190 protein-coding genes, 3 rRNA genes and 1 pseudogene (2 of these 194 cut by a window edge) are annotated in these 230686 nt (G+C 70.7%); 111 read left to right on the top strand and 83 right to left on the bottom strand.

What is annotated here, in order from left to right; genetic code table 11:
- Nucleotides 1-96, top strand: partial view of a class I fructose-bisphosphate aldolase gene (locus tag ACVGV2_RS12065; RefSeq protein WP_459162472.1) — the final stretch only. Its footprint begins 921 nt before the window's first position; the window shows 96 of its 1017 coding nt (coding positions 922-1017); its start codon lies off the left edge, out of view; it ends in the stop codon at nt 94-96.
- Nucleotides 97-466: 370 nt separating this feature from the next.
- Here ACVGV2_RS12065 and ACVGV2_RS12060 read toward each other — a convergent pair whose 3' ends face one another.
- The 3 genes from ACVGV2_RS12060 to ACVGV2_RS12050 all read right to left on the bottom strand — a co-directional run bounded on the left by ACVGV2_RS12060 (nt 467) and on the right by ACVGV2_RS12050 (nt 2856).
- Complete coding sequence (locus ACVGV2_RS12060; RefSeq protein ID WP_459162471.1) at nt 467-907, bottom strand: TIGR03618 family F420-dependent PPOX class oxidoreductase; 441 nt, start codon at nt 905-907, stop codon at nt 467-469.
- Between the two features lie 165 nt (nt 908-1072).
- Nucleotides 1073-1834, bottom strand: coding sequence for an SDR family NAD(P)-dependent oxidoreductase (locus tag ACVGV2_RS12055; RefSeq protein ID WP_459162470.1), 762 nt, complete (start codon nt 1832-1834; stop codon nt 1073-1075).
- A 20-nt stretch (nt 1835-1854) separates the two neighbouring features.
- Entirely contained in the window at nt 1855-2856 is a 1002-nt protein-coding gene (locus ACVGV2_RS12050) for an acetamidase/formamidase family protein (RefSeq protein WP_459162469.1), read from the bottom strand.
- Nucleotides 2857-3291: 435 nt separating this feature from the next.
- On the opposite strand from ACVGV2_RS12050, the gene ACVGV2_RS12045 reads away from it, so the two are divergent.
- Nucleotides 3292-4320, top strand: a complete 1029-nt coding sequence (locus ACVGV2_RS12045; RefSeq protein ID WP_459162468.1) for an alpha/beta fold hydrolase — start codon at nt 3292-3294, stop codon at nt 4318-4320.
- A gap of 10 nt (nt 4321-4330) precedes the next feature.
- On the opposite strand, the gene ACVGV2_RS12040 is transcribed toward ACVGV2_RS12045, so the two are convergent.
- From ACVGV2_RS12040 to ACVGV2_RS12020, 5 genes are all read right to left on the bottom strand, one after another.
- The gene (locus ACVGV2_RS12040) at nt 4331-5308 is read right to left on the bottom strand and encodes a carbon-nitrogen hydrolase family protein (RefSeq protein ID WP_459162467.1); all 978 of its coding nucleotides are present in this window, start codon (nt 5306-5308) and stop codon (nt 4331-4333) included.
- A gap of 97 nt (nt 5309-5405) precedes the next feature.
- Nucleotides 5406-6767 carry a phosphotransferase family protein gene (locus tag ACVGV2_RS12035; RefSeq protein ID WP_459165969.1) on the bottom strand — a complete coding sequence of 454 codons (1362 nt, stop codon included), beginning with the start codon at nt 6765-6767 and terminating at the stop codon, nt 5406-5408.
- 63 nt (nt 6768-6830) lie between these two features.
- On the bottom strand, nt 6831-8111 hold the full coding sequence (locus tag ACVGV2_RS12030; RefSeq protein ID WP_459162466.1) for an acyl-CoA dehydrogenase family protein: 1281 nt from the start codon (nt 8109-8111) through the stop codon (nt 6831-6833).
- Between the two features lie 30 nt (nt 8112-8141).
- On the bottom strand, nt 8142-9734 hold the full coding sequence (locus ACVGV2_RS12025) for a long-chain-fatty-acid--CoA ligase (RefSeq protein ID WP_459162465.1): 1593 nt from the start codon (nt 9732-9734) through the stop codon (nt 8142-8144).
- 195 nt (nt 9735-9929) lie between these two features.
- Entirely contained in the window at nt 9930-11057 is a 1128-nt protein-coding gene (locus ACVGV2_RS12020; RefSeq protein ID WP_459162464.1) for an ROK family transcriptional regulator, read from the bottom strand.
- A 90-nt stretch (nt 11058-11147) separates the two neighbouring features.
- Between ACVGV2_RS12020 and ACVGV2_RS12015 the strand changes: the two genes are divergently transcribed.
- Nucleotides 11148-12434: a DUF1479 domain-containing protein gene (locus tag ACVGV2_RS12015; protein ID WP_459162463.1), complete on the top strand. Its 1287-nt coding sequence runs from the start codon at nt 11148-11150 to the stop codon at nt 12432-12434.
- 91 nt (nt 12435-12525) lie between these two features.
- Here the strand turns inward: ACVGV2_RS12015 and ACVGV2_RS12010 are convergent, their stop codons facing one another.
- The 3 genes from ACVGV2_RS12010 to ACVGV2_RS12000 all read right to left on the bottom strand — a co-directional run bounded on the left by ACVGV2_RS12010 (nt 12526) and on the right by ACVGV2_RS12000 (nt 16444).
- Entirely contained in the window at nt 12526-13725 is a 1200-nt protein-coding gene (locus ACVGV2_RS12010; RefSeq protein WP_459162462.1) for an MFS transporter, read from the bottom strand.
- Between the two features lie 227 nt (nt 13726-13952).
- The gene (locus ACVGV2_RS12005) at nt 13953-15068 is read right to left on the bottom strand and encodes a Gfo/Idh/MocA family protein (protein ID WP_459162461.1); all 1116 of its coding nucleotides are present in this window, start codon (nt 15066-15068) and stop codon (nt 13953-13955) included.
- Between the two features lie 143 nt (nt 15069-15211).
- Complete coding sequence (locus tag ACVGV2_RS12000) at nt 15212-16444, bottom strand: ROK family protein (protein ID WP_459162460.1); 1233 nt, start codon at nt 16442-16444, stop codon at nt 15212-15214.
- 219 nt (nt 16445-16663) lie between these two features.
- On the opposite strand from ACVGV2_RS12000, the gene ACVGV2_RS11995 reads away from it, so the two are divergent.
- Genes ACVGV2_RS11995 through ACVGV2_RS11985 form a run of 3 tightly spaced genes read left to right on the top strand, consistent with a single transcriptional unit; the run spans nt 16664 to nt 19516 of the window.
- Nucleotides 16664-17776 carry a Gfo/Idh/MocA family protein gene (locus tag ACVGV2_RS11995; RefSeq protein ID WP_459165968.1) on the top strand — a complete coding sequence of 371 codons (1113 nt, stop codon included), beginning with the start codon at nt 16664-16666 and terminating at the stop codon, nt 17774-17776.
- Nucleotides 17777-17778: 2 nt separating this feature from the next.
- On the top strand, nt 17779-18699 hold the full coding sequence (locus ACVGV2_RS11990; RefSeq protein WP_459162459.1) for a sugar phosphate isomerase/epimerase family protein: 921 nt from the start codon (nt 17779-17781) through the stop codon (nt 18697-18699).
- A 16-nt stretch (nt 18700-18715) separates the two neighbouring features.
- On the top strand, nt 18716-19516 hold the full coding sequence (locus ACVGV2_RS11985) for a sugar phosphate isomerase/epimerase family protein (protein WP_459162458.1): 801 nt from the start codon (nt 18716-18718) through the stop codon (nt 19514-19516).
- A gap of 120 nt (nt 19517-19636) precedes the next feature.
- Here ACVGV2_RS11985 and ACVGV2_RS11980 read toward each other — a convergent pair whose 3' ends face one another.
- Nucleotides 19637-20257: a protein-L-isoaspartate(D-aspartate) O-methyltransferase gene (locus tag ACVGV2_RS11980; RefSeq protein WP_459162457.1), complete on the bottom strand. Its 621-nt coding sequence runs from the start codon at nt 20255-20257 to the stop codon at nt 19637-19639.
- A gap of 180 nt (nt 20258-20437) precedes the next feature.
- The gene (locus ACVGV2_RS11975) at nt 20438-21844 is read right to left on the bottom strand and encodes a sugar porter family MFS transporter (protein WP_459162456.1); all 1407 of its coding nucleotides are present in this window, start codon (nt 21842-21844) and stop codon (nt 20438-20440) included.
- A gap of 460 nt (nt 21845-22304) precedes the next feature.
- On the opposite strand from ACVGV2_RS11975, the gene fdh reads away from it, so the two are divergent.
- From fdh to xdhC, 6 genes are all read left to right on the top strand, one after another.
- Entirely contained in the window at nt 22305-25607 is a 3303-nt protein-coding gene (gene fdh, locus ACVGV2_RS11970) for a formate dehydrogenase (RefSeq protein ID WP_459162455.1), read from the top strand.
- 86 nt (nt 25608-25693) lie between these two features.
- Nucleotides 25694-26629, top strand: coding sequence for a 4Fe-4S dicluster domain-containing protein (locus ACVGV2_RS11965; RefSeq protein ID WP_459165967.1), 936 nt, complete (start codon nt 25694-25696; stop codon nt 26627-26629).
- The gene (gene nrfD, locus ACVGV2_RS11960; RefSeq protein WP_459162454.1) at nt 26626-27600 is read left to right on the top strand and encodes an NrfD/PsrC family molybdoenzyme membrane anchor subunit; all 975 of its coding nucleotides are present in this window, start codon (nt 26626-26628) and stop codon (nt 27598-27600) included. The genes ACVGV2_RS11965 and nrfD overlap by 4 nt, the downstream gene beginning before the upstream one ends.
- 806 nt (nt 27601-28406) lie before the next feature.
- Entirely contained in the window at nt 28407-29855 is a 1449-nt protein-coding gene (locus ACVGV2_RS11955) for a xanthine dehydrogenase small subunit (RefSeq protein ID WP_459162453.1), read from the top strand.
- A complete protein-coding gene (gene xdhB, locus ACVGV2_RS11950) occupies nt 29852-32299 on the top strand; it encodes a xanthine dehydrogenase molybdopterin binding subunit (protein WP_459162452.1) in 2448 nt (815 codons plus the stop codon). The genes ACVGV2_RS11955 and xdhB overlap by 4 nt, the downstream gene beginning before the upstream one ends.
- On the top strand, nt 32292-33131 hold the full coding sequence (gene xdhC, locus ACVGV2_RS11945; protein ID WP_459162451.1) for a xanthine dehydrogenase accessory protein XdhC: 840 nt from the start codon (nt 32292-32294) through the stop codon (nt 33129-33131). Before xdhB ends, xdhC begins: the two co-directional genes overlap by 8 nt.
- Nucleotides 33132-33418: 287 nt before the next feature.
- Here the strand turns inward: xdhC and ACVGV2_RS11940 are convergent, their stop codons facing one another.
- The 5 genes from ACVGV2_RS11940 to ACVGV2_RS11920 form a co-directional block, all read right to left on the bottom strand.
- Nucleotides 33419-34399 carry an electron transfer flavoprotein subunit alpha/FixB family protein gene (locus tag ACVGV2_RS11940; RefSeq protein WP_459162450.1) on the bottom strand — a complete coding sequence of 327 codons (981 nt, stop codon included), beginning with the start codon at nt 34397-34399 and terminating at the stop codon, nt 33419-33421.
- 3 nt (nt 34400-34402) lie between these two features.
- Nucleotides 34403-35167, bottom strand: coding sequence for an electron transfer flavoprotein subunit beta/FixA family protein (locus tag ACVGV2_RS11935; RefSeq protein WP_459162449.1), 765 nt, complete (start codon nt 35165-35167; stop codon nt 34403-34405).
- A gap of 11 nt (nt 35168-35178) precedes the next feature.
- Nucleotides 35179-37695, bottom strand: coding sequence for a GcvT family protein (locus ACVGV2_RS11930; RefSeq protein ID WP_459162448.1), 2517 nt, complete (start codon nt 37693-37695; stop codon nt 35179-35181).
- 37 nt (nt 37696-37732) lie between these two features.
- Complete coding sequence (locus ACVGV2_RS11925) at nt 37733-38446, bottom strand: GntR family transcriptional regulator (protein WP_459162447.1); 714 nt, start codon at nt 38444-38446, stop codon at nt 37733-37735.
- A 143-nt stretch (nt 38447-38589) separates the two neighbouring features.
- Entirely contained in the window at nt 38590-39114 is a 525-nt protein-coding gene (locus tag ACVGV2_RS11920) for a hypothetical protein (RefSeq protein WP_459162446.1), read from the bottom strand.
- A gap of 231 nt (nt 39115-39345) precedes the next feature.
- On the opposite strand from ACVGV2_RS11920, the gene ACVGV2_RS11915 reads away from it, so the two are divergent.
- Nucleotides 39346-40215 carry a Rossmann-fold NAD(P)-binding domain-containing protein gene (locus ACVGV2_RS11915; RefSeq protein WP_459162445.1) on the top strand — a complete coding sequence of 290 codons (870 nt, stop codon included), beginning with the start codon at nt 39346-39348 and terminating at the stop codon, nt 40213-40215.
- A 136-nt stretch (nt 40216-40351) separates the two neighbouring features.
- Here the strand turns inward: ACVGV2_RS11915 and ACVGV2_RS11910 are convergent, their stop codons facing one another.
- From ACVGV2_RS11910 to ACVGV2_RS11885, 6 genes are all read right to left on the bottom strand, one after another.
- The gene (locus ACVGV2_RS11910; protein ID WP_459162444.1) at nt 40352-41356 is read right to left on the bottom strand and encodes a DUF5914 domain-containing protein; all 1005 of its coding nucleotides are present in this window, start codon (nt 41354-41356) and stop codon (nt 40352-40354) included.
- Nucleotides 41349-42914, bottom strand: coding sequence for an FAD-dependent oxidoreductase (locus tag ACVGV2_RS11905; protein ID WP_459162443.1), 1566 nt, complete (start codon nt 42912-42914; stop codon nt 41349-41351). The genes ACVGV2_RS11910 and ACVGV2_RS11905 overlap by 8 nt, the downstream gene beginning before the upstream one ends.
- Nucleotides 42911-43654: a class I SAM-dependent methyltransferase gene (locus ACVGV2_RS11900; RefSeq protein WP_459162442.1), complete on the bottom strand. Its 744-nt coding sequence runs from the start codon at nt 43652-43654 to the stop codon at nt 42911-42913. The genes ACVGV2_RS11905 and ACVGV2_RS11900 overlap by 4 nt, the downstream gene beginning before the upstream one ends.
- 2 nt (nt 43655-43656) lie before the next feature.
- A complete protein-coding gene (locus ACVGV2_RS11895; RefSeq protein WP_459162441.1) occupies nt 43657-44628 on the bottom strand; it encodes a phytoene/squalene synthase family protein in 972 nt (323 codons plus the stop codon).
- Nucleotides 44625-46151 (bottom strand): phytoene desaturase family protein, encoded by a 1527-nt coding sequence (gene crtI / locus ACVGV2_RS11890; RefSeq protein ID WP_459162440.1) that lies wholly within the window; start codon nt 46149-46151, stop codon nt 44625-44627. Before crtI ends, ACVGV2_RS11895 begins: the two co-directional genes overlap by 4 nt.
- Nucleotides 46152-46523: 372 nt before the next feature.
- On the bottom strand, nt 46524-47441 hold the full coding sequence (locus ACVGV2_RS11885) for a MerR family transcriptional regulator (protein WP_459162439.1): 918 nt from the start codon (nt 47439-47441) through the stop codon (nt 46524-46526).
- Between the two features lie 217 nt (nt 47442-47658).
- On the opposite strand from ACVGV2_RS11885, the gene ACVGV2_RS11880 reads away from it, so the two are divergent.
- Together ACVGV2_RS11880 and ACVGV2_RS11875 are read left to right on the top strand one after the other, a co-directional pair.
- A complete protein-coding gene (locus ACVGV2_RS11880) occupies nt 47659-47871 on the top strand; it encodes a hypothetical protein (RefSeq protein WP_459162438.1) in 213 nt (70 codons plus the stop codon).
- Nucleotides 47868-48626: a DUF1990 family protein gene (locus ACVGV2_RS11875; protein WP_459162437.1), complete on the top strand. Its 759-nt coding sequence runs from the start codon at nt 47868-47870 to the stop codon at nt 48624-48626. Before ACVGV2_RS11880 ends, ACVGV2_RS11875 begins: the two co-directional genes overlap by 4 nt.
- A gap of 101 nt (nt 48627-48727) precedes the next feature.
- On the opposite strand, the gene ACVGV2_RS11870 is transcribed toward ACVGV2_RS11875, so the two are convergent.
- On the bottom strand, nt 48728-49450 hold the full coding sequence (locus tag ACVGV2_RS11870; RefSeq protein WP_459162436.1) for a DUF1990 family protein: 723 nt from the start codon (nt 49448-49450) through the stop codon (nt 48728-48730).
- 357 nt (nt 49451-49807) lie between these two features.
- On the opposite strand from ACVGV2_RS11870, the gene ACVGV2_RS11865 reads away from it, so the two are divergent.
- Entirely contained in the window at nt 49808-50476 is a 669-nt protein-coding gene (locus tag ACVGV2_RS11865; protein ID WP_459162435.1) for a DUF1990 family protein, read from the top strand.
- A gap of 18 nt (nt 50477-50494) precedes the next feature.
- Here the strand turns inward: ACVGV2_RS11865 and ACVGV2_RS11860 are convergent, their stop codons facing one another.
- Both ACVGV2_RS11860 and ACVGV2_RS11855 read right to left on the bottom strand, forming a co-directional pair.
- Nucleotides 50495-50887, bottom strand: coding sequence for a hypothetical protein (locus ACVGV2_RS11860; RefSeq protein WP_459162434.1), 393 nt, complete (start codon nt 50885-50887; stop codon nt 50495-50497).
- 26 nt (nt 50888-50913) lie between these two features.
- Nucleotides 50914-51141, bottom strand: coding sequence for an encapsulin (locus tag ACVGV2_RS11855; protein WP_459162433.1), 228 nt, complete (start codon nt 51139-51141; stop codon nt 50914-50916).
- Between ACVGV2_RS11855 and ACVGV2_RS11850 the strand changes: the two genes are divergently transcribed.
- A complete protein-coding gene (locus ACVGV2_RS11850; RefSeq protein WP_459162432.1) occupies nt 51140-51514 on the top strand; it encodes a hypothetical protein in 375 nt (124 codons plus the stop codon). The two genes, ACVGV2_RS11855 and ACVGV2_RS11850, sit on opposite strands and share 2 nt — an antisense overlap.
- A 231-nt stretch (nt 51515-51745) precedes the next feature.
- Nucleotides 51746-52240, top strand: coding sequence for a TspO/MBR family protein (locus tag ACVGV2_RS11845; RefSeq protein WP_459162431.1), 495 nt, complete (start codon nt 51746-51748; stop codon nt 52238-52240).
- 82 nt (nt 52241-52322) lie between these two features.
- On the opposite strand, the gene ACVGV2_RS11840 is transcribed toward ACVGV2_RS11845, so the two are convergent.
- Complete coding sequence (locus ACVGV2_RS11840; RefSeq protein WP_459162430.1) at nt 52323-53672, bottom strand: dihydrolipoyl dehydrogenase family protein; 1350 nt, start codon at nt 53670-53672, stop codon at nt 52323-52325.
- A 308-nt stretch (nt 53673-53980) separates the two neighbouring features.
- Here ACVGV2_RS11840 and ACVGV2_RS11835 point away from each other — a divergent pair, with 308 nt between their 5' ends.
- A complete protein-coding gene (locus tag ACVGV2_RS11835) occupies nt 53981-55966 on the top strand; it encodes an FAD-dependent monooxygenase (RefSeq protein ID WP_459162429.1) in 1986 nt (661 codons plus the stop codon).
- Between the two features lie 92 nt (nt 55967-56058).
- Here the strand turns inward: ACVGV2_RS11835 and ACVGV2_RS11830 are convergent, their stop codons facing one another.
- From ACVGV2_RS11830 to ACVGV2_RS11815, 4 genes and pseudogenes are all read right to left on the bottom strand, one after another.
- Nucleotides 56059-57015 carry an ornithine cyclodeaminase family protein gene (locus ACVGV2_RS11830; protein WP_459162428.1) on the bottom strand — a complete coding sequence of 319 codons (957 nt, stop codon included), beginning with the start codon at nt 57013-57015 and terminating at the stop codon, nt 56059-56061.
- A 103-nt stretch (nt 57016-57118) separates the two neighbouring features.
- A pseudogene (locus ACVGV2_RS11825) lies at nt 57119-57292 on the bottom strand (dihydrodipicolinate synthase family protein); the annotation flags it as partial.
- A gap of 15 nt (nt 57293-57307) precedes the next feature.
- Complete coding sequence (locus tag ACVGV2_RS11820) at nt 57308-58864, bottom strand: sodium-dependent transporter (RefSeq protein ID WP_459162427.1); 1557 nt, start codon at nt 58862-58864, stop codon at nt 57308-57310.
- Nucleotides 58865-59127: 263 nt separating this feature from the next.
- Nucleotides 59128-59682, bottom strand: coding sequence for a TetR family transcriptional regulator (locus ACVGV2_RS11815; protein WP_459162426.1), 555 nt, complete (start codon nt 59680-59682; stop codon nt 59128-59130).
- A gap of 103 nt (nt 59683-59785) precedes the next feature.
- On the opposite strand from ACVGV2_RS11815, the gene bioB reads away from it, so the two are divergent.
- From bioB to bioD, 4 genes are read left to right on the top strand one after another with little or no spacing between them, the layout of a single operon-like run.
- Nucleotides 59786-60859, top strand: coding sequence for a biotin synthase BioB (gene bioB / locus ACVGV2_RS11810; RefSeq protein WP_459162425.1), 1074 nt, complete (start codon nt 59786-59788; stop codon nt 60857-60859).
- Nucleotides 60859-62121 (top strand): adenosylmethionine--8-amino-7-oxononanoate transaminase, encoded by a 1263-nt coding sequence (locus ACVGV2_RS11805; RefSeq protein WP_459162424.1) that lies wholly within the window; start codon nt 60859-60861, stop codon nt 62119-62121. Before bioB ends, ACVGV2_RS11805 begins: the two co-directional genes overlap by 1 nt.
- Nucleotides 62118-63257, top strand: coding sequence for an 8-amino-7-oxononanoate synthase (locus ACVGV2_RS11800; protein ID WP_459162423.1), 1140 nt, complete (start codon nt 62118-62120; stop codon nt 63255-63257). The genes ACVGV2_RS11805 and ACVGV2_RS11800 overlap by 4 nt, the downstream gene beginning before the upstream one ends.
- A complete protein-coding gene (gene bioD / locus ACVGV2_RS11795; protein WP_459162422.1) occupies nt 63254-63955 on the top strand; it encodes a dethiobiotin synthase in 702 nt (233 codons plus the stop codon). The genes ACVGV2_RS11800 and bioD overlap by 4 nt, the downstream gene beginning before the upstream one ends.
- A gap of 42 nt (nt 63956-63997) precedes the next feature.
- Here the strand turns inward: bioD and ACVGV2_RS11790 are convergent, their stop codons facing one another.
- Both ACVGV2_RS11790 and ACVGV2_RS11785 read right to left on the bottom strand, forming a co-directional pair.
- Entirely contained in the window at nt 63998-64708 is a 711-nt protein-coding gene (locus tag ACVGV2_RS11790) for a TetR/AcrR family transcriptional regulator (RefSeq protein WP_459162421.1), read from the bottom strand.
- Nucleotides 64705-65601 (bottom strand): alpha/beta fold hydrolase, encoded by an 897-nt coding sequence (locus ACVGV2_RS11785; protein WP_459162420.1) that lies wholly within the window; start codon nt 65599-65601, stop codon nt 64705-64707. The genes ACVGV2_RS11790 and ACVGV2_RS11785 overlap by 4 nt, the downstream gene beginning before the upstream one ends.
- 144 nt (nt 65602-65745) lie before the next feature.
- On the opposite strand from ACVGV2_RS11785, the gene ACVGV2_RS11780 reads away from it, so the two are divergent.
- Nucleotides 65746-66438, top strand: coding sequence for a DUF1028 domain-containing protein (locus tag ACVGV2_RS11780; protein WP_459162419.1), 693 nt, complete (start codon nt 65746-65748; stop codon nt 66436-66438).
- Between the two features lie 444 nt (nt 66439-66882).
- On the opposite strand, the gene ACVGV2_RS11775 is transcribed toward ACVGV2_RS11780, so the two are convergent.
- Nucleotides 66883-67389, bottom strand: coding sequence for a nucleoside deaminase (locus tag ACVGV2_RS11775; protein ID WP_459162418.1), 507 nt, complete (start codon nt 67387-67389; stop codon nt 66883-66885).
- A gap of 101 nt (nt 67390-67490) precedes the next feature.
- Between ACVGV2_RS11775 and ACVGV2_RS11770 the strand changes: the two genes are divergently transcribed.
- The 3 genes from ACVGV2_RS11770 to ACVGV2_RS11760 all read left to right on the top strand — a co-directional run bounded on the left by ACVGV2_RS11770 (nt 67491) and on the right by ACVGV2_RS11760 (nt 70082).
- A complete protein-coding gene (locus ACVGV2_RS11770; RefSeq protein WP_459162417.1) occupies nt 67491-67616 on the top strand; it encodes a hypothetical protein in 126 nt (41 codons plus the stop codon).
- Nucleotides 67613-69145, top strand: a complete 1533-nt coding sequence (locus ACVGV2_RS11765) for an MFS transporter (protein ID WP_459162416.1) — start codon at nt 67613-67615, stop codon at nt 69143-69145. Before ACVGV2_RS11770 ends, ACVGV2_RS11765 begins: the two co-directional genes overlap by 4 nt.
- 73 nt (nt 69146-69218) lie before the next feature.
- The gene (locus tag ACVGV2_RS11760) at nt 69219-70082 is read left to right on the top strand and encodes an alpha/beta hydrolase (protein ID WP_459162415.1); all 864 of its coding nucleotides are present in this window, start codon (nt 69219-69221) and stop codon (nt 70080-70082) included.
- 90 nt (nt 70083-70172) lie between these two features.
- Here ACVGV2_RS11760 and ACVGV2_RS11755 read toward each other — a convergent pair whose 3' ends face one another.
- The 5 genes from ACVGV2_RS11755 to ACVGV2_RS11735 all read right to left on the bottom strand — a co-directional run bounded on the left by ACVGV2_RS11755 (nt 70173) and on the right by ACVGV2_RS11735 (nt 75309).
- Nucleotides 70173-70805 carry a class I SAM-dependent methyltransferase gene (locus tag ACVGV2_RS11755; RefSeq protein WP_459162414.1) on the bottom strand — a complete coding sequence of 211 codons (633 nt, stop codon included), beginning with the start codon at nt 70803-70805 and terminating at the stop codon, nt 70173-70175.
- 133 nt (nt 70806-70938) lie between these two features.
- Nucleotides 70939-72054 carry a 5-methyltetrahydropteroyltriglutamate--homocysteine S-methyltransferase gene (locus ACVGV2_RS11750; RefSeq protein WP_459162413.1) on the bottom strand — a complete coding sequence of 372 codons (1116 nt, stop codon included), beginning with the start codon at nt 72052-72054 and terminating at the stop codon, nt 70939-70941.
- Nucleotides 72055-72141: 87 nt separating this feature from the next.
- Nucleotides 72142-73653, bottom strand: a complete 1512-nt coding sequence (locus ACVGV2_RS11745; protein ID WP_459162412.1) for an acyl-CoA synthetase — start codon at nt 73651-73653, stop codon at nt 72142-72144.
- A gap of 83 nt (nt 73654-73736) precedes the next feature.
- Nucleotides 73737-74588 carry a p-hydroxycinnamoyl CoA hydratase/lyase gene (locus tag ACVGV2_RS11740; protein ID WP_459162411.1) on the bottom strand — a complete coding sequence of 284 codons (852 nt, stop codon included), beginning with the start codon at nt 74586-74588 and terminating at the stop codon, nt 73737-73739.
- Nucleotides 74589-74802: 214 nt separating this feature from the next.
- Nucleotides 74803-75309 (bottom strand): MarR family winged helix-turn-helix transcriptional regulator, encoded by a 507-nt coding sequence (locus tag ACVGV2_RS11735; RefSeq protein ID WP_459162410.1) that lies wholly within the window; start codon nt 75307-75309, stop codon nt 74803-74805.
- Between the two features lie 264 nt (nt 75310-75573).
- Between ACVGV2_RS11735 and ACVGV2_RS11730 the strand changes: the two genes are divergently transcribed.
- The 10 genes from ACVGV2_RS11730 to ACVGV2_RS11685 all read left to right on the top strand — a co-directional run bounded on the left by ACVGV2_RS11730 (nt 75574) and on the right by ACVGV2_RS11685 (nt 90528).
- Nucleotides 75574-77124, top strand: a complete 1551-nt coding sequence (locus tag ACVGV2_RS11730; protein ID WP_459162409.1) for a TIGR02677 family protein — start codon at nt 75574-75576, stop codon at nt 77122-77124.
- Nucleotides 77121-78386 (top strand): TIGR02678 family protein, encoded by a 1266-nt coding sequence (locus ACVGV2_RS11725; protein WP_459162408.1) that lies wholly within the window; start codon nt 77121-77123, stop codon nt 78384-78386. Before ACVGV2_RS11730 ends, ACVGV2_RS11725 begins: the two co-directional genes overlap by 4 nt.
- Complete coding sequence (locus ACVGV2_RS11720) at nt 78383-82417, top strand: TIGR02680 family protein (protein ID WP_459162407.1); 4035 nt, start codon at nt 78383-78385, stop codon at nt 82415-82417. Before ACVGV2_RS11725 ends, ACVGV2_RS11720 begins: the two co-directional genes overlap by 4 nt.
- Nucleotides 82414-83652, top strand: a complete 1239-nt coding sequence (locus ACVGV2_RS11715) for a TIGR02679 family protein (RefSeq protein ID WP_459162406.1) — start codon at nt 82414-82416, stop codon at nt 83650-83652. Before ACVGV2_RS11720 ends, ACVGV2_RS11715 begins: the two co-directional genes overlap by 4 nt.
- Nucleotides 83653-83719: 67 nt before the next feature.
- Nucleotides 83720-84613: an AraC family transcriptional regulator gene (locus ACVGV2_RS11710; RefSeq protein ID WP_459162405.1), complete on the top strand. Its 894-nt coding sequence runs from the start codon at nt 83720-83722 to the stop codon at nt 84611-84613.
- Nucleotides 84600-85007: a VOC family protein gene (locus ACVGV2_RS11705; RefSeq protein ID WP_459162404.1), complete on the top strand. Its 408-nt coding sequence runs from the start codon at nt 84600-84602 to the stop codon at nt 85005-85007. The genes ACVGV2_RS11710 and ACVGV2_RS11705 overlap by 14 nt, the downstream gene beginning before the upstream one ends.
- Nucleotides 85008-85447: 440 nt before the next feature.
- Nucleotides 85448-86287 (top strand): undecaprenyl-diphosphate phosphatase, encoded by an 840-nt coding sequence (locus ACVGV2_RS11700; protein ID WP_459165966.1) that lies wholly within the window; start codon nt 85448-85450, stop codon nt 86285-86287.
- Between the two features lie 173 nt (nt 86288-86460).
- Nucleotides 86461-87435 (top strand): diacylglycerol/lipid kinase family protein, encoded by a 975-nt coding sequence (locus tag ACVGV2_RS11695; protein WP_459162403.1) that lies wholly within the window; start codon nt 86461-86463, stop codon nt 87433-87435.
- 276 nt (nt 87436-87711) lie between these two features.
- Nucleotides 87712-88344: a TetR/AcrR family transcriptional regulator gene (locus ACVGV2_RS11690; protein ID WP_459165965.1), complete on the top strand. Its 633-nt coding sequence runs from the start codon at nt 87712-87714 to the stop codon at nt 88342-88344.
- A 195-nt stretch (nt 88345-88539) separates the two neighbouring features.
- Nucleotides 88540-90528: a primary-amine oxidase gene (locus ACVGV2_RS11685; protein ID WP_459162402.1), complete on the top strand. Its 1989-nt coding sequence runs from the start codon at nt 88540-88542 to the stop codon at nt 90526-90528.
- A gap of 74 nt (nt 90529-90602) precedes the next feature.
- On the opposite strand, the gene ACVGV2_RS11680 is transcribed toward ACVGV2_RS11685, so the two are convergent.
- Nucleotides 90603-91100 (bottom strand): hypothetical protein, encoded by a 498-nt coding sequence (locus ACVGV2_RS11680; RefSeq protein ID WP_459162401.1) that lies wholly within the window; start codon nt 91098-91100, stop codon nt 90603-90605.
- Between the two features lie 252 nt (nt 91101-91352).
- On the opposite strand from ACVGV2_RS11680, the gene ACVGV2_RS11675 reads away from it, so the two are divergent.
- A complete protein-coding gene (locus ACVGV2_RS11675; RefSeq protein ID WP_459162400.1) occupies nt 91353-92384 on the top strand; it encodes an SDR family oxidoreductase in 1032 nt (343 codons plus the stop codon).
- Between the two features lie 145 nt (nt 92385-92529).
- Here the strand turns inward: ACVGV2_RS11675 and ACVGV2_RS11670 are convergent, their stop codons facing one another.
- A complete protein-coding gene (locus ACVGV2_RS11670; protein ID WP_459162399.1) occupies nt 92530-93366 on the bottom strand; it encodes a hypothetical protein in 837 nt (278 codons plus the stop codon).
- Nucleotides 93367-93507: 141 nt separating this feature from the next.
- Here ACVGV2_RS11670 and ACVGV2_RS11665 point away from each other — a divergent pair, with 141 nt between their 5' ends.
- From ACVGV2_RS11665 to ACVGV2_RS11650, 4 genes are all read left to right on the top strand, one after another.
- Complete coding sequence (locus tag ACVGV2_RS11665; protein WP_459162398.1) at nt 93508-95226, top strand: carbon starvation CstA family protein; 1719 nt, start codon at nt 93508-93510, stop codon at nt 95224-95226.
- 154 nt (nt 95227-95380) lie between these two features.
- Entirely contained in the window at nt 95381-96058 is a 678-nt protein-coding gene (locus ACVGV2_RS11660) for a GntR family transcriptional regulator (protein ID WP_459162397.1), read from the top strand.
- Between the two features lie 148 nt (nt 96059-96206).
- Nucleotides 96207-97346 carry a CaiB/BaiF CoA transferase family protein gene (locus ACVGV2_RS11655; RefSeq protein WP_459162396.1) on the top strand — a complete coding sequence of 380 codons (1140 nt, stop codon included), beginning with the start codon at nt 96207-96209 and terminating at the stop codon, nt 97344-97346.
- On the top strand, nt 97343-98995 hold the full coding sequence (locus tag ACVGV2_RS11650; protein ID WP_459162395.1) for a fumarate hydratase: 1653 nt from the start codon (nt 97343-97345) through the stop codon (nt 98993-98995). Before ACVGV2_RS11655 ends, ACVGV2_RS11650 begins: the two co-directional genes overlap by 4 nt.
- A 202-nt stretch (nt 98996-99197) precedes the next feature.
- Here the strand turns inward: ACVGV2_RS11650 and ACVGV2_RS11645 are convergent, their stop codons facing one another.
- The 3 genes from ACVGV2_RS11645 to ACVGV2_RS11635 are packed head-to-tail and all read right to left on the bottom strand — an operon-like array spanning nt 99198 to nt 102316.
- The gene (locus ACVGV2_RS11645) at nt 99198-100712 is read right to left on the bottom strand and encodes a tripartite tricarboxylate transporter permease (protein WP_459162394.1); all 1515 of its coding nucleotides are present in this window, start codon (nt 100710-100712) and stop codon (nt 99198-99200) included.
- Nucleotides 100713-101282 (bottom strand): tripartite tricarboxylate transporter TctB family protein, encoded by a 570-nt coding sequence (locus tag ACVGV2_RS11640; protein WP_459162393.1) that lies wholly within the window; start codon nt 101280-101282, stop codon nt 100713-100715.
- A complete protein-coding gene (locus ACVGV2_RS11635; protein WP_459162392.1) occupies nt 101279-102316 on the bottom strand; it encodes a Bug family tripartite tricarboxylate transporter substrate binding protein in 1038 nt (345 codons plus the stop codon). Before ACVGV2_RS11635 ends, ACVGV2_RS11640 begins: the two co-directional genes overlap by 4 nt.
- A gap of 143 nt (nt 102317-102459) precedes the next feature.
- Between ACVGV2_RS11635 and ACVGV2_RS11630 the strand changes: the two genes are divergently transcribed.
- The 3 genes from ACVGV2_RS11630 to ACVGV2_RS11620 are packed head-to-tail and all read left to right on the top strand — an operon-like array spanning nt 102460 to nt 105241.
- Entirely contained in the window at nt 102460-103236 is a 777-nt protein-coding gene (locus ACVGV2_RS11630) for an IclR family transcriptional regulator (RefSeq protein WP_459162391.1), read from the top strand.
- Nucleotides 103233-104438, top strand: a complete 1206-nt coding sequence (locus ACVGV2_RS11625; RefSeq protein ID WP_459162390.1) for a CaiB/BaiF CoA transferase family protein — start codon at nt 103233-103235, stop codon at nt 104436-104438. The genes ACVGV2_RS11630 and ACVGV2_RS11625 overlap by 4 nt, the downstream gene beginning before the upstream one ends.
- Complete coding sequence (locus tag ACVGV2_RS11620; protein ID WP_459162389.1) at nt 104435-105241, top strand: citryl-CoA lyase; 807 nt, start codon at nt 104435-104437, stop codon at nt 105239-105241. Before ACVGV2_RS11625 ends, ACVGV2_RS11620 begins: the two co-directional genes overlap by 4 nt.
- Before the next feature lie 9 nt (nt 105242-105250).
- On the opposite strand, the gene ACVGV2_RS11615 is transcribed toward ACVGV2_RS11620, so the two are convergent.
- Complete coding sequence (locus ACVGV2_RS11615; protein WP_459162388.1) at nt 105251-105829, bottom strand: acyl-CoA-like ligand-binding transcription factor; 579 nt, start codon at nt 105827-105829, stop codon at nt 105251-105253.
- A gap of 120 nt (nt 105830-105949) precedes the next feature.
- Here ACVGV2_RS11615 and ACVGV2_RS11610 point away from each other — a divergent pair, with 120 nt between their 5' ends.
- Entirely contained in the window at nt 105950-106681 is a 732-nt protein-coding gene (locus tag ACVGV2_RS11610) for a class I SAM-dependent methyltransferase (protein ID WP_459162387.1), read from the top strand.
- 132 nt (nt 106682-106813) lie between these two features.
- On the opposite strand, the gene ACVGV2_RS11605 is transcribed toward ACVGV2_RS11610, so the two are convergent.
- Nucleotides 106814-107716 carry an amidohydrolase family protein gene (locus ACVGV2_RS11605; RefSeq protein WP_459162386.1) on the bottom strand — a complete coding sequence of 301 codons (903 nt, stop codon included), beginning with the start codon at nt 107714-107716 and terminating at the stop codon, nt 106814-106816.
- Between the two features lie 181 nt (nt 107717-107897).
- Nucleotides 107898-108755: a helix-turn-helix transcriptional regulator gene (locus tag ACVGV2_RS11600; RefSeq protein ID WP_459162385.1), complete on the bottom strand. Its 858-nt coding sequence runs from the start codon at nt 108753-108755 to the stop codon at nt 107898-107900.
- Nucleotides 108756-109035: 280 nt separating this feature from the next.
- Between ACVGV2_RS11600 and ACVGV2_RS11595 the strand changes: the two genes are divergently transcribed.
- Both ACVGV2_RS11595 and ACVGV2_RS11590 read left to right on the top strand, forming a co-directional pair.
- Entirely contained in the window at nt 109036-111375 is a 2340-nt protein-coding gene (locus ACVGV2_RS11595; RefSeq protein WP_459162384.1) for a xanthine dehydrogenase family protein molybdopterin-binding subunit, read from the top strand.
- A 10-nt stretch (nt 111376-111385) separates the two neighbouring features.
- Nucleotides 111386-111862 carry a (2Fe-2S)-binding protein gene (locus ACVGV2_RS11590; protein ID WP_459162383.1) on the top strand — a complete coding sequence of 159 codons (477 nt, stop codon included), beginning with the start codon at nt 111386-111388 and terminating at the stop codon, nt 111860-111862.
- 120 nt (nt 111863-111982) lie between these two features.
- On the opposite strand, the gene ACVGV2_RS11585 is transcribed toward ACVGV2_RS11590, so the two are convergent.
- Nucleotides 111983-112651 carry a GntR family transcriptional regulator gene (locus ACVGV2_RS11585; RefSeq protein ID WP_459162382.1) on the bottom strand — a complete coding sequence of 223 codons (669 nt, stop codon included), beginning with the start codon at nt 112649-112651 and terminating at the stop codon, nt 111983-111985.
- Between the two features lie 144 nt (nt 112652-112795).
- Here ACVGV2_RS11585 and ACVGV2_RS11580 point away from each other — a divergent pair, with 144 nt between their 5' ends.
- Nucleotides 112796-114451 carry an L-lactate permease gene (locus ACVGV2_RS11580; RefSeq protein WP_459162381.1) on the top strand — a complete coding sequence of 552 codons (1656 nt, stop codon included), beginning with the start codon at nt 112796-112798 and terminating at the stop codon, nt 114449-114451.
- A gap of 65 nt (nt 114452-114516) precedes the next feature.
- Entirely contained in the window at nt 114517-115377 is an 861-nt protein-coding gene (locus tag ACVGV2_RS11575; protein ID WP_459162380.1) for a nicotianamine synthase family protein, read from the top strand.
- A gap of 48 nt (nt 115378-115425) precedes the next feature.
- Here the strand turns inward: ACVGV2_RS11575 and ACVGV2_RS11570 are convergent, their stop codons facing one another.
- The 5 genes from ACVGV2_RS11570 to ACVGV2_RS11550 all read right to left on the bottom strand — a co-directional run bounded on the left by ACVGV2_RS11570 (nt 115426) and on the right by ACVGV2_RS11550 (nt 121824).
- Nucleotides 115426-117162 carry an ABC transporter permease subunit gene (locus ACVGV2_RS11570; RefSeq protein ID WP_459162379.1) on the bottom strand — a complete coding sequence of 579 codons (1737 nt, stop codon included), beginning with the start codon at nt 117160-117162 and terminating at the stop codon, nt 115426-115428.
- Entirely contained in the window at nt 117159-118652 is a 1494-nt protein-coding gene (locus tag ACVGV2_RS11565; RefSeq protein ID WP_459162378.1) for an ABC transporter substrate-binding protein, read from the bottom strand. The genes ACVGV2_RS11570 and ACVGV2_RS11565 overlap by 4 nt, the downstream gene beginning before the upstream one ends.
- A 33-nt stretch (nt 118653-118685) precedes the next feature.
- Nucleotides 118686-119471, bottom strand: a complete 786-nt coding sequence (locus ACVGV2_RS11560) for an ABC transporter ATP-binding protein (protein ID WP_459162377.1) — start codon at nt 119469-119471, stop codon at nt 118686-118688.
- Entirely contained in the window at nt 119468-120337 is an 870-nt protein-coding gene (locus ACVGV2_RS11555; RefSeq protein ID WP_459162376.1) for an ABC transporter ATP-binding protein, read from the bottom strand. The genes ACVGV2_RS11560 and ACVGV2_RS11555 overlap by 4 nt, the downstream gene beginning before the upstream one ends.
- A 179-nt stretch (nt 120338-120516) precedes the next feature.
- Nucleotides 120517-121824 (bottom strand): MFS transporter, encoded by a 1308-nt coding sequence (locus ACVGV2_RS11550; protein ID WP_459162375.1) that lies wholly within the window; start codon nt 121822-121824, stop codon nt 120517-120519.
- A gap of 336 nt (nt 121825-122160) precedes the next feature.
- Between ACVGV2_RS11550 and ACVGV2_RS11545 the strand changes: the two genes are divergently transcribed.
- Together ACVGV2_RS11545 and ACVGV2_RS11540 are read left to right on the top strand one after the other, a co-directional pair.
- Nucleotides 122161-123261 (top strand): pyridoxal-phosphate-dependent aminotransferase family protein, encoded by a 1101-nt coding sequence (locus ACVGV2_RS11545; protein ID WP_459162374.1) that lies wholly within the window; start codon nt 122161-122163, stop codon nt 123259-123261.
- Between the two features lie 97 nt (nt 123262-123358).
- Entirely contained in the window at nt 123359-124783 is a 1425-nt protein-coding gene (locus ACVGV2_RS11540) for a phytoene desaturase family protein (RefSeq protein WP_459162373.1), read from the top strand.
- A 67-nt stretch (nt 124784-124850) separates the two neighbouring features.
- On the opposite strand, the gene ACVGV2_RS11535 is transcribed toward ACVGV2_RS11540, so the two are convergent.
- The 3 genes from ACVGV2_RS11535 to ACVGV2_RS11525 all read right to left on the bottom strand — a co-directional run bounded on the left by ACVGV2_RS11535 (nt 124851) and on the right by ACVGV2_RS11525 (nt 128994).
- Entirely contained in the window at nt 124851-125591 is a 741-nt protein-coding gene (locus ACVGV2_RS11535) for a DedA family protein (RefSeq protein WP_459162372.1), read from the bottom strand.
- Nucleotides 125592-125790: 199 nt separating this feature from the next.
- Entirely contained in the window at nt 125791-127326 is a 1536-nt protein-coding gene (locus ACVGV2_RS11530; protein ID WP_459162371.1) for an acyl-CoA synthetase, read from the bottom strand.
- 42 nt (nt 127327-127368) lie between these two features.
- The gene (locus tag ACVGV2_RS11525; RefSeq protein ID WP_459162370.1) at nt 127369-128994 is read right to left on the bottom strand and encodes a class I adenylate-forming enzyme family protein; all 1626 of its coding nucleotides are present in this window, start codon (nt 128992-128994) and stop codon (nt 127369-127371) included.
- A gap of 115 nt (nt 128995-129109) precedes the next feature.
- Here ACVGV2_RS11525 and ACVGV2_RS11520 point away from each other — a divergent pair, with 115 nt between their 5' ends.
- From ACVGV2_RS11520 to ACVGV2_RS11490, 7 genes are all read left to right on the top strand, one after another.
- Nucleotides 129110-129901, top strand: a complete 792-nt coding sequence (locus ACVGV2_RS11520) for a TIGR03084 family metal-binding protein (RefSeq protein ID WP_459162369.1) — start codon at nt 129110-129112, stop codon at nt 129899-129901.
- Entirely contained in the window at nt 129898-131619 is a 1722-nt protein-coding gene (locus ACVGV2_RS11515) for an acyclic terpene utilization AtuA family protein (protein ID WP_459162368.1), read from the top strand. The genes ACVGV2_RS11520 and ACVGV2_RS11515 overlap by 4 nt, the downstream gene beginning before the upstream one ends.
- Nucleotides 131616-132764, top strand: coding sequence for an acyl-CoA dehydrogenase family protein (locus tag ACVGV2_RS11510; protein ID WP_459162367.1), 1149 nt, complete (start codon nt 131616-131618; stop codon nt 132762-132764). Before ACVGV2_RS11515 ends, ACVGV2_RS11510 begins: the two co-directional genes overlap by 4 nt.
- On the top strand, nt 132761-134359 hold the full coding sequence (locus tag ACVGV2_RS11505; protein WP_459162366.1) for an acyl-CoA carboxylase subunit beta: 1599 nt from the start codon (nt 132761-132763) through the stop codon (nt 134357-134359). The genes ACVGV2_RS11510 and ACVGV2_RS11505 overlap by 4 nt, the downstream gene beginning before the upstream one ends.
- Nucleotides 134360-134371: 12 nt before the next feature.
- Nucleotides 134372-136438, top strand: coding sequence for an acetyl/propionyl/methylcrotonyl-CoA carboxylase subunit alpha (locus tag ACVGV2_RS11500; RefSeq protein WP_459162365.1), 2067 nt, complete (start codon nt 134372-134374; stop codon nt 136436-136438).
- The gene (locus ACVGV2_RS11495; protein ID WP_459162364.1) at nt 136435-137595 is read left to right on the top strand and encodes an acyl-CoA dehydrogenase family protein; all 1161 of its coding nucleotides are present in this window, start codon (nt 136435-136437) and stop codon (nt 137593-137595) included. The genes ACVGV2_RS11500 and ACVGV2_RS11495 overlap by 4 nt, the downstream gene beginning before the upstream one ends.
- Nucleotides 137596-137699: 104 nt before the next feature.
- Complete coding sequence (locus ACVGV2_RS11490; RefSeq protein WP_459162363.1) at nt 137700-138383, top strand: TetR/AcrR family transcriptional regulator; 684 nt, start codon at nt 137700-137702, stop codon at nt 138381-138383.
- A gap of 13 nt (nt 138384-138396) precedes the next feature.
- On the opposite strand, the gene ACVGV2_RS11485 is transcribed toward ACVGV2_RS11490, so the two are convergent.
- Nucleotides 138397-139419 carry an SDR family NAD(P)-dependent oxidoreductase gene (locus ACVGV2_RS11485; protein WP_459162362.1) on the bottom strand — a complete coding sequence of 341 codons (1023 nt, stop codon included), beginning with the start codon at nt 139417-139419 and terminating at the stop codon, nt 138397-138399.
- A gap of 561 nt (nt 139420-139980) precedes the next feature.
- Between ACVGV2_RS11485 and ACVGV2_RS11480 the strand changes: the two genes are divergently transcribed.
- On the top strand, nt 139981-141231 hold the full coding sequence (locus ACVGV2_RS11480) for a cytochrome P450 (RefSeq protein WP_459162361.1): 1251 nt from the start codon (nt 139981-139983) through the stop codon (nt 141229-141231).
- A gap of 64 nt (nt 141232-141295) precedes the next feature.
- Here ACVGV2_RS11480 and ACVGV2_RS11475 read toward each other — a convergent pair whose 3' ends face one another.
- From ACVGV2_RS11475 to kdgD, 6 genes are all read right to left on the bottom strand, one after another.
- Entirely contained in the window at nt 141296-142057 is a 762-nt protein-coding gene (locus ACVGV2_RS11475) for a dienelactone hydrolase family protein (protein ID WP_459162360.1), read from the bottom strand.
- Nucleotides 142058-142341: 284 nt separating this feature from the next.
- Nucleotides 142342-143529 carry an L-talarate/galactarate dehydratase gene (locus tag ACVGV2_RS11470; protein ID WP_459162359.1) on the bottom strand — a complete coding sequence of 396 codons (1188 nt, stop codon included), beginning with the start codon at nt 143527-143529 and terminating at the stop codon, nt 142342-142344.
- Between the two features lie 118 nt (nt 143530-143647).
- Nucleotides 143648-145093: a GntP family permease gene (locus ACVGV2_RS11465; RefSeq protein WP_459162358.1), complete on the bottom strand. Its 1446-nt coding sequence runs from the start codon at nt 145091-145093 to the stop codon at nt 143648-143650.
- Between the two features lie 142 nt (nt 145094-145235).
- Complete coding sequence (locus ACVGV2_RS11460; RefSeq protein WP_459162357.1) at nt 145236-146531, bottom strand: enolase C-terminal domain-like protein; 1296 nt, start codon at nt 146529-146531, stop codon at nt 145236-145238.
- 101 nt (nt 146532-146632) lie between these two features.
- The gene (locus tag ACVGV2_RS11455) at nt 146633-147982 is read right to left on the bottom strand and encodes an enolase C-terminal domain-like protein (protein ID WP_459162356.1); all 1350 of its coding nucleotides are present in this window, start codon (nt 147980-147982) and stop codon (nt 146633-146635) included.
- 114 nt (nt 147983-148096) lie between these two features.
- The gene (gene kdgD / locus ACVGV2_RS11450; RefSeq protein WP_459162355.1) at nt 148097-149017 is read right to left on the bottom strand and encodes a 5-dehydro-4-deoxyglucarate dehydratase; all 921 of its coding nucleotides are present in this window, start codon (nt 149015-149017) and stop codon (nt 148097-148099) included.
- A gap of 109 nt (nt 149018-149126) precedes the next feature.
- Between kdgD and ACVGV2_RS11445 the strand changes: the two genes are divergently transcribed.
- A complete protein-coding gene (locus ACVGV2_RS11445; protein ID WP_459162354.1) occupies nt 149127-149999 on the top strand; it encodes a LysR substrate-binding domain-containing protein in 873 nt (290 codons plus the stop codon).
- A gap of 36 nt (nt 150000-150035) precedes the next feature.
- On the opposite strand, the gene mftF is transcribed toward ACVGV2_RS11445, so the two are convergent.
- From mftF to mftA, 7 genes are all read right to left on the bottom strand, one after another.
- Nucleotides 150036-151397, bottom strand: a complete 1362-nt coding sequence (gene mftF, locus ACVGV2_RS11440) for a mycofactocin biosynthesis glycosyltransferase MftF (RefSeq protein ID WP_459162353.1) — start codon at nt 151395-151397, stop codon at nt 150036-150038.
- On the bottom strand, nt 151394-152182 hold the full coding sequence (locus ACVGV2_RS11435) for a mycofactocin-coupled SDR family oxidoreductase (protein WP_459162352.1): 789 nt from the start codon (nt 152180-152182) through the stop codon (nt 151394-151396). Before ACVGV2_RS11435 ends, mftF begins: the two co-directional genes overlap by 4 nt.
- Nucleotides 152175-152924 carry a mycofactocin biosynthesis peptidyl-dipeptidase MftE gene (gene mftE / locus ACVGV2_RS11430; RefSeq protein WP_459162351.1) on the bottom strand — a complete coding sequence of 250 codons (750 nt, stop codon included), beginning with the start codon at nt 152922-152924 and terminating at the stop codon, nt 152175-152177. The genes ACVGV2_RS11435 and mftE overlap by 8 nt, the downstream gene beginning before the upstream one ends.
- Nucleotides 152925-152932: 8 nt before the next feature.
- Nucleotides 152933-154129, bottom strand: coding sequence for a pre-mycofactocin synthase MftD (gene mftD / locus ACVGV2_RS11425; protein WP_459162350.1), 1197 nt, complete (start codon nt 154127-154129; stop codon nt 152933-152935).
- Nucleotides 154130-154197: 68 nt separating this feature from the next.
- Entirely contained in the window at nt 154198-155418 is a 1221-nt protein-coding gene (mftC, locus tag ACVGV2_RS11420) for a mycofactocin radical SAM maturase (RefSeq protein WP_459162349.1), read from the bottom strand.
- A gap of 80 nt (nt 155419-155498) precedes the next feature.
- Complete coding sequence (gene mftB, locus ACVGV2_RS11415) at nt 155499-155813, bottom strand: mycofactocin biosynthesis chaperone MftB (protein WP_459162348.1); 315 nt, start codon at nt 155811-155813, stop codon at nt 155499-155501.
- Nucleotides 155803-155907 (bottom strand): mycofactocin precursor MftA, encoded by a 105-nt coding sequence (mftA, locus tag ACVGV2_RS11410; RefSeq protein ID WP_459162347.1) that lies wholly within the window; start codon nt 155905-155907, stop codon nt 155803-155805. The genes mftB and mftA overlap by 11 nt, the downstream gene beginning before the upstream one ends.
- A gap of 74 nt (nt 155908-155981) precedes the next feature.
- On the opposite strand from mftA, the gene mftR reads away from it, so the two are divergent.
- On the top strand, nt 155982-156596 hold the full coding sequence (mftR, locus tag ACVGV2_RS11405) for a mycofactocin system transcriptional regulator (RefSeq protein WP_459162346.1): 615 nt from the start codon (nt 155982-155984) through the stop codon (nt 156594-156596).
- Between the two features lie 9 nt (nt 156597-156605).
- Here mftR and ACVGV2_RS11400 read toward each other — a convergent pair whose 3' ends face one another.
- Nucleotides 156606-157889 (bottom strand): erythromycin esterase family protein, encoded by a 1284-nt coding sequence (locus ACVGV2_RS11400; RefSeq protein ID WP_459162345.1) that lies wholly within the window; start codon nt 157887-157889, stop codon nt 156606-156608.
- Between the two features lie 346 nt (nt 157890-158235).
- Here ACVGV2_RS11400 and ACVGV2_RS11395 point away from each other — a divergent pair, with 346 nt between their 5' ends.
- The 3 genes from ACVGV2_RS11395 to ACVGV2_RS11385 all read left to right on the top strand — a co-directional run bounded on the left by ACVGV2_RS11395 (nt 158236) and on the right by ACVGV2_RS11385 (nt 161663).
- The gene (locus tag ACVGV2_RS11395) at nt 158236-159852 is read left to right on the top strand and encodes an ABC-F family ATP-binding cassette domain-containing protein (RefSeq protein WP_459162344.1); all 1617 of its coding nucleotides are present in this window, start codon (nt 158236-158238) and stop codon (nt 159850-159852) included.
- A gap of 180 nt (nt 159853-160032) precedes the next feature.
- The gene (locus ACVGV2_RS11390) at nt 160033-161124 is read left to right on the top strand and encodes an alcohol dehydrogenase catalytic domain-containing protein (RefSeq protein WP_459162343.1); all 1092 of its coding nucleotides are present in this window, start codon (nt 160033-160035) and stop codon (nt 161122-161124) included.
- 116 nt (nt 161125-161240) lie between these two features.
- Nucleotides 161241-161663 carry a DoxX family protein gene (locus tag ACVGV2_RS11385; RefSeq protein ID WP_459162342.1) on the top strand — a complete coding sequence of 141 codons (423 nt, stop codon included), beginning with the start codon at nt 161241-161243 and terminating at the stop codon, nt 161661-161663.
- Nucleotides 161664-161731: 68 nt separating this feature from the next.
- Here ACVGV2_RS11385 and ACVGV2_RS11380 read toward each other — a convergent pair whose 3' ends face one another.
- Nucleotides 161732-163225: a CoA-acylating methylmalonate-semialdehyde dehydrogenase gene (locus ACVGV2_RS11380; RefSeq protein WP_459162341.1), complete on the bottom strand. Its 1494-nt coding sequence runs from the start codon at nt 163223-163225 to the stop codon at nt 161732-161734.
- A gap of 193 nt (nt 163226-163418) precedes the next feature.
- On the opposite strand from ACVGV2_RS11380, the gene ACVGV2_RS11375 reads away from it, so the two are divergent.
- Complete coding sequence (locus ACVGV2_RS11375) at nt 163419-163904, top strand: Lrp/AsnC family transcriptional regulator (protein WP_459162340.1); 486 nt, start codon at nt 163419-163421, stop codon at nt 163902-163904.
- Here ACVGV2_RS11375 and ACVGV2_RS11370 read toward each other — a convergent pair.
- Nucleotides 163883-165283 (bottom strand): APC family permease, encoded by a 1401-nt coding sequence (locus ACVGV2_RS11370; RefSeq protein WP_459162339.1) that lies wholly within the window; start codon nt 165281-165283, stop codon nt 163883-163885. The two genes, ACVGV2_RS11375 and ACVGV2_RS11370, sit on opposite strands and share 22 nt — an antisense overlap.
- Nucleotides 165284-165516: 233 nt before the next feature.
- On the opposite strand from ACVGV2_RS11370, the gene ACVGV2_RS11365 reads away from it, so the two are divergent.
- From ACVGV2_RS11365 to ACVGV2_RS11350, 4 genes are all read left to right on the top strand, one after another.
- The gene (locus ACVGV2_RS11365; protein WP_459162338.1) at nt 165517-166908 is read left to right on the top strand and encodes an aspartate aminotransferase family protein; all 1392 of its coding nucleotides are present in this window, start codon (nt 165517-165519) and stop codon (nt 166906-166908) included.
- Between the two features lie 77 nt (nt 166909-166985).
- Nucleotides 166986-168419 carry an aminobutyraldehyde dehydrogenase gene (locus ACVGV2_RS11360; RefSeq protein ID WP_459162337.1) on the top strand — a complete coding sequence of 478 codons (1434 nt, stop codon included), beginning with the start codon at nt 166986-166988 and terminating at the stop codon, nt 168417-168419.
- Nucleotides 168420-168844: 425 nt separating this feature from the next.
- Complete coding sequence (locus tag ACVGV2_RS11355) at nt 168845-170164, top strand: RbtT/DalT/CsbX family MFS transporter (RefSeq protein WP_459162336.1); 1320 nt, start codon at nt 168845-168847, stop codon at nt 170162-170164.
- A 34-nt stretch (nt 170165-170198) separates the two neighbouring features.
- Nucleotides 170199-170918, top strand: a complete 720-nt coding sequence (locus ACVGV2_RS11350; RefSeq protein WP_459162335.1) for a GolD/DthD family dehydrogenase — start codon at nt 170199-170201, stop codon at nt 170916-170918.
- A gap of 201 nt (nt 170919-171119) precedes the next feature.
- On the opposite strand, the gene ACVGV2_RS11345 is transcribed toward ACVGV2_RS11350, so the two are convergent.
- Nucleotides 171120-171860: a GntR family transcriptional regulator gene (locus ACVGV2_RS11345; protein WP_459162334.1), complete on the bottom strand. Its 741-nt coding sequence runs from the start codon at nt 171858-171860 to the stop codon at nt 171120-171122.
- Nucleotides 171861-172230: 370 nt separating this feature from the next.
- On the opposite strand from ACVGV2_RS11345, the gene ACVGV2_RS11340 reads away from it, so the two are divergent.
- Complete coding sequence (locus ACVGV2_RS11340; protein WP_459162333.1) at nt 172231-173373, top strand: adenosine deaminase; 1143 nt, start codon at nt 172231-172233, stop codon at nt 173371-173373.
- Nucleotides 173374-173598: 225 nt separating this feature from the next.
- Here ACVGV2_RS11340 and ACVGV2_RS11335 read toward each other — a convergent pair whose 3' ends face one another.
- Nucleotides 173599-175044 (bottom strand): sodium/glutamate symporter, encoded by a 1446-nt coding sequence (locus ACVGV2_RS11335; RefSeq protein WP_459162332.1) that lies wholly within the window; start codon nt 175042-175044, stop codon nt 173599-173601.
- Between the two features lie 224 nt (nt 175045-175268).
- Complete coding sequence (locus tag ACVGV2_RS11330; protein ID WP_459162331.1) at nt 175269-176687, bottom strand: amino acid permease; 1419 nt, start codon at nt 176685-176687, stop codon at nt 175269-175271.
- A 327-nt stretch (nt 176688-177014) separates the two neighbouring features.
- Between ACVGV2_RS11330 and ACVGV2_RS11325 the strand changes: the two genes are divergently transcribed.
- The 3 genes from ACVGV2_RS11325 (at nt 177015) to ACVGV2_RS11315 (ending at nt 179998) form a co-directional block, all read left to right on the top strand.
- On the top strand, nt 177015-177617 hold the full coding sequence (locus tag ACVGV2_RS11325; RefSeq protein ID WP_459162330.1) for a TrmH family RNA methyltransferase: 603 nt from the start codon (nt 177015-177017) through the stop codon (nt 177615-177617).
- Between the two features lie 73 nt (nt 177618-177690).
- The gene (locus ACVGV2_RS11320; RefSeq protein ID WP_459162329.1) at nt 177691-178599 is read left to right on the top strand and encodes an MBL fold metallo-hydrolase; all 909 of its coding nucleotides are present in this window, start codon (nt 177691-177693) and stop codon (nt 178597-178599) included.
- A 151-nt stretch (nt 178600-178750) separates the two neighbouring features.
- A complete protein-coding gene (locus tag ACVGV2_RS11315; RefSeq protein ID WP_459162328.1) occupies nt 178751-179998 on the top strand; it encodes an MFS transporter in 1248 nt (415 codons plus the stop codon).
- 39 nt (nt 179999-180037) lie between these two features.
- On the opposite strand, the gene gabT is transcribed toward ACVGV2_RS11315, so the two are convergent.
- Nucleotides 180038-181366, bottom strand: a complete 1329-nt coding sequence (gene gabT / locus ACVGV2_RS11310) for a 4-aminobutyrate--2-oxoglutarate transaminase (protein WP_459162327.1) — start codon at nt 181364-181366, stop codon at nt 180038-180040.
- A gap of 146 nt (nt 181367-181512) precedes the next feature.
- Here gabT and ACVGV2_RS11305 point away from each other — a divergent pair, with 146 nt between their 5' ends.
- The 3 genes from ACVGV2_RS11305 (at nt 181513) to ACVGV2_RS11295 (ending at nt 185731) form a co-directional block, all read left to right on the top strand.
- Nucleotides 181513-182964 (top strand): PucR family transcriptional regulator, encoded by a 1452-nt coding sequence (locus ACVGV2_RS11305; RefSeq protein WP_459162326.1) that lies wholly within the window; start codon nt 181513-181515, stop codon nt 182962-182964.
- Nucleotides 182965-183217: 253 nt separating this feature from the next.
- Nucleotides 183218-184159, top strand: a complete 942-nt coding sequence (gene speB / locus ACVGV2_RS11300; RefSeq protein WP_459162325.1) for an agmatinase — start codon at nt 183218-183220, stop codon at nt 184157-184159.
- A 138-nt stretch (nt 184160-184297) separates the two neighbouring features.
- Nucleotides 184298-185731 (top strand): aldehyde dehydrogenase family protein, encoded by a 1434-nt coding sequence (locus ACVGV2_RS11295; RefSeq protein WP_459162324.1) that lies wholly within the window; start codon nt 184298-184300, stop codon nt 185729-185731.
- 81 nt (nt 185732-185812) lie between these two features.
- Here ACVGV2_RS11295 and ACVGV2_RS11290 read toward each other — a convergent pair whose 3' ends face one another.
- Entirely contained in the window at nt 185813-186271 is a 459-nt protein-coding gene (locus ACVGV2_RS11290; protein ID WP_459162323.1) for a L,D-transpeptidase, read from the bottom strand.
- Nucleotides 186272-186457: 186 nt separating this feature from the next.
- Complete coding sequence (locus tag ACVGV2_RS11285) at nt 186458-187135, bottom strand: MBL fold metallo-hydrolase (protein ID WP_459162322.1); 678 nt, start codon at nt 187133-187135, stop codon at nt 186458-186460.
- Nucleotides 187136-187536: 401 nt separating this feature from the next.
- Here ACVGV2_RS11285 and uvrA point away from each other — a divergent pair, with 401 nt between their 5' ends.
- Together uvrA and ACVGV2_RS11275 are read left to right on the top strand one after the other, a co-directional pair.
- Entirely contained in the window at nt 187537-190392 is a 2856-nt protein-coding gene (gene uvrA / locus ACVGV2_RS11280) for an excinuclease ABC subunit UvrA (protein ID WP_459162321.1), read from the top strand.
- 457 nt (nt 190393-190849) lie between these two features.
- Complete coding sequence (locus ACVGV2_RS11275) at nt 190850-192313, top strand: alanine/glycine:cation symporter family protein (RefSeq protein WP_459162320.1); 1464 nt, start codon at nt 190850-190852, stop codon at nt 192311-192313.
- A gap of 59 nt (nt 192314-192372) precedes the next feature.
- On the opposite strand, the gene ACVGV2_RS11270 is transcribed toward ACVGV2_RS11275, so the two are convergent.
- Nucleotides 192373-192993: a hypothetical protein gene (locus ACVGV2_RS11270; RefSeq protein ID WP_459162319.1), complete on the bottom strand. Its 621-nt coding sequence runs from the start codon at nt 192991-192993 to the stop codon at nt 192373-192375.
- 680 nt (nt 192994-193673) lie between these two features.
- On the opposite strand from ACVGV2_RS11270, the gene ACVGV2_RS11265 reads away from it, so the two are divergent.
- From ACVGV2_RS11265 to ACVGV2_RS11250, 4 genes are read left to right on the top strand one after another with little or no spacing between them, the layout of a single operon-like run.
- Nucleotides 193674-195191, top strand: coding sequence for an ABC transporter substrate-binding protein (locus ACVGV2_RS11265; protein ID WP_459162318.1), 1518 nt, complete (start codon nt 193674-193676; stop codon nt 195189-195191).
- Nucleotides 195188-195868: a class I SAM-dependent methyltransferase gene (locus ACVGV2_RS11260; RefSeq protein ID WP_459162317.1), complete on the top strand. Its 681-nt coding sequence runs from the start codon at nt 195188-195190 to the stop codon at nt 195866-195868. The genes ACVGV2_RS11265 and ACVGV2_RS11260 overlap by 4 nt, the downstream gene beginning before the upstream one ends.
- Nucleotides 195869-195879: 11 nt before the next feature.
- On the top strand, nt 195880-196821 hold the full coding sequence (locus ACVGV2_RS11255; RefSeq protein ID WP_459162316.1) for an ABC transporter permease: 942 nt from the start codon (nt 195880-195882) through the stop codon (nt 196819-196821).
- Complete coding sequence (locus ACVGV2_RS11250) at nt 196818-197666, top strand: ABC transporter permease (protein ID WP_459162315.1); 849 nt, start codon at nt 196818-196820, stop codon at nt 197664-197666. The genes ACVGV2_RS11255 and ACVGV2_RS11250 overlap by 4 nt, the downstream gene beginning before the upstream one ends.
- 47 nt (nt 197667-197713) lie before the next feature.
- Here ACVGV2_RS11250 and ACVGV2_RS11245 read toward each other — a convergent pair whose 3' ends face one another.
- Nucleotides 197714-198079, bottom strand: a complete 366-nt coding sequence (locus tag ACVGV2_RS11245) for a DUF1844 domain-containing protein (RefSeq protein ID WP_459165964.1) — start codon at nt 198077-198079, stop codon at nt 197714-197716.
- Nucleotides 198080-198377: 298 nt separating this feature from the next.
- Here ACVGV2_RS11245 and infC point away from each other — a divergent pair, with 298 nt between their 5' ends.
- The 6 genes from infC to pheT all read left to right on the top strand — a co-directional run bounded on the left by infC (nt 198378) and on the right by pheT (nt 204339).
- Nucleotides 198378-198917, top strand: a complete 540-nt coding sequence (gene infC / locus ACVGV2_RS11240; protein WP_459165963.1) for a translation initiation factor IF-3 — start codon at nt 198378-198380, stop codon at nt 198915-198917.
- A gap of 116 nt (nt 198918-199033) precedes the next feature.
- Complete coding sequence (gene rpmI, locus ACVGV2_RS11235) at nt 199034-199228, top strand: 50S ribosomal protein L35 (RefSeq protein ID WP_459162314.1); 195 nt, start codon at nt 199034-199036, stop codon at nt 199226-199228.
- A 150-nt stretch (nt 199229-199378) separates the two neighbouring features.
- A complete protein-coding gene (gene rplT / locus ACVGV2_RS11230; protein ID WP_459162313.1) occupies nt 199379-199747 on the top strand; it encodes a 50S ribosomal protein L20 in 369 nt (122 codons plus the stop codon).
- On the top strand, nt 199744-200592 hold the full coding sequence (locus tag ACVGV2_RS11225; RefSeq protein WP_459165962.1) for a TrmH family RNA methyltransferase: 849 nt from the start codon (nt 199744-199746) through the stop codon (nt 200590-200592). The genes rplT and ACVGV2_RS11225 overlap by 4 nt, the downstream gene beginning before the upstream one ends.
- Before the next feature lie 144 nt (nt 200593-200736).
- On the top strand, nt 200737-201804 hold the full coding sequence (gene pheS / locus ACVGV2_RS11220; protein WP_459162312.1) for a phenylalanine--tRNA ligase subunit alpha: 1068 nt from the start codon (nt 200737-200739) through the stop codon (nt 201802-201804).
- Between the two features lie 45 nt (nt 201805-201849).
- Nucleotides 201850-204339: a phenylalanine--tRNA ligase subunit beta gene (pheT, locus tag ACVGV2_RS11215; protein ID WP_459162311.1), complete on the top strand. Its 2490-nt coding sequence runs from the start codon at nt 201850-201852 to the stop codon at nt 204337-204339.
- A 51-nt stretch (nt 204340-204390) separates the two neighbouring features.
- On the opposite strand, the gene ACVGV2_RS11210 is transcribed toward pheT, so the two are convergent.
- The gene (locus ACVGV2_RS11210) at nt 204391-204933 is read right to left on the bottom strand and encodes a GNAT family N-acetyltransferase (RefSeq protein WP_459162310.1); all 543 of its coding nucleotides are present in this window, start codon (nt 204931-204933) and stop codon (nt 204391-204393) included.
- Here ACVGV2_RS11210 and ACVGV2_RS11205 point away from each other — a divergent pair.
- From ACVGV2_RS11205 to ACVGV2_RS11100, 22 genes are all read left to right on the top strand, one after another.
- The gene (locus tag ACVGV2_RS11205) at nt 204923-205150 is read left to right on the top strand and encodes a hypothetical protein (RefSeq protein ID WP_459162309.1); all 228 of its coding nucleotides are present in this window, start codon (nt 204923-204925) and stop codon (nt 205148-205150) included. The two genes, ACVGV2_RS11210 and ACVGV2_RS11205, sit on opposite strands and share 11 nt — an antisense overlap.
- Before the next feature lie 62 nt (nt 205151-205212).
- The gene (gene argC, locus ACVGV2_RS11200; RefSeq protein ID WP_459162308.1) at nt 205213-206241 is read left to right on the top strand and encodes an N-acetyl-gamma-glutamyl-phosphate reductase; all 1029 of its coding nucleotides are present in this window, start codon (nt 205213-205215) and stop codon (nt 206239-206241) included.
- A 26-nt stretch (nt 206242-206267) separates the two neighbouring features.
- Entirely contained in the window at nt 206268-207428 is a 1161-nt protein-coding gene (gene argJ / locus ACVGV2_RS11195; protein ID WP_459165961.1) for a bifunctional glutamate N-acetyltransferase/amino-acid acetyltransferase ArgJ, read from the top strand.
- Entirely contained in the window at nt 207425-208339 is a 915-nt protein-coding gene (argB, locus tag ACVGV2_RS11190; RefSeq protein ID WP_459162307.1) for an acetylglutamate kinase, read from the top strand. Before argJ ends, argB begins: the two co-directional genes overlap by 4 nt.
- On the top strand, nt 208336-209526 hold the full coding sequence (locus ACVGV2_RS11185) for an acetylornithine transaminase (protein WP_459162306.1): 1191 nt from the start codon (nt 208336-208338) through the stop codon (nt 209524-209526). The genes argB and ACVGV2_RS11185 overlap by 4 nt, the downstream gene beginning before the upstream one ends.
- Nucleotides 209526-210446, top strand: a complete 921-nt coding sequence (gene argF, locus ACVGV2_RS11180; RefSeq protein WP_459162305.1) for an ornithine carbamoyltransferase — start codon at nt 209526-209528, stop codon at nt 210444-210446. The genes ACVGV2_RS11185 and argF overlap by 1 nt, the downstream gene beginning before the upstream one ends.
- Nucleotides 210446-210985 carry an arginine repressor gene (locus tag ACVGV2_RS11175; RefSeq protein ID WP_459162304.1) on the top strand — a complete coding sequence of 180 codons (540 nt, stop codon included), beginning with the start codon at nt 210446-210448 and terminating at the stop codon, nt 210983-210985. Before argF ends, ACVGV2_RS11175 begins: the two co-directional genes overlap by 1 nt.
- The gene (locus ACVGV2_RS11170) at nt 210978-212171 is read left to right on the top strand and encodes an argininosuccinate synthase (RefSeq protein ID WP_459162303.1); all 1194 of its coding nucleotides are present in this window, start codon (nt 210978-210980) and stop codon (nt 212169-212171) included. The genes ACVGV2_RS11175 and ACVGV2_RS11170 overlap by 8 nt, the downstream gene beginning before the upstream one ends.
- 113 nt (nt 212172-212284) lie before the next feature.
- Nucleotides 212285-213703: an argininosuccinate lyase gene (argH, locus tag ACVGV2_RS11165; RefSeq protein ID WP_459162302.1), complete on the top strand. Its 1419-nt coding sequence runs from the start codon at nt 212285-212287 to the stop codon at nt 213701-213703.
- Between the two features lie 60 nt (nt 213704-213763).
- Complete coding sequence (locus ACVGV2_RS11160; protein ID WP_459165960.1) at nt 213764-214381, top strand: DNA-3-methyladenine glycosylase; 618 nt, start codon at nt 213764-213766, stop codon at nt 214379-214381.
- A 32-nt stretch (nt 214382-214413) separates the two neighbouring features.
- The gene (tyrS, locus tag ACVGV2_RS11155) at nt 214414-215688 is read left to right on the top strand and encodes a tyrosine--tRNA ligase (RefSeq protein WP_459162301.1); all 1275 of its coding nucleotides are present in this window, start codon (nt 214414-214416) and stop codon (nt 215686-215688) included.
- A 437-nt stretch (nt 215689-216125) separates the two neighbouring features.
- Nucleotides 216126-217661: ribosomal RNA gene (locus ACVGV2_RS11150) — 16S ribosomal RNA — on the top strand.
- Between the two features lie 226 nt (nt 217662-217887).
- Nucleotides 217888-220982, top strand: a 23S ribosomal RNA gene (locus tag ACVGV2_RS11145).
- 136 nt (nt 220983-221118) lie between these two features.
- Nucleotides 221119-221236, top strand: a 5S ribosomal RNA gene (gene rrf / locus ACVGV2_RS11140).
- The 16S, 23S and 5S rRNA genes sit together here, the layout of an rRNA operon.
- A gap of 409 nt (nt 221237-221645) precedes the next feature.
- Nucleotides 221646-222941 (top strand): tetratricopeptide repeat protein, encoded by a 1296-nt coding sequence (locus ACVGV2_RS11135; protein WP_459162300.1) that lies wholly within the window; start codon nt 221646-221648, stop codon nt 222939-222941.
- A complete protein-coding gene (locus tag ACVGV2_RS11130; RefSeq protein WP_459162299.1) occupies nt 222938-223948 on the top strand; it encodes an HAD hydrolase-like protein in 1011 nt (336 codons plus the stop codon). Before ACVGV2_RS11135 ends, ACVGV2_RS11130 begins: the two co-directional genes overlap by 4 nt.
- Nucleotides 223949-224058: 110 nt before the next feature.
- On the top strand, nt 224059-224349 hold the full coding sequence (locus ACVGV2_RS11125) for a hypothetical protein (protein ID WP_459162298.1): 291 nt from the start codon (nt 224059-224061) through the stop codon (nt 224347-224349).
- Between the two features lie 5 nt (nt 224350-224354).
- Nucleotides 224355-225185: a TlyA family RNA methyltransferase gene (locus ACVGV2_RS11120; protein WP_459162297.1), complete on the top strand. Its 831-nt coding sequence runs from the start codon at nt 224355-224357 to the stop codon at nt 225183-225185.
- Between the two features lie 10 nt (nt 225186-225195).
- Nucleotides 225196-226101 carry an NAD kinase gene (locus ACVGV2_RS11115; RefSeq protein WP_459162296.1) on the top strand — a complete coding sequence of 302 codons (906 nt, stop codon included), beginning with the start codon at nt 225196-225198 and terminating at the stop codon, nt 226099-226101.
- Nucleotides 226102-226213: 112 nt separating this feature from the next.
- Complete coding sequence (gene recN / locus ACVGV2_RS11110; RefSeq protein ID WP_459162295.1) at nt 226214-227998, top strand: DNA repair protein RecN; 1785 nt, start codon at nt 226214-226216, stop codon at nt 227996-227998.
- Between the two features lie 255 nt (nt 227999-228253).
- Entirely contained in the window at nt 228254-229957 is a 1704-nt protein-coding gene (locus ACVGV2_RS11105; RefSeq protein WP_459162294.1) for a CTP synthase, read from the top strand.
- 211 nt (nt 229958-230168) lie between these two features.
- On the top strand, nt 230169-230686 hold the 5' portion of the coding sequence (locus ACVGV2_RS11100; protein ID WP_459165959.1) for an NUDIX domain-containing protein. The gene runs 139 nt beyond the window's last position; only the first 518 of its 657 coding nucleotides appear in the window; it begins with the start codon at nt 230169-230171; the stop codon falls past the right edge of the window.

The raw sequence follows: 230686 nt of genomic DNA, 5'->3' as shown, positions 1-230686 counted from the left end.
AACGTGCAGCGGGCGCAGGAGACGCTGGCCCACCGCGCGCAGCTCAACGCGGCAGCGCGGGACGGGCGCTACGAGCCCGGCCAGGAGCGGGGCTGAACCGCGGCCCGAACCGATCCCGGACCGCTGCGGTGATCAGCACCGATCGTTCACCGCATCCGGCCCGCGGATGAGTGCCGGGCCTCGCACGGTTCGGCCTTGCGGCCGGTGCACCTCCGCGCTCCGAGCGGCGGAGCAGGTGCACCGGCCGCATGCGCAGGCCCGGGGCTCGCTCGGCGAGCCCCGGGCCCGACTTCGCCGTGGTGGCGGTGGCTCGTTGCCCGGCGGACGCGATGGTCGTGCCGGGGGTGGTGCTGCGGTGGAGCGCTGGGGAGAGCAGGCGCGGGACAGCGCTGCCGCGGAGCTGCGCGTCGACGCCGGGACGCCTCATCGGAACGGCCCCGTCGACGGGTGGCGCGTGTCCGCGGGATCACACGCCGTAGACCCGCTCCGGAGTGACCAGCACGGCGGCCCGCTGTTCACGGGCCATCACCCGGTCGTACTCCTGCCAGTCGTCGTGCTCACCGCCCGCGGCGGTGAAGATCTCGCGCAGCAGCAGCCGCAGGCGCTCGGCGTCCACGCCCTCCAGCGGATCTGCGGGCCCGGCGATGTCCGCGCTCCCCTCGACGGTGATCCACGACCAGCTCGCGCGGAAGGTCAGCGCCGTGCGCGGCCGGGCGCGCAGGTGAGCGAGCTTGGCACGCCCGTAGGTGGTGAAAGCAGCGACGGGGCGGTCACTCACCGGATGCCGGAGGATTCCCGCGTTGACCACCGACGACTGGATGCTTCCGTCCGCGCGGGTGGTTGCCACGACGGCCAGGTGGTTGTCCCGGGCGGCGAGCTTTTCGGCTGCTGCGAGATCGGTTGCCATGGCGACAGTATTGCCGCCTGCCGCGGTGTCCGCACGGTTCTTTCCGCCTCGGCCAGGAGGTGCGGGAACAGCACCGCGACGCCCGCCCGTCCCGGCTCGTGCTGCCGTTCACCCAGTGCGAGGCGGGGGAGCAGCAGTAGCCGAAGTGGACGCTCCGCAGCGGAGTCAGAACTGCACTCCCCTGGTCAGCGCGCCGTCCACGAGGAGGTTGGACCCGGTGGTGAAACTGGCCGCGGGGCTGGCGATGAACGCTACGCTGCGCGCCACCTCCTCGGGGGTAGCCATCCGGCCGGTGGGGTTGAGCGACAGCGCGTGCTGGAAGAACTCCGGGTCGTCGGCCTCCATGTTCCCCCAGATGCCGCCCTTGAAGTAGGTGTTGCCGGGTGACACGCTGTTCGCGCGGATTCCCCTGCCCGCCAACTGGTGCGCCAGGCCCTGCGTGTAGTGGACCAGGGCGGCCTTGAACGTGCCGTACGGTCCCGCTGCGAAGTCGACCTCCCGGCCGGAGACGCTGGAGATCGTCACGATCGATCCCGCTGAACTGCGTTCCAGGTGCGGCATCGCGGCGTTGACCAGCCGGACGGTGTGCATCATGTCCACGTCGAAACTCCGCTGCCAGTTCCGCTCCTCGTCGCTGATCGCCAGCGCGCTGACGTTGGCCACGACGATGTCCAGTCCGCCGAGGTCGGCGGCGCTGTCGTCGACCCACCGCCGCAGGCCGGCTTCGTCGGCCACGTCAACCGCGCGCCCGCTGACCGCGTGCCCCGCGCCGGCGAGCAGTTCGGTGCACGCGGTGACGTCCGCTTCGGTGCGCGCGCAAAACGCCACCGAGGCGCCCTCCTCGGCCAGCGTGCGCACGATCGCGCGGCCGTTTCCCCTGGTGCCACCGGTGACCAGGGCGCGCAGCCCGTCCAGTTGCAGATCCATGGCCACTTCTCCCCGTCGGGTCAGGTGATGGTTGCAGCCAATTCGCGCAGGTGCCGGTGCATCCCGCCGTACGCCTCGGCTTCCGGCAGCAGCGCCTTGGCGACCTTGGTCGCGGCGCTGTAGTTCGCGTCGACCACGTTCGCCAGCGGTGCCTGGCTGATCTGGGTCAGCAGCTGGTAACCGTCCAGCCTGTCCAGACCGCACAGCTCGCCGAACCACGTGATCATCTCGACTTGGCTGGCACGCCAGGCGTCCTCCAGCGGCCGACTGGAACCGATCACGATCAAGTGCTCGTCGGATTCCAGCCGGGGCCACGCGGGGGCTCCGCCCTTGATGAGCTCGACGAGCACCGTCGCGTGCATCGCCCCCTCCACCGCGGTGCCGCACGCCTCGCCCTCGCCTTGGCGGTAGTGGCCGTCCCCGACGGAGAACAGGGCACCCTCCACGTTGACCCCGAGGTAGCAGGTGACCCCGGCCCGCATTTCGGGCGTGTCCATGTTGCCGCCGAAGGAGTCCGGCACCAGCGCAGAACGGGCTTCACCGCCGGCCGGTGCGACGCCGACCGTGCCGAGCATCGGGGCCATCGGTAGCTCCAGCCGGTGCCCGCTGGCCTGCGCGGCGAACTCGACGGTCCGCCGCTGGCTGTTCACGTGGTAGATCCAGGTGCGTTCCGGCAGCGGATCCTGCAGCGTCGCGGTGCGCGGGGTGTTGGTCAGCCCGCCGAAGAAGGGAATCGTGGTGGAAGCGCCCCAATCCCGCGCCGGGGACAGGTCGACGAAGTGCAGCGCCAGCGTGTCTCCCGGTTCCGCCCCCTCCACGTGGAACGGACCGGTCTGCGGATTGACGTACGGCAGGTTCAGCGCAGCGCTCGGCGCGTCCGAAACGTGGCGCAGTCGGCCGCAGAACGCGTCCTCCGTCCACAACCGCAGTAGCGACCCGGGCTTGACCCGATGTGTCGGTGCCGCACCGCCGAAGGTCCAGGCGTACTGCTCGGGCCGAGGGCTGTACTCGATGACCTCCATCAGCGTTTCCTCCCACCGCAGCAGTGATCCGCGGCCACGACCTGCTCGTCGCTGGTGCGAGCCTGCGCCGTGCGCTCCGGCAGCCGCAGGCGTCGAGGTCCTCCTCGGCCAGGACCGCGTTGGGGCGCTGCCCGTCATGCTGCCGCGCGCCAGCAGCGCGGACAAGCTCGGACGAACTCGTACGAGGTGGCGCGTCCGGCGGGAACACCAGCTCGCAGCCCGCGAGCGCCCTGCCCGGCGACCGATGCGCTGCGAGGACGACGCTGCGGGGGAGTGCAGGTGGGACCGGCCGCGTACCACACCGGGCTTCGTCGGTTGGTGATGTTGCTCGGTGCCGGCGAGACTGGTCGGTGCGGAATGCCGCCCGAGGTCTGCACCGGTCCCGAGGCCCGGAGCGAGACGCCGAACCGTCGTTACTCCGAAGGAGGTACCGACATGCCGCCTCCCACCGACTTCGAAACTTTCGACCTCGGGGACCTGCGCTTGGCCGGTGGAACGACGCTGCCCGGGGCGAAGCTGGCGTACAAGACCTTCGGCGCGCTCAACGCCGACAAGTCCAACGCCGTGCTGTTCCCGACCTGGTTCTCGGCTTACCACACGGAGAACGAGTGGTTGATCGGTGCGGGCAGGACCCTCGATCCGGAGCACTACTTCATCATCATGCCCAACCAGCTGGGCAACGGGCTCTCCTCCGCGCCGAGCAACACGCCCGACCCGTTTCGGGGGCCCGACTTCCCCGTGCTGAGCTTCCGCGACCAGATAGCCGCCCAGCACGCGTTCATCACCGCGCACTTCGGCATCACCGAACTCGCGCTCGTCCTCGGCTCTTCGATGGGCGCCGCGCAGACTTACCAGTGGGCCGTCAGCCACCCCGAGATGGTCGCCCGCGCCGCCCCCATCTGCGGCTCACCGAAGACCAGCGAGCACAACCAGGTGTTCCTGGCCGGTCTGCGTGCTGCCCTGACCGCGGACCAGGACTTCGCCGGCGGCCGCTACCATCCCGACGAGCCCCCGACCGCCGGCCTGCGCGCCTTCGCCCGCATCTACGCCGGCTGGGGGCTCTCCCAAGCCTTCTACTGGCAGCAGTCCTATCGGGACCTGGGCTTTTCGGACCTCGAGGAGTTCCTCACCGGCTTTTGGGAGGCGTTCTTCTTCGACGGGCGCGACCCCAACAACCTGCTCGCGATGCTGCAGGTGTGGAACGCCGGCGACGTCGGGCGAACGCCCGGCTTCGACGGCGACACCGAGGCCGCGCTGCGCTCCGTGCGTTGCCCGCTGATCGACATGCCGTGCCGCACCGACCTGTACTTCCCTCCGGAGGACGAACAGCACTGGGTGCAGTTCGTCCCGCACGGCGAGGTCCGCGTGATCCCCAGCATTTACGGCCACTTCGCCGGTCTCGGATACGACCCCGATGCCGCCGCGTTCATCGACCGCGGGCTCGCGGAACTCATGGCGCGGTGAGCGTGCCGGATCAGACCTCACCGCTGCCGGTCCTGCCGGTGTTCGGGGTGTGCGAGGTGGTCACCGGTCGTTGCGGGCGTTGGTCGACGTGCAGTTGGAAGACGTCCGGGCGCGAGTAGTGGCCGGTGGCGTCGAAGTCGTAGGTCCCCTCGGCGATGCGCCCCCGGTCGAGCTCTGCCCGCAGCACGGTCGGCCCCTGCGTCGCCGGCCCGGCGAGGATCTCACCGAGCGGGTCCACGACGACCGAGGCTCCCCGGCTGAGCACCGCATCACTGGCCAGTTCCGGATCGAGGGGGTAGTGCGCGGGATAATCCGACCGTCGGGCGAACTGGTTCGCAGCGAGCACGAAGCACCGTCCTTCGCAGGCGATGTGCTGCATGCTCGCCACCCAGCTGTCCCGCGGGTCCGCGGTCGGCGCGCAGTAGAGCTGCACGCCCTGGGAATACATGTGCATCCGCATCGCGGGCATGTAGTTCTCCCAGCAGATCACGGTGCCGATGCGACCGATCGTGGTCTCGTGCACCGGCATGGTCGATCCGTCGCCGAATCCCCACACCAGCCGCTCGGCCCCGGTGGGCATCAGCTTGCGGTGCTTGCCCAGCAGCTCTCCCGCGGCGCTGAAGGTCAGCGCGGTGCAGTAGAGCGTCCCTCCGTCCCGTTCGACCACGCCGATGACCAGGTGCGTGCCGTGCCGCGCAGCGACCGCGCCCAGGCGTTCGGTGGCCGGGCCGGGGACCTCGATCGCGTTCTCCCAGTACTCGCGGTAGAGGCGCCGCCCCGCCGAGCTCCGGTTCCCGACGGTCGCTCCGAAGGTCACGCCTCGCGGGTAGGCGCCGACGAAGGCCTCGGGAAACACCATCAGGTCGCAGCCGTCGCCGACCGCGTCCGCGGCGAGCCGGTCGACTTTGTCCAACGTCGCCGCCAAGTCGAACGCGACCGGCGCGTCCTGGACCACGGCGGCTCGCACGAGTGGTTCGGACGTGGGCATCGGGCTTTTCCCTCCTGCTCCTCGGGTGCGCGGTGGGTCTGCGTTGGTGGAAGTGGTTGTTGACCGGACTTCCCGGCACGGTCCGGACGTGGCAGGGTCAGCTCGGGTGGTCGAAGTAGCGCGGGTTGGCCACCAGCAGCCGGTCGGTGACCGCCGCGCGCGCCGCAGCGAGCGCGTCCGGGTCGTCGGGCGCGAGCTCGCCGGTGCGCAACGCGCTCGCGAGCTCGGCCTGCGTGTTGAAACCGAGCGCGGCGAGCCGCTCGCCGTGCCCCCGTTCCAACGCGGGACCAAGCTCCAGCTCCCGTTCCACGGTGTCCAGCACGTTCGCCGCGACACGGGTGTGAAAGCTCAGCCAGCCTTCGGTCGAGGGCTGCACCTGTTCGCGGAGGAATTCGCGTACCGCGGCCACCAGCTCGGTCGTGCTCGGCTGGCCGTGCAGGTCCGAAACCGGCGCCGGGTCCGGGCGCTGCGGCGTGCCCGTTTCCGGGACGCCGAGCGCGAGCAGCAGGTCGTGTTCCTGCTCGCACACCCGGCGGCCCACTGCGGCGAGTTCCACGGACCGGGTGCTGCCGTCGAGGTGGCGCTCGGCCTGCCTGCGACAGCCCACTGCCCACGACGCGGTGCCGTACACCTGCCACCAGTGCACCGCACCGGGGTCCGGACGGTGGCCGGACTCCTCGATGTAGCCGTCGAACAGCTGCTCGAGGGTGCCGAAACCGCCCACGGGCGGTGCCGCGCCGAACCGCCAGGTTTTCACGCACAACCAGCCGAGGTCTTCCATCGGATCGCCCCGGTGCACCCGTTCCCAGTCCAGCACGGCCCGCAGCCCGTCCGGGTGCACGATCAGGTTCCCGTTGCGGAAGTCGCCGTGCACCACGGTGTCCGCCGCTGGTTCCGGCCGGTTGGCCCGCAGCCAGTGCAGCGCGATCTCCACCGACGGCAGCGGTTCGCCCAACGAGTCGTAGGTCTCCACCAGGGCCTGGAGCGGATCGGGCCGGTCGAGGCCGGGAACCGAGCCGACCGGGACCTGGTGCACCCGGGCAATCACCCGTCCGAGTTCGGTGGCCAGCGTGTCCCGCACCTCGGCGAACTCCGGGTCTCGCAGCAGGCGGCGCGGGATCGTCTGCCCGTCCACGTGCTCGGTCAGCACGTAGGGCGCGCCCAGCACGGCCTCGTCGGTGCCGTGGTCCAGCAGCTGCGGCACCGGTACACCGGCCTCGGCGGCGGCGTGCAGCGCCGAAGCCTCCAGCGCCATCGACTCCGGCCGGCCCTCGCCAGGTGGGTCGCGGCGCAACACCAGACGCACCGGTTCACCGCCGCCCGGCTGCGCTTCGAACTCCCAGGTCTGCCGACTGGCCCCGCCGCTGAGCCGGTGCAGACCGTTGATGCCGATCCGGGTGCGCCACAGTTCACCGAGCCTGTTGGCGAGCTGGGCCGACAGCTCCTCCGCGTCACTCATCGCGGTCACCAGTACTCCCGGAGCACCGGCGCGTGCTCAGCTCGCCCGGCGCGCGCAAGCCCGTCATGCCGTGTCCTGCCGTTGGTTCGCTGCTCGCTTGTGCGGACCCGCGTACCCGAACAGGTAGCCCGCCACCTTGCGCATCTGGATCTCCTCGGATCCCTCGGTGATCCGGTAGCGGCGGTGGTGCCGGTAGATGTGCTCGAACGGGGCGTGCCTGGTGTAGCCGATCCCGCCGTGCACCTGGATGGCCTGGTCCGCCGCCTCGCACACCAGCCGGTTCGCGCGGTAGTTGCACATGGAGACCCGGTCGCTGATCTCCAGGTGGTCCACGCGGTCCAGTTCCCACGCCGTCTTGCGCACCAGGTTGCGCACCAGCTCGGCGTCCGTCTGCAGCTCGACGAGTGGCCACTGCACGGCCTGCTTGCTCGCCAGGGGTTGGCCGAACGTGGTGCGCTCGCACGCGTATTCGACGCTGCGATCGATGCAGAACTGCGCGGCACCGACCCCGGAAGCGGCCTGGCGGATCCGGTTCTCGTGCACGAACTGCTGGGCCACCGCGAGACCGCCGCCCACCTCGCCGAACACGGCGGAACCCGGCACGCGGACGTCCTGCAGGGTCACCTCGGCGTGATCGGTGGGCATGTTGAACGTCCACCAGTGGAAGTCCACCGAGAAGCCCGGCGCATCGGTCGGCACGATGAACGCGGTCACGCCGTGCGCCTCACCGTCCGATCCGGACGTGCGCGCGAACACCACGTCGTGCGTGGCCGAGTGCATGCCCGAATTGAACCGCTTGGCGCCGTTGATGATCCAGTCATCACCGTCGCGGACGGCGCGGGTTGCCAGCCAGGTCGCGTCGCTGCCGTGTTCCGGTTCGGTCAGGCCGAAGGCGACGCGCTTGCGGTGCGTGATGACGTCCTCGATGAACTCCTCGCGTTGGTCCTGCGTGCCGGACGCGAGGAACATGTGCACGAACGGGAAGTTGCCGACCACGGAGGACTCGTTCTGCAAATCGTTGTGCAACCCGAGACCCTTGCGCGCCAGGTGTTCGCGGATCACCGCCATGTCCAGGTTCGAGCCCCCGCTGCCACCGACTTCCTTCGGCAGCCCGTAGCGCAACCAGCCCGCGGCATCGGCGCGCCGGAACATCTCCCCGAGGAGCGCCTCCCATTCCGGCCGAGGGGTGCCGCCGGCCTCGAAATCGGTCCGGGCGTACTCCCGCCGGTGGTCGAAGAAGCGCTCGTTGTCGTCCTGCTCCTGCAGAGGTCGAATCTCCTCGTCGATGAACGCATCCAGGTCGTCGAGGCGCTCGCTGAGTTCATCGGGCAGTTCGAAATCCATCTTCTCTCCTGAACGCTCGCCACCCAGTTATCACGACACCCGCCTGTCCGCTGCCCGCTCGCGCAACCGGAACTTCTGCACTTTTCCGGAAGCGTTGCGCGGCAACGCATCCGCGACCACCACCGACGTGGGTTTCTTGTACGACGCGAGCCGCTGCCGGCAGTGGTCGAGCACTTCGTCCTCACCGGGCGGGTCGTGCGGATCCACCGGCACCACCACGGCGCGGGGCGTCTCCGTCCAGCGGGGGTGCGGCACGCCGATCACCGCCGCTTCGGAAACCTTCGGGTGGCTGTCGATCGCGGCCTCCACCTCGGCGCAGTAGATGTTCTCGCCACCCGAGACGATCATGTCCTTGCTCCGGTCGACGACCCGGATGAAGCCTTCCTCCTCGCGAACGCACAGATCGCCGGAGTGGAACCACCCGTCGGCGAAGGAGTCCGCGGTGGCTTCGGGGTTGCGCCAGTAGCCCTGCATCACGGTGGGGCCGCGGTACACGATCTCGCCCACCTCCCCGTCTGCGACGTCGTTCCCCTCGGCATCCACGATTCGGGCTTCCACGTTCACCACGGGTTTGCCGACCGAGCCCATCTTGCGGACCGCGTCCTCACCTCGCAGCACGCAGGTCACCGAACTCATCTCGGTCTGGCCGAACATGTTGAAGTTCGGGATTCCGGGAAAGGTCTCGGCCATCGCCTCCAGCACGGACGGCGGCGCGACCGCGGCACCCCAGGAGATCCGGCGCAGCGCCAGATCCCGCTCGCGGATGTCGGGGACCGCGCAGATCTCCTTCCACTGGGTGGGCACGAAGTAGCACGACGTGACCTGCTCGCGCTCCATCAGGTCCACGACCTCGGCCGCGTCGAATCCGCCGGACCGGAGGATGATCGAGGTTCCCCCGGACATCAGGTAGAACAGGATTCCGTTCAACCCGCCGATGTGGAACAGCGGCAACCCGGACAGCCAAACTTCGTCGTCGCCGGAGATGCCTTGCGTGATCATGATGTTCGCGCTGTTCATCGCGAGGTTGAGGTGGGACAGTACCGCCCCCTTGGGGCGCCCGGTGGTGCCCGAGGTGTACATGATGAACGCGGGCTCGTGCTCCGCCACGTCGATGTCCAGCGGTTCCGCGCTCGCGTTCGCCACGGCGTGCTCGTAGGGCTCGGCTCCCGGACCCGCTTCGGCCTCCGCACCGCCGGTCACCAGCACGGTGCGCAGTCCGGACAGGCCGGCGCGAGCGGCCGCGGCCGTGCTGGCCATCTCGTGGTCCACCACCAGTGCGGCGGGTTCCGAGTCGGCCAGTACGTAGTTGACCTCGTCCGCGACGAGCCGGAAGTTGATCGGTACCGCGATCGCACCCAGGCGGCAGGCGGCGAGGTAGCTCTCCACCACCTCGATCCGGTTGGTCATGTGCACCGCGACTCGATCGCCCCGCGACACGCCCCGGTCCGCCAGTGCGCGGGCGAGGCGGGTGACGCGCTCGTCCGTCTCGGCGTAAGTCCGTCGCACGTCGCCGTGCTGGAAGGCGATTCGCTGCGGGAAGCGTCGGGAGGCACGGGCGAGCTGCTCCCCGTGCGACATCCGGCGGGTGGACGCCACGCTGGCGCCGGCGTCGTTGCTCGGCATGCGCGATTCCTCCCCACGCTGGTCGAAACAGCAGCTGACGCGGCCGAGCCGCAGCTGGACTTCCGCCGCCCGGCTACCGCCGGTTTGCTGCTGCGGCTGATCCTCGGCTAGTTCTCCGTGAGAGTGAACGACTTTTCACAGAACTTACGACGTTCCACGGCCGCCCTACAAGGCGCAACCGGGCGACGGCCGGCCTCACGCCGATCGCGGTGCGGCGACGATGCGGTCCCGCAACTCCGCGACGGCCTGGGCGCGTGCCCCCGCGACTTCGGGCGCGTCGAGCTGTGCCGGGCGTATCGGGACGGTGCGTGGCGCCGCGTCGAAGCACTCCTCGATCGCCTGCAGCATGGCGGGTTCGGTGCCCCACGTCCCACCGATCACCGCCAGACGTGGATCGACGAGTGCGACCACGGCCGACAGCGCCCCGGACACGGCGCGTGCGAGCACCTCGCGTATCCGGGTACCAGCCGCATCTCCCGCGGTGATCGCAGTGCGCACCGCGTTGTCGTCGATCGCGGTGGAGCCGGCGCGGCGGAGGTCGAGGCTGGCGAACACTTCGGTCAGCGGCATGGCGCGGGCGTTCGGCCCCGCCGTGCTGAGATGGGCGATCTCCCCGGCGAGCCCGTGCTGTCCCCGGCGCACTTCGCCGTCGGTGACCACGGCGCAGCCGAGGCCCTCCCCGAGGTGGACGTAAGCGAAGTCGTCGATCCCGGCCGCGCAGCCCGCCTCGCGCTCGGCGCGTGCCGCCCAGTTCACGTCGTTGTCGACCTGTACCGGTCCGTCCACCACGCCTTGCAGGACGGCCGGTGGGTCCAGTTCGCCGACGAGGAACGGCGCGTCCGGTAACCGCACGACCCTGCCGGTGTCGCGGTCGACCGGGTCCGCCACGCTCACCGCGGCGCAGCGGAGCCGGCTGGCTCGCGCGCACGTCGCAACCGCAGCCGCGAGTGCTTCGGCCGCGGCCGTCGGGCTGAGTGCGCTGGGCAGTTCTTCCGCGGCCTCGGCGACGACCCGCCCGAAGGCGTCCACGACCTCGGTCAGAACACCGCAGGGCCGGATCGTCGCAACCAGCGCCGCCCCGCAGTCGGCGGCGAGCGTGTAGTAGGAACCCGCGCGGCCGCGCCCCGTCGTGCGCTGCCCGGTGTCGACCACCAGGCCCGCCTCGCTCAGCCGGCGCACGCTCTCCGAGATCGTCGGTTTGGAAATCCCCGTGCGTGCTGCGATGTCGGTCCTGGTCAGCGCTCCCTCCGCCATGAGCGTGCGGAGCACGTGCTCGTCGGTCAGCGAGCGCAGCAGTTGCAGCGAGGGCTTGGCGGCCGCCATGGCCCGAAGTTTAGTCAGGAGTCTTGCCCGAGGTGTGGCCAGGCGCTACCGTGCAGAATAAGTTAGGACTCCTACTCAAAGGAGATCGACATGACCCTCGCCCACACGCCCGTGCCGGAGCTGCCGCACTGGGAGACGACCCCTGCGGACCTGACCGCGGCGATCCGGCGGGTCAAGCCGGCGCTGCGAGCGCGCATCGAGGCCTCCGGCCGCAGCATCGAGGAGGTCTTCGCCGCCGTCGAGGACCGCGTCGCCGCACGGGTGGCCGAGATCCAGGCCGACGGGGAACGCGGCGAAAGCGTCTGGCCGGTCGTCGACTACGCCGACATCGCGGGCGGCAGCGTGAGCACCGCCCAGCGCGACAAGATCGCCCGGCGCGGCTGCCTGCTCGTGCGCAACCACTTCGACCGGGAGCAGGCGCAGGACTGGGATGCGGACATCGTCGACTACGTCGAGCGGAACCGGTTCTTCGAGAACTACGCCGGGCCTGGCGACGACTTCTTCGCCAGCGTGGACTCCACACCCGAGATCTACCCGATCTACTGGTCCCGCGCCCAGATGCAGGCCCGGCAGAGCGACCGGATGGCCCGCGTGCAGTCGTTCCTCAACTCCTTCTGGAAGCACGAGTCGCACGGTGCGCGGTGGTTCGACCCGGACCGCAACGCGATCTACCCTGACCGGGTGCGGCGCCGCCCGCCGGGCACCGACTCCGGCGGGCTCGGCACGCACTCCGACCCGGGCACGCTCGACCTGTGGATGACCCGCCACTACCAGCAGGCCTTCGGCCACCTCTTCGACGGCACCGCCGAGGAGCACGACCCCTGGGACCCGGCCTTCCGCACGGAAGGACCGCAGTACGCCGGGTCCACGATGTGTTCGGCCTTCCGGACGTTCCAGGGTTGGACGGCGCTTTCGGACATGGACCACGACCAGGGCGTGCTGCACACGGTGCCGATCCCGGAAGCCATGGCGTACCTGATGCTGCGCCCGCTGTTGCCGGGGGTGCCCGATGACGACATGTGCGGTGTCACCGTGGGCCGGACCTTCCCGGTGAACGAGAAGTGGCACGCACCGTTGCTGGAAGCGCTGACCGGCATGCCGGACGTGCGTGCGGGCGACTCGGTGTGGTGGCACTGCGACGTGGTCCACAGCGTCGCGCTCGTGACCGACCAGCAGGGCTGGGGCAACGTCATGTACATCCCCGCCGCGCCGTGGTGCCCGCGCAACGAGGAGTACGCGAAGAGCGTGCGGGAGGCCTTCCGCACCGGCTCCAGCCCGGCCGACTTCCCGCCGGAGCACTACGAACGCGACTGGGTGGGCCGCTTCACCGAGGAGGAGCTCAACGAGAACGGGCGACGTGGCCTCGGCATGGCGTGAATCGCCGCGGACCGCCGCTCGCCGGTTCCCCGCAGCTCTCGGGCGCCGCCCGCAGCAGGGTGCTCGGATCGTCCGCTGCGGGCGGTGCGCGTCATCGCGCTGTCCTGATGAACCGGACCACGACGGCACCCACCGCGGCGAACAGGCCGGCGCCGAGGTAGAGCGCCGTGTAGTTGCCGCCTCCGCCGATGGCCAGGAAGATCGGGGCGAGCACGGGACCCACCGTTTGCGGGAGGGCGCTGGCGATGTTGAACACGCCCATGCCCTTGGCCGCCTCGGTCCCGCTGCTGGGCAGCACGCTGGCCACGAGCGCGTAGTCCACGCCCGCGTAGATTCCCTGACCGATGCCGGCGATCGTCACTCCGAGGATGAATCCCGCCACCGAATGGGAGAAGGCGATGACGAACATTCCGAGTCCGAAGAGGACGGCAGCAGCCGCGATGAAGACCTTGCGGCGCTGCACGCGGTCGGAGACCCAGCCGCAGATCGTGCTGCCGAGGGTGACGGTCGTGGCCAGCACGAGCATCGTCCACAGCAGGATGCCGGCAGCTTGCGCACTGCTGTAGCCGAGCCGGTCGATGAGGAAGTACGTCTTGTAGGTGTTCAGCAGTGCCCAGGCGATCCACACCAGGAACCGGCTGGCGAAGGCCCAGGCGAAGTCGGAGTGTTCGACCGGGTTGATCCACAGGCTGCGCGGAACGTCCATCCAGGACCGTCGTGGCAGTTCGGCCCGTGTTTTCGGGACCTCCTTGAGGTAGCAGGTGAAACCCACCAGGAAGGCCAGGCCGACGGCGGTGGGGATGAGGAACATCCCGATTCCCGACGTTCCGGTGAACTGGATGAGGAACGTGCCCGCAACCTGGGCGATCTGGCTGGTCATGCCCATCAGGCCCGAGACCCTGCCGCGCCGCTCGTCCGGAACCCGTTCGGGAAGCAGGGCGACCATGGCCGCCAGCGCGGCGTTGAGGCTGATCTGGGTCAGGCACCACCCGAGGGTCACGACGGCGATGTTCGGTGCCGTGCCGATCACGAGCAGTGCGGCAGCGCCGAGCACGGCTCCGCCGAGCATGAAGGGCCGGCGCTGCCCGAAGCGCGAGGTGCAACGGTCGGACAGGTGGCCGAAGACGGGATTGGCGATCACGGCGAAGATCGCCCCCGTGCCGGTGACGATCGCCAGTGAACCGGTCTTGCCCGCGGGGTCGAGTTCGGCCACGCGCAGCGAGAGAGTGACCGAGGACGGGGTCATCAACGCGACCCACAGCCCGAGCATGGCCAGGATGTACAGGGTCACGAAGCGAATGCCCACCGGTTGACCGGTCAGCTGGATGAGGCGTTCGGGCGAGCTTTCGGCAACGCCATGTCTGCGTTCGGGGCTTTCCGGCAGGGGCGGTTGCGCAGGCGAGGTCACAGGTGACTCCTTCGTCGGTGCCGTCGGCGACGTCAGCACCGGCTGCGCAGAGCCGTGCGGCGAGCCGGCGCTGGCTGGAGGTGAGGAGGGTTCCGTTGCTGCCGGCCGCGTCAGGCGGGCGAGTGGGAGCCGCGCACGGGGGCGGGGCGCTCGACCGTGCTCGTGACGGAGGTGGAGCCGGCGGACACGGCGCGGCTCCGCAGGGCGGAGAGCACATCGAGGACGTGGTAGGCGAAGTCACCGCTGGCGCGGTGCTCGTCGCCGGCGAGGTGCGCGGCCAGGTCGACCACGCCCAACGCGCGGAAGGGATGTGGTGGATCCGGGGTGGTTCGTCCGATCACCGGGGGAAGTTCGGCCCAGGCGTCGTCGGTGCGCCGGCGGATCAGCACCGGCTCGTCGAAGCGGTTGGGGTCCGGGACCTGCAGCGTGCCGTCGGTGCCGTAGATCTCCAGGTGCGGCAGGGTGGTGTCCCAGACGTCGAAGCTGTACATCGCGGTGGCCAGCACGCCGGAGGCGAACTGCAGGACTGCGGCGGCGTGGGTGTCGACGGTCACGTCGACGTGGTCCACGCGCCGGTTGGTTGCGGTGACTTCGAGTGTGTCGTGTGCCCTGCTGGTGGCGCCGACGACGTGGGAGACGGGGCCGAGCAGGTTCACCAGGGCCGCGACGTGGTACGGCCCGAAGTCCATGACCGGACCTCCGCCGTCCTGGTAGAGGAAGGACGGATCGGGATGCCACGTCTCCGCTCGGGAGGATCGGACGAACGAGGTGGCGGCGAACGGTCGTCCGATGAGCCCACCGTCGATGGCAGCGCGAGCGGTCTGGCCGGACGTGCCGAGGAAGGTTTCGGGTGCTCCACCCAGAACCGCGCCGGTTTCCTTGGCCACGACGAGGTTGTCGTGCGCTTCGGTGGTGGTGGCGGCCAGCGGCTTTTCCACGTACACGTGCTTGCCCGCGCGCAGCGCTGCGTTCGTCAGCATCGCGTGTGCTGCCGGTGGGGTGATGTTGACGATGATGTCCACTTCCGGGTCGGCGCAGAGGTCGTCGACGGTTCCCCAGGCCGGGATGTCCCACGCTTCGGCCGCTTGGCGGGCGCGCTTCTGGTCCAGGTCGGCGACGCGCACCACGGGCAGGTTCTCGTAGCGGGTGAGTCCGCGGGCGTAGGCGCGGAAGATGGTGCCGGTGCCGAGGATTCCTACGCGTGCGGGCTGGCGGGCGTCGGTCATGGTGTCTCCACCTCGCGGTTCGTCGGTCAGCAGCGCAGGGCTGCGACCCAGCGAGTCCCCTGTGGACGCCGCTGGTCGGGCGCTTTCCGGACAGAACCGGGATGTGAGACGAAGCACATGATTGGCGTCGAGTTGTGCCGGTGTCAAGCCCCGGGACGGTTCACCAGGCCGTAGATGCCCGGAGGGGACAGGACGCCCTCGATCCCGGCGACCGCGCCGCCGGCGAGTCCGGCCGAGCGGCCGAGCAGGCTGTGTCGCAGTGCGAGGTGTCTGGTGGCCAGGGGCAGGGCCCGGCGGTAGACGACGCTGCGGATGCCGGCGAGCACGTCGTCGCTGGCCACGGTGATGAGTCCACCGAGGACGATCGTCTTCGGGTTGTAGAAGTGTACCAGCATGGCCACGACCTCGCCGAGGGTTTCGGCCGCGGAACGGACCAGGTGCACCGCCGCGGGGTCACCATCGCGGAGAAGCCGGGCGAGATCCGCCACGGAGGATTCCGCGCCGTCCTGCTCCGCGTGGAGGTGGCGCAGCACGGCACCGGCGGAGGCGACGGCTTCGACGCATCCGACGTTGCCGCACTGGCACACGACGTCATCGGCACCGGACACGCGGATGTGGCCGATGTCGCCGGCAGCGCCGTCACTTCCGCGGTGCAACTCGCCGTCGGCCGAGACGACGCCCCCGCCGATGCCGGTGCCGATCTTCAGGAAGAGCAAGGGGGCCGCAGCTGCGGGCAGAGCACGAGCCTCGCCGAGTGCCATGAGGTTGACGTCGTTGTCCACGAGCGTGGTGCAGCCGAAGCGTTCGCCCATCACCTGGCCGACGGGGAAGCTGTCCCAGCCGGGCATGATCGGTGGGCGCACGGGCGCGCCCACCTGCGAGTCGACCGGCCCGGGAAGACCGATCACCAGCGCCTTGACCTCGGCCTGCTCCACCGCGGCCGAAGTGAGCAGGCTGCGGAAGTGCTCCGTCAGCGTGTCCAGTCCTGCTTCGGGTCCGTCAGTGACGTCGAGCGATGCGTGCTGTTCGGCCAACACGGTCTGCCCGAGGTCGGCAATGGCCAGTCGGCTGCTGTGCACCCCGACGTCAGCGACCAGGACGACCCCGGCGCGGGCGGCGAGCCTCAGCCGGTGGGCGGGGCGTCCTCGTCCGCCGTTGCCGGCACCGCCGGATTCGACCACGGCTCCCGCTGCGAGCAGCGCCTCGAGATGCGTGTTCACGGTCGAGCGCGCCAGGCCCGTGGCCCGCACCAGCTCAGCCCTGCTGGCCGCGGTTCCCGAGGCGATCAACCGGGCCAACGAGCTGTACACCAGGCTGCCGTCGGCCCGACCGGACATCGCCGGCACTGCCAACCGGACCGGATCCCAGCTCACCATCCGCGCTCCTGGCTGATTTGTGACCGAATAATGGCTGAAAAGAACATAAATTATAGATCTTGATGGCACAAATCGACCCTGTATATCGTCCATGACGACGGAAATCGGGCGTGAGACACCCGCACTCTTGTCGAACCCCGCGGAAGGAGGCTCTGCGTGAGCCCGGAACCCGCTGCCAACTACGCCGATCGGACGGATCCCGATGCCGGGACCCGCCGGATCGCCATCCTCGGTGCCGGCATGATCGCCTCCGTGCATCGGCGGGCTGCCCTGCTGGCCGGTGCCGAGGTCACCGGTGTGCTCGCATCCTCCCCGGAGCGGTCGCGGCACGTGGCCGAGCAGTGGCGCGTGCCGACCGCCTACGACGGGCTCGACGACGTGCTTGCCGATGACCGCGTCGACGTGGTGCACGTTTGCACGCCGAACGCGACCCACGCGTCGTACGCCGAAGCCGCGCTGCGGGCCGGAAAGCACGTCGTCTGCGAGAAACCGCTCGGTGTTTCCGCCGACGAAGCCGAGCGCATGGCCGGACTCGCCGCGGACAGCGGGCTCGTGGCCACCGTGCCGTTCGTCTACCGCTACCACCCGATCGTCCGCGAGCTCCGCGCCCGGCGGATGGCGGGGGAGTTCGGGGACTGGAACCTGCTCCACGGCAGCTACCTGCAGGATTGGATGCTCCCGCCCGACGCGTCGGGCTGGCGCGTGGATCCCGACTCGGGCGGGCCGTCGCGGGCCTTCGCCGACATCGGCTCGCACTGGTGCGACCTGGTCGAATGGGTGGCCGGTGAGCAGTTCGCCGAACTGCTGGCCGCGACCTCGGTGGCCGTGCCGCACCGGCCCACCGCCGCAGGCCCCTCGTTCGCATCACCCGCGGCGGAGGCCGGTGGCGGAGACCGCGTTGCAGTGTCCACTGAGGACTCGGCGGCCTTGGTGCTGCGCACGGGCAGCGGCGTGCTGGCTTCGGCCACGATCTCGCAGGTCGCCGCGGGGCGGAAGAACCGCTTGTGGTTCGAGCTGGACGGCGCGCGTTCCAGCGCCGTGTTCGACCAGGAAGACCCGGAGCGGGCTTGGCTGGGAACGCCGGACGGAGCCCGTGTCCTCGTTCGCGACCTCGCAAGCGGCTCGGACGAGCAACAGCGCTTGTCGCATCTTCCCGGCGGGCACACGCAGGGATATGCGCAGTGCTTCGAGGCGTTCGTGGCCGACACCTACGCCGCGATCGACGGCGAAGTCCCGGAGGGGCTTCCCACGTTCGTCGACGGACTGCGCTCGGCCCGCCTGGTCGAGGCCGTCCTGACATCCTCCCGCACCGGCACGTGGACGAAGGTGTGATCATGCAACTCGGAATGCTCACAGCATGCCTGCCCCAGTGGACACTCCACCAGATCGCGGAGTGGGCCGAAAACTCGGGATATGAGGCCCTGGAAGCCGCCTGCTGGCCCAGCACCGGGGGCCGCGAGTTCGAAGCCAGCCACCTGCCGGTCGCCGACTTCGGCCCACAACGCGCGGACGACACGCTCGCCCTGTTCGAGCAGCACTCGCTGAACCTGTCCGCGCTGGCCTACTACGAGAACAACCTGCACCCGGATCCCGGCCGCCGCGAGGAAATCCACGCCCACCTGCGACGCACCATCGACGCCGCGCAGGCCCTCGGCGTGGGCTACGTCGGCACGTTCATCGGTCGCGATTGGACGAAACCGGTCGCCGAGAACCTCGCCGAAGCCGAGACGGTGTTTCGGGAACTGGTGGATTACGCCGGCCAGCGCGACGTCGCGCTCATCATCGAGAACTGCGTGATGGAGGGCTGGCACCCCGACGGCTATCCGGGCAATCTCGCCTACTCCCCGGAGTTGTGGGAGTGGATGTTCTCCCTGGGCCTGTACCTGAACTGGGACCCCTCGCACCTGACGTGGATCGGCATCGACCCCGTCGAGACCATCGCGCCGTACGCGGACCGGATCGTGCACGCCCAAGCCAAGGACGTCGAGCTCGACCCGGCAGCACGGCAGCGGTACGGGTTCTTCGGCAAAGTACGCAAGGACGAGGACCCGTGGGACATGGGCTGGTGGCGCTACCGCGTTCCCGGCCTGGGCCAGGTCGACTGGCCCCGCGTCGTCGACCGGCTCTACGAGCACGGCTTCACCGGCACGCTGTCCGTCGAGCACGAGGACCCCGTGTGGAGCGGGGACGCCGAGCGCGTCACCCGGGGACTGACCATCGCGCACCGCACGCTGCGTCCGCTCATCCTCAGCTGAGCCCAGGAGATCTCCCATGGCCCGCACCGCACCGCTTTCCGTTCAGCTCTACAGCCTCCGCGAGCAGCTCGCCGCCAATCAGAACGCTACCTTGCAGCGCTTGGCGCAGCTCGGCTTCCGCTACGTCGAACCCTTCGGCCTCGGTTCACCGGAGAAGTCCTACACCGAACGCCTCATCGCGGTCCGATCCCTGCGCAAGGGACTCGACGCCGCCGGCCTGACCGTCTCCGCCGTGCACGCCGCCGTCCCGCCCAGCATCACGGAGCTGGCCGAGGAATGCGCCATGCTCGGAACCCGCACGGCCATCATTCCGCACCCGAAGCTCGTCCCGGGCTTCGACGCCGACACCTTCACCGACCCCGACCGCGTCGACGCCTTCGCCGACACGATCACCGGGCTGGCGCAGCACGGCGCCACTCACGGACTGCAGCTCGGTTACCACAACCACTGGTTCGAATGGGCCGCGTTGCCGGACGGCACCCCGGGATGGGAGCGCTTCTGGCGCCGCGCGGGCGAGAACGTCCTCGCCGAGGTCGACCTCTACTGGGCAGCCACAGCCGGGGCCGATCCCGCAGCGGTTCTGGCGCAACTCGGAACGCGCGTCGTCTCCGTGCATCTCAAGGACGGGCCGGCACGAACAGATCAGCCGCAGACACCGCTGGGGACGGGCGAGGCGAATCCCGTCCCCGCACTGGAACAAACCGGGTCGAGCTGGTGGCACGTCACCGAGATCGACACGACTGAGCACGACCCGTACGAGTTGCTCGACACCAACGCCCGGTACCTCGTGGCCTCGGGCCTGTCCCGCTGGTCCTGACGTGTGCGTCGCCTACGGCGCGGGCCATTTCCTCGACGAGCGGGCCGGTTTCGTCAACGGGCAGGTCCTCCGCTACGCCTGCGGTGGTCTCACGGCCGGGGCAGCTCCTGTTCGAGCGGGTTATCCGTCGGTCACCAGGGGCACGAAGCTTGCTGGTGAGAGGTGTTCCCGTTGGCCGCGGCGGACGCGGACGAGCTCGCCCACCCCGCCGGTGCCGACGGGGCAGACGAGGGCGCCGTCATCGGCGAGTTGGGTGGTCAAGGCCGTGGGCACGTCCTCGACCATGGCAGTCACCGAGATCCCCTCGAAGGGGGCGCGGTCGGGCGCACCGCGGCTCCCGTCGCCGTGGCGGACCTCGACGTTGTCGTAACCGAGCTCGGCGAGCACCTGCCGGGCTCGGTCGACCAGGACGCGGTGGCGTTCGATGGTGACGACCCGCCGGGCGCAGCGGGACAGGACAGCCGCTGCGTACCCGCTGCCCGTACCGATCTCGAGGACGTTCTCGCCGCCTGCCAGTTCCAGCCCCGCGGTCATCATGGCGACGATGTCAGGGGCCGAGATCGTCTGCTCGGCACCGATCGGCAGCGGCCGCTCGCTGTAGGCCTGGCCGGCGTGCTCGCCGGAGACGAACCGTTCCCGGGGGACGGTCGCCATCGCCTCGAGCACCTGCCGGTCGCCGATCCCGGCGCCGCGCAGGCGCTCGACCATCTCGTTCCGGGAAACGCTCCGGCTCGGTGCCATGACCACCTCCACCACTCGCCGTGCCAACAAGGGGTCGAATCAGGTGGCCAGCGTAGCGACGCCCAGCGCGCTCTCGCATCCAAGGGACCGCCACGCCGCCCGGCAGCTGCTCCAGCACGGACGCAGCAGCTCGCTGAAGCGCGGAAGGCGCAACCCAACTCGGGGCGGCCCGCACCCGGTTCAGCTCGCGGTGGCAGTCGTGCCCTCGTCGTCGTGCAGGCTCTCCAAGCTGCGGCCCTTGGTCTCCGGCAGCGCCCGCCGGGTGAACCACAGCCCCAGTGCCGAGGTGGCCGCGAAGAACGCGAACATCGCCGTGGCCCCGAACGTGCTGAGCAGCGCAGGAAAGATCAGCGACAGCAGCATGTTGAACAGCCAGTTGAAGATGATGCACACCCCCACGGCGGTGCCGCGCGCTCGCAGCGGGAACAACTCCGGCAGCACCACCCACTGCACCGGCCCCCACGACATCGCGTAGGTGCCGACGTAGACCGCGAGGCTGATCAACGTGGCGATCGTGAGCAGCGTTCCGCTCTGCCCGCCTGCCAGTTGGGCGGCGGCCAGTCCGAGCATGCCGATCACCATGCCGATGCTGCCCACCGTCAGCAGCGGACGTCGTCCGGACCTGTCGATGAACCACAGCGCAGGCAACGTCATCAGCAGGTTCACCAGGCCCACGCCGACGTTGGCCACGATCGCCCCGGAAGCGCCGAACCCGATGGAGGTCAGCAACGTCGGGGCGTAGTAGATGATGGTGTTGATCCCCATCCAGTTCTGGAAGAACACCATCACCATGCCGAGAACGGTGCTGCGCCGCAACGACGGTGCCACCAGCTCGCGCAGCCGCACCTGCCGCTGCTCGGCCTCGGCGCGGTTGGTGCGCTGTATTTCGTCCAGCTCGTGCTCGGCCGTCCGGGCGTCCGGCCGCAACCGCCGGAGCACGGTGCGTGCGGCGTCCACGCGGCCGTGCTTGACGAGCCACCGCGGGCTTTCCGGCTGGAAAGCGATGCCCGCGCCGAGCAGCACTGCCGGCACCGCGCCGAGGCCGAGCATCCAGCGCCACGCGCCCGCGTCGGACAGGACGTAGTCGACGAGGTAGGCCACGAGTATGCCGGTGGTCACCAAGATCTGCATCAGCGACGTCAGCCGCCCGCGCATGTGCGCCGGGGCGAGCTCGGTGAGGTACAGCGGCACCACCGCGGAGACCACGCCCACACCGATTCCGATCACGAACCGCCCCGCGATCAGCGCGGGGGCGGATCCGGCGACCGTGGCCGCGAGCGTGCCGACCACGAACACCGCGGCCGACACCAGGATCAGGCGTCGCCGTCCCCATCGGTCGGACAGCCGCCCGGCCACGCCGGCACCGAGCATGCAGCCCACCAACAACCCGCTGACGACCATCCCCTGCGTCAGCGGCGACAGCGGGATGTCGCGCTTGATGAACAGCAGCGCCCCGGAGATCACGCCGGTGTCATAACCCCACAAGATCCCGCCGAGCGCGCCGAACACCCACACCAACGCGTTGCGGACACGCGCCGAGCGGGGCGACTGCCCCGGACCGGCGTCGACCGCAGCATTCGTCGCCATCACGAACACTCCTGAACGGATTGACCTCAATGTGCTCTTCTGTTCACTGCGACCAGCACGGCGCAGGAATCCTGCACAGTTGATCGCTCGGTGCGGCCGCCGCTCCCCGGGGAGCTGACTGCTGGCAGCGCCCTGAGTGGCAGCTCACACCGGTATCCTTGCTAACACTCGAGTCGTGACGGGTCGTTCCCGGGTGAACATCGGTCACAACTGACTGCACAGATGAGCAATCAGTGCGCACTTTCGAGACGAACAGAGCGAGGGCTTGCCGGGTGCCCCAGCGGTCGACCCAGCGGTATCGGGTCATCGCCGCCGGAGAGTCCTTGCCGCCTGCTGGCGCGAACCGCCCTTCCGCGGGGTTGCAGGTGGTGCAGCGCCAGCGACGGGTCTTCCCGGGTTGCGTGGCGCTGTTCAGGCCAGCACGATGACGGTGGAGCCGTGGCGTTTCGGGAGGTGGCCGATGGGCAATTGGTTCACGTCTTGGCCTCTCCTGCGTCAGCTCACCGGCCGCGACGCCTGGGGCAGGGGCGCAGCGGCGCAGTCCGAACACACCCGTCAGCTTTCGCCGAGGACGGAAAGCGCCGACCAGGTCACGCGATCGGTGTGCCCGTACTGCGCGGTCGGTTGTGGACAGTTGGTGTACTCGAAAGATGATCGGGTGACCCAGATCGAGGGCGATCCCGACAGCCCGATCTCACGCGGGCGGTTGTGCCCCAAGGGCGCCGCGAGCGAGCAACTGGTCAATTCGCCCACGCGGCAGCTCTCGGTCCGTTACCGGCGACCTCACGGCACCGAGTGGGAGGATCTCGATCTCGACACGGCCCTGGACATGATCGCGGAGCGGGTGATCGCCACTCGCGACGAGACCTGGGAGGAACGCGGCCCCTACGGGCGGCGTCGGCGTCGGACGATGGGCATCGCGAGCTTGGGAGGTGCGACCCTCGACAACGAGGAGAACTACCTCATGAAGAAGCTCTACACCGCCCTCGGCGCGGTCCAGGTCGAGAACCAGGCCCGCATTTGACACTCCTCCACGGTTCCCGGTCTGGGAACCTCCTTCGGCCGGGGAGGGGCCACGACCTTCCAGCAAGACCTGCAGAACTCCGACTGCATCATCATCGAGGGTTCGAACATGGCCGAGTGCCATCCCGTCGGGTTCCAGTGGGTCATGGAGGCCAAGGAGCGCGGTGCGACGGTCATCCACGTCGACCCGCGGTTCACCCGCACCTCCGCCCTCGCTGACATGCACCTTCCGCTGCGGGCGGGGACCGACATCGCCTTCCTCGGCGCGCTCGTCAACTACGTGCTGGAAGGCGACCGCGCCTTCCACGACTACCTCGTCGCCTACACCAACGCGGCGGCGATCGTGCGCGAGGAGTTCGCCGACACCGAGGACCTCGACGGGCTCTTCTCGGGATACGACCCCGACGACATGCACTACGACACGTCGAGCTGGCAGTACGAGGGGGCCGTGGCGGCACCCGCAGCGGGTAAGCGGCACAGAGCTGAGGACGTTGACGGGGAGGAGGGCGAGCAGCCGCAGGAGACCAGGGGGCACGCGCACAAGGCGAGCGCGCACGCCGAAAGCGTGGGTTCCGGCGGGCCGCCGATAGCGGGCAAGCCGGAGCTCGACGAGAGCCTGCAGCACCCGCGTTGCGTGTACCAGATCCTCAAACGCCACTTCGCGCGCTACACGCCCGAACTCGTCGAGCACACGTGCGGCATCTCCCGCGAGCAGTTCCACGCCGTGGCCGAGGCGCTGGTGGCCAACTCGGGGCGCGAGCGCACGAGCGCGTTCGTCTACTCGGTCGGATGGACCCAGCACACCGTGGGCGCGCAGTACATCCGCACCGCCTCGATCCTGCAGGCCCTGCTGGGCAACGTCGGAAGGCCGGGTGGCGGAATCCTCGCGCTGCGCGGACACGCGAGCATCCAGGGTTCCACCGACATCCCGACCTTGTTCAACCTGCTTCCGGGATACATCCCGATGCCCCACGCGGAGTTCCAGCAAGACCTGGCCGCCTTCGTCGAAGCCGACTCCGGCAGCACCGGCTTCTGGGGCAACATGCAGGACTACGTGGTGAGCCTGCTCAAAGCGTGGTGGGGTGAGCACGCGACGGCTGAGAACGACTTCTGCTTCGACTACCTGCCGCGGCTGACGGGGGACCACAGCAGTTACCAGACCGTGGCCGACCAGATCGAGGGCAAGGTCAGGGGTTACTTCCTCGTCGGCGAGAACCCGGCCGTGGGATCGGCCAACGCCAAGATGCAGCGGCTGGGAATGGCCAACCTCGACTGGCTCGTGGTGCGGGACCTGAACATGATCGAGTCGGCCACGTTCTGGAAGAACGGACCCGAGATCGAAACCGGTGAGTTGCGCACCGAGGAGATCGGCACCGAGGTCTTCTTCCTGCCGGCCGCCTCGCACACGGAGAAGGACGGCAGCTTCACCAACACGCAGCGGCTGCTGCAGTGGCACCACCAGGCCGTGCAACCGCAGGGGGACTGCCGCAGCGATCTGTGGTTCTACTACCACCTCGGACGTCGCATCCGGGAAAAGCTCGAACAGCGCCAGCACGAACGCACCGCCGAGCAGCGCGAACGGGACCTCCCGCTGCTGCAGCTGCGGTGGAACTACCCCGCGCGGGGGGACATCGCCGAGCCCGACGCCGAAGCGGTGCTGCGGGAGATCAGCGGCTGGGACGCCAACAACGACGCGTTGTCGTCGTACACCCAGCTCGAGGACGACGGCTCCACGGCCTGCGGGTGTTGGATCTACTGCGGGTCCTACGCCGACGAGGTGAACCAGACGGCGCGGCGCAAGCCCGGGCGGGAGCAGTCGTGGGTGGCACCGGAATGGGCCTGGGCGTGGCCGTTGAACCGGCGCATCCTGTACAACCGCGCCTCGGCCGACCCGCAGGGACGACCGTGGAGCGAGCGCAAGGCCTACGTCTGGTGGGACGAGGAGCAGGGTAGCTGGATCGGGCACGACAACCCGGATTTCGAGCGGAACAAGTCCCCGGACTACACCCCGCCGTCCGGGGCCCGGTCCGAGGACGCCATCGCCGGCACGGACCCGTTCATCATGCAGACCGACGGGCGCGCCTGGCTCTACGTGCCGAGCGGTCTTGCCGACGGGCCGATGCCCACGCACTACGAAGCGTTCGAGTCGCCCTTCGACAACCCGCTCTACGGGCAGCAGGCGAATCCGACCCGGGAGGAGATCCAGCACCGCAGCAACCCGTACCAACCCCACACCAACGCCTCGATCGAGGTCTTTCCGTACGTGTTCACCACCTACCGCCTCACCGAGCACCACACCGCGGGCGGGATGAGCCGCACCCTGCCCTACCTGTCGGAGCTGCAACCCGAGTTCTTCTGCGAGATCTCGCCGCGACTGGCCGCCGAGCGCGAGCTGGAACACCTCGGCTGGGCGACGATCGTGACCGCCCGCACCGCGGTGGAGGCGCGCGTGGTGGTCACCGACCGGATGCGGACGTTGACCGTGCACGGACGTCCAGTGGAACAGGTCGGCCTGCCTTACCACTGGGGTGCGAACGGGCTCAGCACCGGAGACGGAGCCAACGAGCTGCTGTCCGCGGTGCTGGATCCCAACGTGCACATCCAGGAGAGCAAGGCCGCGACCTGCGACATCCGCCCCGGGCGACGGCCGCGCGGGCCCGAGTTGCCCGCGTTCGTGGCCGACTACCGCCGTCGGGCGGGGATCGAACCGGAAACCGGAACCGAAGGGACCGCACCGTGACGGACGGGACGTACACGACCTACGAGCGCTCGGCCGGGCCGCTCGAGGACCCGGCCGAAGCAGGATACGAAGCCCCTCAGCCCCGGATGGGCTTCTTCACCGACACCAGCGTCTGCATCGGGTGCAAAGCCTGCGAGGTCGCCTGCAAGGAGTGGAACCTGGTTCCGGGCGACGTGCTCGACATGACCGGGATGTCCTACGACAACACCACCGAACTCGGGGCGAACAGTTGGCGGCACGTGGCCTTCATCGAGCAGAGCGTGCCGATCCACGAGGACGCCGACCTGCTCGGTTCGCTCTCCGCGGCGCGCAGCGCCGGTGCGGAAGAGGGCTCGCCCACACCGGCGAGTAGCACTGCGGAGGAGGTCGCGGGCACGCGCGGCGCCGACCTGGGCATGCCCGGCGTCGGCCCACCCGTCACGCCGGGCGCGCAAGGAGCTCTGCAAGGTGACCGCGAAGTGCGCTGGCTGATGTCCTCGGACGTGTGCAAGCACTGCACGCACGCCGCCTGCTTGGACGTCTGCCCGACGGGGTCGCTGTTCCGCACCGAGTACGGCACCGTCGTCGTGCAGGAGGACATCTGCAACGGCTGCGGCTACTGCGTGCCGGCCTGCCCGTACGGCGTCATCGACCAGCGTCCGGACGACGGCCGGGTGTTCAAGTGCACGCTGTGCTACGACCGGTTGTCCGACGGGCTCGAACCCGCCTGCGCCAAGGCGTGCCCGACCAACTCCATCCAGTACGGACCACTGGACGAACTGCGGGAGCGTGCCGCCGAACGGGTGCAGACGCTGCAGGAACGCGGCGTCACCGAGGCGCGTCTGTACGGCCACGATCCGACCGATGGTGTCGGTGGTGACGGGGCGTTCTTCCTGCTGCTCGACGAGCCCGAGGTGTACGGGCTGCCACCGGACCCGGTGGTCACGACGCGGGACCTGCCGTCGATGTGGGCGGCGGCCGGAGCTGCCGCAGCGGTCGCGACGGTGGGCGTGGCGCTCGCGTTCGCAGGGGGTCGCCGGTGAACGAGCGGAGCCCCGGCGGCGAACCTCGCCGCAAGTCCTCCCGGCAGGGGGAGCAGACCACTGTTCCGGATGCGCAGTTCGCGTCCTACTACGGACGTCCGGTGATCAAACCGCCGGTGTGGAAGGTGCCGGACGTGCCCGCCTACCTGTACCTGGGTGGCACGGCGGGTGCGTCCTCGCTGGTGGGCGAACTCGCCGCCTGGACGGGACGTTCCCGGCTGCGGCGGGTCGGGCGGATAGCCGCGAGCGCGGGGTCGCTGGCCAGCGTCGGAGCGCTGATCCACGATCTCGGCCGCCCCGAGCGGTTCCTCAACATGCTCCGCGTGTTCAAACCGACCTCCCCGTTGAGCGTCGGCTCGTGGATCCTGGCTCCGTTCTCGGGGCTCACCGCGGCGACAGCGGCCAGCGAGGTCACGGGGCTGCTGCCGGTGCTGGGCCGGGTCAGCGGAGCGGCCGGTTGCGTGCTGGCACCCGCGATGCTCACGTACACGGCGGTCCTGCTCGCCGACACCGCCGTGCCCGCCTGGCACGAAGGCCATCGCGAATTGCCGTTCGTCTTCGCGGGCAGCGCACTGACCAGCGGGGCGGCGGTGGCCCTGGTGGCCGTCCCGGTCGGCGAGGCCGGCCCGGCCCGCAGGTTGGCCGCTGGCGGAGCTGGACTGGAGATCGCCGCGGAAGCGGTGCTGGAAAAGCGCATCGGGCTGGCCGGTCAGGCCTATCAGCACGGCCGGGCGGGAAAGCTGATGCGCATCGCGCGGACGTGCACCGCGCTCGGTGGCATCGCCGCGGCCTTCGCCGGGCGCAGCCGCTCGCTGTCGGCGCTGGCCGGCCTGAGCCTCACCGCCGGTGCCGTGTGCACCCGGTTCGGAGCGTTCGAGGCGGGTATGGCCTCGGCGCGCGATCCGCAGTACACCGTCGCCCCGCAACGGGAACGACTGGCGAAACGCGCCTCGGAAAGCAGTTCCCAGTAGACCGAAGCGCCGCTGCGCGACGTTCGGGATCGATCGCGGGTAATCGCCCGCATTCGCCAGCGTTCGAGTCGGCACTGGGCGAGCGAGGATCTCCGCGCACACCAGAGCCAGCAGTCCGCAGAGGACGACCAGCGGCAAGACGAAACCCCCGTTCCAACCGAACTGGCCAGCGCAACGGGCGAGTTGTGGGCCGCGATGATCCAGCAACGCCGATGTGATGCGGCAAGCGTCACTCGGCACGTGGACAGGCGGAACCCACCGCACGCTCGGTGCGTCCAGAGGAAGATGCGAATCACGAAGTCAGGCGAGTATCGCGCACGCGGGAGGAACACGCGGGAATAGGCTGCACGATTTCGCTACGAACCGGCCACATTCGGTTGTGCGAGCACACTCTAGCAACCCGCCGTGGGTTCGGCAATGCAGCTCGCCCGATCGGCTCGCACCGTCGGTCGCCCGGCCCTTGAAAAGCCCCTTCGACGAGCGTCTACGGTGACAACGTCGCTCAACCGCGCGCACTCGGCCCGCTCGGTTGTGCGAAATTCCCAGGATGGCGGGGAGAGCGCCGCTGAGCACTGACTGCCTCTGCCGCGGCCAACCCGGAGTATTTCGTAATATGAAACCTAGGTTTCGCATGGTGCTTCCGTTCGCGGTGACCAAGTTGTACGGTCGATCGTCAGACAGGGGGCGGCCGCGTGGACGACCAGCCGCCCCGGTGCGCCGATCAGCCGTGCGCGCGGCAGTGCGACGGCGAACGCCTGTGACGGCGAAAACCGGTGGCAGGAACGAACGTCCCGATGGAGTATGTGATGGTGACTCCCGAAGTGAACGTCAACGGCCGAGCCCGGTCGATCGCGAACGTGCCGATCCACACGACGGTGCTGGAATTCCTGCGCGGACTGGGGCTCACCGGCTGCAAGGAAGGCTGCGCCGAGGGCGAGTGCGGCGCGTGCTCGGTGCTGGTGGCCCGGCCCGGAGTCACCGTCCCGACCGAATGGGTCGCCCTCAACGCGTGCCTGGTGCCGATCGCCGCGCTGGACGGTCAGGAGGTCGTCACTTCCGAAGGACTTGGGACACCGGACAACCCGCACGTCGTCCAGCACGAGATGGCCGTGCGGGGCGGGTCGCAGTGCGGCTACTGCACACCGGGGTTCATCTGCAGCATGGCGGCCGAGTACTACCGCCCGGACCGCGCGCCGGAGCCCGAGGAATTCGAGCGCTCCGGCGACGAGGAGTGCGGACCGAACGGGTTCGACCTCCACGCGCTGAGCGGGAACCTCTGCCGCTGCACGGGTTACCGCCCCATCCGCGACGCCGCGTTCGCCGTCGGGAATCCATCCACTGAGGACAGTTTGGCGGCTCGCCGCGACGCAGCCCCTCCCGATCCGGTCGCCACGGAGCACACTCAGGACGGTCGTACGTTCGTCCGCCCGCCGACGCTGGCTGACGCGCTGCGTCGACTGCGCGAACACCCCGACGCGACGATCCTCGCCGGCTGCACCGACCGCGGCGTCGAGATCAACCTGCGCGGTGTCCGCCCGGAGCACGTCATCGCCATCGACCGGATCCCCGAACTGCGGGGGCTGGCCGTCGAGGCGGACGAGATCGAACTCGGCGCCGCGCTGACGCTCACCGAGATCGAGCGCCGGCTCGACGGTTCCGTTGCGCTGCTGGCCCAGCTCTTCCCGCAGTTCGCCTCCCGGTTGATCCGCAACGGGGCGACCCTGGGAGGCAACCTCGGCACCGGTTCCCCGATCGGCGACAGCCCACCGGTGTTGCTGGCGCTGCAAGCCCGGTTGGTCCTCGCGGACGCCGACGGTGAACGGGAAGTTCCGCTGGCCGACTACTTCACCGGGTACCGGCAGAGCGTTCGGCGCCCGGACGAGCTGATCCGCGCGATCCGGATCGCGCGGCCCCGCTCCGGCACGGCCGCCTTCTACAAGATCGCGAAGCGGCGTTTCGACGACATCTCCAGCATCGCGGTCGCCTTCTCGCTCGAGCTCGACGACGGACACGTGCGCAAGGCGCGCATCGGTCTCGGGGGTGTTGCGGCCACACCGGTTCGGGCGCTGGACACCGAAGCCGCGCTGGAGGGCAGGCCGTGGACGGCCGAGACGGTGCGCGCTGCGGCGCAGGTGTTGCAACGAGAGGGCACGCCGATGGACGACCACCGGGCGAGTTCGTCGTACCGATCGGCGATGCTCGGCCAGAGCCTGATGAAACTGCACGCGGAGAACTCGCAGGAGGTGCCGGCATGAGCGCACTGTCGGAGCGACCGGACAAACCCTCCGTCGGTATTGCCGTCTCGCACGAGAGCGCGGCGCAACACGTCACCGGCACCGCCCTCTACACCGACGACCTCGTCCACCGCACCAAGGACGTGCTGCACGCCCACCCCGTGCAAGCTCCGCACGCCCATGCCGAGATCACCGCGCTGCGCACCGAACCGGCGATGGCCGTGCCCGGTGTGGTCAAGGTGCTCACCGCCGCCGACGTGCCAGGCGTCAACGACGCCGGCGTGGCGGGCGACGAACCGCTGTTCCCGAGCGAGATCATGTTCCACGGGCACGCGGTGTGCTGGGTGCTGGCCGAGACGCTCGAAGCCGCACGGCAGGGCGCGGACGCCGTCGAGGTCGAGGTGGAACAGCTGCCCGCGTTGGTGACGGTGACCGAAGCGATCGAGGCGGACAGCTTCCAGGGCGCACAACCCCGGTTGCTGCGCGGCGACGTCGAGGACGGGTTCGCCGGCCCCACCCGCGTTTACAGCGGTGAGTTCGAGTTCTCCGGGCAGGAGCACTTCTACCTGGAAACGCAGGCGGCGCTGGCCTACGTCGACGAGAGCGGGCAGATCTTCGTCCAGAGCAGCACCCAACACCCCACGGAAACCCAGGAGATCGTCGCGCACGTCCTCGACAAGCACAGCCACGAGGTCACCGCGCAGTGCCTGCGGATGGGCGGCGGCTTCGGCGGCAAGGAAATGCAGCCGCACGGACTGGCTGCGGTGGCGGCGCTCGGCGCGAGCATCACCGACCGCCCGGTGCGGCTGCGGCTGAACCGGACCCAGGACCTCACCATGACCGGCAAGCGCCACGGTTTCCACGCCCAGTGGCGCGTCGGCTTCGACGAACGCGGGCATGTGCGAGCTCTCGACATGATCCTGACCGCCGACGGCGGCTGGAGCATGGACCTGTCCGCACCCGTGCTGGCCAGGGCTCTGTGCCACGTGGACAATTCCTACTGGATTCCGAACGTGCGGGTGCACGGGCGGATCGCGAAGACCAACAAGCAGTCGAACACCGCCTTCCGCGGATTCGGTGGGCCCCAGGGGATGCTGGCGTTCGAGGACATCCTCGGACGGTGCGCGCCGCTGCTCGGCCTCGATCCGATGGAACTGCGCCGCCGCAACTTCTACCGCGAGGGACACACCACGCCGTACGGGCAACCCGTCCGACACCCGGAGCGGCTCGCCGAGGTCTGGGACCAGGTCATCGACAACGGCGATGTCCAGGCCCGCCAGCGCGAGATCGCGGCGTTCAACGCCGCGCACGAGCACACCAAGCGCGGTCTCGCGGTGACCCCGGTGAAGTTCGGCATCTCGTTCAACCTGACCGCCTTCAACCAAGCCGGTGCGCTCGTGCACGTCTACAAGGACGGTTCGGTGCTGATCAACCACGGCGGTACGGAGATGGGGCAGGGCCTGCACACCAAGATGCTGCAGGTCGCGGCCACCACGTTCGGCATCCCCCTGCACAAGGTGCGTTTGGCGCCGACGCGCACCGACAAGGTGCCGAACACCTCGGCGACGGCGGCCAGCAGCGGCGCCGATCTCAACGGTGGCGCGGTGAAGAACGCCTGCGAACAGATCCGCGAGCGGTTGCTCGTGGTTGCTGCGAGCCGCTTGGGCTGCAACCCGACCGAGGTGCGCATCGTCGACGGCGTCGCCCGGGCGCTCGGCGGCAGCGAGACCGTGGGCTGGGACGACCTGATCCGCTCGGCGTACGTGCAGCGCGTGCAGCTGTTCGCGGCCGGGTACTACCGCACCGAGGGGTTGCACTGGGACTCGGCGACTTTCCGGGGGTCGCCGTTCAAGTACTTCGCCTACGGCGCGGCAGCCGCTGAAGTGGAGGTCGACGGTTTCACCGGCGCGTACCGCACCCGTCGGGTCGACATCGTGCACGACGTCGGTGACAGCCTCTCACCGCTGGTCGACACGGGCCAGATCGAAGGTGGTTTCGTGCAGGGCGCGGGCTGGCTGACCCTGGAGGACCTGCGCTGGGACACCAGTGACGGCGGCAACCGCGGTCGGCTGCTCACGCAGGCCGCCAGCACGTACAAGCTGCCCAGCTTCTCGGAGATGCCAGCGGAGTTCAACGTGTCGTTGCTGGCCCACGCCGAGGAGGAGGGCGTGGTCTACGGATCCAAAGCGGTCGGGGAACCTCCGCTGATGCTGGCGTTCTCCGTGCGCGAGGCGCTGCGCCAGGCCGCGGCGGCCTTCGGCCCTGCTGGCGCCAGCGTGCACCTGGCAGGCCCGGCGACCCCGGAGGCGGTGTACTGGAGCATCGAGCAGGCACGGGGACAGCTGGCGCTCGATCGCACGGCCGAAGGCGACGCGGGAAGCTGCCGAGACCGCGCCGAGCCGGAACAACCGTCGGCGCCCGCAGCGGAGCGCGGCGAGCCGAGCCAGGCGGTGAGCGGTGTCTGACGAGAACTGGATCGCGGCCGTGTCGCGGCTGCGCGCCGCGCGCGAGCCTTCCGTGCTGATGACGGTCGTCAACGTCCGCGGTCACGCACCGCGCGACGCCGGCGCGAAGATGGTGGTCACTCGCACGGACGTGTTCGGCTCGATCGGTGGTGGCAACGTCGAGGCGGTCGCCGTCGAGCGTGCCCGCGAACTGCTGGCATCCTCGGGTGCGGCGCCGCAGCTGCACACGTCCAAGCTGTCCGACAAGGCGGCGTACCAGCACGGCGTGCAGTGCTGCGGGGGAGAGGTCACCGTGCTGCTCGAGCCGCTGCCGGTGGTACCCGCCGTCGCGATATTCGGGTTCGGGCACGTCGGGTTCGAACTGGCCCGCATCCTCGCCCGCCACGACATCGAGCTGCACGTGATCGACACGCGCGCCGAGCAGCTCTCCGACGAACGGTTGGCTTCGCTGAGGGGCTCGGCCGCTCAGGTGCACGCGCACCACCTGCCGGTGCTGCCCGAGGTCGCGCTCGGCGAACTCCCCCGGGGCACCCACGTGCTCGTCATGACGCACGATCACGCGGAGGACGCCGCGCTGTGCGACGCGATGCTTCGCGAGGGAGAGTTCGGCTCCATCGGTCTGATCGGTTCGGCGAGCAAGTGGGCGCGTTTCCAACGTCGGCTCGCCGAAGAGGGCGGACACGACGCCGAGACGATCTCCCGCATCAAGACCCCCATCGGACTGCCCGAGGTCACCGGCAAGGACCCCGCGACGATCGCGGTGAGCGTCGCTGCCGAGCTGCTGCGCACGTTCGAGCGCGAACGCTCCGAGGCACCGGTCGAGGCGCAGTGAGCATCCACCGCGGCAGTCTTCGAGGGCGGCAACGGCACGCTGCGTCGGATCGCGACCCGGTTGCTCGCAGTTCGTGGGACGACTGCGGTCGCAATCCAGCGGCGGGTGCAGCTCGTCGGGATCGACCGGTCAGCTGGGCGAGCTCGTGGCAGCGGTCGCGGTCGTGGTTCAGGGCGACGAATCCGCGTTCGCCGCCCTGAAATTCGTCGTGTGGTTTTCGACGGATCGAATTTCACCCCGGATTCGACGAGGAGCCGCCGCTTTCAACGAAACTTCCGCGATGGGCTTCAGGCGGCTCCCTGGGTCTGCTTGTGCGCGCGGGCCCGTTCGAGCACCGCGGGCAGGACGTCGTGCACGTCGCCGATGACCGCGTAGTCCGCCCGCGTGACCAGGGGAGCCTCGGGGTCGGTGTTGACCGCGAGGATGGTCTTGGCACCCATGCAGCCCACCCAGTGCTGGCTGGCGCCGCTGATGCCGCACGCGATGTAGAGGTCGGCGGAGATCTTCGTACCCGTGAGCCCGACCTGGTCGCTGTGCGGTCGCCACCCGCTGTTCGTGGCAACTCGGGAACACCCCACGGCGCCGCCGAGCAGCCCGGCCAGCTCCTCCAGGTCCGAGAAGCCCTCGGTGCTACCGACACCGCGCCCGCCGGAGACGACCACCCGGGCCGTGGCGAGCGAGACACCGGAACCGCGGGCAGTGCGGTCGACGAGCTTGCTGTGGACGAGGCCGTCACTGCGTTCGGGAACGAACGTCTCGAGGGCGACGTCGCCGGGCACGGCCACCTCGGCCGGCTCGACGCAGCCGGGAGCGAGGCTGACGAACTTGACCGCGCCGGACAGCTCGGCGTCCTCGAGCAGCATGCCACCACCGCGGACCCGCGTCAGGCTCCACAGCTGACCCGCTTCCACCGCGATGCAGTTGCTGGCGAACGCCTCGCCCGCGCGTGCGGCTGCGTGGGCCACGATCTCGTTGCCCCACTCGCTCGCGGGGGCGAGGACACCGGTGATTCCGGCGCGGTCGACCAGTTCCGCGAGCGCGGCGCCCCGGCATTCGGGCGAGCACTCCTCGGCGAACGGCCCTTCGATCTGGTGCAGCGTGCGGGCTCCGTGCGCGGACAGCGTGCTCGTGAAGTCACCACCCGCGCCGAAAGTGGCGGCGTGCACGGGAACGTCCAGTTTCGTCGCCATCTCGCGGGCGAGGGTGAGCGTCTCGCGCGAAGCGTCGGAAACGGCTCCGGCTTCGTCTTCGACGAGGACGAGCAGCATGGCTCACACCATTCCTTTCTGGGCGAGGAGGTCGACGACGGAGTCGGCGGCGTCGGCTCCGTACCCGAGGACGACGGTTTCCTGCTCCTTCTCCGGGGGGTGGCGCAGCCGTACCGTGCGCAGGCCGCCCTGGGGCACCTCCGGCTGCAGCGTGCGCAGGGGTGCCTTCTTCGCCTTGAGCCTGCCCTGCACGCTGGGGTAGCGCGGAAGGTTGAGGCCCTCCTTGACGGCGACCACCGCCGGCAGCGGCGCCTGGTAGATCTCGAGCCCGTCGGAGCTCTCCCGACGCAGGGAGACGTGCGCGCCCTCGTCGGCGATCTCGATGCCCTTGATGCCGCCGACCACGGGACGCCCGAGCGCGCACGCGACCCGGATGCCGACCTGGTAGTTGCCCGCGTCGGCCGACTCGTTGCCGAAGAGAACGAGGTCGAACGGGCCGTCGTCGGATTCCAGGGTCTGGATCGTCTCCGTCAACGCCGCCGCCGTGGCCTCCGGATCCTGCTGGGTCTGCTCGACGTGCACGGCTGCGCCTGCCCCCATGGACAGCGCGTAGCGCAGTTGCTCTGCGACCTCGGGCGGTCCCGCGCTGAGCACGGTGACCTGGCCGCCGCGCTCGGCGACGAGCCGCACGGCCTCTTCCACGGCGCACTCCTCGTGGGGACCGATGGTGAAGCCGAGGTGGCGGGTGTCGATGTCCAGACCGTCCTCGGTCAGCGACGGTTTGCCGCCGGGTGCGGGCACCCGCTTGATGCAGACGAGTATCTTCATGGCCGCTCCTCCTAGGACTTCATCCGTTCGTCGTCGGGATCGAACAGCGGGGTGCGCCCGGCTCGCGCGACAGTGACCGGGTAGCGCTCTGCCATGTACTCGACGAGCAGCTCGGTGCCCTCCTCCGCGTACGCAGCGGGCAGGTAGCTCATGAGCAGGTATTCGCCGAGCGAGGGGGCTGAGCCGGCGCTGGTGACGTAGCTGCCCCGGCCCTTGTTGTCGACGACCCGTTCGCCGTTAGCGGTCAGGATCGGCGAGTTCGCCTGCGGATACCGGCGCACTCCCGCGGAGTCGGTGTGGCGGTCCATTTTCAGCGTGCACAACGTGGCGCCGGGTCCTTCCTCCCTGGCCCTGAGGTAGGGTTCCTTGCCGTTGAAATCGGGCGATTTCACCTTCGGCAGGGCCAAACCCGCTTCCACGGGGTTGTACTCGCCCTCGAGTTCGGCACCCATGAGCCGGTAGCCCTTCTCCAACCGTCCCGTCGTGCCGTACACGCCGATGCCGGCGGGCACGATGCCGTGCGGCCGGCCCGCTTCGAACAGCGTGTCCCACAACTTCAGTCCCTGCTCGAACGGGGCGTGCAGTTCCCATCCGAGGTCGCCGACGTAGGAGATCTTGAGGGCGAGGGTGGGCACTCCGTCCACATCGATGTGTTGCGCCGTGCCGAAGGGGAACGCTTCAGCCGAGACGTCGTCCTCGGTGACGGCGGAGAGCACGTCGCGCGCGTGCGGTCCCCAGAGACCGATGGTGCACACCGCCGAGGTCATGTCGGTGAACACGACGGAGCCGTCCGCGGGCAGGTGGTCGGTGAACCACTTCTTGTCGCGCGCACCGTCGGCACCACCGGCGATGATGCGGAAGGTGTCCGTGTCCAGGCGGACGATCGTCAGGTCGCTGCGGAAGCCGCCGGCGTGGTCCAGGATCGGCGTGTAGATGATCCTGCCGACGTCCTTGTCGACCTGGGCCATCGCCATGCGCTGCAGGTAGTCGACGGCGCCCGGTCCGGACACGTCGAACTGCGCGAACGCGGTCAGGTCGATCATGGCCACGCGCTCGCGCATGGCGAGGTGCTCGGCGTTGATGATCGGCGACCACCAGCGGGCGTCCCACTCGTGCGGGCGGTCGCTGATGCGGTCGGAGTACTCCTCGAGCAGCGGCCTGTTCGACTCGTACCAGTGCGGCCGTTCCCAACCCCCGACTTCGAAGAACTTGGCCGAGAGCTCGACCTCGCGGGAGTGGAACGGGGAGAGCCGCTGGTCGCGGTTGGACTCCCACTGCTCGTTGGGGTGCACGATCCCGTAGATCTTGATGAATCCTTCGTCAGCGCGCGCCCGGACGTGCGTCGGGGTGCGCTGGTTCGGGTAGAACCGGGCGATGTCCGCGCCGTGCATGTCGATCTCGGTGCTGCCGCTGGTCATCCACTCGGCGAGCAACCTGCCGACACCGGGGCCTTCCTTGATCCAGACGGAGGCCGCCGACCACAGGCCCTTCACCTCCGGTGTCTCACCCAGCAGCGGACCGCCGTCGGGTGTCATCGACAGCAGGCCGTTGATGGAGTGCCGGATCCCCGCCCCGGGGGCGTTCAGGACGCCGGGGAACAGCTCGAGGGCGTCCTCCATCTGCGGGTCGAAGTCCTCCTGGGTGAACGGCAGCTGGGTGGGTGAGAGCTGCGCGGCCTCGTAGGAGGGGATGTCGTCGGGCTCGTGCAGGATCGCCCGGTGCGCGTAGGAGCCGATCTCGAGGTCGGCGCCGCTCTGCCGCTCGTACATGAGCGGGTCCATGTCGCGCACGATCGGATAGGCGATCTCGGAGCGGGTCTCGGCGAGCTCCGGGATGGGGCCGACGTCGATCAGCTGGTGCACGAGCGGGGTGAGCGGGATCCGGGCGCCGGCCATCCTGGCGATGCGCGGGCTCCACACTCCACATGCGACGACGATCGTGTCGGTCTCGACGTCGCCGCGGTCGGTGCGGACCTTCGAAACCCTGCCGTGCTGCTTGTCGATGCCGGTGACTTCGGTGTTGGCCGAGACGGTCAGCGCTCCGAGCTCCTGGGCGTGCTCGCGCATGAGCGCCCCGGTCTGCAGCGGGTCGACCACTGCCGCCGAGGGGCTCCAGAAGCCGAGCTTGACGATGCTCGAGTCGAGGAAGGGCACGAGTTCGGCCACTTTCTCGGGGCTGATGAGCTCGGAGTCGATGCCCCACGCCTTCGCCGAGGCCATACGGCGTTTGAGTTCCTCGACGCGCGCGTCGTTGCGGGCGAGCTCGATGCCGCCCGAAGTGGTCAGCGTGCCCAGCTTCTCGTACTGGTGCATCGAGTCCACGGTGATCGCGGTGATCTCCTTGGAGTGGTCGACGGGGAAGATGAAGTTGGACGCGTGGCCGGTCGAGCCCCCGGGGTCGGGCAGGGGCCCCTTGTCCAGCAGCACGATGTTGCTCCAGCCGGCTTGCGCGAGGTGGTAGGCAACTGAGTTGCCCACGATTCCCGCGCCGATGACAACGGCGTCGGCTCCGTCCGGCAGGGTGTTCATGGCGACTCCAATCGGGTTGTCGTGCCTGTCGGCCGTGCTAGAGCACCGCCCGTATTTCCTGTTCGAACGCGGTGACGTGATCGCGCAGGATCTGCTGCGCCGCCGCGGCGTCGCCCTTGGCCACGGCGGTGAGCAGGTCGCGGTGGCTGTCCAGGGCGTGCCCGAATCGGTCGAGGCGATGGAGCACGAGGAACCACATCCGCAGGCTGTGCACGTAGTACTCGTCGAGCGTTGCGATGAGGTAGGTGTTGTGCGTCGCTCGGTGCACGACGCGGTGGATGAGCAGGTCCAGTTGGATCAGCTCTCGGTGGCCGGAGTGGACTGAGCGCGTCTCGAGCGCTTCCAGGACACCGGTGATGGTGTCGCGGTCGTCGTCGGTGGATCGCGTCGCCGCGAGGTAACCGGCGTGGGATTCGAGTTCGGCGCGCACTTCGCTGATGGCGCTGAGCGCGCCGAGGTCGAGCTGGGTGGCGAACGTCCCTCGACGAGCCACGATCTGCACGAGCCGGTCATCGGCGAGTTTGCGCAGTGCCTCGCGCAGGGGCGTTCGGCCGACCGCGAGTTCCTCCTGCAGGACCCGCTCGTTGATCGTCGCCCCCGGCGGGATCTGCAGGGTGATCAGCCGGTCCCGGAGCAGGTAGTACGCCTTCTCGCTGAGGCTGCTCACCTGGTGCGTGCCCGGTTCGAGCGTGACCAGGTCGGGCAGCTGGTGGCCGCCCAACCCGGAAGAGGCACCTGTGAATTCGGTCACAGGTGTATAGTAGGTATATCACGCGCAATACGCAACGCGTTGCTTCATCCAAAACGGTGTTGTTGGCCCGATGGTGTGCGCGGGCCCCGCACGGCTTTGATCCCGGAGCGGCTCCGCTGACCGACAGCGGCCCGACCGGCCGATCAGGCTGGAGAGCTGAAAGAGCAGTGGCGCTCCTGGTCCGCTGCGACGACCGGCAGCGCGGCCTCTCCCACCGGTGTGGGGCGGCCCGGTGCTTCGAGCGCGGCCCGGTCGGTTTCGGGCGCGGAGGGCAGGATGGGCGCCGTGACGATCTCGGTGGCCACGCCGGCTTGTTCCGCCAGAACGCTGCAGTAGGCGGATGCGTAGGCGCGCCGCACCAGCAGCGAGTTCACCTTCTCCGCGGCTTCCGGCGCCGGTCGCAATTCCTTCGCGGTGACGAACACGGGGGTGATCACTCGGGCACCCTGGTACCGACCGCGGCCGGTGAGGTACAGCCACGTCGCCACCGGCGACTCGAGCGGCTCCACCTGCACGTGCACCGTGCCGGCACGGCCCAGTTGCCAGCTCGTGCAGCGCTGGGCGAGTTCGCGGGCCGACCACCGGCCAGCTGCCTCGGCAGCGGTGACGAGTTCGTGCCACTCGTCGCGAAGTCCCAGCATCGCCGTGTCGTAGTCGTGGTGTTTCATCGTTTCCCGCTCTTTCCCGCAGGAAGAACCGGCGCCGGCCATGCCGGGACGTCTCGCAGCGCCAAGCAGCGGCCGCCGCACAGGTTCTTCGGAACTGCACTGCACGCGGCTCGCTGCTCAACCGGCGCTGCCCGGGGAGTGCCCCGCACGACACGGGGCCAAACGTCCCGGGGCGCTGCGCGTGCCGAGGTGGGGTGCACCGGGCGATCCGGAACCCGTCATCATCGAGTCGTGGACCAGCTGAACACGCACACCTCCGCGCACGCCCCGACCGCCGTGCTCGCCGGCTGCGGTGATCTCGGTGGCAGGATCGGCGTGCGACTCGCCCCGCTCGGATACCGAGTGCTGGGACTGCGGCGAACACCCGCGCGCTTGCCCGCGGGAATCGAGGGCCAGGCGGTGGACCTGCGCGAGCAGCAGCCGCAGCTGCCCGGTGACACGAACTTGGTGGTGGTGGCGCTGACGGCGGATTCGTACACCGCGCAGGGCTACCGGGAAACCTACGTCACGGGACTCGAAAGCGTGCTCGACGCCATCGACCGCGACGTGACCGTGCCGCCGCGCGTGCTGCTGGTCTCCTCCACCGCCGTGCACGGGGTCACCGACGGCAGCTGGGTCGACGAGCGCAGCGCCGCGTCGCCCGCTTCCGCCGCCGCTGGCGAGCTCCGCACTGCTGAGCAGCGGCTGCACGCCCGGCGTCCGGAGGCGGTCGTGCTGCGACTCGCCGGCCTCTACGGCCCGGGTCGAGGACGCTTGGTGACCAGCGTGCGCGACGGCACCGCCACGGTGCCGGCGACGCCGATGTTCACCAACCGGATCCACCGCGACGACGCGGCCGCAGCGGTCGTGCACCTGGCCACGCGCGTGGCCAACCCGGACCCGCTGTACATCGGAGCGGATCACGAGCCGGCGGAACGTGCCGCCGTGCTGCGGTTCGTGGCCGAGCGGCTGGGCGTTCCCGAACCCCCGGTCGCCCCCGAGCAGTCGGGACGCGGACGCGGCAAGCGCTGCCGCGGCGACCGGCTGCGACGGACCGGTTACACCTTCACCTACCCCACCTACCGCGAGGGTTACGGCGCCCTGATCGGAGAACACCTTTGAAAATCCCGTGCGGTGCGCGAGGTGGTCCCTCCACCCCGGACGTTTTCGAGGGCCACGAGAGCTCGAGGGCACCCTCCAGCGGTCGACCGGCTTCGAAACGCCGCGGCAGCGGGTAGTTCACGCGCCGGGCTCGTCGTCAGCGCGAGCGGAGCGCGTACCGGCGTTCGGCGTAGGCCAGGTCGTCGCGCCAGAGCCGGGCCGCGGTGCGCCGGATCAGCGGGCGCAGAGCGGGGGAGAGGGCGCGGGCCGCTGCGAAGCCGGGGCGGCCGGACTCGGCGACGACCGCCTCGATGACGGCCGTGCGGGCGCGCCCGTCGGGCGTTCGGCCCAGCGGTGTGGCGTGGGTTTCCACGACGCTGCCCGCGCCTTCTCCGCGCGTGATGCGCATGACCACCGTGCGGGGATCCGGACAGGTGAACTCGGCGAGCACGGGAACACCGAGGCCCGCGCCGACGCGGAACGTGACGGAGACGACGAACCGGTCGTCCTCCTCGTCGGTGTCGAACTCGTCCGGCGTGGACAGGACGTCCAGCTTGGTGAACGAGTACGGGTGGAACCACGCGCCGTGCCACGGGTCGAGCCGGTTCGCGATGATGTCGGAGGGTTCGCAGACGCCGGTCATGGTGGCAACCGCGTCCAACCGAGCTCCGGTGGGGCGGCACGGCACGACGGGTTCGGCCAGTGGTTCCTCGCCTTCGACGCTGTCCAGGCGCACCCAGGCGAGGACGCCGTCGTCGTGGCTGGGAAGCGTTCGCCAGCCCGACCGAGCCGGCCCCAGCCGCATCCCGTGCCACCGGCAGACCAGTTCCCCGCAGTCCACGGTGGCCTGCGCCAACGGTGCCCCGAGATGCGGGCAGGCCCCCGGCCCCACCAGGAGCCGTCGGTGCTCGTCCCGCCAGGCGACCAGCTCCGTGCCGGCGACGGTGATCCCGAACGGGCGGTCGCTGCGGATCTGCCTGCTCGCACCCAGCACGTACCAGTTGCCGGAGGGGCGGGCCTCGGCGCGCTTGCGGGCGGCCTCGATCAGCGCCGGCTTGGCGGCGCGGTAGGTGGGCTCCTGCGCGCTCCAGCGGGTGCGCGGGATGGGCTGCAGCGGCCAACGCGTCGGCCACACCCGCGACGTGCGGTTGGTCTCATCCATCGCCTGACATCGCCTTTCCGCTTCCGATGAGTCCGCTGCCGAGGAGGTGGCGCAGCACCGTGGACCGCCCGTCGGTCGGCACCGAGAACAGCTCGTGCCCCGCGAGACCCCACTCGGCGAGCAGGCAGTTGGCCGCGTGCAGCCCCGTGCTGGCGGCGCGCTCCATCAGCGCCACCGGCAGGTCGATGCGAATGCCGTCGCCGGCGAGCACCAAACCCGCGAAGGGACTGCGCACCCGGGGGCGCGCGGCGAAATCGCCGATGCCGAACAGCGGGCAGTCCGCCCACCACTGCACCGAGTCGCCCACCACGCGGCTCCGCGCCGTTTCCGGGTAGACCTGGTGCATCCTGTCCAGCAACCGCTCGGACAGCTCCCGCACCCCGCTGGCCTCCGAGGCCGCGTAGGCGTGCAACTCGACCACCGAGCCGCCGTGCTCCCGGCACCAGCGCGCGGCCGTGCCCTCGTAGCGCTCCAGCACGCTGATGTTGTCCAGCGGGGCGAGGCCTCCGGTGCCCAGGAACGCGGGACGGTGCGCGGCGACCGGCCGGTCGAGCCACAGTCGGCGCACCAGGAACGGGGGAGCACGGCGCAGCGCACGCACGCGGTCCCGCCACGAGGGGTCGTCCAGGTCGGGCGAATCGGCGACGATCCGTTGCAGCCCCGCCACGTCGGTGGCGAGAACGACCGCGTCGGCCCGCGTCTCGCCCGCGTCGTGGTGCACGAGGAACCCGTCGTCCGTCCTCTCCACGCCGTGCACCGAGTTGCCGGTGTGCACGGCCGCACCCAGGCGGACGAGGTGGCGGTGCAGCGGGGACCACAGGCTCGTGCCGAAGTCGTCGGTGGGCACGTCGAAGATGAGCCCTTCGGAGGAGCCGAGGAAGTACAGGTGGAACATCGTCGCGAGCTCGGCGGCCGACAGCGCCGTCGGTGACGCGAAGAAGCTGCGGGCGAAGACCTCGAACGCCAGGTGGCGCGCGGCGTCCGGGAAGTTGATGCGGCGCAGGAAGGTGTCCGCGTCGACGTGGTCGAGCTGCTCGTAGATCCGCGGCACGGACACCGCCGCCAGTGGCGAGGCCGCTCTGGCGTTGAGCCCGAGCAGGTCGCCGGGGCTGAAGGTCGGGCTGCGGAGCGCGAACGTCAAGGCGTTCCACGGAGGCGTGCGCGGCAGGTCGCGGAACGTGTCGATCCTGCCGTGAGCGTCCAGCAGCGGGTAGTCGGCCACCGGGCTCAGCCGGTCGAGCCAGGGATCGGTCCGCCGCAGCAGGGCGCGCAGGTTGTAGTACTGCCGGAAGAAGGCGTGGAAACCCCTGCTCATGTTGACGTGCGCGCCGCCGGGAAGCTGCTCGGGCCAGCTCGCCACCCGTCCGCCGAGTTGGGCTTCGCGCTCGTGGAGCTCGACGGTGACGCCGCGCTCGGCCAGCCCGGTGGCCGCGGCGAGCCCGGCGATGCCCCCGCCGACCACGACGGCGCGCCTGGGCTCGCCGAGCGCGTTGGTATCGGTTGCACCCGCGGGGGCGCGGTGCCGAACGAACCTCGGGTCGGTTCCCGGTCGGATCACGTGGAACCCCCTGTTCGAGGTGCGCTCGCGAGGAAGGTGTGCACGACACCCCGCTGCCAACCGGTCATGGTCTCGCTGTGCACCCCGGTGAAACCGGCTCGCAGCAGCCTGCGCCGGAAGCGCGCCGCTCCGTCGAAGGTGGCGACGCTGCGCCAGAGGTGGCGGTAGAGCGCGGAGCTGCCGCTGGCGATGAGGCCGGCGGGGATGATGACGCCCCAGCACACCGCGTGCCACGTGATCCGGGCCAGCACCGAATCGCGCACCGAGTACTCGTGCACGGCCAGGGGCGATCCCGGACGCAGCAGCGCGGCGAGCGCGCGCAGCTGCCGGTCCGGCTCGGCCAGGTTCCGGATCACGTAGGCAGCGAGCGCTCCGTCGAAGGGCCCGTCCACCGCGCCGGCGTTCAACGCCTCGACGCTGGTGTGCACGAACCGGACGGAATCGGGCCAGTGCTTGCTCCGCGCCACGGCCAGCATCCTCGCGGACGCGTCGACCGCGACGATCTCGGCCCGCGGTGCGACCGAGGCCAGCGCCGCCGTGGAGGCACCGGTCCCGCACCCCACGTCGAGCAGCCGCATCCCGGCACCGTCCTGCGGGATCCGGAGTCTGCGTGCCGACAGCCGCAGGTGCTCGTGGTAACCGGGGTTCATCCCGACCAGCCGGTCGTACGTCGCCGCGCCGACGTCGAAGGCGGCCGGTACGGCGGCCCGGTGCAGGCCGTTGTGCCCGACGGTGCTCACGGTCAAACCTCCCGTGCTGTCGCTTCCGCGGTCCGGTTCGCACGCCCTCCGCGGCGCGCCCACAGGGCCCTGGCCAGCCCGGTGGCCGCCACCCGGCCGCGGCGCACCGCGCCGACCCGGGCCCGGCGGGAGAACACCGCGAAACCGCTCGCCTCGATCTCGTCGAGGATTCCGCCGTAGAGCGTGGCCGCCGTGGCGATGCACGGCCGCGACACCGGGTCCAGCATCGCGATCCCCCGCCGCGCGTACCGGTAGCTCTCCGTGGTGATCGCGTACTGCTCGGCCAGCGCCGCCCGCACCCGCGGCTCGGTCCGCTCCCGCCGCTTGCACCACTCCAGCAGCTCGCGGTCCACACCGTGGACGGCCAGTTCGTCAGCGGGCAGGTAGACGCGCCCGCGGTCGAGGTCTTCGGCGACATCGCGCAGGAAGTTCGTGAGTTGGAACGCCTTGCCCAGCGTCGCCGCGTGCGGCGCTGCCCGTGCAGGTGAACCGACTGTGCCCAGCACCGGCAGCAGCTGCAAACCGATCACCTCGGCCGAGCCGCGCACGTAGTCGTCCAGCGCTGTCCTGTCGGGGTAGTCGCGCACCGTGAGATCCATCCGCATGGACCGCAGGAAGTCGCTGAACAACTCGGTGTCGAGGCGGTACCGGCGCGCGGTGTCCACGACCGCGGCCAGCACGGGATGTTCGCTGTCCCCACTGCGCAGACCGCGGAAGAGCTGGGTGCCCAGCTGTTCGAGGCGCTCGGGAGCACTCCTGGCGGTTCCGTTGCCCGGCGGGTGGTCGACGATGTCGTCGGCCCAGCGGGCGAAGCCGTAGAGCGCGTGCACGGCAGGGCGCTGGGCCGGGGCGAGCAGTCGCGTGGCGAGGAAGTAGGTCCTGCCGTGCTGCGCGTTGAGCGAGCGGCAGCGCAGGTAGGACCGCCGCAGTTGCGGATCCCACACCCCGGCCGCATCCAGCTCGGTCGCGCTCACGCCGCACCTCCTGCACCGGGGGCGGCTCTCCTGCGTGCTGCTCTCGTCCCGTTGCCGTTGACCCTGTCGGCGGCCAGTCGACCGGAGAGCAGTGCTGTCGGCACGCCGACGCCGGGAATCGTGCCACCTCCGGCGAGTACGGCGTTGTCCACCCCGCGCGGCATGTTGTGCGGCCGGAACGGCCCTGTCTGCCCGAGGGTGTGGGCGAGCGAGAACGGCGTACCGGCCACCATGTCCAGCTGCGCCCAGTCCGCCGGGGTGATGATGTGGGAGAACTCCACGTCGCGCGTGAAGCCCGGCAGCAGTCGCCGCTCGACCTCCTGTGCGACGTGCTCGGCGTACTTCTCGCCCCACCGGTGCCAATCGACGCGACCGTGGTGCAGGTTGGGCACCGGCGCGAGGATCGAGAAGAGGTCCCTTCCCAGAGGAGCCATTCCGGGGTCGGTCGCTGTCGGCCGGGTCACCAGCAGCGACGGGTCGCTCATCAGCGAACCGTCGACGGTCAACTCGCGGAACGTCCGCGCCCAGGCGTGTCCGAACAGGAGCGTGTGGTGGTGGGTGTGCGCCCACTGCCTGCGACTGCCCGCGTGCAGCACCGCCGCCGAAGGCGAAGCGCGCAGCCGGAGCGGCCTGCGGGGTTTTCGGCCGAGCAGCTCGTAGGCCGCGGGCAGCTCGGTGGTCAGCACCGCTGCATCGCAGGTGATCCGTTCACCTTCAGCAGTGCGCGCGGCGCGCACTCGTTGTCCGGTGCGCTCCAGCTCCGTGACGGTTTCGCCGTAGCGGAACTGCACGCCCGCGCCGGCGGCAGCCGTCGCCAGTCCGTCCGGGAGGGTCCGCATGCCTCCGCGCGGGAAGTACACCCCGGAGACGGTGTCCATGTACGCGATCACCGCGTACAGGGCGCGGGCGCGCTGCGGGGACTGACCTGCGTAGAGCGCCTGGAAGCTGAACACCCGGCGAAGACGCTCGTCGCGGAGAAATCGCCCGATCATGCGATCCAGTCCGCGGAAGCCGCCCAGTGCGGCCAACCGGGCCAAGTCCGGTGTGAGCACATCGGCGGGGGAGTCCATGTTGGATGCTATGAACCGGTCGAACTCCGCTGCGTAGAGCCGGTGCAGCCATGCGCGCAGCCGGCGGTAGCCATCGGCCTCGGCCGGTCCCGCGAAGTGCGCGACCGCCTCGGCCATCGCGTCGCCGTCGCTGTGCACGTCGATGCCGCTGCCGTCGGCGAATTCGGCGCGGTAGGCAGGTTCCACGCGTTCCATCGGCACCCGGTCGTCCGCTGTTTCGCCCACCGCGGCCAGCGTGTCCTCGACGATTTCCGGCATGGTCAGCACCGTCGGACCGGTGTCGAGGTGGTACCCACCGCGGTCCTGCCGTCCCGCCCTGCCACCGGGGACCTGTTCCCGCTCGAGCACGGTCACCTGCCGGCCGTGTCCGGCGAGGTGCAGGGCTGCCGCGAGTCCGGAAAGTCCGGCGCCGACCACGACCACGTGGTCGGCGCTTCCCGTCACGGTCCGCATTCCGCTCCTACTTCCGCTCGTGACCGAGCCTCCGGCGGACTCCGCGCCGCACCGGAGGACGGTGCGCGTCCACGACGTGCACCGAACTCGGGGCGAGTGCGACATCGTCGACAGGTCCACGTCCGCCATCCGACGAGCGGTCGGCCGCTATCGAGCCATCAGGGGAGGCGGATTCACCTCGTTGGAGCACGAACCCGATTTTGCGACCAATGCACAATCGTTGCAACCCGATGGTCGAGCAGCGCCGGTCACGACGCCCCGTGCTGCGGACCGCTCGGCGTCCTCCGCCGATGATGGTGGAACAGGTGCAGCCCCGCATCCGACGCGTTCGCCGCGCGGGCGAAACACGGGATGATGCCGTCCGGACCCGGATCACGGGTGGCCGGTTCCGTCCCCGTCGGGCACTCGTTCCACGACGCTCGCGATCGCTTCTCGCAGGGAGTTCGGGCGAAGGTGAGCACGCGCGACGCGCGTGCTGGGCCAGCCGGGACCGCACAGCACGAGCTCGGCACCCGACGCGACGATCGAGCCGACACGCACTTTTCGTGCGGTGCTCGGGCTCTGCGCCCACACGGCGACGATGCGCGGCCGTATCCGTTCCGCCGCCGAAGCGAGGGTCGCGGACGGAACTCGGGCACCGAGAAAGCGCGGCGGAACCTCACGGTCCGTCAAGGACGCGTGCAACGCTTCGAGCGGCATCGTGTGCTGTTCTTCGGGCGCGCAGCTCAGCAGAGCGGGTAGCCGTCTCGATTCGGACACCGGCTCACGGGCGTGGAACGCCCCCAGGATGCCTGCCGTCGCAACGTGTTCCACTGCGATGGCGTTCTCATCGCCGGCTTCGTAGCTCTCCGCGATGCTTCGCAGCAGTGGGACGAGCAACTCCTCCCACGTTCGAGCCGCTCCGCGCTGGTCGAGGTGGTTCGCCACCTGGTGCCGCACTCCGGAAACGTCCAACCGCCTGGCCGTGCGGGCCAACCCCCGCACACCGCGTTCGGCGCGCCCCACCCCGACGACACCCGTGCCGCCGCCATCGCGTTGCGGTTGCTCGGCCACCGGGGCGCCCAGGGCGATCCGCGCCGCCGACGCGGGTGGCACCCCCTCGCCGGTGAGTTCGCTCATGCGCCGCAACCGCGCGAAATCATCACGGGTGTAGCGACGGTGCTTTCCCGGTTCGTGCGCACTCGGCCCCAGCCCGTAGCGGCGATCCCAGCTGCGCAGCGTCGGAACCGCAAGGCCGAGTCGGCGCGCCACCGCACCGATGGTCAGCGCCGGCTCCCGCTCGTCGCTCACGGCCACGTCCCCTCACACTTGATACGGTTGCCGAATGCTGCGGTCGCCGCCCGGCGCCGCAGCCATCAAGGATCCAACGGCCAACGTATCTCCTGACCGGCGGCGAGCAGGATGGCCGCACCGGACGTTGTCACCGGCACGGTCGCCTGCTGAGTCATCACTGTCCGAGCCGGTCCCGTCGCACGTAAGAAAGATCTGCTGTCCGCACGGAGGCGTGATGCTGCTTCAGCTGATTCACAGGACAGGTCTTCGAAGCAACCACTTGCACCTGCTGTCGATGGGTGCGGTGGCGCTGTGCATCGGACTGTGGATACGGGCCAAGACGGTGGACCAGACCGAGCGCGGCAACGCCGAACGGCGAGCGCTGTTCGTCGGCTTGTGGCCGCCAACCCTCTGGTTGATGGGTGACTCACTGCGGCATCTCGAATGAGACACCGAGCCGCGTTCGGACTCGGGGTGACCAGCGCCCGGCGCTTCCTGACCAGGCTGCGCACCCGCAGCGTCAACTACCGCCCCGAGGAGATCTCGACCGCCTCCTGGAACGTCGACGTCCGGCGCGTCCAGCTGGGCCGGGAACACCCGGGGGGTCCCGCTCCGGACGGTGCGTGGCAGGCAGCGTGCCGACGGGTGGCCGACTACGAATTCTCCCCACCCGAGCTGGTGCGCGCCGCCTACGCCCCGGACGAAGACCTGCTCGGACGCACCATGCTTCTCGAGGGACGTTTCGCCGTGGTGCGCTTGTACCTGGGTGTGCGGATCACCGCCGTGCTCGATGAACGACGCCACCCCGAGCAGCGCGTGTGGGGCTTTCGCTACGAGACGCTGGACGGGCACCTGGAACGCGGGCGGCTCGATTACGAGGTCGTCAAGCGCGAGGACACCGGCGACGTCGAGTTCGTGATGACGTCCTGTTCGCAGCGCTCCCCGCACCTGGGCCCGTTGCTGCGGCTGGGGTGGGCGCTGTTCGGTCGCAGGCTGCAACTGCGCTTCTACCGCCGTTGCGGACAACGCATGCAGGAGCTGACCCGCGAACCCCTGCGGCAGGGTTCAGCGGCTGCGGCCCGCGGCACGTCAACGATCCTGGTCGCGCCTTCCGACGCGCGAGAGCACAGGTCCGACCGCATGGCGGTGCACATCATTGATCCGGACAGAACCGCGTTGCCTCACGAGCACGACCACGAATGAGCGGCGTTACCGGGAGCACGCGTCACTGACGCAGTCGCGCTGCGTTCGAGAGCGACGTTCAATTCGATCCCCCCGCCACGACGTCCCGATCCGCGCGGTGCTCAGCGCACCGCTTGCACTCGCGTTCCTGCGGGCAGTCCCAGCGTGCGGATCCAGACACCGTCCTGCAGGTGACCACCGGCATCGGCGGCCATGGCCTTGCAGAAGCGCACCCACATGTTCAGCTGGACCTCCTTGGCCAGGCGCAACACGCCGTACAGCCATCGCACCTGGGTAGTGCTGGGACGCGCCCACGCGTCGATGGCGAAGCTGAGCCCCGCGCGTTCGTCGTGGGCGCTGAACTGCACCTGCCCCGCCTCCAAGTGACCGCGCAACGTGGCCAGCCGCAGGCAGGTCGAGGTGGTGGACACGACCCGCACCGGTCCGTTCCACGGGCCCGGCATCTCGATGACGAACTCATCGCCCACCTGCAGCGGTGCGTTGGAATCCGCTGACTCGCGCACGGTCACCACCTCGGAGGGCACGTACCGCTGGAAGTCGCACATGATGCGCCTTACCAGCTGCTCGGCGGACATCGCGGTCTGCGTGATCTCCACGTGAAAACGCCGGTGGAAGAACGTACCGACGCCGTCGTCGGCGAGTTGCACCTGATCGTCGAGCTGCGCCACCGGCAGCGGGGGCGGTGCATCGTCACGAGGATCGCCGCGGCGCTCAGTGCGGTGCAGCGGGGTGATCTGCCACAGATAGCGCCACGACACCAGCGCGATGCCGAACAACCACCGCAGCACGCTGACGCCCGGGCGCGGCACGGTAAGCATCCTCATCGCCCTTCCTCGCATCCTGTGCTGCTCTCGACGGCCTGCTGCGTGGACTACCCGCAGCGCTCCGGGCCGACACGCGCGGGACCGGTGCTCGTTGCTCCGAAACGCCGTGCTCCCCTTCCTGCAGCCCTCTCCGGCTGCTCGGCGAATCTCCCGCAGTGGGTGAGGACTGACGTTGTACTCACGTCCCGCCACATCCGCATCTTGCGGTCTGAGCGCGGTGCGGGCACCGTCAGCGATGAACCCGGGGAGTAGCGCGCTGAAGCGATCGGAACCGTGGTCGTCCCGGCTTCCGCTGCCCCTCGCCGAGGCGATTGTCGCTGCGCGCACGGCCCTTCACCGAATCGCGGAAAGCGAGCGATGCACATGCTCAACGAGGCGGTGTGGTGGTCGCCGAGAGTGGCGTGGTGCGCGCTGCGCTACTGGACGACTGGTGTGCCGGTGCACCGCACAGATGAGCGCGGTGTCGACGTCGTGTTCCCCGAGCTTCCCGAACCCTGCGGGGACGATGTCCAAACACCGGAGATGGGGGTCGGCCCCGCCTTCCACCGTCGCTACCGAGCGTGCATCACGGCCGGGGAACTGAGCCCGGACGAGATGATGCACCGGCTCGTGCGGGAGCCGAACTGCGTGGTTCCCAGGGAAGCTGCCGTGTTCGACCGATGCGTTCAGGACGCGGCGTTGCGCCCGGCGGAAGACCTCGTCGTGCGCATGCCGGGTCCTTGGGACGGGCCGGTCCGCGTGCTGCACATCGACAGGTGCTCCTTCCGGTTGGTAACCCTGGCCGGCCACCTCGAAGCGGGGCAGATCGAGTTCCGCGCCCGTCCGCGCGGCGAGGACGTCGTCTTCGAGATCGAGTCCTGGGCGCGCAGCGGCGACTGGCTGGCCGACCTCCTGTACGACAAGCTCGTGCTGCTGCAGGAAATGCAAACGTACTTGTGGTCCCACTACTGCGCCGGTGTTTGCACGCTGTCCCGGGGGCGGATGCGGGCGGGTGTCGACGTGTACACCGCACGCGCGAAAGCGTAGTGGCTGCACCGCGCGTGTTCAGGCGAGCGCCTCGACCAGGCGTTGGCAGTCGGCCACCGTCACGGTCACACCGGGATGCCGCAGCACCCCGAACGGTTCGATGCCTGCAACGGGGGCCGCGAAGGTGATGCACACTCCCTCATCGGGATTGGTCACGCACGACATCCCGCAGTCGGCCAGCGAGAGGTGCGCCGGACCGATCGTCTTGACCAAGTGGTACGGGCCGGTCGTGGAGACCGAAGTGATGTTGGACCGGTAGCTGCGGAGGCGCCACGGTCCGAAGCGCACCACGAGTTCGTCCTCGTTGATCGTCACTCCGGTCGTGGGCGGAGCGATACCGAACGGCAGTGCGGCCAGTTGGTAGCGACGATCGAACCGGAACGGGAAGACATCCACTCGCTGCGAGACCACGGAGTACCCCCTTCCGCTGCCGCCGTTCACCGCGTCAGCGCGATGACCGCGTCGGGTTCGAGCACGCGGAAGGTGAAACTCTCCGCGAGGTAGAAGGTCACCGCCGTGTCGTCGTGGCGCTCGTGGCCCACCGACAGGTCCTGGCCGACCTCCAACCGGAAGTCCCCACCGCGCAGGCTCAGCACGACGGCGCCGTCCACGCCCGGTGAGCGCACCACGCTGCCGCCGCTGAGGACGCGACGCAGGTGGTCCATGAGCAGGTACCCGCCGTGCTCGGTCGTCCCGACTGATGTGCGTGTAGCCGTCCGGTCCGATGACCAGGCCGTACGGACCTTCGATAGCGGCCCGGCGCAGCTCGTCCACGGCTTCGACGTAGTGCTGCGGATCGACATCGCTGGGGTCGGGTCCGGCCGCATCCGGGTGTTCTCCCTTGAACGCCTGGAACCGACGGCCCAGGTCCTCGCGCAGCCCCGGGTCCGCGTGACGGCGGAAGTCCGCCAGCGCGTCGTCCTCCTCGGCCTTGGCGTGCACGTCGAGCAGATCGGCCAGTGCCCGCCAGACCCCTCCAGCTGGCGGGGATCGGTGAGGTCGTCCATCGCGGCGAACTGCCGCCGGAAGTACTCGTGATCGTTGGGGATCAGCTGCGTGATGTCGACCATGCCATCTGAGGCTAACGGCGGGCGCGCGCGTTCGCCGGTTCAGAGGCCTGCAGGTCTGCGCGGTGCAGTCGCGTCCGAGCCACCGGTGGAGGAGCATTCGCCCGCGGAGCGAACGGTCGCCGGTGTTCGGCCATCGTCGCTAGCCCGGTGACCCGCGCGTCGATGCTGTACCTTCCTCGACGAACTCAGTGGAGGTGCGATGACGACTCCGAGCAGGTCCCTGCAGCGCGACCTCACCGGTGCCGCGGCCTTCGCGGCCGGTGTGGTGATCGTCGCCGTGGTGGGAGCGCTGGCAGCAGGCTCGACGGGGCAGGAGTACGCGGAGCTGCGCACACCGTCCTGGGCTCCACCGTCGTGGCTGTTCGGCCCGGTCTGGACCGCGCTGTACGCGATGATCGCCCTGGCCGGCTGGTTGGTGTGGCGCCGGGCGGGATCGGTGGGCGCTGCGCGCACCCCGTTGACGGTCTACGCCGTGCAACTGGTGTTGAACCTGGCCTGGCCTCCGCTGTTCTTCGGTGCCGGTCTCTACGGAGCCGCCTTCGCCGAGATCATCCTGCTGGTGGTGGCTCTTCTGGCCACGATCGTTCTCTTCGCCCGAATCCACCGGGTGGCCGCACTGCTGCTCGTGCCCTACGCGGGCTGGACGCTGTTCGCCACCGTCCTCAACGGCTCCATCTGGCTGCTGAACGCGTGACCACGCAGTCCACCGCGTGGCGATGTGCTGGCGCTCGTGCTGCTCCTCCTCGGGGGAGGGCTGCGCGGTCGGAGCCCGTGGATCAGCGCAGCTCGCCCAGGGCCTCGTGCACGGCGCGGTGGAACGTCGGGAAGGCGTGGATCATGCGGCGCAGGCGGGGCAGCGGCACCTGTTCGTGCACCGCCAGGGTCAGCAGGCCGAGCACTTCGGCACCGGCGGGTCCGACCGAGGTCGCTCCGATCAGCACGTCGCGGTCGGCATCGGCGACGAGTTTGATCAGCCCTCCGCCGCCGGCACCGTGCAGGAACCCCCGTGTGCTCAAGTCGCCGACAGCGGTGCGCACGCGTGCACCCTCCGCGCGGGCCTGGGCCTCGGTGCGGCCCACGCCGCCGACCTCGGGGTCGGTGAACACCGCGCGGGGCGTGGCCGTGTAGTCCGCGGCCGGCACTTCCCGGTCGAGGATGTCGGCCGCGGCGATCTCGCCCTGGTACACGGCCACGTGGGTGAACAGGCCCTTGCCGGTGATGTCCCCGACGGCCCAGACCCCCGGGGCGGCCCGCAGGTGCCCGTCGACCGGGATCCACCCGGCGTCTTCGTCGATGTCCACGTTCGACACCCCGAGTCCGGCCAGGTCCGCCTGCCGACCGGTGGCCACCAGCAGCTGCTCGCCCTCGACGCGCTCGCCGCTGTCGAGGATCGCGGTGAAGGTGCCGCTGTGCTCCACAGCTGTGACCGCGGCTCCGGTGCGAACGCTCATGCCGTCGCGCTGCAACGCTGCGGTGAGCGCGTCGGACGCCTCGGGTTCCTCGGCGGGCAGCAGCCGCTCGGCCATCTCCACGAGGGTGACTTCCGCTCCGAACCGCGCGAACACCTGCGCCAGTTCCACACCGACCGCACCGCCGCCGAGCACGACCAGCGAGTTCGGCACGGTTTCGGTTTCGATCGCTTCGTGATTGGTCCAGTACGGGCTGTCCTGCAGACCAGCCACCGGCGGCACCATCGTCCGGGTGCCGCCCGCCACGACGATCCCGCGTTGCGCGTGGAACACCTCCTCGCCGACGGTGACCTCGCCCGGGCCGCTGATGTGGCCGTGACCGCGCACGAACCGACCGCCCTGGCCGACGAACCGGTCCACGGCGCTCCGGTCGTCCCAGCCGGAGGTGGCCTCCTCCCGGATGCGTCGGGCCACCGGCTTCCACTCCGGTGTCACCGTGGCTCTCCCGGCCATGCCGGGCACCCGCCTGCCCTCGGTGAGCACCTCGCCCGCGCGCAGCATCATCTTGCTCGGGATGCAGGCCCAGTAGGGGCATTCGCCGCCGAGCAAGTTCGCCTCCACACCCACCACCGCCAGTCCGGCTTCGGCCAGGGTGCCGGCCGCCGTCTCGCCACCGACCCCCATCCCGAGGACGACGACATCAACCTGCTCCGCCATCCACCTCACCTCCGTCCGGTTCCCCTCGGAATTGATCAGTCATGCCAACGGATACCCCGCACGTTGCTCCGGTACGCGCGGAACCGGAACCCAGTCCGCGCCGGTGATGCCCGGCGAGCCAGCTCCGAGCGCGGTGCTCGACCCGGGCTCGGCCGCGGCCACGGGAAAGGGCTCTCCATGGCAGAACAGGCTGTACCCGAGGGGGCGACTGCCGCACGATGGAACGTGCCATCCGGCAGTCCGCGGCAGGGCGCGAGGGCCTCTGTCCGGCGGTCGGGGGAGTTCGACGTCCCGGAGGAGCCTGAGCAGTGCAGTTCTACCTCGACGGTTACAAGCCCGGTGACCCGTTCGTCGCGGATCCGCACCCGTCCGCGGTCGAGCGCTCGAGCGGCTTGCCGGACACGGCCGATGTCGTGATCATCGGCTCCGGTCCGGCCGGGTTGCTGCTGGCGGCCCAGCTCGCCGAGTTCCCCGATCTTCGCACCGTGCTCGTCGACCGGCGGGACGGGCCGCTCGAGGTCGGCCAGGCCGACGGCGTCGCGTGCCGCACGGTGGAGATCTTCGAGGCGTTCGGCCTGGCCGAGCAGCTCGTCCACGAGGGCTACCAGGTCAACGAGGTGACCTTCTGGCGGCCGGATCCCGCGGACAGCACGTCGATCGTGCGCACCGGACGCATCGAGGACGTCGAGGACGACCTGTCCGAGATGCCGCACATGATCGTCAACCAGGCGCGGATGCTGACCTACCTGCGTGACCACATGCGGCGTTCCGCCGCCCGTGCCGAGCCCTTCCACGGGTTGCACGCCACCGACGTGCAGGTCGATACCGGCACCACTGCCGAGTACCCGGTGGCGGTCACGTTGCAGCACGTTGAGAACTTCGAGCCGACGGGGGAGACGTCGACCGTCCGCGCCCGCTACGTCGTCGGCTGCGAAGGCGCGCGCAGCGCCACGCGGGAGGCCATCGGCCGCCGTCTCGAGGGCGACGAGACCAACCAGTCGTGGGGCGTGCTGGACGTCCTCGCCGTCACCGACTTCCCCGACATCCGCCTGAAGTCCACCATCCAGTCCGAGCAGGGCAGTCTCCTGATCATCCCGCGCGAGGGCGGTTACCTGGTGCGGCTCTACATCGAGCTCGACAACGAGCGCGATGCCGAGATGCTGCACAACCGCAGCGCGACCCCGGAGAAGCTCACCGCGGTCGCCAACCGGATCCTGCACCCGTTCAGCATCGACGTGCAGCACGTCGGCTGGTGGTCGGTCTACGAGGTCGGCCAGCGCCTGTGCGAGCGCTTCGACGACGTTCCCGAAGTCGAGACCCGCCTGCCGCGGGTGTTCCTCGCCGGCGACGCCTGCCACACGCACAGCGCGAAGGCCGGGCAGGGCATGAACGTCTCGATGGCCGATGCCTGGAACCTCGGGTGGAAGCTCGGCACCGTGCTGCGCGGGACGTCGCGGCCGGAGGTGCTGCGCACGTACTCCGCGGAACGCCAGGAGGTCGCCCGGGAACTCATCGACTTCGACCGCGAGTTCGCAGCGCTGTTCAGCGAGCGGCCGGACGGCGACGCCGACCCGACGCGGTTCCAGCGCTACTTCCGCGACAAGGGCCGGTTCACCGCCGGGGTCGCGGTTCGCTACGAGCCCTCCGTGCTCACCGCGACGCCCACGCACCAGCACTTGGCGAAGGGCTTGCCGATCGGGATGCGGTTGCACTCCGCACCGGTGATCCGACTGGCCGACGCCAAACCGGTGCAGCTGGGCCACGCGGCCCGGGCCGACGGCGCCTGGCGCCTCTACGCGTTCGCCGATCCGGCCCACCCGAGCGGATCTGGTTCCCGGTTGCGGGAGCTGGCCGAGTTCCTGGCGTCGGAGGACTCACCGATCGCCCGGTTCACCCCGTCCGAGGCCGATCCCGACTCGGTGATCGACGTGCGGGCCGTGCTGCAGCAGGGACATCGCGACGTCACCGTCGAGGACGTGCCGCCGGTTCTCCTGCCCCGCAAGGGACCGTTCGGGCTCATCGACTACGAGAAGGTCTTCTGCCCCGATCCGGCGACCGACATCTTCGACCTGCGCGGTCTGGACCGGGAACGCGGAGCTCTCGTGGTCGTCCGCCCGGACCAGCACGTCGCGCACGTTCTGCCCCTCGACGCGCACCACGAGCTCGTCGACTTCCTCCGCGGGGCACTGATCGAGGTCGAGACGCCCACGGACCCGCCCGGCCGCGGCTGCGCAGGTCATCGGAGTTCTCCACGAACCACTGCCGCCGCTCGGCCATCGAATCGCCCGGGATGACTCCCACCCGCCGGTGACGACCCTCGTGGGCATGCCCTCGGTGTGCGAGTCGACGGCGCTGATGAGTCTGCTGGTCCGCATGCTCGTGCCTCCTACTCGGCGCGCTCGTCGTGCAGCCGATCGGCGACCGCGCTCGCCACGACCAGGTCCTCCCACGCCATGCCGACGCCGGAGAACACCGCGGGGCGGTCCGCGTGCCGGGTGAAGCGTCCGGCGGCGAGGTCGGCGAGGTTGGCCACGTCGACGTGTTCCCACTCCGCCGCCGACCGCGCTGCCAGCAGGTTGCCGCCTTCGCGCATCGCCGAGGCCCTGCCTTCGACCGCGACGTCCGCGCGCCGCAACAACGCCGGCGGCAGCTCGTGGTGCTCGGGCCCGTGCGCGCCGACGGCGGCGACGACGGTGTCCGCACTGACGAGTTCGTCCTCGAACAGCGGCTCGGGCGAGGAGGTGGCGCAGACGACCACCTCGGCCTCCGGGACGTCGTCGAGACTTCCGGCGCGTGCACCGATCCCGTGAGCGCGGCAACGTGCCGCGAGGTCGCGGGCCGCCTGCTCCCGACGACCGACGATCACGGTTTCGTCGGGGCCGAGCACCGCGTGCAGGCACCGGGCGTGCCGCTCGGCTTGCGGTCCGGTGCCGATCACGACCAGCCGTGCCACCGATCTGGAACCACCGGCGGCCAACATCTGCCGCACGGCCAGCGTCGTGGCCGCCGGCGTGCGGATCAAGGTCAGCTCGACCGCGTCCATCAGAGCCACCGGTGCCAGGCTCGCGGAATCGAACAGCACGTACACGCCCTGGATCTTCGGCAGTCCTGCGGCCGGGTTCTCCGGAGCGACCGTGGCCACCTTGACCGCGGACCGCTCGCCGAGAGCGGTGGGCATCAGCAGGAACTCGCCGTTCGGGGCGGGTGAGGACAGCCGGGGATGGTCGGATTCCGGGTCGACCGATCCCGAGCGCAGCGCATCGCTCATGAGGTCAACGGCTCGGCCGCCGGGGACGAGCGCGGTGATCTGGTCGGCATCGACGTAGGGCAGTCGGGTCGTCACTGTCAGTCCTCCCACTTCCTGCGGCGTTGCGGTCCCCGTCGCACCGCGCGCGGCGTCCCGTCCTCCTCGGACGACGGGACGCCGCGCGCTGCTTCGGACGGGTTCAGCGGTAGCCCTTCGCCAGGACCGCCTCGGTGTCGGCGGTGATCCGCTCGACGACCTCCGGTTCGAGCGGGCGCCGCGGTGGGCGGCAGTCTCCGCCTCTGCGGCCGGCCGCCGGCAGCGCGTTCGGGTAGGCGGCGATCCAGCCGACGGCCCCGGCCAGTCCGAGCTCGACCGTGGACACCATTCGTCACGTCCCCCCGGGCGGAGCCTGCCGATCACCGCCCCGGTCGTCCTCATCGGATTCGGTCCGGCCGTCCTCGTCGGACTCGGCGTGCGCGGGCCCGGTCCCGCGCGCCGGTTGCGGGGTCATCGGCCCCGCGCCGACCTGGTTGGCCAAGAACCGGTTGAGCAGCAACAACACGATCACGACCAGCCCCCACTGCAGCAGCAACGTCCCCAGGCTGAACTCCTGGAAGGGGTTCCACCACTGCGTTTCACCGACGGCCTGCAGGATCCACCAGCCGAACAACACCGCGAACATCACCGGGAACGCGTAGATGCACAGCTGCCACCACCAGCCGACCCGGATGTCGCTGACGGAGTCGATGTCTTGCCGCCCCCGCCGCACGCCGTGCTTGATCACGGCCGAGGCCGCGCACAGTCCGCCCAGCAACAGCCCGATCCCCCACACGTTGTCCTGGTTGGTCAGGAAGCCGACGCTGTAGGCCGACGGGAGGCCGGCGATGAACGCCACCACCACGACCCACGGCACCGCGCGGCGGCGCGATACGCCCATGTCGACGACGTTGCGGGTGGCGAGCTCCGTCATCGCGATCAGGCTCGAGATCCCGGCCAGGAACAACGCGAGGAAGAACAGCGCGGCGAAGAACCTGCCGCCGGGCATCTGGGCGAGCAGCTCGGGGAAGTAGATGAACGCCAAGCCCTGGTTTCCCGATTCCGCCGCCGCGGCGGCGAACTCGGCGTTGCGAAGCGCGAAGACCGCGCACAGCACCGCGATCCCCGCCATCAGCGATGCGATGAGGTTGGCGCCGCACACGACGAACGCGTTGAGGCCCAGGTCCTCCCGCCGGCGCAAGTAGACCGCGTAGGTCAGGTACAGACCCCAACCCGCTCCCGTCGAGAACGCCATCTGGGTCGCCGCCTGCAACCACACCTGGGCCTCACCGAGACGGCCCCACTCCGGGACGAACATGTGCTGCAGTCCCTCGACGGCGCCGGGCAGCGTGACGGCGCGGACGACCAGCACGGCGAGGATGACGAACAGCGCCGGAATCACCACCTGCAGCAGCGATTCGAAGCCCTTCCTGAGTCCGCGGTAGACGACCAGGCCCACCAGCGCGATGGACACCGCGTGGAAACCGATGGTCTGCAGCGGGCTCGAGCTGAACCCCTCCCACAGCGCTTCCGTGTTCACGCCCGGCCCCAGCGTGCCGGTGAGCGCGTAGACCAAGTAGCGCAACGCCCATCCGCACACCACGGAGTAGTAGAAGAGGATGCCCACGCCGACGAAACCCATGAAGCCGCCCACCCAGGCGAACTTCCGCCCCATGAAGTCGCGGAAGGCGCCCACGGTGCCGAGCCGCGCCCTCGAGCCCAGCAGGGACTCCGCCATCAGGATGGGTACCGCCCAGACCAGATTGGCCACGACGAGGGCGATCAGGAAGGAGCCACCGCCCCACTCGCCGACGACGCGCGGGAACCTCCAGATGTTCCCCGTGCCCACGGCCATGCCCACGGCGGCGGCGATGAAGGCGAACCTGCTCTTGAACATCTCGCGTGCCACGACACGTCCCCACCTTCCGCGCACCAGGCAGCACCGGCCGGTGCCGCAGCACCGGGTCCGGAAACGACCGAAGCCGCACCGTTCCCCGCCGCGCTCGGCGATCACGCGTGCTCACCGGCGAGCCGCCGCGCAACGGGCCAGGATGATTGTTCCACGGATCATCATCCGCCGCCGCGATTCCGGTCAACACGACGAACGGGATCGGTGAAGCGCGCGGGCTGAGCGTGCTGCCGGTGCAGCCGCGGCGGCAGGGCCGGGCGCGGTCATCCGTCGACCTTGGACCGGAGGCCGGCGAGCACCAGCTCGATCCCGCGCTCGAAGTCGTCCGCTTCCCGGGGAGGGCGGTCGATGGCACCGGCGCTCGAGGCTTGCAGCGCGGTCTGCTCCTGCACGGTGTGCCCGAAGACGAGGTGCAGGAGGGTGCGGGTGGCGACGTCGACCAGGTCGTCGGGCAGGTTCCCCTCCTGCAGGGCCTGTCGCAACCGGTTGACGGGTTCCTCGGCGCCGAGGCCGAAGGTGTGCGCCGTGACGACCACTTCGGCGCCGTCCCGGAAGGCGAGCATCGCGTCCCGGAGCTCGTCGCAGAGCTCGACCACGCGCCGGTCCCAGGCCTTCGCCCGGCGGGTTCTTCGACCCCGGCGCACGATCTCGTCGGCGATCGCAGCCAGCAGCGTCTGCTTGTTCGGCACGTGGTGGTAGAGCGCGCTCGGCTGCACGCCGAGCTCGGCGGCCAGCCGCCGCATCGTCAGCGACTCCAGCCCGTACTCGTCGAGGACCGCGAGCGCGCGGTCGATGACGTCGCTTCGGTGGTAGCGCACGTGACCCCTTCCCGGTTGACCGGACGACCCTCCCAGTCTAGCCTGAACGCTGTTCAGGTGAACGCTGTTCAGGAAGTTGCACCAGTCGACACCGGGAGAAGTGATGAGCTCCACCTTCCAGCAGCTCGCCGATTCGGTCCTCGCCGGGACACCGGCCACCACCGACGACGCCCTCGCGGTGCTGCGGGCCGAGGAGACCGAGCTGATGTCCGTGGTAGCGGCCGCCGGCCGGCTGCGCCGAGCGCACTTCGGCAACACGGTGAAGGTGAACTACCTGGTCAACCTCAAGTCGGGACTGTGCCCGGAGAACTGCAACTACTGCTCGCAGGCGCTCGGTTCCCAGGCCCCCGTCCTCAAGTACTCCTGGCTGTCCCGGGAGGAGGCGCTGCGGCAGGCCGGCGCCGGCATCGAGGGCGGAGCCGGCCGGGTGTGCCTGGTCGCCTCCGGTCGCGGACCGTCCTCGCGGGACATCGACAAGGTCGCCGACATGGTCGGGGCGGTGAAGCAGGAGCACCCCGACGTCGAGGTCTGCGCCTGCCTGGGATTCCTCGGGCAGGACCAGGCCGAGCGGCTCAAGGACGCCGGCGTGAACGCCTACAACCACAACATCAACACCGCCGAGAGCAACCACGGCAACATCGTCCAAACGCACACCTACGCCGACCGCGTCGACACCGTGGAAAAGACGAAGGGAGCAGGGCTCTCGCCCTGCTCCGGCCTGATCGCCGGACTGGGGGAGACCGACGAGCAGCTGGTCGAGGCCCTGTTCGCGTTGCGGGAGCTGGACTCCGACTCGATCCCGGTCAACTTCCTGATGCCGTTCGACGGCACGCCCTTCGAGAACACCTGGGAACTCACACCCGCGCGGTGCGTGCGGATCCTGGCGATGGCGCGGTTCACCTGCCCGGACCGGGAAGTCCGGATCGCCGGCGGCCGCGAGATGCACCTGCGGTCGCTGCAGTCGATCGCGCTGCACGTGGCCAACTCGATCTTCCTCGGTGACTACCTCACCTCCGAGGGCCAGGACGCCGGAGCGGACCTGGAGATGATCCGGGACAACGGCTTCGTGGTGCTGGGTTCCGAGGAGGAGCTCGCCCAGCGGACGGGTCGCTCGGAGCCGACCGACCCGTCCATCCGCCGCCGCGGAGCGGGCACCGACGTCAGGCCGAACGCCTGATGGCAACGCCCGAAGAGCTGCTCGCGTTCGACCGCGAACACCTGTGGCACCCGTACGCGTCCATGACCGACCCTCCGCCGACGCGGTTGGTCACCGGTGCCCGCGGCAGCCGGATCAGCATCGACGGCGTCGGCGAGGTCGTCGACGGCATGGCGTCGTGGTGGTCGGCCATCCACGGCTACCGGCACCCGGCGCTCGACGAGGCCGTGCGCGGCCAGCTCGAGGAGGTGGCGCACGTGATGTTCGGCGGACTCACCCACGAGCCGGCAGTAGAACTGGCGCGGCGCCTGATCGATCTGACGCCGCCGGGTCTCGACCGCGTCTTCCTCGCCGACTCCGGATCGGTCGGCGTCGAGGCGGCGATGAAGATGGCGATGCAGTACCAGCGCGGTGGTGGGCGGCCGGAGCGGACCCGGTTCCTCACCGTCCGCGGCGGCTACCACGGTGACACCTTCGACTGCATGAGCGTGTGCGATCCGGTGGGCGGCATGCACGCGATGTGGTCCGGTGCGCTGCCCGAGCAGGTGTTCGGCGAACGCCCGCCGCGACCGGGCGGTGATGTCGAGGCCTGGGCAGCGGGTTTCCGCGCGCTCGCGGCCGAGCACGCGGACGAGCTCGCCGGACTGGTCGTGGAACCGCTGCTGCAGGGCGCCGGCGGCATGCACGTCTACTCGGCCGAGTGCCTGCGCGTCTTCCGGGAAGTCGCCGACGAGCACGGGCTGGTACTGGTCTTCGACGAGATCGCCACCGGATTCGGCCGCACCGGAACGCTGTTCGCCGCCGAGGCCGGTGGGGTGGCACCGGACGTGCTGTGCGTGGGCAAAGCGCTCACCGGCGGTTACATGACGCTGGCCGCCGCGCTGTGCACGGCCGAAGTGGCACGCGGTCTGTCCACGAGCGAGTCCGGGGTGCTCATGCACGGGCCCACGTTCATGGGCAACCCGCTCGCCTGCGCGGTCGCCTCGGCGAGCCTGGACCTGCTCGCCACCGGTGCCTGGGCCGCCGACGTGCGGCGGATCAACGCCGGTCTGCAGGCGCTGCGCGGAATCGACGCAGTGGACGTGCGCGTGCTCGGCGCGGTGGGCGCGGTGCAGCTCGACCGCGCCGTCGACGCGGAGAGGGCCGCGAAAGCGGCGCTTTCCCGGGGAGTCTGGCTGCGCCCGTTCCGCGATCTGATCTACACCATGCCGCCCTACGTGTGCACCGACGAGGAGGTCGCCACGATCTGCGCGGGGATCCGGGCAGCTGCGGAGGCCGGATGAACCGCTGGAACGAGTGGTTCGCCGAGCAGCGGGCTGCCCGCGAAGGAGCCGGCCTGCAGCGCACGTTGCGCGCCCGGGCGGCCGACGAGGACGTCATCGACCTCGCCGGCAACGACTACCTGGGGCTGAGCAGAGATCCCGAGGTGCGGCGCACGGCCGCCGACGCCGCACTCGCCTGGGGAGCCGGCGCCGGCGCGTCCCGCCTGGTCACCGGTACCACCACGCTGCACGCTGACCTGGAGCGCGAGCTCGCCGAGTTCACCGGACGCGCGGCGGCGCTGGTCCTCTCCACCGGATACCAGGCCAACCTGTCCGCGGTGACCGCGCTGGTCGACAAGCACTCGCTGATCATCTCCGACGCGCACGTGCACGCCTCGCTGATCGACGCCGCACGGCTGTCCCGGGCGGCGATCGAGGTGGTCGGCCACAACGACGTGACCGCGGTCCGGGCCGCGCTGGCCGCGGCCGGTGGTCGAAGGACGATCGTGCTGACCGAATCGGTCTTCTCCGTGCTCGGCGACGCCGCTCCGCTCGTGGAGCTGGCCGCGGCCTGCGCCGAGCACGACGCGCTGCTCGTCGTCGACGAGGCGCACGGGATCGGCGTGGCCGGCGACGGCGGCCGGGGGCTGGTGCACGCCCACGGCCTGGCCGAGCAGCCGCACGTGGTGATGACCGCGACGCAGTCGAAATCGCTCGGCGCGATGGGAGGAGCGGTCCTCGGCCGCGCCGAACTGATCGACCACCTCACCAACCGGGCACGTCCGTTCATCTTCGACACCGGGCTGGCACCGTCTCCCACGGCCGGCGCGCTGGCCGCCCTCCGCCAACTGCGCCGTCACCCCGACCTCCCGTCGCGAATCCACCGGCGCGCCGGCGAGTTGGCCGACCGGCTCGGCGTGCCGCGATCGGCAGGTGCCGTGCTCTCGGTGCCGATGCCCTCGCCGCGGGCGGCGGTTTCGGCGCAGAACGCGGCGCTGGCGGCCGGAGTGCGGGTGGGCTGCTTCCGACCACCGTCCGTTCCGGACGGGATCTCCCGGCTCCGGATCACCTGCGGGGCCGGCCTCACCGACCGGGACTGGGGGCGTGCGGTGGAGGTGCTCCGCGGCGTCGTCGACGAGCACCGGAGGCAATCGTGATCACCATCGTGGCGGGAACCGGCACGGGTGTGGGCAAGACCGTGGCGACGGCGGCGCTGGCCGTGCGCTCCGGACCGAACGCGCTCGCCGTCAAGCTCGTGCAGACCGGCCTCGGCGCGGACGAGCCGGACAGTTCCGCCGTGCAACGCCTGGCCGGTTGCGAGGTCGCCGAGTTCACCCGGCTCGAGGATCCGCTCGCGCCGGACACGGCCGCCCGGCTGCAACGGGTCGAGATCGCGTCGATCAGCGAGCACGCCGCCCGCATCCGGGAGCTCGCCCGGACCCGCGAGACCGTGGTCGTCGAGGGCGCAGGCGGACTCCTGGTCCGGCTCGACACCCGCGGAGGCACCCTGGCCGATCTCGCCGCCGAACTCGCCCGGGACCAGCCGGTGCGCGTGTACGTCGTGACCAGAGTGGACCTCGGCACCCTCAACCACACCGCGCTCACCGTGGAGGTGCTGCGCGCACGAGAGCTGCAACCGGCGGGACTGGTGCTCGGTGCGGTGCCGGAGGGGCTCGGATTGGCCGAGCGGTGCAACCTCACCGAGCTGCCCCGCGTCACCGCTGTGCCCGTCGTGGGCGCCCTCCCCGAGGGCGCCGGTGGTCTCGCTCCGGAGCGCTTCCGGGCGCGAGCCGGCTCGTGGCTGACCGGCTGCGCCGCCGTCGGCGCCGCCGTCGGCGACGGCATCGGCTGCTGATCGGGCCGCCGTCACGGCCTCTCCGCACGTCCTCGCCGCGGATCAGCCCGGCGGTTGCGCTGCCGCGGGGCTGAGACGGCCGGCCTGTTCCGCGGCGGCCCCGTCGTGTGCGGCGGTCGTTGCGAGCATCGCGAAGAACTGGTCGACCAACCACGCCGCGAGCTCGTCGCGGGAGAGATCACCGGCGCGCAGCCACGACAGCACGGTGGTTTCGACCACGGAGATCCAGCCGCGCACGGTTCGCTCGAGCATGGGGCTCGGCGCGTCCGGTTCGAGGAGCGTGCGGAACAGTCCGAGGACGTGCTCGCGGACCCGGTCGACGAGGGTGTCGGTGGCGCTGGTGGCGATCGTGGAACCACTGCGCAGCAAGGCGGTGTAGCTGGTCGCGTAGGTCTCGGTGAACGCGATGAACTCCGCCACCGTGGCCCGCAGGCGTTGCCGGAGGTCCTCGCCGGGAAGCAGGACCAGTCGGTCGATCAGGTCGTCGACGACGCGGCCGAGTGCTGCGAGGTGCATCTCCCGGATGTTGGTGAAGTAGCGGTAGAACAGGGCGCGGGACACGTCGGCGGCGGTGACGATGTCGTCGACGGAGACGTCTTCGGGCGCTTGCCGACCGTAGAGCCCCAGCGCGGTCGTGATGAGGTGATCGCGGCGTCGCTGCGGCGACATGCGCCGCGGCGGGCGGCCACCAGGGGTGTCGGCGCCGCCGGTCGTCCCCGCTCCTCGTGTCGACGCCGCCGAGGGCACGTTCACGAAGCGCCCTCCTCGCCGCGCTCGAGGTGGTCGACGAGCTCATCCGCGCAGCGGGCGACCACGTCCGGTCGGGTGCGCGGCAGCCAGTGCCCGCCCGGCAGCCGCCGCACGCGCAGCTGCTGCACCCACCGGCCGATGTCGGTCTGCAACGGTGGCGAGACGAACGGATCCCCGGTCGGCGCGAGCACCTGCACCGGAACGTCCGCGCAGCGCTCGCGCGGGCGCCGCAACCGGGCCGGCACGTTCGCGCGGTACAACGCCAAGCCCCGCACACCATCGCCGGTGTTCGGCCGCGGCCCCGGACCGCGGCTGGCGGGGTCGAGCTTTTCCAGCGCGCTCAGCAGGCGCGGCAGCAGCCGGCTGCGCCAGGCGAGCTCGGGCAGCACCGGCAGCTGGAAGAACCCGATGTAACCGGAACAGGCCAGTTGCGTGCTGAGTTCGCGCACCCCTCGCGGGGTGGGACGGCGCAGCCGGGAGCGGAACCAGAATCCCGCGTGGTCCAGGCACGGCCCGGAGATCGAGGTCAACGAGGCGATCCGCCCGCGCATCCGATCGCCGGTGGCGGCGTGCCAGGCCTGGATGGACCCCCAGTCGTGCGCGAGCAGGTGCACGGCCGAGTCCGGACTGACTTCGGCCGCGACGGCAGCGAGGTCCTGTTCGAGCTGATCCAGGGCGTACGCCGATCGCCGGTGCGGCGCGCCGGAGCGCCCGGCTCCGCGCACGTCGTAGGTCACGACGTGGTAGCGCTCAGCCAGCGTCAGCACCACGCCGTCCCACACGGAGTGGTCGTCGGGGTAGCCGTGCACGGCGAGCACGGTCGGGGCGGCAGGATCACCGTGTTCCTGCACGGCCAGGTGCACATCGTCCGTCGCGGTGACCTCGCTGGACCTCATGCCGCCACCCTTCCGTTCTGCCCGCACCGGGCTGTGAGACATGCTGTCATGTTAGACAGCACGTCAACAGCGGTGGATCACCGAGCCCGTGGCGATCCTCTCCGCGGCCGGGGCGGGGAGGAGCCGCGCTGTAGGATCAGGCGGATGCGCGCGGGTACTTTCTCGATCGCGGCCTACGACACCGAGTCCGCGACGTGCGGTGTTGCGGTGAGTACGCGGATGCCGGCGATCGGCGGTTTGGCGGTGTTCGCCCGCGTCGGCGCGGGAGCGATCGCGACCCAGGCGTTGATCAACCCGCTGGCCGGTGCGGACGGGTTGGAGCTGCTCGGGCACCACTCCGCGGCGGAGACGCTGCGGCGTGTTCGCGATGCGGATCCCGCCGCGGAAGCGCGGCAGATCGCCGTGGTGGACAGTTCGGGACGTCCCGCCGTCCACACCGGATCGGAAACCCAGCCGTGGAGCGGTCACCGATCCGGCAACGGGTACGCGGTGGCGGGCAACACCCTCTTCGACGGGGGCACTGTGGACGCCATGGCCGAGCAGTTCGAGGCTTCGGCGTCGAACTCGTTGGCGGAACGACTGCTGACGGCCCTGGAAGCCGGCCAAGAGGCCGGCGGGGACTGGCGTGGCAAGCAGAGCGCCGCCTTGTACGTGCACGGTGGACACCCGTATCCGCAGCTGGATCTGCGGGTGGACGAGCACTCCGAGCCGGTCGTCGAACTCCGCCGGGTTTACGAAGTCGCGAAGCGGGAACTGCTGCCGTTCGTGGCGGCCCTGCCGACCCGCGCCCGCCCCGCGGGGGCCTTCGATCGGCTGCTCGGCGGCGACGAGTCGTGAGCACCGGTGCCGCGTGCGGTGCTGCGGATCACCGTTCCGCCGGGGTCGGGCAGTTGCGCGCTGCTCCGGTGCGATCAGCGGTTCGCCGCCGAGCCATTGCGGACGGCGACGGTCCGGCGGACGCGTCGCCGTCCCGGCAGGGCTCACTGTCCAAGAAGGAGTGAGCAGAACCTCGGGTTCACTCCTCGTCGGCGGACGCGCCGGTTTCCCCGGTCGTGTCCTCTTCGGCCTCCGCTGCGGTGGAGCCGTCGTCGGAAGCGGTTTCCTCGTTCACCGGGTCGATGGTGTCGTCAGCCATGGTTCCTCCTTCGCAACGAGCACGGATTCGGTGCACCTCCGAGTGCACCACCGACGAGCGACGGTGACCAAGAAGCAGGGAGCCAAGGTCAGGTGGCCGATGAGTAACGGGCGCGAGCAGTCCCGCACGGGTGAGGCCGAGTCCGGTCAGGTGGCAACTCCGTGCATGCGGGCGTGCAGATCGCGGATCTCGCCGGCGAACTCCGGCACCGGCCCGACCACCGGCACGTCCGGTGCGATCGCGGTGATCGGCAGCGGGGCGACCGGGCCGGGGCGCACACCCCATTCGCGGTGCCACGCGGTGAGTTGTTCGCTGCTCGTGGCGTAGACGATGCGCCCGAGTCCGACCCAGGCGTGCGCGGCGCTGCACATCGGGCAGTGCTCGCCCGAGGTGTAGACGGTGCTCGTGCGGCGCTCGGCCGGTGTGAGGTGGGCCGCCGACCACCGGGCGAGCGCGAACTCCGGATGCTGCGTCGCGTCGCCGCCGCTGACGCGGTTGCGGTCCTCGTGGCGGACCGCACCGTGCGTGTCGACGAGTGCGGAGCCGAAGGGTTCGTCCCCGGCGGCGAGCGCCGCTTCCGCGAGCGCGACGCAGCGGCGCAAGTGGGCGTGGTCCTCGTTCGTCAGCAGCTGTGGCTCGTCCGTTCTCGACACGGCTGTGAGATTAGCACCGCGCGCCGCTGCGAACCGCGGTCCTCGCAACGAGGGAGTACAGGTGTACATGTATGCTCGTGCTGTATGAGGAGAGGGCATTCATGACGCACGAACCCGCCACGAGCCCGCCGACGCAGCGGGCGCGTCGGGACTCCCGCGGTCGTAGGCAGGTGATCGTCGAGGCCGCTGCGGCATTGATCGCCGGAGCCACCGAGAACGCCACATGAGCACCGTCCAGAGCCCACCTCGTGAACTGTCCCATCGGCGTCGCTGGTCGTGCTTGGCCGTGCTCTCGGCCAGCCTGCTGGTCGTCGCCATGGACATGACGCTGCTCAACGTGGCCCTGCCCGACCTGGCCGCGCACCTGCACCCCACCGCGGACCAGCAGCTGTGGATCGTCGACGTGTACTCCGTGGTGCTGGCGGGCCTGCTGGTGCCGATGAGCGCGCTGGCCGACAGGTGGGGGCGCAAGAAACTCCTGCTCGCCGGTTTCGCGGTCTTCGGCGGCGCTTCCCTGCTGGTGCTGGCCGCCGACGATCCCGCAGCGGTGATCGCGGTGCGGGCGCTGCTCGGCGCGGGCGGGGCGATGATCATGCCCACGACCTTGTCGATGATCCGCACCGTCTTCACCGACCCGCGCGAGCGCGCCCTGGCGCTGGGCGTGTGGGCGGCCATCTCCTCCGTCGGCATGGCGGTGGGCCCGATCATCGGCGGGCTGCTGCTCGAGCGCTTCTCCTGGCACGCCGCGTTCCTGGTCAACGTGCCGCTCATGATCGCGGCGATGATCGCGGGCCTTCTCCTGCTGCCCGAGGCGCGCGATCCCGCACCGGGACGCTGGGACGTGCTCGGCACCGTGCAGGCCGTGGCGGGCATGGTCGCTTTCGTGTGGGCCGTCAAGCACTTCGCCGAGGCGGGAGTCGCCGACCCCTTGGGCTGGACCGTCCTGGTCGCCGCCGCGGCGGTGCTGACGTGGTTCGTCCGCCGCTGCCTGCGCCGGCCCGACCCGCTGCTGGACGTGCGGTTGTTCACGGGGCGCGCGTTCACCGCCGGAGTGCTGGCGGCGCTGACGGCGATGCTGACCATGGCGGCACTGCTGCTGCTGATCGCGCAATGGCTGCAACTCGTGCTGGGGCTGTCCCCGCTGATGGCCGGCGTCTACCTGGCACCCATGGCCGCCTCCACCATGGTGGTCTCCCCGCTGGCCCCCGCGCTGGCGGTGCGCATCGGAGCGCGCACGACCCTCGCCGGTGGGCTGGCCGTGGCAGGCGTGGGCTTCCTCGTCCTCGCGGCGGCCTCCACCCCGCTGTCCTATCCGCCGATCCTGGTGGCGATGGTGCTGTTGGGAGCCGGGGGCGGATCGCTGGCCATCGGTTCGGCCATCATCATGTCCGGCACCCCCGCGGCCAAAGCCGGCAACGCCGCCGCGATCGAGGAAACGGCCTACGACGTCGGCAACGTGCTCGGCGTGGCCATCCTGGGCAGCATCGCCTCCGCGCTGTACCGCTCGCGGCTCGACACCTCCGGGCTGTTCTGGTTGGACGGTGGCCAGCTCGCCGCTGCGCGGGAGTCGCTGGGCGGAGCGCTGGACGTCGCCGGACGCACCGGAAGTTCCGAGCTGGCGGCGCGGGCCGGTTCGGCCTTCTCCGACTCCCTGGTGCAGGTCGGCTTGATCGGAGGCCTGAGCACGCTCGTCGCTGCGGGGGTGGTTTACGCCCTGGTCCCCCGCGGGCTGGACGTGCGCCAGCAGCAGCACTGAGCACCGGCACGGTCACGGCGCCGCTGGGATCAGCCGGGTTGCGCCCGAACTCGTGCGAGGAAAGCGTGCACTCATGCGATGGAGCGGACGGTTGCGCCGCGCGGAGGCGGTCGGTGTCCGGGTCAGTCACCGCGTCGTCCCCGGTCGGAGCAGTGCGGTGCCGGTGCGCGACTACGTGCCGGTGCGGGGGCTTCGCGAGCGGCCGCTGCTGTGGATGCACGGCGGCGCGTTCCACTCCGGCAGCCTCGACATGGCCGAGTCCCACGCCGTCGCCCTCTCGATCGCCCGGTCGGGGAGGAGGGTGCGCACCGTGGACTACCGGCTCGTGCCGCGCGGACCCGTGCTGGGCAACCGAGCACTGCGACCATCGGCGAACCGGTACCCGGCCGCTGCCGAGGACGTCCGCGCCGCCGCCGTCGACCTGATGCGCACCGTCGACGGGCCCGTTGCGCTCGGCGGCGCGAGCGCGGGCGCCTGCCTGGCGATCACGGCCTCGCTGGGGCTGCGTGACGGCGACGGCGAGATGCCCGCTGCGCTGGTCCTCGCCTACGGCACGTTCCACGCGGAACTGCCGAGGTTGCCGGAGTCCGTGCGCTCGCGCAGACGCGGCCCGCTCGGATGGCTGCAGTTCACCCCCGGCATGGTGCGGTGGATGAACGTCAACTACGTCGGATCCGAAGCGCTGCTGTCCGACCGGGTGGCCTTCCCCGGAGGAGGGCAGCTCGAGGGTCTGCCACCGAGCCTGCTCGTCGACGCCGACCGCGACACGCTGCGCGCTTCCGGCGAGACCTTCGCGGCGGAGCTGCGTTCCGCCGGCGTCACCACCGAGCACGTCGTCGTGCCCGGCACGTGGCACGGGTTCCTCTCCTGGCCGCGCTCGCGCGGATACCGGCGCGGCATCACGCACGTGCTCCGCTGGCTCGACGTGCACGCTTGACGATCGGGGCCGGACGTCCGCGCCCCTGCCGGTGAGCGGCCATCCCGCGCGGATGCACCGCTGTCGCCGTTGCAGCAGCGTCAGGTGGCGCTACGCCCGCGGCTTGCGGGCGGCGAGTCGTTCGACCACGCCGGCTTTGAACCGACCGTGCTGCTCGACGTCGAATCCGGCGGTGCGCACGTGGCGGATCGGGCGGCGGCGGAAGTGCTCGCCACCCACCGGGATCGTGACGACCTCCACCAGCCCCTGCACGACCCGCACGGCTCGTGACGTGCTGATGACGTGGTCGGCCAGCAGCAGCAGTCCACCCGGTTTGAGCACGCGGTGCATCTCGGTGACGGCGGCGCGCTCGTCCGGGATCGCGCACAGGGAGAACGTGCAGACGGCGGTGTCGAACGACGCGTCGGGAAAGTCCAACCGCTGGGCGTCACCGACGACGAGCTCGATCGACCGCCCCGAGGTCTCCGCGCGCTGCCGGGCGTGCTCGAGCATGCCGGGGCTGAAGTCGATGCCCGTCAGCTGCGCGTCCACCGGGTACAGCTGTAGGTTCAAACCCGTGCCGACGGCCACTTCGAGGACCGCGCCCTCGGCCTGCCGGCACAACCAGGACCGGGTGTTGCCGAAGAACCGCCGGTCGGCGAAGCCCATCTGGCGGTCGTAGGTCCGCGCGTGCTTGTCCCAGTAGCGCCGCAGCCGCTCCACGTTGCCGGATGCGGACCGCATGGCTCCCTCCGCGCTCGACCGACGGTGCTGCAGGTCCCGTTCGCACCGGAGCCCTCGCCGGATTGTGCACCAGGTGGCTCCGCGCGCGCACCTGCGCGCAGCGGGGCGGGTCGAATCGTGCGGCGGAAGCGGGTCAGCCCCAGATCTCCCGCGCGGTCTCCACGATGCGGGAGAGCTTGGCCCACTGCTGATCCTCGGTGAGGTCGTTGCCCTCCTCGGTGGAGGAGAACCCGCACTGCGGCGACAGGCACAGCTGTTCCAGCGGTACGAACTTGCTGGCCTCCTCCACGCGGCGTTTGAGATCGTCCTTGGACTCCAACTCGCCGCGCTTGGTGGTGACCAGCCCGAGCACGACCTGCTTGCCCGTCGGCACGAACCGCAGCGGCTCGAAGCCGCCGGAGCGCTCGTCGTCGAACTCCATGAAGAAACCGTCCACGTCGAGCTCGTTGAACAGCACCTCGGCGACGAACTCGTAGCTGCCTTCGGCCACCCAGGAGGACTGGAAATTGCCGCGGCACATGTGCGTGGTCACCCGCATGCCGTCCGGTCGTCCCGCCAGGGCCGCGTTCATCTGGCGGATGTAGCGCTCGTGCTGGTGTTCGCTGTCCTCACCGCGTTCGGCCAGCATGGCGCGCTGCCGCGGATCGTTGAGGTAGGCCAGGCTCGTGTCGTCCAGCTGCAGGTAGCGGCATCCGAGTTCGGCGATGCCGCGGATCTGCTCGGCGTACGCAGTGGACAGATCGGACCAGAACTCGTCGATGTCCGGGTACACCGCGGGGTCGATCTGGGCCGAACCGCCCCGGTAGTGGACCATGCTCGGTGACGGGATCGTCAGCTTCGCCGTCGCGTCGGTCTGCTCGCGCAGGAACTGGAACGCGTCGGCGAAGATCGTCCGGTCCAGTCCGACCCTGCCCGTGACCGCGGTCGCCGCCGGGGCGAAATCGATGGTGCCGTCGGGGTTCTGGAACTGCACGTGCATCTGCTCGTCCGAGCGGGAGATGCCGTCGAGCTGGTAGATGAAATCCATGTGCCAGGACGAACGGCGGAACTCCCCGTCCGTGACCGTGGAAAGTCCGATCTCCTCCTGCCGTCGGACCACGCGGCGGATCGCTTCGTCCTCCACCCGGTGCAGCTGCTCGGCGGTGATCTCGCCGTCGGAGTACTGCTTGCGGGCTTCGCGCAGTTCGCGCGGCCGCAGCAGACTTCCCACGTGGTCGGCGCGGAACGGTGGGGCGGAACGCAGGGACATGTTGCACCTCGCAGGGATTCGGCCCCGTGGGGCGGTTCGTCCGTCCGGCGCCGCCGGCGGAGGGCGCAGGCGGGCCGGACGGTGCGGTCAGGTGTGCTCGCGCCGGAGCGCGAGCTTGTCGAGCTTGCCGGTGGCGCTGCGCGGCAGCTCCGCGACGAACTCGACGCTTTTGGGGACTTTGTACGCGCCGAGGCGTTCGGCGGCGAACCCGGTGATGTCGGCGGCGGTGGGTTCGGTGCCGGAGCTGGCGACGACGAGGGCTTTGCCGGCCTCGCCCCACGCCGGGTCGGCGACGCCGATCACTGCTGCATCGGCCAGTGCGGGATGTTCGTGCAGGACCGATTCGACCTCGGCGGGGTAGACGTTCTCACCACCGGAGATGAACATGTCCTTGACCCGGTCCACGACGCGGTAGAACCCGTCGTCGTCCACTGTGGCCACATCGCCGGTGCGGAACCAGCCGTCGCCGGTGAAGGCCGCGTCGCTGGCCTCGGGACGCTGCCAGTAGCCGTCGACGACGTGCGGACCTTCGACGAGGACCTCGCCCGGCTCCGCGCCACCCCCGGCCGCCGCCTCTCGCCGGTCGAGGCGAACATCGGTGAAGAAGTGCGGTTTGCCGGCACACCCGATCCGGTGCGGACTGTCCGCGGCGGAGAGCAGCAGCACACCCGGGGAGGCTTCGGTCATGCCGTATCCCTGCATGAAGGTGAGCCCGCGTTCGCGGTAGCGGCGGATGAGCTCCTCGGGAACGGGAGCACCGCCGCACATGAGGAACCGCAGGCTCGACAGGTCGGCCCCGGGCCACCGCGGTGAGCGGCTCAACGCGTCGAACATGGTCGGCACGCCGAACGCGAGGGTGATCCGCCGCTGCTCGACGAGGTCGAAGGTCCGCTGCACGTCGAAGGACTCCTCCAGCACGAGCGTGCCGCCCTTGAGCACGGTCGGCAGGCAGGTCATCCCCAACGCCGCGGTGTGGAACAGCGGAGCGTTCACCAGCGTGACCTCGGTGCTCGCGATGTCGACGTCCACCACGACGTTGAGCGCGTTCCACACGGCGTTGCCGTGGCTGATCCGAGCGCCTTTCGGTCGGCCCGTCGTGCCGGAGGTGTACAGGAGGATCGCCGGATCCTCCTCGGCGACGGGTTCGTCGACCGGCTCGGCGGGGCGGGAGCGGATGAGCTCCTCGAGGCCTCCCTCCTGCGGGTCGTCGGCCACGGACAGCAACTGCATCCCGGCGCGGTGCTGCAAGCGGCGGGCGGTGTCTGCGTGGCGGTGGTCGTGCACCAGCAGCGCAGCACCCGCGTCGTCGAGCACGAACGCCAGCTCCTCGGCGGCCAGTCGCGTGTTCAGCGGGACGAACACGGCGCCCAGAGCGCCGGCGGCGAAGAGCACCTCCAGGAACGCGGGGCTGTTCGGGCCGAGGTAGGCGATCCGGTCGCCGCGGGCGAGGCCCTGCGCGCGCAGGCCGCGGGCCAGCGCGCGCACCCGGTCGCGCAGCTCGGCGTAGGTCAGCGTGCTGTCCCCGTGGACCGTTGCCACGGCGTTCGGCGTGCTGCGGGCGCGCCGCTCCGGCCAAGAACCCAGACCGTGGTCGTGCATGGGCTGCCCCTTTCCCACCGCGCAAGTGCCTGTCCGCTCCGACGAGGGGATCGTGCCGGTGCCCTCGGGCGGGACCGGTTCTGCTAGGCCTGGTTTTCGCGGGTGCCCAGGCCCGGCCGGTAGCTCTTGTCGTCGAGGAACTGCTCGAGGCCCCGCTGCTTGCCCTGCTCGGGGTCGTGCCCCGTGGCGGCGTCGAGCTTCGCGTAAAGGTAATCCTCGGCCTCGTCCCACGAAAGGCGTTTGGCCTTTTTGAACCCGACTTTGGCCGCGCGCAGCACGTGGGTGTTCATCCCGGCCAGTTTCGACGCCACTTCGACGGTGCGCTCGGCCAGCTGCTCGGCCGGGACCGCTTCGTTGACCAGGCGCATCCGCTCGGCGCGACGACCGTCGAAGGTCTCGCCGGTCATGATGAACCACAGCGCGTCGCGGGTGGGCACGGTTTCGGCCAGCGCTCGGGAGACGAGCCCGCCGGGCGGGATGCCCCAGTTCACCTCGGACAGCCCGAAGGTCGCGTCCTCGGCGGCGATGGCCAGGTCGCAGCACACCAGCGGGGTGAACGCGCCGCCGAAGCACCAGCCGTTGACCATGGCGATCGTGGGCTTGGCGAAGTGGATGAGCCGCCGCCACTGCCATTCCGCGCTCTCGCGGCGCGCCCGGGTCTCCACGTGCGGTGGGGAGGCGTCGACCTCGCGGAAGTACTCCTTGAGGTCCATGCCGGCCGACCAGGCCTGGCCCTTGCCGGTCAGGACGACGCACCGGGCCTGCTCGTCGGCCTCGAGCTGTTCCAGGGCCTGGATCATCTCGTGGTTGAGCGTCGGGTTCATCGCGTTGCGCTTGTCGGGGCGGTTGAACGACAGCCATCCGATGCCGGAGGTGTCGACCTCCACCTCGACGGTTTCGTACTGGCTCGGGCTCGATGCGCTCGCACTGGGCACAGGAGATCTCCTCGGGAGGGGAGCGGGGCCGACTGCCGGCGCACCGCGCTCCGGTTCGCACTGCGGTGCCGATACCGGAAGCTGTCGCCGACAGCCGCCGACACCGGACGCTTTTTTTATCAGGCAACCTGATGATGAACTCCCAGCAGGCGAGTGCGCAAGAGGTCCCGCCCGGCGGAGCGGGCGGGTCGCCGCTGGCCGGGTCGGCCGCGGGTCAGGGCACGTCGGTGGAGATCTCGGGCGATTCGGGGGGCTGCTTCGCCAGCGGGGCGAGCGCCGCGTAGCTGCGGTGCAGGCATTCCCGGAACACCGCGCGTTCGCCGGGGTTCATCGCTTCGAGGACGCGCTGCTCGAACGAGCGGATGATCGGGTCGCAGGCGGACAACGTCGCGTGCCCCGCACTGGTGAGGCTGATGAGCAGCACCCGGCGGTTCGCCTCGTCGCGCCGGCGCTCGACCAGGCCGCGGTGCTCCAGCCAGCGCACCATCTCGTGCATGGTCTGCGGCGTCACGAACGAGCGCCGTGCCAGTTGCGCCGAGGAGAGCTCGTCGCGCGAGGCGAGCACGGTCAGCGCGGTGTACTGCAGCGTCGTGAGCCCGTGGGGGCGCAGCGCATCGTCCATGAGCGACCGCGCGACCAGCTCCAGCTGCTTGACCAGGTACAGCGTCAGCGGCGTGTCGGCTTCCGCCGCTCGGTCGGTGTGCTCGTCCACGCCGGTCATCTTCGCACTCCTCCGCACCCGGGGTGCTCGCTCGGTCTCGACGCTCCGAACCGGGCGGAACTCCGCTCAATTCCATCAGCATTCCTGATTGTGCACCCACGCCGCCAACGGGAGCCTTCAACGGGAGGTGGGGAAGGCGCTTGTGCAGCAGCCGCGTGTTGTCGGTGGACGTCGGTATCGTGGCCGGCGCGCCAGGCCCGGCGCCCGCGTGCGGGCGCCGGGATCGTGCGGGTGCCGGGATGCCGCACGCGTGAGAGGGGACCGATGGAGCAGAACCGCCATGTGCCGAGCGACATGTTCCGGTTCACCACCGGCAGCCAGGCGCAGCTGCACACCACGATCCTGCGCACGTTCGGCGAGGCCAACGAACGGTTGGAAACCGCGCTCGGTCTCGACGCCGTGCGAGACCGCCTACGAGCGGTCGGCGGGTTCGACGCGTTGGACGAAGCGGATGTGACCCGTGCGCTGAACCAGCTGCGCGAGTGGCAGCTGCTGGACGTCATCCAAAACCACGGGCAGAGTTACCGCACCGCAGCGGAGTACGAGCAGCACAACCTCCAGTACTCGCTGACCAAACGCGGGGAGGCAGCGCTCGTCGGCGTGCAGCAGGCACTGGTGGCCCTCTCCTCGAGCGGGGCGCTGCAGACCGCGGTTCTCGACGCCATCGCCGACCGGCTCGACAGCCTGCACGCGCTGCTCGGCGACCCGAACTCGACGAACCGCCGCGTGTTCTCCACCCTGACCGAGCTGGAGAACCACCTGGACGCTTTGCGGGGCAACACCAAGCAGTTCAACGGGGAGCTGCAGCGGCTGCTGCGTGCCGACGGGGCTGACCTGACCACGTTCCACGAGGTCAAAGCCTCGACCGTCGCCTACCTGGAAGAATTCCTCACCAACCTGGATCAGCGCGCCCAGGCGATCGCCACCGGAGTGGCGCGCATCGACGAGCACGGAGTGAGCCTGCTGCACCAGCGGGCGCTGCTCGGGGCCGATTTGCCGCAGCTGATCGGTGCGGACCCCACCCCCGAGTGGTTGGAGCACCGCAGAACCAGGTGGGAAGGATTGCGAGCCTGGTTCGCGCCGACCGATGGCAGTCCGCCGCGCGTGGACGAGCTGCGCAACGTCGCCCGCCGCGCGATCGTGTCGCTGCTGCAGGTGCTGGAGCGCATCACCGAGTCACGCCGCCGCTCCTCCAACGCGGTCGCGGATTTCCGCGAGCTCGCCCGGTGGTTCGCTGCCGCCCCCTCGGAGGACGCGCTGCACCGGTTGTGGGCGACGGCGTTCGGCCTCGGTTCCGCGCGCCACGCCCACCTGGCGCACTCCGATCCAGAACTGATCAGCGCCTCCGAAAGCTGGTGGCAAGCCGAACGGATCGAGGTTTCCCAGCTGCTGCAAACCTCGGGGCGCACCGAGAAGTTCGCCCGCACGGGCAAAGTCCGGGACGTTTCCGAGTTGAAGCGGCAGCGCGCCGAGCACGCCAGGGCCGCGCGGGCCGAACTGCTGGCGGCCTGGCAGCGCCTCGCCACGGGAGGGCGTGTCCGATTGTCGAACTTCGGAGATCTCGACCACCCCACGCTGGACCGGCTGCTCGACCTCCTCGGACGCGCGTTGGCCAGCAGCGCCGATGCGACCGGGGCGCGGCGCGGCGTCACCGGCGACGGCAAGATCGAGATCGTGCTGTGGCCACCACCGGACACGCGGCACGCGGTGCTGCGCAGCCCGCGCGGCACGCTCACCGGGCCGGACTACCTCGTCGAGGTCCGCGCACCTGGCGGGGACCGCCACGTCTCGGCAGCGGAGGGGGACGTCGGATGAGCAGCCTGGGCAACCAGCTGGCCAGTGCGGAACGGCACGACATCGCCCGCGGCATCCGACTGCTGCTGGCCGAACCGCTGATCACCGAACGCGGCTCCCCCGAGGCGTTCGACCTGGTCCGCCGCCGCCAGGACCCGCTGGCGAAGTGGTTCGACCACTACTGCGGCTGGTCGCTCACGGTGGAGCCGCGGATGGGCTACGCGCGCCTGGCGAAGGTGCGCAGCGGAGCGGACAGCACCCGTCCGGCGAGGCGGCAGCGCTCCGGGCGCGCCGCCTTCGACCGGCGGCGCTACACGTTGTTCTGCATCGTCGCCGCCGAACTGCTGACCGCGCCCGTGACCACGGTCGGCCTGCTGGCCGAGCAGGTCGCCCGGGCGACGGCGGTGGATCCGGACATCCCGAGCTTCGACACCGCCCAGCGGCCCGAACGCCGCGCCTACGTGGACGCGCTGCGGTTGCTGGAGTCCTGCGGCGCTGTCGAGGTCGTGGACGGGAGCACGGAGTCCTTCGTGGAGTCCGCGGAGGCGAAGGTGCTCTACCGGGTGGACAGCGCGCTGCTGATGCGCCTGCTGTCGGCACCGGTGGGTCCGTCGCGCTCGGCAGTGCCCGCCGAGGAGGTTCCGGAACGCTTCGACGAACTGCTCGAGGTGATCACCACGGAACCGCGCTACGGAGTGCCGGACGGCGCGGGCGAGCAGGAAAGCGCTTCGGAAACGCAGCGCAACCTGTGGCTGCGGCACTCGGTGTTCCGACGGCTGTTGGACGAACCGGTCGTGTACCGCAACGAGCTGTCCGCGGCGCAGCTGGCGTACCTGACCTCGCCGACCGGACGTCGAATGCTGCGCAAAGCCGCGGAGGAAGCGGGATTCGCGCTGGAGGAACGCGCCGAGGGGTGGCTGTTCGTCGACACCGAAGCGCTCGCCACCGACGGGAAGTTCCCCGACGATTCCAGCGTCGCCAAGGTCGCCGCGCTGCACCTGCTGGAGGCGCTCACCGCCGCCACCGGCGGGATGACGCCCGAGCAGCTGCGCGGTGAAACGAGCGCACTGCTGGAACGGTTTCCCGGCTGGGCGCGGACGTACCACTCCGAGGACGGCCCGGAGCGCCTGTCCGCCGATGCCGTGGCCGTGCTGGAGCAGTTCGGCCTCGCACACCGCTCCGGGCACCACGTGGAGGCGCTGCCCGCTGCGGCGCGGTACCGGCTCGCCGCCATCCGCAGCAGGGACGGCAACTCCGGCACGACGAAACGGAGCCGAGCATGACGGTCACCGAACTTCCGCGCCGCGCGGAGGATCCACGCGGTGAGCACACCGCGACCCGGTGGAAACCGAGTCGCGCCGGCATCCTCAACGTCTGGCGCTACTACGACGAGGTGTTCGGATTCCACAACGGCCGCATGCTGCTGCGCGGGCCGAACGGTACGGGCAAGTCGAAGGCGCTCGAGCTGTTGCTGCCGTACCTGCTCGACGCCAGCATCCGGCCGCACCGGCTGTCCACGTTCGGCACCGGCGACCGGGACATGTGGTGGAACCTCATGGGCGAAGGGGCGACCGGGAAGACGCGGGTGGGCTACGTCTGGCTGGAGTTCGCCCGCGACGGCGGTGACGGTCCCGAGTGGTTCTGCTGCGACGCGCGGCTGCAGGCGAGCCAGCACACCAAGTCTCCTGCGGTCGACTACTTCACCACGTCGCAACGCCTCGGTGCGGAGCACGACGTGGCGCTGACGAACTCCTCCGGAGCGCCGCTGACCAAAGCGGCTCTGCAGGAGGCGCTGGGCGAGTGCGGCGCGGTGCACCCCACGGCCGCGGACTACCGCACGCAGGTGCGGCGGACGTTGTACCCCGAACTGACGGAGCAGCGCTACGACGCGCTGATCACCGCGCTGCTGCAGCTGCGCCAACCCAAGCTGTCGCAACGGCTCGATCCCAAGCTGCTGTCCCACCTGCTGTCGATGGCCCTGCCGCCGCTCGGGCAGACCGAGATCAGCGAGCTCGCCGAGGGTTTCGAACGGCTCGACCGGCAACGCGAACAGCTGCAGCGCCTCGACGACGAACTCGCAGCCGCCACGACCGTGGCCAGGCGCCAGGAAACCTACGCGCAGCGGGTGCTGCGCGCCGGTTCGGCCACTCTGATCTCGGCGACCACGGAAATGGACAACCTGACCCGGCGGGCGCGCGAGTCCGACGCCGAATACCGCAGCGCCGCGCAGCAGCGCGTCGAGGTGCAGCAGCACCGGGACGAGCAGCGGGCGCAGCACGCCCGGTGGGAGTCGCGGATCCAGGGGCTGCAGGACAGCGAGGAGTACCGGCAGGGGCGGCAGCTCGAGCCGCTGCACCAGCAGGCCCGGGACGCCGATGCCGCGGCGCGTTCGGCACGGGACAAGGCAGAACGGGCCCAGCAGCGAGCTCGCACGGACCAGCAGGACGCCGCCGCGGCGGAGCAGGTGCAACGGTCCGCGGCCGAGAACCTGGCCGCCGCGCGCGAGGACGCCGCGAACGCCGCGCAGCACGCCGGTCTCGACGCGGTGTGCGCGGAGGTCGCCGGCGCGCTCGAGGCCGACGGTGATCCCCGGTCCCTCGTGCGGGCCGGTGTGTCCAGCAGGAAGGAGCAGATCGCCGAGGTCCTGCGCGCTGTGCAGGACTACGAGACGGCGGTCGGGCGGCGCACCGACGCCGAGGAGCAGTTGGAACGATCCCGGCACGTGCTGTCGCGAGCCACGGACCAGCGCACCGAACGCGCCGAGGCGTACCAGGCAGCAGTGGAGGAGCAGGCCGAACAGCTGCACCGGTGGGCTGAATCCGCGGTCCAGCTCCGCTTCGACGATCCTGGCGCGCTCACCGAGCGCGCCGAATCGGAATCGGCAGTGGTGGAGCTGGTGAACCCGGTGTACGCGGCGGCCGTGCACGCGCTCTCCGCGGAGAACTCCACCACGACCGCGCAGCGCGCGAAGTCGCAGCAGGAACGCGACGCGCTGGCCGCTGAGGCCGAACACCTGCGCACGGCCGCCGACCTGCCACCGGAGCCGCCGCCGACCCGCGGTTCCGATCGCTCGAGCATGTCCGGCGCGCCGCTGTGGCGACTGGTGTCGTTCCGCGACGGCCTGTCCGCCGAGACCCGGGCGGGGGTCGAAGCGGCGCTGCAGGCCAGCGGTCTGCTCGACGCGTGGGTACCGGCGGATGAGGACGAGGTCGTCACCGCGCACGACGTGTTCCTGGACACGGCGCGGGCCGAACCCGTCGCGGGGCCGACGCTCGAGGACGTCCTGCGTCCGGAGGACGAGCCGGCGGTGCCGGCCGAACGGCTGCACCGGGTGCTCTCCGCGGTCGCCTGCGGTTCGGCGCTGCCCGCCGGGCAGCCGGTCGCCATCGGCGCGGACGGGCAGTGGCGGGTGGAGGTCGCCACCGGCAGCTGGAGCAAACCGGAGGCGGCGCACATCGGAGCCGAAGCTCGCGAACGGGCCCGCAAGCGGCGCCTCGCCGAACTGGACCGGCACATCGACGAGCTGGACAACGCTCTGCGCACCTTCGACGAGAGGCTCGCGCACGTGGCGGAGCGGCGTCGCCAGCTCGATCAGGAGCTCGACGCCCGGCCCGGCTACGACCAGCTCAACCGCGCGCACGACGCGCTGCGCCGGGCCGAAGCGGACGAAGCGGCGGCCGACTCCGCGGTGTCGACGGTGCTGGAAACGGTCCGGCAGCGGGAAGAGGCGGTGCGCTCCGCCCTGCACGCGCTGAGCGAGCGCGCCGCCGGCAACGGGATGCCCGCCGAACACGCAGCCCTGACCAGGCTGCGCGAGGTCGTGGACCACTTCCGCGACCTCGCGGACACCTGGTTGGACCGGCACCACGAGCACGTCCGCGCTCAGCAGCGCACCCAGGACTGCGCCGAGCGGGCTGGGCGCAGCCAGACCGCTGCCGAGGAGCAGGCGACGGCGGCGGAGCAGGCCGAAGCCGAAGCGAGCGACGCGAGCGAGCGCTACGCGGCGGTCGAACGCACCATGGGCGCTCCCTTCCGCGAGGTCCAGGCGGAGATCGGCCGGTTGCGGGAACAGCAGCGCGCGGCCGCGGAGGAAATCGAAGGGGATGACGGCACGCTGCTCGAACTGGCGGAGAAGATCGGTTCTCTGGAGCAGCAGCGCGCCCAGGACGCCGAACGGCGCGATGCGGCCGTCGCAGCGCGCGACACCGCCGCAGCGCGGCTGCGCCGGCTGGTCCTGAGCAGCCTCGCCGCGGACGCGGGCCTGGACAGCACGCTCGGTTCCGATGACGGCGTGCGCAACACGCTGCAAACCGCTCGCGCGGTGGCGGCTCAGTGGCCGAACGTTCCGCACGAGCCCAAGAACATCGGCGACGCGCTCACGAGGCTCTCGGAATCGGTGCACAACAGCCGGGACACGTTGCACCGCGCCGATCTCGTCCTGGATTCGGACGAGGACGTCCAGGTGTTCTCCGCGTCGATCGACGGGGTCCGAGTCGGGGCCGCCGGTCTCGTCGCCAAGCTGCAAGACGAGGTGCAGCGCAGCCGTGGCGACATCACCGAACGCGAGCGCGAGCTGTTCGACCGGACGTTGACCGGGGACACGCGTCGCCACCTGGCCGACCGCATCCGCCAGGCCGGCGAGCTCGTCGAGCAGATGAACGCGCGGCTGGAACGCGTGCGCACCGCTTCGGACGTCGCGGTGCGTCTGGTGTGGGAGGTGGATCCGGACTTGCCGGAGGGCACCAAAACCGCACGGGACCTGCTGCTCAAGGACCCGGTGCGGCTCACCGACGACGACCGCGCCGCGCTGCACCGGTTCTTCCGCGAACGCATCGAACAGGCGCGGGAGGACAACACCTCCGCAGGATGGGAGCAGCAACTGGCGCAGGTGTTCGACTACGCCGCGTGGCACCGGTTCGTGGTCAAGATCAACCGCGGCGGCGACACCGGGTGGCAGCCCCTGACGAAGAAGCTGCACGGGGCGCTCTCCGGCGGCGAGAAGGCGATCGCGCTGCACCTTCCGCTGTTCGCCGCCGTGGCCGCGCACTACCAGTCCGCGCCGAGCGCGCCCCGGCCGATCATGCTCGACGAGGTGTTCGTCGGTGTCGACGCCCTCAACCGCGGCCAGGTCTTCCAGCTGCTGTCCTCGCTGGACCTCGACCTGGTGCTCACCTCCGATCACGAATGGTGCACCTACGCCGAGCTCGACGGCATCGCCGTGCACCAGCTGATCACCGGCGACGACGAAGCCGTCACCACCGCCCGGTTCATCTGGGACGGACAGGACCTGCACGAGCAGCAGGAGGCGCGGTGAGCTTGCCGGCGCGTCTGCACGCGCCCGCGCTGGCGCCGCTGTGGAGGTCGGTGCATCACCGGTTGTCCTCCGGCAAGCAGGTGAGCAGGGTCCGCATCGGTCCGTTGACGCCGGAGCAGCGGGAGGCGGTGGCCGACCTGCTCGGCATGTCCCGCTACGCCCGGGAGTACGAGACGGTCGCACTGTCCACCCTCGACCGGGTCCTCGCCGAGTCAGCCGACGTCGACACCGCCGCGGCGGTCAGCGAGATCATCGGCCCGGTGGACGACCGCGCCGCCCGGAAGGCGCACGCCGCGGCGGAACGGGAACGCCTGTGGAACTGGTTGGAGCAGCACGAGGTGGTGGCCGCCCAACCGGCCCTGCGCGGCTGGGTCGCGCGGACGCGCAATGCCGGCTTGGTCAACGGATCCGTGCCCGAGATGCGGGACCTGCTCGAATCGGCGCTGTTCGTGCTGCAGCGGTTGCCCGCGCAAGGTGCGCCGCTTCCGGCCTTCGCCGAGTCCGCCGTGGGGGACCCGCACGGGCTCGACGACGACACCCGCCTGACACGCCTCGTTCTCCGCGCGGTCGCGGCCATGCGCGGCGCCGACCCCCCGGAAGACGCGCAGCAGCGCCGCGCGCTGTGGGAATCCGTCGGAGTGTCCGAGGACGACCTGTCGGCCACCGTGCTGGCCGCCGGGATCCGCCCGGAGGGCGACGGTCTGGTCCCCGGGATCCTGCGGACGTGCGCGGACGCCGGGCACGCCGCATCGGTCACGCTCGGCCAGCTGCGGGAGGCCGCCGGGTTGCGCGTGCCCCACGCCGACGTGTGGATCGTGGAGAACCCGAGCGTGCTGTCGGCGGCGTTGCGGCGTTTCGGGTCGCGTTGCCCGCCGCTGGTGTGCACCGCCGGCTGGCCCAACAGCGCGGGGATCCTCCTGCTGCGCGCGCTCGCCGCCGCGGCGAGCACGCTGCGCTACCACGGTGATCTGGACGGGGAGGGGATCCGCATCGCTTCCTACGTCATCGCCAAGACGGGTGCGGTTCCGTGGCGCCTGTCCGCGGCGGACTACCTCCGGGAAATCGAGGGAAGGCCCCACGGCCCGGACCCCGGGCGGATCACCCCGGCCTCCTGGGACGAGGATCTCGCGCGTGAACTGGAGACCTACCGCGTCGCCGTGCCGGAGGAACGCCTCATCGCCGAGTTGCTCGAGGACCTGTCGACCGGGCGCGACCGGCACGTGCGGCCGGGCTGACCGCGAGAGCGCATTCGTGCCTCGGCGGCGCCCCTGCGTTGTCGGACGTGCAGAGCACAATGGCGACATGACCGAGAACGGTGCGGCCACCGGGTGGGAGTTCGTCAGCAGTGGAAGGCTCCCGCCGGAGGCGGTCGTGTCCGCCGTCGGCTACCGCTCCGCGCTGGATCGGCCAGCGCTGCACCGCGGGTTGCCGTCACCCGGACTGACACTGGTGCTGACCTTCGACGAACCCGTCGTGTCCGGACCCAGCCCGCAGCAGGCGTTCGGGCCGCACGCGGACTCGGCGGACATCGTGCTCGGCGGGTTGCACACGCGCCCGACCTACCTCGCCCAGCCCGCGGTGCAGACCGGCGTCCAGCTCGCCGTGCGGCCGTTGGCAGCACCTGCGCTGTTCGGCGTGCCGGCCGCCGAGCTGCGCGAGCACACGGTTCACGCCCGCGACGTCCTCGGTCCGCAGGTCGAACTGCTGCGGGAACGCATGGGCGAACTGCCCACCTGGCAGGCGCGGTTCTCCGCGCTGGGTGACTACCTGCGCCACCGGCTGAGCGGTGCCGCGCCGCGCCTCGCCCCGCGCGCCGAGATCGTCGAGGCGTGGAAGTGGCTCGCCTGGCACCGGGGAAACGGGTCGATGGCAGCGCTCGCACGCCACGTGCACCTCAGCGAGCGGCAGCTGAGCACGCTGTTCCGCGCCGAACTCGGACTCCCGCCCAAGTCGGTGGCCCGGTTGATGCGGTTCGAACACGCGCGCCAGCACGTCGGCCACCGCGTCCGGCGGGGACTGCCGCTCGAGCTCGCCGCCACGGCTCACCACTGCGGCTACGCCGACCACTCGCACCTCGTCCGCGACTTCCGTCAGTACGCCGGCGCCAGCCCCACCCGCTGGGTCGCCGAGGAATTCCGAAACATCCAAGCCGGGGCGGCCCAGCACGGCGAAGAATTCGGGTATGAACACCACTGAGACGAGGCCGGCGCCGACCGTCTGGCCCACCCTGCAAGCAACCGACGCCCACGCGCTCATCGACTTCCTCGTCGACACCCTCGGATTCATCAAGACGGCCGCCTACGCCGACGGCGAGCGCATCGCCCACGCCCAGCTCGACTGGCCGGAAGGCGGCGGGATCATGCTCGGCTCCCACCAACCGGACCACGACTGGTCCCGCGGGCCCGGCACCGCGGGCATGTACGTCGTCACCGCCGACCCGGACGGGCTGTACCAGCGCCTGCGCGCGGCCGGGGTGGAGATGATCCGCGACATCGCGGACCAGGAGTACGGCAATCGCGAATTCTCCCTCCGCGATCCGGAGGGCAACCTCTGGTCGTTCGGCTACTACCGCGGCGAGCCGCGTCCGTGACCACACCCGGGGGGGCGCCCGCGACGACCGGCGGGCGGCCCCGGATCACCGCAGTCGTCGTGCGCGCCGTAGATCCACGCCATCCGATGACGGGAAGAATGCGAGGTGAACACTTCTCGGTCTCCGCGTGTCGGCGAGGGGGCGTGAACTGGAACCCGGCACCTGCCTGCCCGTGCCCGCCGCGCGAGCGCCGGCGGTTCCGGGCTGCGCACCGCAGCGCAACGGCGTTTCCGGCCGCACCGAGCGTGTGGGAGACCCGCACGTGGCACCCGCGTTTCCCTCGTTAAGGTGTGGCGCACGTGATCGGCACGGCCGCGAACCCGCGCGCCCGCACCACCGCGGAGATCTGGCGCAGCGGGGTGCGTCCGCGCCGTTTCACCGATCCGCGGTGTCGCTGCCCTGTCCTCCGCGGAGGAGCAGAAACGGGAGAACGCTTGTCAATTGGTTGGTTCGAAGCGGTCGTTCTGGGGATCGTGCAAGGAATCACCGAGTTCCTGCCGATTTCCAGCAGCGGCCACCTGCGGGTGACCGCTGCGTTGGCGGGCTGGCCCGATCCGGGCGCGGCCTTCACCGCGGTGACGCAGCTGGGCACCGAAGCCGCGGTGTTGCTGTACTTTCGCCGCGACATCGCCAACATCATCGGAGCGTGGGCGGTGTCCCTGGTCAAGCGGGAACGCCGCGGTGATCCCCATGCCCGCATGGGCTGGTTCGTCATCCTCGGCACGATACCGATCGGCGTGCTCGGTTTCGCGTTCCAGGACACGATCGAAGGCGCGCTGCGCGATCTGCGCGTCACGGCCGTGACGCTGATCGTGTTCGGACTGATCCTCGCAGCTGCCGACCACGTCGGCAGGAACGAGCGCACGCTGTCCAATTTGAACACATCGCACGCCCTCGGGTACGGATTCGCGCAGGCGCTGGCGCTGATCCCCGGCGTGTCCCGCTCCGGTGGCACGATCACCGCCGGGCTGCTGTTGGGCTACCGCCGCGAGGCGGCCGCGCGCTACTCCTTCCTGCTGGCCGTGCCCGCAGTGCTGGCTTCCGGCGGACTGGAACTGACCAAGATCGGCGAGGAGGGCGTGCCCGCCTGGGGGCCGACGCTGCTGGCGACCGCGGTCGCGTTCGTCGTCGGTTTCGCCGTGATCGTGTGGTTCCTGCGCTACATCAGCACGCACAAGTTCACCGCCTTCGTCGTCTACCGCGTGCTGGCCGGACTCGCCATTTTCGGGCTGATCTGGGCCGGAGTGCTCGACCCCAACGCCGGCAGCGTCGGCAGCTGACGCAGCCCCGCCCGGTGCTCCGGAGGCGCTCCGCGGTTCCCCGGAGGTGCCCTGGCGGTAGTGTGGCGGCGGCGTGGCACAGTGCGGGCAGTGGGCAACGGTGTCCGCCGCCCGCGCTGCCTGCGGCCGGACGGCACCGCCCGTCGGCAGGGCGGCGCGTGCGGTGCTGTGCTGTGCGCACCGCCTCGTGGTCTGCGGAGCACGAACCGAAAACCTCCGGGAGGCGAACCATTCGCGTCGACAAACCGGCCACCAAAGCCGCCCTCGTGGTCAACGCGCACTCGCGCAGCGGTGCCGAGGCGTACTCCTACGCCGTCGAACGGTTGCGCGCGCTCGGCGTTCCGCTGGCCGCGACCTACCCGCTGCACGATCCGTCCCGGCTGGTCGAAACCGTCGCCAATGCGGCGAAGGCCGGTCACGACCTGGTCGTCCTCGGCGGCGGGGACGGCAGCGTCAGCTCCATCGTGGACGTGCTCGCCCACCGCGAACTGCCGATGGGCCTGCTCCCCCTGGGTACGGCCAACGACTTCGCCCGCACCATGCACGTCCCCACCGGGCTCGACGAGGCCTGCCGCACGATCGCTCGCGGACACATCGTCGACGTCGACCTGGGACTGTGCGGTGACAACTACTACGTCAACCGTGCTTCGGTGGGGATCGGCTCCCGCGTGGCCCAGGAGATGTCACCGCGTCTGAAACGCCGCATCGGGCCACTGGCCTACCCGGTCGCCACGCTCAGGGCGTTCCTCGCGCACCGCCCGTTCCCGGCGCGTCTGAGCTTTCCCGAAGGGGACCGCGAACCGGTCGACTACGACCGGCTCCTGCAGGTTTCCGTGGCCAACGGTCGGTTCTTCGGCGGCGGGCAGATCGCGGCGGCTGATTCCGGGATCGATGACGACACCCTGGACGTCACGGTCATCAGGCAGGGAGGTCTGCGCGATCTCGCCTCCGTCGTGCGGGAGCTGAGAACCGGTGCACCCAGCCCGCAGGTCGACCACTTCCGAACCCGCGCGGTCGACGTGCGGACCGACGGGCCGCTGCCGATCAACATCGACGGGGAAGTGGTGGACAGCACACCGCAGCGATTCTCGATCGCCCGCAATGCGCTGCACGTGGTGGCCCCGGAGACCTGGACCGACGCCGAGTAGCGGGGAGGGGCCGCTGCCTGCGCGGCTCCGCACCGCGCGGCCGGGGCCTTACCGCGGTGCTGCTAGTCGCTGCTGGTCCTCGAGGGACAGTGCTCGGCTCGGGCGGAGGTTTACGGATTCGCGTGCGCTGCGCGCTTGTTCGCCTTCGGGGTGTTCGATGAGGACGGTGACGGTGCCGTCCTCGTCCCGGTTGCTGGTGCTGACGCTACCGATCCGGAAGATTTCCGTCCGCCTGCGCACGTGGGACAATCGACCTCCATGACGAGCGAGGGTGCGATGACGACCGACTCGACGCCTCGGTTGCGCGCCGATGCGCAGCGCAACCGCGAGCAGATCCTCACCGCCGCCCGCGAGGTGTTCGCCGGCCAGGGCCCGGACGTGCCCATGGAGGAGATCGCCCGCACGGCCGGTGTGGGGATCGGCACGCTCTACCGGCGGTTTCCGGACCGCGAGGCGCTCATCCGCGCGGTGGCCCAGGAGAGCTTCGCGCACGTGCTCGCCGACGCGCGCGCGGCCGCCGCGGAGGAGTCGACGGGCTGGAACGCGCTGCAACGCCTGATCAGCCGGTCGCACCGGCTCAAGGTGAGCGTGCAGCTGGCGCTGGTCTCGCAGCGGGCGCGCGAGATCCTGCGGCACGACCCGAAGACCGTCGAGCTGCGCGACGCGCTGATGGGCGAACTCGCCCGGATCCTCGCCACCGCGCAGGCCGAGGGGACGATGCGCCGCGACGTCGAGGCCGGTGACATCGCGCTGCTGTTCTCCCTCATGCTGCGCCAACCACCGGCCGCGGAAGACCCGCAGCAGGAAGGGCTGGAACGCGCCGTGGCGATCATGTTCGACGGTCTGCGCACCGACGCCCACACCCCGCTGCCGGGCAGCCCAGTGCCCCTCGACCACCTGCGGGGGTAGCAGCTCGGCGCTGCGACTTCTGATCAACCCCGGCAACGCGTACCGTCACGATGCATGGATCCGCGGGAAGCCTCGTTGCCGGTCTCGCGGGGCGTGCTCGCGGAAGCCGTCGCCCGCGGTTCGCACGGACGGGTGCTGGAGCACCCGGGCGTCGGCACCCGGCGCTGACCACCACCACCCGCCAGGAGGTCACCGATGACCGCGTTGGAGGAATCCCGGAAAACCGCGCAGTCGCTGCCAGCCCACCCGCTGGAACCGCTCACCGGTGAGGAGATCAGCACCGCTGCCGCGATCGTGCAGGCCGCCGCCGAGTTCTCGCCCTCGGCGCGCTTCGTCTACGTCGAGCTGTCCGAACCACCCAAGGACGTGCTCCGGACCTTCACGCCCGGTGCCGCCTGGGACCGTCGAGCCGCTGTGCTGCTGCGCGACCCGGTCGCCAAGTGCACCACCGAAGTCGTCGTGTCGCTCAGCCGCCGCGCCGTGCTCGACTGGCAGGTCGTGGAGGGGGCGCAGGCACCGATGACCCGCGAGGAGTTCCTGGCCTGCGAAGAGCTCGTGCGCGCCGACGAACGCTGGATCGCCGCGATGCGGGCGCGCGGAGCGCAGGACCTGGAACTGGCGATGATCGACCCCTGGGCCTCGGGCTACACCGGGCCGGCCGACGATCCCGGCGCCCACCGCCTGGCCCGGCCGCTGACGTTCCTGCGGGCGCAACCCGACGACAACGGATACGCACGTCCCGTCGAAGGGTTGATCGTCACCGTCGACCTCGACGAGATGCGCGTGCTCGACGTGGCCGACCACGGCGCCGTGCCGCTGCCCGCCCGACCGGGCAACTACTACCCGGAGTTCGCCTTCGCCGACGGCAACGTGCCCGCGTTCCCGGCTGCCCGCGAGCCGCTGAAACCGATCGAGATCACCCAGCCGGAAGGGCCGTCGTTCACCGTCGACGGGCACGCGGTGTCCTGGTCGAACTGGCGGCTGCGCATCGGGTTCTCCCCGCGGGAGGGGCTGGTGCTGCACGACGTCGGCTACGTCGACCGCGGCGAGCTGCGACCGGTGCTGCACCGGGCCTCCCTGGCGGAGATGTACGTGCCCTACGGCGACCCCACGGCGACGCACCACAACAAGAACGTCTTCGACGAGGGCGAGTACGGCCTCGGGTGGATGGCGAACTCGCTCGAACTCGGCTGCGACTGCCTCGGCGAGATCCACTACTTCGACGCGGTGCTCAACGACCAGGACGGCATGCCCACGACGATCACCAACGCTGTGTGCATGCACGAGGAGGACGCCTCGCTCGGGTGGAAGCACACCGACTTCCGCACCGGCCGCGCCGAGGTGCGCCGCAACCGGCGCCTGGTGATCTCGTTCGTCGCCACCGTCGGCAACTACGAGTACGGCTTCTACTGGAACCTGTACCTGGACGGGTCGATCGAGTTCGAGATCAAGCTGACCGGGATCCTCTCCACGGGAGCGCTCGAAGCGGGTGGAACACCGGAGTTCGGCACCACGGTCGCTCCGGGGCTGTACGGCCCGAACCACAACCACTACTTCAACGTGCGCCTGGACGTGCGCGTCGACGGCGAGCGCAACAACCTCCACGAGGTCGACGCGGTCGCCGACCCACCAGGACCGGACAATCCGCACGGCAACGCCTGGCGCAGTCGCAAACGCCAACTGCGGTCCGAGCACGAGGCGCAGCGCCTGCCGGATCCGCTGGCGGGGCGGGCCTGGCTGGTCGAAAGCGCCGAACGCACCGGGCCGCTCGGCAAGCCGACCGCGTACAAGGTCGAACCCGGTGCCTACACGAGCCCGCTGTGGCAGGAGGGGTCGCAACAGGCGCACCGCGGCGGGTTCGCCACGCGGCAGTTGTGGGCGACGCCGTACGCACCGGACGAGTACTTCGCCGCCGGCAAGTACGTCGCGCAGAACAGCGGGGGTGACGGGCTGCCCGCCTACACCGCCGGCGACCGCAGCCTCGAGGACGCGGACCTGGTGCTGTGGTGCACCCTGTGCGCCCACCACGTGGTCCGGCCGGAGGACTGGCCGGTGATGCCGGTGACCCGGGTGAACATGCACCTCAAACCGTTCGGCTTCTTCGACGGCAATCCCATGCTCGACCTGCCGGCCGAACGCGGCGGCCACTGCGGTGGGGCCGGCGCGAGCCACAGCGATGAGTGAGTCCGCCGCCCGCCGCGGCTCGCGGACGCCATCGCGCTGCGACCCGCCGGAACCCGCCTCATCGGGGGTTCGCCTCACTGGGACTCGCCGAACGAACTGCGCTGGGCCACCCAGCGGGCGATGAGCACATCGACCCCGCCGACGAGCAGGTAGGCCACCACGGTGGCGAAGGCCGTCGCAGGCCAGGCCGCGAGGCCCGGCAGGTGCGAGGAGCCGTAGGCGGCGGTGATCGCACCCATCACCGACAGGATGTCGAAACCCCCGGCCAACGTGGTCACCTGGCCGCCTTCGCGCAGCCGTCCGTGCGGGAAGTACGCAACGGAGAGCCCGCCCACCAGGACGAAGGCGACGGCCGCGCCGAAGGCGAACGAGATCGTCTCCAGCGCAGAACCGGCGCCGCTGGCGTTGTTGACCAACCCGTAGGCCGCGGTCAAGGAGATCGAGAACCCGTAGGCCGTGGCGTTGTTGCGCAGCGCAGTGCGGACACCGCGCCCGAACACCTCGAAACGCCCTTCGCTGACGAGCGGAGATTCCTCGGACGCGTCCTCGTCCTCCCGCTCCTCATCGTTCATCAGGACGAGTGCATCACAGCGGTGCCGCGCACGCGAGCGTCCGGCCGGGCTCGGCGGCCGGTCCGTTTGAGCCGTCCCGGCGGTCGGGTAGACGGATGCCGGACCGACCCCGCAGCGGAACTCGGAGCGATCGCACGGCCGAGCGCGTCTCGGGCTTCTTCGTGCGCCGCCTCCGCCCGGCCGAGGTCCGGGCTGCGTTCCCGGACGGCGGCAGTGCCCCGCGACGTCGTACGGCAACAGGAGTGGTGGACGATGAGCGGTAACAGCGACGTCGTGGTGATCACCGGCGCCAGCGCCGGCATCGGCCGGGCCCTCGCGCGCCTGTACGGTCGGCGCGGTGCGCGCGTGGCCCTGCTTGCCCGCGGGGAGACGGGGCTTGCCGGGGCGGCCGAGGACGTGCGCGACAGCGGTGGGCAGCCGCTGAGCATCCCGGTGGACGTGGCCGATGCCGACCAGGTCGAAGCCGCGGCCGAGCGCGTCGAAACCGAGCTCGGCCCCATCGACGTGTGGGTCAACGCCGCGTTCACAACCGTGTTCGCCCCGGCCCACGAGATCACCGCGGAGGAGTTCCGCCGCGTCACCGAGGCCACCTACCTCGGCTTCGTGCACGGGAGCCTGGCGGCGCTGCGCCGCATGCGTCCGCGCGAGCGGGGCACGCTCGTGCAGGTCGGTTCGGCGCTGGCCTACCGCGGAGTGCCGCTGCAGTCGGCCTACTGCGCCGCCAAGCACGCCATCCAGGGCTTCCACGAATCGCTGCGTTGCGAACTGCTGCACGAACGCAGTGGTGTGCGCACGACCATGGTGCAACTGCCCGGGGTGAACACGCCGCAGTTCTCCTGGGTGCTCAGCCGGTTGCCGGAGCATCCGCAGCCGGTGCCGCCGATCTACCAACCGGAGGTCGCCGCGCGCGGGGTGCTGCACGCAGCCGACCATCCGGGCCGGCGCGAGCACTGGGTCGGCGGCAGCACCGTGGGCACGCTGCTGGCCCACACCCTGGCGCCCGGCATCATCGACCGCTACCTGGCCCGTACCGGCTACGACGGCCAGCAGAACTCCGAGGTCGAGGATCCGTGGCAAGCCGCGAACCTGTGGGAACCGGCGGACGGTCCCGACGGGCGCGACTACGGCGCGCACGGCGTGTTCGACGCCTCCGCGCACGGCAGGAGCCGGCAGCTGTGGTTGTCCCGGCACCGCGGTGCTGTCACCGCCGTGGCCGGCGCGCTGCTCGCCGCTGGCCTCACCGCCGCCCGGCGGATCGGCCGGTCCGCGGTTCCGCCTCGGTGATCGACCGCGGGCGGGGCTGACGTCCGGAGCCGAGCAAGTGCGGGACGGTCCCGTTCTGCGACGTCCGCAGCGAACTGTGCGCAGTCGTCCTCGGCGGCATCGCAAACGCACCGCGGAGCAGGGCGGGGTCTGCCGAAGAGCGCGCTCAGGACCGGCGCTGCCGCTTCTCCGCGCGGTGGATGCCGTCCTTGCAGGCCTTCGCCACGCGGTGGTGCTGCCGCAGCCTGTCGACCAGTCCGAACGGTTCGGCCGCGCCGGGTTCCGCATCGCCCGGCTGCGGCGCGCCGTCGCCGGCCCAGACGTGCAGCACTTCGCCGTGCACGGCGCCGCTGCGGTACCAGCGTTCCCAGCGTTCGAAGTCGGGACTGTGCCGGTGCCCGAGCACGAGCGCGGACTCGCCTGCGCCGTCGAGCGCGGCGCCGTCGCGCGGCCACAGCTCGACGCGCGAGCCCTGCCCCGGTGCGGGCCAGTGTGCGGCGGTGACGACGCTCGTGCGCGGTGCACGCTCCGCATCCCCCGGCGACTGGCGCACGAGCAGCGCGTCCTCGGCGTGGGTCCGTGCGGGAAGTGCGGTCACGTGTGCGGTCTCCTCGAGCGTGACCAGCACGCGCGGGACCCACCACCAGTTCTCCCGGCGGGCCATGATGCTGTCGGCGCGCAGTCGTGTCGGCGGGTGCTTCGCCACTTCCTGGGCGAGGAGGTGTTCGACGAACTCCGCACCTTCGAGGTCCCACCGGACCGCGACGCGGCCGGTTGCCATCAGCGTCTCTCCCGGCTCGTCGCGCGTGTGGACGGTGAACGCGGCGCGGTGCGCCAGCGATGCCACGTCGTCCAACTGGGACAGCGGCACGGCAGCGCACGGCGTGCGTTCCTCCGGCCAGTTCAGCGGCACGACGGGCATGCCGTGCGCCCCCCGTGCGGTGGTCCACAGAATCTCGGCTGTGGCGGCCTGAGACCAAGCCGCAATCATCTCGTCGGCCATGGAACCTATGTATCGGCGCTGTGAGTTGCTATCTTTCCAGGCGAACTTTAGTCGGTCCTTCCGGAATGACTGCGCCGGCCCGAGCCGTGCGCGCACCGGTCCGGAGGGGTTCGACAACCGCAGTGCGATACGAGGAATTCCATGCCCGCAGTAGTCGTGTTGGTCGTCGCGATCGCGGCGTTCGCGCTGGCCTACCGCTATTACTCGGCGTACTTGGCCAAGCGCGTCTACGCGCTCGACCCGAACGCCGTCACCCCCGCCCACACCTACCGGGACGGGGTCGATTTCGTTCCCACCAACAAGCACATCGTGTTCAGCCACCACTTCATCTCGGTGGCGGGAGCCGCACCGATCGTCGGGCCGGCGACGGCCGTGTTCTGGGGCTGGGGGCCGGCGCTGCTGTGGGTGGTGCTCGGCACGATCTTCGCGGCCGGTGTGCACGACTTCGGTTCGCTGGTGATCTCCGTGCGGCACCGCGCGCGCAGCATCGGCACGCTCACCAGCGACATCATCACGCGTCGCGCGCGGACGCTGTTCCTGCTGATCATCTTCTTCCTGCTGACGATGGTCAACGCGGTGTTCGCCGTGGTCATCGCGCAGCTGTTCACGGAGAATCCCGAGGCGGTGCTTCCGGTCCTGCTCACCGTGCCGTTCGCGATCGGCCTGGGGCAGTACATCTACCGCAGGCGCTCCCAGGCGTTCGTGCCCGCGCTGATCGCCATGGCGCTGATCTACCTGAGCATCCCCGTGGGCCAGATGATGCCCATCACGGTCGACCCGCTGGCCAACGCCGTCGGCCTCGGCGCCGAGACGTTGTGGGTCGTGCTGATCTTCGCCTACACCTTCTTCGCCTCGCGGCTGCCGGTGTGGACGTTGCTGCAGCCGCGCGACTACATCAACCAGATGCAGATGGTGGTGGCGCTGCTGGTGATCATCCTCGGGGTCGCCGTCGGCTGGGACAGCATCGTCGCTCCGGCGGTCAACGACGTGCCCGCGGATTCACCGCCGTGGTTCCCGCTGCTGTTCGTCACCATCGCCTGCGGCGCCGTGTCCGGGTTCCACAGCCTCGTCGGCTCGGGCACGACGGCGAAGCAGCTGAACAAGGAGACCGACGCCCGCTACGTCGGATACCTGGCCTCGTCCGGCGAAGGGCTGCTGGCCCTGTGCGCCATCCTCGCCTGCACGGCGGGCGTGGCCGCGACGAGCGGCCAGTGGAACCAGCTCTACGCCAACTTCGACCAGGCCTCCGACAGCGCCACCAGCTACTTCGTCAACGGCGTGGCCCAGTTCGCGGGCAACCTCGGGGCGCCGGTGGGCATCGGCGCGATATTCGCGACGCTGGTGGTCATCAGCTTCGCCGCGACCAGTCTGGACACCGCGGTGCGGCTGCAGCGCTACATCGTGCAGGAGATCGCCGAACTGGCGCACGTCCGGCCGCTGGCGCGGAACCTGACCGCGGCGACCGGCGTGGCGGTGGTGCTGCCGCTGGCGATCGCGTTGCTGCCGGGGGATTTCGCGTTCGGCACGTTGTGGCAGCTGTTCGGCACCACCAACCAGCTCACCGCCGGCCTGGCGCTCGCCGTGATCGCGGTGTGGGTGACCAAGAGCAACCGCAACCCGCTCGCGATCCTCGTGCCCTGGGTCTTCCTGGTGGTCATGACCTCGTGGGCGCTGGTGGTCCAGTTCGCGCAGTTCCTCGCCTCGGACGATCCGCTGCAGGTGTTCTTCCTGGCGCCGCTGGACGCGGTCATCTTCCTGCTGGCGCTGTGGATGGTCGTCGAGGCCGCCATCGCCTTCAGGCGCGTGTGGCAGCAGCGCAGTCGCGGCGAATCCGCCGTCAGCGCGACCGAGGAGTCGTAGCGGCACGATCCACGTCTCCGCCAGGTGCACCTCTCGGCCGGTCCGGCTGCTGCCGGGCCGGCCTCGTGCTGTCGCGGACGGCGTCAGGGCGCAGGACCCGGTCGCGGAATGCCAGGATCAGGCCCGGTCGCCGGTGCGCGGAGAGGAGTTCGGTGTGGGATCGCCGTCGGACACGAAGCGGAACCAGATCTTCGACGAGATCCGTCGCCTGATCCTGGTCGGACAGCTCGAGAGGGGAGCGCGGCTGCGGCAGGACGAGCTGGCGCGCCGGTTCCACGCCAGCATCACCCCTGTCCGGGAGGCGCTGCGTCTGCTCGAGGCCGACGGGTTGGTCGTTTCGGAGCCGCACCGGGGCGTGCGGGTCGCCGGGGTGGACCTGGAACAGATCAAGGCCACCTACATCCTGCGGCGCCTCAGCGAGAGCTACGCGATGCGGCGCGCGACGTTGCGGGTCTCGCGCCGCGACATGGCCACTGCGCGGAACCTGCTGGACCAGATGCAGCAGGCGCAGGCCGTCGAGGATCCGGCGGCGATCCGGGAGGCGAACAAGCAGTTCCACTTCTTCTTCTACGACCGGTGCGGTGTGCCCGCGCTGAGCCAGCAGATCGAGGCGATGTGGCAGGCGTTCCCGTGGGATCTGCTGCTGAATTCGCCGGAGCGCGCCGCCGCTTCGCACCAGGAGCATCGGGTGATCCTGGACGCGGTCCGGGCCGGTGATCCGGATCGCGTCGCCGAAGCCACCGAGGCGCACATCCGCCGCGGCTACATCGCCATCACCGAACACCTGTCCGGCGAGGAGGGGGTCGATCCGTTCGACCTCGAGGCCGACTGACCGGCTCGCCAGCACTGAGTCGGTGCAGCGGTGGTGGTGCGCATGCCTTCACACATCATGCATGATCTGATGTTATCATGCATGACAACCGCTCGCGCGCGCACCGCGAGCACCGCCTCGTGCTCGTGCTGGTGGGGAAGGGAGCCGCATGCTGCCGCTGGAAGGCGTCACCGTCGTCGCCCTGGAGCAGGCCGTGGCCGCTCCGTTCGCCACCCGCCAGCTGGCGGACGCAGGCGCGCGGGTGATCAAGGTCGAACGTCCCACCGGGGACTTCGCTCGGGCGTACGACACCACGGCCAAGGGCATGGCGAGCCATTTCGTCTGGCTCAACCGCAACAAGGAGAGCATCGTCCTGGACCTGAAGTCCGACGAGGGCCGGCGCGCCCTGGACAAGCTCCTCGCCGGAGCGGACGTGTTCGTGCAGAACTTCGCACCGGGTGCGAGCGCGCGGCTCGGCTTCGGCGCGCAGGAGCTGCGCGCCCGCCACCCCGGCTTGATCGTCTGCGACATGTCCGGCTACGGCAGCTCCGGCCCGTACCGCGACAAGAAGGCCTACGACCTGCTCGTCCAGTGCGAAACGGGGCTCGTGTCCATCACCGGCAGCAGCGAGCAACCGGCGAAAGCGGGGATCTCCGTCGCGGACATCGCCGGTGGCATGTACGCCTGCACCGGCGTGCTCACCGCGCTGTACGAACGCGAACGCACCGGTGCGGGATCCGCCTTCGAAGTGTCCCTTCTGGACGCGCTCGGCGAGTGGATGGGCTATCCCTACTACTACGCCACCTACGGCGGTCAGGCGCCGGCCCGCACCGGCGCGCAGCACGCGGCCATCGCGCCTTACGGCCCGTTCCGCACCGGTGACGGCGCGCAGGTCTTCCTCGCGGTGCAGAACGATCGCGAGTGGACGAAGCTCTGCGAGACCGTGCTCGACGACGCGGAACTCGCCGCGGACGCGCGGTTCGCGACGAATCCGGACCGCGTCGCGAACGAGGCGGAGCTGACCACCGCGATCGAAACCGCCTTCGCGCAGCTGACCGGCGAGGAAGTGGTCGAACGGCTGGACGGGGCGCAGATCGCCAACGCCCGCATGCGCACGGTGCAGGAATTCGCCGAGCACCCACAGCTGGCCGCGCGGGACCGCTGGCGCGAGGTCGACTCGCCGGCCGGGCCGCTGCGGGCGCTGCAGCCTCCCGTCACCGTACCCGGTCGCGAACCCCGCATGGACGCCGTCCCCGGCCTCGGCGAACACACCGACGCCATTCTCGCCGAAATCGGGGAGCAGCCATGACCGCGTTCGCCTACGCACCGCTGCTGCCCCGCGGCGCGGACACCACCGCGTACCGGCTGGTGAGCACCGACGGCATCGGGCGCACCGAAGCCGCCGGCCGCTCGTTCCTGACCGTCGAACCGCACGTGCTGCGCACGCTGGCCGCCGAGGCGTTCCGCGACATCTCGCACCTGCTGCGGCCCGCGCACCTGGCACAGCTGCGCACGATCGTCGACGATCCCGAAGCCAGTGCCAACGACCGGTTCGTGGCCACCGACCTGCTGCGCAACGCGTGCGTCTCCGCCGGCGGGGTGCTGCCGATGTGCCAGGACACCGGCACACCGATCGTCATGGGCCGCCGCGGACAACGCGTGCTCACCGACGAGGAGGACGCGGAGCACCTCTCCCGCGGGATCCACGACACCTACGCGACGCTGAACCTGCGGTACTCGCAGATGGCGCCGCTGTCCACGTGGGACGAAGTCAACACCGGCACGAACCTGCCGGCGCAGATCGACCTGCAAGCCACCGGCGGCGACGAGTACGACTTCCTCTTCCTGGCCAAGGGCGGCGGCAGCGCCAACAAGACGTTCCTGTTCCAGGAGACCAAGGCACTGCTCAACCCCGCCAGCATGCGCGAGTTCATCGCGGAGAAGCTGCGCGCCCTGGGCACGTCGGCCTGCCCGCCGTACCACCTGGCGCTCGTGATCGGCGGAACCAGCGCGGAGCAAGCGCTGCAAACGGCCAAGTACGCCTCGGCGCACGACCTCGACACCCTGCCGACGGAAGGTTCGGAACTCGGCCACGGATTCCGCGATCCGGAGTTCGAGCAGGAAGTCTGGGAGATCTCCCGCGACCTCGGCATCGGCGCGCAGTTCGGCGGCAAGTACTTCTGCCACGACGTGCGCGTGATCCGACTGCCCCGGCACGGCGGGTCGTTGCCGGTGGCCCTGGCCGTGTCGTGTTCGGCCGACCGGCAGGCCAAGGCCAAGATCACCGAGCAGGGCACGTTCCTCGAACAGCTGGAGCCGGATCCGGCGCGGTACCTGCCGGACGTGGTCGAGCAGCAACTGCCGGACGAGAGCGCCGCGATCGACCTGAACCGGCCGATGGACGACATCCGCGCCGAGCTGTCGCGCCTTCCCGTCGCGACCCGCGTGTCCCTGAGCGGTCCGATGGTGGTCGCCCGCGACATCGCGCACGCCAAGATCGCCGAACGACTCGACGCGGGTGAGCCGCTTCCCGCATACCTGCGCGAACACCCCGTCTACTACGCGGGCCCGGCCAAAACGCCCGCGGGCTACGCCTCCGGTTCCTTCGGGCCGACCACGGCCGGGCGGATGGACTCCTACGTCGAGCGGTTCCAAGCCGCGGGCGGGTCGCTGGTCATGCTCGCCAAGGGCAACCGCTCGGCGCAGGTCGTGCGCTCCTGCCGCGACCACGGCGGGTTCTACCTGGGCTCGGTCGGCGGACCGGCCGCGCGGTTGGCCGAGGAGTGCATCCGCCACGTCGAGGTGCTCGAATACCCCGAACTGGGGATGGAAGCGGTCTGGCGCATCGAGGTCGAGGACTTCCCGGCGTTCGTCGTCATCGACGACGAGGGCAACGACTTCTTCGCCGACACCACCGGTCCGCTGCTCACCCTCGGCCCCAGCCGGCGGGATGGGTGACGAGTAATCAGCGGGAGCTGTGCGTCACGTCGCGGCGCACCGGTGCCCGCCCCGGCACCGACCGGCACGGTTTCCGGGTTCGTGCGGCCGGGCCGGTGCGGCAGGCGATCCGGGTGCTGCGATCAGCAGATCGCATCGGTGCGGCCCGCTTCGCCCGTGCGAGCCGCACCGACGTGGCGGAACGCCGTTGCGCAGCACGGCCTCACCGGTGTGCTGCGGTCTCGCTCGTGCGCGCCCGCCGGGCGCGCACGACCAGCGGCACGACCAGTGCGACGACGAGCAGCCCGTACAGGGTGAGCGCGACCGGACTGTCGAACAGGAAACCGACGTCGCCCTGGCTGATCGCCATCGCGCGCCGCAGTTCGGTTTCGGCGAGCGGGCCTAGGATGACGCCGATGAGCACCGGTGCGATCGGGAAACCGTACCGCCGCAGCAGGAACCCGAGCAGTCCCACCACGTACAGCAGCACCACGTCGGCGATCGAGGACTTCGCCGTGTACACGCCGAGCGTGGCGAACACGACGATGCCGGCGTACAGGTAGTGGCGCGGGATCTGCAGCAGTTTCGCCCACACCGGCGCGAACGGCAGGTTCAGCACGAGCAGCATCGCGCTGCCCAGGAACAGGCTGGCCAGCAGCGCCCACACCAGGTCGCTCTCCTCGGTGAACAGCATCGGTCCTGGCCGGATGCCGTACTGCTGGAACGCGCCGAGCATGATCGCCGCGGTGGCCGAGGTCGGCAGTCCCAACCCGAGCAGCGGGACCAGCGAGGTCGCCGTCGTCGCGTTGTTCGCCGATTCCGGGCCGGCGACGCCTTCGATCGCGCCGCGGCCGAACTCGCTGTTGCCGCGGCGGGTGGACAGCCGGTTCTCCAAGCCGTAGGACAGGAAGGTCGGGATCTCGGATCCGCCCGCCGGGATGACGCCGAACGGCAGGCCGAGCGCCGTGCCGCGCAACCAGGGCCGCCAGGAGCGGCTCCAGTCCCGCCGGGACAGCCACGGCCGGCCCGAGGTGACCGTCTCGTCGGCCGGGGTGCGTTCCGCCGTCGAGGCCACGTGCAGGACTTCGCCGATGGCGAGCATCCCCACGGTCACGACGACGATGCTGATGCCGTCGAGCAGCTGGGGCGAGCCGAGGGTGAACCGCACCGCACCGCTCTGCTCGTCGATGCCGACCAGCGCGATGGCCAGGCCGAGACCCAGTGTGGTGAGACCGCGCAGCTTGTCGCCGGACACGATCGCCGAGGTGGCGACGAAGGCGAAGACCGCGAGCGCGAAGAACTCCGCGGGGCCGAAGCTCACCGCCAGGTCCACCATGATCGGGGAGAAGAAGACGACCGCGGTCACCGCGATGATGCTGCCGACGAACGAACCGAGCACCGCCGCGGCGAGCGCTTGCGGGGCCCGCCGGTTCTTCGCCATGACGAAGCCCTCGAAGGCGGTGGCCATCGACGAGCTCTGCCCCGGGGTGTTCAGCAGGACCGCCGTGGTGGCGCCGCCGAACTGGCCGCCGAAGTACACGCCGGCGAACATGATGAACGCCCCGGTGGGCTCCAGCGTGAACGTGAGCGGCACCAGCAGGGCCACCGCCATCGCCGAGCCCAGTCCCGGCAGGACGCCGACGGCGGTGCCGAGCACGACGCCGACCAGGCACAGCAGGAGGTTGACCGGGGTGACGGCCTCGGCGAATCCGCCGAGCAGCAGGGAGATCGTGTCCACTCAGATCACCCCGCCGAGGATCCCGGCCGGCAGGGTGATGCCCAGTCCGGCCGAGAAGGCCAGCTGCGCCGCCGAGGACAGCACGAAGGCGATGCCGATGTCGCGCAGCACGTGCCGACCACCGAGCGCGTAGGACACGCCGAAGAACAGGCCGGCGCCGGCGATGAGCCAGCCGAGCGGTTCCAGCAGCAGCACGTGCAGCACGAGCGTGAGCGCGACGATGCCGAACGGCTTCCAGTCGATGCCGGGTGCGCCGGTCGTCTCGGTCGGTGCCGATTCGGCTGCGGCGGGTTCCTCGCCCGCCTGGGACGTCTGCTCGATCCGGGGAGCCGGCGTGCGCAGGTGCTGCACCACGAGCAGGACGCTGAGCACCAGCAGCAGAACACCCACGACGGCGGGGAAGAACTGCGGACCGAGGTAGCCGCTGGTGCCGGGCACGTCCATGGTCGCCGTGCCGACCAGCAGCGCGGCCCCGATCGCCGCGACGAGCAGGGCGACGACGAGCTCACCCCGCGGTTTCGCGCGGCGCGTGTCCGGTGCGGTCGTTGCAGTTGATTGTGCGGTGCTCATGCGAGTCCCAGCTCCTTGCTGATCTCGGTGATCCGGGCGGTCTCGCTGGCCACGAACTGCTCGAACCGGCGGCCCGTCATGAATGTGTCCTGCCATTCCTGCTTGTCCAGCGTGTCCTGCCACTGCCGGGAGGCGTGGACCTGTTCGACGAACCGTTGCAGCTGCTCGCGCTGCTCGTCGGAGATCCCGGGCGGGGCGACCACCCCGCGCCAGTTCGCCAGTTCCACGTCGACGCCCTGCTGCCGGAACGTCGGGATGTCGATGCCCTCGACCGGTTCTGCCGCCGACAGCCCGAGCGCGCGCAGCTGTCCGGATTCGATCTGGGAGGCGAACTCGTCGTAGCCGGACACGCCGACGTCGAGACTGCCGTTGAGCATGCCCGCGACGGCCTCGCCGCCGCCGGGGTAGGGGATGTAGTTCAGATCGCGGGGATTGACACCGCCGGCGTCCATGAGCATGCCGGCGAGGAGGTGGTCGGTTCCGCCGACGGAACCACCGCCGACGGCGACGGATCCCGGATCGGCGCGCCATGCCCGGAAGAGGTCCTCCAGCGTGCGGATCGGGGAGTCGGCCGGCACCGTGACGACCCCGTAGTCGTCGGCCAACCGTGCGATGGGGGTGACGTCGTTGAGGTCGTACGGTGATTCCGTGGCGGCGATGGTGCCCATCATGACGGTTCCGGTGATCATCAGGGCGTCGCCCCTGCCGCGTTGACTGACCACCTGGGACAGTCCGATCGTTCCGCCGGCACCGGGGATGTTCTGCACCTCGGTGGTGCCGACGAGCCCGCGGTCGTCCGCGACGGACTGGATCTCGCGGCCGACGCTGTCCCAACCGCCGCCGGGAGCTGCTGGGACCGTGATCTGCAGGCGCTCGCGCGGACCGCCGCCGGTCTGGGCTCCGCTGTGCGCGTCCACGACGGCCAGCGCCACCAGCGCGACGCCGAGGACGGTGGCGACGCCGCGAACCACCAGGCGTTTCGCGCGTGGACCGGGGGCTGGTCGCGGGCGCTCCGGTTGATCGGTCGTGGTCACTCCGAGCTCCTTCGCGTGCGTCGTGGGGCGCGGGACGAGCTAGCGTCGGTCCGTTTGACGGATCGGTAGGTCCGTCAAGCGGATAGTGTGGTACTTTAACGGGGAGGCAGCTGTGTGGCAACAATCACGGGGAGGGTGATCGCATGTCCAGTGCCGCCGAAGTCCCCGGGGAAGCGAGAGCGGACGCGGGCGTGCGCAGCGTGCTCCGCGCGCTGGATCTGCTCGCTCTGTTCACCGAGGAGCGCCTGTCCTGGACCGTGCGCGACTTGACCGCGGTCAGCGGGCTGGCCAAGACCACGGTGCTGCGCCTGGTGGCGACCCTGGAGCGGCGCGGCCTGCTCTGGTCCGAGCCGGACGGGCGCATCACCGTCGGCCCGGGGTTGTTGCGGTGGTCGAAACTGGCCCGGAGCGCGTGGCAGGTGCCGGAGTCCGCGCGCGGCACCATGCGCGAACTCGCCGCCGCGACGGGGGAGACGGTCAACCTGTACGTGCGCGCGGACCACTCCCGCATCTGCATCGAACAGCAGGAGGGCACCGGCACCGTGCGGCACCTGGTGCGGGTCGGGGACGAACTGCCGCTGTGGGCGGGTGCTGCGAGCAAGGTCCTGCTGTCCGACGTGGACGACGACGTGCTCGCAGCGGTGCTCGAGAACGACCCGAACCGGCACACCGTCGCCGGACTGCGCGCGGAGATCGCAGTGGTGGCGCAGACCGGATTCGCGGTCAGCCACGGGGAGCGCGAAGTGGGCGCCTCCGGCGTCGCAGCGCCGGTCGTCGACGCGCACGGCCAGGTGCTCGCCGCGCTCGCCATCGGCGGGCCCACGCCGCGGTTCACCGAGCAGGCGGTGGAGGAGTTCGGCGGGGCGGTGGTCGATGCGGCCGTGCGGATGTCCCGGATCGGACTCGGGGGTGAAACGTGACCAGCGGACTGCTCGACGACGTGCGGGTGCTCGACTTGACCAACGTGCTCGCCGGACCGTTCGCCAGTTACCAGCTCGGGCTGTTCGGTGCCGACGTCGTCAAGGTGGAAGCACCGGACGGTGGTGACCTCGCCCGCCAGCTCGGTGCTGACGGCGAGCTCAACGAAGCGCGGCTGGGAACCTCGTTCCTGGCGCAGAACGGCGGGAAGAGGTCGCTGACGCTCGACCTGAAGAGCGACGAGGGCGTGGAGATCTTCGCCGAACTGGTGCGCGGCGCCGATGTGGTGCTGGAGAACTTCCGCCCCGGTGTGCTGGCCCGTCTCGGTTTCGACGCGGACCGGCTGCACGAGCTCAACCCGAAATTGGTCTACTGCGCGATCTCCGGGTTCGGCCAGCACGGCCCGATGGCCGATCGCCCCGCCTACGACCAGATCATCCAAGGGCTGTCGGGCATGATGAGCGCGACGGGCACCGGCGAGACCGCGCCGCTGCGAGCGGGGTATCCGGTCGCGGACACGCTCGGCGGCATGACCGCGGCGTTCGCCGTGGCCGCGGCACTGCTGCGCGCGGAACGCACCGGTGCGGGAACCGCTCTCGACTTGTCCATGATGGATACTGCGGTCACGGCGATGGGATGGGCCGTGTCGAACTACCTCATCGCCGGCGTCGAACCGCAGCCGATGGGCAACGAGAACGCCACCGCGGCACCGTCCGGGACGTTTCGCACCGCGGACGGTTTCCTCAACATCGCCGCGAACAAGCAGGAGCAGTTCGAGTCGCTGTGCGTGGAGATCGGGCGGCCCGAGCTGGCCGCCGACCCGCGCTTCGCAGGGCGGGAGGACCGCAAGGCCAACCGGGAACTGCTGCGGACCGAGCTGGAGAGCGGTCTGCGCGCCGGCACGGCGCTGCACTGGGAGCAGGCGCTCTCGGCGCGGGGCGTTCCGGCGGCGCGCGTGCTCACCGTCGCCGACGTCGTCGAGCTGGACCAGATCGCCGAGCGCGAACTCGTGCACACCCTGCCGCACCCCGGCCGCGACGAGGGGACGATGCGCGTCCTCGGCAGCGGTGTGCGGGTGGACGAACAGGCCTGCGCCCCCGCCGGCGCAGCACCGGTGCTCGGCCAGCACACCGACGAACTGCTCGGCGAACTGGGCTACGCCCAGGTCGACGTCGACCGACTGCGGAAGGCCGGAGTGGTATGAACACCGATGCTTCCGCGCACTGGGCCACGAGCCTGGTGCGCATCCAACCGGGCGAGATCGCCCTCGGCGGTCGTCCGATCGAGCGGCTGATCGGCGAGGTCTCCTTCGTCGACACGATCTGGCTGATGCTGCGCGGTGAGCTGCCGGGCCCCGGTGCCTCGCGCTTGCTCGAAGCCGCGCTGACCGCCGCGGTGGACCACGGCCCGCAGGCCCCTTCGATCGCCTCGGCGAGGATGGCCGCCACCTGCGGTGTGGGGCTGAACAACGCGGTGGCCACCGGGGTGAACCTGCTCGGCGACGTGCACGGCGGCGCGGGGCAGCAGTGCATGGCGCTGCTCGACGACGTCCTGCACCGCGTGCACGTCAGCGGGTGCGAACTCGGCGCAGCCGTGCAGCAGGTGCTCGACGAGCAGGACTACGTCCCGGGTTTCGGGCACCGCTTCCACCCGCGCGATCCGCGGCGCGACCCGCTGCTGGACCTCGCGGCGGAGGCGGTGGCCGACGGGGTCGTGCCCGGTGAGCACCTGGCCGCGGCGCTCGAGTTGGAAGCGCGGCTCGCGGCGCGGGCGGACAAACCCGTGCCGATGAACATCGACGGCGCGACCGCGGTCATCTACGCCGAACTCGGCTTCCCGCCGGAACTCGGGCGCGGGCTGTTCGTCCTGTCCCGTTCGGTCGGCATCCTCGCGCACGCCTGGGAGGAGCGGTGCAGCGGCGCGCGCATCAAGGGGCCGATCCCCCGTTCGCAGCTCGCCGACTACACCGGCCCGGACGTGCGCGATCCGGCCGGCAGTGTGGAATGACCGCCGGGCTCACACGTCGGCAGGTAGCAGGCGGTCCAGGTTCTCCTGCGCCAGCGCGGCCAGGGCCGGTTCGCCGTCGTGGTCGCGCCAGATCTCGACGGCGACCCGGAACGCCGTTGTCGTCGCGGCGGCGGCGAGCCGCACCCGCACGTCGTCGCGCGCACGACCGCTGCGTTCGGCGAGGAAGCCGGCCAGCAGCGCCTCGAATTCGGCGAGGGTGTTGAGGAACGGTCCTGTCAGGGTGGGCACGCCCGTCACCAGGCGCACCCGTTGCAGCTGCCGCTGCCGGTCGTTCTCGAAGAGCGGATCGAGCAGCTCGAACGCGGCGCGCAGCGAGTCCCGGCAGGGCTCGTCGTCCGGACGCCGACGCAGTTCTTCCGCTGCGAGCGCGTAGGCGTCGCGTGCGTGGCCGAGCACGACGTCCTCCTTCGCGGTGTAGTAGCGGAAGAACGTGCGGCGGGAGACGAGCGCTGTTTCGCAGATGGTGTCGATGGGGGTCGCGTCGTAACCGTTCTCGGCGAACAGGCGGATCGCGGCGTCCTCGATCGCCGCTCTCGTCAGTGCCTTCTTGCGCTCGCGCAGGTCCATGCTCGGCGGATCCTCCCTTCACGCCGGAAATATGCTACCGCATTGACAAGTGGCACGGCATGTCATTTCCTGGGGGTAGCTCTGCACGGACGGGCCACCCACGGAGAAGGAGGGCGTGCGATGACATCGGGGTTCGCGGACGAAGTCGACTTCGAAGCCTTTTACCAGGGGCGATCCCCGGTGGAAGGAGTGCAGCTGCCGCTCGACCGGGTCCCGTGGGACATCGGCGGGCCGCAACCAGCCGTGATCGCCGCCGCCGACGCGGGACAGCTGCGCGGCGTCGTGCTCGACGCGGGCTCCGGGACCGGGGACAACGCGATCTTCCTCGCCGAGCGCGGAATCGCGGTCACCGGTGTCGACGGCGCCGAGACAGCGGTGGCCACGGCTCGCCGGCGGGCCGAGGAGCGCGGCGTGCACGTCGAGTTCGCGCGCACCGACGTCACGACGATGGAGGGCGTTGCTGGCCCGTTCGACACGGTGCTGGACAGCGCGCTGTACCACTGCCTCGATCAGCAGCAGCGCTCCGCCTACGCCGCAGCTTTGCACCGGGTGACAGCGCCCGGGGCCGAACTGCACGTGTTCTGCTTCGCCGACGTCGGTGAGGGTTTCCGACTGGACGAATCGATGACGATCAGCCCCGATGATCTGCATGCGCACCTCGGCAGCCACTGGAACATCCGGGAGATCGCGGCCACCGAGTACACCGTGGCGTTCACCGCCGCGGACTTCGAGCGGATCGGGCTGGACAACCTGCGCGAGGCGGGGATGATCGTGAACCCCGAGGTGGCGAACACCGACGAGCACGGCCGGATCCGCGGGCAGATGTGGCACCTGCGGGCGACGCGCCGCTGATCGGGAGCCGCGCCCGCGTGAACGGCCGCGCCGCGGCGGCTCGTCGACCTCCGCGCAGCTTCCGCTCCAACTCGTTCAGCACCGCCTCGAACCGGGCGCACAGCGGCGGCGCACCGTGCCGGGCGCGGCCCGTCAGAGCCGGAACAGGCGCGCCGCGTTGTCGTGGCAGACCGCCCGCAGCCAGTCGGCGCCGAGGTCGAGCCGGGCCAGCGCGTCGAGGCCGTGCGAGTACGGGTAGGGGATGTTCGGGAAGTCGGTGCCCAGCAGGATGCGCTCGCCCAGGTCGGTCAGCCGCGGCAGCAGCTCACGCGGGAACGGTGCCTCCTGCTCGATGAAGTCGGTGAACACCATGGTCGTGTCCAGCAGCACGCTCGGGTGCTCCGCGGCCACGTCGAGGAATTCGCGGTACTCCGGCATGCCCATGTGCGCCACGACCAGCCGCAGCCGCGGATGCCGCGCCATGAGGCGGCGGATCGGTTCCGGCCCGGTGTGCCTGCCGGGCTGCGGGCCGGAACCGCAGTGCGTGACCACGGGAACGCCCGCCTCGGCCAACTGCGCCCACACCGGGTCGAGCAGCGGGTCGTTCGGGTCGTAGTCGCCGACCTGGATGTGCGCCTTGAAAACGCGTGCGCCGGAGTCGAGTGCGCTGCGGACGTAGTCCGCAGCCCCGGGCTCCGGGAAGAACGTCGCGGTGTGCAGGCACTCCGGCGTCCGCGCGGCGAAGTCGGCGCTCCAGGAGTTCAACCACTCCGCCATCCCCGCCTTGTGCGGGTACACCATGGAGGTGAAGGCGCGCAGGCCGAACCCGCGCACCGTCTCCAGCCGCGCGTCCTCGTCCTGGCGGTACCGGACCGGCCACGGACGTCCGACCAGCGGTCCCGCGGCGGCGAAGTACTCCCAGACCTTCGTCAGCACGCGCTGCGGCATGAAGTGCGTGTGCACGTCGACGAGGCCGGGAAGATCCAGCTCCGACCAGAAACGGCGCACCGCGGTGCGCTCGTCCGCTTCCACTGCGGTGCGCTCCTCCGCTGCCACTACCGTTCGCTCCTCGCGTCGTTCGGCGTTGTGCTGCCGGCCGCACGACCCGGCCGCACCTCGGGACCACCGTACGTCAGCGCGCGCTGCCCGTCGTCGTGCAGCTGATCGCCGCAGCGGGCCGCGACGAGCGGTGGATCCGGGACGGACCAGGGCAGTGGCTGGTGCCGGAGAGCGCGGCTCACGGCAGCAGGCCGGCTTCGCGGGCCGCGTTGACGGTCTGCACCCTGTTGTTCGTGCCGAACTTGCGCGCCGCGGCTTGCAGGTAGGCGCGGACCGTCCCGGGCAGGATGTCGAGACGTTCGGCGATCTCGCTGTTCTTGCGGCCTTCGGCGACCTGGCTGAGCACCGCGAGCTCGCGCGGGGACAGGTGCACCGCGGGCGTTTTCGCATCGCGCCGCAGCGGACTGCGCAGCTGCGCGCAGACGTCGTGCAGGCGCTGCCGGAGTTGCTCGTCGGTGACCGCGTGGGCGATGGTCACGAGCTCGTCGTGCGCGCTGCGCAGGGTTTGCAGGGTCGCCCCCGTCCTCTCCGGGCCGCCTCCCGCGGTTTCGGGCGCTTCCTGCTCCGCGAGCGGCGCGGCCTGCGCGGTGTCGGTGATCCCGCGCGCGCAGCGGCGCACGGCGAGCTCGGCGGCCTGCATCGTGCGGTCGCCCAGCGGAACGTCCTGGCGCAGCGCCCCGTAGATCACCGCGCGGACGTCGTTGCCGATCGTCAACGGGACGGCGAAGATCGCGCGCAGTTCTTCGCTCCGCACGGCCGTGTCGTAGTCGTGCGTGATGCCCCGGGCCGCGGTGTAGTCGCGCACCCACACCGGGCTGCGCATGCTCATCGCCTTCCCGCCGAGGCCGAGTCCACTCCGGATTCCCAGGTTGCGCAAGGCTTTCGTGCGGGTTCCGCAGGTACGGGTGATGGTGAATCCCGTGGAGCCGGAGGTGGCGAGGCCGCCGAAAGTCGTGTCGACTTCGGTCGCAGCTTGGACGTCGGCGAGCACGCGGTCGAGCCGGGTGTGATCCGGCGCTTTGGGCTCGTGGCTCATGCATCCCCCTTCGCCGCCGCGATGACTGCTCCGATGCAGTTGATCCAACGAGGATCACGGGAGAATACCCAGCGTACGGATCCGTGTCGAGATCCGTCGGGCAGTGGCTGCCCGCTGCGCTGCGCGGGGCCGAGCGGTTCGTGACCGCGCTCCGATGGCGAGCACTACTGATGTTCGTCAGTAGTGCGGTGTCGCATCGCCCACCATCCTCATCGGCGATCAGTTGCCCCGTGCGAGCTCGCGCGCCCCGCGGTGTCGTACGCGTTGAAAGGAACGATCGATGGCACAGGACTCGCAACTGCCGCACCTGGGTGATGGGCGATCCGACCTGGGACGGCGCCGGTTCCTGGGCTACCTGCTCGCCGCTCCGACACTCGTGTCCGCGGCGGAGCTGGTGGCGGGGCGATCCGGGCCGAAGGCCGCGGCCGCCGTGCCCTCCCCACCGCAACCGGCGGAGATATACGACCTCAACGACATGCTGACCGACGCCGCCCGCGCCACGTCGAACCTGATCAGGGTGCAGGTCAACAGCGATGGCACGGTGTCGTTCGCGTTGCCCCGCGCGGAGGTCGGGCAGGGCATCACCACCTCCACGGCGATGATCATCGCCGAGGAGATGGACCTGCCCGTGGAGAGGGTCCACATCAGCCTCGCCGACGCGCGCCCGGAGCTCGTGTTCAACCAGCTCACCGGGGGGTCCAACACGACCATCGCGACCTACAACCCGATCCGCACCGCCGCCGCCATCGCCAAGGGGAAGCTGCTGCAGGCCGCTTCCGCCCAGCTCGACGAGGTCGTCGGCAAGCTGACCCCGCAGGGCGGAGTCATCAGCGCGCCGGGCGGCGGGAGCGTCGACTACGGGGAACTGGCCGAGAAGGCCGCGGCCAAGGAGACGCAGCAGGTTTCCACGCAGTTGAAACCCTCCGCGGATTTCTCGGTGATCGGAAAACCGCAGAACCGCATCGACGCGCGCGACATCGTCACCGGACGCAAGGAGTTCGCCACGGACCTGAGCGTTCCGGACGCGCTGCCGACGATGGTCTGCCGCCCGCCCAGGCTCAACGCGCCCGTCGAATCGGTGGGAAACCTCGACCGGGTGCGGCGGATGCCGGGGATCACCGATGCCGTGCCGGTCTCGACCGGTGTGGCCGTGCGCGGCAAGACGTTCGGGCAGTGCATCGACGCCGTGCGCGCGCTGGAGGTTTCCTGGGGCGCGGGCAGCGTCGACGGCGAATCCGACGAGACCGTGCTGGAGAAGCTCAAAGCCGGTGAGATCCCGCTGGCCGTACCGGACGTGGATCCGGCGGCGAAGACCGTGGAGGGCGAGTTCACCTTCTACTTCAACAGCAACAGCGCGCTCGAACCGAACAGCGCGATCGCGGACGTCAAACCCGACCGCGCGGAGATCTGGAGCGGCCTGAAGGTGCCGATCGCGGCCCAGGGGCTCATCGCCAAGAAGCTGGGCCTGCCGCAGAACGCGGTGACGGTGCACGTCACCGAGGGCGGCGGTTCGTTCGGGCGGAAGCTGTTCCACGACGCCGCCATCGAGGCCGCCGAGATCTCGCAGCAGCTCGGCAAACCGGTCAAGCTGATGTGGCACCGCACCGACGATTCCCGGCACGGGCGCACCCATCCGATGAACACCTCCCGCATCCGGGTGTCCTTTTCGGGCGGCGACGTGCTCACTTACGAGCAGCGGCACACCAGCGTGGCCACCGACTTCACCCACGGCCTGGGCGAGATCGTCACCGCGATGGCTGCGAAGCTCCCGCCGGGTGTCGCGAATCTGACGCTGTCCGAGACGATCTTCGCCACAACTCAGCACGTGCCGTACAACTTCGGCGTGGCCGACCAGCTGCTCAACGAGGTCTTCACCTACGACGACTTCCCGACGGGCAGCATGCGCAACGTCTACTCGCCGAACGTGACCTGCGCGCGGGAACTGATCGTCGACCGGCTCGCCGGTGAGATGGGCAAGGACCCGTACGAGTTCCGCCGCGAGTTCTTCAAGGACGACCGCGCCCGCGCGGTGCTCGACAAGGTGGCCGAAGTCGGGGAGTGGGGCAAGAAGATGCCTGCCGGCACTGCCCAGGGAATCGGTTTCCACGCCGAGTACTACGGCGTGAACGCCGTGCTGGTGGAGATCGACTGCCGCCCGGAGACGACGGGTCGACGGATCCGCGACGCGGTGGCCGGTCCGCGGGTGACCAAGGCGGTGTCCGCTGTGGACGTCGGGCTGCCGATCAACCCGCAGGGGCTGAAAGCCCAGATGATGGGCTGCCTCATGGACGGTATCGCGCTGACGTTGACCTCGAGCCTGCACCTGAAGGACGGCCTGTTCCTGGAAGGCAGTTGGGACGACTACTTCTACACCCGCCAGTGGAACGTCCCGCCGGAGGTGAACTTCATCGTCATGCCACCGACCACCGGCGAACCCGGCGGTGCCGGTGAGCTCGGCGTGGCCTCCTCGATGTCCGCCGTGGCCTGCGCCTACGCGCGGGCCGTGGGCGAGATGCCCACCAGTTTCCCGATCAACCACGACACGTTGAGCTTCGACCCGAAACCGAAGGAACCGCCGCTCCCACCGTCGCCGACCGACGGTCTGCAGCACGCGTACTGAGGAGGACCTCGTGCCCGAACAATCTTTCATCCTCAACGGCGAGCGCGTCACCGTCGACGTGGAGGACGACGTGCGGTTGCTGTGGGTGCTGCGCGATCTCCTCGGCGTCACCGGGCCGAAGTACGGGTGCGGCATCAACGTCTGCAAGGCTTGCACGTCCCACTACAACGGCAAGGCGTTCAACCCGTGCGCGGTGCCGGTGTCGGACATCGGCGCGGACGACGAGATCACGACGATCGAAGGACTGGCGGACACGGCTGGCGGGGACCTGCACCCGATGCAGGACGCCTGGCTCGAGCAGGACGTCTCGCAGTGCGGCTACTGCCAACCCGGCCAGATCATGGCCGCCGTCGCCAAGGTCGAGCAGGCGCGTTCCGAAGGCCACGAGGTCGGTGATGCCGATCTCGACGAGATCCGCAACATCTGCCGGTGCGGCACGTATCCGCGCATCCGCGAGGCGATCAAGAGGGGAGCGCAGCAGATGTAGCCGCGGATGCCGCGTCGCGGTGGCTCGTCCGGAGCGAGCGGGCGTGCCGGCGCGGTTCCACTGCGGCCGCTCCGCGACGAGGGGCGCGAACGGCCGCTGAGCGGCGCGGCACCGCGCCGCTCAGCGGGCCGGATCGTCGAAGTCCCCCTGCAGCGAGCGCCGTGCGCCGTCGAGGTGCTCGCCCATCCGCGCCACCGCGCCGTCGGCATCGCCGGTTCGCAGGGCGTCGAGCACTGCTGTGTGCTCCGCGGCGATCCGGTCACGCCCGAGCGTGTGGCGCGTTTGCACCATGCACAGGTGGATCTCGCCCCGGATCTCCTGGTACAGGCGTGTGAGGCGGGGGCTGCCGACCGCGTCGACGAGCAGCTGGTGGAATCGCAGGTCGGCTCCGGCGAACGCGCTCGGTGATGCGGCGTCCTGCAGAGCGCCGAGGTCGGCGACGGCGCGCTCGGCCTCGCGCACGGGAGCGTTGCCCTGCGTCGCGAGCGCGCGCACGACTTCCAGTTCCAGCGGCGCGCGCACGAGGAAGACGTCCTCGATGTCCGCGGGGCCGAGGTGGGGCACGGCGGCCGGCTTGTTGGGTTCGCGGTGCAGCAGTCCCTGGTTGACCAGTGTGGACAGAGCGCTCTTCGCCGTGGGGCGGGAAACCCCGTACTCCGCCGCGACCTCGTTTTCGGCCAGCGTGGTTCCGGCGGGCAGTTCGCCGTCGAGCACCCGGTCGCGCAGCGAGGCGATGAGCGCGTCGACGACCGACACCGTCGCCAGCGAATGTCCCGTGGTGCGCCCCATGCCGCCTCCTCGACGATCCGTCTGCGCCCTTCCGCGAACCTCCCCGTGAACTGTTGACAGTCCGGCAGACGAACGCCATTGTCTGACAATCGTACGTGAAGTGAGCCACCACGTCTGCCGCTCTCGGGTGCGCGGGGAGGACCAATGGAAGCCTACGAGCAGACCTACGCGCCGTTGTGGGGATCGCTCGGGTGGAGCGCGCTGATCGCCGCCTTGCCGCTGCTGACGTTGTTCGTGCTGCTCGGCGGTCTGCGGTGGAAGGCGTGGAAGGCCTCGCTCGTGGCGCTGGCCGTGGCTGTCGCCGTGGCCGTGCTCGGCTACGGCATGCCGCCGGTGCAGGCCGCGCTCGCGGGCACCGAGGGGGCCGCGTTCGGGCTGGTGCCGATCCTGTGGATCGTGCTCAACGCGATCTGGATCTACAAGCTGACCGAACTGACCGGCTGGGACGGCGTGCTGCGCCGGGCCTTCGGCTCGTTGTCGGACGACCAGCGGATCCAGGCGGTGATCATCGCCTTCTGCTTCGGCGCGCTGCTCGAGGCCCTGGCCGGGTTCGGCACGCCGGTGGCGGTCTCGGCGGCCATGCTGGTCACGCTCGGCGTGCAGCCGTTCCGCGCCGCCGCGGTCGCGCTCGTGGCCAACACGGCACCGGTGGCCTTCGGTGCGGTCGGAGTGCCGATCACCACCCTCGGGGAGGTCACGGGGCTGGACCCGGCCGAGATCGGTGCGGTCGTCGGTCGGCAGACACCGGTGCTGGCCGTGGTCGTCCCGCTCTTCCTGGTGTTCATGGTGGACGGTCGCCGCGGGTTGCGGCAGACGTGGCCGGCCGCGCTCGTCAGCGGTGTGGTCTTCGGCGTGGCGCAGTTCGTCGCCGCCAACTTCATCGCGTACGAAATCGCGGATGTCGTGGCGGCCTTCGCCGGCGCGTTCGCGGTGGTCGCGCTGCTGCGGGTGTGGCAGCCGACCGAGCGGCTGGCCGTGACGGGCAAGGTGCCGGCCGTGGCCGGCGGCGACGGCACGGCGCCGAGCGAGGAGTTCGACACCGCCATGGACCGCCGCGCGGGGAAGGGGTCCGCGCTGCGGGCGTTCGCGCCGTACTTGATCGTGGTGGCGCTGTTCGCGGTGACGACGTTCGGCGCGGTGTCGGACTGGCTGTCGGAACACGCGGCCTGGGAGTTCGCCTGGCCCGGCGTGCACGTGCTCGACGAGTCCGGGGAAGCGGTCTCCAGCGTCGTGTTCGAGTTCGAGCTGTTCAACGCGGGCACGGTGCTGCTGGTGGCCGGTGCGCTCACCGCGCTGGTCTACCGCGTGCGCGCGGTCAGGGCGCTGCGCAGCTACGGCGCCACGATCGCGCAGTTCCGGTGGACGATCGTCACGGTCTCGGCGGTGCTCGCGCTGGCCTACGTCATGAACTTGTCCGGGCAGACGGTGACGCTGGGGCTGTTCCTGGCCCAGGCCGGCAGCGTGTTCGCCCTGCTCTCGCCCGTGGTCGGCTGGCTGGGGGTGGCCGTGACGGGATCGGACACCTCGGCGAACTCGCTGTTCGGGCTGCTGCAGATGACCGCGGCGCAGCAGACGGGGCTGTCGGAGCAGCTGTTGGCCGCGGGCAACAGTTCGGGTGGTGTCGTCGGCAAGATGATCTCGCCGCAGAACCTGGCCATCGCCGCGGCCGTGGTGGGCCTCGAAGGGCGCGAGGGGGAGTTGCTGCGCCGCGTCGTGGGTTGGAGCGCGGTGCTGCTGGTCGGCATCTGCCTGCTCGTGGGGCTGCAGGCGACACCGGTGCTGGCCTGGATGCTGCCGTGAGGTGTTGCGGATGACACTCGCACGCACTAATGAAAATGATACTCGTTTGTATCTACGCTGTGCGTATGGATCTTCCCGAGTCGTCCGCCCCCGCGGCCACGCTGCCCGAACCCGCATCCGCCTGCCACCTGCTCGACGAGCTGCGCAGCCTCAACGACCGGCTGCAGCGCTCCGATCTGCGCCCGTCGGCGGAGACCGACGCGACCTTCGGGCGCCTCGTCGAGCTGTGCACCTCGACCGATGAACGGACGGCGGGGGAAGTGCTCGCCCGTCCGGGCATCACCGAACTGCTGCGCTCGCTGCGCCGGATCAGCGCGGACGGGGAAACCCTGCTCGAGCAGCACTGGGCCGGTGAACTCGTGGAGTCCACCGATCCGTGGGCGGTGCTGCACAGGTTCCCGTACCTGGACAACTACCGCGATCTCGTGCGCGTCGAACGGGCCGCGGCAGCGGCTGCCGGCGCCGGGAACCCCCGCACGGTGGCGTTCCTCGGCGCGGGGCCGCTACCGCTGACCGGGTTGGTGCACGCCCACGACCACGGCACGCGCGTGGTCAACGTCGACTGCGACGAGCGGGCCTGCACCCTGGCCGCCGGGACCACCCGGGCGCTGGGGCTGTCCGACCGGGTCAGCACCGTGCACGCGGACGCGGCTGCGGCCGCGCAACGCGGCGACGTCGCCACCGCCGACGTCGTCGTGCTCGCCGCCCTCGTGGGCGAGGACAGCAGCGGCAAGAGCCCCGTGCTCGACGTGCTCGCCCGACGTCTGCACCCGGGCACGACGCTGCTCGTCCGCTCCGCGCACCGCATGCGCGCGGCCCTGTACCCGGTGGTCTCGGTGGACGAGCTGCACGGGTTCCGCCCGCTGCTGGAGGTGCACCCGTGCAACGACGTCGTCAACTCGGTGCTGGTCGCCCGTCCGCGCTGACGAACGCCGCGCCGCGGGGCCCGGTCGCAACGGCCGGACCCCGCGCTGTCAGGTGCGGTTCGTGCCGATCGAACCGGCGACGACGCCGAGCAGCGCGAGTCCCACCGCGGGCGCTGCCGCCGTCCAGGGGGCGAGTTCGGCGTAGTCGAGCGATTCCGCGAGCATCGCGCCCCACTCGGGCGAGTCGTGCGAACCCGCCAGGCCGAGGAAGCCGAGGCCGGCCAGCGCGAGCGCGTTGTGCGGGATCCGGATCAACGCGTGCCGCGCCACACCGGGAAGCACCGAGGGGAGCAGGTGCCGCAGGAAGATCGTCGCCCGCCCCGAACCGCTGATCACCGCTGCCTGCACGAAACTGCACGCGCGGACTTCCGCGGCCAGCGTCCGGCCGTGCACCGCCAGCGGGACCCACGCGACCGAGCCGACGGCGAGAGCGGCGCTGAGCAGCCCCGGTCCGGTGATCGATACGAGCACGATGCCGACGAGCACCGGCGGAACGGCGTTGAGCACGTCGGCCGCGCCCGCGCGCGAGCGGGTGCCGAGCGCGCCGGCGAACACCCCGATGACCAGTGCGACGAGGCTCACCGCCACCGAGAGGCCGATGCTCACCAGTGCTCCGTGGGCGAACCGGGCGAGCAGATCGCGCCCCAGCTCATCCGTGCCGAAGGGGTGCGCCGCCGCGGGTGGTCCCAGCCGCTGGTCCAACGCGAGGGCGTAGGGGTCCCGCAGCAGGCCGAGCGCGATGACCGCGCACAGCACGGCCGCCAGGACCAGCGCCCACCGGGGAGCGCCGCGCGATGTCGGAGCGCTCGGCGCCATGCCCGCGGTGCGCAGCGCCGGCCCCAGCAGCGCTCGGTGCGCGAGGATCCCCAGCGCTCCCAGCCCGAGCCCGAGCAGGACGAGCACGGCCACGCAGGCCTGCACCAGCGGCAGGTCCTGCGCGAGCACTCCTTCCAGCGCGGTCGCACCCAATCCGGGGATGGTGAAGATCGTCTCGATGATGACGCCGGAGCCGAGCAGTCCGGTGAACAGCAGAACCACCTGCGGCAAGGCGATCGCGACGGCGCGGCGCACCAAAGCGCCGGCCAGGGCCGCGCGTCGGAAACCGGTGGCGCGCCACGTGCGCACCCACGGCTCGGCCAGCGTGCTGTCCACGGCCGAGGAGAGCACGCGGCTGAGCACGCCGGCGGCGGGCGCTCCCAGCGCCAGGGCCGGCAGCGGAACGTTGCTCGGGCCCGACCACCCTGCGGTCGGTGCGAGTCCCCAATGCACGGCTACGACGCTGAGCAGCACCGCGGCCACGAGGAACTCCGGCAGGGCCGCGATCACCGCACCCGCGGCCGCAGCACCGGTGCCGGTGGGCTCGCCGGTGCGGGTGGCTCGCCACAGGCTCGGGGCGAGCACCAGCGCAGCGCCGAGGAGGCAAACTCCGCTGGCCGCCGCGGCCAGGGTCATCGAGAAGCCCAATGCCTGCACCACTGCCGGTGACACGGGATCCCCGGTGATCCAGGACCGGCCGAAATCACCCTGCAGCGCGCCCGCCAGCCAGCTCACCGTGCCGGTGAACGGGTCGTCCGGGATGCCGGCCTCCTGCCGGATGCGTTCCAGCACGGCGGGATTGAGCTCCCGCTCGGCCGAGCGGGCACGCAGCACCGTCTGAGCCGGGTCGTCCCCGCTCAGCCACGGCAACGCGCCGACGAGGAACGCCAGACCCGTCAGCGCGCCGGCAACGACGAGGCATCTCCGCAGCGCGGGGATCGCTGCGGAAAGGCGGACCGCGGAACTCATGCCCCCACCGCCGTTTCCTCGGTGATCAGGCGGCGGTCGAAGCTGTCCTCGGCCACGCCTCGCACGTCCGGCTGCAGGCCGATGCGCGTGCGCTCGTGGGCGAGCGGGATGACCGCGTCGGTGCTGAGCACTCGTTCGGCGATCCGCATCGCATCCTGCTTGCGCTGCCGGGGGTCGGCTCGACCCGCCTCGGCGACGGCGGAGTCGATCGCCGGGTCGCACAGCTGCGAGAGGTTGTAACTGCCCGCGCACGTCCAATCCGTACCCAGGTAGCTGATCGGATCGCCGGTGTCGAGGCCGTACGAACGGGTCCCGATCACGACGTCGTAGGCACCGTCGAGCAGGTCCGACTCCATCGTGGAGTATTCCTGCACCACGACGTCCTCGACGCGGAATCCGGCCGCGCGCAGCATTTCGGCGACCACGCTCGCCGTCTCGGGCAGTTCCGGTCGCTCGTCGTAGGTAGCGATCCGGATCGATCGCCCCCGCGGTTCGGCCGGTGGGGTCTTCGCGCGCTGCGGAGCGCTCTCCGCCCAGGGACTGGCGGGGCCGAACAGCCCGCGCGCCGGGTCCGCCCGGCCCGAGTAGACGGCGTCGGCGATCGCGCGCCCGTCCACGGCCTCGCGCGCCGCAGCCCGCAGACCGGGGTCGGTGAACGGTCCCCGCGCGGTGTTCAAGTGGGTGCTGACCAACCGCGGCAGCGGGACGTCGAGCACTTCGTGCTCGGACAGCGTGGTCAGCTGCGCGGCCGGGACGGCGTCGACGACGTCGGCCTCACCTGCGCGCAGGGCTTTCGTCCGGGTCGAACCGTCGGCGATGAACCGCACCTCCACGCCGGAAGCTCGCGGGCTGCCTCCCCAGTACTCGCGGTTGGCGCTGAGGGACGCGCCGGTGCTGCCGTGCACCACGTCGAGCACGTACGGGCCGGTGCCCGCGCGCACCGGATCCGGGGAAGCCGGGTCCTCGCGGTAGGCGGCGGGCGCGAGCACGGCGAGCTCCGGAGCCGAGAGGCGGTGCGCCAGAACGGGGTCGGGCCGGCCGGTGGAGATCTCGAGGGTGCGCTTGCCGACCGGTTCCGCGTCCAGTTCGACACCGTCGAGCGCGCGGGGCGGTGTGGGGGCCTCGGTCGCGTGCCGGAGCGCGGAGGCGGTGTTCTCGGCGGTCACCGGCGTGCCGTCGTGGAAGGTGGCCCCGGGCCGCAACGTCATCCGCAGCGCGTTCGGTGCGGTGCGCTGCCAGCTCTCCGCGAGGGCGGGCCGCGGTGCGCCGTCGTCGTCCAGCGCGGTCAGGGTCTCGGTGGTTCCGATCTTGCTCAGCAGCACCGAATCATCGCTGTACGGCGACATGTCGGCCGCGGGCTGGAAGGCCAGGGCGAGGTCGATGCGGTCGTCCGCGCCGCGATCGCCGGTATTGGCGAAGCAGCCGCTCAGAACCAGGGCACTGGCCAGTAATCCGGTCGCGCAGCGGGCGCGTTCGGTACGCACGGCCACAGCGCACACCTCCTCGGATGTGGGGTCGGACGGCTACACGGCGGGCAGCCGGGGGGTCGCCGCGAGCAGGGCGCGGGTGTACTCGTGCCGGGGAGCGCGGAAAACGTCGTCCGCGCAGCCGCTTTCCACGATCTCGCCGCGCCGCATGACCAGCACGCGGTCGCAGATCATGCGCACGGCGGGGAGGTCGTGGGTCACCAGCAGCAGTCCGAGTCCCTCGCGTTGGGCCAGCTCCTCCAGCAGGCGCAGCACGTGCGTCCGCACGGAGGCGTCCAGCGCGTTGACCGGCTCGTCGGCCAGCAGGAACCGCGGTGCCGGAGCGAGGGCGCGGGCGATCGCGACGCGCTGGCGTTGGCCGCCGGACAGCGAGCCCGGCAGCCGCTCGGACATGTCCGGTTCGAGGTCGACGGCGCGCAGCACCTCGGCGACCCGTGCGCCGTGCGATCCGGCCACCCGCAGGCTCCGCAGCGGTTCCGCGATCGCATCGCCGATGCGCATCCGGGGGTTCAACGAGGACCACGGGTCCTGCGGCACTGCCTGCACCTCGGACCGGAACCAGCGCAGCGACCGCGCGCTCGCGGGACGCACGGCGCGGTCACCGCACACGACGCCGCCCTCGTCCGGGTTTTCGAGCCCGAGCAGCAGGCGCAGCAGCGTCGACTTGCCCCCGCCGGACTCGCCGACGAGGCCGAGCCGCTCGCCCGCTGCGAGCTCGACGCTCACGCCGTCGACCGCCGTGACCCCGCCGCCTGCGGTGCGGATGCCGGCGTGCGGATCGCGGTAGGTGCGGCGCAGCTGGTGGGCCCGCAACGTGCTCATGCCGTTCGCTCCCGTGCCGCCCGCTCCGGAAGCGCGCGGGCCCGCGGGGATTCGAGTTGCCGGGCGCTGTCGACGAGTGCGGCCGTGCGCGGATGCCGCGGGCCGCGCAGCATCTCGGTGAGCGCTCCGCGCTCGACGACCGCGCCTTCGTGCATGACCATCACCGTCGAGCACAGCTGAGCGACCACCGGCAGGTCGTGGGAGATGAGCAGCAGCGCCGGCCCGTCCTCGCCGCCGGTGACGTCGGCGAGGAGCTGGAGGATCTCGGCTTGGACGGTCACGTCCAGTGCCGTGGTGGGCTCGTCGGCCACGAGGACCGCCGGGCGGCAGGCCAGTGCCATTGCGAGCGCGACGCGTTGGCGCTGTCCGCCGGAGAGCTGCGCAGGCGTGCACCGCGCCGCCCGTTCCGCGTCGGAGAAGCCGACTCGGTGGAGCAGGGCGCGTGCTCGCGTCCGCGCTCGCGGGCCTGCCATGCCGCGATGTTTCCGCAGCGGTTCCGCGATGTGGCGTTGCACGCGCACCAGCGGGTTCAGCGCGGAGACCGCGTCCTGGAAGACCATGGCGATGCGGGCACCGCGCAACCGTCTCCACTCCGATTCGGGCAGCCGCGCGACCTCCCGGCCGTGCAGGAGGAGGCTGCCGGTCGTGCGCGCTTTCGGGGGGAGCAGCCCGAGCAGGGACAGAGCGGTCAGGGACTTGCCGGATCCCGACTCGCCGATGAGTCCGAGCCGCTGGCCGGGCAGCAGTTGCAAGTGCACGTCGTCGACGAGTCGGCGTCCGCCGATGTCCACGGACAGGCCTGCGACGTCGAGGACCGGCGCGCGGTCCACCGGGGCCGGGGTGCGGGTTGCGTGATCACCACTCACACTACAAATGATAACCATTTGCAGAAGTGCGGAGTCGAGACCCCCCGGAAGACCCGCTGCGGGCGGGACGGCTGACCACCGGGCACGCCGGCAGCTCGGCACTGCCGGTATGCCCGCCCACCGGGGCACACCGCAGCGGGTCGGTTCGCCAGCGCCGTGCGCCGCCGGCTGCTCGCCGGTTACGAGACGCTGCTCTCGCGAGCGGGTGCCGCGGCCGCGCCGACGCGGCCGCGGGCGAGCACGAACAGGGTGAGCCCGCCCGCGGCCGGCAGCGCGGCGAGCACCAGCCACGGCACCGGCGCCTGCGCGCCCGGGCTGGCGGCCAAGTCCAGCAGGCCGCCGGCCACGCCGCTGCCGATGAGCACGGCGAGCCCGCCGGCCGAGGCGAGGAAGCCGTAGTACGCCCCGAGGTTGTCCTCCCCGGCCAGCCGCGGCACCAGGTCCTGCGCCAGCGGTACCGCGAGCATCTGCCCGCACGTCAGCAGCACGACGAAGCACACCGCCGGCAGCACACCGAACGGCTCCGGTGGAGGTGTCCACGGCGCCCAGGCGGCCACCGCGGCGAACGCGAGGCTCAGCAGCCCGAAGCCGATCGGCAGGGCCCGCGCCGCGCCCAGGCGCGTGCGGGCCCAGGAGGCCAGCGGCAACTGGCCGAGCACGACCATCAGCGAGGCGAGCGCGAACATCCAGCCCAGCGCCGACTCGGCGCCGACGCGGCCGAGCTCCGCGGGCAGCGCCAGGTAGAGCTGGTTGTAGCTGAGCAGGTAGGCGCTGTAGGCGGCGGCGAAGACGAGGAAGGTCCGGTTGCGCGTGATCCGCGTCCACCCCTGCAGCAGCGGGCGGCGGCTCTCGCTGGTGCTTCGCGGCAGCCACCGCGCGTGCGCGCCCAGGACCAGCACGAACACGCCCGCTGCGACCGAGCAGGTCAGTCCGAAGTCGACGGTCAGCAGTGCCGAACCGAGCAGCGGTCCGGTCACCGACCCGATTTCGCCGAAGACCGCGAACAAGCCGAACAGCTCGGTGCGCGTGATGGTGCCGCGCTGCTCCAAATCGGACCCGTAGGAGGCGAGCGCCGATTCCACGGCGGGGGAGAACAACGCCGCGGCGAAGCCGATGAGCACTGTTCCGATGAGGACGGTGGCGAACGTGCCCGCCGCGGCGAGCACCACGAACCCGAACACGCGCAGCGCGCAGCCCGCGAGCACGGTGGGGCGCACGCCGTAGCGGTCGGCCAGCGCGCCGCCGACCACGAACATGCCCTGCTGGCTGAACGTCCGCACCCCGAGCACGATGCCGACGGCCCATCCGGCCATGGCGAGGTCCTCGGACAGGTGCACCGCCAGGAACGGCACCACCAGGTAGAACCCGATGTTGAACACCATCTGCGTGATCAGCAGCAACCGGACGATGCCGGGAAGCCGGGTGACGTGGCCCAACAGCGACCAGCGCTGGACGAGGGCCGCGCGGCGAGTGCCGGTGGCGGTCACGTGGGACTCCTTCGGGGCGCGGGTGTGGTTGGCGGGTGCCGCTCGCACCGGCTTCCGGCCGCGGGGCCGCAGGGGCGGGGTGCGCGCGCCGTCGCGGTGGGAGCGGACGGCGTCCGCGGCGCGACCGCGCTCGGCGGACGAACTAATGATAATGAGTTGCAACAGCCTATGCTTTGCATCCCGCTCGAGCCGCGGCGGGTGCCTCGCCGGCCGCGGGATCGCTCCTGCGCAGCCACCGAAAACGGCGGTGTGGTGCGGTTGGGGGCACGATTGCGGCCCTGCTGTCAACCCATCCGCTTCGTCGGCATGGGATCTGCGCCACATAGAATGGCCGGCATGGCACTTGTGGAACGTTCTCTGTTGGGCCCGGGGCCGTCGAACGCCTACCCCGAGGCGACTGCGGGTCTGGCGAGCCCGATGCTCGGGCACTTGGACCCCGAGTTCCTCGCGATGCTGGACGAGACCGGCGACCGCCTGCGGCAGGTGTGGGGGACGCAGAACCTCCGAACCCTCCCGCTGTCCGGAACCGGATCGCTCGGCATGGAAGCGGCCTTCGTCAATTTCGTGCGTCCCGGTGACGTCGTGGTCGTGGCGGTGAACGGACTGTTCGGGGAGCGGATGTGCGACGTCGCTGCCCGCTACGGCGCCGAGGTGGTCCGCGTGGACCACGCCTGGGGGCAACCCGTGGACGTCGACCGCGTCCTCGAGGCGCACCCCTCGCCGTCCATCGTCGCCGCCGTGCACGCCGAAACCTCCACGGGCGTGCGCAGCGACATCAAGCGGCTCGGCAGCGCGCTGCGCCAGCGCGACGAGCGCACGCTCCTGCTCGTCGACTCCGTCACCTCCATCGGCGGCGAGCTGATGCAGCTCGACGAGTGGAACGTGGACATCGCCTACGCCGGCACCCAGAAGTGCCTCGGCGTGCCGCCGGGGCTCGCGCCGTTCACGGTCTCCGAACGGGCGTGGAACCGCCGGGTGGAGAAGCCGACGACCTGGTACCTGGATCTCGGACTCATCGGCGACTACGTCACCGGCGGCTCCTCCGGCGGGCGCGCGTACCACCACACCGCCCCCACGGCGATGGTCGCGTCCCTGCACGCGGCCCTCGGGCGCGTGCTGGAAGAGGGCATGCCCGCCGTGGCCGAGCGGCACCGCTCGGCCGGAGAGGCGCTGCAGAACGGGCTGCAGGAGATGGGGCTGGAGCTGTTCGCGGCGCAGGGGCACCGGCTGCACCAGCTCACCAGCGTGGTCGTGCCGGACGACGTGGACTCCGCCGGGGTGCGCAAACAGCTGCTCACCGACTACGGCATCGAGATCGGCGGTGGCGCCGGCCCGTACGCCAACAGCGTGTGGCGCATCGGCCTGATGGGGCAGAACGCGGGGCTGGACCGCGTTGAGATGCTCCTCGGCGCTCTGCGCAGCGTCCTCAGGCGCTGAACCGCGGTGACGGCGCGTCCGGCCGCCACCGGCGGCGGCCGGACGCGCCGCGGTTGCGCCAGGCATCACCGAGAGGCCGGGTGGGGGCAGTGTTGGAATGAGCACCGCCGTGGTGGTGGGAGCCGGACCGAACGGGTTGGCCGCCGCCGTCACCCTCGCCGAACGCGGCGTCGCCGTGACGGTGCTGGAAGCGGCCGACGAGGTCGGTGGCGGAACCCGCTCGTACGAGGCGATCCGGCCCGGACTCGTGCACGACCGCTGCTCGGCCGTGCACCCCATGGGCGTGGGATCGCCGTTCCTGCAGCGGCGGGACCTCGCCCGCTACGGGCTGCGCTGGCGCTACCCGGAGATCGACTGCGCACACCCGCTCGACGGCGGCGACGCCGGCGTGCTGCACCGCTCGGTCGACGACACGGCGCGGGAGCTGGGGTCCGACGGAACGCGCTGGCGGACCCTGTTCGGCAACCCGTCGGCGGCCTACGACGAGCTCCGCAGCGATGTGCTGCGCCCGTTGCTGCACGTGCCCAGGCATCCCCTGCTGCTGGCCCGCTTCGGCATCCCCGCAGCCGCGCCGGCCGCCGCACTGGTGAAGCTGTTCGGCACCGAGCGGGCCCGCGCCCTGCTCGGCGGAGTGGCCGCGCACGGCTTCCGGCCGCTGCACCGCCCCTTCAGCGCCGCCGTCGGCCTGGGCCTTCTCACCGCCGGCCACCGGTACGGCTGGGCGGTGGCCGAAGGCGGATCGCAGCGGGTCACCGACGCGCTCGCCGCGCTGCTGCACGACCTCGGCGGAACGATCGTCCGGGGCGCACCGGTGCGCAGCGCGGCCGACCTGCCCGCCGCGGACGTCGTGCTCCACGACCTGGCCCCGCCGCTGGTGGCCGCCCTGCTCGGCGACCGGCTGCCGCCGCGGACCGCGCGGGCCTACTCGCGGTTCCGCCGCGGCCCCGGGGCGTTCAAGGTCGACTTCGCCGTCGACGGCGGCGTCCCGTGGACGGCACCGGCCGCGCGGCGCGCCGGAACCGTGCACCTGGGCGGCAGCTTCCGCGAGATCGCGGCCGCCGAGCGCGCGGTCAACGCCGGCAGGATGCCGCAGCGGCCGTTCGTCCTGGTGGGCCAGCAGTACCTCGCCGATCCGCAGCGCTCGGCGGGCTCGGTGCACCCGGTGTGGACCTACGCCCACGTCCCGCACGACTACGCCGGCGATGCCACCGAGGCGATCACCGCGCAGGTCGAGCGCTTCGCGCCCGGCTTCCGCGAGCGCATCGTGGACAGTGAGGTGCGCCCGCCGGCCCGGTTCGCCGCGGAGAACGCGAACTTCGCCGGCGGCGACATCATGACCGGCGCCAAGGACTTCCCGCAGCTGGTCTTCGGTCCGCGCACCACGTTGCACCCCTACGACGTGGGCGTTGCCGGCCACTACCTGTGCTCGGCGGCCACCCCGCCCGGCCCGGGCGCGCACGGCATGTGCGGCCACCACGCCGCCCTGCGAGCGCTGCGCTACCTGCGCTCGGCGGGGCGATGAGCGCAGGTGCCGAGGTCTCGGACGAGGTCTACGTCCGACCCGTCACCAACTTTCCCGAGCGGCACGTCTAATGGCTGCTGCGGGGCTTTTCCGCGGCGGCGTCGTCGTTCCCCGCGGCGGCGTCTTCGTCCGCCGCAGTCGCGCCGTGGTCCGCCGCGGCCGTGCTGTCGCCCTCCGCGACCGCACCTTCGGCGGCCCGGCTGCGCCGGCGCAGCCAGTACCGCCACAGGCGGCGGGCGATCTCGCTGAGAGCCATCAGCGCGCAGGCCAGACCGATGCCGATTCCCAGCGACGTGAGCTCGTCACCGCCGAAAGCGGCGCCGCCGAGGTAGCCCACGAGCGTCCAGCCGACGGCCCAGAACCCGGCGGCGAGGACGTCGAACAGCGCGAACTTCCGCCACGGGTAGCGCACCCCGCCCAGCGTGAGCGTGGTGGCGGTGCGCACCCCGGGCACGTACCGGGACGCGAGCAGCACTTGCCCTCCGCGCTCGCCGAGGGTGGCGTCGGCCCAGGCGAAGGCCGCCCGGCCACGTGGGCGGGAGCGCAGCCGTGCGATCAGCCACTGGCCGACCGGGCTGCGCCCGAGCGCGTACGCGACGTGATCGCCGACGAAGGCCCCCGCCGCGCTCGCGGTGATGATCCCCGGCACGTCGGGGAAGTGGGCGCCGGCGAACACCGCGGCGGTGACCACTGCCGTCTCGCCCGGAATGACCGGGAAGAAACCGTCCAGAGCGGCGAGGACGAACAGCACCACGTACACCCACGGCGAGGTGATCGCTTGCTCGAGCATGTTCAGGGCGCCGGTCACGCGCCCGGCTCCTGCCTCCGGACCTTCCCCGGGGTCCCTGCGGCCCGGACTGCCTCAGCGGCTGCGGTCGAGTGCGGCAGCACGTGCTCGCTGCTGCCGGTGGGGGGACGTGCACGCATGCCCCCAGTCCACTCGCTACCCCCGGCCGCACGCATCCGGGTGACCCCGCAGTCCCCCCTGAATGGCGCAGCATTGTGGGCTACGCCTCAGCGAGCTGCTCCCGGATGCGGTATTTGAGCACTTTGCCGGTGGTGTTGCGGGGCAGGGCGTCGGTGAACTCCAACCGCAGCGGGATCTTGTAGCCGGCGATCTTGTCGCGGGCGAACTCCCGCAACTCGTCCAGCGTGAGCGTGGCGCCGGAACGCGTGGCGACCACCGCGGTGACCGCCTCGCCCCACGTGTCGTGCGCGGTGCCGAGCACGGCGACTTCGGCGACGGCCGAGTGGCCGTAGAGCACGTCCTCCACCTCGGCGGGGTAGACGTTCTCTCCCCCGGAGATGATCATGTCCTTGACGCGGTCGACGATCCACACGTAGCCCTCGGCATCGGCGACGCCGAGGTCGCCGGTGTGGAACCAGCCCTCGGCGTCGATGACCGCGTTGGTGGCCTCGCGGTCGCGCCAGTAGCCGGCCATCACCTGTGGCCCGCGCACGCAGACCTCCCCGGTTTCGCCAACGGGGACGGGCTCGTTGGCCGGGTCGACCAGGCGCACCTCCGACAGCGGCAGCACCTGGTGGCCGGCCGCGCCGATCTTCACGTCCACTTCGTCGGTGCGCAGCACCAGCGCCAGCGGTGCCGTCTCGGTCAGCCCGTAACCCTGCGCGAACGGGACCCCGCGCGCACCGAAGCGGTGGATCAGCGCCTCCGGCACCGGTGCGCCGCCGCAGATCAAGTAGCGCACGCTCGACAGGTCGGTCGTGGCGAACTCGGGCGCCTGGCTCATGAACAGGAACATCGCGGGCACGCCGAACATCGTCGTGACGCGGTGCTCGGCGATGAGCTCCAGCGCCCGGGACGGTTCGAACGTCGACATCATCACGATGTGCCCGCCCTTTTGCAGCGTGATCAACGTGGTGACGTTCAACCCGCCGATGTGGAACAGCGGGGCGCACACCAGCGAGACGTCGTGCTGGCTGGTGTCGAAGGACAGCAGCGCGTTGACGTTGTTCCAGAACAGGTTGCCGTGGGTGAGCATCGCGCCCTTGGGGCGGCCGGTGGTGCCCGAGGTGTACATGATCACGGCGACCTCGTCCGATCCCGGATGCACCGGATCGGCCAGCGGCTCCCGCGCGGACAGCAGGTCCTCGAGGGATTCCCACCCCGGCACCGGGGTCAGCGCGATCCGGCGCTGCGGGACGTCACCGGTGGCGGCCGCGTCGACCACGGCGGCGCGGTCGGCATCGGCGAGCACGGTGTGCACCTCGGCATCGGTGCAGATGTGGCCGAGTTCCGGTGCGGTCAGCCGGAAGTTCATCGGGACGAACACGGCACCGATGCGCGCGGTGGCGAACAGGGCGACGAGGAACGACGGGTCGTTCAGGCCGATGTAGCCGACGCGGTCGCCGTGCCGCACTCCACCTGCGGACAGTTCGGCGGCGAGCCGGTCGATCCGGTCGGCGAAGTCGCGGTAGGCCAGGGTGGTGCCGTTGAAGGTGATCGCCGGCAGGTGCGGTGTCGCGGCGGCTCGGCGGGCTATCCACGAACCGAGGTCCATCGGCGGCTGCGCGGTGGTCATCGGTGAGCTCCTCGCGAAGTGGGGACGGGTGGGACGGCGCGGTCAGTGGTGCGGGCGGTGCTCCTCGCGGACGCGGTGCTTCTGGATCTTGCCCGTGGCCGTCTTCGGCAGCGAGTCGACGAGGACGAACCGTTTGGGGACCTTGAAGCCGGCCAGCGCCTCCTTGCAGTGGGCGCGCAGGTCCTCGTCCGTGATCCGCTCGTCCGCGCGAGGCACGACGAAGGCGGTGACGGCCTCGCCCCACCGCTCGTCCGGCAGACCCACCACGGTGCACTCCGCGACACCGGAGTGGGCGAGCACCGCACGTTCCACTTCCACCGACGAAACGTTCTCGCCGCCGGTTTTGAGCATCTCCTTGGTGCGATCGGTGAACCACACGACGCCTTCCTCGTCGCGGTAGCCCACGTCGCCGCCGCGGAACCAGCCGTCGGCGAAGACCGCGGCGTTGGCCTCGGCGGCGTTGAAGTAGCCCGCCATCAGCTGCGGTGCGCGGTAGACGATCTCGCCTTCTTCGCCCGGCGGCAGCAGCCGGCCGTCCGGCGCCATGATGCGCACGTCCGTGGTGGCCACGGCCGAACCCCACGAGCCGTCCTTCTCGCCCTGGTGCTCCGGCCACTGCATCTGCGACAGCGGGGTGGTTTCGGTCTGCCCGGATCCGAGCAGGATGTCGGCCTGCGGGAACGCGGCGCGGAGCGCCCGCAGCAACTGCTCGGGCATGGGCGCCATCGCGTAGAAGCCGGTCCGCAGGCTCGTGGTGTCCACTTCGGGCAGTTCCGGGTGGTCGAGGATCGCCGCCCACATCGCGGGCAGCAGGGCGATGTGGCTGACCCGGTGGCGGGTGAAGTCCTCCAGCACCGCGGCGGGGTCGAATCCGCGGTGCAGCACCGCGGTTCCGCCGAGCTGCAGCACCGGCAGCAGCAGCACGTCGAGGGCGGTGACGTGGAACATCGGCAGCACGACGGGCATGACCGGTCCGGTGCGGCCCGGCCGCAGCCCCAGGTGCAGCGCCGATGTCAGCACGGCGATCTGCACGGCCACGTGGCTGGTCACCACGCCTTTGGGGCGCGAGGTGGTGCCGGAGGTGTACAGGCAGTGCAGGATGTCGCGGTCGTCGACGATCCGCTCGACGACCGCGGTGTCGTGTTCGAGCAGGTGCGACCACGCGTGCGCCGGACGGCCGGCGACGTCGTCGGGGGCCTCGCCGGCGACGCCGCCGATGACGTGCACCGCGCGCACCGCCGTGCCGTCGCCGTTCTGCAGGGCCGCTTCCAGAGCGGGCAGGCGGGCTCGTTCCGCGGCCACGGTCCGGACGCCGCTGTCGGCGAGCTGGTATCGGATGTCCTCCGGAGCCAGCGCGGTGTTCAGCGGCAGTGCGACGACGCCGATCTTCGCGCAGGCGAAGAACGTGACGACGAACTCCCACCGGTTGTCGAGGAGCAGCGCCAGCCCGTCGCCCCGGTCCAGCCCGTGATCGAGCAGGCCGCGCGCGACCGCGTTGGCCCGATCCTCCAGCTGCCGGTAGGACAGGGCGTGCTCGCCGTCGATCACGGCCGCCCGGTCGGCGTAGGTCTGCGCGCACCGGGTGAGCATGTCGCCGATCACTGCTCGGTGGGTCAGGTTCGCCACCAGCGGATCGACACCGGAGAGATCAGCGTGCATTCCAGTCATGGCGCGCCCCTCGGTCAGCGTGTGTGCCGAATCATAGGAAAGGTATCGCACACCGGGAATCAAAACAATCAAGCGTGCTTGATTTTTCTGGCTACCTGGTGCCACGCTCCAGTGCGTGACGGACGTCGAAGCACTGCTGGACGACCTGCGCGCCGAGGGCGAAGACCTCGACAGCCTGGTCGCCGAGCTGCCACGAGAGCGGTGGGCACTGCCGACCCCGGCCGCCGGCTGGACCATCGCGCACCAGATAGCCCACCTGACCTGGACCGACTCGGTCGCGCTGACATCGGCCACCGACCCGGCCGCCTTCGCCGCGGTCGTCGAGCAGGCGCGGCAGAACCCCCTCGGGTTCGTCGACGAGGCTGCCGAACAACGTGCGCACACCCGGCCGGCCGAGCTGCTGGTGGAATGGCGCAGCGGACGCGAACGACTGCGCGAGGCGCTGCACCGCGCACCGGCAGACCGCAAGCTCGACTGGTTCGGGCCCCCGATGGGAGTGGCGTCGATGGCCACCGCACGGCTGATGGAGACCTGGGCGCACGGCCAGGACGTCGCCGACGCGCTCGGAGCGGTCCGCACGCCGACGGGCCGGCTGCGACACGTCGCCCACATCGGCGTGCGCACCCGCGACTTCGCCTACGCGCTGCACGGACAGGACGCGCCCGACGAGCCGTTCCGCGTCGAGCTCACCGGACCCGACGACCAGCAGTGGACCTGGGGACCGGCCGACGCGGGCCAGCGCGTGACCGGGCGCGCACTGGACTTCTGCCTGCTGGTCACCCAGCGCCGCCACCGCGACGACCTCGCCGTCACCGCCACCGGCCCCGACGCGGCCCACTGGCTCACCATCGCCCAAGCGTTCGCCGGCGCGCCCGGAACGGGCAGGAAGGCAAGGCAGTTCCCATGAGGCCACCCCGGCCGCTGGCCACCGATCCCGAGCTGATCCGCATCGGCAACTGCTCCGGCTTCTACGGTGACCGGTTCGCCGCCATGCGCGAGATGCTCGACGGCGGTGAGCTCGACGTGCTCACCGGCGACTACCTCGCCGAGCTCACGATGCTCATCCTCGGCCGCAACCGGATGAAAGACCCCGATCTCGGCTACGCCAAGACGTTCCTGCGGCAGATGGAGGAGTGCCTGGGACGCGCCGTGGACCGCGGCGTGCGCATCGTCGCCAACGCCGGCGGGCTCAACCCCGCCGGCCTCGCCGAGCAGTTGCGCGAACTCGCCGAGCGGCTCGGCGTGCCGGCACGGATCGCGCACGTCGAAGGCGACGACCTCACTGACCGCGCCGCCGAACTCGGACTGGGCGAACCGCTGACCGCCAACGCCTACCTCGGTGCCTGGGGCATCGTCAAATGCCTCGACGCCGGGGCCGACGTCGTCGTCACCGGCCGCGTCACCGACGCCTCGGTGACCGTCGCCCCCGCCGCTGCGCACTTCGGTTGGCAGCGCACCGACTACGACGCGCTGGCCGGCGCGGTCGCCGCCGGGCACGTCATCGAGTGCGGTGCGCAGGCCACCGGCGGCAACTACGCCTTCTTCACCGAGATCCCGGACCCGGTCCACCCCGGCTTCCCGCTGGCCGAGATCCGCCGCGACGGCTCCAGCGTCATCACCAAGCACCCGGGCACCGGCGGCGCGGTGACCGTCGACACGGTCACCGCGCAGCTGATGTACGAAATCCAGCACGCCGGCTACGCCGGACCGGACGTGACCACGCGCCTCGACAGCCTCCAGCTCGCCGCGGACGGCGCCGACCGCGTGCGGATCTCCGGAACCCGCGGCGAAGCCCCACCGCCGCAGCTGAAGGTCTCGCTGAACACCCTCGGCGGGTTCCGCAACGAGATGGACTTCGTCCTCACCGGACTCGACATCGAAGCCAAGGCCGATCTCGTGCAGCGACAGCTCACCGGCGGGCTCGAGAAGCAGCCCGCCGAGCTGAACTGGACGCTCGCCCGCCTCGACCGCGCCGATGCCGACACCGAGGAGCGGGCCAGCGCGGTCCTGCGCTGCGTGGCCCGCGACCCGGACGCGGACGTCGTCGGCCGCGCGTTCTCCAACGTCGCCGTCGAACTCGCCCTGGCCAGCTACCCCGGCTTCAGCCTCACCGGCGCGCCCGGCGAAGCCGCACCGTACGGAGTGTTCACACCCGGATACGTCGACGCCGACCGCGTGCCGCACACCGCCGTGCTGCCCGACGGGAACCGGGTGGACATCGCCTCCGCCGCCGAAACGCGCACGCCGGGGCCACCGCCTGATCCGGAACTGCCGCCGGCGCCGCCGGCCGGACCGACCCGCCGCGTACCGCTCGGCGCGCTCGCCGCGGCGCGCAGCGGTGACAAGGGCGGTGACGCGAACATCGGAGTCTGGGTGCGCACCGACGAGCAGTGGCGCTGGCTGGTGCACGCGCTCACCGTCGAGCGGCTGCGCGAACTGCTGCCCGAAACCGCCGAACTGCCCATCACCAGGACCGTGCTGCCGAACCTGCGGGGGCTCAACTTCGTCATCACCGGCCTGCTGGGCCGAGGTGTGGCCGAACAGGCCCGTTTCGATCCGCAGGCCAAGGGGCTGGGCGAGTGGCTGCGGTCCCGGCACATCGCCGTTGCTGAGGAGTTGCTTTGACCACGTGGGACACCGACCAGCGGCGAGAGCTGCGCGCGACCGTCCGGCGGTTCGTGGAAGGTGACGTGCTGCCGCACCAGGACGAGTGGGAACGCGCCGGCGAGCTGCCGCGCAGCCTGCACCGGCGGGCCGGGGAACTCGGCCTGCTCGGGGCGAGCTTTCCCACCGAGGTCGGCGGAGGCGGCGGTGATCTCGTCGACGCCACCGTCATCGCCGAGGAAATGCACCACGCCGGCGCCGCGGGCGGTTTGTTCGCCTCGCTGTTCACCTCGGGCATCGCGTTGCCGCACATGGTGTGGGCCGGCGACGAGGAGCACGTCGATCGCTGGGTGCGGCCCACGCTGGACGGTGCGAAGATCGGCTCGCTGGCGATCACCGAACCCGGCGGCGGATCCGACGTGGGGCATCTGGCCACCAAGGCCGAACGCGACGGCGACCACTACGTCGTCAACGGTGCCAAGACGTTCATCACTTCCGGCTGCCGCGCCGATTTCGCGGTCACCGCGGTGCGCACGGGAGGTCCGGGCGCGGAGGGCATTTCGCTGCTCGTGGTGGATGCGGACACGCCCGGCTTCACCGTCAGCCGCAAGCTGGAGAAGATGGGCTGGAACTGCTCCGACACGGCCGAACTGTCCTTCGCGGACGCACGCGTGCCCGCGGCGAACCTGGTGGGCGAGGAGAACTCCGGTTTCCTGCAGATCGCCCGCGCCTTCGTGACCGAACGGCTCAGCCTCGCCGTGCAGGCCTACGCCAGCGCGCAGCGGTGCCTGGAACTGGCCGAACAGTGGTGCCGCGACCGGGAGACCTTCGGACGCGCCCTGATCGGCCGCCAGTCCGTGCAGAACACGCTCACCGAGATGGCACGCGTCATCGACGTGGCCCGGGTGTACACCCGCCGGCTCGCCGAACGTGCCGCGGCCGGCGAGGAGGACCTCACCGTGGAGACCTGTTTCGCCAAGAACACGGCCGTGCAGGCCGGGGAGTGGGTGGTCAACGAGGCCGTGCAGCTGTTCGGCGGGCTCGGCTACATGCGCGAGTGCGAGATCGAACGCCAGTACCGCGACATGCGCATCCTCGGCATCGGCGGCGGCACCAGCGAGATCCTCACCGGTCTGGCAGCGAATCGATTGGGGTACCGGACATGACCGCTCTGCAGTCCGCGCTCGACACCTCCTCCGCCGACTTCACCAGCGCGGAGGAGGCGATGCGCAGCAAACTCGACGAGGTCGAGGCCGAGCACGCCAAGGCCCTCGCCGGCGGGGGAGAGGACAAGGTGCGGCGCCACCGCCGGCGCGGCAAACTCACCGCGCGCGAACGCATCGAGCTGCTGCTCGACGAGGACTCGCCGTTCCTGGAACTGTGCCCGCTGGCGGCCTGGGGCAGCGACTTTCAGGTGGGCGGCTCGGTCGTCACGGGCATCGGCGTGGTCGAGGGCGTGGAGTGCATGCTCGTGGCCAACGACCCGACCGTGCGCGGCGGCAGCAGCAATCCGTGGACGGTGCGCAAATCCTTCCGCGCGCACGAGATCGTCATGCGCAACCGGCTGCCGGTGATCGCCCTGGTCGAGTCCGGCGGGGCGGACCTGCAGACGCAGAAGGAAGTGTTCATCCCCGGCGGGCGCATGTTCCGCGACATCACGCAGGCCTCGGCCGCCGGCATCCCCACCATCGCGCTCGTGTTCGGCAGCTCCACCGCGGGCGGTGCCTACATCCCCGGCATGTCCGACCACGTGGTCATGGTCAAGGAGCAGTCCAAAGTGTTCCTCGGCGGGCCACCGCTGGTGAAGATGGCCACCGGTGAGGACTCCGACGACGAGGCCCTCGGCGGTGCCGACGTGCATGCGCAGAGTTCGGGCCTGGCCGACTACTACGCGGTCGACGAGCCCGATGCCGTCCGCATCGGACGCTCCATCGTCAAACGGCTCAACTGGCGCAAGAAGGGCCCGAAACCCCGCGCGGAGGTCGAAGAACCCCGCTACAGCAGCGAGGAGCTGCTCGGCGTGGTACCGGCGGACCTGAAGGTGCCGTTCGACCCGCGCGAGGTCATCGCCCGCGTCGTCGACGGTTCCGACTTCGACGAGTTCAAGGCCCGCTACGGGTCCAGCCTCGTCACGGGTTGGGCCGAACTGCACGGTTATCCGATCGGCGTGCTCGCCAACCACCACGGCGTCCTGTTCTCCGCGGAAGCGCAGAAGGCCGCCCAGTTCATCCAGCTGGCCAACCAGACCGACACGCCGCTGCTGTTCCTGCACAACACCACCGGTTACATGGTCGGCCAGGAGTACGAGCAGGGCGGCATCATCAAGCACGGCGCGATGATGATCAACGCGGTGTCCAATTCGACCGTGCCGCACCTGTCGGTGCTGCTGGGCGCTTCCTACGGCGCGGGCCACTACGGCATGTGCGGCCGCGCCTACGATCCGCGCTTCCTGTTCTCCTGGCCCAGCGCCAAATCCGCGGTCATGGGTCCGGCGCAGCTGGCCGGTGTCGTCTCGATCGTCAGCCGCGCGGCCGCCGAAGCGAAGGGCCAACCGTTCGACGAGGAAGCCGACGCGGACACCCGGGAAGCCGTGGAGAAGCAGATCGAAGCCGAGTCGTTGCCGCTGTTCCTGTCCGGCCGGCTCTACGACGACGGCGTCATCGACCCGCGGGACACCCGCACGGTGCTCGGGATGTGCCTGTCGGCCATCCACAACGCCCCGATCGCAGGCGCCGAGGGCTTCGGCGTCTTCCGGATGTGAGGAGCTTCGGCCATGTCCAACCTCCCCGCCGCGCCGATTTCCGACGTCCTCGTCGCCAACCGCGGTGAGATCGCCCGGCGCGTCTTCGCCACCGCCCGCCGCGCGGGACTGGGAACCACCGCCGTGTTCTCCGACGCCGACGCGGCCGCCCCGCACACCCGGGAAGCCGACGCCGCGGTGCGCCTGCCCGGCAACACGCCCGGTGAGACCTACCTGCGCAGCGAGGCGATCGTGCAGGCCGCCCGTGCCGCCGGAGCTGATGCGGTCCATCCCGGATACGGATTCCTGTCCGAGAGCGCCGGTTTCGCCCGCGCCGTGCTCGAGGCCGGGCTGACCTGGATCGGACCACCCGTGGCGGCGATCGAGTCGATGGGCTCGAAGGTCGAGGCGAAGAAACTGATGGCAGACGCCGGCGTGCCGGTGCTGACCGAACTCGACCCCGAATCGGTCACCGCCGAGCAGCTGCCCGTGCTCGTCAAAGCCTCCGCGGGCGGCGGCGGACGCGGCATGCGCGCGGTGCGGACCCTCGACGAACTGCCCGGCCAGCTCGCCGCGGCCCGCCGCGAAGCCGAATCCGCCTTCGGCGATCCCACGGTGTTCTGCGAACGCTACCTGGAAACCGGCCGGCACATCGAAGTGCAGGTCCTCGCTGACCGGTACGGCACCGTGTGGGCCGTCGGCGAACGCGAGTGCTCCCTGCAGCGGCGGCACCAGAAGGTGCTGGAGGAAGCACCCTCGCCGCTGGTGGAACGTCTGGAGGCGGCCGGGGCGGGCATGCGCGAGCGGCTGTTCACCGCAGCGCGGCAGGCCGCGGCCGCGATCGGCTACGAAGGTGCCGGCACGGTGGAATTCCTGGCCGACGAGTCCGGGGAGTTCTTCTTCCTGGAGATGAACACGCGCCTGCAGGTCGAACACCCCGTCACCGAGAACACCACGGGTGTCGACCTGGTGCGGTGGCAGTTGCAGATCGCCCGCGGCCACGCGCTGCCCGCCGAACCTCCGCCGCGGCACGGCTGCGCGATCGAAGCACGACTCTACGCCGAGGACCCGAGGCAGGACTGGCGTCCGCAGAGCGGCACGCTGCACCGTCTCGACGTTCCGGACGCGGCAGGCGGTTTCGCCCCGCTGGCCGAGCCCGGCATCCGGCTCGACTCCGGCGTGGACGACGGTGAAGTGGTCAGCATCCACTACGACCCGATGCTCGCCAAAGTCATCTCCTGCGGCCACACCCGCGACGAAGCCGCGCACCTGCTGGCCCGCGCCCTGACGCGGGCGCGGGTGCACGGCCTGGTGACCAACCGCGACCTGCTGGTGCGCGTGCTGCGCCACCCGGCGTTCCTCGCCGGCGAGACCGACACCGCTTTCTTCGATCGGCACGGTCTCGACGCGCTCGCGCGCCCGCTCGCCGACGAGCGCGCGGTCGAGCTCTCGGCGATCGCGGCGGCCCTCGCCGAAGCCGCCGCCAACCGCCGCGCCGCACCCGTGAACGCGCTCGCCCCGAGCGGATGGCGCAACCTGCCCGCGCAGTCCCAATCCAAGATCTACACCGGCCCCGAGGGCTCCGACATCGAGGTGCGGTACCTGCACCGGCGCGGCGCGATCGCGGTGGACGGACAACCCGGAGTCGACCCGGTCGAGGCGCGTCCGGGGAGAGTCGTGCTCGACGTCGCCGGCGACCACGGTCCGGTGCGCCGCACGTTCGACGTGGTCGACCACGGCGGGCTCGTCTGCGTCGACTCGCCGCTCGGCCCGGTCGCCCTGCGCCGGCAGCCGCGGTTCACCGACCCGTCCGCCCGCCTCGCCGCGGGATCGCTGCTGGCGCCGATGCCCGGCAACGTCGTCCGCCTCGCCGCCGAGATCGGCGAAACCGTCACCCGCGGACAACCGATCCTGTGGCTGGAGGCGATGAAGATGGAGCACACCGTCGCCGCACCCGCCGACGGGGTGCTCACCGAACTGCGCGTGCGCGCCGGCGAGCAGGTCGAGATGGGCGCGGTCCTGGCCGTGGTCGACGACGCGGTCGACGGCGCGCGGCGAGCGGAGGAGTCGGAACGCACTGCAGCGGAGGAACACCGATGAGCCTGATCGAAACCGACGAGCAGGAAGAACTGCGCTCAGCCGTCGCCCGGCTGGCAGAGCGCTACAACTACCTCGACTACGTGCTGCCCAAAGCCCGCGCCGGCGAGCCGCTGACCGAGCTGTGGAACGAGGCGGCAGCGCTCGGCTTCCTCGGCGTCAACCTCCCCGAGGAGTACGGCGGCGGAGGCGCCGGCATCTACGAACTCGCTCTCGTGCAGGAAGAGCTCGCCGCACAGGGGGCCGGTCTGCTGCTCGTCGTCGTCTCACCGGCGATCTGCGGCACGATCATCGCCAAGTACGGCACCGAGCAGCAGAAATCCCGCTGGCTGCCCGCGTTGGCCAAGGGGTCGGCCCGGATGGCCTTCGGCATCACCGAACCCGACGCCGGATCCAACGCGCACGAGATCACCACCACCGCCCGCCGCGACGGGGCGGGCTGGGTCCTGCACGGGCAGAAGGTCTTCATCTCCGGCATCGACCAGGCCGAAGCCGTGCTCGTCGTCGCCCGCACCGAGGACGCCGCCACCGGCAAGCTGCGCCCGGCGCTGTTCATCGTGCCCACTGACGCGGAGCACTTCACCGCGCAGCCGATGGACATGGACATCATCGCCCCCGACCGGCAGTTCACGCTGTTCTTCGACGGGGTGCGCCTGCCCGCCGATGCGCTCGTCGGCGAGCAGGACGCGGCGCTGATGCAGCTGTTCGCCGGGTTGAACCCGGAACGCATCCTCGGCGCGGCCATGGCCATCGGCACCAGCCGGTACGCGCTGTCCCGCGCCGTGGACTACGCCAACGCCCGGCAGGTGTGGAAACAACCGATCGGCGCGCACCAGGGCATCGCGCATCCGCTGGCCCAGCTGAAGATCGACACCGAGATGGCCGAGCTCATGACGCGGAAAGCCGCGGTGCTCTACGACTCCGGGGACGACGACGGTGCGGCCGAAGCCGCGAACATGGCCAAGTACGCCGCCGCCGAAGCCAGCATCGCCGCGTTGGACCGGGCCGTCCAGACCCACGGGGGGTCGGGCCTGACCAGTGAGCACGGGCTCGCCGCCATGCTCGGCATGGCGCGCATCTCGCGCGTCGCGCCGGTGAGCCGCGAGATGGTGCTGAACTTCGTCGCCCAGCACAGCCTCGGGCTGCCGAAGTCCTACTGAGGGGCACCCGAGGCGGTGGCCGGTCGCGGCAATCGGCGGGAGACCATGGTCCGCGGGCACGGGCCGGCGTTGCGGCCGGCGCCGTGCCGCACACGTCCGAGCTGATGAGGAGGGCAGCGGTGCCGCCGCGCGAACCGAAGCAGGAGCGCAGCAGGGCGACGCGCCAGCGCCTGCTCGAGTCGACGGTCGAATGCCTGTCCACCGAGGGGTGGGCGGCGACGACGGTGGCGGTTGCGGCGCAACGGGCCGGGGTTTCGCGCGGTGCGGCGCAGCACCACTTCCCGACGCGGGAGGAGCTCATCACCGCGGCCCTGGAAGTGATCTTCGACAACCGCATCGGCGAACTCCGCGCCGAGAGCAGCGACCTGCCAACGGGGCCGGAGCGGACCGAAGCGGTCGTGCGGCGGATGGTCGACTACTTCTCCGACTCGTTGTTCAAGGCCGCCTTGCAGGTGTGGACCGCCGCCGCTGCCGACGAGAAGCTCCGGCAGCGGATCGTGCCGCTGGAGGCGAAGTTCGGCAGGATCGCGCACCAGGTCACCATCGAACTGCTCGGAGCCGACGACACCGACCCCGTGACGCGGCGCCTCGTGCAGGGAACGTTGGACATGGCCCGCGGACTGGGACTGGCCGATGTGCTCACCGACGACTCCGCGCGCCGCGAACGCATCGTGCGCCAGTGGGCCGAAACCCTCGACACCGCGCTGCGCGGCCGGTTTCCCGGCGCGGGCGGTACGCAACGCGAGGCGCGCTGCGCACCGGGGGGTTCGCCGGGCCCGCGCGAATGAGCGTTCGGACGCGCTACTGCACCGACCAGCCGCCGTCCGAAGGCAGGATCGCCCCGGAGACGTTGACCCCGTCGTCGCTGAGCAGGAACGTGATCGACGCGGCGAGCTGGGGCGCTGTCACGACCGGCGGCATCCGCTGCTGGAACGGTCCCAGGCGCGCGGAGCCGAATTCCGCCGTGTTCGTCATGCCACCGGCGATGCTGGTGGCCACGCCACCCGGAGCGACGGCGTTGACGCGGATGCCCGATGGTTCGTACATGAACGCGGTGCTGCGGGTCAGCCCCACCACGGCGTGCTTGGAGGCCGTGTAGGCGACGCCGGAGGCGCCCCCGCGCAGTGCCGCCTCGGAAGCGATGTTGACGATCGACCCGCGCCCCGCCTCGAGCATCGCGGGGAGCACGGCGCGGGTGAGGCGGAACGGCGCGTCGACGTTGATGCTGAACACGCGCTGCCACAGCTCGTCGGTCATCTCGTGCGCAGCGCCGAAGTCGTCGACGACCCCAGCGATGTTCGCCAGCCCGTCGATCCGCGGTCCGGCCGCGGTGACGATCCGCTCGAGCTCGTCCGCGTCGGTGATGTCGGCGCGCACGGGCAGCACGTCGGCGGAACCGAGTTCGGTGCCGAGTTCCTCCAGTCTCCCGGCCGCGATGTCCACGGCGACCACGCGGCCGCCTTCGCGGGCGATGCGGGAAGCCGTGGCGCGGCCGATGCCGGAGGCGGCGCCGGTGACGATGACGGTCTTGCCGTCGAACCGCCCCGGCACGATCCGCTCCTGCCAGCCGCCTTCGGCTTCCGTCGAGTCGGGCATGACACCGCCGTTGGCGCGGGCCACCAGCTCGTCCACCACTTCCTGCGAGAGCGCGCCCCCGCTCATGGCGACCAGATCTCCCAGGGGCGTCTGCCGCACCGGGGCGAGCGCCTCCTCCTCGAAGCCGCCCCGGGCGAGCAGCTCCCGGATCAGCGGGCCGCCGTCGGGGTGGTCGAGCCACGTGCCGACCGGGCTCCGACCGGTCAGCGGTGCGCGTTCGTCCGCCATCGCCTCGTCCTTCCTGTGGTGCGCGCACCGGCGCCGACGTGCTCGGCCGCTCCGTGCTGGAACGGTCGGCCGCCCCGCCGCGGAACTCGCCGCGTGCGCCGGGGCGCGCGGGTTCGTGCGTGCTGCCGATGACGGGGCTGTCGTCGGCGTTCGACCGCGCCAGCGGCCACCGCCAGCGTAAGTCAGACGGGTGACTTAAACCGCTGCCGGGTTTCGCCCACCGGAGGCGGGGAGCGGGCGACGGCGGGACCCGGAGTCACGAGGCGGTCCGCGGAGTGCAGCGCATCCCGACGGTCAACGCTGCCCGTGGATCCGCGCACCGGTCGCCACTCGACCGGGCCGACGCCGCCGTGGTCGTCCGGCTGATCGGTGGAGAAGTCTTCTGCCGTGTCGTGCAGCCCGTGTAGTTTCGCCGGAAAGGTCCCGTGCGGGACGTGTTCGGCCTGCCGCGCAACGTGGTGGCGAGGCCGTCCCCGCCCCGGGAGAGTCCCGGTGCCCGGGCCTCCCGTGCCACCGGGAGCGGTCGCACGGCATGTTCGCGCAGTGAGGGAGGGCGTTCCCGTGGCCATCGACGTGCACCGGGCCGGGTTGGCGGTGGCCGACCCGGCCGCCTACGCCCACGAACGGCACCTGCACGAGGCGCTCGCCGCGCTGCGGCGCGAGGCCCCCGTGCACCGGGTGGACCCGTCGCCGGAGTACAACCCGTTCTGGCTGCTCACCCGGCACGCCGACATCCTCGAGGTGGAACGCCGCCACCACCTGTTCCGCAACGCGCCGCGGCCCGTCCTCGTCCCGGCCGAGCAGGACCTGCGCGCCGAGCAGGAGGGGCAGCTGCTCAACACGCTGATCCACATGGACGACCCGCAGCACGCCCGGATGCGCGGTGTCGTCGCCGACTGGTTCCGGCCCAAGGCGTTGCGCAGGATGCAGGAGCAGATCCGGGTTCTCGCCCGGCGCTACGTCGACCGGATGGTCGAGCTCGGCGGGGAATGCGACTTCGTCCGCGACATCGCCGTGGACTACCCGCTGTACGTCATCCTCTCGCTGCTCGGGCTGCCCGAGTCGGACTTCGGCCGGATCCTGCAACTGACCCAGGAACTGTTCGGCGGATCCGACGAGGAACTGCAACGCGGGCGCAGCGCCGAGGAGATGGCCGCCGTGGTGACGGACTTCTTCGCCTACTTCCAGAAGATCACCGCCGACCGCCGCGAGCACCCGACCGAGGACCTGTCCTCCACGATCGCCAACGCCCGCATCGACGGGGAACCGCTGTCGGACCTCGACGCCGCCTCGCTGTACGTGATCATCGCGACGGCCGGGCACGACACGACCAGCTCCACGATCTCCGGCGGGATGCACGCGCTCACCGAACACCCCGAGCAACTCCGCCGGTTGCAGCGCCACCCGGAACTGGTCGACACCGCGGCCGAGGAGATGATCCGGTGGTCCACGCCGGTCAAGGCGTTCCTGCGCACCGCCGCCGCGGATTACGACCTCGACGGCGTGCGCATTTCGGAGGGGGATTCGCTGCTGCTGTCGTACCCCTCGGCGAACCGCGACGAGGAGGTCTTCGCCGACCCCTTCAGCTTCGATGTCGGACGCGATCCCAACCGGCACCTCGCGTTCGGGTTCGGCGCGCACTACTGCCTGGGTGCCACGCTCGCGCGCATGGAAACCCGGGCGTTCTTCGCCGAACTCGCACCGCGGCTGGACGAGGTGGAACTCCTCGGCGATCCGGAGTGGGTCGCGACCACGTTCGTCGGCGGGCTCAAGCACCTGCCGATCCGCTACACCGTCCGCCCCTCCAGCTGAGAGTTGTTCGCCCAGCTGAGAATCGCCCGTCCTGCTGCGAAGGCCCTGCCGGGCAGGGACTCTCCTACGAGCTCAGATTGCGGTTGAACAGGTCCAGCAGCTCCCGCCAGTGCCGTTCGGCGGCTTCCTCGTCGTAGCTGGACGTGTCGGCCTGCGTGTAGCCGTGCTCGGCGCCCTCGTAGACCTCGGCGCGGAAGCGCACCCCCGCGTCGGTCAGCGCGGAGTTCAACCGTTCGACCTGCTCGGGAGGCAGGGCGTGGTCGTTGTCCGCGTGTCCGAAGTAGAGTTCCGCGGTGATCCGGTCGGCGAGCAGGTGCGGGCTGTCGGGATCCGCCGTGGCCAGGTTCGCGCCGTGGAAGCCCGCCGCGGCGGCCACGCGCTCGGGGTGGGCGGCGGCCGTGCGCATCGCGAGCGCGGCGCCCATGCAGTACCCGGTCACGCCCACCGGTCCGTTGGCGGCCTCGGGGCGCGTGCTGATCCACTCGAGGTAGGAGCCGGCGTCGCGCACCACGCGGTCCGGTGCGAGCGCCCGCATCATCGGGCCGATCTGCTCGAAGATCTCCGGGCGCCGGCCGGGGTCGATGAATTCCGGCAGATCGGCCACGGGCGTGCGCGCGTCCCGGTAGAACGCGTTCGGCACCACCACGGTGTAGCCGGACGCGGCGAGCCGCTCGGCCATGGCGGTCAGGTGCGGGCGCAGCCCGAACGCGTCCATGTAAAAGAGCACGGCTGGGTGGGCGGCGGTGTCATCGGGGTGTGCGAGGTAAGCGTCGGCCACGCCGTCGGTGGTGGCGATGTTCACCCAGGTTCCGGTCACGGCAGTCATCGGTGCAGATTCCCTTCTCGCGGCTGACTTCCTGCTGCGGCAGCGAGTCGATCAAACCACTGTCCAGGTTCGCCAGCGTCGCACGTGCGAGTTCGGCAGCGCTCCCGCCCCGCTCGTCCGGAACGGCCCGCGCGTCGGTGTTCATGGCACGGGACGTAGGCGGCCAGCGACGGGTTCGGCAATTGCCCGCGTCCTGCACCCACGAGGAGCGCTCTGCGATGATCCGGACCTCGGGGGCGCTGGTGGACGCCAACGGGCTGCGCGCCGGTACCGTTCCGCCCCGGTCAGGCGGGAGCCTCTACCGTGGCCTCCGCACTGGTCCACGCCCGTGCCTGCTCCGACGGGGAGAAACCGAGGCCGGGACGGTTCGGCACGACCATCCGCCCGTCGTGCAGCTGCAGCCGTTCGTTGAACACCGGCTCCAACCACTCGAAGTGCTCGAGCCAGGTGGTACCCGAGTACGCCGCGGCCAGGTGCAGGTGGATCTCCATGGCGAAGTGCGGTGCCAGCGACAACCTGCGGTGCTCGGACAGGGCCATGATCCGCAGGAACGGCGTGATTCCGCCGACGCGAGGAGCGTCCGGCTGGACGTAGTCGCAGGCGTCCTGCCGGATGAAGTTCCAGTGCTCGTCGACGCTGGTCAGCATCTCGCCCGTGGCGATCGGCGTGTCCAGCGCCGCGGTGAGCCGCGCATGTCCCGCGGCGTCGGAGCAATCGAGCGGTTCCTCGATCCACGTGAGCTGGAACTGCTCCAGCACCCGACCGGTGCGCTGCGCGGTGGCCCGGTCCCACTGCTGGTTGGCGTCGACCATCAGAGGGAACGCGTCCCCGAGGTGTTCGCGCACGGCCTCGACGCGCCGCAGGTCCTCTCGCACGTCGGGTTGTCCGACCTTGATCTTGATGCCGCCAATGCCGCGCGAGAGGGACAGGTCCACGTTTTCGAAGAGCTGCTCGGTGGACGTGGACAGGTAGCCACCGGAGGTGTTGTAACAGGGGACCGAATCGCGGTGCGCCCCCAGCAGTTTGGCCAGCGGCAGGTTCGCGCGCTTGGCCTTGAGGTCCCACAGCGCGATGTCGCAGGCGCCGACCGCCTGGGTCGCCAGTCCGCTCCTGCCCATCGAGGCACCGGCCCAGACGAGCTTGTCCCACAGGCGGGCGGTGTCGTTGGGGTCTTCCCCGATCAGCTCGTCGGCGATCTCCCGGACGTGGGCGAACATGCCCGGCCCGCCCGCGCGTTTCGCGTAGCTGAAGCCGACACCGCCGCACCCCGCTTCGGTGCTGATCTCCACGACGAGCAGCGCGATCTCCGTCAACGGCTGCTGCCTGCCGGTCAGAACCTTCGCGTCGCTGATCGGGGCCTCCAGCGGCAGGCGGACCAACGAGAGGTGCACCTTCGAGATCGCATCGGTGGGCACCTCGTCGTGGCCGCTGGTGGACGGCCGGATGGTAGGACTGCCTGGTCGGGGTGTCATGGAGCTCCTCTCCGTGCACGTGATCCGTTGTCGTGCGGTGTCCCTCGGTGGCGGAACCGCTGCCTGTTCGCTGTGCCGTGCCAGAGCGATCCGGGAATCGCGCGGGAGCGCTGGCCGCTCAACCGAACGCGGTGATGCCGACGCTGATCACCAGCGCGATCAGGAACATCAGCAGGCCCATGATGGTCTCCATGACCGTCCAGGTCTTCAGCGTGCTCTTGATGTCCAGATCGAGGTAGCGGTTGAACAGCCAGAACCCGGAGTCGTTGACGTGCGAGAGCACGGTTCCGCCACCGGCGACGGCGATGACGATGAGGGCGATCTCCGGTTGGGAGAGGTCCGCGGATTCGATGAAAGGACTGATGATCGGTGCGGTCGTCACGATCGCCACGGTCTTGGAGCCCAGAGCCACGCGCAGCACCGCGGCGACGAGGAAGGCCAGCACGGTGGGGGGCAGCGCGGCGCTGCCGATCGCATCAGCCAGGGCATTACCGGCCTCGGTGGCCTCGAGCACGGCCCCGAACACGCCACCGGCCCCGGTGACCAGCAGCACCATCGCAACGGGGCCCAGCGAGGCCGAGGCGGCCTTCTCGACGCCCTGCAGGGTGAACCCGCTGCGGCGGGCCAGGATCCAGAAGGCGAGCAGGGTGGAGATGGTCAGCGCGCTGATCGGGTCTCCGAGGAACAGGAAGAAGCTGCGCACCGGACCTTCGGGGAGGAACACGTCCGAGAACGTGTTGAGCAGGATCAGCACGACCGGCAGGACCATGAACGTCACGGTCAGCGGCAGGGACGGCGGGCGCTGGTTCTGCGCGCGCTGGCCGGCCTCGTCCGACACGCTCAGCGACAGCTGCTCGGGGACCGGGGTGAAGGTGCGGTCGCCGATCCACTTGCCGAACAGATAGGAGCCGAAGAACCACGCTGGCAGGCCGCAGAGAAGGCCCATGATCGTCAGCCATCCGAGGTTGACGCCGAACAGTTCCGCGGCAGCGACCGGTCCGGGATGCGGGGGCAGCACCGCGTTCAGCATCGCCAGAGCACCCAATGTGGGCAGTGCGATGCTGATCAGGGAACGGCCCGCGTTGGCCGCGACGGCGTACACCAGGGGGAGCAGCAGGATGAAACCGACGTCGGGGAACAGGGGGATGCCGACGACGAGTGCCGTCACGCCCATCGCCAGCGGAGCGCGGCGTTCGCCGAACAGGGACAGCAGGCGCTCGGCGAGCGCCTGCGCACCGCCGGTCTGCTCCATGACGCGACCGAGCATCGCACCGAGCGCGACGATGATGGCGAAACTGCCGAGCATTTCGCCCATGCCGTTCTCCAGCACGGTGGGGATCTGGTTCAGCGGGATGCCGGAGGCCAGCGCCACGGCCATGCTGACGACGAGCAGCGCGACGAAGGCGTGTAATCGCAGGGCGAGCACGAGCACGAGCAGCAGCGCGATGCCACCTGCCACGCTGAGCACGAGCGCCCAGTCGGGCAGGTTCCAGGCGGGCGTGATGTTCGCGCTGTCTGATTGGGCGAGGACGAGCGATGCGGGGTGTGCGGGCACGAACGACATGGGCGTCCACCTTCCGCGGAGTCCGGGATCAGCGGGAGTTCGAAGTTCGTCGGGATGCGCACCCCGCGGGCGGGCCAGGAGAGGTGCACGGCGGGTGAGAACGGGATGACGTTCCGAGCGGCGCGGCCGCCCGGGACACCGGTTACCAGCGCGGCAGGTCCGGAGCGGTCCAAGAGGGGTCGTAGGACCGCATCGCCGCGGCGTCGTCGCGCGCTCGGACCTCGCTGCCGGCCCACCGCGCGTGCAACCGGTCCAGGGCGGTGTGGTCGAGATCGACCCCGAGTCCGGGTTCATCGCTGACCGCGACCGCCCCGCCATCGAAGGTGTGCGGATGCGTCACGACGTCCTCGTCCTGCCAGGGGCGGTGCGTGTCGCAGGCGTGATGCAGGTTCGGCACGGTCGCTGCCACCTGGGTCATCGCTGCGAGGCTGATGCCCACGTGCGTGTTCGAGTGCATCGAGACGTCGACGCCGTAGGTGCGGCACAGCGCCGCGAGTTCCTGCGTGCGGCGCAAGCCGCCCCAGTAGTGGTGGTCGGCGAGCACCACTTGCACCGCGTCGATGCCGAACGCCTGCGGGATCTCGTCGAATCCGGTAACGCACATGTTCGTGGCCAGCGGCATGCCGGTCCTGGCGTGCACCTGCGCCATGTCCTCTGAGCCGGTGGTCGGATCCTCCAGGTATTCGAGCGTGCCGTCGAGTTCGCGTGCTGCGTGGATGGCCGTGTCGACCGACCACGCGCCGTTGGGGTCGAGGCGCAGTGGCAGCTCGGGAAAGGCCGCGCGCAGAGCGCGGATCGCAGCGATCTCCTCGTCCGGTGGGAACACGCCGCCTTTGAGCTTGACGGAGGAGAAACCGTAGTGCTGCACGAACGTTCGTGCCTGCGCCACGATCCCGTCAGGATCCAGCGCGCTTCCCCACGCATCCGGTGCTCGGCCCGGGTGGGCGCCGTACTTGTAGAAGAGGTAGGCGCTGTAGTCCACGCGGTCACGCACTTTCCCGCCCAGCAGCGCATGGATCGGAGCACCGAGGATCTTGCCCCAGGCATCCAGGAAGGCCACTTCGAACAGGGAGTGCACGGTGGCTTTGAGCTTGGTGAGGTCGTGTTTGCCGCGCAGCGCCGAGGAAGGTACTCCCACCTCGGCGCTGCCGGGGCCGTCCAGAGCTTCGTCGACGCGCGCGAGCAGGGCGTTGGGTCGCGAGACGTCGGCGGCGTGCAGCTGCGCGGCGACGGTGCGGATGGCGGAGAGGTAGTACTGATCGCCGTACGTTTCGCCGAGACCCACGTGACCCGATGCGGTCTCTACTTCGACGATGGTGCGGGGAGTCAGCGGCTGGTGCACTCCGGGCAGATTGAGCAACGGCGGATCGGAGATCAGGACGGGAGTCACCCGGACGTCGGTGACGCGGGAAGCTTCGAGCAGTGTTCTGGCAGGCATCGTCGCCTCCTGTCCGATGTGGAGGGCCGGTGGTGCGGCAGCGGTGCTCCCCACGGAGCGGGTTGCGGCGCGATCCGGTGGAACCACCCGGCCCGGCGGTGTCAGGCCCGATCGAGGGCCGGGCGCTTCGGGTCGAACGTCCAGTCGGGGACCAGGTACCGCATCGCTGCGGCATCGTCGCGGGGGCCGAGTCCTTCGGCCCGGTAGAGCTCGTGCGCGGCCGCCACGCGCTCCTCGTCGAGCGCCACGCCGAGGCCGGCAGCATCCGGCACCCGGAGCAGGCCGTCCTCGATGGGCAGGGGATCCCGGGTGATCCGCTGTCCGTCCTGCCAGATCCAGTGCGTGTCGATCGCCGTGATCTCACCCGGTGCCGCGGCGGCGACGTGGGTGAACATGGCCAGCGACACGTCGAAGTGGTTGTTGGAGTGCGATCCCCACGTCAGCCCCCACTCGTGGCAGAGCTGCGCCACGCGCACCGAACCGCTCATGGTCCAGAAGTGCGGGTCGGCCAGCGGGATGTCCACCGCGTCGGCGCGCACCGCGTGACCGAGTTCGCGCCAGTCGGTGGCGATCATGTTCGTCGCCGTGGGAATGCGGGTGGCGCGGCGGAACTCCGCCATCGTTTCCCGTCCGGAATACCCGTCCTCCGCACCGCACGGGTCCTCGGCGTAGGCGAGAGCTCCGTCCAGTTCCCGGGCGAGCTCGACCGCCTGGTCCAACGACCACGCCCCGTTCGGGTCCAGCGTGATCCGCGCCCGCGGAAAGCGGCGGGACAGCTCGGTGACCGCGGCGGCCTCCTCGTGCGGCGGCAGCACACCGCCCTTGAGCTTGAAATCCCGGAAACCGTAGCGGTGCTGCGCCGCCTCGGCCAGCCGGACGATCGACTCCGGGGTGCGGGCGTGTTCGTGCCGCAACCGCAGCCAGTCGTCCGCGCCGGCGGACTCGTCATCCGGGCCGCGGTAGGCCAGGTCGGTGCGCTTGCGGTCGCCGACGTAGAACAGGTATCCCAGCACCGGGACGTCCGCGCGCTGTTGCCCGTCGCCGAGCAGTTCGGCGACCGGAACGTCGAGGTGCTGGCCGAGCAGGTCGAGCATGGCCGATTCGACCGCGGTCGCGGCGTGCACCGCCACGCGCAGGTCGAAGGTCTGCCGGCCGCGCCCGCTCGCGTCGCGTCCGCCGAAGCGGCGGCGCACAGCGGTGAGCACCGAACGCAGCCGGGCCACCGGTGCGCCGGTGACGAGCTCGGCTGCTTCCTCGAGGGTGGCGCGGATCGCCTCACCGCCGGGCACCTCGCCGATCCCGGTGCGCCCGTCCGAGTCGGCGAGCACCACGAGGTTGCGCGTGAAGAACGGCGCGTGCGCCCCGCTGAGGTTGAGCAGCATGCTGTCGTGCCCGGCCACGGGGATGACGCGCATCCCGGTGACCACCGGGGGCCGCTGTGCGTGTGCCATGAGTGCCTCCGCATCGTTGGGGCAGTCCCGAGGCGTTGGGCAGTCCCGGGTCTCGGGCGCCGGCCCGGTTCCCGTCGAGGGGCGCTCGGACCGGCGGTGCTGCCGGGGTGGTGGTCACGTCTCCGGGATGCGTTCGATGAGCTCGGCGAGTCGGGCGCGTTCGTCCTCGTCCAGCTCCACCAGGGGGCTGCGCACCGGTCCGGCCGAGCGCCCGACGACGGTCATGCCGGCTTTCACGATGCTGACCGCGTACCCCGCCCGGCGGTTGCGGATGTCGCAGTAGGGCAGGACGAACTCGTCGAGGTAGCGGTAGACGGCGTCCCGGTCGCGTTCGCGCGCGGCCGCGTAGAAGCGCAGCGCGAACTCGGGCGCGAAGTTGAACATCGCCGAGGAGTACGTCGTCATGCCCATTTCCTGGTACGGCAGGGCGAACGTCTCCGCCGTGGGCAGTCCGCCGATGTAGGTCAGCCGCTCGCCCACGCGCGAGTACAGCCGGGTCAGCTGCTCGGTGTCGCCGAGACCGTCCTTGAAACCGACGAGGTTCGGGCAGTCCTCGACCAGTCGCGCGACCGTGGTGTCGGTGTAGGTGGCGTTGGCGCGGTTGTAGACGATGACGCCGAGGTTCGTGGCCGCGCAGACCGCGCGCACGTGCGCGGCGAGGCCTTCCTGGTCGGCCTCGGTGAGGTAGGGCGGGAACAGCAGCACGCCGTCGGCACCGCAACGTTCGGCCGCGCGGGCCAGTTCGGCGGCCAGCGCGGTGCCGTAGCCGGCGGGGGCGATGATCGGCACGTCCCGCGGGGCTTCCCGCGTCGCCGCTGTGACGACCTGCTCGACTTCGGCGGGGGTGAGCGAGAAGAACTCCCCGGTGCCGCCGGCCGCGAACAGTCCGGCCGCGCCGAGCGATCCGAGCCGGCGGATGTTGTCGCGGTAGGCGGGCTCGTCGAAGGAGTGGTCCGCGCGGAAGTGCGTCACCGGGAAGGACAGCAGCCCGGAGGCCAACCGCTGGGCGACTTCGGGCGGAGTGAAGCGGGACATCGGTGCGTGCTCCTCCAAAATCCGTGCGTTGACTGGAAATGACGGTAGAGTCGCCGATCAATGCACGTCCAACTCCCGTTGGGCATCCGCTGATACCGGGAGAGCATCGATGTTCACGCTCACCCAGCTCGCCGGCTTCGTCGCCGTCGCCGAAGAAGGGCACTTCGGCCGGGCCGCGCAACGGCTCCGCATGACGCAGCCGCCGCTGAGCCGCCAGGTCCAGCAGCTGGAGAAGGAACTGCAGGTGCCGCTGTTCGACCGCAGCGCTCGCGCGGTGCGGCTCACTCCCGCGGGACGCGCGTTCCTGCGCGACGCGCGACGCCTGCTGCACGAGGCGGACAACGCCGCCCTGTCCGCCCGCCGCACGACCGCGGGGCAGGCGGGCGCGGTGCGCGTGGGCTTCACCGCGACCTCGGCCTACGGCGTGCTCGGTCCGCTGCTGAGCACGGCGAACGAGCAGCTGCCCCACGTGGAGGTGGTGCTGCAGGAGCTCGTCACCCGCGACCAGTTCGAGCGGATCGTCTCCGGGGCGCTCGACCTGGGGCTCGTGCGTCCACCGGCGCGGCCGGAACTGGCTTCCCGCCGGCTGCGCAGCGAACCGCTGCTGGCCGCGCTACCGGTGAGCCATCCGCTGGTCGATGTCGCCGAACCCCTCGGCCTCGCGGAGTTCCACGGTGCCGACCTCGTCGGCTACTCGCCCTCCGAGGCGCGCTACTTCCACGAGCTGCTCGCCGGCATCTTCTCCGCGGCCGGGGTGCGGCCGGTGCACGTGCAGCACGTCAGCCAGGTGCACACCGTCCTCGCCCTCGTCGAGGTCGGCCTGGGCGTGTCCCTGGTGCCGTCCACTGCCGCACGGCTGCGGTTCGAAGGGGTCGTGCTGCGGCAGGTGGAACTGCCGGAACCGGACCCGGTGGAGCTGCACCTGGCGTGGCGCCCGGACAACGGCAACCCCGCCCTGCACGCGCTGCTCGCGGAGTTGTGAACGGGTTCCCCCCCACACGCATTCGGCGAGACCCGTTCAGCGCAGCGAATCCTCGGTGAACCGCGGCAGCACCGGGTCGAGCGTGCGTTCGCGCAGGCAGCCGCGCCACACGCCGGCCGCGTAGGCCAGGTCGTCGAGCACGCGCAGCGCGGCCCAGGTCCCACCGCGACCTGCCGCTTCGAACAGGCACGGCAGCAGCGCGGCGAGCACCGCCGCCCGCGCCCGCCCGCTGAACACCGCCGCCACCGCCAGCACGGGCATCCAGGCGCGGCGGGCGGCCTCGGCGAGCAACCGGCCGGCGCCGAGGTGCCCCAGTCCCGCCAGCCGCAGCGCCTGCCCGGCGGGCAGGCCGCGACCGCGGAGCTTGCGGGGGAACAGCGCAGCCGTCACCACCGCGGTGGCCAGCGCCGAACGGGGACGTCCGGCGGCGAGCAGTCCCCAGGACAGGGCGCTGGCACCCGAGAGCTTCGCACAGGTCAACCGTCCCGGGTGCCGCGCGGACAACGGCGCGGCCGAAGTGCCGTAGTCGAACCGCTGGCGCAGCCACGCCGACACGTCCGCACGCGGATCGTGCCGGACCACCGAGCGCGGCTCGTAGCGGACCGAGTAGCCGCTGTCGAGCAGCCGCCACACCAGGTCCACGTCCTCGCCGAAGTGCATCCGCTCGTCGAAGCCGCCCACCGCGCGCAGGGCGCTGCGGCGCACCACCAGCGCGGCGCTCGGCACGTAGCTGACGCGGCTCATCGGGCGCACCGGCGCGGGCTGCGCACCCAGGTCGAGGCCGGACCGCTCCTGCTCGTAGCGGGCCACCGCGCCCGCACCGGCACGGCTGCGCACGCGCGGTGCCACCGCCGCCACGAGCGGGTCCGCGAACTGCGCGAGCACCGGGTCGAGCCAGCCCGGTTCGGGCTGCACGTCGGCGTCGACGAAGGCCACCACGTCCGTGCCGACGCGCTGCCACCCCGCGTTGCGCGCAGCACCAGGACCGCGCGGGGCCTCGTGGCGCACCGCCGCACCGGGCACCGGTTCGGCCGAGCCGTCGTCGACGAGCACCTGCTCGGCGAGCTCGGTCGTGGCCTGCCACAACCGGTGCACCCCGGCAGGGTGGTCCTTCACCGGCGTCACCAGCGCGACGTCGCGGCCGTCGAACTCGCCCGGCGGTGGGTCGGGGTGCAGCAGTCCCGCGTCGATCAGCTGCCGGGCCAGACGTTGCTCATCAGCGCTGGAGCCGAGCGGCTCGCCGTTCAACCAGCCGGTGACGACGGCGGCTCCGCGCGAGCCGAGCCGCAGCAGACGCAGCGGAGACCCGCCGAGCAGCACGGAATCCCCGGCGAAGCGGCGCAGCGAGGCGTCCGGCCGCAGGGCCGTTCCCGCGGGTGGGGCAGAGGTGGCGGTCAAGCGGTGAACCCCCCGTCGGCGTGCACGACGCTGCCGGTGACGGCCGAGGACGCCGGTGAGCACAGGAACTCCACCGCGGCGGCGACCTCGTCCGGCTCCAGCAGGCGTTCGGTCAGCTGGTGCCCGGCGAAGTCCTCGACGTCGGGCAGGTCGTAGATCGCGGCCGTGGCATCGAGCATGTCGGTGCGGGTGGAACCGGGCGAGACGGCGGTGGCGCACACGCCCGTGCCGCGCAGGTCGGTCGCCAACCCGCGCACCAGGCCGACGAGCGCGTGCTTGGCCGCGTTGTAGGTGGTCAACCGCCACAGCCCGCGGTGGGCCGCCGCCGAGGCCAGGGCGACGAACCGGCCGGTGCGCGGTTCCGGACGCCGCAGCAGCGCCGGGATCGCGGCGCGGGCGAGGTTGGCCACGCCGTTCACGCCGGTGGTGAACAGCACGTCCCACTCGGACTCGTCGGCCTCCCAGAACGGCTCACCCCCGGCCATGAGCGCGGCCGCGCCCACGGCCGCGTCCAGCCCGCCGAAGCGGTCCTCGGCCAGGGCCACCGCCTCGCGCAGCGCGGCTGTCTCCCGCACGTCGGCGACGGCCTGCACGACCCGGTCGGGGAATTCGCCTGCGAGTGCCGCCAACTGCTCGGCGGTGCCCAGCGGGTAGGGCACCGCCGGGTCGTCGGCGCAGCGATCAACCGCCACCACCCGCCAGCCCGAACCGGCCAGCCGCCGCACCACGGCCGCGCCGATGCCGCGCGCGGCCCCGGTCACCACCGCCACCCGCGGTTCAGCCAACCCGTCCTCCCTCCTGGTTCCCGGTCTCGGTCAGCACGCCGTCTTCAACGGACCACCGCACGACTGCCGCGGCGAGCCGCCCGGCCATGTCGGCCATCGCGGCGCGACCGTCCTCGGCCGTTGCGCGGGTCGGATCGCCGAGCACGCCGCTGGGACTCACCCCGAGCACGCCGTGCCGGGACAGCGCGGGCATGAGTTGCCGCAGCGGTTCGGTCCGCCCGGTGCCGAGCTGTTCGGTGCGCACGGACCCCGGCCGCAGTGCCGACATGAGGGCGGTCTCGGTCCGCCCGGCGTGCGCGTCGGCGTCGGGAACGCGGCAGTGCCACCACGCCACGTCCCGACCCTCCGCGCGCAGCAGCGCCACCGCGCGGGTCAGCGCGGTGCGGTTGCCGCCGTGCCCGTTGACCACGAGCAGCCGCGGCGCCCAGCGGCACAGCGACCGCCCGAGCTCGACCAGCAGCTGCTCCAAGGCCTCGTGTCCGATGGAGACGGTGCCGGGAAAGCCCTCGTGCTCCCCGCTGGCCCCGTACGGCTGTGCGGGCGCGACGAGCACGTCCGCCGCACCCGCCGCCAGCGCCGCACCGCGCCGGGCGACCTCCGCCGCCACGGTCGCGTCGGTGTCCAGCGGAAGGTGCGGACCGTGTTGTTCGCACGCGCCGAGCGGGAGCAGCACGGTCGGTGCGCGTCCGGACAGCTCGCACCACGAGCGCTCGGCCAGCACGTGCTCCTGCTGCGCGGACACCGGTGGTCTCACCCGGCCGCGACAGTTCCGGCGCCGCCGAGGCCGCTTTCGAAGCCGGCCGGGACGATGACGTCGGAGCGGTCGAGTTCGTGCACCGAGGACTTGCCCAGCCCCAGCAGCGCCGAGTCGACGCCGCTGCGGAGGATGTCGAGGACGTTCTCCACCCCGGCCTGCCCGTTGGCCGCCAGCCCCCACAGGTAGGCGCGGCCGATCATGACGGCCTTCGCGCCCAGCGCCAGCGCCTTGACCACGTCGCTGCCGCGGCGGACGCCGCCGTCGAGCACCACCTCCACCTGGTCGCCGACCGCATCGGCGATGCGCGGCAGGGTGCGGATGCTCGCGGGGGTGCCGTCGAGGTTGTTGCCGCCGTGGTTGGACACGGAGATCGCGGTGACCCCGGCGTCGACGGCGCGTTTGGCGTCGTCGACGCGTCCGATGCCCTTGAGCATGAACGGGCCGTCCCACTGCTCGGCCATCCAGGCGATGTCGTCCCACCCCGGTGGCGGCGTGTGCATCCACCGGCCGTAGGCGCCGAAGAACGTGGGCGCTTCGGCGCCGCCGGGCGAGTGCATGTTCGGCACGGTCAGATCCGGGATCTGGCGCCGTTTGGCGAAGGGGGCGAACCAGCGCGGATGCGTCAGCGCCTGCGGCGCGTACTTGGCCATCGTGCGCAGGCTCATCCGTTCCGGGATCGCGGGGCTGCCCCAGTCCCGCCCGTGCGAGAACGACCAGTCGGTGGTGGCGATCAACCCGACGGCACCCGCGTCGCGGGCGCGTTGCATGCGCCGTTCGATGTCCTCGCGGCTGCCCACCCAGTAGGTCTGGAAGAAGGTCTGCGGGTTGGCCCGGGTGACCTCTTCCACGGGTTTGCTGGCGAAGCCGCTCAACCCCATGGCGGTGCCGCGGTTCGCGGCCGCGCGCGCCACGGCCACCTCCCCGTCGGGGTGCACGGCCTGCACCCCGGTCGGGGAGATGAGCACCGGGAACGACAGCGGCTGGACCATCACCGAGGTGGCCAGTTCCCGCTCGTGGTGCAGGCCCGCCACGTGCGGGGCGAAGCCCAGCTGCGCGAAGGCGGCCTGGTTGTCCGCCAGTGTCACGCCCTTCTCCGAACCGGCGATGAGCGCTCCGTACACCGAGTACGGCAGCCGTCTGCGTGCTCGGCGCTGCGCTTCGGCGACAGTTTCGAACCAGCCGTCGGCCATGGGAGGTCTTCCTTTCCGGACAGCGGGGCGGGTGTGCGGGCAGGCCCCGGCGTGGTCAGGTGGCGTGGTCAGGTCATGTCCGCCAGCGGGCTCTCGTCGCAGGCCCGGTCCGGCCGGCGCAGCGCGGGCAGCCCGAGCATCACCTGCTGCTGCTTCGCACTGGGTTTGGAGTGGTCCTGCGCCGGGCGGGGCGTCTCGTCCGCGTCCACCCGGGCCAGTGCCGCCTCGCCGTGGCCCTTGACGCACTCGGGGTCCGGTCCGTCCAGGTCGAGTCCGGTGAAGAACTTCGCGGCCATGCAACCGCCCTGGCAGGCGTCGTAGGCCGAGCACGACAGGCACGCCCCGCCCGTTTGCGGCCGGCGCAGTTCGTTGAACAGTTCCGAATCCCGCCACACGGGGCCGAATCCCGCCGCGCGGACGTTGCCCGCGTGGAAGGCGTCGTGGATGGCGAACGGGCAGGCGTAGACGTCGCCGACCGGATCGATCAGGCACACCACGCGTCCCGCGCCGCACAGGTTCAACCCCGGCAGCGGTTCCGAGCCCAGGGCGTTGAGGTGGAAGAACGAGTCGCCGGTGAGCACGTCCTCGCCGTGCTCGAGCAACCACCGGTAGAGCGCGTACTGCTGCTCGGCGCTCGGGTGCAGCTCGTCCCACACGTCCGCGCCGCGCCCCGACGGGCGCAGGCGGGTGATGCGCAGCTGCGCCTCGAAGGAGTCGGCGATGCGTTTGAACTCGTCGAGCTGACCGATGTTCTGGCTGGTCATCACCACCGAGATCTTGAAACCGCGCATCCCGGCCGCATGCAGGTTCGCCATCGCGGCCATCGCCGTGTCGTACGAACCGGGCCCGCGCACGGCGTCGTTGACCTCCGGCGTGGCACCGTCCAACGAGATCTGCACGTCCACGTAGTCGGTCGCGGCCAGCCACCGGGCGCGTTCCTCGTCGATCCGGTAGCCGTTGGTGGAGAACTTGATGCCCACGTTGTGCTCGACGGCGTAGGCGACCAGTTCCCAGAAGTCGCCGCGCACGGTCGGTTCCCCGCCGCCGATGTTGACGTAGAAGACCTGCATCCGCTCCAGCTCGTCGATCACCGCCTTGATCTCACCGGTGCTCAACTCGTCCGGATCGCGCCGCCCGGACGAGGACAGGCAGTGCGCGCAGGAGAGGTTGCAGGCGTACGTCCACTCCCAGGTCAGGCAGATCGGCGAGTCCAGTCCGTACTTGAACTGCTCGACCAGCGGCAGGACCTCGGAGCCACCGGCGGTGCTGGTCTTCAACGGCGCGTTCATGCGACCTCCAATCCGCGGGAAAACCCCGGTCTTTGGCACCGAGGACCGCGTCGGTACGGCCCCGCTGCGCCGGGCGCGCCTCACGCGGGCACGATCATGCCCGTGCGCGCCAGCGCGGCCAGGGCTTTGAGGTAGCTCGCCTGCTCGGCCCCGGAGAGGTGCTCCACGGCCGACCGGGCCGAGCTGTGCTGGTTCAGCTCCCGCACGATCTCCACCAACTGCGGCGTTTTCAGGAACGAGAGCTTGCGGGTGCCGAAGTGGTACGCCAACGCGCCGAAACGCTCCGGGCGCAGCGCCACCTGCGGACTGAGCCGGTAGGCACCGTCCGGGTCGAACTCCGGGGTGGGCTGCTCCGGGGCCGCCGCGGCCCCGGAGCAGCGGGGTTCAGTAGACACCGCACATCCCGTCGATCGAAACCTCCTCGACGAGGAGGTCCTCCTCAACGGTCTCCGTCGCCGGTGTTGCCTCGACGTCCTCGGACTCGCTCATGGGCGATCAACTCCTCCGCGTCGTGTGACGTCGAACACCAAATTAATGGCATCCCGTGTCAGAATGGAAGGGTTATGGCGAAACGAGCTTCGAAAAGCACCGTCCGGATGAACGGGCCGGGCCGGCGGCCCGCGACGAACCGCCATGAACTCGAAAGGGTCGCGCTCGACCTCTTCGAACACCACGGCTTCGAGGCCACCACCGTCGACGCGATCGCACGCGCCGCCGGGGTGGGGCGACGCACCTTCTTCCGGTACTTCGACTCGAAGAACGACGTGGTCTGGGGCAACTTCAGCGAACAGCTCGACGGGATGCGGGCGCAGTTCCTCGCCTGCCCGCACGACCAGCCGCTGATGCAAGCGCTGCGCACGGTCATCGTCGAGTTCAACAGGATCGACCCCGCCGAGGCGTCCCGGCATCGGCGCCGCCTGGAGCTGATCCTGCAGGTGCCGGCGCTGCAGGCGCACTCGACCCTGCGCTACGCCGAATGGCGGGCCATCGTCGCCGAGTTCGTCGCGCGCCGGCTCGGCGTCGCCGCGGACGCGCTGATGGCGCAAACCGTCGCCTACGCCTGCCTCGGCGCCGCACTGGCCGCGTACGAGCACTGGCTCCGCCACCCGGACGTCGAGCTGTGCGGCGCCATCGACGCGGCCATGCGGCATCTCGCCAGCAGGTTCGACGTCGAGTGACGGCGGGGCTCAGAACCCGACGGTGTCATCGGTGGTTGCCGCGGGCACGCTGAGCACGCCGTCGAAGGCCTCGGCGACCGGTGCGGCGATGAACTCGCTCTGCGAGCGGATCCGCGCCGGCAGCTGCGCTGCGGGCAACTGCTGACGGGCACGCCGCAGATCCACCGCGAGCAGCTCACCGCCGCGGCCGGCACCCAGCACACCGGCTTCGAAACTGCCCGGCTCCGGGGCCGGCAGCGGCGCTTCCGCGATCGTGTAGCCGAGCTCTCCCGTCCCGTCGAGACGCATCTTCGGAACGCGGTCGGCCGTGTGCGTCACCGCCAGCGGCCGGTAGTCCTCGCCGAACATCCGGTGCAGGTGCGATCCCATCGGCAGCGTGCGCAACTGCCCGTCGTGGTGGATCGGGGTGCGCTGCAGGTGGTTGTTGTGCGCGGCGAGCACCACCCGCGTCCCCGGCTCCGCGCGGTCCAGGTGCCAGCGCAGCGATTCGGCCAGGAACAGCTCGCGCACCGTCGTGTCCCCGGGGCGGTCCTGCCCGGCGAAGAGGTCCCGCATCGCGGCGAACATGTAGTCGGCGTGCCACGCCGCTTCGAGCCGCCGGAGCGCGCGGTCGAAGCTCTGCTGCCCGCTGCGCGCGACGTAGTGCGGTTCGAGCGCCCGCACGCGCAGCACCAGGCGCGACAGCGCCGCCGTCAGGGCGTCCTGCTCGGCGGCCGCCAGCTCCGCCCACCGCGGTGCTGCGGCGGCCACCGAGCTGCCCTCGATCCGGTCGCTGACGGTCAGCGCCCGCTGCACCTGCGGCACGAGGTCCGGATCGACCTCGCGCAGGTACTCGACGACCGGCTCCAGCGCGGGGCGGAGCGAACCACCGGCGATCGGCACGTCCAGCCCGGCGAAGCGCAGCGGGTGCGGACCCGCGTTGTGCCGGCGCAGCCACCGCGCCAGTCCCTGGTTCGCGCCGGCCGCCGTCGTACCGCTCAGCCCGCTCAGCGCGTCGGCATCGCCCTCGCCCCGCAGCCAGCCGTCCAGCTGGTAGCCCTCGCTGAAACCGAACTCGAAGGCCAGCACGGTGAAGCCGCACCGTTCGGCGAGGAAGCGCAGCACCCGCTGGCGCAGCGCGGTGAACTCCGCGACGAAGTGCGCCCCTTCGCCGATGCCGACGACGCGGGCGTCGCCGGTGATCGCGCGCAGCGGCTCCAGGTCGTCGAGGTCGGCCTCGGGATCGAGGCCCTCGAGCGACGCGGCGTTGTGCTGCAGCCAGCGGGAGAACGGATCCTGGTGATCAGCAGTCATGTCGGTGCTCCGCGTTTTCACGCGAGGTGGTCGGAAAAACGGTGGGAGCGCGCATCATGCGGGCATGCTCTCGCGTCCGGGGCGGATCGCCCGGAGGTGGCTCCCTGCGGAGCGCGTCAGCGGAACAGGCTGCCAACGCAGCATGTGCCGGACGTTACCACGCGCGAGCGGAAATTCCGTTTGACCGCCGCTGGTGCCGCTCGTAACCTCGGAGCATGATCTCCTGACAGCACGCGCCGGACGCCCGTTCGCGGTCGAACCCCATCGTTTCCGCCAGGAAGCGTCCCCGTGCGCACTCCGGTTTTTCTGCTGCTGCTTCCACGACCGGAATTCCGGGAGATCCACCGTGTCCGATGCTGCTTTCCTGCATGCTCGTGATGTCGTCAAGCACTACGGGGACCGCCGCGTGCTCAACGGAGTCACCGTGTCGGCCCCCGCCGGCCGCCGCGTCGGCGTGGTGGGGGAGAACGGCGTCGGCAAATCGACGCTGCTGCGCGTGCTGGCCGGCGTCGAGGAGGAGGACACCGGCACGGTGCGCCGCCCGGCCGACTGCGGCTTCCTGCACCAGGAGCTGCCCTTCCCGCCGGAGGCCGCGGTGCAGGACGTCGTCGACGATGCGCTGGCCGACATCCGCCGGGTGCAGCACCGCATGGACGTCCTCACCGGACGGATGCGGGAAGCGCCCGCGGACACCGCATTGCTCACTGAATACGGTGACCTCGTGGAATGGGCCCAGGAGCACGACCTGTGGGATGCGGACCGGCGAGCGCGGCGCGTCCTCGAAGGACTCGGGCTCGCTGCGGCGACGGCGGATGCGCGCCGCGGCCTCGGCACGCTCTCCGGTGGGGAGCGCTCGCGGCTGGCGCTGGCGGCACTGCTCATCCGGCAACCGCGCGCCCTGGTCCTGGACGAGCCGACGAACCACCTCGACGACGCGGCGATCGGGTTCCTCGAACGCCACCTCCGCGGCCTGCCCGGCGCGGTGCTCCTCGCCTCGCACGACCGGATGTTCCTCGACGAGGTGTGCACCGACATCCTCGACCTCGATCCGTCCCGCAACGGTGCGACCCGCTACGGCGGCTCCTACAGCGACCACCTGGTCGAGAAGCACCGCGAGCGCGTCCGCTGGAAACAGCAGTACCGGGCGGAGCAGGACGAGATCGCGCAACAGCGGCGAGCGCTGGCGGTCACCGCGCGCGACGTCAGCCACAACCGCGAGATGCGCGACAAGAACAAGATGGCCCACGGACGCCGGGGCGATCGCGTGCAGCAGCAGGTCTCCCGCCGCGTGCGCGATGCCGAGCGCAGACTCGCCGAACTGACCGGCAACCAGGTGCGCAAACCCCCGGTTCCGCTGGCCTTCGCGGGCACGTTGACCAGCGCGCCGGTGTGCGATCTCCCGCTGGCGCTGCGCGGAGTCCGCCTCACCGGCCGGTTGCGCGTCGACGAGCTGGATCTTCCCGCCAGCGGGCGGATCATGGTGACCGGTCCCAACGGTGCCGGGAAGTCCACATTGCTGCACGTGCTCGCGGGGCGTCTCGCACCGGATGCGGGAGCGGTGCACCGCGGGCGCGGCGTTCGGGTCGGCATGTTGGAGCAGGAGGTGGCATTCGCCGACGAACGCCGCACACCGCGGCAGCTCTACGACGGCGGCGCCGGTGCGCACGGCACGTCGCTGTGCGATCTCGGTCTGCTGGCCCCGCGCGATCTCGACCGCTGCGTCGGCGAGCTCTCCACCGGCCAGCGGCGGCGGTTGGCCCTGGCCCGGTTGCTCGCCGCACCACCGCACGTGCTGCTGCTGGACGAGCCGACGAACCACCTGTCGTTGAGCCTCGTCGAGGAGCTCGAAGACGCGCTCGGCGCGGCGCCCGGCGCGATCGTCATCGCCTCGCACGACCGCTGGCTGCGGTGGCGCTGGAACCACCGGGTGCTGCACGTGACCGGCGGTGGGCTCGCGGGATGACCGCGGTGTGCAGCGCCGGGTGCTCGACAACACCGCGGCTGTGTTCGCGGTCGTGACCGCACTTGCGGCATTCGGTGCTGGTCAGAGGGCTGCTTCCGCGGGGCTTTGACACGGCCCCGAAAGAGCGACACGCTACTATTCACATAGCTGTAGTGATAGTTAACGTCATTGGAGTTAGAGATGTCCTATGCAGTGCCCGAACGGATGCGCAGCGTGGTCATGCACGGTCCCGGCGACTACCGGCTGGAGGAAGTCGACGTGCCCACTCCCGGCGCGGGGGAACTGCTGCTCCGGGTCGAGGCCGTGGGCGTGTGCGCCAGCGATCTGAAGTGCTACCACGGCGCCGCGAAGTTCTGGGGCGACGAGAACCGCGCGCAGTACGCGCAGTCCGGCATCGCCCCCGGACACGAGTTCGTCGGCGTGGTCGTCTCGGGTGCGGACGACGCCCTGCGGCGCCACGGCGCCTCTCCCGGCGACCGCATCGCGTGCGAGCAGATCGTCCCGTGCGAGGAGTGCCGCTACTGCGCACGCGGCCAGTACTGGATGTGCGCCCCGCACGACATGTTCGGGTTCCGCAACTACCACGGGGCCATGGCCGAGTACGTGATCGTCCCGCCGAAGGCGCGGGCGCACCGGGTCTCGCACGAGCTCGCCCCGCAGCACGCCGCCTACGCCGAACCGCTGTCCTGCGCGCTGCACGCGGTCGAACGCGCGAACATCGGTTTCGGCGACGTCGTGGTCGTCGCCGGCTGCGGGCCGATCGGGCTGGGGTTGATCAGCGGAGCGCGGCAGAAGAACCCGATGACGCTGGTGGCCCTCGACCTCGACGACGACAAGCTCGACATCGGCCGCCGGTGCGGAGCGGACGTGGTGCTCAATCCGGCGAAGCAGGACGTCACCGCCGAGATCGCGCAGCTGACCGACGGCTACGGCGCCGACGTCTACCTCGAGGGGACCGGCGCGGTCGCCGCCGTCGGGCAGGGGCTGAACCTGCTGCGCAAGCTCGGCACCTACGTCGAGTACTCGGTGTTCGGCTCGGACGTCACCGTCGACTGGTCGATCATTTCCGACGACAAGGAACTCAACGTGCTCGGCGCGCACCTCGGACCGTACTGCTGGCCAGCGGCGATCCGGATGCTCGAGCAGGGGATGGTGCCCGTCGACGAGATCTGCACCCACCAGTTCCCGCTGGAGGACTTCCAGAAGGCGCTCGACCTGGTGGCCGACACCTCGGGCGAGTCGGTGAAGGTGTCCATCCTGCCGAACCGGTAACGCTGCGCCCCGCCGGCGCCGGTCGCACGGGTGATTCCCGCCTCGTTCGATGCGACGATGGGTCCTGTCGGGCGACCGGCGCAGCGGCCGGGGCGACACGTGGCGGGGAGGGCGCGATGCACGCGCGCGGAACGGAAGCGCGGAGCGGACGCGGACGCGTCGGCGAGATCGCCCTGTGGGTGCTGCAGGTGCTGCTGGCGCTGTACTTCGCGGTCAACGCGGCCGTGCCGAAGCTCGTCGGCACGGCCTCGGCCGTGGACATGTTCGACCGGATCGGCGCGGGCCAGTGGTTCCGGTACCTGGCCGGCGGCCTGGAGCTGCTGGGGGCGCTCGGCCTGGTGGTCCCCGCGCTGGCGGGACTGGCCGGGATCGGCCTGGCCTGCGTGATGCTCGGCGCCGTGCTCACGCACCTGGTCGTGCCCGCGCTCGGCGGGACGCTGTTCCTGTCGCTGGTGCTCGGCCTGCTCGCCGCCGTGGTCGCCTGGGGGCGGTGGCGGCGGACCGCGGCGGTGCTGCACCGGGCGAACCCGGCGCGCTGACCGGTGCTCGCGCTCGGCGCCGGTCAGCGCGCCGGCCGCGCCGTTGGGGCGAAAGTCCCTGGTGCGGGTCAGGAGTTGCTGGGGAAGCCGAGGTCGACACCGCCCTCGCCGGGGTCGGGCCAGCGGGTGGTGACGGCCTTGCCGCGCGTGTAGAAGTGCACGCCGTCGGTGCCGTAGATGTGGTGATCACCGAACAGCGAGTCCTTCCACCCGCCGAAGGAGTGGTATCCCACCGGGACGGGGATCGGCACGTTGACGCCGACCATGCCCGCGCGCACCTCGAGCTTGAACCGCCGCGCCGCACCGCCGTCGCGGGTGAAGATCGCGGTGCCGTTGCCCCACGGCGAGGCGTTCATCAGGGTGAGCGCCTCCTCGTAGGAGCGCACGCGCACGACGCAGAGCACAGGTCCGAAGATCTCGTCGCGGTAGGCGGTCATCTCGGAGGAGACCTCGTCCAGCAGGCTCACACCGATGAAGTGCCCGTCGGCGTGGCCGGGCACCTGCACATCAGTGCCGTCGACGACGACCTCGGCGCCTTCCTCGCGCGCTTGCGGGATGTAGGAGGCGACGCGGTCGCGGTGCTCGGCGGTGATCAGCGGCCCCATGTCGGTGTCCGGGTCCGTGCCGGGGCCGACGGTCAGGCCGCGGGCGCGCTCGGCGATCCTGTCCACGAGCGCATCGCCCACGGGGTCGACGGCGACGACGACCGACACCGCCATGCAGCGTTCCCCCGCCGAGCCGTACGCGGCGGACACGGCCGCGTCGGCGGCCTGGTCGAGATCGGCGTCGGGCAGCACGAGCATGTGGTTCTTGGCTCCGCCCAGGGCCTGCACCCGTTTGCCGTGCTCGGTGGCGGTGCTGTGCACCGCGCGGGCGACCGGGGTGGACCCGACGAAGCTCACCGCGTCGATGTCGGGGTGCTCCAGCAGCCGGTCCACCGCGGGCTTGTCGCCGTGGACCAGGTTGAGCACCCCGTCCGGCACGCCGGCCTCGGTGGCGAGCTCGACGAGCCGGGAGGTGGCCGAGGGGTCCTTCTCGCTGGGTTTGAGCACGGCGGTGTTGCCGCAGGCCAGCGCGATGGGGAACATCCACAGCGGCACCATGGCGGGGAAGTTGAACGGGGTGATGCCCGCGACCACGCCCACCGGCTGGCGCAGCGATTCGACGTCGACGCGCGTGGCGACCTCGGTCGAGGTCTCGCCCTTGAGCAGGTGGCCGATTCCGCAGGCGAACTCGACGACTTCGAGACCGCGGGCGACTTCGCCGCGCGCGTCGGAGTGCACCTTGCCGTGTTCTGCGGTGATGAGTTCGGCGATCTCGTCGCGGTGGCGGTGCAGGGCCTCGCGGTAGGCGAACAGGATCCCGGTGCGCTTGGTCAGCGACGTGCTCGCCCAGTCCGGGAAGGCTTTGGCGGCGGAGGAAACGGCGGTGTCCACATCGGTCGCGTCGGCGAGCGCGACCCGTCCCGTGCGCTGTCCGGTCGCCGGTTCGGTGACGTCGGCGTAGCGGCCCGAGGTTCCCTCGGCGGTGGCGCCGTCGATCCAGTGCTGGATGGTCTTCATGCTTCGTTCGCTCCTCGCGGCTGGGAGGTGTCCGTGCCGGTGACCGGCCCCTCCGAATGGTGCCTGTCTACGCTCCGCGAGCAGTCGATGTCAATATTTGTCCGTACATTAGGACCTGATGCGCCCCTGTTGCGACGTGTCCCGCGCCACGGGCGTTTGCGGGCGGGCGCGCGCGACCTGGATCATGCTGTGCGTGCAGCGCAGGTACGAGTACGCCGACAACGCCGGACAGGGCGCCCTGGACGAGGTCTCCAAGCGCATCGTCGAGCAGTTGCAGGAGGACGGGCGCCGACCCTACGGAACCATCGGCAAGGCGGTGGGGCTGTCCGAGGCGGCAGTGCGCCAGCGCGTCGCGCGGCTGACGCAGGCCGGCGTGATCCAGATCGTCGCGGTGACCGATCCGATGCAGGTCGGCATGTTCCGCCAGGCCATGGTCGGCATCAAAGTGGACGGTCCGATCGAACCGGTCGCCGAGGAGATCGCGCAGATGGAGGAGATGAGCTACGTCGTCCTCTGCGCCGGGCGCTACGACCTCCTCTGCGAGGCGGTCTGCGAGGACGACGAGCACCTGCTCGAGGTGGTCTCGCGGCAGGTGCGCGCCATCGAGGGGGTCCGGGACGCGGAGACCCTGCCGTACCTGAAGCTGTACAAGCAGACCTACCAGTGGGGCACCCGCTGATCCGGGGCCTCGGGCTCGGGTGCCGTCGATGAGGACTCCGGCTCCTCGTCGAGGTCCGGGGCCTCGAGCGGCTGCCGGAACCCGCGCGTGAGCACCACCAGGTAGACGAACCCGAGCGCCGTCCACACCAGTCCCGCGATCAGCGCGTCGGCGGACAGGAAGTACCAGAGCACTCCCGTCAACGCGGCCCCGGTCAGCGGCACGACCACGTACCGCAGCACTTCGGGCGCGCTGTGCACGCGCCGCTGCCGCACGGCGTAGTGCGCCAGCACGGCCAGGTTGACGAAGGTGAACGCGATCAGCGCACCGAAGTTGATCACCGAGGCGATCAGCTCCAGGCTCGGTGCGACGGCCAGCAGGCTCACCGCACCCACGAAGACGACCGTGTGCACCGGTGTGCGCGTGCGCGGGTGCACGTGGCTGAACAACCGCTTCGCCGGCAGCACGCCGTTGCGGCCCATCACGTGCAGCAGGCGGGCCACGCTGGCGTGCGAGGCGAGGCCGGAGGCCGCGGTGGCGCCGAACGCTCCGGCGAGGAACAGCGCCTGGAACACGGGGCCGCCGACGAGCAGTCCCAGTTCCGGCGTCGTGTTGTCCGGCTGGGCGAACGTCGCGCCGGCGGGGAAGGCGGCCTGGGTGAACCACGAACCGACGAAGTACAGCACCCCGCCGATGAGCACGGTCAGCAGGATCGCCCGCGGGACGGTGCGCGTGTCGCGCGCCTCCTCGGTGTACATCGTGACCGCGTCGAATCCGATGAAGGAGAAGGCCACGATCGTCGACCCGGCGAGCAGCGCCGCCAGCTGCGTGCCCTCGTTCCACAGCGGTTCGAGGGTGAACACGGTCCCCTGGCCGAGCCCGCCGACGAGCTGCACCGCGGTGAGCGCGAGGAAGAGCACCACCATGCCGGCGGCGAACAGGACCAGTGCGGTGTTCAGCCGCGCGGTCGAGCGCATGCTCCACGCGTTGACCGCGGTCACGCAGCCGACGTAGGCGAACACCCAGGCCCATGCTGGTACGGCGGGGAACAGCGACTCCAGGTACTGCCGGATGATCAGCGCGTTGACCAGCGGCAGCAGCAGGTAGTCGAGGAGGGCGGCCCAGCCGACGAGGAATCCGGCGGCGGGGTGCATCGTCCTGCGCGTGTACGTGTAGGCCGAGCCCGCGCTGGGGAAGACCCGCACCATCTTGCCGTAGCTGATCGCCGTGAACAGCATGACCACCAGGGCGATGAGGTACGCGGGCGGCACCGTGCCGTGCGTGCGTTCCGAGACGATGCCGAAGGTGTCGAACACGACGGTCGGCGTCATGTATCCGAGGCCGAGGGCGACGATCGCCCACATGCCCAGCGAACGTTGCAGTGTGCTCCCGGTCGTCATGAGCGGCACTCCCTTGCGGCGGGGCCGTGCGGACAGGGGCCCGGTGGGCGCCGGCGCGCCTCGGCGCCGGGGCGTCGAGGGGTCATTAACCCGCAGGGGTGTCGTCGCCGTCAACGACTGATTCAACGTTTTCCGTTGTGTTGAAGGTTAGATTCTGCGGAAAACTTGCTATAGTGGGCGCATCTATGCGATACCCGTATAGGAAACGTCGTTGAACGAGTGCGAGGACATCGATGGCCCCCACTGAGACCCCCGGCGCCGGGGCCCCGCTCGCTGACACCGCGCGGGACCACCTGTGGATGCACTTCACCCGGCACGCCGTGCACAGCGAACAGTGCGAGCGCGTCCCCGTGATCACCTCCGGTGACGGCGCCTACATCTTCGACGAGCGGGGAAAGCGCTACCTGGACGGACTGGCCGGCCTGTTCGCCGTCCAAGTCGGACACGGCCGCGAGGAGCTGGCGCGCGCCGCGGCCGACCAGCTCGGGGAACTGTCCTACTTCCCGCTCTGGTCGCACGCGCATCCCAGCGCCATCCGGCTCGCCGAACGCCTCGCCGACAGCGCACCGGGCGATCTCGACCGCGTCTTCTTCACCGTCTCCGGCGGGGAAGCGGTGGAGACCGCGTGGAAGCTCGCCAAGCAGTACTTCAAGATCGCCGGAAAACCGACCAAGCACAAGGTCGTCAGCCGCTCGCTCGCATACCACGGGACCTCGGCCGGCGCGCTGTCGATCACCGGACTTCCCGGCGCGAAGCAGGATTTCGAACCGCTCGTGCCGAGCGTGCTGCGCGTGCCCAACACGAACTTCTACCGCGCCGCCGAGCACGGCGACGACTACGCCGAGTTCGGGCGCTGGGCCGCCGACCAGATCGCGCAGGCGATCGAAATGGAAGGCCCCGACACCGTCGCTGCCGTGTTCCTCGAGCCGGTGCAGAACACCGGCGGGTGCCTCCCGCCTCCCCCGGGGTATTTCGAGCGCGTGCGCGAGATCTGCGACCGCTACGACGTGCTGCTCGTCTCCGACGAGGTCATCGGCGCCTTCGGCCGGCTCGGCCACGAGTTCGGCGCGCAGCGCTACGGTTACCAACCGGACATGATCACCACCGCCAAGGGGATGACCTCGGGGTACGCGCCGCTGGGGGCGGTGCTCGTCGGCGACCGGGTGGCGGAACCGTTCCAGCACGGCACGACGATGTTCGCGCACGGGTCGACCTACGGCGGACACCCCATGTCGTGCGCGGTGGCGCTGGCCAACCTCGATCTGATGGAGCAGTGGGACCTGTACGCGCACGTGCGTGCCAACGAAAGCGCGTTCAAGGCCACATTGGACCAATTGCGCGATCTGCCGATCGTCGGCGACGTGCGCGGTGCCGGATTCTTCTACGGCGTCGAACTCGTCAAGGACCAGCACACGGGCGAGACCTTCACCGCCGAGGAGTCCGAGCGCGTGCTGCGCGGGTACGTCTCCGAGGAGCTGTTCGCCAACGGTCTGTACTGCCGGGCGGACGACCGCGGTGAGCCCGTCATCCAGCTGGCACCACCGCTGATCTGCGAGCAGCAGCAGTTCGACGAGATCGAGCAGATCCTGCGCACCGTGCTGACCGGAGCGTGGAAACAGCTCTGACCGGACCGACGAGGAACCCGCCGCCGACCGGTGGCGGATCCCGTTCATCGCCGCCGCATCCCAGGAGGTACCGCACCGTGCAGGAACCCCGCGTCTTCCGCAACTTCATCGGAGGTGCGTTCGTCGACTCGGCGGACGGGCGCACGCAACCGGTCATCGACCCGGCCACCGAAGAGGTGCACGGGCACGTCGCCGTGTCCGGTCGGTCCGATGTGGACGCCGCGATGAAGGAGGCGCGCTCCGCTTTCGCCGACTGGAGCAGGCGCACCCCTGCTCAGCGGCAGCGAGCGCTGCTGGGCATCGCCGACGACATCGAGCGCAACGCCGACGAGCTGCTGCGCATCGAGTGCGCCAACACCGGCAAGCCGACCGCCGTGGCGCACGCCGAGGAACTGCCGATGATCCTGGAGCAGACCCGGTTCTTCGCCGGCGCGGCACGCGTGCTCGAAGGCCGGGCCGCCGCGGAGTACCTGCCGGGGTTGACCTCGTGGGTGCGCCGCGAGCCGGTCGGGGTGTGCGCGCAGATCACGCCGTGGAACTACCCGATCCTGATGGCCGTGTGGAAGTTCGCACCGGCCCTGGCCGCGGGCAACGCGGTCGTGCTGAAACCGGCCGAGACCACGCCGGCATCGACGCTGTACCTGGCCGAGCTCATGGCCGAACACCTCCCGGCCGGGGTGTTCAACGTGGTCTGCGGCGGGCGCGACGCGGGAGCCGCGCTTGCCGCGCACTCCGAACCGGACATGGTCTCGGTCACCGGCAGCGTGCGGGCGGGCAAGAACGTCGCGGAAGCGGCCGTGGACGACGTCAAACGCGTCCACCTCGAGCTCGGCGGCAAGGCACCGGTGGTCGTCTTCGACGACGCGGACGTGCAGCGCGCCGCTCAGGGCATCGCCGAGGCGGCGTTCTTCAACGCGGGCCAGGACTGCACTGCGGCTACGCGCGTGCTGGCCGGTCCGGAGGTCCACGACGCGCTGCTCGAGGCACTGATCGAGCGGGCCTGGGCGACCGAGACCGGACCGCAGGCCGCGGAGCCGTTCTACGGGCCGCTGAACAACGCCGACCAGCTCGCCCACGTCGCAGGCGTCGTGGACCGGCTCCCGGACCACGCCACGGTGCACACCGGCGGCTGCCGGGTGGGCGAGCGCGGCTACTTCTACGCGCCGACCGTCGTCTCCGGCCTCGAACAGGGTGACGAGGCGGCGCAGACCGAGATCTTCGGCCCGGTGCTGACGGTGCAGCGGTTCAACACCGAAGACGAGGCCGTGGCGATGGCCAACGGCGTGGAGTACGGCCTGGCGTCCTCGGTGTGGACGGCCGACCACGGCCGGGCGTTGCGCATGTCCCGCGAGCTGGATTTCGGGTGCGTGTGGATCAACACGCACATCCCGCTGGTGGGGGAAATGCCGCACGGCGGGTTCAAGCACTCCGGTCACGGCAAGGACCTGTCGATGTACGGGCTTGAGGACTACACCCGCGTCAAGCACGTGATGTCGCAGATCGAGGACTGACCGGCCGCGAGCCGAAACGGTCCTGCCGGGCGCGCCGCGCGGCGCATGCTCCGCACTGCCGGAGCCGTGCCGCGCGGCGCGCCCGTGTCGTTTTAACAACGATTGTGTTCAGGCGAACTCGCTGCCTGTGGTGTTCGTGTCCAGCGGAAAGCTCATCGTGTCCGGGCGCAGTTCCCGTGTGGGGCGTGATCGCGGAGCTGGAACGGTTCGGAAGCGCAGGAGGTTCTCGGGGGAGTAGTGATTGCGCAGGTCAACGCGGGTGCGTTGGCATCGGCCGCCGGGGGCTTTGACAAAGCGCGCGTGACGAGACAAGCTTCTCCGCATACAAAGTCACAAGTTAGACGTGATACTTAAACTTCAGAAAGTTAAGTGTTCGCTTCGCTGGACCGTCCTCCTGCCCGACGAGTGGAACCGGAATCGCCGTGATGAGTACCGACGCAGCCAATCGACGCACCGAGACCTGGCTCGACCGGGTCGGCATCCCGCATTCCCTGCGCTGGGGCTTCCTCGCCGTGCTGATCTTCATGACCGGCAACGGGACCGAGACGAACTTCATCTCGCCGCACATCGAGAGCGTGCTCGGCAGCACGGCCGCCACGGTCAGCGCGATCATCGCGATGTACGGCGTGTCCGTGTTCGTGGGTAGCTACCTCTCCGGCGCGCTGGCCGACCTGTGGGGTCCGCGGCGCGTGATGCAGCTCGGCGCGGCCGTGTGGCTGGGCTTCGAGGTGCTGTTCTTGATCAGCCTGTCGGCCGGCAGCCTGCCGTTGGTCTTCGCGACGTACTTCCTGCGCGGCTTCGGCTACCCGCTGTTCGCGTTCGCCTTCCTCGTGTGGGTCAACGTGGTCGCCCCGTCCGAGCGCAAGGGTGCGGCCGTCGGTTGGTTCTACGTCATGTTCACCGGCGGCCTGCCCACGCTCGGCTCGCTGTTCGCGCTCGGCGCGATCCCGGCCTTCGGCGGCGGCACCGGCGGTGAGACCGGCGCGATGATCGCCTCCTCGGCCCTGGTGCTGATCGGCTTTTTGCTCGCGCAGTTCGCCGTCACGGAGCCACACGGCGACCGGCGCCTGGCCCCGCGGGGCGTGCCCGCCGCGCGGGTCATCACCGAGGGCGTGCGACTGAGCTACCGCCAGCCCAAGATCTTCATGGGCTTTCTCGTGCGCTGGATCAACACCGCGCCGCAGTACGGCATGTTCATCATCCTGCCCGCGGTCATCGCCGAGCAGCTGCAATGGGGCCAGAGCCGCTGGCTGACCATGAGCGTGCTGGTGTACGCCACGAACATCCTCGTCAACGCGCTCTTCGGCGCGATCGGTGACCGGTGGGGCTGGCGGCTGACCGTGCAGTGGTTCGGCGTGTTCGGCTCCGCGGTGGGGCTGCTCGCCTGGTGGTACGTGCCGCACTGGGTTCCGGCCGGATCCTCGTGGGGCTTCTGGCTCGCCGTCGCCGCCGGTTGCCTGTTCGGCTGCCTGCTGGCCGGGTTCGTTCCGATGGGCGCGATCATGCCCGCGCTGGCACCGCAGTACAAAGGCGCGGCCATGGCCATGTACACCACGGCCGCCGGCGGCTCGGCCTTCCTCGGCTCCGCCGTCGTCACCGTCGTCTACTGGATCGGGCTCGGCAACACCGCGATCGTCTGGGCCTTCGTGCTGCTCTACGCCGCGGCGTTCGTCATGGTCCACTTCCTCCGCGTTCCCGAGGACGAGAAGTCCGCACGCACCCGTGCGGTGAATGCGCCCGCCTGAGGCCGACACGAGCAGATCGAGGAGTGGCAGAACCGTGTTCGAACTGACAGGGCGTGTGGCACTCGTGACCGGCGCGGCTTCGGGGATCGGAGCCGAGGTGGTGCGGACCCTGGCGCAGCAGGGAGCCGCGGTCGCCGGAGCCGACCGGCTGCCGGAGTTCCCCGCGGAGTGCGCATCCACGCACCAGGTGGACGTCACCGACGAGGAATCGGTCGGCAGGTGCGTGCGGGAGGTGGCCGAGCGGCACGGTCGGATCGACGTCCTCGTCAACTCGGCCGGGGTCGCGCTGCTGGCACCCGCCGCCGAGATCGACCCCGCCGAGTGGCGGCGGACGCTGGACGTCAACCTCACCGGCAGCTTCCTCATGTGCCAGGCCGTCGGCAACGGCATGCTCAGCAGCGGAGGCGGGCGGATCATCAACCTGGCCTCGCAGGCCGCCAGCGTCGGCCTGGACGCGCACGTGGCCTACTGCGCCTCCAAGGCCGGCATCCTCGGGATGACGCGCACGCTCGCGCTGGAGTGGGGCGGTTCCGGCATCACGGTCAACGCCGTGTCACCGACCGTCGTGCTCACCGAACTCGGCCGCGCGGCCTGGGACAACCCCAAGGGCGAGGCGCACCGCGAGGAGATCCCGGCCGGACGCTTCGCCGAACCCCACGAGATCGCGGCGGCCGTGGCCTACCTCGCCTCGCAGGAGGCGGCGATGGTCAACGGCGCGGAGCTGCGCGCCGACGGCGGTTTCACCGCCCGCTGATCAGCCGTGCGGGTGCGCGGGGCCCGCGCACCCGCCGCGCTGCTCATCCGCGGCGCACGGGCGCGGCCGCGGATGAGCAGCACCCGTGCTCGGGCGGGTGCCGCGCCGTTGCAGCGTCTCGCCGGCCGCGCCCCGTTGTGCCCCGTTTGTCCTGCGGACCCCGGGGGCCGGCCGGTCCCTGCGCGGTGAGCCGGCGGGGCGTCAGTTCGTCTGCGACAGCGAGAGGGACGGAGCCCCGCTGGGCAGCACGTACTTCGTCATGAGCAGCGGTGTGCCGCCCGCACGTGCGACCTGGGTGATGAGCACGACCGGAGTGTCCGGGGAGCGTTCGAACACGGATCCCCGCTGCCTGCCGAGCACGGTGGCGGTGATGCCGCTGGAGGCGTGCAGCGCCAACTCGGGGTGCTCGGCGGTGATCACTCCGAGCATGGAGCTCTCGCGTTCGGCCTCCCGCCGCAGCGACGCCGGCAGCGCCGGGTGCACCTCGGCGAGCGCTTCGTCGGGAAGCGCCCACTCCTGGGCGAGGCAGGCGGGTGCACCGTCGACCCGGACGAGGGTCTCCCAGAAGCGGACCTCATCGGCGGCGGGAGCGGGCAGGTGCTGCAGGACGAGGTCGGTCGGCTCCTCGAAGGCGCGCGTCAGCGGCTGCGCCGTGGTGCTGCCGGTGAAGTGCCGCTCGATCGGGGGAAGCCGTTCGAAGCCGTGCTGCGGGCGGTTGTCGGTGACGGTGCGGCCGACACCGCGGCGCACGGTGATCACACCGTCCTCCTGCAGCAGGATGAGCGCCTCCCGCAGGGCGGGGCGGCTCACGCCCAGTGCGCTCGCCAGCGCCGGTTCGGCGGGCAGCGTGGAGCCGGGCGGGTAGGTGCCGTCGCGGACGGCCGCGACGATGCGCTCGTACAGCTCGACCGACGGCCGGCGTCCGACTCCCCGACTCGGCACGGCTCCCCCTTCGCTGGCGCAGCTTTCCTGTCAGACAAGTTAGGTCCCAGTGGGGGATGCGTCAATCCGGCGTGCACCGCGCAGTAACGTGGTTGACGCCGTTTCCAGCTAGTATCGTTCCAGTGATCAAGCTCGTGGCCGGTTGACAAGGTGCGCCGTTCCGATCACGCTTGTCTGACAAGTAGACCTGTCGCTCGGAGGGCGACGGTGCTGCCCGCGCGGGGCGGAGGCGGTCGTGCCCGGCTTCGCGCCGTCGCGAGCTGCGGGTGATCCGCGCCGTCGAGGCGCGTGTTGCGCGGTCGACCGGGCGGACCGGTGCAGAATGCGGAGAGGGAATGCCGAGTCGAGGAGACGTTCGACGTTGCAGGAGATGAAGACACGTCCCACCGCGGACCAGATCCAGCGGGCCCCCAAGGCCCTGCTGCACGACCACCTCGACGGTGGAGTGCGTCCGCGCACCGTCGTCGAGCTCGCTGAGCAGACCGGGTACCAGGGGTTGCCCACGACCGACCACTCGGAGATCGCGCAGTGGTTCGCCGAAGCGACCACCGCCGGATCGCTGGAGGAGTACCTCGAGCGCTTCACCCACACCGTCGGCGTGCTGCAAACCCCGGGGGCGCTGCAGCGCGTGGCGGCCGAGTGCGTCGAGGACCTCGCCGAGGACGGCGTGGTCTACGCGGAGATCCGCTACGCGCCGGAACTGAGCACGCAGGGCGGCATGGCCCCGGACGAGGTCGTCGAGGCGATCCTCGACGGTTTCCGCACCGGCACCGAGCGGGCCGCCCGCGCCGGAAACCGCATCCGGGTGGGACTGCTGCTGTGCGCCATGCGGCAGGAGTCCCGCTCGCGCGAGATCGCCGAACTCGCCGTGCGCTACCGCGACGCGGGAGTGGTCGGATACGACATCGCCGGCCCGGAGGCCGGGCACCCGCCGACGGAGTCGCTGGACGCCTTCGAGTACCTGCGGCGGGAGAACTTCCACTTCACCATCCACGCGGGGGAGGGGTTCGGCCTCCCGTCCATCTGGGAGGCCATCCAGTACTGCGGCGCCGCCCGGCTGGGCCACGGCGTGCGCATCGTCGACGACATCACGCTGGACGAGGACGGCACGGCGAAACTCGGCCAGCTGGCCTCGTTCGTGCGCGACCGCCGCATCCCGCTGGAGATGTGCCCGCGGTCCAACGTGCACACCGGAACCATCCCGTCACTGGAGGAGCACCCGATCGGACTGCTGCGACGGCTGCACTTCCGGGTCACGGTGAACACGGACAACCGGCTGATGAGCCAGACGTCGATGAGCCGCGAGTTCACCGAACTCGTCGATCTGTTCGGCTACACGTTGGACGATCTGCAGTGGTTCACCGTCAACGCGATGAAGTCCTCGTTCCTGCCCTTCGACCAGCGGCTCGCGCTCATCAACGAGGTGATCAAGCCCGGCTACGCGGCCCTGCGCTCCGAGTCGCTGTTCGGGCCCGTCGGCGACGGCGGCTCCATCGCCACCGGGATGGGCTGACGCGCAGCCGCGCGGCCAGTTCCCACCGCGGGTCCGTCCGCGGTGGGGTCGAGCACGCGGCACCGACCTGATGCGCGCGTGCGCGGCGGGCGGTGCGGTATCGCCGCACACGCGGACCCGCGGTGACTCCGCGGACCGGTGCGGGCGCACGAGAAGCGGCGGGCGCGCCCACGTCCAACGTGCACGCGCCCGCCGCGGACCTGGCCGGGGTGGATGCCCCGCGCGTCAGGACTGCGTCGGCTCGGCTTCTTCCGAGGTGCCCACCGCGGAGTTGCGGCGTCCGAAGTACAGCAGACCGCTGGCGATGGACAGCACCAGCAACGCGAGCATCACCAAGAGCATCGGAACCGCGCCGAACTGGACGACCAGCGGAATCGCCGCCGCCGTCACCAGACCGCCGCCGAAGAACGGCTCCAGGATCAGCTGCTTGTAGCCGAACGCCGGGTAGGCCGGGGTGCGCAGCTCCGGATCGGCGATGCGCATGAGGATCAACCCCGTGGGCGTGACGCCCATCGACTGGCCGAAGTCGCCGAGCGCCCGCTCGAACCAGTAGTCCGGCAGCATGCGCGGCGCGAGGAACAGGAACACGAGCACGCCCCACGCGATGCCGCCGACGGCCAGCAGGATCACCGCCCAGATGTGGTTCGCGAGCACCTGCAGCGACAGCGTGCCCATCGCGGCGATGATCAGCACGTCCAGGCCGAAGCCCTGGATGCGCTCGATCATGGCCCGGTCGACGATCTCCTCCTTGTCCAACCGGCCGATGAACATCTGCAGCACGATGCCGCCCAGCATGGCCAGCGGGAACAGCGGCACGTAGCCGAAGATCTCGATGGTGTCGACCCACAGCGCGTTCTCCAGCGCCTGCAGGCCCCACAGCATGAGCTGCCCGATGAGGATCGCCAGGGCGATGAGGCCGAAGTGCATCGTCAACGGCTCGATGGACGAGGGGTGCATCGTCAGCGTGGCGGCGGGGCGCCGGTGCTCCCGGTCCACCAGCCCGCGCTGCTCGTTGGACGACGGCTTGCTCCCCGCGCCCAGCTCGGCCAGGCGACCGGAGCGCGCGCCCCAGTTGACCAGCGCGATGCCCACGATGATGCCGGTGAGCAGACCGATCGTGGCCAGTCCGAGCGCGAGGTCCTGCCCCTCCGGGAACCCGACCTCGGCGAACGTGTTGCCGAGCCCGCCGGCGGTGCCGTGGCCGCCTTCGAAGCCGATCTCGATGAGCGCACCGGTCAGGGGCGGCAGGCCGAAGACCGGTGCGAGCACCAGCACGGCGAGCAGGAGGCCGATGACGTACTGGCCCGAGGCCAGCGTCATCCCGAGCGCCACCTGCGGCCCCGCCATGCGGCCGGCTTCGCGTCCCTTCGGCAACCGTTTGCCGAGGAACAGCCCGGCGAAGACGACCGAGATGAGCAGTCCCGGCAGCTCGGACCACACTTCCTGGATCTGCGAACCGAACAGCCCGCCCTCGGTGAAGCCGTCGTAGCCGAGAGCAGCTGCGACGTTGCCGAAGATGTCGGGCCCGAGGATCAGTGCGATGCCCCCGCCGATGATCGAAGTCGGCAGGTACAGCCGCTGCGCCAACCGCCACCGCATCCGGATCAGCTTGGCAGCGAGCAGCAGCACCCCCAGCAACAGGAGTGCGAAACCAATGGTGTTGGCAGACATCGTCACCTTTCCGTACCCGAACCGTTCCCGGGGCGCCCTCCAGCCGGGGCGCTCCGCGAGTCGTCACAGATCCCCGCGCATCGTAGAGGTCCGCTCCGCGCGAGCACAGACGACCTGGCACATCGCCGCGGTGCACTGCGAGAGGGGACCGCTGCGGTCACGCGGGTCGGAGCAGGTCGGCACTCTCGGTGATGCGTGGGAGTTTTCGGCCCCGAAGAGCCGGATCAGTCGCTGCTCGGCGAGCGTTCGCCGTCGACATCCGCGCTGGCCGATGGGGCCTTCGGCGCGCCGCGTCCGCGGAACCGCAGCAGGTAGGCGGCGGTCAGCAGCACCAGCCACCCCGCGCCGGCGATCAGCGCGATGCGCGTGTCCGCGGAAAAGCCCAGCAGCACGATGACGAACACGATGAAGCCCGTGGTCACGATCTGCCCGTACGGCCACAGCGGCGCGGGGAAGTGCAGTCGGCGCTGCTGCTCGCCGCTCATCCGGCTGCGGGAAGCCTGCTGCGCCAGCAGGATCATCAGCCACACCCACACGGTGGCGAAGGTGGCCAGCGACGCGATGATCGTGAACACCCGTTCCGGGATGAGGTAGTTCAGCACCACCCCGACCAGCAGGGCGCTCGTCATGAGCACGGTGGTCACCCACGGCACGCCGCCGCGCGAGACCCGGAGCACGGCTGCGGGCGCCTGCCCGCGCTGGGCCATGCCGTAGAGCATGCGGCCGGCACCGAAGATGTCGCTGTTGATCGCCGACAGCGCAGCGGTGATGACGACGACGTTGAGCACCGTCGCGGCCGAGGCCAGTCCGACGCCGTCGAAGATCTGCACGAACGGGCTGCCTTCGGAGCCGATCGTGTTCCACGGGGTGACCGCCATGATCACGCCGAGCGCCAGCACGTAGAACAGCAGGATCCGCACCGGCACGGTGTTGACCGCGCGGGGGATCGTCCGCCGCGGTTCATCGGCCTCGCCGGCCGTGATGCCGATGATCTCGGTACCGCCGAAGGCGAACATGACCACGGCGAAGCAGGCGATGAACCCTTCCACGCCGGCGGGGAAGAAACCGCCGTGCTCCCAGAGGTTGCTCAACCCGGCCTCGCCGGTTCCGGCGGGCAGCCCGAAGACGAGGATCGCCGCACCGCCCAGGATCATGGCGATGATCGCGAGCACCTTGATCAGCGAGAACCAGAACTCGACTTCGCCGAAGACCGCCACGCTGAGCAGGTTGACCGCGGCGATCACGCCCAGCGCCGCCAGCACCCAGATCCACCGCGGCACGTCCGGGAACCAGAACCCCATGTACACGCCGAGTGCGGTCACGTCCGCGAGGCACACGATGATCATCTCGAAGGTGTAGGTCCAGCCGGTGATGAACCCGGCCCACCGGCCGAGGTAGCGTGCGGCGTACTCGCCGAACGAACCGGGAACGGGGTCCCGCACCGCCATCTCGCCGAGCGAGCGCAGGACGAAGAACACCGCCACCCCGCCGATGAGGTAGGCCAGCAGCACCGACGGTCCGGCCTGCCCGATGGCTTCGGACGAGCCGTAGAACAACCCGGTGCCGATGGCCGAACCGAGTGCGATGAACCTGATGTGACGCGCGGTCAACCCCCGGCTCAGCCCGGACTTCTCCGTGTGCACAAGCTCTCCCGGAAACGACGGTGGTACTTCGCCCGCGTGCGGCCGGCGGTCGACGGCCACCGGACGGGGGCAATGCTATGCCCGCCTGCGCACGCCGCCGCGGGGGCCGGCGCCTGCGCGGGCGGGGCGCCCGTGCTCGCGGTCGCAGGTGCTCGTGGTCGCAGGCGCTCGCGGTCGCGCTGGGGCGCACGTGCGCACCTGCGTTCCTGGGCAGCGAGGTGCGGCGGGTAGCATGGCGGGCGATGGCGCAGCGGGATCGCGCGGCGCGGTGCACGTGGTGCTGCCGGGGCGCGATCGCGCGATCGGTGACGACGAAGGTGCTCGCAGGTGTCGGACTCGGTCCCCCAGTTTCCGGGAGAACAGCAGTTTCCCGGGCAGCAGCAGGTTCCCGGAACGGCCGCCTTTTCCGCGGCGCGGTGCGCGGAACCGGCGCTGCCGCGGGAGGTCGTGGCGATCGCGCACGACATGCGCTCGGCGCACAACGTCGGGGCGCTGCTGCGGACCGCCGACGTCTTCTCGCTGTCCACCGTGTACTGCACCGGTTACACCCCGTACCCGGAGCAGGCCGACGACACCCGCACGCCCGGGCTGATCCACAAGCTCACGCACAAGATCCGCAAATCCGCGCTCGGTGCGGAGCAAGTCGTTCCGTGCCGGTTCCACCCGGGCATCCCCGCCCTGCTGACCGAACTGCGGGCAGCGGGGTTCACCATCGCCGGCCTCGAACGCGACGACCGCGCGGTGCGCCTCGACGACTACGCCCCGCCGCAGAAGGTGGCGCTGCTGCTCGGCGAGGAGACCGGCGGGATTTCGGACAAACTGCGCAGCAGCTGCGACGTGCTGCTCGAAATCCCCCAGTTCGGCACGAAGGATTCGCTGAACGTCTCGGTGGCCGCGGGCATCGCGCTGTACCGCCTGCGGTGCGGATGAGGCCGTGGTGGCAGCACCACCGGATCGTGCATCCTGAGGCCGACCGCAGTTCCCGCGAGCAGAGGACGGTGCCGTGCCCGCTGAATCCCCCGAACCCTCCGTCGTGGCCCTGTCCGCGCGCTGCACCGCTTATCTGCAGCTGCCCGGCGGGTGGTTCCTCAACAATGCGGGCTGGATCCGCGGCGAGGACCGGACGTTGCTCGTGGACACCTGCGCGACCGAGGCGCGCTCGCGGCGGCTGCTCAGCGCGGTTCGCGCCGCCGGAGATACGACCCCGCTGACCGCGGTGCTCACGCACGCGCACGGCGACCACGCCAACGGGGCCGGCCTCGTCGCCGCCGACGGGGGCGCAGTGGTGGCCACACCCTCGGCCGCCGACGAAGTGGGTGCCGGGCCGCACACCTTCCCGATGCTCATCGACTACGACAACTGGGGCGCGATCGACCCGCCCGAGGTGGTCGAACACCTCGACGAGCCCGTCGAGCGGGACCTGGGCGGAGTGACCGCCCGCCTCGAACCCGTCCCGCAGCAGGCGCACACCGACGGCGACCTCGTCGTGGCGGTCCCGGACGACGGCGTCGTCTACGCCGGGGACCTGCTGTTCAACGGTGTGACGCCGCTGGCCGCGTTCGCCTCCGTGCCGGGCTGGCTGCATGCGCTGGAGTGGTTGGAAGGATTCCGCGCCGCGCGCCTCGTCCCCGGCCACGGGCCGATCCCGGATGATCCGGGGACCCTGCTCGCCGACATGCGCGCCTACTTGCGGTGGTTGCTCGACGTGACCGACGAGCCCGCCCCGGACTTCGCGGAGCTGGAACGGCAGGCCCGCGACGGCTGGCCCGACTGGCTCGACGCGGAACGGCACGCGGTCAACCTCCGCATCGCCCACGCCCAGGTGCGCGGCCACGAGGTGCCCGTCGACGAGGTGCTGACCGCGCTGTCCCGCGCCGCGGGCGGCGCCATCCGGCCCCAGCTCGACCTGTGAGCCCTCCTGCGGGCTGCTCCGTTCGATGGATATCCGGCCGGCAACCGGCGGTGAATCACGCGCAAGAGGTGATCTCCGCGGCCACCGGTCCTAGCCTCCCCGCGGGCACGGCGCCGCCGCACGGGGAGGGACAAGGGTGTTTCCGAGGAGCTTGCGCGCCACGCGGACCACCATGATGGTGCTGCTGTTGTTGATCGGCATCATCAACTACGTCGACCGCAGCACCCTGGCCATCGCCAACCAACCCGTCCAGCACGACCTCGGCGTCAGCGCCAGCACCATGGGCCTGCTGCTCGGCGTGTTCTCCTGGGCGTACGCGTTCGCCCAGTTGCCCGCCGGAGGCATGTTGGACCGGTGGGGGCCGTGGAAAGTGCTGGGCGGTGGACTTCTGCTGTGGTCCCTGGCCCAGGCGCTCGGCGGTCTGGCCGGCAACGCCAAGCACCTGCTGGTCTCCCGCTTCCTCGTCGGAGCCGGCGAAGCGCCCACGTTCCCGGCCAACGCGAAGGTCGTTGCCACGTGGTTCCCGCAGCACGCCCGCGGCGCACCGATCGGTCTGCTCAACGCGGCGTCCTCGCTCGGACCCGCCCTGGCTCCGCCGCTGCTGACGTGGTTGATGCTCGCGTTCGGCTGGCGCGTCATGTTCCTCGTCGCAGGCGCAGCCGGCATCGTGCTAGCGGTGGTCTGGTTCGGCGCCTACCGCGATCGACCGGCCGAGGCCGCCGATGAGCAGCACCAGCCGGTCTCGCTGCGCGAGTGGCTGCGGTTGCTGCGCTACCGCAGCACCTGGGGCATGGTGCTGGGTTTCTCCGGTGTCGTGTACTCGATCTACTTGTACCTGACCTGGTTGCCCGCCTATCTCGCCGGTGAGCGGGGGCTGAGCCTCGCGAGCACCGGACTGGCGCTGATCCTCCCGTACCTGGTGGGTGCCGTCGGATCGTTGCTGAGCGGGACGCTCGGCGACGTCCTCACGCGCCGCGGGGTGTCGTCGATGACCGCGCGCAAGATCCCCGTGATCGGCGGGCTGCTGCTCGGCGGCCTGTGCACCGTCCCGGTGGCACTCGTGCCGAGCACCGGCCTGGCGTTGACCGCGATCACCGGGGCGCAGTTCTTCCTCAACGTGGCCAGCGGTGGCGGGTGGGCGATGGCGAGCGTGGCCGCCGAACAGCGCGTCGTCGCCTCCCTGGGCAGTCTGCAGAACTTCGGGGGTTACTTCGGTGGTGCGTTCGCCCCCGTCGTGACCGGTGTGCTCGTCGACCGCACCGGCTCGTTCGTGATCGCGTTGCTGGCGGCCAGCGCGGTGGCCGTGCTCGGCGCGTTGAGCTACGCGTTGCTCGTGCGCGAGCCGGTCGGCGAACCGCCGTCACAGGCGACCGAACCGCAACGGACGGTGGGGCAGTAGGAGGTGGAGGCGGCCGGTCCGCCTCCACGCCCAGCGGCCTCAGGCGGTGTGCTCGCGAACGGCTTTCTCCAGCACGTCCAGGCCTTCGGTCAGCAGTTCCTCGGAGATGACCAGCGGTGGCAGCAGCCGGATGACGTTGCCGTAGGTGCCGCAGGTGAGCACCACGACGCCCTGCTCGTGGCACGTGGCGGCGATGCGCTTGGTCAGCTCGGGATTCGGCTGCGTCGTGCCCGGCCGGACGAACTCGACACCGATCATGGCTCCGCGACCGCGCACGTCGAGGACCGCGTCGGTGTCCGCGGCCAGCGAGCGCAGCCGCGCACCGGCGGTCTCGCCGATCGACCGCGCGGCACCGGCCAGATCCCGCTGCCGCATGACCTCGATCGCGCCGAGCGCACCCGCGCAGGCAACCGGGTTGCCGCCGTAGGTACCGCCGAGGCTGCTGGCGGGGGAGGCGTTCATGACCTCGGCGCGGCCGGTGACCGCGGCCAGCGGCATTCCGCCCGCGATGCCCTTGGCCGTGGTGATCAGGTCGGGCACGAGGTCCTCGTGCTCGCAGGCGAACCAGGAACCGGTGCGGCAGAACCCGGTCTGGATCTCGTCGGCGATGAACAGCACGCCGTTGTCGCGGCACCACTGCGCGATCGCGGGCAGGAACCCGGGTGCGGGTTCGATGAAACCGCCTTCGCCCTGGATGGGTTCGATGAGCACCGCCGCCACTTCGTCGGCGGCGACCTGCGTGTTGATGCGGTCGAGGCATTCGGCGGCGAGCTCCGCCCCATCGCGGCCGTCCCGCGCGGGGTACGACATCGGCACCCGGTGCACCTCGGGGGCGAACGGGCCGAACCCGTGCTTGTACGGCACGGACTTCGAGGTCAGCGCCATGGTGAGGTTGGTGCGCCCGTGGTAGGCGTGGTCGAACGCGACGACGGCGTTGCGACCCGTCGCCTGCCGGGCGACCTTGACGGCGTTCTCCACCGCCTCGGCGCCGGAGTTGAACAGCGCGCTGCGCTTCTCGTGGTCACCGGGCGTGACCTCGGCGAGCTCCTCGCAGACCCGCACGTAGTTCTCGTACGGGGTCACCATGAAGCAGGTGTGCGTGAACGCCGCCGCCTGCTGCTGCACCGACTCGACCACCTCGGGCGCCGAACTGCCCACGTTGGTGACCGCGATTCCGGAACCGAGGTCGATGAGCGTGTTGCCGTCGACGTCGTGCAGCAGCCCTTCCGCCGCGTCCTCGACGTAGACCGGCAGGATGCTGGACACGCCGCCGGCGACCGCGGCCGACCGGCGCTGCTGCAGCTCGCGGGACCGCGGTCCGGGGACCTCGGTGCGCAGCTCGCGTGCCTGGGACTTCGCGCTCGTCACTGCAACTCTCCTTGTCGCCTGGTTAGCCCTGTCGTCTGGTTCGCCCTTCACCCGGTTCGCCCAGCGTCACCCCCGGCGGCCGTGAACGACAGGTTCCGACGTGGTTATTTTCGGCAGTAATCATCGCCAGAGTGGCAGGGGAGCGCATGTCGTCGACGCTGCGGGACCTCATCGCGGACCCCGCGCTGGGGCTCACGATCCGCACCGGGGCACCGGCCCTGGACACCGCGGTGACCTGGGTGCACACCAGCGAACTGCCCGATCCCACCCCGTTCCTGGAGGGCGGGGAGCTGCTGTTGACCACGGGCATGCGGCTGGAGGACCCCGCCGGTTTCGTCGAGCGCCTCGTCGAAGCGGGCATCGCCGCGCTCGGCTTCGGCGTCGGCATCATCCACCGCACCATCCCCGGCGGACTCGTCGACGCGGCCGCCCGCAGCGGGTTGCCCCTGGTCGAAGTGCCGCACCGCACGCCCTTCATCGCCATCAGCAAAGCCGTTTCCCGGGCGGTCGCCGCCGCCGAGTACGCCGGCCTGCGCTGGACCAGCCAGGCCCAGCAGGAACTCGCGCACGCCGCGGGCCGGCGGCACGGGCGGGCGGCGCTGGTGCGCACGCTCGCCGAGCTGCTCGACGCCTGGGTGCTGCTGCTCGACGAGCGCGCCCGGCCCGTGCACGCCGCGCCGAGCACCGCGCACGCCCGCGCGGAGCACCTGCACGACGCGGTGGCCGGCCTGCGCCGCAAGCAGGGACCGGCCGCCGCGGGCCTGCACCTCGGCGGTGACGAGGTGAACATGCAGGTGCTCGGGCGGCAAGGCCGCGGCTACCTGGCGGTCGGGCGGGCTCACCCGTTCAGCACGACCGACCAGCACGTGATCAACTCGGCGGCTTCGCTGCTGACGCTCGCGGTCGAGCAGGCCGCCGTGTACGACGAGACCCGCGCCCGGCTGTGCTCGGCGAGCCTGGACCTGCTGCTGCGCGGCCAGCCGGTGGCGGAGGTGCTGGCCCGCCTGGGCGAGCAGCTGCCCGGCGAACCGTTCCACGTGGTGGTGCTCAGCGGCCCCCGGTCGGCGGATCTCCTCGCCCGGTGGCAGGCCGAACGGCCCGCGGACGCGGGTTTCCTCGCCATCCGCGGCAGCACCGTCACCGGCCTCGTCGCCGCGGGCCCCGCGCTCGACTGGCTGGCCGAACAGCCCGACGGCGCCGTCGGTGCGTCGGACCTCTGCGACTACACGACTCTCCCGGAGGGGTTGCGCCAGGCCGAACACGCCCACCGCGCGGCCGGCGAAGGCAGACCGGTGCACTTCGGCGAGCTGTCCGGAAGCGGCGTGCTCGACCTGCTGCCCGCCGCCGCGGCGCGGGGGTTCGCCGAGTCGCTGCTCGGGCCGCTGCGCGGGGACGACGCGCTGCTGACCGCGCTGCACGCGTGGCTGCGCCAGCACGGGCAGTGGGACCCGGCGGCGAGCCGGCTCGGCGTGCACCGGCACACCCTGCGCAACCGGGTGCGGAAGGCGGGCCGACTGCTCGACCGCGATCTGGACCAGCCCGGTGTGCGTGCCGAGCTCTGGTTCGCCCTCCAGATCCTCGACCGCCCGGACCGCTGAGGCGGGACGCGTGGTGCTCGTCGCAGATCTGCTCGACGACCCCGGGCTCGCCTTCGACGTAGCGCGCCCTGCGGCGCAGTTGACCGCACGATCGGAGGCGCGTGCCGCACCGGGACTGCCGTGTTGTGCGATCCGCCAACAGCGACCGCGCTTTCCGGCCGATCCGTGCATGGTTTCCCGGGCATGACGCACCGCACGATGACGAAGCGCCACTCGGCGCGTCGGCCTGCCGGACAACGAGGTGGAGGAGCACATGAACGATCCGATCGGACCGGTCGATTCCACGCGCATCCCGCGCTACGGGGGCGACACGACGTTCGCCCGGCTGCCCTGGTTCGGGGAGGTGTCCGATGCCGACCTGCTGCTGTGGGGCGTGCCGTTCGACACCGGTGTCAGCTACCGCCCCGGGGCCCGCTTCGGCCCCAACCACGTGCGGCAGAGCTCCCGGCTGCTGCGGCCGTACAACCCGGCCACCGGTGACGAACCGTTCGCTCGGCGCCAGGTCGCCGACGCCGGCGACATCGGGGTGAACCCGTTCGACATCACCGAGGCCATCGGCACGATCGAATCCACAGCTCGGGAGCTGTCCGGCACGCGGCGCACCCTCGTCACCATCGGCGGGGACCACACGATCGCGCTGCCGCTGCTGCGCGTGCAGCACGAACGGCACGGCCCGGCCGCGGTGCTGCACTTCGACGCCCACCTCGACACCTGGGACACCTACTTCGGCGCGCCCTACACGCACGGGACCCCGTTCCGCCGGGCCGCCGAAGAGGGCCTGATCGACTTCGAGCACTCGATGCACGTCGGTCTGCGCGGACCGCTGTACTCCAAGCTGGATCTCGACGAGAGCGAACGCCTCGGGTTCGCCGCGGTGCACTGCCGCGAGTTCGCCCGCACCCCGGTGGACACGATCATCGACCGGATCCGCACCCGGCTCGGCGCCCGGCCGGTCTACCTGTCGATCGACATCGACGTGCTCGATCCCGCTTTCGCGCCCGGCACGGGAACTCCCGAGGCCGGCGGACTGTCCAGCCGGGAACTGCTGGAAATCCTGCGCGGACTGTCCGATTTGGATGTCGTGGGGGCGGACCTGGTGGAAGTGGCCCCGGCCTACGACCACGCCGAGATCACCGGAATCGCCGCCGCGCACGTCATCTACGACATGCTGAGCATCCTGCCCGGGGGTCACTGATCTGGCCAATCGCACCGAGCGCGCTGTCCGAATCGGTGATGCCGAGATGCCGCGGTGAGCGCATACCGTCAGCACGGCTCCGCGCGACAGGACGGAAGACGGGGCGGAAGCCAGGACGGATGGACAGGGAGGAAGACGATGTCATCGGTCACCGGATGCTGGGCCGCCGGACAGCGGGTGAGCACGGACGACTCGTTCGAGGTGCGCCACCCCTACGACGGCTCGCTCGTGGCCAGGGTCTGCTACGCCGGCGATGCCCACGTGGACGAGGCGGTGGCCGCGGCGGACGCGGTGCGGCACGAGTTCGCCACGCTTCCGGCGCACGTCCGCGCGTCCGCGCTGGAGCACGTGCACAGCCGGATCGTGCAGCGGGCCGAGGAGTTCGCGCAGCTGATCACCGCGGAGAACGGCAAACCGATCGCGTGGTCCCGCGTGGAGGTGGGACGTGCCGCGTCGACCTTCCGCTGGGCCGCCGAAGAAGCCCGCCGCTGGTCGGGTGAGGTGCAGCGGTTGGACACCGACGCTTCGGCCAACGGCCGCGTGGCCTGGGTGCGGCGGGTGCCGCGCGGCCCGGTGCTGGGCATCGCGCCGTTCAACTTCCCGCTGAACCTCGTGGCGCACAAGCTCGCCCCCGCACTGGCCGTCGGCGCACCGATGGTGCTGAAACCGGCGCCGAAGACGCCGCTGTCCGCGCTGCTGCTCGGCGAGGTCCTCGCGGAGACCGAGCTGCCCGCCGGTGCGTGGTCGGTGCTGACCACCACCGACGCCAAAGCGTCCGAACTCGTCGCCGACCCGCGGCTGCCGGTCGTGTCGTTCACCGGTTCCGGACCGGTCGGCTGGTCCATCCGGGACGCGGTCCCGCGCAAGCACGTCACGCTGGAGCTCGGCGGCAACGCGGCCGCGGTCGTTGCGGCCGACTGCTCCGATCTCGAGCACGCCGCCGACCGCATCGCCACCTTCGCGATGTACCAGGCGGGGCAGTCCTGCATCGGCGTGCAGCGCGTCTACGCCGAGCGGTCCGTGCACGACGAGCTGCTGTCCCGGATCGTCGACCGGGTCGAGCGGCTCGGCACGGGTGATCCGGTCGACGAGGCGACCCGGGTGGGGCCGCTGATCACCGAGGACGCGGCCGCGCAGGTCGAGCGGTGGGTGCGCGAAGCGGTCGATTCCGGGGCGCGCGTGGTCACCGGGGGCGAGCGCACCGGGGCGACCTGCGCGCCGACGGTGCTCGTCGACGTGCCCGAGGACGCCCGCGTTTCCCGCGAGGAGGTCTTCGGCCCGGTGCTCGTGGTCAACCCGGTGGACTCGCCGGACGAGGCCTTCGAGCGGGTCAACGACTCGAGGTACGGGTTGCAGGCCGGATTGTTCACCAACGATCTGAACCTGGCCTTCCGCGCTTCAGCGGAGCTGGAGGTCGGTGGGGTGATCGTGGGTGACGTGCCGAGTTTCCGCGCCGACCAGATGCCCTATGGCGGGGTCAAGGAGTCGGGGACCGGGCGCGAAGGCGTGCACGCGGCCATGCTCGACCTCACCGAGGAGCGGGTGACGGTGTTCACCGGCGCCACTCCGTGACACGTCCTGGGGTGTGCACGTTTCTCGAGAAAAGTCCGCGACTTTTCTCGAGAAACGTACACCGCCGGGGGCAGCGGTTGCTCAGACGCGGTCCTGCGGGAGGACCTGGACCTCGTCGCCGGGCTGCAGACTGCCGAAGAACCGCTCGGAGGCGGTGCTGGACAGGTGGATGCAGCCGTTCGACTGCTCCTGCAGACTGCCCTCGTGGAACGCGATGCCGGTGTTGGTGAAGAACACCGCGTTCGGCATCGGTGCGTCGAATTCGCTGCTGTGGTGGTCGGCGTCCTTCCACTGCACCTGGAACGTGCCGGGCGGGGTCTCCGCACCGGGCTTGCCGGCGGTCAGCGGCACGGGGCCGTAGGTGGTGCCGCCGTCCTGCTGCAGCCACGCCTGCTGCGTGGCCAGGTCCACGCAGGCTCGCGCGGAGGGGTCGCACGGGCTCGGGCTGCCGCCGGTGGCCTGCGCGGCCGCGGCCCCGCTGAACAGGCCACCCGCGACGAGTGCGGCTAACCCGAGGGCAGAGCTCTTCTTGATCCTCATCGACTCACTTCCTCGCGCGTCATGCTGTCGTGTGTCTCCGACACTGCGAGGGTGACACGTTCGGGTGACGCATGAGCGCGGGGAGGAGTTGCGCCGCCCGCGCACTTCTGCGGGGAACCGGTCTCCCGAGGCGGGGGACCGGCTCCCGGCGCGGGGAAGCGAGTGCCGCACGCGCGAGCCTGGACCTCACCAGCCCCGTTCGCGCCACTCGGGCAGCTTGGGGCGCTCCGCCCCGAGGGTGGAGTCGTCGCCGTGGCCCGGGTAGAACCACGTCTCATCCGGCAGAACCGCGAAGACGCGGTCCTGCACATCGCTGAGCAGCGATTCGAAATCCTCCTGCGAGGTGGTCTTGCCGACCCCGCCCGGGAACAGCGAATCGCCGGTGAACAGGTGCGGGTGCCCGCTCGGGTCCCGGTACAGCAGCGCGATCGAGCCCGGTGTGTGCCCGCGCAGGTGGATGATCTCCAGCTGGCAGTCGCCGACGCCGAGCGCGTCGCCGTGCTCGACCAGGTGGTCCGGCGGCACCGGCAGTCCCCCGGCGTCGTCCGGGTGGGCCGCCGTGTACGAGCCCGTCTGCCCGGAGACCGAGGGCAGGGCCTGCCAGTGGTCACCGTGCTGGTGCGTGGTGGCGATCGTGCGCAGGCGCGGGCGCTCGTCGTCGTGGCCGAGCAGGTCGACCAGCCGCTCCGAGTCGTTCGCCGCGTCGATCAGCAGGGCGTCGCCGGTGTTGCGGCACACCAGCAGATAGGCGTTGTTGTCCATCGGACCGACCGAGATCTTGGTGATGCTCAGGCCGGCGAGTTCGCGTCGCGCCGGAGCTCCGCCCGGCTCGACATGTCCGTCGTAATCCTCTCGAACCTGCACGCCCGGAGCCTATCCGGCCGTGCGGCGCGTTTCACACCCGCAGCACCCGGCGGGCGCGGCGCTGCGTGCGGGTCGCACCACGGTTCGTGCCGGCGCTGCTGCGCGGAGGCGTATCCTCGGGCGTGGCACGCACGCCGGTCACCACGCCCGCCCGTTCCACCGGGTGCGGCCCGTGCCGATGCAGCCGCGGTCGTGCGGTCCGGTTCGGGGCGGCTCCCGGCGCTGCGCTCACCGCGGGCCGACAGCGGGGCCTGTCGGGGGCGGCCCCTAGCATGGTCCGCGCAGATGACGAGGGCTGCCCGGTCGCCTGCGGGCCTGCGGGACCGGCAGACCGCTGGGAGGCGGCCGGTGGTGGTGCGTCCACGGCCCGCCAACGACAGGATTTCGGCGAAAGGATCACAGTGGCTGACCGCCTTGTTGTCCGCGGCGCTCGGGAGCACAACCTGCGCGGGGTCGATGTCGATCTTCCCCGGGACAGCCTGATCGTGTTCACCGGGCTGTCCGGGTCCGGAAAGTCCAGCCTGGCGTTCGACACGATCTTCGCCGAGGGGCAGCGCCGCTACGTCGAATCGCTGTCCGCCTACGCGCGGCAGTTCCTCGGGCAGATGGACAAGCCCGACGTGGAGTTCATCGAGGGGCTGTCGCCGGCCGTGTCGATCGACCAGAAGTCGACCAGCCACAATCCCCGGTCGACCGTGGGCACGATCACGGAGGTCTACGACTACCTGCGCCTGCTCTTCGCCCGCGCCGGCAAGCCGCACTGCCCCACCTGCGGCGAGGTGATCAGCAAGCAGACGCCGCAGCAGATCGTCGACCAGGTGCTCGACATGCCGGAGCGCACTCGCTTCCAGGTGCTGGCACCGGTCGTGCGGGGGCGCAAGGGCGAGTACGTCGACCTGTTCGAGCAGCTCCGCACCGGCGGTTACGCGCGCGTGCGCGTCGACGGGCAGATCTACCCGCTCGAGGAACCGCCGAAGCTGAAAAAGCAGGAGAAGCACGACATCGCGGTGGTCGTCGACCGGCTCACCGTCAAGGCCGGTGCGAAGCAGCGCATGACCGACTCGGTCGAGACCGCGCTGCGCCTGGCCGACGGCCTGGTCGTGCTCGAGTTCGTCGACGTCGCCGAGGGGGACGCGGCGCGCGAACGCCGGTTCTCCGAGAGCCTCGCCTGCCCGAACGGGCACGAGCTCGGGGTGGACGAGCTGGAACCCCGCTCGTTCTCCTTCAACTCGCCGTACGGCGCGTGCCCGGACTGCGCCGGCCTCGGTTTCCGCAAGGAAGTGGATCCCGAGCTGGTCGTGCCCGACGAGGACCTCTCCCTGGAGGAGGGCGCGGTCGCGCCGTGGGCCAGCGGACCGCCCGCCGAGTACTTCACGCGGCTGCTCAAGGGGCTCTCGGAAGCGATCGGCTTCCGGATGGACGCGCCGTGGCGGCAGCTGCCCACGAAGGCCAAGAAGGCGGTGCTGCACGGCAGCAACGACCAGGTGCACGTGCGCTACCGCAACCGCTACGGCCGCACGCGCTCGTACTACGCCACGTTCGAAGGCGTGATCCCGTTCCTGGAACGGCGCCTCGAGCAGACCGAATCGGACTACGCGCGGGAGAAGTGGGAAGGGTACATGCGCGACGTGCCCTGCCCCGCCTGCGACGGTGCGCGGCTCAAGCCCGAAATCCTCGCGGTGACGCTGCAGGGCGCCGAGTACGGGCAGCTGTCGATCGCGCAGGTGGCCAACCTGAGCGTGCAGGAATGCTCCCGGTTCCTGCGCGCGCTGGTGCTCGGCGAGCGCGAGCAGATGATCGCCGGCCGGGTGCTCAAGGAGATGCAGGCGCGGCTGGGCTTCCTGCTCGACGTCGGCCTGGACTACCTGACCCTGGATCGCGCCGCGGGCACGCTCTCCGGAGGTGAGGCCCAGCGCATCCGGTTGGCCACGCAGATCGGTTCGGGACTGGTCGGGGTGCTCTACGTGCTCGACGAACCGTCGATCGGGCTGCACCAGCGGGACAACCACCGCCTGCTCGAAACCCTGTCCCGGCTGCGGGATCTGGGCAACACGCTCATCGTCGTCGAGCACGACGAGGACACCGTCCGCAGCGCTGACTGGGTCGTCGACATCGGCCCCGGCGCGGGCGAGCACGGTGGTCAGGTGGTGCACAGCGGCCCGGTCAAGGAGCTCCTGGACAAGGAGGGCTCGTTGACGGCCGACTACCTGACGCGGCGCAAGCAGATCCCCGTCCCCGAGCTGCGCCGGCCGCGGGACAGGAAGAAGCAGCTCACCGTGGTGGGTGCGCGCGAGAACAACCTCCGCAAGCTCGACGTCTCCTTCCCCCTGGGTGCGTTCATCGGTGTGACCGGCGTCTCCGGTTCGGGCAAGTCCACATTGGTCAATGATGTGCTGGCCTCGGCGCTGGCCAACAAGCTCAACGGGGCCCGCCAGGTCCCCGGTCGGCACACGCGGATCAAGGGCCTGGAGCACGTGGACAAGCTGGTGCAGGTGGATCAGTCGCCGATCGGGCGCACGCCGCGGTCCAACCCGGCCACCTACACCGGCGTGTTCGACCGCATCCGGAAGTTGTTCGCCGCGACCACGGAAGCCAAGGTCCGCGGCTACCAGCCGGGCCGGTTCTCCTTCAACGTCAAGGGCGGCCGGTGCGAGGCCTGCGCGGGCGAAGGCACCCTCAAGATCGAGATGAACTTCCTGCCCGACGTGTTCGTGCCCTGCGAGGTGTGCAAGGGCGCCCGGTATAACCGGGAGACCCTCGAAGTGCACTACAAGGGCAAGTCCATCGCCGAAGTGCTGGACATGCCGATCGAAGAGGCCGCGGAGTTCTTCGAACCGATCACCGCCGTGCACCGGCACCTGCAGACCCTCGTGGACGTGGGACTGGGATACGTGCGGCTCGGGCAGCCCGCACCCACCCTCTCCGGCGGTGAGGCCCAGCGGGTCAAGCTCGCCAGCGAGCTGCAGAAGCGGTCGACCGGGCAGACCGTGTACGTCCTGGACGAGCCGACCACCGGCCTGCACTTCGAGGACATCCGCAAGCTGCTCGGGGTCGTGCACGGCCTCGTCGATAAGGGCAACACGGTCGTCGTCATCGAGCACAACCTCGACATCCTCAAAACCACCGACTGGATCATCGACCTCGGCCCGGAAGGCGGTGCGGCCGGCGGCAGCCTCGTCGCCGAAGGCACCCCGGAGGACGTGGCCGAGGTGGAGGAGAGCCACACCGGTCGGTTCCTGCGTCCGGTCGTCGGGTAGGAGCGGAACAGCCGGCCGGGGATCGTTCCCGGCCGAAACCCCGACCCCGCGCGCGAGCGAGCACAGTGCGTGTGCGCGCGTGCGCTGCACGACAGGGAGCAACGCAGCGTGCCCGTCCTGTTCCACTGTGCCCGGTGCGGGCCTTCCAGTGCCGCAGGCGTTCTCGTGCTCGGTGCGGCTGCGGCGGTCGCGGCCCGCGCGCTGGGGAAACAGGCACGTCGATGCCCGCCGTGAACGCCGCTGCGTCGCGGAAATTTCCGAATCGCTCTTCGAATCACCGCCGCGAGAGGTTACGGTGGTGAGCCAATTCGGCCGCCGGTCGCCGCACATCCTCGCGCTCCCGGCCGACGCGGGCCGAACGGCTGTTGTCGAACCGCCGCGGGGACCCCGCGGTGCTTGACGCCCGACTCGCGGGGGCGCCACGAGCGCCACGTCCGCGGCAGGGAGGAGATTTTCGGTGGACACGCTCCAAGGGGCGATCACGGCGTTCAACGACGCCTTCTGGCTCTACCTCATCATTCCGGTTCTGACGCTGATGAGCCTGTACTTCACGGTGCGTTCCCGCGGCGTGCAGTTCCGGATGATTCCCGAGATGGTCCGTTCCATGTTCGGCCGGGCCGAAACGGCCGAGGACGGCAAAAAGGCGGTTTCCTCGTTCCAGGCCTTCGCCATCTCGGCGGCCGCGCGAATCGGCACGGGCAACATCGCGGGTGTGGCCACGGCGATCGCTCTCGGCGGGCCCGGTGCGGTGTTCTGGATGTGGTTGATGGGCATGCTGGTCGGGGCCGCGAGTTTCGCCGAGTCCACACTGGCCCAGTTGTACAAGGAGCGCGTCAGCACGGGATACCGCGGCGGCCCCGCGTACTACATCATGCACGGACTGCGTTCGCGCTGGATGGCCGCGCTGTTCGCGGTGGTCATCACCATCACCTTCGGTCTCATCAACAACGCCGTGCAGAGCAACACGATCATCGAGGCGACGCGGACGTCCTTCACCGACATCGGCCTGGATCTCGGCTGGTTGGGCCCGGCGCTGGCGGTGCTGCTGGCCGCGCTCGTGGGGCTGGTGATCTTCGGTGGTGTGCGGCGCATCGCGCACGTGGCGCAGCTGCTCGTGCCGTTCATGGCGCTGTTCTACATCCTGCTCGGACTGGTCATCGTGGCGCTCAACGCCGAACGCATCCCGGGCGTGTTCGAGCAGATCTTCGCCAGTGCCTTCGGTTTCCGCGAATTCGTGGCCGGCGGCCTCGGCGCGGCGCTCGTCGAGGGCGTGCGGCGCGGCATGTTCTCCAACGAGGCAGGTCTCGGTTCCGCGCCGAACGCGGGCGCGTCGGCGTCGGTGAGCCATCCGGTCAAGCAGGGGTTGGTGCAGAGCCTCGGCGTCTACATCGACACGCTGCTGGTCTGCTCGGTCACCGCCATGATCATCCTGCTCGGCAACCCGACCTACGGCGACCACAGCGGCGCCGCGATGACCCAGGCCAGCTTGCAGACCGCGCTGGGCGGCTGGTCGGTGCACCTGCTGACGGTGCTCCTGTTCCTCGTGGCGTTCACCACGGTCCTCGGCAACTACTACTACGGCGAGGCCAACGTGGGCTTCCTGACCCGGAGCAAGCACGTGCTGACGGGATTCCGGGTGCTGGTGATGCTCGCGGTCTTCCTCGGCGGCATCGGCTCGGCCGAGCTCGTCTGGAGCCTCATCGACACTTCGATGGGCGTGATGGCACTGGTCAACCTCGCCGCGCTCGCCCCGTTGAGCGGGATCCTGTTCAAGCTGCTCGACGACTACGTGCAGCAGCGCAAGCAGGGGATCGATCCGGTGTTCACCCGCGACCGCCTGCCCGGTGTCACCGGCATCCAGGTGTGGGAGCCGGAGGCGAGCGCCGCCTCCGACGCGGTCGAGCGCACGGGCGCACGCTGACGCACCGCCCCGCGGGCCTGCGCACCGCGGGTCCCGCGGGTTCGTCGGGTGCGCCGCGATCACTGCTCCCGGGTGTTCGGGCAATCGGGATCGCCGCCGACCAGTCGGCACACGAGGCGGTCCTGCGGCTGCGCGGTGCCGTGCTCCTGCGCGGTGATGCGGCGAATGGCGAGGATCCCGTCCACCGGGATCTGCCGGTGCTCGCCGCCGGAACCGCTCGGCTGCCAGTGGGCGAGATCGCCGCTGCTGCCGTAGAGCGCGTTGTTCAGGTCCACTTCCGCCAGGCCGCGCCACATCGTCGCCGGGCCGATGGGTTCGGTGGGGGCGCCGCCCGTGCCGTTGCGACCGGGGTTCTGGCCGGCCAGGACGGTGTTCACCGCGTGGTGGACGAGGTAGACCGCGTCGTAGGCGAGGTAGGCCCGCTGCTCCGCGGAGTCCACCCGTGGCCCGTCGGCACCGTTGGGCGTCGGCGGCCCGACGAACGACACGTAGTCGAGCGTGATCTCGCGGTACTTCGACAACTCCTCGCCGAGGACGTACTTCGAGGTGTCGTCGCTGGCGAGCAGGTGCGGGAACGAGTCCGCCGTGCACGCGTTCTGCACCGAGTACGGGAAGTGGTCGAGCCCCGCCGACCGGTCGGCGTAGAACAGCGCACCCTCGCAGTCGATGTTGCTCTGCACTGCGGGCGTCTCGTCGACGAGCGTGGCGCGGATGCCGCGGCGCTCGAGCGCCTGCTTCGTCTTGACCGCGAGGTCCTCAAGCCTGGGTGAGTTGCCGAGCTGTAGAGGTCCAGGTTGGACGGATCCGCGTCGGCGGCGCTGTGGTAGATCTGGACGTGTTCCGGCACGTCCGGCTTCCTGCTGATGTAGTGCGCGAGGACCTCGGCCTCGCGCTGGTTCCCCGGCGGGATCTGGTGGAACAGCTCGCTGCTCTGCGCGAGCGTTTCCGCTGAGGTGGTCGTCCCGATCATCGGCAGCCCCGCGCGGCCGAGGCGGTGGATGGCGCTCCGGGTGTTGCTCCAGCTGCCGCCCATGCCGGCGGCGGTGAAGATGCCGAGGTAGACCACGGTGTAGGTGGGCACGTCGGTGTTCGCCGCCCGTTCGTTCACCCCCGCGTTGGTGGCGAAGACGCTGCGCTGGGCCCGCGCGAGATCCGCGACCAGGTCCGGTTTCTCGGAGTGCTCGTCGGTGAACACGTGCTCACCCGCGGAGTAGCCGACGCACTCCCCGCCGAGCACGCGCACATCGGTCTCGTCGAACGACGTCCACCACCGCCCGCTGTGATCACGCACGCGTTCGTTCCCGCACACCGCACGTGCTGTGCCAGAATTCCCCGGTCGGTTGTTGCAAGGAGGTGGCAGTTGCATTGCCTGCGACGTTGGCTCGGGCTGCCGGCGCTGGCGCTCATCGCGGTCCTGCTGGCCAGCTGCGGGTTCACGGGCGCCAGCAGCGAGGACAACGCGCTGCACGCGGCCATCGGCATTCCACCGCGGTCCGGGTGGTCCCCGGCCTCGGACGACGCGATCCTGCTCATGCAGCTGGGGGTGACCGAACCGCTCACCGACGTCGACCTGCAGGGCCGCGTGCACCCGAACTTGGCCACGTCCTGGCAGCGCAACGACGAACGGGAATGGCGCTTCACGCTCGCCGAGGGAGTGCGCTTCCACTCCGGTGAACCGTTCACCGCGCAGGCCGCAGCGCGGTCGCTGAACAACGTCGCGCACGCGAGCACTCCGCCGCGGACGATGCGCGGAATCGTCAGCGGTGCGGAAGCAGCCGGTCCGCGCACCCTCGTCGTGCGCACCGAGGTGCCGGACCCGATCCTGCCGCTGCGCCTGGGCAGCGCGAACTCGGCGATCCTCGCCCCCGCGGCCTTGCGCGGCGACGGCGGAGTCGACATCCACGCCGGCGCGGGCACCGGACCCTTCGAGATCACCGGTGTGGACGGGAGGAAGTCGTTGGATCTGCGCCGATTCGACGACTACCGCGGCAAGAAGGCCGAGCTCGACCGCGCTCGGGTCCGCTTCGTGGAAGACCCCTCGGCCCGGTTGAACGGTCTGCGCAGCGGCGAGTTCGACCTCATCGACAAGCTCCCGGTCTCGCAGGCCGAAGAAGTCTCCTCCGATCCCGAGCTGCGCGAATCCACCGTGGAGCTGCCGCGCACCAGCGCGCTGCACACCAACACCGAAAACGGCCCCTTCGCCGACGAGCGCGTGCGCCGCGCGGCGGCCAGCGCGCTCGACCGCCCGGCGATCGTGCAGGGGGTGCTGCGCGGACGCGGGGAGCCCGCCGCGCGCTACTTCGGTCCCGCCGTGCCCTGGAGCAGCCCAGCACGGCCTTCCGGATCGGACCAGCAGCAGGCGCGCCGGTTGCTGGCCGAGGCCGGGCAGCAGCACCCCTCGGTCACGATCGGCACCTACCCCGAGCGGCCCGATCTGCCCGCGGCGACCACGGCGGCCGCCGACCAGCTGGAGAAGGCCGGCTTCGACGTGCGCATCGTGCAGGCCCCCTCCACCGAACTCGAAGAGCGGATGCTCTCCGGCGAGCTCGACGGAGTGGTGTACTCCCGCAACTACCTCGTCGACATGCCGGACGCGAGCAGCTACCTGCACAGCGACTTCAGCTGCGACGGGTCGCTGAACCTGGACCACTTCTGCGACCCGCGGATGGAGCGGATCAACGACCGGCTGCGCGAGGTGGCCGGTCCCGCGCAGCGCGCCGACCTGTTCCGACGCGCCGACGCGCTGCTCGCCGAGCAGCAAGTCGGCATCCCGCTGTTCCACGAACAGGCCCAGATCGCCCACCGCGCCGGGGTTCACGGCATCCCCGCCGATCCACTGGAACAGGAACTGCTCACCGAGGAGGTCTCCGTCCGATGACCGCTGTTGTCGAAACGATCGTGGGCTACTGGGACGTGCGGGCCAGGAACGGCTACGACCAGCAGCCGGGGCAGAACCCCGCCCGTCCGGTGTGGCGGGAGCGGATCGCCCCGCTCGTCGCCGACGCCGTGGGACCGCGCGCCCGAGTGCTGGACAGCGGATGCGGCACGGGCTTCCTCGCGCGGCTGCTCGCCGCGGAGGGGCACCGGGTGACCGGCCAGGACGCCTCACCCGGCATGCTCGCCGTCGCCCGGGAGAACGCCGCGGTCGAGGGCGTGGCCGCGACCTGGCTGCTCGGCAGCGCCGACGGGCCGCCGGCCGGCCCGTTCGACGTCGTGGTCACCCGCAACGTGCTGTGGACGCTGCCGGAACCCGCGCGGACGCTGCGATCCTGGCGGGCCCAGCTCCGCCCGGGCGGATTGCTGCTGGTCACGGACGCGCTCTGGGGCTGGGCGGACGCGAACGACCCGAGCGTGCAGGAACGGTTCGCGGCCAGCTACGCCCCGCAGCGCGACGGGCTCCCGCTCGGCGACGGACTGGACTTCTCCACCTGCGCCGAGCTCGCCGCGCAGGCCGGTTTCGGCGGCGTCTGCGACCACACGGGCCTGTTCGACACCGCGCCGTACCCGAGTGCGCCGGGATTCTTCCTGCTGAGCGCACGCGCCCCGCAGCCGTGACGGGTGGCGGGGTGCGCAGCGCAGCGCTCACGCGGCTCGCGGTAGCACCGGTCGTGCTGGCCGCCGTTGCCGTGGTCGCCATGCTGCTGCCGGAGTTGACCGGGGTGGATTCGGCGCGCGCCGTGCTGGCGCAGCGCTACTCCGCAGCGGACCCCGATCCGCAGGTGCTCGCCGCGCTGCACGCCCAGCTCGGCCTCGACCGGCCGTTGCCGGTGCGGGTGACCGAACGCCTCGGCGGGCTGTTCACCGGCGACCTCGGCGTGTCCTGGATCTCCGGCACGCCCGTGGCGGGAATCCTCGCGAGGGCGCTGCCGGTCTCGCTGAGCCTCATGTCCGCCGCGCTGGCGGTCTCGCTGCTCGGCGGGGCGCTCGCCGGTCTGCTCGCCGGCTACCGCCCGGGGTCGGTGGTCGACCGGCTGGTCCGGACCGGTAGCCGGATGGCGGCCGCGGTGCCGGAGTTCGCGCTCGCTCCGCTGCTCGTCGCCCTGTTCGCGGTCACCTGGCACCTGCTGCCCAGTTCGGGCTGGAGCGGGCCCGCCTCCATGCTCCTGCCGGTGCTCTCGCTCGTGCCGTCGCTGGCCGCGCCGGTGGCGGCGACGACGCGGGAGCACGCCCGGCAGCTGCGCGGAGCCACCTTCCTCACCGCCGCGCGCTCCCGCGGGGTGGGCGAGTGGCGGGTGCGCCTGCTGCACTTGGCGCGCCCCGCACTGCCCGGAGCCCTGTCGGTGTCGACCTACAACGCGGCGGGCATGATCGCCGGCACCGCGGCCATCGAAGTCGTCTTCGACATTCCCGGGCTCGGCTGGACGCTCGTCGACGCCGTGCAGGCGCAGGACGTCCCCGTGGTCCAAGGCGGGCTGCTCGTGGCCGCCGCGATCGCATTGGCCGTGGGGGCGCTGGCCGACGGGCTGCGCCTGCTGGTGGACCCCCGTTCCCGGGAGGCGGACGCATGAAGCGCTGGATCGGGCAGGCGGGGTTGGCCGCGGTGCTCGCGGTCTGCTTCGTCGCCGGCATGCTGCGCGATCCGTGGCGGACGCGGCTGGGTTCGGTGCTGCAGCCGCCGAACGCGCGGTTCCCGCTCGGCACGGACGAACTGGGCCGCGACGTGCTGGCCCGGCTGGCGCACGGCGCTCCGGCGACGCTGGGCACGGCGGTCGCGGCGCTGGTCGTCTCCGCCGCGGTGGGCGTGCTCGTCGGCTGCGCCACGGGGTGGTCGTCCGGGCGGGGCGCACGCGTGGTGCGCGCGGTCGTCGACGTCGTCGTCGCGCTGCCGCCGCTGCTCGTGGCCCTGGTCGCCAGCCTCGTCGCAGGGCCGAGCCGGGTGACGCTGCTGCTGGCGCTCATCGGCGTGGCCTGGTTGCCGTTCGCCCGGCACACCGATGCGCTGACGGCCGCGCTGCGCAGTGAACCGTGGGTCACGGCGCACCGCGCCGTCGGTGCGAGCACGGGGCGGATCTGGTGGCGCTCGATCCTGCCGCGGGTGGTTCCGGCCAGTGCCGAGCTGGCGGTGCTGCGGCTGCCGGCGCTGGTCAACACGGTGGCCGCGCTGGGATTCATCGGGCTCGGACCGCCACCGCCCTCCCCCGAGTGGGGGTCGATGCTCGCGGAATCGGTGGACCACCTGGCCAGCGCGCCGTGGCTGTTGCTGGTGCCGGTGGTGGCGCTGGTGCTCGCGCAGGTCCTGCTGGCGAGTCTCGCCGGTCGCGACGGGGCTGCCGCCGCCGCGGGCCTGCGCAGGGCGGTACGCGCGCTGGGACGGCGACCCGCCCGCGCGGAAACCGCGGAAACCGCGGACTGATCGCGGGCGGACATCGCCGGAGCGGAACCGCAACCGGTTCCGCCGGGTCAGTGGACCGGGCCGGTGTACTTCTCGCCCGGACCCTGTCCGGGCGCGTCGGGGACGGTCGAGGCCTCGCGGAAGGCGCGTTGCAGGGTCTGCAGGCCGTCGCGCAGCGCTCCGGCGTGCGGTCCGAGGTATTCGACCGAGGACATGACCAGCCCGGCCAACGCGGTGATGAGGCGGCGGGCCTCGTCGAGGTCGCGCTCGGGGGAGGCGTCCGGATCGTCGTCGGCGAGGCCGAGTTTCTCGGCCGCCGAGGACATGAGCATCACAGCGGCACGGCTGATCACTTCGATGCTGGGAACATCTGTGAGCGCGCGGACGTTGTCCTGGGAGTCGGCATCGTGGCCCGAGGAACCGATCGGATCCACGGGGGTTGGTTGGCTCTCGGTCACGCCTGCTAGCCTGTCACGTGCTACCAGCCCCCGCGTTCCGGGGGCGGCGAAAGCGGAGTTCGCTCCCACCCGTGGTGGCCGGCTCAGAGGCCTCCGGGTTCCGGTCCTGCCGGCGGTGTTCCGTCGGCGGTTCGAACGGTGTCGCGTACGCGGTTCGATCGGTGGAAGACTGCGCCCGTGCCTGCCGTTGCGGCGGGTTCGGCGAGGCCTTCCGGGGCGAGCTCGACAGCCACGGTGCAGCAGTAAACACCAATCATCGAACCGAGGAGGCCCCATCCCCGAGACGCGCATCAATGATCGCATCCGCGTGGCCGAGGTCCGCTTGGTCGGACCGAACGGTGAGCAGGTCGGAATCGTTCGCATCGAGGACGCTATGCGGCTTGCCCAGGAAGCGGATCTGGACCTTGTCGAGGTCGCCCCGCAGGCGCGCCCGCCGGTCTGCAAGCTCATGGACTACGGCAAGTACAAGTACGAGAGCGCGCAGAAGGCTCGCGAATCGCGCCGTAACCAGCAGCAGACCGTCATCAAGGAGCAGAAGCTCCGACCGAAGATCGACCCGCACGACTACGAGGTGAAGAAGGGGCACGTGTCCCGCTTCCTCGGCCAGGGTCACAAGGTCAAGGTGACGATCATGTTCCGCGGTCGTGAGCAGTCGCGTCCGGAGCTGGGGTTCCGCCTGCTGCAGCGACTGGCCGAGGACGTCTCCGACAAGGGCTTCATCGAAGCCAATCCCAAGCAGGACGGTCGGAATATGATCATGGTCCTCGCGCCGCACAAGAACAACAAGTCGAAGACCAAGGCGAACGCTTCCTGAGCGGGTGCACCGGCGGTGCACCGCGGATGCGGAGCCGAGGCAAGACTCGTACCCAACGAGCCGGGTCGGAACGGCGGTTCGTTCCGGCCCGGCGTCAGTACGAAACGAGGACGACGATGCCGAAGCAGAAGTCGCACAGCGGCGCTTCCAAGCGCTTCCGCGTGACGGGCAAGGGCAAGCTGCGCCGCGAGCAGGCAGGCCGGCGCCACATCCTGGAGAAGAAGTCCAACCGGGTGAAGCGTCGACTGGAAGGCACCGAGTCGGTGGCCAAGAACGACGTCAAGCGCGTCAAGCGCCTGCTGCGGAGCTGAGAGCCCCGCTGCGCCGCGGCGTCGAGCGTCCAGCGCGCGTCGGCGCACTCGGCGCCCTTGTACGCAAATCCAGCAACCGCTCGGGCGGTTACCCGGGTGCCCGCGGGCACGCCGGGAGCACGCCCCTGATGAGACTGACAGGACGAACTCGTGGCACGCGTCAAGAGGGCGGTCAACGCCAAGAAGAAGCGCCGCAGCACGCTGGAGTCGGCCAAGGGGTACCGCGGGCAGCGTTCCCGCCTGTACCGCAAGGCAAAGGAGCAGATGCTCCACTCCAAGCAGTACAACTACCGGGACCGGCGGGCCCGCAAGGGTGAGTTCCGCAAGTTGTGGATCACCCGCATCAACGCCGCCACCCGGCAGCACGGCATGAGCTACAACCGGTTCGTGCAGGGGCTGAAGGCCGCCGACGTCGAGGTCGACCGCAAGATGCTCTCCGAGCTCGCGGTGTACGACCCGCAGGCGTTCTCCCAGCTGGTCACAGTTGCGCGGGAGAGCCTGCCGGAAGGGACGTCCTGATCGACTCGGGCGCTTCCGCGGCCCGGCCCGGGGCGGCGCTGACCCAGCGCTCGTCCCGGGTCGTCTCCGCCGCGAAGCTCACGCGTCGCGCCGGCCGGAACAAGGCCGGCGCTTTTCTCGCCGAGGGGGCTCAGGCGGTCCGGGAAGCCCTGGCTGCGCACGATTCCGGTGAGCTGCGGATGCGTGAGCTGTTCCGCACCGCCGACCCGCGGCACGAGGAGGAGGCCGCGGCTGCTCGCGCGCTCGGCATTCCCGTGCGGGAGATCACCGAGCGCGCTGCGGAACACCTCTCGGAAACCGTCACGCCGCAGGGCGTCGCGGCGGTGTGCGCGCTCCCCGCCGGCGGGGTCGCCGCGGCGCTGGCCGGCGAGCCCACCCTCGTGGCGGTGCTCGTGGACATCGCCGACCCGGGCAACGCCGGCACGGTGGTCCGCGTGGCCGATGCCGTGGGTGCCGATGCGGTGCTGTTCGCCGGCGAGTGCGTCGACCCCTACAACGGCAAAGCCGTGCGCGCCTCGACCGGCAGTCTGTTCCACCTGCCGATCGGGCGGGAGCGCGACACCGCGGCGGTGCTGGCGCAGTGCCGGCAGGCGGGACTGCGCCTGGTCGGTGCCGACGGGGCTGCCGAGGTGGATGTGGACAGCGCCGCCGAACGGGGGGAGTGGCACGTCCCCACGGCGTGGGTGCTCGGCGGCGAGGCCCACGGCCTGCCCGCAGCGGTGTCCGCCGAGCTGGACGCGCTGCGCCGCGTGCCGCTGTACGGCCGGGCGGAAAGCCTCAACCTCGCCACGGCCACGGCCGTGTGCCTGTACACCTCGGCGCGAGCCCTGCGGCGTGACCGGTGATGCCCGGATGCGGTGCGGAGGGGCACGCGGGATCACCGCGGAATCCGCTTCCTCCGGTCGCTTAGACTCGAAGGGTTACAGGGGTGGCGACGTCGCGCGCCGACCGGCGCGCCGAACCGGAGCAACGGGAGTTACGCACGAACGATGTCCGCAGCCAATGAGCAGGACGACACCGCGGGGGGCGCCGCGTTGTCCCCGGAGACCTTGGAGAACGCGGTGGCACGTGCGGCGGAGGACTTCGCCGGCGCCACCGACCTCGATGCGCTGGCCGGGGTCAAACCCGCCCACCTCGGGGAGCGGTCGCCGCTGCTGACCGCGCGGCGCGCCATCGGCGCGCTGTCGAAGGAGGAACGCGCCGAAGCGGGCAAGCGGGTCAACGACGCGCGCGAGCGCATCCAGACCGCTTTCGACGAACGGCAGGCGGTCCTGCGGGCCGAGCGCGACGAACGCGTCCTGGCGGAGGAAGCGGTCGACGTGACGCTGCCGGTCGAACGCGTCCCCTCCGGTGCGCGGCACCCGATCACGCAGCTGATCGAACGCGTCGAGGACACCTTCCTCGGCATGGGGTGGGAGGTCACCGAAGGCCCTGAGCTGGAGAACGAGTGGTTCAACTTCGACGCGCTCAACTTCGGCAAGGACCACCCGTCCCGCACGATGCAGGACACGTTCTACGTCTCCCCCGAGGGCTCGGGACGGGTGCTGCGGACGCACACCTCGCCCGCGCAGGTGCGGGCCCTGCTGCAGCGCGAGCTGCCGGTCTACGTGGTCTGCCCGGGCCGCACGTTCCGCACCGACGAGCTCGACTCCACGCACACCCCGGTGTTCCACCAGGTCGAAGGCCTCGCGGTGGACAAGGGGCTGACGATGGCCCACCTGAAGGGCACGTTGGACGCGTTCGCCCGGGGCATGTTCGGCGCGGACGCGAGCACCCGCCTGCGGCCCTCGTTCTTCCCGTTCACCGAACCGTCCGCGGAGATGGACGTCTGGTTCCCGGAGAAGCGCGGCGGCGCCGGCTGGGTCGAGTGGGGCGGCTGCGGCATGGTCAACCCGAACGTGCTGCGCGCCTGCGGCATCGATCCGGAGGTCCACACCGGCTTCGCCTTCGGCATGGGGTTGGAACGCACGCTCCAGTTCCGCAACGGGATCCCCGACATGCGGGACATGGTGGAAGGCGACGTGCGGTTCACCCTGCCGTTCGGGATCGAATCCTGAACATCCCTGAAACGACCCCATCGACGACAGAAGGGCCTGACCCAAGTGCGGATCCCGGTTTCGTGGTTGGCCGAGCATCTGGAGCTGCCCGAGGAGACGACGCCGGAGGAGCTGGCCGACGCGTTCGTCCGAATCGGGTTGGAGGTCGAGGAGGTCACACCGTTGACGCGGGTGCGCGGCCCGCTCGTCGTGGGGCGTGTGACCGACATCGAGGAGCTCGCCGAGTTCAAAAAGCCCATCCGGTACTGCCGGGTGGAGGTCGGCTCGTCCGATGAGGAGCCGCAGGTGAACGGCATCGTCTGCGGCGCCACCAACTTCCGCGAGGGCGACCTCGTCGTCGTCGCGCTGCCCGGTGCCGTGCTGCCCGGGGAGTTCGAGATCTCGGCGCGCCAGACCTACGGGCGCACCAGCGAGGGCATGATCTGCTCCACGTCCGAACTGGGCATCGGCGAGGACGTCGACGGCATCCTCGTGCTGCCGGCCGGGGCCGCCACCCCGGGAACGGATGCGCGCGAGCTCGTCGGCCTCAACGACACCGTGATCGAGCTGTCCATCACGCCCGACCGCGGGTACTGCTTCTCCGTGCGCGGGTTGGCCCGGGAGCTGTCGAACGCCTTGGACGTGCCCTTCGGGGACCCGGGCGGGCGCCAGGTCCCGGAGGAGGAACGCTCGTCGCGGACGGTGTCCATCGCGGACGCTTCGGCGTGTTCGCGGTTCGTGTTCCGCCGCGTCACGGGCGTGGACCCCACCGCGCCGACCCCGTGGTGGATGCGGCGGCGGCTCACGTTGGCCGGGATCCGCTCGATCTCGTTGGCCGTGGACATCACGAACTACGTGATGCTGGAACTCGGGCAGCCGCTGCACGCTTGGGACACGACCAAGTTGTCCGGCGACGTCCGGGTGCGGCGTGCGGAATCCGGCGAGAAGCTGACCACATTGGACGGCATCGCCCGGGACCTCGACCCGGACGACGTGGTCATCTGCGACGAGACGGGGCCGGTGTCGCTGGCGGGCGTCATGGGCGGTGCCTCCACTGAGATCAGCCACGACTCGCACGACGTGCTGCTGGAAGCCGCCTCGTGGGACCCGGCGAGCATCGCCCGGGTGATGCGGCGGCACAAGCTGCCCAGCGAGGCGGGCAAGCGCTTCGAGCGCGCTGTCGACCCGGCGCTGCCGCCGGTGGCAGCGGAACTCGCCGCGCAGCTGCTCGTCCGCTACGGCGAGGGCACGATCGTTCCGGAACGCACCGATGTCGGCGAACCGCGGTTGCCCGCACCGGTGACGATGCCGCTGGGCCTGCCGGACCGGATCGCCGGCGTGTCCTACGGCCGCGGCGTGACGGCCCGGCGTCTGACGCAGATCGGCTGCGCCATCGAGGTGAGCACTTCGGACGAGGGCGTCGGTCTGGTGACGGCGACTCCGCCGAGCTGGCGGCCCGACCTGCAGCAGCCTGCCGACCTCGTCGAGGAGGTCCTGCGCCTGGAGGGCTACCACACGGTTCCGTCGGTGCTGCCGCCGGCGCCTCCGGGGCGCGGGCTGGCCGAGGAGCAGCGCCGTGAACGGGCCGTCTCGCGCGGCTTGGCCGCCGACGGCTACGTCGAGGTGCTGCCGTTCCCGTTCACCGGCGACGAGGTGCTCGAGGCGTTCGGCCTCGACGAGGACGACCCGCGACGGCGCACCCTGTCGTTGCAGAACCCGCTGGAGGCCGAGCACGCGCGGCTGTCGACCACGCTGCTGACCGGGTTGGTGGACACGTTGCGGCGCAACGTCTCCCGCGGACAGCGCGACCTCGCGCTGTTCCACATCGGGCAGGTCGTGCAGCCCTCGGCGGAGCTGGGCGAGGTGCCCGACGTCGGTGTGCGCGCTCGGCCCTCGGCCGCGGAGCTGTCCGCGTTGCACGGTTCGCTGCCCGCGCAGCCGCGGCACGTGGGTGCGGTCCTGTCCGGCAAGCGCGAGCGCGCCGGCTGGTGGGGCAGCGGTCGGGACGCCAACTGGGCCGATGCGGTCGCGGCCGCGCACCGGGTCGCGCACGCGGCCGGGGTGGAGCTGTCCGTCTCGGCGGGCGAGCTGGCGCCGTGGCACCCGGGTCGGTGCGCCGAGCTCCGCGTCGGCGACGCGGTGGTGGGCCATGCCGGGGAGCTGCACCCGAAGGTGGTCGAGGCGCTGGAACTGCCGAAGCGCACCTGCGCGATGGAACTGGATCTGGACGCGTTGCCGGTGAGCGCGCGGCGGCCGGCTCCCGCGATCTCGGGGTACCCGCCGGTGCTGCTCGACGTGGCGCTCGTCGTCGACGACGCGGTCCCGGCCGGTGACCTGGTCGAGACCGTCCGCACCGGTGGTGGTGAGCTGTTGGAGGACGTGCGGCTCTTCGACGTCTACACCGGCCAGCAGGTCGGTGCGGGCAAGAAGTCGCTGGCGCTGGCCCTGAGGTTCCGCGCCGGGGACCGCACGCTCAAGCAGGAGGAGGCCACGCGGGCCCGGGACGCGGCGGTCACCGCTGCCGCGGAGCGGTTCGGGGCCGTGCTGCGCGGCTGACGTGCCGGACAGCCGGTCCCCCTTCGCCAGGTGGGGCCGGCCGCCGGATCGCTAGTGGGGGCGGTGCGTGGCGAGGAACTCGGCCGCGCCCAGCGTCATCCGCACCAGGCACGGCGCCGGTTGGATCGGGTGCTCGGTGTCGCGGCCGCGGCCGACCTCGTGGAACCCGAGTTTGCGGTGCAGGCGCAGCGAGGAGTGGTTGTCGGCGTAGATGGACACCTCGCACAGGTGGTAGTGGCGGTCGCCGAACATGAACGCGAGCAGCGCGCCCAGCGCGTCGGCCGCGTACCCGCGGCCCCGGTGGGCCGGGCCGATGCCGATGCCGTAGCTGAACTGCTGGTCCTGCGGTTGGGTCGGAGTGGTGCACAGGGAGCCGACGAGCTGCCGTTCGGCGCGGGTTTCGATGGCCAGCCGGGCGTCGTCGTCGCCGGCCCCGGAGGCGGCGCGGTGCGCCGCCCAGTGCCGGTACCCCGCGTTGCTGCCGCCGTTGCGGGTCGCTTCGCGGTCGAAGTGCACCAGCGTCTGCCGATCCTCGGGGGTGAGCACGCGCAGCTGCACCTGTCGGCCGAGCCAGCTTGGCTGCATGATCGCCATGGAATCACGGGGGCTCCTCCGGGAGGAGGCGGGTTGCGACCAGGCGTGCCGACCGCGCGACGCGGGCGTGGTGCGCGTCGCGGACCGCTCCGGGGGCATCGGCATCAACGTTGATGGTGCCGTGCCGATCCAGGCCGTGACCGCGCGGGGAAGCGGTGTGCGGACGAGGCGGCCGCCGATGATGCGCCCGCTGCGCCCGTTCGCGGGCGCGCTGTGATCCTGCTCTCCCGCGCTGCGGGTTGCTTGATTGTTTTTGCATCTCTTTGCATAATTATCCGTATGACGATTCGAGTGGCCGTGGCCGGCGCGAGCGGCTACGTCGGCGGGGAACTGCTGCGCCTGCTGGTGGCGCACCCCCAGGTGGAGATCGGTGCCCTGACCGCGGGTAGCAACGCGGGCAGCGCTCTCGTGCAGCACCACCCGCAGCTGACGCCGCTGGCCGACCGCAAGCTCGTCGAGACGAGCGCGGCAGAGCTGCGCGGGCACGACGTCGTCTTCCTCGCGCTGCCGCACGGTCACTCCGCCGCCCTGGCGGCGGAGCTCGATCCGGAGGCGGTCGTCATCGACTGCGGTGCCGACCACCGGCTGTCCGACGAAGCCGACTGGCAGCGCTGGTACGGCGGTGACCACGCGGGCAGCTGGCCCTACGGCATTCCCGAACTTCCCGGAGGCCGCGAACCGCTCACCGGTGCCACGCGCATCGCCGTGCCCGGGTGCTTTCCGACAGTGTCCTCGCTGGCGCTGGCGCCGGCGTTCGCCGCGGGCCTGCTCGAACCGGACGCGGTCGTCGTCGCCGCCACCGGCACTTCCGGGGCGGGTCGGGCGTTGAAACCGCACTTGCTCTCGGCCGAGGTGATGGGGTCTGCCAGCGCCTACGGCGTGGGCGGCGACCACCGGCACACTCCGGAGTTCGTGCAGAACCTCTCCGCTGCGGCCGGCGAGCACGTGCGGGTGTCGTTCACCCCCGTGCTGGCGCCCATGTCCCGCGGCATCCTCGCCACCTGCACCGCGCCGCTGCGCTCCGCGACGGACGTGGCAGCGGTGCGCGAGGTCTACCGCGACGCCTACGACGCCGAACCGTTCGTGCACCTGCTCGACGAGGGGCTGTGGCCGCAGACCGCCGCCACGCTCGGGGCCAACACGGTGCACCTGCAGCTGGCCGTCGACCCGGACGCCGGCCGCCTCGTGGTCGTCGGGGCCGAGGACAACCTCACCAAGGGAACCGCCGGAGCAGGCGTGCAGTGCATGAACCTCGCGCTCGGCATTCCCGAGACCACCGGCCTTCCCGCCACCGGGGTGGCCCCGTGACGAGCGCACAGCAGACGGGAGCGACGATGAGCGTGACGGCGCCGCGAGGGTTCCGCGCGGCCGGGGTGTCCGCGGGCATCAAGAGCGGTGACGCGCTGGACCTGGCCCTCGTGGTCAACGAAGGACCGCGGCGCGAGGCCGCCGGCGTGTTCACCGCCAACCGGGTCAAGGCGGCTCCGGTGCTGTGGTCGCAGCAGGTCCTCGAGCAGCGCGCACTGCGAGCCGTGGTGCTCAACTCCGGCTGCGCGAACGCGGCCACCGGAGCGCGCGGATTCCAGGACACCCACGCCACCGCGGAGAAGGCCGCGGAGGTGCTCGATGCGGGCGGGATCGAGATCGCCGTCTGCTCCACCGGCCTCATCGGCGAACCCCTCCCGCGCGAAGCGGTTCTGTCCGGTGTGGACAAAGCGGCCGGCGAGCTGGCGCGCGGCGCCGAGACCGACCGGGCCGCGGCCACCGCCGTGCTGACCACCGACACCAAGCCGAAGCAAGCGCACCACGCGCACTCCGCGGGCTGGTCCGTCGGCGGCTTCGCCAAGGGCGCGGGCATGCTCGCGCCGAACATGGCGACCATGCTCAGCGTGCTCACCACCGACGCGGTCGCGGAACCCGCAGTGCTCGACCGCGCGCTGCGCGCGGCTGCTGACACCACGTTCAACCGGCTGGACGTCGACGGCGGCACGTCGACCAACGACACGGTCCTCGTGCTCGCCTCCGGAGCCTCCGGCGTGCAGCCGACCGAGCAGGAGCTGACGGAACTGCTCACCACCACTTCCCACGACCTCGTGCGTCAGCTGCAGGGCGACGCCGAGGGGGCGACGAAAACCGTTGACATCGTCGTGCGCGGTGCGAGCAGCACCGCCGAGGCGGAACGCATCGGGCGCACGATCGCCGAGGACAACCTGGTGAAAACGGCGCTGTTCGGGTCCGACCCGAACTGGGGCCGGATCGCCATGGCGCTCGGTCGGGCCGAAGCGGAGGTCGACGCGGACCGGGCCGGCATCGCCGTCAACGGGGTGACGCTGTTCGCCGACGGTGCGCGAGCGGCCGATCGGTCCGAAGTGGACCTGTCCGGCCGGGAGGTGGAAATCGTCGTGGACCTGCATCTCGCGGGCAGCGAGGCAACGATCCTGACCACGGATCTCTCGCACGACTACGTCGAGGAGAACAGCGCGTACAGCTCATGACTGAACAGGTATCGGACCGGCTCGCCAGCGCCACCGAGAAGGCCAGCGTCCTCGTCGAGGCGCTGCCGTGGTTGCAGAGCTTCCACGGGTGCACCGTCGTCATCAAGTACGGCGGCAACGCCATGGTCGACGAGGACCTCAAGCGCGCCTTCGCCGAGGACATGGTGTTCCTGCGCCTGGCCGGGATCCACCCGGTCATCGTGCACGGCGGCGGTCCGCAGATCACCTCGATGCTCGATCGGCTCGGCATCGAAGGCGAGTTCCGCGGCGGCCTGCGCGTCACCACACCCGAAACGATGGACGTCGTGCGGATGGTCCTCGTCGGCCAGGTGGGACGCGAACTGGTCGGACTCATCAACCAGCACGGCCCGTACGCCGTGGGCATGTCCGGTGAGGACGCGCGACTGTTCACCGTGCGGCGCCGCAACGCGGTCGTCGACGGCGAACCGGTCGACGTCGGGCTCGTCGGCGACGTGGACACGGTCAACGCGACGGCCGTGGCCGACCTGATCAACGCGGGCCGCATCCCGGTGGTCTCCACCGTGGCGCCCGACGCGGACGGCGTGGTGCACAACGTCAACTCGGACACGGCGGCGGGCGCGCTCGCGGTCGCCCTCGGCGCCGAGAAGCTCGTCGTGCTCACCGACGTCGAAGGGCTCTACACCGACTGGCCGGACCGCTCCTCGCTGATCTCCAAGATCGACGCGCAGCGCCTGGAAGGGCTGCTCCCGGAACTGAACTCCGGGATGGTGCCCAAGATGGAGGCCTGCCTGCGCGCCGTGCGGGGCGGCGTCCCCCGCACCCACGTGATCGACGGGCGGCTGGCGCACTCGGTGCTGCTGGAAGTGTTCACCAGTGCCGGCGTCGGCACCATGGTGGTGCCCAGCGATTCAGGGGAGGAAGACGAATGACCGCCAGCGACGAGTTCACCCAGCGCTGGGAACAGTCCATGATGGACAACTACGGCACGCCGGGAACGCTGCTGACGGGCGGTTCGGGGTGCGTGGTCACCGATGCCGGCGGCGCGGAGTACCTCGACCTGCTCAGCGGCATCGCGGTCAACGGGCTGGGCCACGCCCACCCGGCCGTGTGCGAGGCGGTGGCCGAGCAGATCGGACGTCTCGGCCACGTGTCGAACCTCTACGCCCACGAACCCGGGCTGCGCCTGGCCGAACGCCTGCTGGAGGTCGCCGGTCTCTCCGCGCGCGGTCGCGTGATGTTCTGCAACTCCGGCGGGGAGGCCAACGAGGCCGCGTTCAAGATCGCCCGGCTGACCGGGCGCAGGAAGGTCATCGCCACCAACGGCGGCTTCCACGGCCGCACCATGGGCGCGCTCGCGCTGACCGGCCAACCCGGCAAACAAGCACCGTTCGCGCCGCTGCCCGGGGGTGTGGAGCACATCGACTACGGCGATGCCGAAGCGCTCGAGTCCGCTGTGGACGAAGACACGGCGGCCGTGTTCCTCGAACCCCTGCAGGGCGAGAACGGCGTCGTCCTACCGCCGGAGGGCTACCTGCGGCGCGCACGCGAGATCACCGAGCAGCACGGCGCGCTGCTCGTGCTCGACGAGGTGCAGACCGGCGTCGGCCGCACCGGTGCGTGGTTCGCCTTCCAGGACGCCGGTATCACCCCGGACGTGCTCACCACGGCCAAGGGGCTCGGCGGCGGCCTGCCGATGGCCGCCTGCATCGGCGTCGGACACGCCGCGGAACTGCTGCGGCCCGGTCAGCACGCCACGACTTTCGGTGGCAATCCCGTCGCCGCGCGGGCGGCACTGGCCGTGCTCGACACGATCGAGCGCGACGGCCTGCTGGCCCACGTGCGCGAGACGGGCCGATACCTGCGCGACGGCATCCGCGGGCTCGAGCACCCGCTCGTGCGCGAGGTCCGCGGGGCCGGCCTCCTCGTCGGCATCGGCCTGCGCCACTCCGCTGCCGCGCAGGCGGTGGACACCGCGCGGGCGGCCGGATACTTGATCAACGGGGTCCAGCCGGACGTGCTGCGGCTCGCCCCGCCGCTGATCATCGACAAGTCCCAGGTGGACAAGCTGCTCAGCGATCTCCCCGCGATCCTGGACGAATTGGAGGTGCACGGCTGATGCGGCACTTTCTCCGCGACGACGACCTGGATCCCCAGGAGCAGGCCGAGATCCTCGACCTCGCCGACCAGTTCAAGCGCTCGCCCCGGGGCGACGACCTCGCCGGCCCCCGCACCGTGGCCGTCCTGTTCGAGAAGAACTCGACACGTACCCGGCTGTCCTTCGAAGTCGGCATCGCACAGCTCGGCGGACACCCGGTGATGGTCGACGGCACGATGATGCAGCTCGGCAGGGAGGAGACCATCGAGGACACCTCCCGCGTGCTGGCGCGCTACGTCGACGCCGTCGTCTGGCGCACGTTCGCCCAGGCCCGCATCGACGCGATGGCCTCGGCCAGCAGCGCACCGGTGATCAACGCGCTCACCGACGAGTTCCACCCCTGCCAGGTGCTCGCCGACCTGCAGACCGTCCGGGAACGGCACGGGGCGCTCGCCGGACTGACGCTGACCTACCTCGGCGACGGGGCCAACAACATGGCGCACTCGCTGGCGCTGGGCGGGGTGACCGCGGGCATGCACGTCCGCATCGCCGCGCCGGAGGGATTCGAACCCCTCGACTGGATCCTCACCGCGGTGCGCAAGCGCGCCGCGGGGACCGGTGGGTCGATCACCGTGGTGCACGACCCGCGCGCCGCCGTGGACGGTGCCGACGTGCTCAGCACCGACAGCTGGACGTCCATGGGGCAGGAGAACGACGGCAAGGACCGCGTCAGCCCGTTCCGGCCGTTCCAGGTCAACACCGACCTGCTGGCCGCCACGGGCAAGGACGACACGAGCGTGCTGCACTGCCTGCCCGCGCACCGCGGGTGGGAGATCACCGACGAGGTGCTCGACGGTCCGCGGAGCGCCGTGTTCGACGAGGCCGAGAACCGGCTGCACGCGCAGAAAGCACTGTTGGCCTGGATGGTGCGACGACAGTGATGACACGGACGGCACGACAGGCGCGGATCGTGGACCTGGTCAGCTCGCGGGAGATCCGCAGCCAGACCGAACTGGCCACGCTCCTGGCCGAGGACGGGATCGAGGTGACCCAAGCCACCCTGTCCCGGGACCTCGACGAGCTCGGCGCGGTGAAACTGCGCGGCGCCGACAGGGGAACGGCGGTGTACGTGATCCCCGAGGACGGCAGTCCCGTGCGGGCCGTCCAAGGCGGGACCTCCCGGCTGAGCCGGCTGCTGAGCGAACTGCTCGTCAGCACGGACGGATCCGGCAACATCACCGTGCTGCGCACGCCTCCCGGGGCGGCGCAGTTCCTCGCCAGCGCCATCGACCGGGCCGCCCTCGCCGAGGCGGTCGGCACCATCGCCGGTGACGACACCGTCATGGTCGTCGCCCGCGAACCGCTGACCGGCCTCGACCTGGCCGATCACTTCACGGCCATGGCCACCGGCAGCGCAGCCGCCGCGCCGGAGGGAAACGACACGACCGAACCGGACTTCGAGGAGAACGAGAATGACTGACCGGGTAGTGCTGGCCTACTCCGGTGGCCTGGACACCTCCGTGGCCATCGGCTGGATCGCCGAGGAGACCGGCGCCGAGGTCATCGCCGTGGCCGCGGACGTCGGCCAGGGCGGCGAGGAGCTGGAAACCATCCGCAAGCGGGCGCTGGAGTGCGGCGCGGTCGACGCCGTCGTCGCCGACGCGCGCGACGAGTTCGCCGAGCAGTACTGCCTGCCGGCACTGCGCACCAACGCGCTGTACATGGACCGGTACCCGCTGGTCTCGGCGCTGTCCCGGCCGCTGATCGTCAAGCACCTGGCCGACGCCGCCGCCCAGGTCGGGGCGAACACCGTGGCGCACGGCTGCACCGGCAAGGGCAACGACCAGGTCCGCTTCGAGGTCGGCATCGGCGCGCTCGCCCCCGACCTGAAGGTCATCGCCCCGGTGCGCGACTTCGCCTGGACCCGGGAGAAGGCCATCGCCTGGGCCGAGCAGCACGACCTGCCGATCGACGTGACCAAGTCCTCGCCGTACTCGGTCGACCAGAACGTGTGGGGCCGCGCGGTGGAGACCGGCTTCCTCGAGGACATCTGGAACGCCCCGGTCGAGGACGTCTACTCCTACACCGCCGACCCGAGCCAGGCGCGCGACGCCGACGAGGTGGTCGTCACCTTCGACCAGGGCGTGCCCGTGGCCATCGACGGGGAGACCGTCACCGCCCTGCAGGCCGTGCAGGAACTCAACCGGCGCGCGGGCGCGCAGGGCGTCGGCCGGCTCGACATGGTCGAGGACCGCCTGGTCGGGATCAAGAGCCGCGAGATCTACGAAGCCCCCGGTGCGCTCGCGCTGATCACCGCGCACCAGGAGCTCGAGGACGTCACGCTCGAGCGCGACCAGGCGCGGTTCAAGCGCACGGTCGCCCAGCGGTGGGGCGAGCTGGTCTACGACGGCCTGTGGTTCTCCCCGCTGAAGCGCTCCCTCGACGCGTTCATCGACGACACCCAGCGCCACGTCAGCGGCCAGATCCGGATGACGCTGCACGCCGGGCGCGCCGTCGTCACCGGCCGCAGCAGCGACCGGTCGCTGTACGACTTCAACCTGGCCACCTACGACGAGGGCGACACCTTCGACCAGAGCCAGGCCAAGGGCTTCGTCCAGCTGTGGGGCCTGCCCAGCAAGATCGCCGCCAAGCGCGACCAGGGCTGACCCCTCCTGACCGCGGCGGGCCCGCGACGGTCGCACGGCTGTCGCGGGCCGCCGCACCGCGCCCGAACGCGGTACCGCACGAACCACCGAGACACCGACACCGAGGGACCCGCGTGACCCAGGACAGCGAACCCACCAAGCTCTGGGGCGGCCGGTTCGAATCCGGCCCGGCCGAGGCCATGGCCCAGCTGAGCGCGTCCACGCACTTCGACTGGCGCCTCGCGCCGCACGACATCGCCGGCTCGCGGGCGCACGCCCGCGTGCTGCACCGCGCCGGACTGCTCGACGCGGACGAACTGGAGCGGATGCACGCGGGGCTGGACCAGCTGGCCGCCGACGTCGAAGCCGGGCGGTTCGAGCCGGTCGTCGCCGACGAGGACGTGCACACCGCCCTGGAGCGGGGTCTCATCGAACGCGTCGGTGCCGAGCTCGGCGGCAAGCTGCGCGCGGGACGCTCCCGCAACGACCAGGTCGCCACGCAGTTCCGGATGTGGTTGCGCGCGGCGGTGCGCCGCGTGACCGCGGGCACGCTCGACGTGATCGACGCGCTCGTCGCGCAGGCCGAGGAGCACCCGGACGCGGTGCTGCCGGGACGCACCCACCTGCAGCACGCGCAGCCGGTGCTGCTGGCGCACCACCTGCTCGCCCACGCCCAAGCGCTGCTGCGCGACGTGAGCCGCTTCCGCGACTGGGACGAGCGGACCGCGTACTCGCCCTACGGCTCCGGTGCGCTGGCCGGTTCCTCGCTCGGCCTCGATCCGCGCGCGGTGGCGGCCGAACTCGGGTTCACCGACGCCGTGGACAACTCGATCGACGGCACGTCCTCGCGCGATTTCGCCGCCGAGGCCGCGTTCGTCCTCGCGATGCTGGGCACCGACCTCTCGCGGTTGGCCGAGGAGGTCGTCCTGTGGAACACGGCCGAGTTCGGCTACATCGCACTGGACGATGCCTGGGCCACCGGCAGTTCGATCATGCCGCAGAAGAAGAACCCGGACGTGGCCGAACTGGCCCGCGGCAAGTCGGGTCGGCTCATCGGCAACCTGACGAGCCTGCTGAGCACGTTCAAAGCGCTGCCGCTGGCCTACAACCGGGATCTGCAGGAGGACAAGGAGCCGGTGTTCGACTCCGTCGCGCACCTGGACCTGCTGCTGCCCGCACTGGCCGGGATGATGCGCACCGTGTCGTTCGACACCGACCGGATGGCCGAGCTCGCCCCGGCCGGTTTCACGCTCGCCACCGACCTGGCCGAGTGGCTGGTCCGCCGCGGCGTGCCGTTCCGCGAAGCGCACGAGGCCTCCGGCGCCTGCGTGCGCGTGGCCGAAGCGCGCGGTGCCGGCCTGGACGAGCTCGGCGACGAGGAGCTCGCCGCCGCGCACCCCGCCCTCACCCCGGAAGTTCGGGAGGTGCTGACCGTGGCCGGCTCGGTCGGTTCCCGGAACGCGCACGGGGGCACGGCACCGGAGCGGGTCGCCGAGCAGCGCGCCCGAGTCGCGGAGGCGGTGCGGCAGCACCGCGAGTGGCTGGGCGAATGAGGTCGCTGGGCGAATGACCTGCGCGTGCGCGCGGCCGGTAGTGTGCTGGCCGTGCAACAGGTGAACTGCGCGGAACTCGCCGACGACCCCCTGTGGGTGGCGCGGTGGCTGCTCGGATGCGAGCTGCACTCGAGCGGCCCGGAGGGCGAGGTCCGCGTGCGCCTCGTCGAAGTCGAGGCGTACCGCGGCCAGGACGATCCCGCCTCGCACTGCTACCGCGGTCGCACGAACCGCAACGCCGTGATGTTCGGCCCGGCCGGGAACCTGTACGTGTACTTCGTGTACGGGTTGCACTTCTGCATGAACGTCGTGTGCCTGACCGACGGCGTACCGGGCGCGGTGCTGCTGCGGGCCGGGGAGGTCACCACCGGTGTGGAACTGGCGCGCGCACGTCGCCCCGCCGTGCGCAAGGACGTGCACCTGGCCAGCGGTCCGGCTCGGCTGGCCGGTGTGCTGGGCGTGTCCCGCGAGCACAACGGTGTCGACCTGACCGGTCCCGACTCGCCGGTCCGGCTGTACCACGGCGGCGACGTGGACGAGGACGACGTGCGCAGCGGCCCGCGGGTCGGTGTCGCTGCCGCGATGGACCTGCCCTGGCGCTCGTGGGTGGACGATTCCCCGTCGGTGAGCTCCTACCGCCGCGGAGGCCGGCGCAGCAGGGCGCGGGCCCGGCCGTAAAACCGTTCCTGCGGTGCGCCAGACTGGTGCACGTGAGTGAGCACATCCTTGACGAACTGTCCTGGCGCGGCCTGATCGCGCAGTCCACCGAACTCGACGCTCTGCGACGGGACCTCTCCGCCGGCCCGCTCACTCTCTACTCCGGTTTCGATCCGACCGGGCCGAGCCTGCACGCGGGGCACTTGGTGCCGATGTTGCTGCTGAGCCGGTTCCAACGGGCTGGGCACCGCCCGGTCGTCCTCGCCGGCGGCGCTACCGGCCTCATCGGTGATCCGCGCGACGTCGGCGAGCGCAACCTGCACGACGAGGAAACGGTCGTCGAGTGGACCGAGCGCATCCGCCGCCAGCTGGCGCAGTTCGTGGAGTTCGACGACTCGCCGACCGGCGCGGTGATGGAGAACAACGCGCACTGGACCGCCGAGCTGCCGGTGACCGCGTTCCTCCGCGACGTGGGCAAGCACTTCTCGGTGAACACGATGTTGTCCCGGGACACCGTCAAACGGCGCTTGGAAACCGACGGCATGTCCTACACCGAGTTCAGCTACATGTTGCTGCAGGCCAACGACTTCGTGCAGCTGCACCGGCGCTACGGCACGAAGCTCCAGCTGGGCGGTTCGGACCAGTGGGGCAACATCGTCGCCGGTGTGGACCTGGTGCGCCGGCAGGACGGCGAGCAGGTGCACGCGCTGACGTCGCCGCTGGTGACTGATTCGGAAGGCCGCAAGATCGGCAAGTCCACCGGTGGCGACAACCTCTGGCTGGACCCGTCGATGACGAGCCCGTACGCCTGGTACCAGTACTTCGTGAACACCGCGGACGCCGATGTGGGGACGTTCCTGCGGTTGTTCACCTTCCTCGACCGCGAGGAGATCGAGGAGTTGGAGCGCACCACTGCCGAACGGCCGCAGCTGCGGGCGGGACAGCGCAAGCTCGCCGAGGAACTGACCACGTTGGTGCACGGTTCGGAGCAGACCCGCAAGGTCATCGCGGCCAGCCAGGCGCTGTTCGGCAAGGGGGAGCTGGCCGAGCTGGACGAGGCGACGCTGGACGCGGCGATGGCCGAAGCTCCCACGGCCGAGGTGCGGCTGGCCGACGAACCGAGCATCGTCGATCTGCTCGTGCGGACGGGCTTGGTGCAGGGCAAGTCGGCGGCCCGGCGCACGGTGGGCGAAGGCGGTGCTTACGTGAACAACCGCAAGGTCGGCGAGGACACGTGGACGCCCGGCAGGGACGATCTGCTCCCGGGGGGGTGGTTGGTCCTCCGGCGTGGCAAGCGTCACACTGCGGGCGCGAAGGTCGTGTACTAAGCTGCGAGTCAGCCCCCGGGAGGCGGCGCTGACCAGGCGTTCCGCGATGCTTTCGGGGGTTTGGTCCCGCTGTTTGACGGCGTTGCCGAGTGCGGGTAAATTGTTCTGGTGCCGGTGACGGCGGACTGATTCCCAGCGTCTCGGGGTTCCGGGGTCGATCCCCTCGAGGATTCCGAGGTGTGCGGGGCCGGTCCGGTGTTGTCGGGTGTTGTTTGTTAGAGTGGAATACCTGAGCTTGCTGCTGCTGTGGTGTGGGTGCTGCTGTTGGTGTGATGGTGGCGTTCTGCTGCGGGCCCCCGTTGTGGGGGTGGTTGGTGGTGGCTTGTTAGGGTTGTGTGGTGCCGCCGCGGGGTTGTGGTGGCGTGTTCTTTGAGAACTCGACAGCGGATGTTTGTGTGCACGCGTGTGCGTGGCCCTTGTTTTTTTGCTGGGATTTGTTGTTGGAGAGTTTGATCCTGGCTCAGGACGAACGCTAGCGGCGCGCTTGACACATGCAAGTCGAGCGAGGTGTCTCTTTCGGGAGATAACCGAGCGGCGAACGGGTGAGTAACACGTGAGTAATCTACTCTGGACTCGGGGATAACCCTGGGAAACCGGGGCTAATACCGGATAGCCGTCTTCTCGGGCATCCGGGGGGACGGAAAGGTGCCGTGCTGTGAGGTGCGGTGCCCGGTCCGGAATGGGCTCGCGGCCCATCAGCTGGTTGGTGGGGTCAGGGCCTACCAAGGCGACGACGGGTAGCCGGCCTGAGAGGGTGATCGGCCACACTGGGACTGAGACACGGCCCAGACTCCTACGGGAGGCAGCAGTGGGGAATCTTGCGCAATGGGCGAAAGCCTGACGCAGCGACGCCGCGTGGGGGAGGACGGCCTTCGGGTTGTAAACCTCTTTCAGCCCTGACAAAGGTGATGGTAGGGGCAGAAGAAGCGCCGGCTAACTACGTGCCAGCAGCCGCGGTAATACGTAGGGCGCGAGCGTTGTCCGGAGTTACTGGGCGTAAAGGGCTCGTAGGCGGTGTGTCGCGTCGGCCGTGAAATCCTGCGGCTCAACCGCGGACGGGCGGCCGATACGGGCACACTTGAGGGCGGTAGAGGCAAGCGGAATTCCCGGTGTAGCGGTGAAATGCGCAGATATCGGGAGGAACACCGACGGCGAAGGCAGCTTGCTGGGCCGTGCCTGACGCTGAGGAGCGAAAGCGTGGGGAGCGAACAGGATTAGATACCCTGGTAGTCCACGCCGTAAACGTTGGGCGCTAGGTGTGGGGACCGTCGTGGTTTCCGTGCCACAGCTAACGCGTTAAGCGCCCCGCCTGGGGAGTACGGCCGCAAGGCTAAAACTCAAAGGAATTGACGGGGGCCCGAACAAGCGGCGGAGCATGTGGATTAATTCGATGCAACGCGAAGAACCTTACCTGGGTTTGACATCCATCGGATCGCCTCAGAGATGGGGTTTCCCTTGGGGCCGGTGGACAGGTGGTGCATGGCTGTCGTCAGCTCGTGTCGTGAGATGTTGGGTTAAGTCCCGCAACGAGCGCAACCCTTGTCCCGTGTTACCAGCAATGTGGTTGGGGACTCACGGGAGACTGCCGAGGTAACTCGGAGGAAGGTGGGGACGACGTCAAGTCATCATGCCCCTGATGCCCAGGGCTTCACACATGCTACAATGGCCGGTACAGAGGGTGGCGATCCCGCAAGGGTGGGCGAATCTCGCAAAGCCGGTCGTAGTTCGGATCGGGGTCTGCAACTCGACCCCGTGAAGGCGGAGTCGCTAGTAATCGCAGATCAGCAACGTTGCGGTGAATACGTTCCCGGGCCTTGTACACACTGCCCGTCACGTCATGAAAGTCGGTAACACCCGAAGCCCATGGCCCAACCGGATGCGTCCGGCAGGAGTGGTCGAAGGTGGGACTGGCGATTGGGACGAAGTCGTAACAAGGTAGCCGTACCGGAAGGTGCGGCTGGATCACCTCCTTTCTAAGGAGAAGCCCGCGAGTGTTTCGGGGAGTGTCCTCGGAGCGTGTGGTGTGGGTTTCGTGTTGGTTTTGTGGTGTTTTGGGGTTCGTGCGCGTGGTGGCACAGGCATTCGCTGTCGGGTTGTGAGGGAACACGGCCCGGCTGGGGTGGTGTTTCTGGGTGTTTGAGAAGTGGATAGTGGGTGTGAACATCCTGTCGTGGTGTTGTTGGTTGTGGTCCTTCGTGGTGGTAAGTTGTGAAGGGCGTACGGTGGATGCCTTGGCACCAGGAGTTGTTGAAGGACGTGGGTGGCTGCGATAAGCCTGGGTGAGTTGCCGACCGAGCTGTGATCCCAGGGTGTCCGAACGGGTGAACCTGGCCGGAGTGTTGTCCGGTCGCTGCTGTCTGAATGTATAGGGCAGTGGGTGGTAACGCGGGGAACTGAAACATCTCAGTACCTGCAGGAGGAGAAAGCAAGAGCGATTCCCTGAGTAGTGGCGAGCGGAAGGGGAAGAGGCTAAACCGGGTGCGTGGGAGAGTCGGCAGGCGTTGCGTGTCCGGGGTTGTTGGGACGGCTTGTTCCGGGGCTGCCGCTCCGGGGGATGGAAGCGTGGCTAGCCGAAGGCGTTGGAAGGCGCTGGCGGAGTGGGTGAGACCCCCGTAGGTGAAAGTTGTCGTGGAAGTCTGGGTTGTTCCCGAGTAGCACGGTGCCCGTGGAATTCCGTGTGAATCTGCCAGGCCCACCTGGTAAGCCTAAATACTCCCTGGTGACCGATAGTGGATCAGTACCGTGAGGGAATGGTGAAAAGTACCCCGGGAGGGGAGTGAAAGAGTTCCTGAAACCGTGCGCCTACAAGCCGTCAGAGCACCTGCGGGGTGTGATGGCGTGCCTTTTGAAGAATGAGCCTGCGAGTTAGTGGTGCGTGGCGAGGTTAACCCGTGTGTGGGGTAGCCGCAGCGAAAGCGAGTCTGCAGAGGGCGGTGGAGTCGCGTGCTCTGGACCCGAAACCGAGTGATCTTCCCGTGGTCAGGGTGAAGCCCGGGTAATACCGGGTGGAGGCCCGAACCTACCAGGGTTGCAAACCTGGAGGATGAGCTGCGGGCAGGGGTGAAAGGCCAATCAAACTCGGTGATAGCTGGTTCTCCCCGAAATGCATTTAGGTGCAGCGTTGCGTGGTTCCTGGGTGGGGTAGTGCGCTGGTTGGTCGAGGGGCCCGGTGGGTTACCGAGATCAGCTAAACGGTGAATACGCCTGGGTTTGAGCGTGGCAGTGAGTCTGTGGGGGAAAAGCTCCATGGTCGAGAGGGAAACAGCCCAGATCGTCGGCTAAGGCCCCGAAGTGTGTGCTGAGTGGGAAAGGATGTGGGGTCGCTGGGACAGCCAGGAGGTTGGCTTAGAAGCAGCCATCCTTGAAAGAGTGCGTAATAGCTCACTGGTTAAGCGACTTTGCGCCGAAAATTCAGCGGGGCTGGAAAGCACACCGCCGAAGCCGCGACAAGCAGCCCCCTGGTGGGGGGTTGTTTGGGTAGGGGAGCGTTCCGGTGACGGTGAAGCATGCCGGGTAACCGGGTGTGGAGGAGCCGGAAGTGAGAATGCAGGCATGAGTAGTGTTTGAGGAGTGAGAATCTCCTCCGCCGGATGGCCAAGGGTTCCAGGGGAAGGTTGATCCGCCCTGGGTGAGTCGGATCCTAAGGCGAGGCCGACAGGCGTAGTCGAAGGGCAACGGGTTGATAGTCCCGTACCTGCCGGCGCTGATCCGCCCGGCATCGTGGTGGTGGTGTCATCGTTCGTGCGGCGTGTGGCCTTTGGGCTGCGCGTCGTGGCGGGCCGTGGCGCCGCGCTGGGTGTGCGGGCCCGCGATGGGGGGACGCAGAAGGGTAGTCCAGCCCGGCCGGTGGTTGTGCCGGGGTAAGGGTGTAGGGCGGTGTACAGGCAAATCCGTGCACCGGGTGCCTGAGACCTGATGCCGAGCCTGAGTGGCGAAGTGGGTGAGCCCATGCTGTCTCGAAAAGCCTCTAGCGGACGCGTCGGTGGTCCGTACCCGAAACCGACACTGGTGGCCAGGTAGAGTATACCGAGGCGAGCGAGCGAACCGTGGTTAAGGAATTCGGCAAATTGTCCCCGTAACTTCGGGAGATGGGGAGCCGGTTGGCGTGTACGCCCGTGGCGGCGGAAGCGCGGGCCGGCCGCAGTGACGAGGCCTGATCGACTGTTTACTAAAAACACAGGTCCATGCGAAGCGTGGTTGCGAAGTATATGGACTGACGCCTGCCCGGTGCCGGAACGTTAAGGGGAGGGGTGAGCCCCCTGTGGGGGGCGAGGCTCTGAACCGAAGCGCCGGTAAACGGCGGTGGTAACTATAACCATCCTAAGGTAGCGAAATTCCTTGTCGGGTAAGTTCCGACCCGCACGAATGGCGTAACGAATCGGGCGCTGTCTCGACCACGGACTCGACGAAATTGCACGACGAGTTAAGATGCTCGTTTCGCGCGGCAGGACGGAAAGACCCCGGGACCTTTACTGCAGCTTGGCATTGGTGTGTGGTGCGGCTTGTGTAGGATAGGTGGGAGACGGTGATGCGGGCACGCCAGTGTGCGCGGAGTCGTTGGTGAAATACCACTCTGGCCGTTCCGGGCATCTAACCTGGGTCCGTGATCCGGATTGGGGACAGTGCCTGGTGGGTAGTTTAACTGGGGCGGTTGCCTCCTAAAGGGTAACGGAGGCGCACAAAGGTCCCCTCAGCTTGGTTGGGAATCAGGTGGTGAGTGCAAGGGCACAAGGGGGCTTGACTGTGAGACTGACGGGTCGAGCAGGTGCGAAAGCAGGTCTTAGTGATCCGGCACTTCCAGGTGGCTGGGGTGTCGCTCAACGGATAAAAGGTACCCCGGGGATAACAGGCTAATCATGCCCGAGAGTCCGTATCGACGGCATGGTTTGGCACCTCGATGTCGGCTCGTCGCATCCTGGGGCTGTAGTGGGTCCCAAGGGTTGGGCTGTTCGCCCATTAAAGCGGCACGCGAGCTGGGTTTAGAACGTCGTGAGACAGTTCGGTCCCTATCCGCCGCGCGCGGAGGACACTTGCGAGGAGCTGTCCCTAGTACGAGAGGACCGGGACGGACGGACCTCTGGTGTGCCAGTTGTCCCGCCAGGGGCACGGCTGGTTAGCTACGTTCGGTACGGATAACCGCTGAAAGCATCTAAGCGGGAAGCCAGCCTCAAGATGAGGTGTCCCGCCCCATGTGGGTTAAGGCCTCCAGGAGATGACTGGGTGGATAGGCCGGTGGTGCACGCTCGGTAACGAGTTCAGCCGACCGGTACTAAACGGCCGAGCGGCTTACCCCCTCTTGTGAGGGCACAATCCTCGAGCATCACGGACACGACGCGCCAGTATTGCTGGTGGTGGGGTGTTCACACCTGCTGATCGGCTTCTCAACCACCCACCCCCCACCCCGGTGCGGGTGTGGGGGGTTTGTGAGTTGTCGGTGGCCATAGCGGGAGGGGTAGGCCCGGATCCCATACCGAACCCGGTAGCGAAGTCTCCCAGCGCTGATGGTACTGCACCCGGTGGGGTGTGGGAGAGTAAGTCGCCGCCGACACACACCAAAAGGAGAGGAGGGGTTGGGGCTGGGAGAGCCCGCCACCCGACATTCGGGTGCCACGGGTCCCACCCCAACCCCTCCTTTTTGGTTGGTCTGCGTCTCGTTCCAGCTCGTTTCCGCATGACGGGCGTACCCGCTGCCGGCTCGGTCGGAGCCGGCAGTGATTCATGCGCGGGATCGGGACCTCACCGCGCGAGTGCGGCGCCGCCTCCGCCTCGACCGGTGGGTGCGGTCTTCGCGGCGGCACCGCGCAGTGCGGTTCAAACCGACTGCGTGCGGTGCTGAAGGCGGCAACCTTTCCTGCTCGTTGGGTGGCGTCCACCCGTGCCCGACAGCCGGCTGCCGGTGCCTGCGCACCTGATGCGGGTGCGGCAGCGCCGGGACTGCGCCGGACCCGATAAAATGGGTGCACGCTGTGAGCGATCGATTTTTCACGAGTTCAGGAGGTTCGGTGTCCGGTTCCGAAGACAGGCGCAGCGGCGCTCGCCATGGGGCCGGTGCCGGCCGTGGTCAGAACCACAATCGCGGTCATGAGCAGAAGAAGCCGCAACACTCCCGTGGCAAGCCGGGAGCACCTGACAGGCAGGGTCCTCGGGACAACAAGCAGGGCGGCAAACCCGGATTCGCCGGCTCCGGCGGTGGTGCGGGACGACCCCCGCACCGCGAGGGGAAGAAGAGTTTCGACAAGCCCAAAGGCCAGGGCAGCCAGGGATTCAAGGGCAGCCAGGGCCCCAGGGGTGGCCAAGGCCCGAAGAGCGGTCAGGGCCTGAAGGGCGATCGGGGACCGAAGAAGAACCCGTCGGGGGCCAAGACCGGCTCGAAGAACGCTGCGGGGGCGAAGCCCCCGCAGGGGCAGGATCGGACGCCGCATAAGTCCCGCACCGAGAAGTCCCGTTCGGCTCCGGCGCGTGCCGAAGCGCCCAAGAAGAGCAGTTCCGCACCGGTCGAGCCGACGTTGCCGGAGGAGATCGATCCGGCGGACGTGCAAGACGAGGTGCGCCGCGAACTGCGCGCGCTGCCGAAGCACGTGGCCGACAACGTCGCCGCCCACCTGGTCGCCACGGGTTATCTGCTCGACAGCGATCCGCAACAGGCCCTGGAGCACGCGCGGTACGCGCGCAAACGGGCTTCCCGCATTCCGTCGGTGCGTGAAGCCAACGGTATCGCCGCCTACAACGTTTCCGAGTGGAACGAAGCGCTCAACGAGCTCCGCACCGCCCGTCGGCTGTCCGGCGGGCCGGGTCACGTGGCTCTCATGGCCGATGCGGAACGCGCGATGGGCCGCCCGGAACGGGCGATCGAGCTCACGCGCAGCCCGGAAGCCCGGCAGCTGGACCAAGCCGAGGCGATCGAGCTGCGGATCGTCGCCGCAGGTGCGCGGGGCGATCTCGGCGAGGTCGACGCGGCGGTGGTCAGCCTGCAGACCCCGGAACTGGATCCGCAGCGCCAGGATCCGTGGAGCGCGCGACTGTTCTACGCCTACGCCGACAACCTGCTGGCGGCCGGCCGCGTTCAGGAGGCTTTCACCTGGTTCGTGCACGCGGCGCACGCCGATGACGAGGAGGACACCGACGCGCCGGAACGCCTCGACGAACTGGTGGAACGGTTGGGCGGCCCGGAGGCTGCCAACGACCTCGTCAACCAGGCCATCGAGGGCGCCGACGCCGATGCCGGTGAATCCGAGGACGGATCGGGCGCGTGACAGCGAGCGTGCTGTCCGAGCACGATGCCGTGCTGCTCGACTTGGACGGAACCGTGTACCGCGGCGGTGTTCTGGTGGAACACGCCGCGGACGCGATCCGCGACGTGCAGCAGTGCGGCGTCACGCTCCGGTACGTCACGAACAACGCGACGAAGTCCGCTGCGGACGTCGCCCACCAGCTCGGCGAACTGGGGCTGGCGGTGCGCAGTGCCGAGGTGAGCACCAGTCCGCAGGCGGCGGTGGCGATGCTGGTCGAGCAGCTGCCCCCGGGTTCGACCGTGCTCGTGCTCGGGTCTTCCGCACTCGAGTCCGCAGTGGACGAGGCAGGGCTGCGTCCGGTTCGGACACACCACGAGGCGCCGGTTGCCGTGGTACAGGGGCTTTCTCCGGACATCACCTGGTCGGATATGGCCGAAGCCGCCCTGGCGCTGCACGGTGGTGCGCTGTGGATCGCGACCAACATGGACGCCACGCTGCCGACGGAGCGCGGTGAACTGCCCGGCAACGGGTCGCTGGTCGCCGCGTTGCGGGCCACCAGCGGCCGCAGCCCGCGCGTGGCGGGAAAGCCGGAACGGCCGCTGCTGGAGACGGCGGTGCGCTCGGCGGGTGCCGGGTCTCCGCTGTTCGTCGGGGACCGCCTGGACACCGACATCGCCGGGGCCGTGCGCGCGGACATACCCGGCATGCTCGTGCTCACCGGCGTCAGTCGTCCCGGTGACCTGCTCGCCGCCGCGGTCGAGCACCGGCCCGCTTATCTGGCCGCGGACCTGTCCGGGCTGCGCGAACCGGCCGCGCAGGTGCGGATCGCCGAGCACCCGGCGTGGTCGTGCCGTGCGCGGGCGGACCGGGTCGAGCTGGCGTGTTCCGACGAGCGCGCGGCCGCGGACGAGCTCGCCGCGCTGCGGTCGCTGTGCGCGGCGTGGTGGAGCATCGGTAGCGGTCCGGTGGCGGTCCAGGCGCGGGACGCGAGCGCCCGGCAGGTGCTCGCGCGGCTGGGACTGTCGTAGGTCCCGGAACGGGAGTGCTCCGGTGACGTGCTCGGAGGGACAACGACTCGACCGGGACGCGGTCGCGGACGTGATGTCATCGCGCGGAGCGACTCCGCTAGCGTGGACGCATGACAGGTCCACAGGATTCGGACCCCGCAGCCCCGGCGGACGGCGCAACCCCAGCGGAAGCCGCAGCCCCGGCGGGCGGCGACGAGCAGGCGGGCGGCGGCGAGCAGGCGGACGGCGGCGAGCAGGCGGTGATCGCGGCCATCCACACGGCCCTCGCGGAGCTCGACGCCGCGCGCGACCGGCCGGTGGCCGAGCACGTGCGCCGTTTCGAAGCGGTGCACAGCGCGCTGACGGACGCGTTGAGCACCGCGGACACGTACTTGTCGGGCACGAGTGGTGACAGGAGCTGACTGGAGTGCCGCGCAGGGCTCGTTTGGACGCTGAGCTGGTTCGCCGCCGAATGGCGCGTTCGCGCGAACACGCGAACGACCTCGTCTCCGCCGGACGCGTCACGGTGCACGGCGTGGTGGCCCGGAAGGCGGCGAGCTCGATCGAGCGGGACGCCCCGGTCGCCGTCGCCGCGGATGACGACCCCCGGTGGGCTTCGCGCGGTGCGCACAAGCTCCTCGGGGCGCTCGAAGCTTTCGAACCTCGGGGGCTGTCGGTGACCGGGCGCCGCTGCCTCGACGCCGGGGCTTGCACCGGCGGCTTCACCGACGTGCTGCTGCGGCGCGAGGCCGGCAGTGTGGTCACCGTGGACGTCGGCTACGGCCAGCTGGAGTGGAAGCTGCGCACGGACGAGCGCGTGCAGGTGCACGAGCGCACGAACGTGCGGTTCCTCGATCTCGAGACGATCGGTGAACCGGTGGATCTGGTCGTGGCGGATCTCTCGTTCATCTCGCTGCGGCTGGTGCTGCCGGCGTTGACGCGCTGCGCCCGCGAGGGCGCCGACCTGCTGCCGATGATCAAGCCGCAGTTCGAAGTGGGCAAGGAACGCCTCGGCTCCGGCGGCGTGGTCCGGGACGACGACCTGCGCGCGGCGGCCGTGCTGGACGTCGTCCGGTTCGCCGAGGAGCACGGCTGGGGGCTGTGCGGAGTCGTCGCCAGCCCGCTGCCCGGGCCCTCCGGCAATGTCGAGTTCTTCGCCTGGCTGCGGGCGGCGGACAGCGGTGTGGATGCCGACTCGACGGTGCGCGAGGCGGTGCGCGCCGGTCCGCACAACGTCGATGCGAGCGCGCACCGGTGAGGAGTGCCACTTGACCCGAGAAGTGCTGCTGGTGGTGCACTCTGGCAAGCAGTACAACCTGCGCACGGCGGAGAAGGTCGCCGGGCTGCTCATCGGGGCGGGGATGCGCGTGCGGGTGCTGGCCGAAGAGGCCCCGCTGCTGAGCTCGGAGTGTTACGACAAGGTCGTCGCCCCGGGCAGGGAAGCGGCGGTCGGCACCGAACTCGTCCTCGTGCTCGGCGGTGACGGCACGCTGTTGCGCGCCTCGGACCTGGCCTACGGCAGCGGCGTGCCCGTGTTCGGCGTGAACCTCGGCCGGGTGGGTTTCCTCGCCGGTGCCGATTCCGACGCGCTGGACGAGGCGGTGCGCGCGGTCGTCGAGGGCCGTTACACCGTCGAGGAGCGGATGACCGTGGACGTCACCGCGAGCCTGGACAGCCACGTGCTGCGCCGCACGTGGGCGTTGAACGAGGCGAGCGTGGAGAAGTCGAGCCGGGAACGCGTGCTCGACGTCGTCGTCGAGGTGGACGGGCACCCGGTGTCCGCGTTCGGCTGCGACGGCGTGCTGTGCTCCACTCCTACCGGGTCCACGGCCTACGCGTTCTCGGCGGGGGGGCCTGTGGTGTGGCCGGAGGTGCACGCGTTGCTGGTGGTACCGAGCAACGCGCACGCGCTGTTCGCGCGCCCGCTGGTGATCGCCCAGGATTCGCTGGTGGCGCTGGAGGTCGACCACAACGGCTATGACGCGGTGCTGTCCTGCGACGGGCAGCGCCACGTCGACCTGCCGCCCGGTGCGCGGGTGGAGGTGGTCGCCGGGGACACGCCGCTGCGGTTGGTGCGGTTGCACGACACCCCGTTCACCGACCGGCTGGTGCGCAAGTTCGAGCTGCCGGTCCAGGGCTGGCGCGGTCCCGCCGTGCCACCGGAGCGTTCTTGACCGGCAACGGCGAGCCGCGCGTGGTGTCCGCGCCCGGATGGATCCCCTCGGCCGGTCGGTGTCAGGCCTGGTGCCGCGCCGCTCCGCAACGTCACCGGCTAGGGTGCTTGCTGTGTTGGCGGAGATGCGCATCCAGGGACTGGGCGTCATCGATGACGCCACGCTCGAACTGCATCCCGGCCTGACCGTCGTGACCGGTGAGACCGGGGCCGGCAAGACGATGGTGGTCACCGGGCTGCACCTGCTCGGCGGCGGACGCGCGGACTCCTCGCGTGTGCGCGCGGGTGCGAAGCGGGCCGTGGTGGAAGGCCGGTTCGAGGGTGACGCGGCGGCGCACGCGGTCAAGGTCGGGGCGGAGGCGGGCGCGGAAACCGACGAGGACGGCAGCCTCATCGCCGTGCGCAGCGTGTCCGGGGACGGGCGCTCACGGGCCCATCTCGGCGGGAGGTCGGTGCCGAACACCGTGCTGGCCGAGGTTGCCGACCAGGTGCTGGCGGTGCACGGGCAGAACGACCAGCTGCGGCTGCTGCGTTCCGGTGAGCAGCGCGCGGTGCTCGACCGCTTCGCCGGGGAGGAGATCCGCGAGCCGTTGGCGGAGTACCGGCGTGTGCGGGAGCAGTGGGCCGAGGCGATCCGCGAACTCACCGAACGCACGGAACGTTCCCGCGAGATGGCGCGCGAGGCCGACCTGCTGCGGCACGGCCTCTCCGAGATCGAGTCGGTGGGTCCGGAACCGGGCGAGGACAACGACCTGGTGGCCGAGGCGCGGCGGCTCTCCGACGCGGACCAGCTGCGCGAGCAGGCCGCGGCGGCGCAAACCGCCCTGTCCGGAGCCGCTGACGGGGATCCCGACGTGCCGGGGGCGCTCGGTCTGCTGGGGCAGGTGCGGCGTGCTCTCGGGGATGTCGAGGACCCGCAGCTGCGGGACCTGGAACCCCGCGTGGCCGAGGTCGCGACGGTGCTGGCCGATGTCGACGCGGAACTCAGCGCCTACCTGCAGCGGTTGGACGCCGACCCGGACCGCCTGGAGCAGGTCCTGGCCCGCCAAGCCGAGCTGAAACAGCTGACGCGCAAGTACGCCGCCGATGTGGACGGTGTGCTCAGCTGGGCCGAGCAGGCGCGGGAACGCCTCGCGGGGCTGGACACCTCGGAGGAGGCGTTGGCCGGGTTGGCGCGCCGGCGCGACGAGCTGGCGGCCGAGCTGGCCGGGCACGCGCAGCGGGTGACCGAAATCCGCCGCAGCAGTGCCGAACGCCTCGCCGCGGCGGTGACCGAGGAGCTGCAGGGGCTGGCCATGGCGCAGGCGCGGCTGGAGGCCGCGGTGCGGCCGCGGTCGGCCGAGACCGGCGATGAGCACGCGCTGACCGTCGGTGACGCGGTGCTGCACGCGGGCAAGGACGGAGTGGACGACGTCGAGCTGCGGCTGCTGCCGCACTCCGGGGCGGCGTCGACACCGCTGCACAAGGGAGCCTCGGGCGGTGAGCTCTCCCGTGTGATGCTCGCGCTGGAGGTGGTGCTCGCCGATGCCGACACGGTCCCCACGCTCGTGTTCGACGAGGTCGACGCCGGGGTCGGTGGCCGTGCTGCGGTGGAGATCGGGCGGCGACTGGCCCGGTTGGCCGCCAGTCACCAGGTCGTGGTGGTCACGCACCTGCCGCAGGTCGCCGCCTACGCCGACCGCCACCTCGTGGTCGACAAGGGCGATGGGGAAGAAGGGCTCACCCGCAGCGATGTGCGCACGGTGGCCGATGACGAACGGGTGGCCGAACTGGCGCGCATGCTCGCCGGGCTGGATTCGACCGAGACGGGGCGTGCGCACGCCGATGAGCTGCTGCGCACCGCTGACCGGGACAAGGCCGGTTATCGCGGAGGGCGCACCCGCAAGCGCCGCTCCTGACCGCGGGCGCGCTGGTGTCGCTGCGCAGCGCTGAGTCAGCCGGGCAGGCCGCGGCGCGGCTGCGAGTCGGTGCGGCCGGGCGGTGTACGCGGCCTGCACCAGGCGGTGCGTTCGGGTGAACTCGTGCGATAGGCTGGAATCCCGTGGAAGCGACGGGACCGGCCACGAAGCTGTAACCGCCGCAGTGCAGAGAGACCCTTCGAACCGGGCGGGGATGACGCAGCCCGGCGACGGCTTAACCACGGGGAGCTTTTGGTGCCGCACGCACGCGCGATCAAGCATGTTTTTGTGACTGGGGGCGTTGCCTCTTCGCTGGGCAAAGGCCTGACCGCAGCGAGTCTGGGTGAGTTGCTGACGGCTCGTGGCCTGCGGGTGACGATGCAGAAACTGGACCCCTACCTCAACGTCGACCCGGGGACGATGAACCCGTTCCAGCACGGTGAGGTGTTCGTCACCGAGGACGGAGCGGAAACCGACCTCGACATCGGCCACTACGAGCGGTTCCTGGACCGGGCGCTGACGCGCAACGCCAACGTCACGACCGGGCAGGTGTACTCGGCGGTGATCGCCAAGGAACGCCGCGGCGAGTACTTGGGTGACACGGTGCAGGTGATCCCGCACATCACCGACCAGATCAAGGCGCGCATCCTGGCGATGGGCGAGCCGGACGACAGCGGGCGCGCACCGGACGTGGTGATCACCGAGGTGGGCGGCACCGTCGGCGACATCGAGTCGTTGCCGTTCATGGAGGCCTGCCGCCAGATCCGCCACGACGTGGGGCGGGACAACTGCTTCTTCCTGCACGTCTCGCTGGTGCCCTACCTGGCCCCCTCCAGCGAGCTGAAGACGAAACCGACGCAGCACTCGGTGGCCTCGCTGCGCAACATCGGCATCCAGCCGGATGCGCTGGTCTGCCGCGCTGACCGCGACCTGCCGGAGGAGCTCAAGGACAAGATCGCGCTCATGTGCGATCTGGACACCGACGGCGTGGTCGCCTGCCCGGACGCCCCGTCGATCTACGACATTCCGCGCGTGCTGCACACCGAAGGGCTGGATGCCTACCTGGTGCGCCGGCTCGGCATGCCCTTCCGCGACGTCGACTGGTCGATGTGGACGGATTTGCTGGACCGCGTGCACAATCCGTCCGAACGTGTGCGGATCGCGCTGGTCGGCAAGTACGTCGACCTGCCCGACGCCTACCTGTCGGTGACGGAAGCGCTGCGCGCGGGCGGTTTCCAGCACCGGGCCAAGGTGGAGATCTCCTGGGTGCCGTCCGATTCGTGCGATACCGAGGCCGGCGCGGCGCAGGCGCTGGCCGGTATGGACGGTGTGCTCGTGCCCGGCGGATTCGGTGTGCGCGGCATCGAGGGCAAGCTCGGCGCGATTCGCTACGCTCGCACGAACGGCATCCCCGCGCTGGGGCTGTGCCTGGGGCTGCAGTGCATGGTCATCGAAGCGGCGCGGTCGCTGTCCGGGCTGGAGCGGGCGAACTCGACGGAGTTCGAAGAACCCTGCCAGCACCCGGTGATCAGCACCATGGCCGACCAGCGCGACGTGCTCACCGGGGACCGGGACATGGGCGGCACGATGCGGCTCGGTTCCTACCAGGCGCGGCTGGAGCCCGGTTCGCTGGTGGCCGAGGCCTACGGCGAGTCCGACGTCGCCGAGCGGCACCGGCACCGCTACGAGGTCAACAACAACTACCGGGAGGACCTGCGCAAGGCGGGGCTGCTGTGCTCGGGCACCTCGCCGGACGGGCGGCTCGTCGAGTTCGTCGAGCTCGAACGTGACCAGCACCCGTTCTTCGTCGGAACCCAGGCCCACCCCGAGCTGAAGAGCCGCCCGACCCGGCCGCACCCGTTGTTCGCCGCGTTCGTGCGCGCGGCGGTGGACTACCGCGCGGCTGAGCGGCTGCCCGTGGACCTGCCGGAAAAGCCGCGCACTTCGGGCACGTCCTGATCTGCGTGCTTCCGGCGCGGTCTGCCCCGCGCGCCTTCGGCGCAGGTTCGCTCCGCACCTCCGGCGCGGGTCGGATCCGCGTGCTGCTGGTGCGGGCTCCGGCGCGCTGATCGGTACTAGAGTGGGCCGCGTGCATGGGGACAACACCGGAACCGACAACTCCGGGACCGACAACGCCGGGGCCGGCACCGACGGTCGGGGATCGGACGGCGTGGGCCGCACCAACGGGGCGCACGATTTCACCGTGGCCGGCAGCGAGGACGTCTACGTCGGCACCATCCTGGCCCTGCGGGCCGATGACGTCGACATGCCCGGCGGGCGCCGCGCGCGGCGCGAGGTCGTGGAGCACTACGGTGCCGTGGCGGTGCTGGCCCTCGACGAGGACGAGCAGGTCACGCTGATCCACCAGTACCGCTACCCGCTCGGGCGGCGGTTGTGGGAGCTGCCGGCCGGGCTGCTCGACGTCGACGCGGAGAGCGCGGTGCAGGCGGCGCGCCGCGAACTGGCCGAGGAGGTCGGCCTGGACGCCGACGAGTGGTCGGTGCTGGTGGATGTGGCGTCCTCCCCGGGGTTCACCGACGAGAGCGTGCGCGTGTTCCTGGCGCGGCGGCTGCGCGCTGTGGACCGCCCGCCGGCCACGGCCGACGAGGAGGCCGACCTGACGGTCACGTCCGTGCCGCTCGACGAGGCCGTGGCCATGGTCTTCGACGGGGAGATCGTCAACGCCCC

The organism is Bounagaea algeriensis (assembly GCF_054491375.1).
The sequence above is the reverse complement of the archived record's forward strand: the minus strand, read 5'-3'. Positions and strand labels throughout refer to the sequence as shown.

Excerpts from the sequence above, each read along its gene's own strand:
- ACVGV2_RS12060 (WP_459162471.1), bottom strand. The coding sequence starts at position 907 with ATGGCAACCGATCTCGCAGCAGCCGAAAAGCTCGCCGCCCGGGACAAC.
- ACVGV2_RS12055 (WP_459162470.1), bottom strand. The coding sequence starts at position 1,834 with ATGGATCTGCAACTGGACGGGCTGCGCGCCCTGGTCACCGGTGGCACC.
- ACVGV2_RS12050 (WP_459162469.1), bottom strand. The coding sequence starts at position 2,856 with ATGGAGGTCATCGAGTACAGCCCTCGGCCCGAGCAGTACGCCTGGACC.
- ACVGV2_RS12045 (WP_459162468.1), top strand. The coding sequence starts at position 3,292 with ATGCCGCCTCCCACCGACTTCGAAACTTTCGACCTCGGGGACCTGCGC.
- ACVGV2_RS12040 (WP_459162467.1), bottom strand. The coding sequence starts at position 5,308 with ATGCCCACGTCCGAACCACTCGTGCGAGCCGCCGTGGTCCAGGACGCG.
- ACVGV2_RS12035 (WP_459165969.1), bottom strand. The coding sequence starts at position 6,767 with ATGAGTGACGCGGAGGAGCTGTCGGCCCAGCTCGCCAACAGGCTCGGT.
- ACVGV2_RS12030 (WP_459162466.1), bottom strand. The coding sequence starts at position 8,111 with ATGGATTTCGAACTGCCCGATGAACTCAGCGAGCGCCTCGACGACCTG.
- ACVGV2_RS12025 (WP_459162465.1), bottom strand. The coding sequence starts at position 9,734 with ATGCCGAGCAACGACGCCGGCGCCAGCGTGGCGTCCACCCGCCGGATG.
- ACVGV2_RS12020 (WP_459162464.1), bottom strand. The coding sequence starts at position 11,057 with ATGGCGGCCGCCAAGCCCTCGCTGCAACTGCTGCGCTCGCTGACCGAC.
- ACVGV2_RS12015 (WP_459162463.1), top strand. The coding sequence starts at position 11,148 with ATGACCCTCGCCCACACGCCCGTGCCGGAGCTGCCGCACTGGGAGACG.
- ACVGV2_RS12005 (WP_459162461.1), bottom strand. The coding sequence starts at position 15,068 with ATGACCGACGCCCGCCAGCCCGCACGCGTAGGAATCCTCGGCACCGGC.
- ACVGV2_RS12000 (WP_459162460.1), bottom strand. The coding sequence starts at position 16,444 with ATGGTGAGCTGGGATCCGGTCCGGTTGGCAGTGCCGGCGATGTCCGGT.
- ACVGV2_RS11990 (WP_459162459.1), top strand. The coding sequence starts at position 17,779 with ATGCAACTCGGAATGCTCACAGCATGCCTGCCCCAGTGGACACTCCAC.
- ACVGV2_RS11985 (WP_459162458.1), top strand. The coding sequence starts at position 18,716 with ATGGCCCGCACCGCACCGCTTTCCGTTCAGCTCTACAGCCTCCGCGAG.
- ACVGV2_RS11980 (WP_459162457.1), bottom strand. The coding sequence starts at position 20,257 with ATGGCACCGAGCCGGAGCGTTTCCCGGAACGAGATGGTCGAGCGCCTG.
- ACVGV2_RS11975 (WP_459162456.1), bottom strand. The coding sequence starts at position 21,844 with ATGGCGACGAATGCTGCGGTCGACGCCGGTCCGGGGCAGTCGCCCCGC.
- ACVGV2_RS11965 (WP_459165967.1), top strand. The coding sequence starts at position 25,694 with ATGGGCTTCTTCACCGACACCAGCGTCTGCATCGGGTGCAAAGCCTGC.
- ACVGV2_RS11955 (WP_459162453.1), top strand. The coding sequence starts at position 28,407 with ATGGTGACTCCCGAAGTGAACGTCAACGGCCGAGCCCGGTCGATCGCG.
- xdhB (WP_459162452.1), top strand. The coding sequence starts at position 29,852 with ATGAGCGCACTGTCGGAGCGACCGGACAAACCCTCCGTCGGTATTGCC.
- ACVGV2_RS11940 (WP_459162450.1), bottom strand. The coding sequence starts at position 34,399 with ATGCTGCTCGTCCTCGTCGAAGACGAAGCCGGAGCCGTTTCCGACGCT.
- ACVGV2_RS11935 (WP_459162449.1), bottom strand. The coding sequence starts at position 35,167 with ATGAAGATACTCGTCTGCATCAAGCGGGTGCCCGCACCCGGCGGCAAA.
- ACVGV2_RS11930 (WP_459162448.1), bottom strand. The coding sequence starts at position 37,695 with ATGAACACCCTGCCGGACGGAGCCGACGCCGTTGTCATCGGCGCGGGA.
- ACVGV2_RS11920 (WP_459162446.1), bottom strand. The coding sequence starts at position 39,114 with ATGAAACACCACGACTACGACACGGCGATGCTGGGACTTCGCGACGAG.
- ACVGV2_RS11910 (WP_459162444.1), bottom strand. The coding sequence starts at position 41,356 with ATGGATGAGACCAACCGCACGTCGCGGGTGTGGCCGACGCGTTGGCCG.
- crtI (WP_459162440.1), bottom strand. The coding sequence starts at position 46,151 with ATGCGGACCGTGACGGGAAGCGCCGACCACGTGGTCGTGGTCGGCGCC.
- ACVGV2_RS11880 (WP_459162438.1), top strand. The coding sequence starts at position 47,659 with ATGCTGCTTCAGCTGATTCACAGGACAGGTCTTCGAAGCAACCACTTG.
- ACVGV2_RS11875 (WP_459162437.1), top strand. The coding sequence starts at position 47,868 with ATGAGACACCGAGCCGCGTTCGGACTCGGGGTGACCAGCGCCCGGCGC.
- ACVGV2_RS11870 (WP_459162436.1), bottom strand. The coding sequence starts at position 49,450 with ATGAGGATGCTTACCGTGCCGCGCCCGGGCGTCAGCGTGCTGCGGTGG.
- ACVGV2_RS11865 (WP_459162435.1), top strand. The coding sequence starts at position 49,808 with ATGCACATGCTCAACGAGGCGGTGTGGTGGTCGCCGAGAGTGGCGTGG.
- ACVGV2_RS11850 (WP_459162432.1), top strand. The coding sequence starts at position 51,140 with ATGAGCAGGTACCCGCCGTGCTCGGTCGTCCCGACTGATGTGCGTGTA.
- ACVGV2_RS11855 (WP_459162433.1), bottom strand. The coding sequence starts at position 51,141 with ATGGACCACCTGCGTCGCGTCCTCAGCGGCGGCAGCGTGGTGCGCTCA.
- ACVGV2_RS11845 (WP_459162431.1), top strand. The coding sequence starts at position 51,746 with ATGACGACTCCGAGCAGGTCCCTGCAGCGCGACCTCACCGGTGCCGCG.
- ACVGV2_RS11840 (WP_459162430.1), bottom strand. The coding sequence starts at position 53,672 with ATGGCGGAGCAGGTTGATGTCGTCGTCCTCGGGATGGGGGTCGGTGGC.
- bioB (WP_459162425.1), top strand. The coding sequence starts at position 59,786 with ATGAGCTCCACCTTCCAGCAGCTCGCCGATTCGGTCCTCGCCGGGACA.
- ACVGV2_RS11805 (WP_459162424.1), top strand. The coding sequence starts at position 60,859 with ATGGCAACGCCCGAAGAGCTGCTCGCGTTCGACCGCGAACACCTGTGG.
- ACVGV2_RS11800 (WP_459162423.1), top strand. The coding sequence starts at position 62,118 with ATGAACCGCTGGAACGAGTGGTTCGCCGAGCAGCGGGCTGCCCGCGAA.
- ACVGV2_RS11785 (WP_459162420.1), bottom strand. The coding sequence starts at position 65,601 with ATGAGGTCCAGCGAGGTCACCGCGACGGACGATGTGCACCTGGCCGTG.
- ACVGV2_RS11780 (WP_459162419.1), top strand. The coding sequence starts at position 65,746 with ATGCGCGCGGGTACTTTCTCGATCGCGGCCTACGACACCGAGTCCGCG.
- ACVGV2_RS11770 (WP_459162417.1), top strand. The coding sequence starts at position 67,491 with ATGACGCACGAACCCGCCACGAGCCCGCCGACGCAGCGGGCGCGTCGG.
- ACVGV2_RS11765 (WP_459162416.1), top strand. The coding sequence starts at position 67,613 with ATGAGCACCGTCCAGAGCCCACCTCGTGAACTGTCCCATCGGCGTCGC.
- ACVGV2_RS11760 (WP_459162415.1), top strand. The coding sequence starts at position 69,219 with ATGCGATGGAGCGGACGGTTGCGCCGCGCGGAGGCGGTCGGTGTCCGG.
- ACVGV2_RS11755 (WP_459162414.1), bottom strand. The coding sequence starts at position 70,805 with ATGCGGTCCGCATCCGGCAACGTGGAGCGGCTGCGGCGCTACTGGGAC.
- ACVGV2_RS11750 (WP_459162413.1), bottom strand. The coding sequence starts at position 72,054 with ATGTCCCTGCGTTCCGCCCCACCGTTCCGCGCCGACCACGTGGGAAGT.
- ACVGV2_RS11745 (WP_459162412.1), bottom strand. The coding sequence starts at position 73,653 with ATGCACGACCACGGTCTGGGTTCTTGGCCGGAGCGGCGCGCCCGCAGC.
- ACVGV2_RS11735 (WP_459162410.1), bottom strand. The coding sequence starts at position 75,309 with ATGACCGGCGTGGACGAGCACACCGACCGAGCGGCGGAAGCCGACACG.
- ACVGV2_RS11730 (WP_459162409.1), top strand. The coding sequence starts at position 75,574 with ATGGAGCAGAACCGCCATGTGCCGAGCGACATGTTCCGGTTCACCACC.
- ACVGV2_RS11725 (WP_459162408.1), top strand. The coding sequence starts at position 77,121 with ATGAGCAGCCTGGGCAACCAGCTGGCCAGTGCGGAACGGCACGACATC.
- ACVGV2_RS11720 (WP_459162407.1), top strand. The coding sequence starts at position 78,383 with ATGACGGTCACCGAACTTCCGCGCCGCGCGGAGGATCCACGCGGTGAG.
- ACVGV2_RS11710 (WP_459162405.1), top strand. The coding sequence starts at position 83,720 with ATGACCGAGAACGGTGCGGCCACCGGGTGGGAGTTCGTCAGCAGTGGA.
- ACVGV2_RS11705 (WP_459162404.1), top strand. The coding sequence starts at position 84,600 with ATGAACACCACTGAGACGAGGCCGGCGCCGACCGTCTGGCCCACCCTG.
- ACVGV2_RS11690 (WP_459165965.1), top strand. The coding sequence starts at position 87,712 with ATGACGACCGACTCGACGCCTCGGTTGCGCGCCGATGCGCAGCGCAAC.
- ACVGV2_RS11685 (WP_459162402.1), top strand. The coding sequence starts at position 88,540 with ATGACCGCGTTGGAGGAATCCCGGAAAACCGCGCAGTCGCTGCCAGCC.
- ACVGV2_RS11680 (WP_459162401.1), bottom strand. The coding sequence starts at position 91,100 with ATGAACGATGAGGAGCGGGAGGACGAGGACGCGTCCGAGGAATCTCCG.
- ACVGV2_RS11675 (WP_459162400.1), top strand. The coding sequence starts at position 91,353 with ATGAGCGGTAACAGCGACGTCGTGGTGATCACCGGCGCCAGCGCCGGC.
- ACVGV2_RS11670 (WP_459162399.1), bottom strand. The coding sequence starts at position 93,366 with ATGGCCGACGAGATGATTGCGGCTTGGTCTCAGGCCGCCACAGCCGAG.
- ACVGV2_RS11665 (WP_459162398.1), top strand. The coding sequence starts at position 93,508 with ATGCCCGCAGTAGTCGTGTTGGTCGTCGCGATCGCGGCGTTCGCGCTG.
- ACVGV2_RS11655 (WP_459162396.1), top strand. The coding sequence starts at position 96,207 with ATGCTGCCGCTGGAAGGCGTCACCGTCGTCGCCCTGGAGCAGGCCGTG.
- ACVGV2_RS11650 (WP_459162395.1), top strand. The coding sequence starts at position 97,343 with ATGACCGCGTTCGCCTACGCACCGCTGCTGCCCCGCGGCGCGGACACC.
- ACVGV2_RS11640 (WP_459162393.1), bottom strand. The coding sequence starts at position 101,282 with ATGAGCACCGCACAATCAACTGCAACGACCGCACCGGACACGCGCCGC.
- ACVGV2_RS11630 (WP_459162391.1), top strand. The coding sequence starts at position 102,460 with ATGTCCAGTGCCGCCGAAGTCCCCGGGGAAGCGAGAGCGGACGCGGGC.
- ACVGV2_RS11620 (WP_459162389.1), top strand. The coding sequence starts at position 104,435 with ATGAACACCGATGCTTCCGCGCACTGGGCCACGAGCCTGGTGCGCATC.
- ACVGV2_RS11615 (WP_459162388.1), bottom strand. The coding sequence starts at position 105,829 with ATGGACCTGCGCGAGCGCAAGAAGGCACTGACGAGAGCGGCGATCGAG.
- ACVGV2_RS11610 (WP_459162387.1), top strand. The coding sequence starts at position 105,950 with ATGACATCGGGGTTCGCGGACGAAGTCGACTTCGAAGCCTTTTACCAG.
- ACVGV2_RS11600 (WP_459162385.1), bottom strand. The coding sequence starts at position 108,755 with ATGAGCCACGAGCCCAAAGCGCCGGATCACACCCGGCTCGACCGCGTG.
- ACVGV2_RS11595 (WP_459162384.1), top strand. The coding sequence starts at position 109,036 with ATGGCACAGGACTCGCAACTGCCGCACCTGGGTGATGGGCGATCCGAC.
- ACVGV2_RS11585 (WP_459162382.1), bottom strand. The coding sequence starts at position 112,651 with ATGGGGCGCACCACGGGACATTCGCTGGCGACGGTGTCGGTCGTCGAC.
- ACVGV2_RS11580 (WP_459162381.1), top strand. The coding sequence starts at position 112,796 with ATGGAAGCCTACGAGCAGACCTACGCGCCGTTGTGGGGATCGCTCGGG.
- ACVGV2_RS11575 (WP_459162380.1), top strand. The coding sequence starts at position 114,517 with ATGGATCTTCCCGAGTCGTCCGCCCCCGCGGCCACGCTGCCCGAACCC.
- ACVGV2_RS11570 (WP_459162379.1), bottom strand. The coding sequence starts at position 117,162 with ATGAGTTCCGCGGTCCGCCTTTCCGCAGCGATCCCCGCGCTGCGGAGA.
- ACVGV2_RS11560 (WP_459162377.1), bottom strand. The coding sequence starts at position 119,471 with ATGAGCACGTTGCGGGCCCACCAGCTGCGCCGCACCTACCGCGATCCG.
- ACVGV2_RS11545 (WP_459162374.1), top strand. The coding sequence starts at position 122,161 with ATGGCACTTGTGGAACGTTCTCTGTTGGGCCCGGGGCCGTCGAACGCC.
- ACVGV2_RS11540 (WP_459162373.1), top strand. The coding sequence starts at position 123,359 with ATGAGCACCGCCGTGGTGGTGGGAGCCGGACCGAACGGGTTGGCCGCC.
- ACVGV2_RS11530 (WP_459162371.1), bottom strand. The coding sequence starts at position 127,326 with ATGACCACCGCGCAGCCGCCGATGGACCTCGGTTCGTGGATAGCCCGC.
- ACVGV2_RS11525 (WP_459162370.1), bottom strand. The coding sequence starts at position 128,994 with ATGACTGGAATGCACGCTGATCTCTCCGGTGTCGATCCGCTGGTGGCG.
- ACVGV2_RS11515 (WP_459162368.1), top strand. The coding sequence starts at position 129,898 with ATGAGGCCACCCCGGCCGCTGGCCACCGATCCCGAGCTGATCCGCATC.
- ACVGV2_RS11505 (WP_459162366.1), top strand. The coding sequence starts at position 132,761 with ATGACCGCTCTGCAGTCCGCGCTCGACACCTCCTCCGCCGACTTCACC.
- ACVGV2_RS11500 (WP_459162365.1), top strand. The coding sequence starts at position 134,372 with ATGTCCAACCTCCCCGCCGCGCCGATTTCCGACGTCCTCGTCGCCAAC.
- ACVGV2_RS11495 (WP_459162364.1), top strand. The coding sequence starts at position 136,435 with ATGAGCCTGATCGAAACCGACGAGCAGGAAGAACTGCGCTCAGCCGTC.
- ACVGV2_RS11490 (WP_459162363.1), top strand. The coding sequence starts at position 137,700 with ATGAGGAGGGCAGCGGTGCCGCCGCGCGAACCGAAGCAGGAGCGCAGC.
- ACVGV2_RS11485 (WP_459162362.1), bottom strand. The coding sequence starts at position 139,419 with ATGGCGGACGAACGCGCACCGCTGACCGGTCGGAGCCCGGTCGGCACG.
- ACVGV2_RS11475 (WP_459162360.1), bottom strand. The coding sequence starts at position 142,057 with ATGACTGCCGTGACCGGAACCTGGGTGAACATCGCCACCACCGACGGC.
- ACVGV2_RS11470 (WP_459162359.1), bottom strand. The coding sequence starts at position 143,529 with ATGACACCCCGACCAGGCAGTCCTACCATCCGGCCGTCCACCAGCGGC.
- ACVGV2_RS11465 (WP_459162358.1), bottom strand. The coding sequence starts at position 145,093 with ATGTCGTTCGTGCCCGCACACCCCGCATCGCTCGTCCTCGCCCAATCA.
- ACVGV2_RS11460 (WP_459162357.1), bottom strand. The coding sequence starts at position 146,531 with ATGCCTGCCAGAACACTGCTCGAAGCTTCCCGCGTCACCGACGTCCGG.
- ACVGV2_RS11455 (WP_459162356.1), bottom strand. The coding sequence starts at position 147,982 with ATGGCACACGCACAGCGGCCCCCGGTGGTCACCGGGATGCGCGTCATC.
- kdgD (WP_459162355.1), bottom strand. The coding sequence starts at position 149,017 with ATGTCCCGCTTCACTCCGCCCGAAGTCGCCCAGCGGTTGGCCTCCGGG.
- ACVGV2_RS11445 (WP_459162354.1), top strand. The coding sequence starts at position 149,127 with ATGTTCACGCTCACCCAGCTCGCCGGCTTCGTCGCCGTCGCCGAAGAA.
- mftD (WP_459162350.1), bottom strand. The coding sequence starts at position 154,129 with ATGGCCGACGGCTGGTTCGAAACTGTCGCCGAAGCGCAGCGCCGAGCA.
- mftC (WP_459162349.1), bottom strand. The coding sequence starts at position 155,418 with ATGAACGCGCCGTTGAAGACCAGCACCGCCGGTGGCTCCGAGGTCCTG.
- mftA (WP_459162347.1), bottom strand. The coding sequence starts at position 155,907 with ATGAGCGAGTCCGAGGACGTCGAGGCAACACCGGCGACGGAGACCGTT.
- mftR (WP_459162346.1), top strand. The coding sequence starts at position 155,982 with ATGGCGAAACGAGCTTCGAAAAGCACCGTCCGGATGAACGGGCCGGGC.
- ACVGV2_RS11400 (WP_459162345.1), bottom strand. The coding sequence starts at position 157,889 with ATGACTGCTGATCACCAGGATCCGTTCTCCCGCTGGCTGCAGCACAAC.
- ACVGV2_RS11390 (WP_459162343.1), top strand. The coding sequence starts at position 160,033 with ATGTCCTATGCAGTGCCCGAACGGATGCGCAGCGTGGTCATGCACGGT.
- ACVGV2_RS11385 (WP_459162342.1), top strand. The coding sequence starts at position 161,241 with ATGCACGCGCGCGGAACGGAAGCGCGGAGCGGACGCGGACGCGTCGGC.
- ACVGV2_RS11380 (WP_459162341.1), bottom strand. The coding sequence starts at position 163,225 with ATGAAGACCATCCAGCACTGGATCGACGGCGCCACCGCCGAGGGAACC.
- ACVGV2_RS11370 (WP_459162339.1), bottom strand. The coding sequence starts at position 165,283 with ATGACGACCGGGAGCACACTGCAACGTTCGCTGGGCATGTGGGCGATC.
- ACVGV2_RS11365 (WP_459162338.1), top strand. The coding sequence starts at position 165,517 with ATGGCCCCCACTGAGACCCCCGGCGCCGGGGCCCCGCTCGCTGACACC.
- ACVGV2_RS11355 (WP_459162336.1), top strand. The coding sequence starts at position 168,845 with ATGAGTACCGACGCAGCCAATCGACGCACCGAGACCTGGCTCGACCGG.
- ACVGV2_RS11340 (WP_459162333.1), top strand. The coding sequence starts at position 172,231 with ATGAAGACACGTCCCACCGCGGACCAGATCCAGCGGGCCCCCAAGGCC.
- ACVGV2_RS11335 (WP_459162332.1), bottom strand. The coding sequence starts at position 175,044 with ATGTCTGCCAACACCATTGGTTTCGCACTCCTGTTGCTGGGGGTGCTG.
- ACVGV2_RS11305 (WP_459162326.1), top strand. The coding sequence starts at position 181,513 with ATGTCGTCGACGCTGCGGGACCTCATCGCGGACCCCGCGCTGGGGCTC.
- speB (WP_459162325.1), top strand. The coding sequence starts at position 183,218 with ATGAACGATCCGATCGGACCGGTCGATTCCACGCGCATCCCGCGCTAC.
- ACVGV2_RS11295 (WP_459162324.1), top strand. The coding sequence starts at position 184,298 with ATGTCATCGGTCACCGGATGCTGGGCCGCCGGACAGCGGGTGAGCACG.
- ACVGV2_RS11290 (WP_459162323.1), bottom strand. The coding sequence starts at position 186,271 with ATGAGGATCAAGAAGAGCTCTGCCCTCGGGTTAGCCGCACTCGTCGCG.
- ACVGV2_RS11260 (WP_459162317.1), top strand. The coding sequence starts at position 195,188 with ATGACCGCTGTTGTCGAAACGATCGTGGGCTACTGGGACGTGCGGGCC.
- ACVGV2_RS11250 (WP_459162315.1), top strand. The coding sequence starts at position 196,818 with ATGAAGCGCTGGATCGGGCAGGCGGGGTTGGCCGCGGTGCTCGCGGTC.
- rpmI (WP_459162314.1), top strand. The coding sequence starts at position 199,034 with ATGCCGAAGCAGAAGTCGCACAGCGGCGCTTCCAAGCGCTTCCGCGTG.
- pheS (WP_459162312.1), top strand. The coding sequence starts at position 200,737 with ATGTCCGCAGCCAATGAGCAGGACGACACCGCGGGGGGCGCCGCGTTG.
- ACVGV2_RS11205 (WP_459162309.1), top strand. The coding sequence starts at position 204,923 with ATGATCGCCATGGAATCACGGGGGCTCCTCCGGGAGGAGGCGGGTTGC.
- ACVGV2_RS11210 (WP_459162310.1), bottom strand. The coding sequence starts at position 204,933 with ATGGCGATCATGCAGCCAAGCTGGCTCGGCCGACAGGTGCAGCTGCGC.
- argC (WP_459162308.1), top strand. The coding sequence starts at position 205,213 with ATGACGATTCGAGTGGCCGTGGCCGGCGCGAGCGGCTACGTCGGCGGG.
- argJ (WP_459165961.1), top strand. The coding sequence starts at position 206,268 with ATGAGCGTGACGGCGCCGCGAGGGTTCCGCGCGGCCGGGGTGTCCGCG.
- argB (WP_459162307.1), top strand. The coding sequence starts at position 207,425 with ATGACTGAACAGGTATCGGACCGGCTCGCCAGCGCCACCGAGAAGGCC.
- ACVGV2_RS11185 (WP_459162306.1), top strand. The coding sequence starts at position 208,336 with ATGACCGCCAGCGACGAGTTCACCCAGCGCTGGGAACAGTCCATGATG.
- argF (WP_459162305.1), top strand. The coding sequence starts at position 209,526 with ATGCGGCACTTTCTCCGCGACGACGACCTGGATCCCCAGGAGCAGGCC.
- ACVGV2_RS11175 (WP_459162304.1), top strand. The coding sequence starts at position 210,446 with ATGACACGGACGGCACGACAGGCGCGGATCGTGGACCTGGTCAGCTCG.
- ACVGV2_RS11170 (WP_459162303.1), top strand. The coding sequence starts at position 210,978 with ATGACTGACCGGGTAGTGCTGGCCTACTCCGGTGGCCTGGACACCTCC.
- ACVGV2_RS11125 (WP_459162298.1), top strand. The coding sequence starts at position 224,059 with ATGACAGGTCCACAGGATTCGGACCCCGCAGCCCCGGCGGACGGCGCA.